Source organism: Paenibacillus sp. RU5M (genome assembly GCF_900221055.1).
Lineage (GTDB): Bacteria > Bacillota > Bacilli > Paenibacillales > Paenibacillaceae > Paenibacillus > Paenibacillus marchantiae.
The window spans coordinates 115,344-346,029 of the sequence record NZ_OBQM01000004.1; the positions used below are offsets into that span (position 1 = coordinate 115,344).

At 48.4% G+C, this 230,686-nt stretch carries 183 protein-coding genes and 1 riboswitch (2 of these 184 only partly in view); of the genes, 111 read left to right on the plus strand and 72 right to left on the minus strand.

Annotated features, from left to right (window positions below; translation table 11 throughout):
- Both CRO25_RS14450 and CRO25_RS14455 read right to left on the minus strand, forming a co-directional pair.
- Positions 1-46, minus strand: the beginning of a protein-coding gene (locus tag CRO25_RS14450; protein ID WP_063567605.1) for a hypothetical protein. 536 nt of this gene lie to the left of the window's left edge; 46 of the gene's 582 nt are visible here — the first part of the coding sequence; the start codon lies at positions 44-46; the stop codon falls past the left edge of the window.
- Positions 47-74: 28 nt separating this feature from the next.
- Positions 75-608: a hypothetical protein gene (locus CRO25_RS14455; RefSeq protein WP_079695474.1), complete on the minus strand. Its 534-nt coding sequence runs from the start codon at positions 606-608 to the stop codon at positions 75-77.
- 234 nt (positions 609-842) lie between these two features.
- Here CRO25_RS14455 and CRO25_RS14460 point away from each other — a divergent pair, with 234 nt between their 5' ends.
- The 5 genes from CRO25_RS14460 (at position 843) to CRO25_RS14485 (ending at position 9,205) form a co-directional block, all read left to right on the plus strand.
- Entirely contained in the window at positions 843-1,340 is a 498-nt protein-coding gene (locus CRO25_RS14460; RefSeq protein WP_072733753.1) for a DUF6385 domain-containing protein, read from the plus strand.
- 48 nt (positions 1,341-1,388) lie between these two features.
- The gene (locus CRO25_RS14470) at positions 1,389-2,834 is read left to right on the plus strand and encodes a DUF6385 domain-containing protein (RefSeq protein ID WP_256863651.1); all 1,446 of its coding nucleotides are present in this window, start codon (positions 1,389-1,391) and stop codon (positions 2,832-2,834) included.
- 79 nt (positions 2,835-2,913) lie between these two features.
- The gene (locus CRO25_RS14475) at positions 2,914-5,286 is read left to right on the plus strand and encodes a glycosyltransferase (protein ID WP_179132183.1); all 2,373 of its coding nucleotides are present in this window, start codon (positions 2,914-2,916) and stop codon (positions 5,284-5,286) included.
- The gene (locus CRO25_RS14480) at positions 5,243-7,147 is read left to right on the plus strand and encodes a glycosyltransferase family 2 protein (RefSeq protein WP_143806549.1); all 1,905 of its coding nucleotides are present in this window, start codon (positions 5,243-5,245) and stop codon (positions 7,145-7,147) included. Before CRO25_RS14475 ends, CRO25_RS14480 begins: the two co-directional genes overlap by 44 nt.
- 45 nt (positions 7,148-7,192) lie before the next feature.
- Positions 7,193-9,205, plus strand: a complete 2,013-nt coding sequence (locus CRO25_RS14485) for a glycosyltransferase (protein WP_079695477.1) — start codon at positions 7,193-7,195, stop codon at positions 9,203-9,205.
- Between the two features lie 84 nt (positions 9,206-9,289).
- On the opposite strand, the gene CRO25_RS14490 is transcribed toward CRO25_RS14485, so the two are convergent.
- The 4 genes from CRO25_RS14490 to CRO25_RS14505 are packed head-to-tail and all read right to left on the minus strand — an operon-like array spanning position 9,290 to position 13,602.
- The gene (locus CRO25_RS14490) at positions 9,290-9,961 is read right to left on the minus strand and encodes a class I SAM-dependent methyltransferase (protein WP_079695478.1); all 672 of its coding nucleotides are present in this window, start codon (positions 9,959-9,961) and stop codon (positions 9,290-9,292) included.
- On the minus strand, positions 9,958-11,391 hold the full coding sequence (locus tag CRO25_RS14495; RefSeq protein WP_064641732.1) for a glycosyltransferase family 4 protein: 1,434 nt from the start codon (positions 11,389-11,391) through the stop codon (positions 9,958-9,960). The genes CRO25_RS14490 and CRO25_RS14495 overlap by 4 nt, the downstream gene beginning before the upstream one ends.
- A gap of 1 nt (position 11,392) precedes the next feature.
- Entirely contained in the window at positions 11,393-12,304 is a 912-nt protein-coding gene (locus CRO25_RS14500; protein ID WP_079695479.1) for a glycosyltransferase, read from the minus strand.
- Positions 12,304-13,602 carry a hypothetical protein gene (locus CRO25_RS14505; RefSeq protein WP_079695480.1) on the minus strand — a complete coding sequence of 433 codons (1,299 nt, stop codon included), beginning with the start codon at positions 13,600-13,602 and terminating at the stop codon, positions 12,304-12,306. Before CRO25_RS14505 ends, CRO25_RS14500 begins: the two co-directional genes overlap by 1 nt.
- Positions 13,603-14,031: 429 nt before the next feature.
- Between CRO25_RS14505 and CRO25_RS14510 the strand changes: the two genes are divergently transcribed.
- Genes CRO25_RS14510 through cydC form a run of 4 tightly spaced genes read left to right on the plus strand, consistent with a single transcriptional unit; the run spans position 14,032 to position 20,280 of the window.
- Entirely contained in the window at positions 14,032-15,447 is a 1,416-nt protein-coding gene (locus tag CRO25_RS14510) for a cytochrome ubiquinol oxidase subunit I (RefSeq protein ID WP_079695481.1), read from the plus strand.
- Entirely contained in the window at positions 15,431-16,447 is a 1,017-nt protein-coding gene (gene cydB / locus CRO25_RS14515; protein WP_063567358.1) for a cytochrome d ubiquinol oxidase subunit II, read from the plus strand. The genes CRO25_RS14510 and cydB overlap by 17 nt, the downstream gene beginning before the upstream one ends.
- Before the next feature lies 1 nt (position 16,448).
- Complete coding sequence (gene cydD / locus CRO25_RS14520; RefSeq protein WP_079695482.1) at positions 16,449-18,323, plus strand: thiol reductant ABC exporter subunit CydD; 1,875 nt, start codon at positions 16,449-16,451, stop codon at positions 18,321-18,323.
- A gap of 1 nt (position 18,324) precedes the next feature.
- The gene (gene cydC, locus CRO25_RS14525; protein WP_079695484.1) at positions 18,325-20,280 is read left to right on the plus strand and encodes a thiol reductant ABC exporter subunit CydC; all 1,956 of its coding nucleotides are present in this window, start codon (positions 18,325-18,327) and stop codon (positions 20,278-20,280) included.
- 203 nt (positions 20,281-20,483) lie between these two features.
- On the opposite strand, the gene CRO25_RS14530 is transcribed toward cydC, so the two are convergent.
- From CRO25_RS14530 to CRO25_RS14545, 4 genes are all read right to left on the minus strand, one after another.
- The gene (locus CRO25_RS14530) at positions 20,484-21,443 is read right to left on the minus strand and encodes an MraY family glycosyltransferase (RefSeq protein ID WP_063567347.1); all 960 of its coding nucleotides are present in this window, start codon (positions 21,441-21,443) and stop codon (positions 20,484-20,486) included.
- Between the two features lie 105 nt (positions 21,444-21,548).
- Positions 21,549-22,226: a hypothetical protein gene (locus CRO25_RS14535; protein ID WP_079695485.1), complete on the minus strand. Its 678-nt coding sequence runs from the start codon at positions 22,224-22,226 to the stop codon at positions 21,549-21,551.
- Between the two features lies 1 nt (position 22,227).
- A complete protein-coding gene (locus CRO25_RS14540) occupies positions 22,228-23,097 on the minus strand; it encodes an ATP-binding cassette domain-containing protein (protein ID WP_072733741.1) in 870 nt (289 codons plus the stop codon).
- A gap of 7 nt (positions 23,098-23,104) precedes the next feature.
- On the minus strand, positions 23,105-23,473 hold the full coding sequence (locus CRO25_RS14545) for a GntR family transcriptional regulator (RefSeq protein WP_256336443.1): 369 nt from the start codon (positions 23,471-23,473) through the stop codon (positions 23,105-23,107).
- Between the two features lie 270 nt (positions 23,474-23,743).
- Between CRO25_RS14545 and CRO25_RS14550 the strand changes: the two genes are divergently transcribed.
- Positions 23,744-24,448, plus strand: coding sequence for an ABC transporter ATP-binding protein (locus CRO25_RS14550; RefSeq protein ID WP_072733739.1), 705 nt, complete (start codon positions 23,744-23,746; stop codon positions 24,446-24,448).
- On the plus strand, positions 24,448-26,772 hold the full coding sequence (locus CRO25_RS14555; protein WP_079695486.1) for an ABC transporter permease: 2,325 nt from the start codon (positions 24,448-24,450) through the stop codon (positions 26,770-26,772). The genes CRO25_RS14550 and CRO25_RS14555 overlap by 1 nt, the downstream gene beginning before the upstream one ends.
- Positions 26,773-27,020: 248 nt before the next feature.
- On the opposite strand, the gene CRO25_RS14560 is transcribed toward CRO25_RS14555, so the two are convergent.
- Both CRO25_RS14560 and CRO25_RS14565 read right to left on the minus strand, forming a co-directional pair.
- A complete protein-coding gene (locus tag CRO25_RS14560; protein WP_072733737.1) occupies positions 27,021-27,836 on the minus strand; it encodes a hypothetical protein in 816 nt (271 codons plus the stop codon).
- Between the two features lie 63 nt (positions 27,837-27,899).
- Positions 27,900-28,217 carry a helix-turn-helix transcriptional regulator gene (locus CRO25_RS14565; protein ID WP_064642038.1) on the minus strand — a complete coding sequence of 106 codons (318 nt, stop codon included), beginning with the start codon at positions 28,215-28,217 and terminating at the stop codon, positions 27,900-27,902.
- A 161-nt stretch (positions 28,218-28,378) separates the two neighbouring features.
- Between CRO25_RS14565 and CRO25_RS14570 the strand changes: the two genes are divergently transcribed.
- On the plus strand, positions 28,379-28,753 hold the full coding sequence (locus CRO25_RS14570) for a polyketide cyclase (RefSeq protein WP_079695487.1): 375 nt from the start codon (positions 28,379-28,381) through the stop codon (positions 28,751-28,753).
- Between the two features lie 531 nt (positions 28,754-29,284).
- Here CRO25_RS14570 and CRO25_RS14575 read toward each other — a convergent pair.
- The 6 genes from CRO25_RS14575 to CRO25_RS14600 all read right to left on the minus strand — a co-directional run bounded on the left by CRO25_RS14575 (position 29,285) and on the right by CRO25_RS14600 (position 36,487).
- Positions 29,285-30,085, minus strand: a complete 801-nt coding sequence (locus CRO25_RS14575; protein WP_079695488.1) for a phosphotransferase family protein — start codon at positions 30,083-30,085, stop codon at positions 29,285-29,287.
- Positions 30,086-30,155: 70 nt separating this feature from the next.
- On the minus strand, positions 30,156-30,881 hold the full coding sequence (locus CRO25_RS14580) for a hypothetical protein (protein ID WP_079695489.1): 726 nt from the start codon (positions 30,879-30,881) through the stop codon (positions 30,156-30,158).
- An 808-nt stretch (positions 30,882-31,689) separates the two neighbouring features.
- Positions 31,690-33,240: a gluconokinase gene (gene gntK, locus CRO25_RS14585; protein WP_079695490.1), complete on the minus strand. Its 1,551-nt coding sequence runs from the start codon at positions 33,238-33,240 to the stop codon at positions 31,690-31,692.
- A 129-nt stretch (positions 33,241-33,369) separates the two neighbouring features.
- Complete coding sequence (locus CRO25_RS14590) at positions 33,370-34,197, minus strand: carbohydrate ABC transporter permease (RefSeq protein ID WP_063567342.1); 828 nt, start codon at positions 34,195-34,197, stop codon at positions 33,370-33,372.
- A 19-nt stretch (positions 34,198-34,216) separates the two neighbouring features.
- On the minus strand, positions 34,217-35,083 hold the full coding sequence (locus CRO25_RS14595) for a carbohydrate ABC transporter permease (protein WP_063567357.1): 867 nt from the start codon (positions 35,081-35,083) through the stop codon (positions 34,217-34,219).
- Between the two features lie 129 nt (positions 35,084-35,212).
- On the minus strand, positions 35,213-36,487 hold the full coding sequence (locus CRO25_RS14600; RefSeq protein WP_063567341.1) for an ABC transporter substrate-binding protein: 1,275 nt from the start codon (positions 36,485-36,487) through the stop codon (positions 35,213-35,215).
- Between the two features lie 322 nt (positions 36,488-36,809).
- Here CRO25_RS14600 and CRO25_RS14605 point away from each other — a divergent pair, with 322 nt between their 5' ends.
- From CRO25_RS14605 to CRO25_RS14625, 5 genes are all read left to right on the plus strand, one after another.
- Positions 36,810-37,577 (plus strand): GTP cyclohydrolase II, encoded by a 768-nt coding sequence (locus tag CRO25_RS14605; protein ID WP_079695491.1) that lies wholly within the window; start codon positions 36,810-36,812, stop codon positions 37,575-37,577.
- 259 nt (positions 37,578-37,836) lie between these two features.
- Positions 37,837-38,415: a glycerol-3-phosphate responsive antiterminator gene (locus tag CRO25_RS14610; protein WP_063567339.1), complete on the plus strand. Its 579-nt coding sequence runs from the start codon at positions 37,837-37,839 to the stop codon at positions 38,413-38,415.
- Positions 38,416-38,438: 23 nt separating this feature from the next.
- Entirely contained in the window at positions 38,439-39,926 is a 1,488-nt protein-coding gene (gene glpK / locus CRO25_RS14615; protein ID WP_079695492.1) for a glycerol kinase GlpK, read from the plus strand.
- Positions 39,927-40,319: 393 nt separating this feature from the next.
- A complete protein-coding gene (locus CRO25_RS14620) occupies positions 40,320-41,978 on the plus strand; it encodes a glycerol-3-phosphate dehydrogenase/oxidase (protein WP_079695493.1) in 1,659 nt (552 codons plus the stop codon).
- Positions 41,979-42,046: 68 nt separating this feature from the next.
- The gene (locus CRO25_RS14625) at positions 42,047-43,051 is read left to right on the plus strand and encodes a Gfo/Idh/MocA family protein (RefSeq protein ID WP_079695494.1); all 1,005 of its coding nucleotides are present in this window, start codon (positions 42,047-42,049) and stop codon (positions 43,049-43,051) included.
- Positions 43,052-43,166: 115 nt separating this feature from the next.
- On the opposite strand, the gene CRO25_RS14630 is transcribed toward CRO25_RS14625, so the two are convergent.
- Positions 43,167-43,454, minus strand: a complete 288-nt coding sequence (locus CRO25_RS14630) for a helix-turn-helix domain-containing protein (protein ID WP_062321783.1) — start codon at positions 43,452-43,454, stop codon at positions 43,167-43,169.
- A gap of 424 nt (positions 43,455-43,878) precedes the next feature.
- Between CRO25_RS14630 and CRO25_RS14635 the strand changes: the two genes are divergently transcribed.
- A complete protein-coding gene (locus CRO25_RS14635) occupies positions 43,879-44,265 on the plus strand; it encodes a DoxX family protein (protein ID WP_064641750.1) in 387 nt (128 codons plus the stop codon).
- Between the two features lie 180 nt (positions 44,266-44,445).
- On the opposite strand, the gene CRO25_RS14640 is transcribed toward CRO25_RS14635, so the two are convergent.
- The 3 genes from CRO25_RS14640 to CRO25_RS14650 all read right to left on the minus strand — a co-directional run bounded on the left by CRO25_RS14640 (position 44,446) and on the right by CRO25_RS14650 (position 46,118).
- Entirely contained in the window at positions 44,446-44,964 is a 519-nt protein-coding gene (locus CRO25_RS14640; protein WP_064641751.1) for an AbrB/MazE/SpoVT family DNA-binding domain-containing protein, read from the minus strand.
- A gap of 105 nt (positions 44,965-45,069) precedes the next feature.
- The gene (locus CRO25_RS14645) at positions 45,070-45,750 is read right to left on the minus strand and encodes a CidB/LrgB family autolysis modulator (protein ID WP_063567333.1); all 681 of its coding nucleotides are present in this window, start codon (positions 45,748-45,750) and stop codon (positions 45,070-45,072) included.
- Positions 45,747-46,118 carry a CidA/LrgA family protein gene (locus CRO25_RS14650; RefSeq protein ID WP_079695496.1) on the minus strand — a complete coding sequence of 124 codons (372 nt, stop codon included), beginning with the start codon at positions 46,116-46,118 and terminating at the stop codon, positions 45,747-45,749. Before CRO25_RS14650 ends, CRO25_RS14645 begins: the two co-directional genes overlap by 4 nt.
- A gap of 287 nt (positions 46,119-46,405) precedes the next feature.
- On the opposite strand from CRO25_RS14650, the gene CRO25_RS14655 reads away from it, so the two are divergent.
- Complete coding sequence (locus tag CRO25_RS14655; protein WP_079695497.1) at positions 46,406-47,290, plus strand: LysR family transcriptional regulator; 885 nt, start codon at positions 46,406-46,408, stop codon at positions 47,288-47,290.
- Between the two features lie 193 nt (positions 47,291-47,483).
- Here CRO25_RS14655 and gcvPB read toward each other — a convergent pair whose 3' ends face one another.
- The 12 genes from gcvPB to CRO25_RS14715 all read right to left on the minus strand — a co-directional run bounded on the left by gcvPB (position 47,484) and on the right by CRO25_RS14715 (position 65,574).
- On the minus strand, positions 47,484-49,052 hold the full coding sequence (gene gcvPB / locus CRO25_RS14660; RefSeq protein ID WP_079695498.1) for an aminomethyl-transferring glycine dehydrogenase subunit GcvPB: 1,569 nt from the start codon (positions 49,050-49,052) through the stop codon (positions 47,484-47,486).
- A gap of 27 nt (positions 49,053-49,079) precedes the next feature.
- On the minus strand, positions 49,080-50,480 hold the full coding sequence (gene gcvPA / locus CRO25_RS14665; protein WP_079695499.1) for an aminomethyl-transferring glycine dehydrogenase subunit GcvPA: 1,401 nt from the start codon (positions 50,478-50,480) through the stop codon (positions 49,080-49,082).
- Positions 50,481-50,528: 48 nt separating this feature from the next.
- On the minus strand, positions 50,529-51,311 hold the full coding sequence (locus tag CRO25_RS14670) for an SDR family NAD(P)-dependent oxidoreductase (RefSeq protein WP_079695500.1): 783 nt from the start codon (positions 51,309-51,311) through the stop codon (positions 50,529-50,531).
- Positions 51,304-54,435, minus strand: a complete 3,132-nt coding sequence (locus tag CRO25_RS14675) for a glycoside hydrolase family 2 TIM barrel-domain containing protein (protein WP_079695501.1) — start codon at positions 54,433-54,435, stop codon at positions 51,304-51,306. Before CRO25_RS14675 ends, CRO25_RS14670 begins: the two co-directional genes overlap by 8 nt.
- Positions 54,436-54,466: 31 nt before the next feature.
- A complete protein-coding gene (locus tag CRO25_RS14680) occupies positions 54,467-55,279 on the minus strand; it encodes a carbohydrate ABC transporter permease (protein WP_079695502.1) in 813 nt (270 codons plus the stop codon).
- Positions 55,279-56,265 (minus strand): carbohydrate ABC transporter permease, encoded by a 987-nt coding sequence (locus tag CRO25_RS14685; RefSeq protein ID WP_079695503.1) that lies wholly within the window; start codon positions 56,263-56,265, stop codon positions 55,279-55,281. The genes CRO25_RS14680 and CRO25_RS14685 overlap by 1 nt, the downstream gene beginning before the upstream one ends.
- Before the next feature lie 24 nt (positions 56,266-56,289).
- Positions 56,290-57,552, minus strand: coding sequence for a sugar ABC transporter substrate-binding protein (locus tag CRO25_RS14690; protein ID WP_079695504.1), 1,263 nt, complete (start codon positions 57,550-57,552; stop codon positions 56,290-56,292).
- A gap of 129 nt (positions 57,553-57,681) precedes the next feature.
- Positions 57,682-58,866 carry a response regulator gene (locus CRO25_RS14695; protein ID WP_079695505.1) on the minus strand — a complete coding sequence of 395 codons (1,185 nt, stop codon included), beginning with the start codon at positions 58,864-58,866 and terminating at the stop codon, positions 57,682-57,684.
- On the minus strand, positions 58,844-60,589 hold the full coding sequence (locus CRO25_RS14700; RefSeq protein ID WP_079695506.1) for a sensor histidine kinase: 1,746 nt from the start codon (positions 60,587-60,589) through the stop codon (positions 58,844-58,846). Before CRO25_RS14700 ends, CRO25_RS14695 begins: the two co-directional genes overlap by 23 nt.
- Positions 60,590-60,782: 193 nt before the next feature.
- Entirely contained in the window at positions 60,783-62,489 is a 1,707-nt protein-coding gene (locus CRO25_RS14705) for an amylo-alpha-1,6-glucosidase (RefSeq protein ID WP_079695507.1), read from the minus strand.
- A 291-nt stretch (positions 62,490-62,780) separates the two neighbouring features.
- A complete protein-coding gene (locus CRO25_RS14710) occupies positions 62,781-64,769 on the minus strand; it encodes an LTA synthase family protein (protein ID WP_256863652.1) in 1,989 nt (662 codons plus the stop codon).
- 307 nt (positions 64,770-65,076) lie between these two features.
- Positions 65,077-65,574, minus strand: coding sequence for an antibiotic biosynthesis monooxygenase (locus tag CRO25_RS14715; protein WP_079695508.1), 498 nt, complete (start codon positions 65,572-65,574; stop codon positions 65,077-65,079).
- Between the two features lie 136 nt (positions 65,575-65,710).
- On the opposite strand from CRO25_RS14715, the gene CRO25_RS14720 reads away from it, so the two are divergent.
- From CRO25_RS14720 to CRO25_RS14730, 3 genes are all read left to right on the plus strand, one after another.
- Entirely contained in the window at positions 65,711-68,032 is a 2,322-nt protein-coding gene (locus CRO25_RS14720) for a helicase C-terminal domain-containing protein (protein ID WP_079695509.1), read from the plus strand.
- Positions 68,033-68,198: 166 nt separating this feature from the next.
- Positions 68,199-69,677: an alpha-amylase gene (locus tag CRO25_RS14725; RefSeq protein ID WP_079695510.1), complete on the plus strand. Its 1,479-nt coding sequence runs from the start codon at positions 68,199-68,201 to the stop codon at positions 69,675-69,677.
- 209 nt (positions 69,678-69,886) lie between these two features.
- Entirely contained in the window at positions 69,887-70,501 is a 615-nt protein-coding gene (locus CRO25_RS14730) for a hypothetical protein (protein ID WP_097156224.1), read from the plus strand.
- An 87-nt stretch (positions 70,502-70,588) separates the two neighbouring features.
- On the opposite strand, the gene CRO25_RS14735 is transcribed toward CRO25_RS14730, so the two are convergent.
- Entirely contained in the window at positions 70,589-71,335 is a 747-nt protein-coding gene (locus CRO25_RS14735; protein WP_079695512.1) for an MBL fold metallo-hydrolase, read from the minus strand.
- A gap of 204 nt (positions 71,336-71,539) precedes the next feature.
- Here CRO25_RS14735 and uxaC point away from each other — a divergent pair, with 204 nt between their 5' ends.
- From uxaC to CRO25_RS14755, 4 genes are all read left to right on the plus strand, one after another.
- Complete coding sequence (gene uxaC / locus CRO25_RS14740) at positions 71,540-72,982, plus strand: glucuronate isomerase (protein ID WP_079695513.1); 1,443 nt, start codon at positions 71,540-71,542, stop codon at positions 72,980-72,982.
- 200 nt (positions 72,983-73,182) lie between these two features.
- Positions 73,183-73,725 (plus strand): MarR family winged helix-turn-helix transcriptional regulator, encoded by a 543-nt coding sequence (locus CRO25_RS14745; protein WP_079695514.1) that lies wholly within the window; start codon positions 73,183-73,185, stop codon positions 73,723-73,725.
- Positions 73,722-75,449, plus strand: coding sequence for an ABC transporter ATP-binding protein (locus CRO25_RS14750; RefSeq protein WP_079695515.1), 1,728 nt, complete (start codon positions 73,722-73,724; stop codon positions 75,447-75,449). Before CRO25_RS14745 ends, CRO25_RS14750 begins: the two co-directional genes overlap by 4 nt.
- A complete protein-coding gene (locus CRO25_RS14755; RefSeq protein WP_079695516.1) occupies positions 75,446-77,326 on the plus strand; it encodes an ABC transporter ATP-binding protein in 1,881 nt (626 codons plus the stop codon). Before CRO25_RS14750 ends, CRO25_RS14755 begins: the two co-directional genes overlap by 4 nt.
- Before the next feature lie 100 nt (positions 77,327-77,426).
- Here CRO25_RS14755 and CRO25_RS14760 read toward each other — a convergent pair whose 3' ends face one another.
- Positions 77,427-78,017 (minus strand): hypothetical protein, encoded by a 591-nt coding sequence (locus tag CRO25_RS14760; RefSeq protein WP_079695517.1) that lies wholly within the window; start codon positions 78,015-78,017, stop codon positions 77,427-77,429.
- Between the two features lie 199 nt (positions 78,018-78,216).
- Here CRO25_RS14760 and CRO25_RS14765 point away from each other — a divergent pair, with 199 nt between their 5' ends.
- Positions 78,217-79,518, plus strand: coding sequence for a serpin family protein (locus CRO25_RS14765; protein ID WP_079695518.1), 1,302 nt, complete (start codon positions 78,217-78,219; stop codon positions 79,516-79,518).
- Positions 79,519-79,531: 13 nt separating this feature from the next.
- Here the strand turns inward: CRO25_RS14765 and CRO25_RS14770 are convergent, their stop codons facing one another.
- Positions 79,532-80,113 carry a GNAT family N-acetyltransferase gene (locus tag CRO25_RS14770; RefSeq protein WP_079695519.1) on the minus strand — a complete coding sequence of 194 codons (582 nt, stop codon included), beginning with the start codon at positions 80,111-80,113 and terminating at the stop codon, positions 79,532-79,534.
- A gap of 111 nt (positions 80,114-80,224) precedes the next feature.
- On the opposite strand from CRO25_RS14770, the gene CRO25_RS14775 reads away from it, so the two are divergent.
- Positions 80,225-81,706 carry a PLP-dependent aminotransferase family protein gene (locus CRO25_RS14775; protein WP_079695520.1) on the plus strand — a complete coding sequence of 494 codons (1,482 nt, stop codon included), beginning with the start codon at positions 80,225-80,227 and terminating at the stop codon, positions 81,704-81,706.
- Here the strand turns inward: CRO25_RS14775 and CRO25_RS14780 are convergent.
- The gene (locus CRO25_RS14780; RefSeq protein ID WP_064641773.1) at positions 81,694-82,317 is read right to left on the minus strand and encodes a TetR/AcrR family transcriptional regulator; all 624 of its coding nucleotides are present in this window, start codon (positions 82,315-82,317) and stop codon (positions 81,694-81,696) included. The two genes, CRO25_RS14775 and CRO25_RS14780, sit on opposite strands and share 13 nt — an antisense overlap.
- Before the next feature lie 180 nt (positions 82,318-82,497).
- On the opposite strand from CRO25_RS14780, the gene CRO25_RS14785 reads away from it, so the two are divergent.
- Positions 82,498-84,729, plus strand: coding sequence for an MMPL family transporter (locus tag CRO25_RS14785; RefSeq protein WP_079695521.1), 2,232 nt, complete (start codon positions 82,498-82,500; stop codon positions 84,727-84,729).
- 278 nt (positions 84,730-85,007) lie between these two features.
- On the plus strand, positions 85,008-85,961 hold the full coding sequence (locus CRO25_RS14790) for a nucleoside hydrolase (protein ID WP_063567354.1): 954 nt from the start codon (positions 85,008-85,010) through the stop codon (positions 85,959-85,961).
- Positions 85,962-86,122: 161 nt separating this feature from the next.
- Here the strand turns inward: CRO25_RS14790 and CRO25_RS14795 are convergent, their stop codons facing one another.
- The 3 genes from CRO25_RS14795 to CRO25_RS14805 all read right to left on the minus strand — a co-directional run bounded on the left by CRO25_RS14795 (position 86,123) and on the right by CRO25_RS14805 (position 90,034).
- Positions 86,123-87,841, minus strand: coding sequence for a methyl-accepting chemotaxis protein (locus CRO25_RS14795; RefSeq protein WP_079695522.1), 1,719 nt, complete (start codon positions 87,839-87,841; stop codon positions 86,123-86,125).
- A gap of 272 nt (positions 87,842-88,113) precedes the next feature.
- Entirely contained in the window at positions 88,114-88,851 is a 738-nt protein-coding gene (locus tag CRO25_RS14800) for a DUF3105 domain-containing protein (protein ID WP_179800940.1), read from the minus strand.
- 268 nt (positions 88,852-89,119) lie between these two features.
- Positions 89,120-90,034: a zinc ribbon domain-containing protein gene (locus CRO25_RS14805; RefSeq protein ID WP_079695524.1), complete on the minus strand. Its 915-nt coding sequence runs from the start codon at positions 90,032-90,034 to the stop codon at positions 89,120-89,122.
- A gap of 302 nt (positions 90,035-90,336) precedes the next feature.
- Here CRO25_RS14805 and efeO point away from each other — a divergent pair, with 302 nt between their 5' ends.
- Genes efeO through CRO25_RS14820 form a run of 3 tightly spaced genes read left to right on the plus strand, consistent with a single transcriptional unit; the run spans position 90,337 to position 94,461 of the window.
- Positions 90,337-91,233, plus strand: a complete 897-nt coding sequence (gene efeO / locus CRO25_RS14810; protein WP_079695526.1) for an iron uptake system protein EfeO — start codon at positions 90,337-90,339, stop codon at positions 91,231-91,233.
- Between the two features lie 4 nt (positions 91,234-91,237).
- Entirely contained in the window at positions 91,238-92,512 is a 1,275-nt protein-coding gene (gene efeB, locus CRO25_RS14815) for an iron uptake transporter deferrochelatase/peroxidase subunit (RefSeq protein ID WP_079695528.1), read from the plus strand.
- Positions 92,513-92,565: 53 nt separating this feature from the next.
- Positions 92,566-94,461, plus strand: coding sequence for an FTR1 family protein (locus CRO25_RS14820; RefSeq protein WP_256863654.1), 1,896 nt, complete (start codon positions 92,566-92,568; stop codon positions 94,459-94,461).
- A gap of 166 nt (positions 94,462-94,627) precedes the next feature.
- Here CRO25_RS14820 and CRO25_RS14825 read toward each other — a convergent pair whose 3' ends face one another.
- On the minus strand, positions 94,628-95,689 hold the full coding sequence (locus tag CRO25_RS14825) for a LacI family DNA-binding transcriptional regulator (RefSeq protein WP_079695530.1): 1,062 nt from the start codon (positions 95,687-95,689) through the stop codon (positions 94,628-94,630).
- Between the two features lie 507 nt (positions 95,690-96,196).
- On the opposite strand from CRO25_RS14825, the gene CRO25_RS14830 reads away from it, so the two are divergent.
- The 16 genes from CRO25_RS14830 (at position 96,197) to CRO25_RS14915 (ending at position 114,375) form a co-directional block, all read left to right on the plus strand.
- On the plus strand, positions 96,197-97,090 hold the full coding sequence (locus tag CRO25_RS14830; protein WP_240321538.1) for a sugar ABC transporter permease: 894 nt from the start codon (positions 96,197-96,199) through the stop codon (positions 97,088-97,090).
- A gap of 16 nt (positions 97,091-97,106) precedes the next feature.
- Entirely contained in the window at positions 97,107-97,988 is an 882-nt protein-coding gene (locus CRO25_RS14835; protein ID WP_079695531.1) for a carbohydrate ABC transporter permease, read from the plus strand.
- Between the two features lie 56 nt (positions 97,989-98,044).
- The gene (locus CRO25_RS14840; protein ID WP_079695532.1) at positions 98,045-99,652 is read left to right on the plus strand and encodes an ABC transporter substrate-binding protein; all 1,608 of its coding nucleotides are present in this window, start codon (positions 98,045-98,047) and stop codon (positions 99,650-99,652) included.
- 98 nt (positions 99,653-99,750) lie between these two features.
- A complete protein-coding gene (locus CRO25_RS14845; protein ID WP_079695533.1) occupies positions 99,751-101,232 on the plus strand; it encodes a glycoside hydrolase family 32 protein in 1,482 nt (493 codons plus the stop codon).
- A gap of 20 nt (positions 101,233-101,252) precedes the next feature.
- Positions 101,253-102,146, plus strand: coding sequence for an ROK family protein (locus CRO25_RS14850; RefSeq protein WP_079695534.1), 894 nt, complete (start codon positions 101,253-101,255; stop codon positions 102,144-102,146).
- 408 nt (positions 102,147-102,554) lie between these two features.
- Positions 102,555-102,899 (plus strand): Na-translocating system protein MpsC family protein, encoded by a 345-nt coding sequence (locus CRO25_RS14855; RefSeq protein ID WP_024632855.1) that lies wholly within the window; start codon positions 102,555-102,557, stop codon positions 102,897-102,899.
- Between the two features lie 477 nt (positions 102,900-103,376).
- Positions 103,377-104,447: an ABC transporter substrate-binding protein gene (locus CRO25_RS14865; RefSeq protein WP_063567243.1), complete on the plus strand. Its 1,071-nt coding sequence runs from the start codon at positions 103,377-103,379 to the stop codon at positions 104,445-104,447.
- A gap of 107 nt (positions 104,448-104,554) precedes the next feature.
- Complete coding sequence (locus tag CRO25_RS14870; RefSeq protein ID WP_079695535.1) at positions 104,555-105,493, plus strand: nucleoside hydrolase; 939 nt, start codon at positions 104,555-104,557, stop codon at positions 105,491-105,493.
- Positions 105,494-105,774: 281 nt separating this feature from the next.
- Positions 105,775-106,593, plus strand: a complete 819-nt coding sequence (locus CRO25_RS14875; RefSeq protein ID WP_063567190.1) for an ABC transporter permease — start codon at positions 105,775-105,777, stop codon at positions 106,591-106,593.
- Between the two features lie 4 nt (positions 106,594-106,597).
- A complete protein-coding gene (locus tag CRO25_RS14880) occupies positions 106,598-107,389 on the plus strand; it encodes an ABC transporter permease (protein ID WP_024632851.1) in 792 nt (263 codons plus the stop codon).
- A gap of 18 nt (positions 107,390-107,407) precedes the next feature.
- Positions 107,408-108,466 carry an ABC transporter ATP-binding protein gene (locus tag CRO25_RS14885; protein ID WP_079695536.1) on the plus strand — a complete coding sequence of 353 codons (1,059 nt, stop codon included), beginning with the start codon at positions 107,408-107,410 and terminating at the stop codon, positions 108,464-108,466.
- Between the two features lie 119 nt (positions 108,467-108,585).
- On the plus strand, positions 108,586-110,343 hold the full coding sequence (locus CRO25_RS14890) for an adenine deaminase (protein WP_079695537.1): 1,758 nt from the start codon (positions 108,586-108,588) through the stop codon (positions 110,341-110,343).
- A gap of 522 nt (positions 110,344-110,865) precedes the next feature.
- A complete protein-coding gene (locus CRO25_RS14900) occupies positions 110,866-111,606 on the plus strand; it encodes an HAD family hydrolase (protein ID WP_079695539.1) in 741 nt (246 codons plus the stop codon).
- A 341-nt stretch (positions 111,607-111,947) separates the two neighbouring features.
- Positions 111,948-112,427: a Dps family protein gene (locus CRO25_RS14905; RefSeq protein WP_063567195.1), complete on the plus strand. Its 480-nt coding sequence runs from the start codon at positions 111,948-111,950 to the stop codon at positions 112,425-112,427.
- Positions 112,428-112,555: 128 nt separating this feature from the next.
- Complete coding sequence (locus CRO25_RS14910; RefSeq protein ID WP_079695540.1) at positions 112,556-113,761, plus strand: nitric oxide synthase oxygenase; 1,206 nt, start codon at positions 112,556-112,558, stop codon at positions 113,759-113,761.
- A 143-nt stretch (positions 113,762-113,904) separates the two neighbouring features.
- The gene (locus CRO25_RS14915; RefSeq protein WP_079695541.1) at positions 113,905-114,375 is read left to right on the plus strand and encodes an NUDIX hydrolase; all 471 of its coding nucleotides are present in this window, start codon (positions 113,905-113,907) and stop codon (positions 114,373-114,375) included.
- 37 nt (positions 114,376-114,412) lie between these two features.
- Here the strand turns inward: CRO25_RS14915 and CRO25_RS14920 are convergent, their stop codons facing one another.
- Positions 114,413-115,684, minus strand: coding sequence for an MFS transporter (locus CRO25_RS14920; protein WP_179132186.1), 1,272 nt, complete (start codon positions 115,682-115,684; stop codon positions 114,413-114,415).
- A 257-nt stretch (positions 115,685-115,941) separates the two neighbouring features.
- Here CRO25_RS14920 and CRO25_RS14925 point away from each other — a divergent pair, with 257 nt between their 5' ends.
- From CRO25_RS14925 to CRO25_RS14940, 4 genes are read left to right on the plus strand one after another with little or no spacing between them, the layout of a single operon-like run.
- The gene (locus CRO25_RS14925; RefSeq protein ID WP_079695543.1) at positions 115,942-117,051 is read left to right on the plus strand and encodes an ABC transporter ATP-binding protein; all 1,110 of its coding nucleotides are present in this window, start codon (positions 115,942-115,944) and stop codon (positions 117,049-117,051) included.
- Positions 117,041-117,874, plus strand: coding sequence for an ABC transporter permease (locus tag CRO25_RS14930; protein ID WP_024632841.1), 834 nt, complete (start codon positions 117,041-117,043; stop codon positions 117,872-117,874). The genes CRO25_RS14925 and CRO25_RS14930 overlap by 11 nt, the downstream gene beginning before the upstream one ends.
- On the plus strand, positions 117,849-118,655 hold the full coding sequence (locus CRO25_RS14935; protein WP_064641797.1) for an ABC transporter permease: 807 nt from the start codon (positions 117,849-117,851) through the stop codon (positions 118,653-118,655). The genes CRO25_RS14930 and CRO25_RS14935 overlap by 26 nt, the downstream gene beginning before the upstream one ends.
- Positions 118,652-119,725: a PotD/PotF family extracellular solute-binding protein gene (locus CRO25_RS14940; RefSeq protein WP_063567200.1), complete on the plus strand. Its 1,074-nt coding sequence runs from the start codon at positions 118,652-118,654 to the stop codon at positions 119,723-119,725. Before CRO25_RS14935 ends, CRO25_RS14940 begins: the two co-directional genes overlap by 4 nt.
- A gap of 578 nt (positions 119,726-120,303) precedes the next feature.
- On the opposite strand, the gene CRO25_RS14945 is transcribed toward CRO25_RS14940, so the two are convergent.
- Together CRO25_RS14945 and CRO25_RS14950 are read right to left on the minus strand one after the other, a co-directional pair.
- Positions 120,304-120,804 (minus strand): hypothetical protein, encoded by a 501-nt coding sequence (locus tag CRO25_RS14945; RefSeq protein ID WP_063567201.1) that lies wholly within the window; start codon positions 120,802-120,804, stop codon positions 120,304-120,306.
- Between the two features lie 189 nt (positions 120,805-120,993).
- The gene (locus CRO25_RS14950) at positions 120,994-122,037 is read right to left on the minus strand and encodes an AraC family transcriptional regulator (RefSeq protein WP_079695544.1); all 1,044 of its coding nucleotides are present in this window, start codon (positions 122,035-122,037) and stop codon (positions 120,994-120,996) included.
- Positions 122,038-122,171: 134 nt separating this feature from the next.
- Between CRO25_RS14950 and CRO25_RS14955 the strand changes: the two genes are divergently transcribed.
- Positions 122,172-122,804, plus strand: coding sequence for an NAD(P)H-dependent oxidoreductase (locus CRO25_RS14955; RefSeq protein ID WP_072733691.1), 633 nt, complete (start codon positions 122,172-122,174; stop codon positions 122,802-122,804).
- Between the two features lie 114 nt (positions 122,805-122,918).
- Here CRO25_RS14955 and CRO25_RS14960 read toward each other — a convergent pair whose 3' ends face one another.
- The 3 genes from CRO25_RS14960 to CRO25_RS14970 all read right to left on the minus strand — a co-directional run bounded on the left by CRO25_RS14960 (position 122,919) and on the right by CRO25_RS14970 (position 125,567).
- Positions 122,919-123,920, minus strand: a complete 1,002-nt coding sequence (locus CRO25_RS14960; RefSeq protein ID WP_095206212.1) for a cation diffusion facilitator family transporter — start codon at positions 123,918-123,920, stop codon at positions 122,919-122,921.
- A gap of 199 nt (positions 123,921-124,119) precedes the next feature.
- Positions 124,120-124,890 (minus strand): class III extradiol ring-cleavage dioxygenase, encoded by a 771-nt coding sequence (locus tag CRO25_RS14965; RefSeq protein ID WP_079695545.1) that lies wholly within the window; start codon positions 124,888-124,890, stop codon positions 124,120-124,122.
- Entirely contained in the window at positions 124,890-125,567 is a 678-nt protein-coding gene (locus tag CRO25_RS14970; protein WP_079695546.1) for an alpha/beta hydrolase, read from the minus strand. The genes CRO25_RS14965 and CRO25_RS14970 overlap by 1 nt, the downstream gene beginning before the upstream one ends.
- Before the next feature lie 211 nt (positions 125,568-125,778).
- Between CRO25_RS14970 and CRO25_RS14975 the strand changes: the two genes are divergently transcribed.
- On the plus strand, positions 125,779-126,327 hold the full coding sequence (locus tag CRO25_RS14975; protein ID WP_064641803.1) for a helix-turn-helix domain-containing protein: 549 nt from the start codon (positions 125,779-125,781) through the stop codon (positions 126,325-126,327).
- Positions 126,328-126,342: 15 nt separating this feature from the next.
- Positions 126,343-126,528, plus strand: coding sequence for a hypothetical protein (locus CRO25_RS33050; RefSeq protein ID WP_143806550.1), 186 nt, complete (start codon positions 126,343-126,345; stop codon positions 126,526-126,528).
- Positions 126,529-126,547: 19 nt separating this feature from the next.
- Here CRO25_RS33050 and CRO25_RS14980 read toward each other — a convergent pair whose 3' ends face one another.
- From CRO25_RS14980 to CRO25_RS15000, 5 genes are all read right to left on the minus strand, one after another.
- Positions 126,548-127,267, minus strand: coding sequence for a 3-ketoacyl-ACP reductase (locus CRO25_RS14980; protein WP_064641804.1), 720 nt, complete (start codon positions 127,265-127,267; stop codon positions 126,548-126,550).
- A 74-nt stretch (positions 127,268-127,341) separates the two neighbouring features.
- Entirely contained in the window at positions 127,342-128,244 is a 903-nt protein-coding gene (locus CRO25_RS14985) for a DUF4097 family beta strand repeat-containing protein (RefSeq protein WP_179132187.1), read from the minus strand.
- Between the two features lie 2 nt (positions 128,245-128,246).
- Positions 128,247-128,837, minus strand: coding sequence for an HAAS domain-containing protein (locus CRO25_RS14990; protein WP_064641806.1), 591 nt, complete (start codon positions 128,835-128,837; stop codon positions 128,247-128,249).
- On the minus strand, positions 128,830-129,159 hold the full coding sequence (locus CRO25_RS14995) for a PadR family transcriptional regulator (protein ID WP_063567210.1): 330 nt from the start codon (positions 129,157-129,159) through the stop codon (positions 128,830-128,832). The genes CRO25_RS14990 and CRO25_RS14995 overlap by 8 nt, the downstream gene beginning before the upstream one ends.
- Positions 129,160-129,433: 274 nt before the next feature.
- Positions 129,434-130,978: an FAD-dependent oxidoreductase gene (locus CRO25_RS15000; protein WP_079695548.1), complete on the minus strand. Its 1,545-nt coding sequence runs from the start codon at positions 130,976-130,978 to the stop codon at positions 129,434-129,436.
- Positions 130,979-131,358: 380 nt separating this feature from the next.
- Between CRO25_RS15000 and CRO25_RS15005 the strand changes: the two genes are divergently transcribed.
- Positions 131,359-134,178, plus strand: a complete 2,820-nt coding sequence (locus CRO25_RS15005; protein WP_079695549.1) for a glycoside hydrolase family 3 C-terminal domain-containing protein — start codon at positions 131,359-131,361, stop codon at positions 134,176-134,178.
- 132 nt (positions 134,179-134,310) lie between these two features.
- Here CRO25_RS15005 and CRO25_RS15010 read toward each other — a convergent pair whose 3' ends face one another.
- The 4 genes from CRO25_RS15010 to CRO25_RS15025 all read right to left on the minus strand — a co-directional run bounded on the left by CRO25_RS15010 (position 134,311) and on the right by CRO25_RS15025 (position 141,005).
- Positions 134,311-135,150 (minus strand): methyl-accepting chemotaxis protein, encoded by an 840-nt coding sequence (locus tag CRO25_RS15010; protein WP_063567213.1) that lies wholly within the window; start codon positions 135,148-135,150, stop codon positions 134,311-134,313.
- 364 nt (positions 135,151-135,514) lie between these two features.
- A complete protein-coding gene (metE, locus tag CRO25_RS15015) occupies positions 135,515-137,863 on the minus strand; it encodes a 5-methyltetrahydropteroyltriglutamate--homocysteine S-methyltransferase (RefSeq protein WP_079695550.1) in 2,349 nt (782 codons plus the stop codon).
- A 219-nt stretch (positions 137,864-138,082) separates the two neighbouring features.
- Positions 138,083-138,281, minus strand: a riboswitch (cobalamin riboswitch).
- A 256-nt stretch (positions 138,282-138,537) separates the two neighbouring features.
- Complete coding sequence (gene nrdG, locus CRO25_RS15020) at positions 138,538-139,047, minus strand: anaerobic ribonucleoside-triphosphate reductase activating protein (RefSeq protein WP_079695551.1); 510 nt, start codon at positions 139,045-139,047, stop codon at positions 138,538-138,540.
- On the minus strand, positions 139,044-141,005 hold the full coding sequence (locus tag CRO25_RS15025; protein ID WP_079695552.1) for an anaerobic ribonucleoside triphosphate reductase: 1,962 nt from the start codon (positions 141,003-141,005) through the stop codon (positions 139,044-139,046). The genes nrdG and CRO25_RS15025 overlap by 4 nt, the downstream gene beginning before the upstream one ends.
- Before the next feature lie 374 nt (positions 141,006-141,379).
- On the opposite strand from CRO25_RS15025, the gene CRO25_RS15030 reads away from it, so the two are divergent.
- Entirely contained in the window at positions 141,380-143,017 is a 1,638-nt protein-coding gene (locus CRO25_RS15030; RefSeq protein WP_063567217.1) for a histidine kinase dimerization/phospho-acceptor domain-containing protein, read from the plus strand.
- A gap of 47 nt (positions 143,018-143,064) precedes the next feature.
- Here CRO25_RS15030 and CRO25_RS15035 read toward each other — a convergent pair whose 3' ends face one another.
- The gene (locus CRO25_RS15035; RefSeq protein WP_063567218.1) at positions 143,065-144,078 is read right to left on the minus strand and encodes a LacI family DNA-binding transcriptional regulator; all 1,014 of its coding nucleotides are present in this window, start codon (positions 144,076-144,078) and stop codon (positions 143,065-143,067) included.
- Between the two features lie 300 nt (positions 144,079-144,378).
- Between CRO25_RS15035 and CRO25_RS15040 the strand changes: the two genes are divergently transcribed.
- Together CRO25_RS15040 and CRO25_RS15045 are read left to right on the plus strand one after the other, a co-directional pair.
- Positions 144,379-146,025, plus strand: a complete 1,647-nt coding sequence (locus CRO25_RS15040; protein ID WP_097115774.1) for a cellulase family glycosylhydrolase — start codon at positions 144,379-144,381, stop codon at positions 146,023-146,025.
- A 203-nt stretch (positions 146,026-146,228) separates the two neighbouring features.
- Positions 146,229-147,167, plus strand: a complete 939-nt coding sequence (locus CRO25_RS15045) for an aldo/keto reductase family protein (protein ID WP_063567219.1) — start codon at positions 146,229-146,231, stop codon at positions 147,165-147,167.
- Between the two features lie 131 nt (positions 147,168-147,298).
- On the opposite strand, the gene CRO25_RS15050 is transcribed toward CRO25_RS15045, so the two are convergent.
- Positions 147,299-148,426, minus strand: coding sequence for a diguanylate cyclase (locus tag CRO25_RS15050; protein WP_063567220.1), 1,128 nt, complete (start codon positions 148,424-148,426; stop codon positions 147,299-147,301).
- Positions 148,427-148,701: 275 nt separating this feature from the next.
- Here CRO25_RS15050 and CRO25_RS15055 point away from each other — a divergent pair, with 275 nt between their 5' ends.
- The 23 genes from CRO25_RS15055 to CRO25_RS15165 all read left to right on the plus strand — a co-directional run bounded on the left by CRO25_RS15055 (position 148,702) and on the right by CRO25_RS15165 (position 172,096).
- Complete coding sequence (locus tag CRO25_RS15055; protein ID WP_063567221.1) at positions 148,702-149,097, plus strand: Fur family transcriptional regulator; 396 nt, start codon at positions 148,702-148,704, stop codon at positions 149,095-149,097.
- Complete coding sequence (locus CRO25_RS15060; RefSeq protein ID WP_063567222.1) at positions 149,073-149,879, plus strand: winged-helix domain-containing protein; 807 nt, start codon at positions 149,073-149,075, stop codon at positions 149,877-149,879. The genes CRO25_RS15055 and CRO25_RS15060 overlap by 25 nt, the downstream gene beginning before the upstream one ends.
- A gap of 315 nt (positions 149,880-150,194) precedes the next feature.
- Positions 150,195-151,658: a catalase gene (locus CRO25_RS15065; protein ID WP_063567223.1), complete on the plus strand. Its 1,464-nt coding sequence runs from the start codon at positions 150,195-150,197 to the stop codon at positions 151,656-151,658.
- 247 nt (positions 151,659-151,905) lie between these two features.
- Positions 151,906-152,322 carry a BlaI/MecI/CopY family transcriptional regulator gene (locus CRO25_RS15070; protein ID WP_063567224.1) on the plus strand — a complete coding sequence of 139 codons (417 nt, stop codon included), beginning with the start codon at positions 151,906-151,908 and terminating at the stop codon, positions 152,320-152,322.
- A 1-nt stretch (position 152,323) separates the two neighbouring features.
- Entirely contained in the window at positions 152,324-153,184 is an 861-nt protein-coding gene (locus CRO25_RS15075) for a M56 family metallopeptidase (protein ID WP_079695553.1), read from the plus strand.
- Between the two features lie 40 nt (positions 153,185-153,224).
- Positions 153,225-153,635, plus strand: a complete 411-nt coding sequence (locus CRO25_RS15080; protein WP_053782771.1) for a DoxX family protein — start codon at positions 153,225-153,227, stop codon at positions 153,633-153,635.
- Between the two features lie 225 nt (positions 153,636-153,860).
- Complete coding sequence (locus CRO25_RS15085) at positions 153,861-154,562, plus strand: pirin family protein (protein ID WP_063567227.1); 702 nt, start codon at positions 153,861-153,863, stop codon at positions 154,560-154,562.
- A gap of 48 nt (positions 154,563-154,610) precedes the next feature.
- The gene (locus CRO25_RS15090) at positions 154,611-154,946 is read left to right on the plus strand and encodes a hypothetical protein (protein WP_063567228.1); all 336 of its coding nucleotides are present in this window, start codon (positions 154,611-154,613) and stop codon (positions 154,944-154,946) included.
- A 241-nt stretch (positions 154,947-155,187) separates the two neighbouring features.
- Complete coding sequence (locus CRO25_RS15095) at positions 155,188-156,141, plus strand: ABC transporter permease (protein WP_079695554.1); 954 nt, start codon at positions 155,188-155,190, stop codon at positions 156,139-156,141.
- Positions 156,138-157,106 (plus strand): iron chelate uptake ABC transporter family permease subunit, encoded by a 969-nt coding sequence (locus CRO25_RS15100; protein ID WP_269453530.1) that lies wholly within the window; start codon positions 156,138-156,140, stop codon positions 157,104-157,106. The genes CRO25_RS15095 and CRO25_RS15100 overlap by 4 nt, the downstream gene beginning before the upstream one ends.
- The gene (locus CRO25_RS15105) at positions 157,100-157,858 is read left to right on the plus strand and encodes an ABC transporter ATP-binding protein (RefSeq protein WP_079695555.1); all 759 of its coding nucleotides are present in this window, start codon (positions 157,100-157,102) and stop codon (positions 157,856-157,858) included. The genes CRO25_RS15100 and CRO25_RS15105 overlap by 7 nt, the downstream gene beginning before the upstream one ends.
- A gap of 41 nt (positions 157,859-157,899) precedes the next feature.
- On the plus strand, positions 157,900-158,886 hold the full coding sequence (locus tag CRO25_RS15110) for a siderophore ABC transporter substrate-binding protein (protein WP_079695556.1): 987 nt from the start codon (positions 157,900-157,902) through the stop codon (positions 158,884-158,886).
- A 304-nt stretch (positions 158,887-159,190) separates the two neighbouring features.
- On the plus strand, positions 159,191-160,651 hold the full coding sequence (locus tag CRO25_RS15115; protein WP_240321539.1) for a spore germination protein: 1,461 nt from the start codon (positions 159,191-159,193) through the stop codon (positions 160,649-160,651).
- A 4-nt stretch (positions 160,652-160,655) separates the two neighbouring features.
- Entirely contained in the window at positions 160,656-161,855 is a 1,200-nt protein-coding gene (locus tag CRO25_RS15120) for a Ger(x)C family spore germination protein (protein WP_179132188.1), read from the plus strand.
- The gene (locus tag CRO25_RS15125) at positions 161,848-162,069 is read left to right on the plus strand and encodes a hypothetical protein (protein WP_063567234.1); all 222 of its coding nucleotides are present in this window, start codon (positions 161,848-161,850) and stop codon (positions 162,067-162,069) included. The genes CRO25_RS15120 and CRO25_RS15125 overlap by 8 nt, the downstream gene beginning before the upstream one ends.
- 50 nt (positions 162,070-162,119) lie before the next feature.
- Positions 162,120-163,325 carry an endospore germination permease gene (locus CRO25_RS15130; protein ID WP_176854488.1) on the plus strand — a complete coding sequence of 402 codons (1,206 nt, stop codon included), beginning with the start codon at positions 162,120-162,122 and terminating at the stop codon, positions 163,323-163,325.
- A 129-nt stretch (positions 163,326-163,454) separates the two neighbouring features.
- Entirely contained in the window at positions 163,455-164,291 is an 837-nt protein-coding gene (locus CRO25_RS15135) for a uroporphyrinogen-III synthase (protein WP_063567236.1), read from the plus strand.
- Between the two features lie 274 nt (positions 164,292-164,565).
- A complete protein-coding gene (locus CRO25_RS15140; protein WP_240321537.1) occupies positions 164,566-165,288 on the plus strand; it encodes an SDR family oxidoreductase in 723 nt (240 codons plus the stop codon).
- Between the two features lie 35 nt (positions 165,289-165,323).
- A complete protein-coding gene (locus CRO25_RS15145; RefSeq protein WP_079695560.1) occupies positions 165,324-165,962 on the plus strand; it encodes a ThuA domain-containing protein in 639 nt (212 codons plus the stop codon).
- Between the two features lie 72 nt (positions 165,963-166,034).
- The gene (locus tag CRO25_RS15150) at positions 166,035-166,412 is read left to right on the plus strand and encodes a phasin family protein (protein ID WP_053782782.1); all 378 of its coding nucleotides are present in this window, start codon (positions 166,035-166,037) and stop codon (positions 166,410-166,412) included.
- Entirely contained in the window at positions 166,413-168,083 is a 1,671-nt protein-coding gene (locus CRO25_RS15155) for an AarF/ABC1/UbiB kinase family protein (RefSeq protein ID WP_063567238.1), read from the plus strand.
- A gap of 547 nt (positions 168,084-168,630) precedes the next feature.
- Positions 168,631-170,082: a SulP family inorganic anion transporter gene (locus CRO25_RS15160; RefSeq protein ID WP_063567239.1), complete on the plus strand. Its 1,452-nt coding sequence runs from the start codon at positions 168,631-168,633 to the stop codon at positions 170,080-170,082.
- A gap of 451 nt (positions 170,083-170,533) precedes the next feature.
- Complete coding sequence (locus tag CRO25_RS15165) at positions 170,534-172,096, plus strand: DEAD/DEAH box helicase (protein WP_079695562.1); 1,563 nt, start codon at positions 170,534-170,536, stop codon at positions 172,094-172,096.
- A gap of 235 nt (positions 172,097-172,331) precedes the next feature.
- Here CRO25_RS15165 and CRO25_RS15170 read toward each other — a convergent pair whose 3' ends face one another.
- Positions 172,332-173,264: a hypothetical protein gene (locus CRO25_RS15170; protein WP_063568407.1), complete on the minus strand. Its 933-nt coding sequence runs from the start codon at positions 173,262-173,264 to the stop codon at positions 172,332-172,334.
- 2 nt (positions 173,265-173,266) lie between these two features.
- Positions 173,267-173,431 carry a hypothetical protein gene (locus CRO25_RS33375; protein WP_161490672.1) on the minus strand — a complete coding sequence of 55 codons (165 nt, stop codon included), beginning with the start codon at positions 173,429-173,431 and terminating at the stop codon, positions 173,267-173,269.
- Positions 173,432-173,699: 268 nt separating this feature from the next.
- Here CRO25_RS33375 and CRO25_RS15175 point away from each other — a divergent pair, with 268 nt between their 5' ends.
- The 15 genes from CRO25_RS15175 (at position 173,700) to CRO25_RS15245 (ending at position 198,454) form a co-directional block, all read left to right on the plus strand.
- Complete coding sequence (locus CRO25_RS15175) at positions 173,700-175,493, plus strand: VWA domain-containing protein (protein ID WP_079695563.1); 1,794 nt, start codon at positions 173,700-173,702, stop codon at positions 175,491-175,493.
- Positions 175,494-175,731: 238 nt separating this feature from the next.
- A complete protein-coding gene (locus CRO25_RS15180) occupies positions 175,732-179,121 on the plus strand; it encodes a tubulin-like doman-containing protein (protein WP_079695564.1) in 3,390 nt (1,129 codons plus the stop codon).
- A gap of 1 nt (position 179,122) precedes the next feature.
- Positions 179,123-181,654 (plus strand): transcription initiation factor TFIID, encoded by a 2,532-nt coding sequence (locus CRO25_RS15185; protein ID WP_079695565.1) that lies wholly within the window; start codon positions 179,123-179,125, stop codon positions 181,652-181,654.
- Between the two features lie 148 nt (positions 181,655-181,802).
- Complete coding sequence (locus CRO25_RS15190; protein WP_079695566.1) at positions 181,803-183,086, plus strand: VWA domain-containing protein; 1,284 nt, start codon at positions 181,803-181,805, stop codon at positions 183,084-183,086.
- A gap of 20 nt (positions 183,087-183,106) precedes the next feature.
- On the plus strand, positions 183,107-183,754 hold the full coding sequence (locus CRO25_RS15195) for a beta-mannanase (RefSeq protein ID WP_079695568.1): 648 nt from the start codon (positions 183,107-183,109) through the stop codon (positions 183,752-183,754).
- A 45-nt stretch (positions 183,755-183,799) separates the two neighbouring features.
- Positions 183,800-185,059 carry a hypothetical protein gene (locus CRO25_RS15200; protein WP_079695569.1) on the plus strand — a complete coding sequence of 420 codons (1,260 nt, stop codon included), beginning with the start codon at positions 183,800-183,802 and terminating at the stop codon, positions 185,057-185,059.
- Positions 185,056-188,229 carry a hypothetical protein gene (locus CRO25_RS15205; protein ID WP_079695570.1) on the plus strand — a complete coding sequence of 1,058 codons (3,174 nt, stop codon included), beginning with the start codon at positions 185,056-185,058 and terminating at the stop codon, positions 188,227-188,229. The genes CRO25_RS15200 and CRO25_RS15205 overlap by 4 nt, the downstream gene beginning before the upstream one ends.
- A 436-nt stretch (positions 188,230-188,665) precedes the next feature.
- Positions 188,666-189,553, plus strand: a complete 888-nt coding sequence (locus tag CRO25_RS15210; protein ID WP_063566910.1) for an ABC transporter ATP-binding protein — start codon at positions 188,666-188,668, stop codon at positions 189,551-189,553.
- Positions 189,554-189,643: 90 nt separating this feature from the next.
- Positions 189,644-189,916 (plus strand): hypothetical protein, encoded by a 273-nt coding sequence (locus CRO25_RS15215; RefSeq protein WP_063566911.1) that lies wholly within the window; start codon positions 189,644-189,646, stop codon positions 189,914-189,916.
- Between the two features lie 187 nt (positions 189,917-190,103).
- On the plus strand, positions 190,104-190,586 hold the full coding sequence (locus CRO25_RS15220) for a glutathione peroxidase (RefSeq protein WP_063566912.1): 483 nt from the start codon (positions 190,104-190,106) through the stop codon (positions 190,584-190,586).
- Positions 190,587-190,956: 370 nt separating this feature from the next.
- On the plus strand, positions 190,957-192,318 hold the full coding sequence (locus CRO25_RS15225) for an FAD-dependent oxidoreductase (protein ID WP_079695571.1): 1,362 nt from the start codon (positions 190,957-190,959) through the stop codon (positions 192,316-192,318).
- Positions 192,319-192,529: 211 nt separating this feature from the next.
- Positions 192,530-193,384 (plus strand): formate/nitrite transporter family protein, encoded by an 855-nt coding sequence (locus tag CRO25_RS15230; protein WP_079695572.1) that lies wholly within the window; start codon positions 192,530-192,532, stop codon positions 193,382-193,384.
- A 454-nt stretch (positions 193,385-193,838) separates the two neighbouring features.
- A complete protein-coding gene (locus tag CRO25_RS15235) occupies positions 193,839-195,902 on the plus strand; it encodes a molybdopterin-dependent oxidoreductase (RefSeq protein WP_097115776.1) in 2,064 nt (687 codons plus the stop codon).
- A gap of 203 nt (positions 195,903-196,105) precedes the next feature.
- Positions 196,106-197,329 carry an MFS transporter gene (locus CRO25_RS15240; RefSeq protein WP_079695692.1) on the plus strand — a complete coding sequence of 408 codons (1,224 nt, stop codon included), beginning with the start codon at positions 196,106-196,108 and terminating at the stop codon, positions 197,327-197,329.
- 210 nt (positions 197,330-197,539) lie between these two features.
- Positions 197,540-198,454, plus strand: coding sequence for a class I SAM-dependent methyltransferase (locus tag CRO25_RS15245; RefSeq protein ID WP_079695575.1), 915 nt, complete (start codon positions 197,540-197,542; stop codon positions 198,452-198,454).
- Between the two features lie 188 nt (positions 198,455-198,642).
- Here the strand turns inward: CRO25_RS15245 and CRO25_RS15250 are convergent, their stop codons facing one another.
- The 3 genes from CRO25_RS15250 to CRO25_RS15260 form a co-directional block, all read right to left on the minus strand.
- Positions 198,643-200,355, minus strand: coding sequence for an ABC transporter ATP-binding protein (locus CRO25_RS15250; protein WP_079695577.1), 1,713 nt, complete (start codon positions 200,353-200,355; stop codon positions 198,643-198,645).
- A gap of 77 nt (positions 200,356-200,432) precedes the next feature.
- Positions 200,433-201,440: an ABC transporter substrate-binding protein gene (locus CRO25_RS15255; RefSeq protein ID WP_063566919.1), complete on the minus strand. Its 1,008-nt coding sequence runs from the start codon at positions 201,438-201,440 to the stop codon at positions 200,433-200,435.
- 97 nt (positions 201,441-201,537) lie between these two features.
- Positions 201,538-203,187, minus strand: a complete 1,650-nt coding sequence (locus CRO25_RS15260) for an ABC transporter substrate-binding protein (RefSeq protein ID WP_079695579.1) — start codon at positions 203,185-203,187, stop codon at positions 201,538-201,540.
- Positions 203,188-203,644: 457 nt separating this feature from the next.
- Between CRO25_RS15260 and CRO25_RS15265 the strand changes: the two genes are divergently transcribed.
- On the plus strand, positions 203,645-204,661 hold the full coding sequence (locus CRO25_RS15265; RefSeq protein WP_063566921.1) for a LacI family DNA-binding transcriptional regulator: 1,017 nt from the start codon (positions 203,645-203,647) through the stop codon (positions 204,659-204,661).
- Positions 204,662-204,917: 256 nt separating this feature from the next.
- Positions 204,918-208,319: a GH36-type glycosyl hydrolase domain-containing protein gene (locus CRO25_RS15270; protein WP_079695580.1), complete on the plus strand. Its 3,402-nt coding sequence runs from the start codon at positions 204,918-204,920 to the stop codon at positions 208,317-208,319.
- A 126-nt stretch (positions 208,320-208,445) separates the two neighbouring features.
- Here CRO25_RS15270 and CRO25_RS15275 read toward each other — a convergent pair whose 3' ends face one another.
- Positions 208,446-209,723: a methyltransferase domain-containing protein gene (locus CRO25_RS15275; protein WP_079695581.1), complete on the minus strand. Its 1,278-nt coding sequence runs from the start codon at positions 209,721-209,723 to the stop codon at positions 208,446-208,448.
- Between the two features lie 236 nt (positions 209,724-209,959).
- On the opposite strand from CRO25_RS15275, the gene CRO25_RS15280 reads away from it, so the two are divergent.
- On the plus strand, positions 209,960-210,463 hold the full coding sequence (locus CRO25_RS15280; protein WP_079695583.1) for a GNAT family N-acetyltransferase: 504 nt from the start codon (positions 209,960-209,962) through the stop codon (positions 210,461-210,463).
- 24 nt (positions 210,464-210,487) lie between these two features.
- Positions 210,488-211,276 carry an SDR family oxidoreductase gene (locus CRO25_RS15285; RefSeq protein WP_079695584.1) on the plus strand — a complete coding sequence of 263 codons (789 nt, stop codon included), beginning with the start codon at positions 210,488-210,490 and terminating at the stop codon, positions 211,274-211,276.
- A 183-nt stretch (positions 211,277-211,459) separates the two neighbouring features.
- Here the strand turns inward: CRO25_RS15285 and CRO25_RS15290 are convergent, their stop codons facing one another.
- Together CRO25_RS15290 and CRO25_RS15295 are read right to left on the minus strand one after the other, a co-directional pair.
- Complete coding sequence (locus tag CRO25_RS15290) at positions 211,460-212,008, minus strand: GNAT family N-acetyltransferase (protein ID WP_063566926.1); 549 nt, start codon at positions 212,006-212,008, stop codon at positions 211,460-211,462.
- A gap of 31 nt (positions 212,009-212,039) precedes the next feature.
- Positions 212,040-212,297: a DUF2164 domain-containing protein gene (locus CRO25_RS15295; RefSeq protein ID WP_097115777.1), complete on the minus strand. Its 258-nt coding sequence runs from the start codon at positions 212,295-212,297 to the stop codon at positions 212,040-212,042.
- 261 nt (positions 212,298-212,558) lie between these two features.
- On the opposite strand from CRO25_RS15295, the gene CRO25_RS15300 reads away from it, so the two are divergent.
- Positions 212,559-214,268 carry a glutamine--tRNA ligase/YqeY domain fusion protein gene (locus CRO25_RS15300; RefSeq protein WP_179132189.1) on the plus strand — a complete coding sequence of 570 codons (1,710 nt, stop codon included), beginning with the start codon at positions 212,559-212,561 and terminating at the stop codon, positions 214,266-214,268.
- A gap of 378 nt (positions 214,269-214,646) precedes the next feature.
- Here the strand turns inward: CRO25_RS15300 and CRO25_RS15305 are convergent, their stop codons facing one another.
- The gene (locus CRO25_RS15305; protein WP_371129263.1) at positions 214,647-215,888 is read right to left on the minus strand and encodes an MFS transporter; all 1,242 of its coding nucleotides are present in this window, start codon (positions 215,886-215,888) and stop codon (positions 214,647-214,649) included.
- Positions 215,889-215,969: 81 nt separating this feature from the next.
- On the opposite strand from CRO25_RS15305, the gene CRO25_RS15310 reads away from it, so the two are divergent.
- Positions 215,970-216,578 carry a molybdenum cofactor guanylyltransferase gene (locus CRO25_RS15310; protein WP_256863661.1) on the plus strand — a complete coding sequence of 203 codons (609 nt, stop codon included), beginning with the start codon at positions 215,970-215,972 and terminating at the stop codon, positions 216,576-216,578.
- Between the two features lie 56 nt (positions 216,579-216,634).
- Here CRO25_RS15310 and CRO25_RS15315 read toward each other — a convergent pair whose 3' ends face one another.
- A complete protein-coding gene (locus CRO25_RS15315) occupies positions 216,635-217,591 on the minus strand; it encodes an AraC family transcriptional regulator (protein ID WP_079695588.1) in 957 nt (318 codons plus the stop codon).
- Between the two features lie 247 nt (positions 217,592-217,838).
- Between CRO25_RS15315 and CRO25_RS15320 the strand changes: the two genes are divergently transcribed.
- The 6 genes from CRO25_RS15320 to CRO25_RS15345 all read left to right on the plus strand — a co-directional run bounded on the left by CRO25_RS15320 (position 217,839) and on the right by CRO25_RS15345 (position 226,072).
- Positions 217,839-219,842 (plus strand): beta-galactosidase, encoded by a 2,004-nt coding sequence (locus tag CRO25_RS15320; protein WP_079695589.1) that lies wholly within the window; start codon positions 217,839-217,841, stop codon positions 219,840-219,842.
- 130 nt (positions 219,843-219,972) lie between these two features.
- Positions 219,973-221,763 (plus strand): sensor histidine kinase, encoded by a 1,791-nt coding sequence (locus CRO25_RS15325; RefSeq protein WP_079695591.1) that lies wholly within the window; start codon positions 219,973-219,975, stop codon positions 221,761-221,763.
- Positions 221,760-222,860, plus strand: coding sequence for a response regulator (locus tag CRO25_RS15330; protein ID WP_079695592.1), 1,101 nt, complete (start codon positions 221,760-221,762; stop codon positions 222,858-222,860). The genes CRO25_RS15325 and CRO25_RS15330 overlap by 4 nt, the downstream gene beginning before the upstream one ends.
- Before the next feature lie 144 nt (positions 222,861-223,004).
- On the plus strand, positions 223,005-224,285 hold the full coding sequence (locus tag CRO25_RS15335; protein WP_064641853.1) for an ABC transporter substrate-binding protein: 1,281 nt from the start codon (positions 223,005-223,007) through the stop codon (positions 224,283-224,285).
- A gap of 78 nt (positions 224,286-224,363) precedes the next feature.
- Positions 224,364-225,248 carry a carbohydrate ABC transporter permease gene (locus tag CRO25_RS15340; protein WP_064641854.1) on the plus strand — a complete coding sequence of 295 codons (885 nt, stop codon included), beginning with the start codon at positions 224,364-224,366 and terminating at the stop codon, positions 225,246-225,248.
- Positions 225,245-226,072: a carbohydrate ABC transporter permease gene (locus CRO25_RS15345; protein WP_024632759.1), complete on the plus strand. Its 828-nt coding sequence runs from the start codon at positions 225,245-225,247 to the stop codon at positions 226,070-226,072. Before CRO25_RS15340 ends, CRO25_RS15345 begins: the two co-directional genes overlap by 4 nt.
- A gap of 115 nt (positions 226,073-226,187) precedes the next feature.
- On the opposite strand, the gene CRO25_RS15350 is transcribed toward CRO25_RS15345, so the two are convergent.
- Positions 226,188-227,675, minus strand: a complete 1,488-nt coding sequence (locus CRO25_RS15350; RefSeq protein ID WP_079695593.1) for a PLP-dependent aminotransferase family protein — start codon at positions 227,673-227,675, stop codon at positions 226,188-226,190.
- Positions 227,676-227,832: 157 nt separating this feature from the next.
- Here CRO25_RS15350 and CRO25_RS15355 point away from each other — a divergent pair, with 157 nt between their 5' ends.
- Positions 227,833-228,441, plus strand: coding sequence for a LysE/ArgO family amino acid transporter (locus CRO25_RS15355; protein WP_079695595.1), 609 nt, complete (start codon positions 227,833-227,835; stop codon positions 228,439-228,441).
- An 89-nt stretch (positions 228,442-228,530) separates the two neighbouring features.
- Here CRO25_RS15355 and CRO25_RS34150 read toward each other — a convergent pair whose 3' ends face one another.
- Both CRO25_RS34150 and moaA read right to left on the minus strand, forming a co-directional pair.
- On the minus strand, positions 228,531-229,367 hold the full coding sequence (locus CRO25_RS34150; protein ID WP_079695596.1) for a methyl-accepting chemotaxis protein: 837 nt from the start codon (positions 229,365-229,367) through the stop codon (positions 228,531-228,533).
- 323 nt (positions 229,368-229,690) lie between these two features.
- A protein-coding gene (gene moaA / locus CRO25_RS15365; RefSeq protein WP_063566937.1) for a GTP 3',8-cyclase MoaA crosses the window boundary here: on the minus strand, positions 229,691-230,686 show its 3' portion. Its footprint extends 6 nt past the window's final position; the window shows 996 of its 1,002 coding nt (coding positions 7-1,002); its start codon lies off the right edge, out of view; its stop codon occupies positions 229,691-229,693.

Here is a 230,686-nt window from a genome sequence, read left to right on the forward strand (position 1 = left end):
TATAAACGGGACGGTTTAGCGGGTTGAACACGTGATCATTCGGCATTGTGCACACTCCTTTTCTAAATGATATGTCAGAATTCCCACCAGGAAAGATTAATGGAGGCGGTTTGGGAGCCTGTTCCCGCACTGATGGATAGTGTCTGTCCTGAAGGGACGATGATAGAACCGTTCAGGTTTAACATATACATGCCCGCTGTAAGAGGAATGCTTAACAAGCTTGTTAATGTTCCCGTTAATGTGCCGGTATTTTGCCTTGTTGTCATTACACTCGTATTGGTATTGCCCAACAATGTATTGACTGGCACAGGTGTGGTACCACCTGTAATGGTTCCGCCGGAATAGACAATGAGTGTAGCAGCTGCGGTTGTGCCTCCGCTGATCCTAGAGACGTACAAGGTACGCCCACTGCCCACTGCATTAACGACCTGCAGCAACAGATTTAGTCCAGCACCTACACTGACATTATTGGTAGTCAGTGCAAAAGAACTGCCTGCGGCTGCCGCCCCGCCCTCTGGAGTGGACTCAATGCCAGGGGCAGAGAATGTATTAGTCAGTTGAGTATATAAGGGACCGTTAGATTGATTGAATACATTGGAATTGGTCATATAATCCACCTCCAATCTGCCTGAATAAGATAACCAAAGTGAATTTTTTGGAATGTGCTGCTTCTATGAAATTTTGAAATAGAGACGTGAAGAGGTTGTACTTGCAGTGTATGTGGGAAAAAGGGGAAGGGTTTGGGATACAAACAGTAAATCCTCAAATAACGGCGTATGCCGTGCCCGTATTTTACATGCAGGCATACGATGCGTAAGCACATTTTTTAAGGGGAAATCGATATGAGTCGAACAGCGAAGCGTAGCAAGAAGAGAACGAACCAAACAACTAAATATGTCAGCCGTCGCCAATCCCGTCGTTCCTGCCGCGCTAAATTGCTGAAACCTCCTTGTTCCCGGATTACTCGTCCCCGGTTCAAGCAGGGTACTTCCTCACGTACGACACTCCCTGGTGCTACTCACTGTTTTACAGAGCATACGTATGTCGGAGCCGAGACAAACGGTAGTATGAATTCTCTTCCGGCTCAAGACACCTCATCGCTCAGCATGTACACATATGGCATTGTAAATCGGGGTGAACATCCGGCTCTTGTGCAGATTCAGATCAGCCCTAATGCCAGGGACTATGCTGTGGACAGCCAGGAAGTGATTGCCGGAGGGCAGACCAAAGCGCTTGTGCCGCTGCGATTCCTGCGTTATACCCGGCTGGTTATCCAATCGGTTGAACCGGATCAGCCGACCCGGCTCGATGTTTATTTTCAGGCACAGCGTATGCCGTAAGAACGTGGAATTCTACAACCGATTTGACCAGGGAGGAGGACGAGGCATATGCCTAACTTTACAACGTTTAACACGAATCCGGATAATCTGAGAACTCTGATTTTTGGTCATGATAGTACAGGCGCAGCCCAGCCGGTTCACACCGATACAAGCGGGAACGTACTCGGAATTATTTTGGATGGTACGATAAGTAATATCTCAGGTCTGACTACCGTTACGATTAATGCCGGAACTATCACAAATATTCTTAACGGAACGATTACCAGCGTCCTCGGAGCAACGATCACGGCGGGTACAATTAACAGCGTGCTTGGCGCAACCATCACATCCGGAACATTAACAAACCTGCTGAATGGTACAATCACCAGTGTTTTGGGAGCCACCATTACTGCCGGAACGATCACAAGTGTGCTCGGGGCAACCGTGACGGCGGGGACATTAACAAACCTGCTCAATGGTACCATCACCAGCGTGCTTGGAGCTACAATCACCGCAGGAACACTGACGAACTTGCTGAACGGTACAATTACCAGTGTACTGGGAGCGACGATCACAGCCGGAACGATTACCAGTGTACTGGGAGCCACCATTACGGCGGGTACAATCAATAGCGTGCTTGGAGCCACAGTGACCGCAGGGACGCTGACGAATTTGCTTAACGGTACAATCACGAGTGTACTCGGAGCGACGATCACGGCCGGAACGATCACCAGTGTGCTTGGAGCCACGGTGACGGCGGGAACGCTGACGAACTTGCTGAACGGTACAATTACGAGTGTACTCGGAGCGACGATCACAGCCGGAACGATCACAAGTGTACTTGGAGCAACAATCACGGCAGGTACAATCACCAGCGTGCTTGGAGCGACGATTACCGCAGGGACGCTGACCAATCTGTTGAACGGTACAATCACAAGTGTACTTGGAGCAACGATTACATCCGGAACACTGACGAACTTGTTAAATGGTACCATCACTAGTGTACTGGGAGCTACCGTGACAGCGGGAACGTTAACGAATTTGCTGAACGGAACGATTACCAGTGTACTTGGTGCCACCATTACAGCCGGAACGTTGACCAATTTGTTGAATGGTACCATTACCAGCGTATTGGGAGCCACGATTACGGCGGGTACACTCAGCAGCGTGACGTCCATCTCGCAAAAAAGCTTTCAGGAATCACAGCTTCTCAGCACGCCAACGGCAAACACGTTTACACCGCTTCCGGCGGTCACGACGAGTGTATTCGGCACTTATTCTTTCTTTGTATATAACAGGGGTCCGGGGCTCAACCGTGTCGATGCCCGCGTGGAAATCAGTGCCAACGGTACCAACTGGTACGATGATGTGGACACGGTGACCGGGATTTTGCCAGGCTCGGTGGATGTTCTGGTGCCGCAGCGTTTTCTCAAATATACACGTCTTTCCTACCGCTCCAGTCTGCTGGGAGCATCCAGCACGATTGATGTGTTCTTCAATGGACAAGGCACATAACCCGGTTTGTTGTCATATAGGTACATGGAGTCCCTTTGGTGGGCTTCATGTACTTTTTTTGCATTGGAGGTGGCTGCATATGCAGAACAGGTTACTCGGAATTCATATGATTGTGCAAAATGAAGAACATCATCTGGCCCGCTGTCTCGACAGCTTCAAGCCGATGGGCAGCGAATGTTTCATTACAGATACCGGCTCAACAGACCATACACCGGAGATCGCTAGACATTATGGAGCAACGGTGCTTCACACCCGTTGGAAAGATGATTTTGCACATGCCAGAAATATAAGTTTGCCTCTCGCGAGCACGGAATGGATTCTGTGTCTGGACGCGGATGAGTATGTCATACAGGGATTGGAAGAGCTTTTGGATTATCTACCGAAGGTCCATAAGAGCGTTTCGAAACTGCGGATTACGATAGAGAACCGAATTGGCGAGGGAACGGGAGAGAGTGTCATCTTCCAACCTGTGCGTCTTTTTCGCGCTCATCAAGGATATCGGTATGCGGGGCGTATCCATGAGCAATTGGTTCATGGCGGTACAAGGAATGGTGGAGAACAAGAAGGCAACGATCAGGACATAAACGACTCCTTTACCCGTGAGGAAGACGGGATTGCCGAGTATGAACCCTTGGCTCCACTGTGTTTGGTTCATGATGGTTATTTGCCGTCCACGATTGCTCTAGGACATAAACCCTTGCGTAATCTAAAGCTTTTGCAGCTGGAATTAGCTGATCGTCCGGGGCAACCTTTTCACCTCTATAATGTGGGGGTAACATACTGCCAGCTAGGGAATATCGAACAGGCAGCAGAAGCCTTTACTGAATCCTTTCTTCATACACCCCTGCAAGCTCCGTATCGCTCCACCCTGGTTCGGGACTATGCCAAGGTTCTTCTGGCAATGGGGCGCTATGACGAGGCTCATGGGTTATTGGCGGTAGAAAGACAGCGTTATGCAGGATATTCCGACCTGCATCTGATATATGGAGAGATTTTGGAGCAACAGGGTCTGGAGGAGAGGGCCTACAAGTCTTATGCAAGAGCAACAGATTGCCGGGAGGGCTTCAATGGAGCTGATCTCAAGGACAATAACAAGGCAGAGATTCGAGGCGTACATCAGCAGGCAATCGAGCAAACAGGTAAACGGGGAAGCGATGAATTACGTGAGGGCAATTCCTCTGATGATGTTCACAGAGAGTCAGACCGATTGGAAAGACATTACGTAACGGATGTAGGTTGCGATAGCTACAAGGCCTATACAGCCATGGGAAGGCTTGCACAGAAAAGAGGCTTTCTGCAGGAGTCTGCTCATCTGTACAGCCTGGCTCTGGGGAGCGAGATCACGTATGCTCCTGCATGGACAGGATTAGCCGATGTATTGCAGCAATCCGGAGAGACGGATGAAAGCATAACAAAGACATTACTCGCACGCTGGAAAGAGTATTCAAAGAAAGAGCGCTCAAAGAAAGAGGGTCCAGATCTGAGTGGAGTCACATACGATGATGGTCTGGCATATGTGGTGCATGCAATTGCTTCCAGCGGAGCGTATGGGCAAGCATTAGACTTGCAACATGGAGATGCCCGAAATACGCGTATAAAACATGAAGAGTACCTATATTGGATGTTATGTGACAACAGGGTATCAGATGCGTTGCAGTACGTGCAGAATCAGTGGAGTGAGGAGCATCGTGCGGGCGTAAACCTCCAGCCTGAGCAACGATTGGACTTGGCATTGACCTATTGGGCAAATGAATTATCTGTATCCGAATCATTTATGGCAGCAGCAGAACCTCAGGAGAGGGAAGGCTGGAGACTGCTGAATGACCTGCTGGATACGGGAAAACGCGTGCATGCCGAGGATGAAAGAGATGGGAAAATAGTTCACCAGACGCTTCAGGCCGCAACGGAGCTGAGTAAGAACATATTGACACGGGCAGTGCAGATGGGGCAACTGGCGTTTGTTAGGAAGCTGTACGAGAAGATGGCTTCGACTAACCCTGAACACGACGAAAATGATGTTCATAGCCAATGGCTGGCCGCTGTTCTTTACCGCCAGGGATACACCATGGCTGCCGCAGATCTGCTCATTCAATGTATGTCACAAGGCGATTTGGATGCGGAAAGCCTCTTTTACCTTGGGGAAGCCGTGTATGCTAAAGGGCATTACAATCAGGCATTGATTCTTTTCCAGCAGGCATTGGAGAAGGATTCAGAACAGCGACAGGCGAGAGCTGGAGCTGCTGTCTGTTATATGAGGTTGGCGCTAGAGGTTATCAGACAGGAACGAACTCGCTCACCCGCTGACAAGGTACTTTTGGCACAACAGACTGTTTTGGAGCAGCAACTACGCACCGCAGAGGGTATCCCTTGGCGCACGGTGTTCCGTGCGAAGGAGAGGAGGAACCAGCTTGCCGACCAAGCACATTTCATTATGCATGATCGTGAAGGATGAAGAAGAACTGTTGCCTCATTGTCTTGAAAGTGTCCGCGGGGCGGTGGACGAGATCATTGTTGTGGATACCGGTTCGTCGGACCGAAGTGCTGCCATTGCCAGGGAATATGGGGCAGTAGTTGTGCCGTTTGTGTGGAGCGACGATTTTGCCGCGGCACGAAATGCTGGCCTGGAGCGGGCTTCGGGCGAATGGATTCTTTTTCTCGATGCGGACGAGGCGTTGGATGAGAATGCACGGGAGCAGATCAGAAGCTGGACGGCAGCCAGCGGATGTGACGGATTGTTTTTAAATATCCATAACTATACGGGTTCAGGTCAGCAGGGGGTGACGGTAAATCCGGTATTGCGCCTCTTCAGGAACGAGCCGGAGCATCGGTTCGAGGGTCGGATTCATGAGCAGATTGCGGTGGCAATCTGTCGGAAGAATCCACAGGCTGCTTTTCACGTGACAGACATGATCATTCACCATTACGGGTATCAGACAGCCATTGTGGAGCGCAAGGATAAGGTGAACCGGAATTTGCGTTTGCTTCAACAGGCGGTGGAGGAAGAGCCGGAGCAGCCGTTCCATCACTATAACCTGGGTGTCGAGTATCTGCGGATGGGAGAAACGGAACAGGCGCTGAAGACGTTTGGCGTAGCAAAAGCGGGAATTGATCCAACCCTGACAAGTTATGCACATCTGTTGTTCAAATATGAGATTCGCTGTTTCCAGCATTTGAGTCGCTGGCAGGAAGCATTGGATCATATCCATGATGCTCTTGAACTCTTCCCGGAATACACGGACCTGCTGCATCATCGCGGAGTATGTGAGGAGGCGTTGGGGGAGACCGAAAAGGCAGAACTATCGCTGCGTGAAGCAGTTCGTATGGGGCCGCCGCCACCCATATTTCATACGGAAGAAGGAATTGGAACCTATCAGACCTGGTATACCTTGGGTAGGCTGCTGGAGGGGCGGGCGGATCTTGAAGGTGCTGTGGATGCTTATGTGGAAGCAGTCCGTGCGAAATCGAGCCTGCTGCCGCCGTTGTACCGGATCTTTCGGATCATGCGGGTTTCGGGTCAAGAGCAACACTTGGTGAAGCTGATTAAGGAGCGATTTGCAATCACTTCAGAAGAGGCGATCCAGAAAGTGTTGGGCATTCTGGAGCAGTGTCGTTGCTATGATACAGCTGTGCAGTTGTTGCCAGACATATCTTCACACCCTTCCGGGGAGATGCGGGAGAGGTTATCCATGGCTGAGGCTTTGCTTCAGATTCAACAAGGGAAATGGAACAAGGCACGCCTTAAGCTAGATACGGTACGGCGAAAAAAAGGAGAGCTTTCTGTGCCGGCTACCCATTGGATAGAGCGACTAAACTGGATTGAAGTAAGACCAATAGAGGGGAAAGATCAACTGACTGCGTGGCTGTATCGTCATTCGCAATCGGGTACGGAGTCGGAGCCATATCAACAGGCAGAACGAATCAGTAGTTCACAAGCCGTTGCCCAAAATGACGACTCAAACGTGGCTGCTGGGACAGCATATAATGGCTGGCAGGCAATTGGATTAATGATGGAAGGGTGTGTGCAATCCGGGAAATGGGATATGCTGCATGCGCTGGTCCAGCTTGGTCAGGGGCAGTTGGCAGAAGGAGTGTATCCATTGGTGGAAGGAGCCCGGCAGGAAGCGGGAGAACCCTTTTCCGGAGCCTCCGATTCACGTGTGGGAACCAGCTGGTTGGTGAAAGGGCTTGTCAGTGCTGCCGATCATCACTTGGAGGCATATGCTCAAGGGACAGAAGTACAGCGAGACCGTTGTTGGCCTGTGGTTCAACAGATTAGGCTGGATTTACCGGGGCCGGATGGTTTTGAGTTTTGAAGATTGAATGAAAGAGAGCAGAACCCCGTATAGGAAGGAGGGAGGATGAACATGCAGACAGGAATCAGCCTGTGCATGATTGTGAAGGATGAGGCCCGGTCGCTTCAGCGATGCTTGGATGCTATTCAGGATGTTGTGGATGAGATCATCATTGTGGATACGGGATCAACGGATGAGACGATCGATATTGCCCGTCGTTATGGGGCGGTTGTCATCAGTGCGGCATGGACCGGAGATTTTAGTGCTGCCCGCAACCTGTCTCTTGCTGCGGCCACTCATCCTTGGATTCTGGTACTGGATGCGGATGAAGTCTGGATGCAGACCGAGCACAATCTGACGAAGATGAAGCGGCTGCTGACCTCAAGTCAGGACGACGTATGGGGCTACTGGATACAGGTCACGAGTTTGCTCGGAATGTCTGGAGAAGAGCGTGTGACGGATGCGGTGTGTCGTTTATTTCGGAATGATCCCCGGATTGCTTTTCAAGGCATGATTCATGAAGAAGTGGCATCTTCGATTCTATCCTTCGCTCCGTGGGGTGTGGTCGATTCCGGGCTTGAGATTATTCATTATGGCTATCTGGAGCACGTTATTGTTGGCAAAAATAAACCCGAGCGCAATATGCGGCTTATTCGCTCCGCTCTCCATAAGTCGCCGGATCAACCGGAACTGTTATATGCCATGGCTGCCGAGTGGTTTCAGCAAGCGAGATACGATGAAGCGCTCAAGTTGTTACAACCTTTGCTGGCAAAGCTTACGCCGGAATGCGGATATCATTCAGATCTGGTACTCAAAACGGCTTATGCCTGGCGGGAACGTAGCCGCCCAGAGAGAGCACTCGCTATCGTTGAGGAATGGAGGCCGCTGTATGCTGACTTCCCTGACTTGCTGGAGCTTGGTGCTGTGTTGGAGCTCGATCAAGGACGGGATGCTGCGGCGCTCGACTGGCTCAAGCAAGCCAAAGCAGCAGCTTCCACAGCCAGTCGATATACGTCCGTTTCCGGTGCCGGAACGTATCGCAGCCTGACTCTGGAAGGCATGGCCCATGAACGGCTGGGCTGCTGGCAGGAGGCAGCTAAGGCTTATACATCTGCGCTCGCCGTACAGCCCGGCAGCTTGCCAGCATGGCAGCGGCTGTTGCTGCTGGCCGCAGCTAGCGGGCGGCCGAACGCCATCGCAAGCGCAGCCCAGCGGATCAGCCTGCCGCCTGTGGCCTGGCAGGCGCTGATCCCGGCCGCGCTGGATGCGCATCGGCCAGAATGGCTGCTGCGCCACGCGGCATCGCTGTCCGCCGCGCTGCGAGCGCAGCCCCTCGCCGCCGGGCTGGCGCTGGCCCAGCTCGGCGAGGACGCCGCTGCCCGGGCGGCTTTGCAGCCCTGGGCGACGCACGCGCAGCATGGGCCGGAGGCGGCGCTGGTGCTGTGGGCGCTCGGCCACAAGCAGCCCGGCGAGCCCTTCGCCAGTGCTGCTGCGGGCTCAGCGCGAGGCGCAGCCGCGTCGCCGCCAGCGCGGCGTAAGGCCCGCGAGCAGGCAGCCACGCCCGATGCAGCCCGCGCAGCCGATGCGCTGCTGCGGGGCGCTTTGGCCAGCTGCGCCGCGCCAGCGCCGCAGGCCGTGCACGCCGCGGCGCTGGCGCTCGCACGCGTAGGCGCCTGGGCCGCATGGCTGCGCCTTCTGCAGGCCCTGCCGCCCGGCCAGGCGCCGGCGCTGCTCGCGGCGCTTCCGCCTGCGGCCCGCTGCGGGCTGCTGCGCGCGCCCGCAAGCGTGCGTGAAGGGCTGCTTGTGCTGTTCGGCACGCCGCATGGCGCGCAGCAGCCCTTCACGCACGAAGTGCCCGCCATGGTACTGGCGGGCACGCTCGCTTTGCTCGCCGGGCGGCAGCGCACTGCGCGTGATTGGGCCGAATGTGCCCAAGTCATTGCACGGCAACCTGCCGCTTCCGGCAGCCCGGCAATGATCCCGCCGGGCCTGCACACCCTGCTGCGCCTGACATCACCCGGCGCAGCATCCACCGAAGCATACGCCAACCAGTGCAGCATGCTGCTGGTTCATCTCTAACGCTGAGGCAATCCAAGGGTTTTAAGGATGTAGAGTTAATCTTAATCTATGCCCCTCATCCGTGATCCCGTTTATCCATCCCAATTATTCCTTACGAATAACAGCACGAAAACAACGGATTGCCGGGCCGTACATGTCAGACCAGATGGCATCCTCCGGTTCTTTCACGCTCAGCTTGCCCTCGATCATCAGTCCAGTGACAGCCATAATCGTCTCCAGCAGGTCCGGACGCATCTCGGGCACATCAAACGTGGCTATCAACCGTCCGTCTGGCTTCAGCACCCTGGCGAATTCGCGAAAGGCCCGCAGCATCGTGCCTGTATCCAGATGCTCCAACACAGAGATGCAGAATACGCTGTCAAACATCTCCGATTCATACGGAAGCTGAGCCAGATTGGCCTGCGCAAGATTTAGTCGGTCCAGGCTCGATTCCGGCAGGTCACGTGCGGCCTGTTCACCAAAATCAGAAGCGATATCCAGCCGGATCGCTTCTCTGGACAAAATGCGCTCATCCCAATCACAGGCATGAACTTCCCGGCAGTGCTCTGCTAGCCAAAATTTGAATGGATGGGATATACCACAGGCAGCGTCGAGTACGACGTCTTCCTGCCGCGCAAACTGGCGTGCCCATTCGTACTCGTACGGACGGCTCCACCACGCAGGATGCAGTGGGAAAACCAATGTATCCGTTTTGGGGTCACCCTCCCGAATGTATCTTGATTCCATGAAATCCGTTGCATTTGGCGTATCCATCATCCCCGAATTCCCTCCTTTAATCCTGCTTCTGCCAAAAAAGATTCCAATACCGTACTCCACCTGCGCCGCCAGTGGGATATGTCGTAGGACAGCGCCGTCTCGCGGGCATAGATACCCAGCCGCTCCCGCTCAGCCCGATCCTGAACGAGGCGTACCAGCGCAGCGGTCAGCGCTTCTTCACCTGGAGGTACCAGCAGTCCGTTGAAGCCATCCTGAATCAGATCATTCAGACCGCCAACATTGGAAGCAACAACCGGAAGCCCACAGCTCATCGCCTCCAGACAAGCGTAGGATGTTCCTTCCGAGAAGACGGTCGGAATCACGGCGATATCTGCCTGATGGTAGGCCTCGCGAATATCCCGAAAATCATACGTGCGCTGTATAATTCGATCCGCATGAGGGTGCGTGCGATGCCAATACCGGAAGGATCGGCCCACCGTGCTGCCTTCAACCAGTTCTCCGGCAAATTCGACCTCTAGATCAGGAAAGGCACCGAGCAGTCGGTCAGCTGCCAGCATCATCGGAATAATGCCCCGTTCCATGCTGATGCGGCGTGGATATAAAATGCGCAGTGGACGGGAAGGGCTCACATGGATTGCGGCCGTTGTGTCATTCTCCTGCTCCTTCAAATGATCCCCCGTTAGCACATTTGGCTGGTGACCAGCCATGCCCTGTCTGATATTTGGCGAGTCCAGTTCTTCAGCGATTACTGTCACCTCGGATCTGTCCGCCCGAACCATGCCGTTTCCATCGTTTCTTTCCCCCACGGATGACAAAGCATTCAACCCCGAGATGGCAGCTTCACTATGATCTTCATGACTTGCAAGATCCTTCTTCCATGCTGCCAGCCATTCTTCTTCCTGTTCATGCTCGAATGTACGCCTTGGCGGAGCAGGCGTGAAGTAGGAGGTATCCACTGCATTGGGAATGAGCACGACCTGACCGGGGTCGGCAAACGTACAAGCAGCACGGCAAAAGGTCTGAAAATGAGAATCGACCGACACGATGCGTACAAGTCCATCCAGTGCCAGCTGAATATGCTCCGCGACTTGCTGCTTGGTTTCGAGCGGCAGCGCGGGACGATCCCAGTTAATACCGTGGCAGATGCCGAGACTGCCCGGCTTGTAGGCAATGGGCTGCCACAGGCAGCTTGCATAGATCACGGGTCCTCGTGCTGCGGCAGCCATTCGGGCAAAAGCTTCGGGCACATCATTCATATCGTAGGCATATCCGTATACATCAATCTGTTCCGTACGGGTCTGAAAAGCTTCAAAATAGGACAGTTGATGAACCTCGGGGATGTGTCCCAATCCGCGGATTACACTGCATAAATCCAGGACGTAACGCTCCAGACCGCCCCCGAACACCCGGCTGAATTCCCGGTTATATCCATCGGTGAAGCTGTGTGTCAATATGCTGACCACGCCCATTTCACTGCTCCTCCTTCCACGGAATCAGTCGGGGCTCCGGATCAAGAATGGATTCATAGTGCTCCAGGCTGCCCCACTCGCCGTGTGGATCAATTCGTTTATAACGCAAATATTTCCGAACCCGATCCTCCAGACTTCCGGCCCAGCCAAGATGCTGGACTTTCAATTCTGTGCTGATTCCAGGCAATACAGTGCAGGGCAAGGGAAGACGAGGCACATGATGATTTTGCTGCGGATAAAAGTAAGGATAACCTGGCATATAACGGACCAGGGAAGCGGTATGACGTCGGTGAAGCCCCCAAAGGTCATCTTCCCGATAGTGGGTTCGTCCGCCCCACATATCGTAGAAGCGGAAAGCGATCCAGTCCGCGTGATCCTGGTTAATCAGAGCGCGTATCGCTTTCTTCGCTTCCGTGCTGTATAGCTCATCGGCATCAACCGAGAGCAGCCAATCCGGGGAGGTACCTGCCGCTGCTTGCCATAGAGCGTTGCGTAATCGCCATTCCTCCGAAAATAATGGCTTTTCCAGCACTTCCAGACGAACGACCTTTGGATAGGCTCTGCATATATCGGGTGTTCCATCTGTGCTGGCATCGTCCACAATGACGATCTCATCTACGAATTCACTCAGATCGTCCAGCACTTCCTCCAGATATCGCCCGCGCTCGTTACGTACCTGAAGCATGGCGGTCAGTTTATTGCCCTGACTTTTACGAACCCGACGAACGGAAAACGGCTCTCTGAATAGGCCTGTATCCTGGTGTTTTGCAGCATGCTGCTGATCGCCTTGCCCCTCTGTGTCAGCATGCAGCGATTCCAGCGTTTCCGTTGGAGTATGAGTTGTTTCGGATCGTATATCCTTATGCACCATCGGTCCATTCACATGTTGTCTGCGCTTCTTCGGGTCCAGCATCATGGCACCTCCCCCAGCAATTGCTGGACGGCTTGATCCAACAGCTCCATCTCGACGATTCGTGCAAGAGCATCTTCATCCTCCAGTGCCGTCTCCAGAAATTGTCTCACCGCCCCGTGACGTTCTCCGCGCAGAGCCAGAGCTAGACCCGATAATTGCCGATAATCCTGTCGGCTGGGGCTATCCTGAATATCCACTGCATGCACCAAATCTAATGCATCTTCCACACGTCCAGTCTCCTGATAGATACGAAATTTCCAATGCCGCGCCGTTTCGCCTCCGAGTTCATCCAAAATGTGTAATGCGTTTCCATAATCATCATTCAGACGCAGCAGTTCTGCCCGGACAAGCTGTTCCTCCCCGGCCTCCAGCCAGCGACAGAGTTGTTCATAATGGTGCCGTTCCTGCTCGTTACCTGCGCTGATTCCATACACCTGCAACGCGTTCTCGATTTCCCCGGCCCTTGCATGAATGGCGGAGAGGAATCGATAGTGGGAGCTTACACAATCATTGCGCCCGTTTAATACCGCGTGAGAGAAGGCTTCCTTGAGTGAAGTGGCCGCTCTGGAATCCTCTAGCACATATTCATAGGCTGCCAGCAAAAAGGAAATCGTCTCATGCGCTCCTGCTTTGGAACGAAGCTGACGATAGAAGTCGGCCCGCACACTGCATTGCAGCTGGGTGACCGTATCCTGAACATCCGAGAGCGTCTGTCGCAGCGCATGCAGGAATAGCAGTTCATAGTCCCGGAGAGGGACCTCGAGGTCATCCTTTTGCATGACACCAGCAGGAGAGGTATCCTCTCCATTCAGCCAGATGGCGCGTACGCCCTGGAATACCAGCTTCATATAGCGTGTTTCTGAAGTCGTGCCCACCAGATCGGCGATACCGACCAGTCTTGAAATGCAGCTCTCCCATAGGGGAGACTCCGCTTCTTCACCAACTGGCTCGGGAAGAAGTACAATACAGAGCTCCGGATGGAGCGAGGCTGTGGCGGTCAGCCAGTAGGGATGCGCAACCACAGCAACCGTACGGGGCTCCTGCAGCAATTGTTCTGCTTCGGGAAGCGTGATGACGGTGATATTCGCAGGCATTTCCTCGGAGCGCTCCAGGCTACTGACATAGTAGACAGGCCCTTCCGCAACCATCAGAGCAGCGATGTCTGGATAGGGAAAAGCAGACCATCCTCCCTTCCGGGGGAAAAGGACATAACGAAAGGCAGGCAGGGCCGTACTTGACTCTTCTACATCTACCCCTTGATAAGGCTCCGGGTCCGGGATCGGAGACAGCTCTTCCATCGATGAATCACCTCACTTGATTTACATTTTTGTCCGTTCATGGATTGAAGCAGCACCATCTGATAAACATCGGATTGGCGCTGCTTTGAATGATATCAATGAATCCAATGATTCAATATGTAATGCCTTTTTTGCCCAGCGTATTTTATGCCTGACACTAACATATGGGCGTTCCGTCCCAAACATGAGCATCTTCCGTGAATAGACGAAGCTGGCAAGCTCTAACATTAGGCTTGTTTTTTTCTATTGTGTGACCATCGTCACTTTTTTTTGCTGTCATGGCAGGGTTTGTGATAATTGTCACATGTATAAAATAGTCTATCTGGCACAATACGTTCATCAATACGTGTTTGGCTGACAGAAACTGAAGAAGGGGCTTCAATGCCAAATACGAAAACTGCGATATGAACAGAAAGAAGGGGTAACGGTATGGATCCGATCATGTTATCGCGTATCCAATATGCGCTCACAACGATTTTCCATTTCTTTTTTGTACCGCTGTCCATTGGTCTTGTACTGCTGGTAGCGATTATGGAGACGTTGTACGTAGTGAAGGGTAAGGAAGTTTACAAAACGATGGCCAAATTCTGGGGTAAACTGTTCCTGATTAACTTTGCCGTCGGTGTGGTCACGGGTATCTTTCAGGAATTCCAGTTCGGCATGAACTGGTCGGAGTATTCCCGGTTTGTCGGGGATGTGTTCGGTGCGCCACTGGCGATTGAAGCCTTGCTGGCGTTTTTTATGGAGTCTACCTTTATTGGGCTTTGGATTTTCGGATGGGATCGCTTGTCCAAGAAAGTGCATCTGGCCTGCATTTGGCTGGTATTCATCGGTACATTCTTGTCCGCGCTGTGGATTCTGGCAGCCAACTCGTTCATGCAGCATCCGGTTGGCTTCGAGATTAATAATGGCCGCGCCGAGATGAATGACTTCTTTGCACTGATCACCAATGGTCAGCTACTAGTGGAGTTCCCACATACGATCTTTGGCGCATTAATGACAGGTGCTTTTGTGGTAACCGGGATTAGTGCCTATAAGTTGATGAAGAAGCAGGATGTGGAGATCTTCCGGAAATCGTTCAACATTGCCATCATAATTGGTCTGGTTTCCTCGCTGGGGGTTGCCTTCTCGGGTCACTTCCAGGCGCAATATCTGGTGGAGACGCAGCCGATGAAAATGGCAGCCAGTGAAGGAACATGGACGACGACGGAAGATCCGGCACCATGGACGGTGGTAGCCTTTGTTGATCCGGACAAACAGGAAAATTCCGGCGAGATCAAAATCCCCGGGTTGCTCAGTTATCTGTCCTATAGCAAGTTCTCCGGCAGTGTCAAAGGCATGAAGGAATTGCAGGCGGAGTATGAGCAGACGTATGGTCCAGGAGACTACATTCCTCCGGTACGGACGACGTTCTGGAGCTTCCGCATCATGATTGCTGCGGGCGGATTGATGATTTTGCTAGCGATATACGGTACATTTCTGGCGATGCGCCGCAAATTGGAGGAAGCAGGCAAATGGTTTATGCGCTTGATGGTGTTTGCCATCTCTCTGCCGTTTATCGCTAATACATCGGGATGGATTATGACTGAGGTAGGAAGGCAGCCGTGGACGGTATTCGGTTATATGACGACGGAAGCCGGGGTGTCACCCAACGTGTCTGCAGGTCAGATTTTGTTCTCCACCATCGCGTTTACAGTCACTTATGCAATCCTGGGAGCGGTGATGGTCTATCTGTTCGTTCGTGAAATCAAGGCAGGGCCATATGCAGTCGAAAAGACGGAGGAGCATGATGAATCGGCCGATCCGTTCGGCGTGGATGGGGGTTATTCTGTTGTCACTAAGTGAATTGTGGTTTTTGCTGATTGCCGTCTTGTTTGTTGGTTTTTTCTTTCTGGAAGGTTTTGATTTTGGTGTGGGCATGTCTACTGCAATGATTGGCAAAACGGATCGTGAACGTCGTACTCTAATCAACTCGATCGGTCCGTTTTGGGATGGCAATGAGGTCTGGCTGATTACGGCAGGGGGTGCAATGTTTGCAGCCTTCCCGCATTGGTATGCCACGCTGTTTAGCGGTTTTTATCTGCCGCTAGTTGTGGTGCTGCTGGCCTTGATCGGCCGCGGAGTTGCCTTTGAATTCCGCAGCAAGATGAGACATGAACGCTGGCGCAAAACATGGGACATCATTATCGTAGTCTCCAGTGCGCTACTGCCATTCCTGTTCGGGGTTGTTTTCGCTACCTTGATGAAAGGACTGCCTATTGATGCGCAGATGCAGCTCCGTCCCGGCTTCCTGGACATCGTCAATCCGTATACGGTTGTAGGTGGGTTGAGCGTTACGTTGTTGTGTCTGGTGCACGGTTTGCTGTTTGCTTCATTGCGGACCGTCGGAGATCTTAGAGAACGTGCCCTGAATATGGCCAAAAAACTGATGTTGCCGCTGGCCGCGATCCTCGCGATCTACGCTGTGATGACATACTTCATGACCGATGTGTTTGCAGTACGCGGCTGGGCTCTCTGGATTATGGTTGTCCTTGGGGCTGCTTCATTGGGTTTGGCCGCTTACTTCGTGCGACAGAAACGTGAAGCCTGGGCATTCGGCATGACTGGAGCCGTGATTGCAATCGCGTTTGCCTCCGTATTTATCGGTCTGTTCCCAAGGGTCATGGTGAGTTCAATGGGTTCGGCGTTTGACCTGACGGTCTACAATGCTTCATCCGGTGCATATTCGCTAAAAGTGATGACGATTGTGGCTTGTACGCTGCTTCCGTTTGTACTCGGTTATCAGATCTGGAGTTATTATATTTTCCGCAAACGTCTGAACGACCAGCATCACCTGGAGTACTGATATGGGACGGGGGCTGTTGAAGCTGCCGGGCATTCGACCGGTACTGGCGCTGGCTTCAGCGCTGGTACTGTTGCAGGCAATGACGATTATCATGCAGGCGAAATGGCTGGCACAGGCGATTACGGCATTGTTTCAAGGTTCACCTGTAACGGAGCAGTACCCAGTGCTGCTGTTGTACCTGGCCGCTTTTGCCGCCCGCTATGCCCTATCGTTCTGGTTGCAGCTCATCGCTTCGCGGTACGCGGAGAAGACAGGGAACGATCTGCGTAGACAGATGGTGGAGCAGTGGTTCCGGCTGGGGCCGCGTTTTGCCAAAACGGAAGGAACAGGGCACCTGGTAACCTTGGCACGCGAAGGAACAGCCCAGTATAAGACTTATCTTGAACTGTTTATTCCCCGAATGCTGGGGATGGGGTTCACGCCAATCGTTATTCTGTTCTATGTCTTCAAGCTGGATATGATGTCCGGGGTTATTTTGACGCTGACGCTGCCGATCCTGATTGTGTTTATGATTTTGGTGGGGTTGGCTGCACAACGCAAGATCGATGGACAGTTCAAGTCGTACAAAGCGCTGGCCAACCATTTCGTAGATACGCTCCGTGGAATGGAAACACTCAAAACACTGGGACAAAGCGTTAAGCATGGAGAAACAATCGTTCGGGTCAGTCAGCGATATCGCAAGGCTACGATGTCTACGCTGCGTATGGCTTTTCTATCCTCCTTCGCACTTGATTTCTTCACCATGCTGTCGGTGGCTTCGGTGGCGGTTGGATTGGGGCTGCGCCTGACGGAAGGACATATGCTGCTTGGACCAGCGCTGACCGTACTCATTCTCGCGCCGGAATACTTCCTGCCTGTACGAATGGTAGGCGCAGATTACCACGCTACACTGGACGGTAAAGAGGCCGGGGAATCGATCAGCCAGATGATTGAACGAGGGGAAATGGCCGAACGTAAGCAAAAGGAAGCATACACGAGTGCTGTTCTGCATGGGGTGTCAGAAAAGAACGGAGAATCCTCTTCTTCTGAGCTTTCTTCTGGCCTAAGCGGTGTGGCTCCATCCACCATACGGGTGGTAATGCGTGAGGTGGATGCCCGAAGTGGTGTGGCTGCTTTCTCATCGAAACCCTCTTGGGAGGCAGCGAGCAGACTGGCGCTCACTAACGTACAGGTACGGCATCAGGAAGACGGGCCATGTTCGCTGAATGATGTGACGTTTCAGGTTTCTGGTCTTGGTAAAGTAGGGATTATCGGAGCGAGCGGAGCAGGGAAATCGACCCTGATTGATGTACTGGCGGGTTTCCAGCAGCTTACTTCAGGTCAGATTTTATATAACGGCCAGCCCTTATCTCCAGAGATGATGGAAGATTGGAGAAAACAAACGGCGGCGATTCCGCAGCATCCAACTATTTTCAGTGGCAGCTTAGCGGATAATGTTCGGTTCTATATGCCTGAAGCTTCGGACGCGGAGGTGGCTGACGCCATTCACGCAGCAGGTCTGCATAAGCTTACCTCCTCCTTGCCGAATGGGTTGCAGGAGCCGATCGGGGCTGGGGGAAGGCAGCTCAGTGGGGGACAGGAGCAACGGGTAGCTTTGGCGAGAGCTCTGCTTAGTGCGCGCCCGATCCTACTGCTGGATGAGCCGACTGCGCATCTGGATGTGGAGACCGAGTATGAACTGAAACAGACGATGTTAACGCTGTTTGAGGGTAAGATGGTGTTTTTGGCAACACATCGACTGCATTGGATGCCCCATATGGATCGCATTATCGTGATGGAGGGCGGCACGGTTGCAGAGACAGGAACACATGAGGAATTGTTGGCCCGACAAGGCGTATATTACCAGATGATTCAGGCCCAGATGGAGGCGGTGTAAGATGAAAGCCGGATATGAGCAGACAGAAACAGCCCGGAGCGGGAGCAAAAAGAATAGCTGGATCACTCCGTACGTGGCACAGTACGGCTGGAGACTCGTGGCAGTCGTTGCGCTGGGGATATGCGCTACATTATGTGCTGTGCTGCTGCTCTTCACCTCCGGGTTTCTGATCTCCAAGTCGGCGCTCCGTCCTGAAAATATTTTGATGGTATATGTACCTATCGTGGGTGTTCGTGCATTTGGGATTTTCCGTGCCGTATTCCGGTATGTCGAACGTCTGGCCGGACATGATGCGGTTTTGCGTATACTGGCGGATCAGCGCGTGAAGCTGTATCAAATTTTGGAGCCGCAGGCATTGTTCCTGCGCTCTCGCATGCAGACGGGAGACGTACTTGGTGCTCTCGCAGAGGATGTAGAGAGATTGCAGGATATTTACCTGCGCACGGTATTTCCGGCGGTTACCGCGCTCGTGATGTATGGTGGAGCTGTTGTGGCTTTTGGCAGCGTTGATCTGGGATTTGCACTGTGGATGGGGTTGTATATGCTATTTCTGGTTGCCGTGCTGCCTGCTATCTCCCTCCGCGTGACGTGGAAAATGCGGATCAGACTGAAACGGGAAGATGCCAAGTTATACACTCGTCTGACAGATGGTGTGCTTGGCCTCGGTGATTGGATAGCGAGTGGACGAGCTGAAGAATTTGTGCGTCAGCAGGAAGAGGCTGAAGGACAGGCAGATATGATTCGATTCCGCTTGCGGCAATGGACGCGCTGGCGTGATCTGGTTGCGCAGTGCGTGATTGGACTGATGGTGGTATCCGTGACCTTATGGGCGGGAAGTGCGGCTTCTGCCGGACAGCTGCCTGCGGTTATGATTGCTGCATTTGTGCTGGTGTTGTTTCCACTCACGGAAGCACTGCTGCCCGTAGGAGATGCGGTGGAGCATATCCCGCAGTATCATGAATCGCTGGAACGATTGCAGCACTTGGAAGGTGAAGAGCATCAGCCAGAACAGTCTGGAACCGAAGAAGCGAAAGCAGCAGCCGGAGCCGGAGCCAAAGAGGATATGACCACAGGTATATCAGGCAGCAATCCTGTAGAAGGACAACAGCTGGTTTCTCTGGAGCGTAAGGAAAAAGCTTCGGACCGACGTATCCGCCTACGTATTCCTCCCAGATTGCGAGCCGATATTCAGATCGATCAGGTGAGTTATCGTTATACGCCTGATGCTCCGTATGCAGTGCAGGAGGTATCCCTTCATCTTCCTCAGGGCAAACGCTTGGCTATTCTCGGTCGCAGCGGCGGCGGCAAATCAACCCTTCTGAAGCTCATCCAGGGAGCGTTGCTCCCATCCGCCGGGAACGTATTCATCAATGATCTTCCAGTACAAACGATGGGCGAAAATATAACGGATGTCATTGCGGTGCTGAACCAAAGTCCACATCTATTTGATACAACAGTAGCTAACAATCTGCGGATCGGCCGTCCGCATGCAACAGACGAAGAAATCCAGCGAGTGGCTGCGCAAGTAGGTTTATCCGATCTCATTGAATCTTTACCGCAGGGTTATCATACCCCGATGCTGGAGACAGGACTTCGTTTCTCTGGTGGAGAAAGACAGCGGATTGCACTGGCTCGGGTACTTCTTCGCGAAACGCCTGTCGTTATTTTCGATGAACCGACTGTAGGACTTGATCCTGTAACGGAGCGAGCGCTCATGCGGACGATTCTGGACAGCATGCAGGGCAAGACGATGATCTGGGTCACCCATCACCTGATGGGAGCGGAACGGATGGATGAACTTATTTTTATGGAAAATGGACAGATCACCATGCAGGGTTCTCACGAACAATTGCTAGCCCGGGAAGAGCGTTATCGCCGTCTCGTTGAACTTGATCGACCGGGTTGGACAGATGGGCAGCAACCTGTGGTCCTTCTACCACCTGTAGCCTCAAGATAAGAGCGAATATACGGTGCAGATGCAGGCAGGGCTGGTGTCGGATAGGGTATGGGGCGTAGACAGAGGTTTTTGCACGACACAGTAGCTGGTACCCTCTTAAATGTTAGTTCAATTTCATCAGGGACATAGCAAAGAGACGAACCACAGGATCAGTGGGCTCGTCTCTTTTTTTACACCTTTTGTTGAAACGTTTGTTACTAATATTACATCTCTACCAGCATCAAAATAATGGAAGAGAGGCATAGACAGGTACTGATGAGATACAGGACGCCAACCACCTGTTTGTGATTCAGGCCAGCGCGCAGCAAGCGATAATGGGCTTGACTTGCATCTGCCTGATAGATGGCTTTGCCTTGGATGAAACGTTTGATGACCACAAAAATGTTGTCGAAGATCGGCACACCGAGTGCCAAAATCGGAATGAAGATAGACAGCATGGTCGCTTGTTTGAAAGCACCATCCAGGGCGATTACCGCCAGGATGAAGCCGAGAAACGTAGCCCCTGCATCGCCCATGAACACTTTGGCGGGGGCTTTGTTATATTTCAGATAACCCAGGGTTACACCGACCAGTGTAATGGCCATAAGGGCAGAATCGGTTTGGCCTTTGGTCATTGCCACGATAAATAGTGTAATGGCTGAGATGGCGGACAAACCGCCTGCCAGTCCGTCCATGCCGTCCGTGAAGTTAATGACTGTTGTCACACCGAAGATCCACAGGATCGTCAGAATAAATTGCAGCCAGATCGGAAGCATAATGTATTCGGAATTGAAGGGATTCACGAACCCGGTGAACGCAATGCCGGAAGCAAATACGAGCACTGCGGCAGAGATCTGTACGAGCATCTTGGGCAGGGCAGGGAAGTCTTTGCCTTTGGTTTTGTACCAGTCATCAACTGTACCAATCGTTAACAGCAGCATTCCGCCGGCGACCAGGGCCGCCGTTTCCCATGAAATTTCTTTCGTAAGAACAATGTATGTCAGGAAGAATCCAGTAAATATCGCGTAACTCGCCGTCAGTGGAATGGGCTGCCTGTGCAGCTTACGCTCCACATCTTCTCGGGGCTTGTCCACAAAATCGAGCCGATGTGCCAGTCGACCAAGCGGCGGAATAAGCAGAACCACGACAGCAAAAGACAGCATAAAAGCCAGTATGTATACCATAAATTCGCTTGATTCACTCCTATCTACCAATTTCCCCCTATTATACGAGCTAAACAGGAAATCTGTCGATGTCATTATTGTAACCTAAGCTTCTACCCAGATAGTTTAGTATGTTCTCCCCTTTGTGAAAAACCAACCACCGGCTACGAACACGATGAAAAGCACAAGATTAAATCCAACACCCTTGATTAGTGAGTCGTTGAATAACAATGCTTCGAAAAAAGAAACAACATGAGCGCGTAGTGCGGGAATCGCTGTTCCGGTTGGAATCGCCACAATGAATAGCACCCACAGCAGCCAGCCGACAAGGTGGTGGTAGCCGGAGATTAGCATGCTTAGGAGCGCCATCGTCATCAAATAAAAAATAGTTTGGTAGAGAAAAGAACCTGCCACGCCAAATTCGTTCCAATGAAACGCTTCAATAAGGTTTACGGTGTTTTTGTGGAGTAGATTCACTTCAAGCATAGGCCATAAAGAATTAAATAAAGCGATGGCCACTGCCCACACAGCATAAACGAATTGAAGACCAAAAAAATATTGTTTTCGGCTTGCTCCTAAATGTACGATGCGGTTGTAATAGCTAAGCGGAAGTACGATTGCGAAAATGAGCAAAATAAGTAGCAGCAGGTTGCCATCCGCGATTCCTGTGTTTTGACTGCTGTCTATAAAGAGGCCAACAATGAATTCCGCCAACCTGCCAAGGAGGATTAAAATAATGACCATCCATATATAAATCCTCATTTGCAAATAGGTCGCCTTTAAATGAACGGTCAATGCACCCAATTTAACGACCTCCTTCGATCAAATACGAAAAAAACTTCTGAAGCGTCAAATTTTCAATAGTTATGTCTAGTTTGCGGGCCTGCAGCCTGTCCTCATCGTTGAATTTTTCGTAGACGGCGGCAAGCTTTCCGTGGCCGTAAGATTCTGTATGTAATACTCGCTTTCCTTTTGTGAACAAAGCTACGGCATCTGAATTTCCACGAATCAAATAAGCTGCCATCCGTATCCGATTCATCTCGTCATGAAGCAGGAGAGAGCCCTCATCAATGATATAGACTCGCTCTGCGATTGGGGCGATTTCATCAATCAAATGCGTAGAAATTAAAATCGTACGGGGATGATTGGCGTAATCCTCCAAAAGCTCCTTGTAAAACCTTTCCCGCATCAATACATCAAGGCCAAGCACTGGTTCGTCGAATAATGTCAACGACGATCGGCTAGACAGACCGATGATGTTTCCTACGAGTGATTCTGTGCCTCTTGAGAGCTGCTTGATTTTTTTGTTGGGATCAAGCTCAAACGTTTGAAGAAGCTTATGAGCAAACGTCCAATCCCAATTGGGATAGAAATTTGCAGCGAACTGCAAAATCTCAATCAATCGAGCTCCTCCAAATAGCTTGTTATTCTCCCGTACGAAACAGCAATCTTCTGGTAGGGCTCCTTTACCCAACTTTTTACCTCTTATCTCAATGGTGCCATCATTCGCGAAGAGTCCACCTGCTATGATGTTTAGCAAGGTTGTTTTGCCTGCGCCGTTTCGTCCGAGCAAGCCGTAAATAACGTTTTCCTCGAGCTGTATATCCAGATCCCGTAATGCATAGGTTCGACCATATTTCTTATTTAATTTGTCGCAACTCACCAAGATGCTCACAATGAATTCATTCCTTCCTTAATTGTTTAATCATCTCAATGATATCCTCGGTTGCCAGTTCAAGTTTGTCAGCTTCACAAATGAGATTGGACAACAATTCCTTATAAAAACGATTTCTTCGCTTATTCTTAATCTTTTGTTTGGCATCAGACGAGACATACATGCCAAGCCCTCTTTTTTTATACAATATTTCTTCATTTACGAGCAGGCCAATTCCCTTCACAACAGTCGCTGGATTGATTTGAAAGAGCTGAGAAAACTGAGCAACGGAAAGAATTTGCTCATCCTCTCGGTAAGTTCCGTTGAGAATATCGTCCTCAATGATATCTGCTACTTGTTGAAAAATTGGCTGCTTTTCGTCGAAAGTGACGTTCATTACCTCACCACTCAGCATTGTAGTTTGTTACACATCTAGCAGGAAAACATAACTTATATGCGAAAATTTGTCAATAAACAATCGTTCTGAAGGGTAAGTGATGATTTTTTTTACACTGAGTCCAGTTATTGACAATTTATTGCGATGGAATTATAGTATGCTACATGAGTGACATACTCATACACTAACATACCTACATAAATAAAAATACACTTGCAATAGGGAGCGCTCCAGAAGTATGTCAAATAAATAATGGGGAGAGAGAAATTTATGAAAACATTAATTGAATTTAAAAATGTAACGAAAGAATACAAAATTGGCGAAGTGCCGATCAAAGCGCTGAACGGTGTTGACTTTACCATTAACGAGGGTGAATTCGTTGTTGTTCTCGGTGCAAGCGGAGCCGGTAAAAGCACGATTTTAAATATACTTGGTGGCATGGATACGGCAACCTCGGGTAAAGTGACTGTTGGCGATAAGGATATTACTAGCTTTAACGAGAAGAAGCTTACGGGATATCGCGCCGAGAAGGTAGGGTTTGTCTTTCAATTCTATAACTTAATTCCCAATTTGAATGCTTTAGAAAATGTTGAATTCGCCACTGAAGTATGCAAAGACCATTTGGATGCCAAAGAGATATTAAATAAAGTCGGTTTGAAGAATCGGATAAAAAACTTCCCGTCCCAGCTCTCCGGAGGAGAGCAGCAGCGAGTTGCTATAGCACGAGCCGTTGCAAAGAACCCTCTGCTATTGCTATGCGATGAGCCGACTGGTGCGTTGGATTATGTAACTGGCAAGTCGGTTTTGAAGCTGCTTCAGGATTTGAATACGGAAACGAAAAAATGTGTTGTGCTGGTCACGCATAACTCCGCGATTGTGCCGATGGCGGATAAAATCATTCGGGTGAAAAGCGGAAAAATCGAAAGCGTAACGGTCAATGAGCATAAACAAAGCGTTGAAGGGATTGAGTGGTGATGAAATTATTCAAAAAATTGATAAGGGATATCAAGCAATCGATCGGTCAATTTCTGGCCTTTGTATTGGTTATCACCATAGGCGCTTTTTTCTACACGGGGCTGGTAACGTTAAGTGATAACCTTAGCTCTTATTCAAAGAATTACTTTCAAACTCATAATTTAAGTGACTTAAACGTTTACTACGACCAAGTATCCAAGCAGGATATGTCGAAGTTGAGTGGAATTGAAGGGATAAAGAAGGTGGAGGGACGGTATACCTTTGATGCGACGCAATCATTTGGTGATACTAAAGCAACTTTAAAGATCCACTCCATCCCCGAAATCAATAGCATTAATACGCCTACTATAATTGAGGGCAACATTCCGTCTCGCCAGGATCAAATCTTGCTTGATTCCCATTACGCCAAGGAGCACCAGTACAGAGTCGGGGATCAAATGAAGTTAAGCGTCAATGACCAGGAAGTGCCATTCACCATTAGCGGCTTGGGCGAAAATGTGGAATATGCCAAAAAGAACGAAACTCAGGACCATAAAACTTCGGGATTTGCATATGTGGCTGAAGCGGGAATTCCTCGAATCGCAGGTAACCTTTATTATAATGAGGTTTTAATTGACGCTGAAGAAGGGTACGATATAGACCGATTAGGCCAAAATGTTGAAGCGCAGTCTCAACAACTTTCTTATGTAAGTCAAATAAGTAAAGAGCGAACATTCAATTACTCGCAGCTTCAACAAACAGTCTATAACAATAAATTGATGAGCAAGGTTATTCCGCTGGTTCTCTTTATCATCGAAGCGATCATTTTCTTCCTCACCATGTCAAGGATTATCGATTCGCAAAGGAACCAAGTAGGAATTATGAAGGCGTTAGGCGTGAAGAACAGCAGCATCATGCTACATTACATGGGTTTCCCGGTATTTGTCGGAATCACAGGTTCCATTCTTGGTTGTATCGTTTCGGCAATCATATTTGTTCCAATGATTGAGGCGTCGAATGCTAGATCTTACTCGTTGCCGAGCATAACCTTCTCCTTATCCCCCTTCTCGATCATTATGCCTATCCTGTTCTCGAGTGCATTCGGCATGCTGGCATGTTACTTGAGCGGCATAGGTATCCTTCGAGAACATGCAGCACAGGCGATGAGGCCTAAACCGCCGAAGAAGATGAAAAAACTGCTCATTGAACAGCTTCCGAAAATTTGGGGACGTATTCCCTATAGCAATAAACTCATTTTGAGAAACATCTTTCTTAATAAGCAAAAGGCGATAGCAAGTTCCGTTGGCGTTGTTGTGAGCACAGTGTTGTTGATCACTGCGTTCGGGACACAAACGTCCTTACAAAGGGTCGCCGACCAGATCGAAGAGGTGAATACCTACGATCTGAAGGTTGAATACACGAGTGGGGCAGAGCTAGAAAAGGTGGAATTACCCACTGGGATTGAAAGCAGTTATTATCAATCGACCTTTCCTGTGGAATTCGCCAAGGGCGCTGATCATGAGAATGCCACTCTAACCGTTACGCAGAAGGACAACGCACTTATCCAATTTTTCGACGGGAAAGATAATCCGATAACACTTATGGACAGTGGTGTGCTGGTACCAAAATCATATGCGGATCACTATAAGGTTGCGATAGGGGATACGATCCGAATTCGATTCACTGATCCTTCGTTTGCGAATAAAACGGTCGATATGAAGGTTGCACAAATATCTAATCAGTATTCCAATCCGTCTTTCTTTTGCTCGATAGCGTATCTGGAGAGTTTTGGGATCGACTACAACCCAACCACAATTCTAGTGAAAGCTAGCAATGCCACAGACCTTACTAACGTACGACAGTTCTTCGAACAAGACAATCTGGTAGATACAATCGCGGACAAGGATGATTTGAAAAAATCCGCACAATTTATTATGAAGCAGAATAGTTTTATCTTTATCATGTTTATCATTAGTGCTGTCATTCTTTCGTTTGGTGCCATCTACACCATATCCTCCATCAACATTTATGAAAGAAATCGCGAGCTGGCTACTCTTAAAGTATTGGGTTATCAAAAAAATAAAATAAATCGGCTTATCTTCTCTGAGAACATGATACTCACCACTTTTGCGGTCATTATAGCACTGCCAATCAGTGTATATATGTATTCCATTATTATTGAGGCGCTGTCGAGTACCCATCAACAAATCCCAGATCAAATAAATATTTTTGTTATGCTGATATCAATCATTATTGCATTTTTACTTACCGGGCTCTCTAACTTGATGCTTCAGAGAAAGGTCTCCCGAATTAATATGATTGAATCGTTAAAAAGTTTAGAATAAATCGGGCGGTAAAGAGTGGATTATTGCCAATAATATAAAAAACGACAAGTGTGAATTGATTCCACACATAGTAAGTCGTCCTTCAAATATGTCTTGATTCTTGATGCCTATCGGAAAATTAATGGTCAATTTTTGATGAAACACTACGAGCCTCCAAGCTGTAGTGTTTTTTACTATATAGACCTAAGTATTTGTTTGTTATTCATATAACCGGCTTAAACAGATCTAGAGCTGGGCTGTTTAAGGGCTTAGAGTTTCTGGGGCAGATAGGAACCAAAGAGGGAAATCGCCGCATCTGCGCTGTACCCATCATCGCCCTGCCAGGTTGCGGCAAAGTGGAAGTCGCTGTACCCACCTCTGCTTTTTCGTGGCGTATCCTGCGGAACAAGCAGACCGGATGCACCCCAGATTTCGAGGATCGCGTCGCGTTCCTGTTTGCTCGAAGGAAACAAGCCTTTCCAGCGTTTCTCCAACCCGCGTGCACTCTCATGGGGTTCGCAGGTTTGCGCTGCTTCAAGCATGCTCACAAGTATAGCGATGTCTGCGTCAGTCACTTCATAAATGGCTTCCTTGCTAGCCAGCAGTAGATCCAGATCCATCAGGCAGTATAACAGGTTATTATGGCGAACCCCGCCCCACTTTACCCGTTCAAAGTTCAATACATTCAGATCGACGTCCGTGTACGTCTTGTCCGATTGCAGGCGCAGGAAGTTGCAATCCCCGCAGGAGCTGGTGTTGGCATGCAGTGCACGGCGTTCCTCGTAGGTATGCAAAGGCAGTTGCGATGTTAAAGCCCAGCTGGAAAGGGCGCTGCGCAGATAACCTTTTTTGGTAGATAAACTGTGTAAAAATGCTGATACTACCCGTCGCTTGATGGAGTTGTCCTGATGAATCTCATGCAAACGTGCGACGATCTCATCATGGGTAATGGTCAGTGGATCGAACATAACACCTCTGCTTTTGGCATATTCAAAGTCATCCCCCGAGAAGGGAGCAGATATTGTTTTCCAGCCGCCGCTTCCCCAGAAGGTGCCCAGCAGAATTTTTGCCGCTTTTTTATCCAAGAAATCAACCTCCTGTATACAATCCATAAGATGATGTATCGCAAGATTCAAGCTTCGTTTTCCTTAATGTACATATTCCTCGGTTGTATTCAGAATCAGTTCAACAAGACCGGGAAAACGGGAGTTCAAATCGTCCTTTCGTAGAGAATAAAAGTGCTGTTTGCCTTCAATGCGAGGCCGGATAAGGCCTGCTTCACGCAAGATTTTGATGTGATGAGACAACGTTGATTTGGAAATATGGTCTACTTCGAAGGCGGAACAGTTTTTCTCGCCAGAGCTGGCCAGACAGTGTGCAATTTTCATCCGTACCGGATCACCGAGTGCGTTGCAGACCGTGGTCAGATTCAATTCCGAAGCCATAGGTATCATTGGAGTTTTCATATCTATGACGGTAGCATATTCGACAATCTCTTTCAATGTTTGATTTTTTTCGAACTGAGGGTTGTTCTATGGACATAAAGTGTGGTACATTTCTTCTAGATTAGTTTGAAATTTTTCGAACTGAAATCCAAATCAGCTTATCAACCTCAGGAGGAATACCCATGACTACCTTGTTAAACAACTATTTCCGTTTATTTGACGCTTCCCGTACAGACGAACGCGCGATGCAAGATCTGTTGTCCCTGTTTACACCGGATGCCGAGATTGTGTTGAACGGCACCAGCAGAACGGGATTTGATGGTTTTATGAAGGCTTTCTATGAATACAATAGCGATGTGAAACACATGTGGGACCAATGGAAGCTTCAGCCGGACGGTAGCTATCAAACGAACTGGGCGGTATGCGGACAAGCTGCGGACGGAACGGTGTATGCCAAAACAGGCATCGATATCGCTCGTGTGAATGAGGCGGGACAGATTGTGTATTTGGAAAATGTGCAGGCAGATAAGGATGCATTCAACAAGTATAACCATTAATTAAAATCTAGAGATTTCAGTTTTATGAATAAGGAGCCAGAGATCTGAATTAATAAGAAGATAGCAAACGTTAACTCCACAGTTTTTATTCTGTGGGGTTTTGTTATGTCCGTATGCTCAATCAACCTCTTAGGTTAGGGTTAGAACATAGGGTTGGTAGGCATCGGACCATTCAAATTGGGAATGAGTGAATCAGAGGTAGAGGCGATTATTGAGCGTAGCACCACGGAGAATATAAATCTCTTTAACCGATTCGAGTATGATTGGGAAATAAACTCTGTTTTATTGAAATAAGTAATCCAGGTTATTCTCAACGCGAAGCGAGTCGATGAGTAAGCTTGGAGCAATGTGATATGTGTTATTCAAACGAATTCTCTGTATGAAAAGGCCATCCCTCTAGTTGAAGATATGGGGATGGCCTTCATGAATGATCGCATACGACGATTCGTATTTTGGAGCTGTTCCAGCTTACGACATGTGGGTTGCGTATAATAGACAAACTTGATGTGGCAGTATTTGCGACTCACTACATCAGAAGAATTCATAGAGACCATCTTCGAAATACTCGTACTCTTCATCGGTAATTATCTTTCTTCCATAACCATCGAAGAAGGCATTATGGTCTTTACTTGATTGAAAAATATTTGGCTTTGGTCTTATAGCTAAAGATAGATCATAACGAGGGTCTCCGTAGGCTCCGCCGCTCCAATCAATGATTCCTGAAATTCTACCCTCATAGACCAAGAAATTATCAATTGTACAATCACCATGAATTAGCGTTTGCTCAAAATCAGTGGGCTTCTTATTTTTTAATTTTTCAAGTAATGCCGTTGTTCCATCAACCTTATAGTGCTCTAAATTATATTCAGCTTGTTTGAGCATAATGTCGAGCCATTTTTCACCGCTCTTAAGTTCATCAGGACAAGGCGTTGAGTGAAGTTCTCGTAACCTTCTTCCAAAGTCGAAAAGAATGTTATACCTCGTGTCTGGATCATTTTCATGCGTCAAAATTTTGCGTATAGTTTCCCCTTGTAAATACTCCATTAGCAACCAAGACTGGATACCTTCATTATCATCTTGGTGCTGAATAAATTGATATACTTTTGGAACACGAAGATGTGTTTGAGACAAACACTCCAAAATGGATGATTCTTTTCTCAGCCATTCTGAATATTGTTCTCCCCTAGTTCTCTTTAAGACGAAAAGTCCATTTTCAGAATCAATAATCCCAACATCAGAGGTATGTCCCTGCCGTGGGAAGTTGATATTGCTTATTGCACCTAACTCCTTAATTACCTCGTTAGGAATTTCTTCTTTAGAAATCGGTTCCAACTTTTCACCTCCCCCGAAGATTATCCATTCGCATAATTGTATTATCGGGATACATAAATTCACAAAAGCTCTATTTAACATAATCCTCAAAAGAAATCTGGTATTCAGAGTAGTTTGCAGGATTGCCTTTTTCAAATATCTTCAGAATAGCGGGTTCCCGGAAATCTATAGCATCTACGGAAAAATAGATAATCTTCATATCTCCGTTCACATTATTATCAGTCTTATATGATTCGATTACTGTTCCGTCCTGTATCAATTCGGTGTCTAGCATATTAGCCGTTCCACTCATCAGATAAGCAGAAAATGAAATAAAATCATAGTTGATAAAGCTCGCAACATCATCAATAGATGCCGTCTTATCGTACTTCACATATTGATTACTTGAATAAATTGCCACGAATCTGTACGGTGTGGCGATAAAAATATCCATGTATTCAAACGTACTATCATTGCTGGTCGATGTTAATAAGGGTAATTTAAAATCCTCACCAAAATACGACATATCTTTTTTCCCTTCATCAATCGCCTGAATGATTTTATCCTCTGTTAAATAATAGATATATTCGGTATCAGATGATTCTGTTTCCGATTTCACGTCAACCATTCCGTTTGCTGCATTTGAACCATATGTATTCTCTTCTTCTTTGACCTCTTCACTTGCTGGTAATTCTATTGAATCTAAGCTATTAGTTGCACTTCCCTGTTCAACCAAATCATATTTAGTTAATCCATAAACCAACACAATACTGACTATAGAAATTGATAATAAAATGTTTAGAATTTTAACCTTCATTGAATATTCGCCACCCTTTAGTTTAGCTTATGTCAACATACACAATGCAGTTACCCTACTATAGTATTGGTTTTCCGTCACTTCAAAAAGAGTTTTTTTTACTTTCTACAACCTTGTTTTCAAAATCGAAAGAATGGTTTAAGACAGTGCAGTCTCCTGATGAGAAGCAGCATTGTCCAATGTAATGATATGAATACCGTTTGTTAAAGCAACATCTCGTATTACATAAACAATTTACTTTTAGTATGCTTTGTCTCCCCCCAAAAAAACAGCTTTCATCAGAACAAATACCCAAACCTATTGTACCATATGTTGGTATTCCACCTTTCGTATCGTTAAAACTTTTCGTCGGGCTGCTGCGAGATGTGTACTGCCCAACATTGAGAATAGAGACATGCATTTAGCTGTAAACCACCCCCGAGTGTCCATAGCATCTAACTTACGCTCGATTTAGAAGACAAAAAATACCCTCTCAATGAAGAGAGGGTATTCCCACATTAACTTCTCATTCGAACCAACATCGCTACACTCTCCACATGTATGGATTGGCTGTATATCAACATTCTCAACCGTGTCTAAAGAACCTGAGACGCGCTATTGGACTAAAATCGGCATAAGTCAGATTCTAACGAATCGCAGAGATGTTATTTTTCGGCAATGCTCATTTTGGGGCGGTTTTTTACCGCTAAAATTGGATATAAGACGGCTCGGGTTTGTTAGATTTTGAAAACATGCTATATACCTCATATAAGACGTCTATGATTCGTTAGCTATTCCATGTTCAACGTTTGGCCCCCCCATGCCTTCTCTACTCTTGCATCGTCTTATTCTGAAAAGCCGCAATATCCGCATACTCTTCTTCGAATTTGCGGGAGATGCGGATGAAGATTGGCAGGAGTTCGCGATAGACACGGACACTGTCCGGGTCCGGCTGGTGCCGATGTGTCGATCCGATCATGCCGGAGACGGCACTCAGGGAATCGATGCGGCCAAGGGCGTACAAGCCCAGTACAGCAGCGCCGAGACAGGAGCTTTCGATACTTTCGGGGATGATGACATCCTGATCGAAGATATCCGCCATCATCTGTCGCCATAACTCCGAGCGGGCGAAGCCGCCTGTCGCCTGGATTTTTTTCGGACGACCGATCTTTTCTTCAATCGCGAGCATGACCGTGTACAGGTTGAACAATACACCTTCGAGCGCAGCGCGAATCATATGTTCTTTCTTATGATGCAGCGTCAGGCCGAAAAACGAGCCACGTGCGTTCGGATTCCAGAGCGGAGCCCGCTCACCTGTCATGTACGGATGGAACAAGAGACCTTCCGAACCCGGAGGTACATTTTCCGCAACACGAGTGAGCACTTCATATGGATCAATTCCAAGTCTTTTCGCCGTCTCGACCTCGGAAGCCGCAAACTCGTCCCGAATCCAGCGGAAAATAACACCGCCATTGTTCACCGGTCCGCCAATGACCCAGGCATCCTCCGTGAGCGCATAACAGAAGAAACGTCCTTTTGGATCGGTCACCGGTTTATCTACGACTGTACGAATCGCTCCACTGGTACCAATGGTCACGGCCACGACGCCTGGATCAATGGCGTTCACGCCCAGATTGGAGAGCACGCCATCACTTGCCCCGATGACAAACGGTGTGGTGACCGCAATGCCCATCTCCTTGGCATACTCAGGATTCAAGCCTTTCTTAAGTACATGTGTCGTCGGCACGAGGCGGGACAGGTGATCCGGAGTGATGCCTGCGACATGGAGAGCTTCCTCGTCCCAGTCGAGCTTTTCGAGATTCATCATCCCCGTGGCAGAGGCCATGGAATGGTCAATCACATACTCGGAGAACAATTTATAAAATACGTATTCTTTCATTGAAATAGATTTGTGCGTCTGTTTGAACAGCTCAGGTTGATCTCTGGTTAGCCACATGATTTTGGTCAGAGGTGACATCGGATGAATCGGCGTACCGGTTCTCAAATAGATTTCGTGACCGTTCATTTCGGTTTTGAGTGCTTCCGTCCACTCGGCACTGCGATTGTCTGCCCAAGTCATCGCCCGCATCAGCGGTTTGCCGTGTTCATCAATAGGCAGAATGCTGTGCATGGCTGAACTGAAAGATACAAACAGGATTTCATCCGGTTTGATGCCCGCTTTGGAGGTCGCTTGTTTAACTGATTCTACTACGGCTTTGAAAATATCTTCTGCATCCTGCTCTGCAATCGCAGGAGTAGGGGTATACAGCGGGTAATCGGCACCGCCTTGAGCCACGATGGTTCCGTTCTCTTCAAACAGGACGGCCTTGGTGGAGGTGGTGCCGATATCTACGCCGATCATATAGGGTGAAGAAGCCATTTTGTCATCCCTCTTTCTTGAATATATAAGTGAAATGAATGCTGTCTATTCATCCAACTTATATGGCATCTGGTATTTATCTATAGATAAGAATATCAGACTTGAGGGATGGATCAAAATGCGCGCTCCCTAATCCTTTACAGCTCCTGCGGCAATATCGGAGATAAACTGGCGGCTGATGAACAGGAACATCACGATCAGCGGAATAACAGCCAGCAATGTACCCGCGATAACCATCGCGTAATCCGTATTGTACAGTCCGTTTAATTGAGACAACGCAATCTGCAGCGTATACTTTCGTGCATCCGTCAAGACGATCAGGGGCCAGAGATAATCATTCCATACGCCAATAAACGTGAACGCACCGAGGAAAGCAAACGCAGGCCGCAGAATGGGCAACGCCACGTTCCAATAGAGCCGAAAAAAGTTACAGCCGTCAATTCGTCCGGCATCCAGCAGGTCATTCGGTATGGACTCCGTGGCATATTGGCGAATCCAGAAGATGCCGAAGGCGTTCACCATGCCCGGAATAATGAGGGCTTTGAAGGAACCAACCCATCCGAACGTCGCCATGAGCACGAAGGAAGGGACCAGCGACAGCTGGGAAGGCACCATCATGGTGGCGAGCAGCAGGACGAAGAGCCATTTTTTACCCGGAAATTCAAACTTCGCAAACGCAAACCCTGCCAGTGAGTCAAAAAACAGCACCAGTACCGTCACCAAGCCCGATACAAACAACGTATTCATGAATGCGCCCCAGAAGTCGATCTGCTGTAGTACTCGACTAACATTATTCCATAGCTCGCTCCCAAACCAGAGCTGAGGTGGGAACTTATAAATGTCGGACGTCGTCCGGGTGGACATTACAATCAGCCAATAGAACGGGAACATGGAAATGAGCATGCCCCCGATAAGACCGGTATACAACACCAGCGATTTGAGAGATTTGGACGTCATGAGCGCTCCCCCCTTCACTTCAGGATGACTTGCCTTGAACGAGCTTCCAGTTCACAATCGAGAACAGGGCGATAATGAGGAACATACCCCAACCAACCGCAGCACCGTAGCCGAAGTAGTTATTAATGAACGATTCTCGGTAAAGGTACAATACAATGGTCATTCCGGCTGCGCCTGCGCCGCCATCGTTACCCACGAGAATTTGTGGCTCGGTGAATAGCTGCATGCCGCCGATCGTCGATGTGATCACAGTGAACAGAATGACGGGACGCAGCATCGGAATCGTAATTCGGAAAAAGGACTGTATCCCGGATGCGCCGTCAATCTTGGCTGCCTCGTACAATGTCTGCGGGATGCTCTGAAGTCCGGCCAGATAGATGACTGCGTTGTATCCTGTCCAGCGCCAGACCACCATGGAGGAGATTGCCACTTTGATGCCCCATGGCGCGTTCAGCCACTCCACCACTGGAAGTCCTACGGACTGGAGCAGATAGTTAAGAAATCCGTAGTTGTTGGCAAATAGGGCACCGAAGATAATGGCGACGGCCACGATGGACGTCACGTTCGGCAGGAAATATCCCACGCGAAACAGCGTACGGAACTTCACAAACGGTGCATGCAGCAGAAACGCAATGATCAGGGCAAAGAACAACATCGGGATGGTCGCGTATATCCAGATCATGAACGTATTGCCCACCGCTTGCCAGAATTCTGCATCGGTCAGCATATATTTAAAGTTGTTTAGTCCGTTATAGGTCATCACACCAATGCCATCCCATTTGTGGAAGGCCAGATATAAGGAAAAACCGATCGGAAACAGTCCAAACACGGCAAACAGAATGTAAAACGGGGAGATCGCCACATAGAGTGCACGTTGTTCCCACATCCGGGACAAGAGTGATTTCTGCCGATCCAAATCCGGACTTACCTTTCCGGGATCCGGAGTGAGGCGAGGTTCGGTTACAGCCATATGAATTCCTCCTTTGCGGATTGCCATCTCATAAGAGTGTTTGAATTAACGCTGTAACTCCCGCTCAACACGGTGAACCGTATCAGGCCAGACCTGCTCCGGGTTGGCATTTTGCTTCGCAATATCATTCAGCCGCCGAGTAATGATGTTGTGCACCGAAGGGTATCGTTCGCCAAAGAAAGCCTCGGGCACATGCTGTGCCGATTCGGCAAATACAGGCCCTGTTGCCTGTCCGCCGAAGAAGGGTTCTTCTTCTTTCATCGCCGGTGTATCGAACACACCAGGTGCCGAAGGAAACAGGTTCAACGTCTTATATTGTTCAAGCTGATTATCCGGGCTTTGCAGCCACTGGATGACTTCGAACGCTTCTTTTGGGTGTTTGCTTGACTTCAAAATGGACAGGAATGATCCACCGTTATTGCCGTCTCCACCAGGAGCGCGAGTGACTCGCCACTTGCCAGATGTATCCGGCGCGGCTTCCTGCAGTACCTGCTTCATCCAGACGGCTCCCACAAAGGAAGCAATCTCACCATTATTCATCGCTGCGTTCCAGCCCGGGGTCCAGCCGTCGGCATTAGCGAGCAGCCCTTTTTGCTTGAAGGATACGGCGGTATCCCAGCTCTGCTTGACGAGTGGAGAATCCATGCCGATAAACGAGCCGTCAGGACGGAAATACCGTTCGGTTCCTTGCGATAACACTTGATTGTAAACGGTTCCAATATTGTCGGTTAGAAATACCTTGCCTCCGAACTTCTCCTTGATCTTTTCTCCTGCAGCAGAATAGGCATCCCAGTTGTTGATCTGACGAGCCACTTCTTCAGGCTCGGAAGGCAATCCGGCCTCTTTAAATAGATCTGCACGGTAGAAGAGGGCTGTCGGTCCCGTATCCATAGGGAAACCGATCATTTGTCCACCCGGTGTAACGCCTTGCTTCCATTTCCAATCCAGATATTGGTCTTCGACGTCACCTGCGCCGAGATCATACAGATTATAGAAACGGTCCTCGCTGGGAAAGAGCTCCATGATCCAATCGTTCAATGCGACAATGTCGGGCTCACCTGAGCGCGCAGCGAGTGTCGTTTTGAGTTTTGCTTTGAAATCACCACCGATTTTCTGAGCGGTCAGTTCAATATTGGGGAACTTTTCCTTGGCCTTGGCAATCAACTTATCATCGATGGAACGGTTCCAGTACCATAATGTAAGCGCTACCTTTTTGTTGCTCGATGAATCGTTCTGTCCCGGCCATATGGAGCATCCGCTCACCAGCATGACACAGACTAGCAGAATGGCTGTCCAGCATGTTCTTTTCCGGCGGATCATGTGATAACCCCCTCATCGTTAAGTTCGAGGCATGAAGTGCGATGGACTACAACATAAGTGTATGAGCAGTTTATAAACTCATACCCAATATTCCTGAAATGAAACACAAATTTGTGTCGGTTGCGTATCATAAATTTATTAGTTACTTTAGAAACAAAAGTTACTTGACACAACATAATTTTTATTTTAAACTTGCTTACATAAAGTAACTAATGATGATGACAATAATATAGATACGTATGATATGCAATCCAGTGATCCATTTTCCGTCTGGATGCGAATCAATTCATAACCAAGATGGCTTAACAGGAGGAACTTACTAATGATTAATTCACATATTATTCAACTGCTTGCCCCTAAAATCCAGACTTTTCCGAGTGGAAAAGAATTCATTTACCTCGTTGGGCCGATTAAGCTTCCGGTGAACCTTGATGGAGAGACACACACCTTCCAGTGGTACAGCTGGATGAAATCGGAGAAAGCTATGGAAAGCGGCGAGCTGATTGAATCTCTCGCTACTGCCGAACTGGCTGAACGTCAGCAATCCAGCGTATTAGTGTACGGTGATTTTGCCGAAGCACAGGAAGCACTGATTCGGATGCACAGCATCTGTCATACAGGCGACATCTTTGGCAGCAAACGTTGTGACTGCGGCTTCCAACTCGAGCAATCGATGAAGATGATTGCTGCCCATGGAGCAGGCGCACTCTTCTATCTGGCGAACCATGAGGGCCGTGGCATCGGTCTGTTCAGCAAAGCGATGGCATACCTGTTGCAAGAGGAAGGTCTGGATACCGTTGACGCCAACCTGCAACTTGGGTTCACAGACGATGCGCGTAATTATGATGATGCCATTGCCGTTTTGCGTGCGCTTCGTACAGCTCCTGTTACATTGATCACCAACAATCCACGCAAGCTTGCTGCTTTGCAGGAAGCGGGACTAAATGTGGGTGGACGTGTGCCACTGTGGGGAGATCGCTCGTCCTTTAACGAAAAATATTTGCAGACCAAAGTGAGCCGTTCTGGTCACTTGGCAGAAAATGATGCATGGGCTGGCGAAGAGACCTTGCTTCCACACGCCCAAGCCTAAAAGGTTGATCCCGATCCCGATCGATCGTTCAATATAATTTTGACATAAAGCCTGTTTGCCATTCTGTCCAATAGACAGGACAATTTAAGCTGTTTGTGTATGCTCCTTCTGGGGTATACATGAACAGCTTTTTTAAGTTTAGAGAATGGAACGGTCCCGTCTCACGCCAAGAATTAATCTGACGGTCCTGACTTTGCTTGCCGTTCATACCATACGAACTATACAATATAGGCATCTGATTTATGCGGGAGGAACGAAGGTGCCATTTGAGGGACAGTATGTGTTACCGGCTGCCAAGAGCATGAAGCAGTTTGAAGCAATGATTGAAGGCCCTTACACCTATGGGGTTATGCTGGATACGCATATTGCGCAGCTTCATAGTCTGCTGGAAGAAGCACGGCGACGTGGTAAAAAAATAGTACTGCATGCCGATCTGGTGCAGGGGCTGAAGAACGATGAATATGCCGCAGAGTATTTATGCCAGCATATTCGTCCGGCAGGACTGATTTCGACGCGAGCCAGTGTAATTCAGAAGGCGAAACAGAAAGGGATTACAGCCATTCAGCGCGTTTTTCTGCTGGATACAAATGCGCTGGAGAAAAGTTATCTTTTGCTGTCCAAGACCCAACCGGATTATATTGAAGTACTGCCCGGTGTTATCCCGCATATTATTGCAGAAGTATCCATACGGACAGGTATACCCATTATTGCAGGTGGGTTGATCCGCTCAACGGAAGAGGTTGAACTGGCGCTGGAAGCTGGAGCTACCGCAGTAACCACTTCCAACGTGGACCTGATTCGGCACTACAAGAAATCGCATACAGAATATAAGCAGTAATCCCACAACAGGAGGTTGTCTGTATGGAAAAATATATACTGGCCCTAGATCAGGGGACGACAAGTTCCCGGGCTATTCTATTTAACCGGAGCGGGGAGATTGTACATATTGCACAGCAGGAATTTCCACAGTACTTTCCCAAGCCGGGCTGGGTGGAGCAGAACGCCAATGAAATTTGGAGCTCCATTCTGGCAGTGATGGCTTCATGTCTGGCCGAAAGTGGAATCAAGCCCGTCCAGATTGCCGGCATCGGCATTACGAACCAGCGAGAAACGGTTGTGATATGGGACAAAGAAACGGGCCGGCCCATCTATAATGCAGTAGTCTGGCAGTCCAGACAAACGGCTGATATTTGTGATGAGTTGAAGGCGAAGGGTCTGGGTGACCTATTTCATCGCAAAACGGGTCTACTCATTGACCCTTACTTCTCGGGAACCAAGGTAAAGTGGATTCTGGATCATGTGCCTGGTGCCCGGGAGCGTGCAGAGAAGGGTGAACTCCTGTTTGGTACAATTGATAGTTGGCTGATCTGGAAGCTGAGCGGTGGTAAACATGTCACCGATGTATCTAATGCTTCTCGCACCTTAATGTACAACATCTATGATCTGCAATGGGATGAGGAATTGCTGCAAATTTTGGACATTCCCAAAGCGATGCTGCCGGAAGTGCGCGGTTCATCCGAGGTGTACGCACACACGGTTGACTACCATTTCTTTGGTCATCGGATTCCGATTGCCGGAGCAGCAGGAGATCAGCAGTCGGCATTATTCGGTCAGGGCTGTTATACAAAGGGAAGCATGAAAAATACGTACGGCACCGGCTGTTTCATGCTTATGAATACTGGAGAACAACCCGTACAGTCCAACCACGGGCTGATTACAACTATTGCATGGGGCATTAATGGTAAAATCGAGTATGCGCTGGAAGGCAGTATTTTTGTTGCCGGTTCGGCGGTACAGTGGCTGCGTGACGGCTTACGGATGCTTCGTTCCTCAAAAGACAGTGAGGATTATGCGGCACGTGTACCCTCTACAGACGGCGTTTATATGGTGCCTGCATTTGTGGGTCTGGGCAGCCCTTACTGGGACAGTGAAGTTAAGGGAGCTGTGTTTGGTTTGACGCGAGGAACGACCAAAGAACATTTTATCCGTGCAACCCTGGAAGCACTGGCGTATCAGACCAAGGATGTACTGACGGCAATGGAATCCGATTCAGGTATTCCGGTGAATGCCTTGCGTGTGGATGGGGGAGCGGCTGCCAATGATTTTCTGATGCAATTCCAGAGTGATATTCTGAATATTCCTGTGGAGCGTCCCAATGTGAACGAAACGACAGCATTAGGTGCGGCTTATCTGGCAGGACTTGCAGTAGGCTATTGGAATAGCGCGGATGAATTGGCGAATCACGAGAATACGGAGCGTGTCTTCCATCCGGTTATGGCTGAAGATGAGCGTACAGGACTGTATGCAGGGTGGCAACGTGCAGTGAAGGCAGCGATGGTTTTCAAATGAGTGGATTATATTTCGAATGGGCATTTGTACTTTTTCGTTAAAGTTCTACAATAAATGATATTTATTGGTGGAAAATGATGCATAACTTACAGGGGTTATTTTCCTGGAGAAGAGAAAACATATACCCACTATAAGGAAAAATAAATGATTAGTGGATCAGCTTGAAATTCCATCCGCAGGCAGAACAACTTTTTGAAATTTTTTTGAATAATGTGTCATTTCAGGCCTTCACGCCGCCTTAATTGTGTGATAGGATTAAGTCACAAGTTAAAAAAATGATGTCTGGAGATCGGGAGAGACCACGTACCGCTCAGCAATTGCTGAAGCGAATGACGTGGTCTTTTTTTTGTGCTTTTGTGGGTATAACAGAGGTAATCAATGGGAGGAATCAGAATGACAACATCGTTCTCGGCGGAAAAGCGTACGGAATATCTGGATCGGATGGCGAATGCACATTTTGACATATTGATTATTGGTGGGGGAATCACGGGAGCCGGGATTGCGCTGGATGCAGCTTCCCGCGGATTAAAGACAGCACTGGTGGAAATGCAGGATTTTGCAGCAGGCACATCCAGTCGTTCGACCAAACTGGTGCATGGCGGTCTACGGTATCTGAAGCAGTTTGAAGTGAAAATGGTGGCTGAGGTGGGACGGGAGCGAGCGGTGGTGTACCAGAATGGGCCGCATGTGACGACACCCGAACCGATGCTTCTCCCCATCTATACGGCGGGTACCTTTGGCCGCTTCAGCACATCCATTGGTCTGATGGTGTACGACCGGCTTGCCGGAGTGAAGCGTAGTGAACGACGCCAAATGTTAAATGCCGGTGCCGTCTCAGACAGTGAGCCTTTGCTGCGCAAGGAAGGACTGCTGGGTGGTGGACGTTATGTGGAATACCGAACGGATGATGCCCGGCTTACCATTGAAGTGATGAAGGAAGCGGTGCGGCGCGGCGCACAGGCAGTGAACTATGTGAAGGCAGCAGCATTCCTGAAGGAGAATGGGGTCATTACCGGAATTCAGGCTGTGGACCAGATCAGCGGTCAATCTTATGATTTGCGGGCAACCAAGGTGATTAATGCTTCCGGTCCATGGGTGGATGAGCTGCGCAAGATCGATGGGTCTCGCCAGGGCAAAACGTTGCAGATGACCAAAGGTATTCATCTGGTATTCGACGGTACGCGTTTCCCGTTAAGGCAGGCTGTATATTTTGATACACCGGATGGACGAATGGTCTTTGCTGTCCCGCGGGATGGGAAAACCTATGTGGGAACCACAGATACCGTATTCGAAGATGATCCCGCACACCCGTTAATCTCTGAGGCAGACCGGAATTATGTCATCGATGCCGTCAACGGCATGTTCCCGGACGTTCGGATTCGAGCCGAGGATGTGGAGTCCGGTTGGGCAGGTGTGCGTCCGTTGATTCATGAGGAAGGCAAAGGACCTTCCGAAATTTCCCGCAAGGATGAAGTGTGGGTAGCCCCTTCGGGGTTGATCACGATTGCCGGGGGTAAATTAACCGGGTACCGCAAAATGGCCGAGATGGTTGTTGATCTCGCTGCTCGCCAATTGGAGCAGGAGACGGGAAAATCGATAGGACCATGTATAACGAAAGAGATGCCAATCTCTGGAGGTCATGTTGGCGGTTCCGCCGGTTTTGGCGCGTATGCAGAACGCAAGATTAAGGACGGCGTAGCACTTGGGCTCGACAGATCTACTGCGGAACGGTTAGCCCGAGTGTATGGTTCCAATGTGGACGCACTGTACGAGCGGATGCCTGATCCGCGGGCAAAGGCAGAGCTGCATGGTATGTCGCAGGAGCTGCTGCTGATGCTGCGTTATGCCATTGACGAGGAGATGGCTGTGACACCTGCAGACTTTTTTGTGAGACGCACCGGAGACCTGTTTTTCCGCATTGACGAAGTCCGTCAGTATAAGGCAGTAGTGATTCAGTTTATGGCTGAACGCCTGGATTGGCGGGAGGAGCAAGCGATACGGTTTGCGAATGAACTGGATCAGTTGCTCTTGGAAGCATCGGGCAAAATGTAATGCAGGATTTCGCATCTGGGGGTCGAATGGAACATGTAAGCGTGTAACAAGGAGAGGGGTTTACATCTATGACTTTACAGATCGGAATCATTGGAACAGGTTGGTTCAGCAAGGTACATGCAGATATTCTGGCACGAATGGAAGGCGTTCGTGTAGCAGCTGTCTGTGGAACAACGCTGGAAAAGGCGGAGGCTATGGCTTCCGTTTATGATGCTGTTGGCTACGGTGAACTTGAACATATGCTGGATGGTGAAAAGCTGGATGCAGTCTATATCTGTGTTCCTCCGATGTCTCATGGATCGATTGAAGCTGAATTGATTCGTCGGGGTATCCCGTTCCTGGTGGAAAAACCGCTGAGTACAGGCATGGATATTCCTCGTCAGGTGCTGGATCAGGTACAGAAGTCTGGATTGTTGACATCGGTAGGTTATCATTTCCGTTATCAGGAGGCTGCACAGGTACTGAAAGAAGCGATGAAAGAGCAGACCGTCGGCATGGCGCTTGGGCGCTGGATGGGCGGAATGCCAGGAGTCGCCTGGTGGCGTCGCCAGGAAGGATCCGGGGGGCAGTTTGTGGAACAGACGACCCATATCGTGGATTTGCTGCGGTACTGTGCTGGTGAAGTGACAGAGGTATACGCTGCAGCGGCCCAGCGCAGCATGCATGAGAAGCACGAACATGTCACGGTAGCCGATGTGGCGAATGTAACGCTTAAGCTAGAAAGTGGGGCGATCGCGAGCATTGCCAACACTTGCCTGCTGCCAGATGGTGAAGGCGGCGCAGGGCTCCAGTTTTACACGGACGCCGGAGTCTGGGATTGGACGCCTGAACGTCTTCTTCTGCCAAGTGCTGCCCCTCATGCGATGGCAGGTCTGGAGATTCCAGCAGGGCATAACCCGTATGAGCGGGAAAATGAAGCGTTCATTCACGCCCTTCGTACCGGAGATCGTTCACGGATTTTGTCCGATTATGCGGATGCCTGCCGTACACAGGAAATTACAACGGCGGCATTGGTTTCGGCAGATTCGGGATTGCCGGTACAGCTTCAGCGCTCCAAACATCTCTCTCATTAATCCTTTTATGACGTAACCAGAAATATAACCACATGAAAAAGACGCCTGAATCTGGACTGATCCGAAGATCAGTTCAATTCAGGCGTCTTTATGTTGTACATGAATCAGAATCTGGCTACTTAGTAGACTGCTGCTGTTTCAACCAGTCTGAGGACCAGTTGTAAATCTGATTGATGACGGGTTCGATGGCTCTTCCTTTGGGCGTCAATTCATACTCTACGCGGGGCGGAATTTCAGGATACATATGCCGGGTTACGATACCTTCCATTTCCATCTCCTTTAGACGTTCGGATAATAACCGACCGCTAATCGCCATTTCTGCTTCCAGCTCTGTGAATCGTTTCGGTCCGGATAACAGTTGGTACATGATGAGCAGTACCCATTTCTTACCGATGATATCCATGGCCTGAGTAATGAGACAGGGACTTGGTGATTTTACTTTTCTCAGCTTCAACGTGTTCACCTCGATTCAAGTATTGATGGATTTCTTCGTATATTCGTATATATAAAAGTGCGTGGCTTTCTGCCGCTCTGACCAAAGTAAGGGACAATGAAGTCAACATGTTACTACAAAATGTACTGTAACATACCTTTTGTATGTATTATACACTATTCGTCAAAAAATTACTTGAATAAATAATGTTATTATTATATACTCACTTCATAAAAGTAAGTTAATGATTATTAATATGTATAATATCAGCACGTACCTTTTTTTGCAGTGCAAACTGCCCATTTTAAAAATAGAGTTACGCAGTAACTTTTACATAGATTGCTTTTTATACAACAGATGGATATGGACATTCATTTTCAGGAGGATTATACATATGAACAAAGGCTTAAGAATTTTGGGATATATTGCGTTGGTTGTGCTTGCAGGTGTGTTTGTAATGGCGGGGTTTAACAAGGTTAGTGGAGCAGAGATGATGGTGCAGACTTTCGAAGGTTTCTCTTATCCTACATGGACGATGTATCTCATTGGTGCAGTAGAGCTGCTCAGTGCGGTGGGTCTGTTGATTCCACGAACTCGTATTCTGGCTTCAGGAGTATTGACGTTTATTCTGATTGGGGCTGTGGGAAGTCATCTGATTTACGGACAATATACGGCTGTTCCTTTCCCGGCAGTGCTACTGGTTGCCAACATTGTCGTTCTTATTATGGGCATGCGTAAACTGGAAGCAGAAGAAATGGATATGGATCTCGTGCAGGTCTAAAGAGTTAGACGCTGGAGTAACGAATATTGAAAAAGATGACCACTGTGATTAAGCGGTAGTCGTCTTTTTTACGTTTATCTCAAAAAAAAGAAGAACCCACGGATTTCAAAGGGTTCTCTTGCAACGGGACTTCTTGAAACGGAAGGTCTCCTGATTAATAAATAATCGAATAAATTCCTATTATAGTAGTTTTTTAAGTTGGGAGACGCGTCCTTGGCTAATGCCAAGCTTTTCCGCAATTTGCTGTTGAGCCAAACCAGGATTCTGTTCAACAATTTCCTTCATCTGTTGCAGCATGCGTGCCGTCTTCGGCCGCAGGTCCGGGTACTCATGGTTGGCAGCTGTAGTCCCTTCTTCCCATGCGGGAGATGAGACTGTGGCGGATTCGGTAGCAGGACGCTCCACGGGTGCAGGAGCCTGTTTGTTTGGAGGAACGAACCAATCGGGAGTGTCATCCGGGTGTTTTAATTGAATTGCACAAGTCCGGCAGATGAATTGCTCTTTGAAATACATTTCAGTATCCACATCACCGCAAAAAATACACAATGTTGATTTGTACTTTCTCAAAATCAACTCTTTCCCTTCAATGAAAAACTCGAGCGGATCGCCGATATGGATTTCCATCGTATCCCGCATTTCTTTGGGAAGGACAATTCGTCCAAGGCGGTCCAGAGATCTCTTCATTCCGGTTCTTTTCATCGCATCTCCCCCGCAATATTCACAATTAAAACCTGTCCTTATTGTAAGGAAGAAAGGGCTTTAATACAACAATAATATTTCAAGAAATAGGGTTAATTCCATCTATTATGGGAAAATAAGTTTGGATAGCACGGGTGCAACCGCTAATGTGAACAATGCGGCCAGTACCATGGAGATGCTGGAGATGGTTCCTGTCAGTGAACTGAGCTCAAAAGCCTTGGATGTGCCTGTTCCATGGGCACCGGTTCCAAGCAGCGTTCCACGCGCAATCTCGCCATCAATACGCAGCATTTTCACAATGGATGGCCCCATAATCGCTCCCAGCAGACCGGTCATGATGACAAAAACCGCCGTAACCGCCGGAATGCCTCCAATGGTAGCCGATACATTCATGGCAATAGGGGTCGTGATCGATCTTGGAATCAGACTATGAATGAGTCCGGAGTCCAGGCGCAGCCATTTGGCGAGCAGGGCAGAAGAGAGGACCGCTACGACGGAGCCCGTCATAACGCTGAAGACGATCTCGGAAATATGTTTTTTGAGTACATGGAAAAACGTATAGAGTGGTATGGCGAAGGCTACCGTTGCCGGTTGAAGCAGCAAACTTAGCCATTTACCACCACTGCTGTAGGCTGCGTAATCCGTGCCTGTTGCGAGCAGCACACCGACGACAAGAAGCGGCGTAATCAGCAGCGGAGACAGATACACTTTGGGCAGGTTGCGATACATGCGTTTGGCGACCAAGTAAATACCGACGGTTAACAAGAGACAGAGGAATCCAATCATCCGGTGTGACGCTCCTTTCGTTTGGCGATTCGGGTGGCAACAAGGCCTGTGCAGGCCATGACCAGAAATGTGCTAAGCAGAACAATAAACAAAATTTGCAGTCCGTCTTGCTCCAGCATGGGCATATAGTTCATAATGCCAACGGCTGACGGGATGAAAAACAGCAGCAGTTCACCGAGCAGCCAGGCGGCTCCAATTTCGATCCAGCGCAGCTTCACGATCCGGGTCTGAAGCAAAATGAACAATACGATCATACCGAGTATGGAACCTGGTACAGGTAGATGGAGAGCACGGGCCAACTGGTCCATGAGCAGTGAAAAGGCCATCAAGAGCGCAACTTGCAAAATGCCAAGGCCCCATTTCTTCACTTCAATCCCTCCTTGTATAATGAACGTGATGATTTTGAGTTGTTTATGAAAATGAATGGAAGCGTTGTTTGAATCAATTTCATAACTCACTAAAAGTGAATTTAAGTAACTAGATATAGACAAATTGAATCGTTTTGATCTATATCTAGCCCTGATTGAAGCAGACAAATGTATTATGAAAATGATTCACTTGATATAACAAATTTTACATCGCATTCTTTCATGAGTAAAATGCATATTAAGAATGTTTACCATTCCATTTATCTATGAGAGATGGGGATCAGACGATGGATATCCGCCATTTGCAATATTTTCTGGAAGTTGCGCGGCAGCAAAGCTTCACCAAAGCGGCCGAAGTGCTGTTCATTACACAACCGACGATTAGCAAAACCGTCAAAAGCTTGGAAGACGAATTGGGCGTAACTTTGTTGGATCGTTATGGCAAGAAGGTAGCGTTAACGGATGCAGGGCATGTCTTTTTTCGGCAGGCGCTGGAGATTGAAAAGTCATTTCGCAGCTTATCGTCCGAATTGGATGACTTGATGAATCTGAAGAAAGGACACCTGCGGATCGGCTTGCCGCCGATGATAGGTTCGAGCTTTTTTCCGATGATTATCGGTGAATTTCATAAAGCTTACCCACAGGTAACCATTCAGCTCTTCGAAGACGGTGCCAAAAAAGTAGAGGCCGATGTGATTAGTGGTGCACTGGATATTGGTGTCTCAGTTCTGCCTACCGTGGATGAACTCGTGGACCACTTTGTTTTTGTGGAAGAGAAACTGAATCTGATCGTACACCCTTCACACCCGCTTGCGGGCAAAGAGTCCATCGCGCTGCGCGAGCTGGAGCATGATGCATTTGTGCTGTTTCGGGAAGATTTTGCGCTGCATGACCGGATTATCGCCGCCTGTCAGCATGCGGGATTCCAGCCTCGGGTGGTGTACGAGAGTTCCCAATGGGACCTGCTCAGTGCAATGGTAGCGGCCAATCTGGGTGTGGCTTTGCTGCCAGAAACGATCTGCCGTGAAGTGGATCATATGCGTGTGCGTATTATACCTGTGATGGAACCTGTGATTCCGTGGCAGCTCGGCATGATTTGGCGGAAGGACCGATATTTATCCTTTGCAACCCGGGAGTGGATCAGTTTCACACAGTCCATGCTGAGTGAATAAGAAAATCGGTGTAAACGGGGAAGAGGAACCGGAGAGATCGTTATCTTAACTCCACTGAAAGCTATAGAATCATATTAAAGCGCCCCTCAACACGGTTGAGGGGCGCTGCTTTTCTGTCTATTTATAAAACGAGTAATATTAATGTTGCTCTATATGAACAATAAGAGTAGCTACAGCGTACATGCTAATGCAGTTAGTGAAGCTCTGGCTGTGTTTTTTTCAAATATGCACGCCAAGTAATACACCATTGTTTCGGGTCGTCCAAAGATGATTCGTCATTGCGATGCACCGTGCTGTTATGCGGAGCTGATTTGACGATATCTGGCTGAGTATAGGCTTCATTTGAGATATGCTCTAGCGCATGGATATATTCGTCGAGATCCTCCTTGGAATAGGATTCCGTTGGCTCCAGTGTGAACGGCTGTGGAACAATATACGGGTGATGAGAGGTCCAGTAATGTAAGCCAAAATCGCACATTCTTCGCGTAATATCCTCCGTCGTCACTCCAGTCTCATCCGTGAGCTGTTTCCAGCTGTAGCGGACCTGTTCTAAACGGCGTCCTTGGACATACGGGGCACTCGCTCCGCGTATTTGAACAATTTTATGATATAGATAGTTGTTGTTCAGCACCGCCACCTGGGCGACATCTTTCAGACCGTCTGGTCCGAGGCTCATAATCCAGGCGTAGGAGCGGAGTACAGTTTGGGCTACACCGTGAAAACTCCGTACCTTACCAATGCTGACTTCCGTTTGATCTCTCAAAATATAACGTCCGTCATCTTCCTTATCCACCAAAGGGCCGGGCATGAAATTCTTCAATTCTTCCGTCACTCCGAGAGCGCCCGTAGCAGGACCACCGCACATATGGGGCGCAGCAAAGGTTTTGTGAAGATTGAAAAAGCACATATCAAAACCCGCTTCCTTCGCTCGTGTAATTCCGAGCAGGCCATTGGCGTTAGCCTGATCATAGTAGCAGACACCACCAGCTTCGTGCACGACATCCGTAAATTCGCGGATACGATGATTGTAGATGCCTGTGTCCTCTGGATTAGCCACAACAAATCCGGCAGTCCGCTCGGAGACAACGTTCTTCAGCTTCTCAAGGTCCGGGAATCCATTCTCGTCTGGATGCAACGTAATAATCTTATATCCCTTAACCGCAGCTGTAGCAGCTTGCGAAGGATGAGAGAAGATCGTTGTAATAATCTCATCACGTTGCTCACCTTCACCGCGCGAATCATGATAGGCGCGAACGATGGAGGCCATAGCCAGAAGTGCCTGGGTTCCGCTACTCGGCTGAAAGGAGAACGCATCCATACCCGAAATCTCTCGCATTACCAGATCGAGATTGTGGAATATCTCCAGCATCCCCTGAACAGAATCCACATCTTGTAGCGGATGAAGCTCGGTCATACGTGGATTTCGGATAAGCATTTCGTTAATCCGGGGAATATATTTCATCGTGCAGGTTCCCTGACCAATCTCCACGTTCATATCCGATCCCAGCGTTTCCTGGGATAATCTCAGATAATGCCGCAGTACCTTTGCCTGCCCGATTTCTGGCAAAGCGGGAACAGTGCGCCGCCACATGGATGCCGGTACGTTGTCTTCTGCGGAACCTACTTCAGCAGCTATAGCCGCTTCCGTTCCCGGCGGCACGACGCCTCGTTCCCCGGGGCGGTGAAGTTCAAAGATAACGGGCTCATCCCATTTAGCTTGGTGAAACTTCCGAACCTTATGATCTCTGCGAATTCGTTTCATGGCGTTCAGTCCTCCTCTATATGATCGTTATGACATGCTGACAATGGAACGAAGAGTATCGACGAGTCGGTCCAAATCCGCCTGGGTATGCGTTTCCGTAACGCAGTACAGTGCACATTGGCCCCATGAGGGGTAGGATAAAGACAGATCCTTACCTCCGAAAATTCCTGTCTCCATTAATCTTTGGTTGATCTCATCAACGGTTAGACCTGTATCATTAAAATCAACAACAAACTCTTTGAAAAAGGTGCCATTTTCGAAGCGAAGAGACACACCTGGAATTCGTGATATCTGTTTTGCAGCGTAATGCGATTTCTGGATAATGGTGCTGCCAACCTCTTGCATTCCAGCAGGACCGAGAAGAGCCAGATATACTCCTGCCGTAATGCCCCATAATGCGGTCTGGGTTCCTACCGATTCCTTGCCTTTCTCCCGAAGAGCGAATGATGTACGTTCATAGGCCACATCTCCGAAGCCATATTCGCCTTCCACTTCGGTTGGCACGATGCCAAATAGCCGGGAAGGGTATTCCATTACGTATTTTTCCTCATCACGTGTTGCGATAAAACCAGCCTGCCCACCGCCAAAGTTCATATGCATACCCAGCGGCTGTAAATCTCCGCAAATGATATCCGCCCCGTAACGGCCTGGAGGCTCCAGAACTCCAAGCGAAATGGGATCAACACCTACAATAGAAACGGCATTTATCTTATGAGCCAGTTCAGATATTTCTGGTCCCTGATCTTCAATGATCCCAAGGTAACCGGGATTTTCAAAGTAAATCGCCGCGATATCGTCACTTAATTTGCTGCGCAGATCATTCAGATCCATTCGTCCTGTTACCTGATCGATGTCAACATACTGAATCTCCATTACCGGAGTACAGTAATTACGAATAATCGCCGCCTTATCCGGATCTACGGAACGTGGGAGCAGCACGGTTTTGCGCCCTGTAATACGCCCGGCCATCCGAATCGCGGTTGAAGCCGCCTGAGCCCAGTCAAAGGTTGGAACATTTACGACATCCATGTCCACGAGCTCGGCAAGCAGGCTCTGATATTCGAATAGGGCTTGGAATCGACCATGGTCTTCATAAGGTTCTCCGGCATAGGCCGTCACGAACTCAGAACGCTGATTGATCTCGTCGCATACAGCCGGGATGAAATGCTGCCAGCATCCTGCACCCAGAAAATTAAGATAATCTCCACTGTGCTTGTTCTTTGCTAACAGTCCATCAATATGTCGGCGCAGTTCATACTCGTTCATGGCTGGCGGAAGGTCCATCTCCCGCTTCAGCTTCAGGCTGTCAGGGATCGCGTCGTGGAGTTGCTCCATAGACGTTAAACCAATTTCTTTCAGCATCGCGTCCCGGACCTCCGGAACGGTATTTGGAATATAGGGATGGGCATATGTTTTGTTGTCAGCCACAATTAACGCCTCCGTTCATATGTTGGGAAAATGGTAATTCTTATCGTCCTAAGCGATCCCGCCTCCGTCAACAACGAGCACACTGCCTGTTACCCATGAGGACAAGTCACTCGCCAGGAACAATACGGCATTCGCGATATCACGCGGTGTACCTAGACGCTCCAGCGGTCTTCCTCCTGCAGAGGCAACCAGAAATGCTGACTCATCCTGCTGTAGCTGCTTCGCTTCGTCACGCAGGAGAGGTGTATCCGTATCCCCTGGTGATACACAGTTGACTCGAATGTTCGCTGCTCCATGGTCGATAGCCATGGCACGCGTCAGATTGACAACGCCTGCCTTTGCTGCGCAATACGCTGCTGCGCGGTCTCCACCTTTCAGTCCCCAACCTGAGCCTGTGTTAATGATGCTGCCTCCGCCGCTAGACTCCATAATGGGAATTACATATTTAGAAAGGAGAAAGACACCTTTGAGTGAGACATCTAGTACAAGATCCCAGTCTCTTTCATCCAACTCGGTAACCGTTTTGCGGCGAATAACCCCTGCGTTATTGAACAGGACATGAATCCCTCCAAGAGCTGATTTAATCTCTGAGGCTGTACGTTCGCAGTCTGCAGCAGAGGTTACGTTGCAGCAGTAAAAGCTGGCCTGACCACCATGTTCACGGATACCCGCGACGGCCTCGTTACCCGCAGCCTCATTAATATCAATCAAGACAGCATGTGCCCCGAAGCTCGCTAGAAGCTCAGCGGTGGCCAGCCCAATGCCTGATGCCCCACCAGTAACGACGGCTACCTTGCCAGATAAATTCAAAACGTCCTGTGTATTAAGCATCTTTATCTTCCTCCATTTCATATTGCATCGCTTCTGTACTCATTCGGCGGCTCAGCCTTTCAGGAGAGCTATCCTCCGCCATATACGCCTGAAGCAAGATGCGGAACCGGAACGCTTCCGGTTTAACTGTATTCTCAGGCGACTGTGCTGGGCCGCAGCTGTTACTTCCCAGTCCGTTCTGTCGGTAATCCAGATTCAGAGTAATGAAATCACGAGGTGCCAAATCGCTCATATGCTGCGCCTTCTCCAGATCACTATCCGTGTAACGTCTAGCGCTGAAATCAAGCGTTGGCGCTCCTGCCGCCAGCAGACCGATTCCTGCTCCATCGGCAATCGAAACCCATCTTACATCTGTCCGATTTCCATTCTCTTGGGGATAGATATACGACGTGAACAATCCATCTACACTGCTCTGATATACGCCGAAGCGTCCGGCCTCCCGGCTATCCGAATAGCTCTCTCCCGGCCCGCGGCCATACCATTTCACATGGTCTATATCACCGGGTACTTCCATTTGAAGACCGATTTTCGGCAGCATGGCGGGTGGTGTTCCCTCCGGTATTCCCTTCACATCCATAATGATTAGTCCGCTTGCAGTAACCGTATAGGACGTTTCGCAGCGGAAGCCCCAGTCGTAGACAGGAGGTGCTATGCGTGAAGTCCAAGTCATACGCACAGACGTTTCATTCAATCGATCCCAGACGAAGTTATCTATCCGCTCGGTCAGTCGATCGAGGTGTGCCTTACGCCAATCCGGGAGCACATACATATCGTTATCAATCGGAGCACGCCAGAAATTCAGTCGTGGTCCATGTTGAATGAGTTCCTTTCCGTTCAAGCGAAGCGACGTGACCCCTGCACGTAGACGATTAAAAGAAATACGGAAACTGTCATTCGCAAGGATTAGCTCTCGCCCTTCTTCGGTGACTGACAACTTCTGCTCTACAGACAACTGAGACAGGGAAGATACGGATGAGGTGGAATGATTCGGCAGCTCAAACTGCGCCCAAGCCACCTCATGCCCCTGTTCCGCCCAAGCGCAGTCTGCTGCCAACGTGAATCCGACATTCAGCCACATCTCTGTACCCGGCTCGAGATGAATCGACTGTTGATCTGTTAAATTCAAATTTGGAATCAATACGTTTGCACTATCACCCGGACTAATCTGAGGAAGTACGAGTGCACCACTGTTTATGGTTCTTCCATCAGCCGTGATACTGTAATGAACCTGCAGATGATCTAAAGTCACGAAATCATACCGATTCGTTACGCGAATCTTTCCTGCGTCTATCAATTCGACCCTAACAGGTTCGATGATTTTCTTATATTCAATGAGTCCCGGAGAGGGGGTACGGTCTGGGCGAACTAGCCCGTCAATAACAAAATTACTGTTATTCGGTACATCTCCGTAATCTCCGCCGTAAGCGTAGTCAGCCTTGCCATCGATTAATTTTCTGCTAAGCCCATGATCGATCCATTCCCAGACAAAGCCGCCTTGAAGACGCCGATAAGCATCAAAGGTGTCAAAATACGTCCGTAACCCTCCGGGTCCATTACCCATCGCATGGGCAAATTCGCATAGAATATGCGGTTTCGGATGATCGGTTAGCTGGCCGAATCCTTCCATTTTCTCCACCGAAGAATACATCGTGCTCACCACATCACATACTTCCGCTTCACGGTCTTCTTCATAATGGATAAGACGTGTGGAATCATTGGCTTTGCACCACTCAGACATCGCACGGAAATTGCAGCCGAAGCCCGATTCATTGCCAAGTGACCAGAAAATCACGGAAGGGTGATTCTTGTCGCGCTCCACCATACGGCGGATGCGGTCAACATAAGCATCCTTCCAAGCGGGGTCATCGCTAAGCCGTGAAATATTACCCAGCGGCTCAAAGCCGTGCGTCTCCAGGTCCGTCTCTTCCATAACGTATAACCCATACTCATCACACAGATCATAGAACCGCGGGTCGTTCGGATAATGTGCTGTCCGCACCGCATTGATATTGTGCTGCTTCATCATTTGAATATCTTCGAACATGGTGGTTACCGTGACGGTTCGTCCCGTATCTGGATGATGGTCATGCCGGTTTACTCCTTTGAGAAGGATCGGTACTCCATTCACCAAGAACTGTCCATCCTTGACTTCCACACGGCGGAACCCAACTCGCTGGGCAATCGTTTCTATAACCTGATTCTTCGAATCAACCACTGAAATGATTAGATGATATAAATAAGGAGATTCAGCATTCCATAAAAAAGGCTTCGCCACAGGCAGATTGAACTCGACACTTGAAGGATGGTTTAGATTCTTCTCAGCAGACAGGATCTGCTCGCCAACGTTATTCAGCAGTTGCAACTGTACCGTGCCCTGAACTTCTTCTCCATCCAGATCTAAGCGGACCGACAGTACCGCATTGGTAAACTCTGTATCTAGCTCCGTTACAATTCGATAATCTGTAATGCGGGATGCTGAAGGCTCGGAAACCAGATAGACATCCCGGAAAATGCCACTCATCCACCACATATCCTGGTCCTCCAAATAACTACCGTCAGACCACTGGTATACCCGGACCGCCAATCGGTTAATTCCCGCCTGAAGGAAAGGGGTCAGATCGAACTCTGATGTCAGGCGGCTGCCTTGGCTGTAGCCAACAAATGAACCATTCAGCCATACATGAAAGGCGCTATCTACACCGTCGAACTTAAGTGAAACAACTCTTCCGTCCCAATGGTCTGGCAGCGTAAATTCCCTTATATAGCTACCCGTTTGATTATCATTAGGTACATGAGGAGGATCAACAGGGAATGGGTACTCGAGATCCGTGTAATGCGGATTTCCGTAGCCTTGCAACTGCCAGTGGCCAGGGACACGAATATCATCCCAACCTGAGGTGTCATATTCATTTTGATGAAAATCCGGGGGCGCTATATCCGGTCCCTCAGCAAATTGGAACTTCCAAATACCGTTCAGCGATTTGAACCACGGAGAGCTTCCTCTGTCATAGCTCAGAGCACTTTCTTTATTGGAATGAGGAATAAAATAGGAGCGACTCTTCGCACGGTTTCTCTCCAGCACGCTGAGGTTATCCCAGTCGCGCTCAATGTTCATAACAGTCATGATCGTCAATCCTTTCCTCTATCTGTGTGTCCTATCCTTTAATACCTGTCGTGGCAATTCCGCCGACAATGTAACGCTGGGCGAAGAAGAAAATCGCAAGTGGCGGAATTGAAATTAAGCAGGTAATGGCCATGATGGATTGCATATCAACACCGTACATGCCCTTAAATTGAGATAGGCCTAACGTTAACGTATATTTCGTCTGATCATTTAGGAAAATGAGAGGCCCCAGATAGTCATTCCAACAACTCATGAACTGGAATACGGAGACCAGGATCAGCGAAGGTCCCATTAGCGGCACGATGATTCGCAGCAGAATCGTCATTTTACTAGCGCCGTCAATCGTCGCTGCTTCATCCAGCTCCCGGGGCAGGGTCATAATGAACTGCCGCAATAAAAAGATATAATAGGCAGAGCCGAACCACGACGGAATAATCAGCGGTTTGAGTGTGTTGATCCAACCCAAATAGTTAAACTCCATATACTGTGGAATCATCGTTACTTCCCAAGGGATCATCATAGTCGCCAGAACGACAAGAAACAGGAAATCACGCCCTTTGAACTGGAATCTGGCGAAGCCGTAAGCGACGAGCGTACAGGATATCAGCTGACCCAGGGTGGATAAAACCGTAACGAGCAGCGTATTTTTTAAAAATAAATTAAAGGGCTGGATGTTCCATGCCTCTGCGAAGTTACTGAATTTCCAGACGGACGGAATCCATTTGGGAGGAAACAGATAGAGCTCCTGCGGTGATTTCAGTGCCGTGGTCACCGCCCAGAACAGTGGGGCGATGAATAGCAGTGAGAACCCAATCAGCAACGCGTAAGCAAATACTTTTTTCATCAGGACCGCCCCCTTTTACTGGCCTTAAGTTTCTTCTGCGGCTGCTTTTTCATTTCACCTTCATAGAACACCCAGGCTTCCGAAGATTTGAATACCAGAAACGTCAAGGTAAGCACGATCAGAAACATAAACCAGGCGTTGGCGGCAGAGTAACCCATCTTAAAGTATTTGAAAGCGTTCTCATACATGTACATCGCATAGAAATAGGTTGATTTCATTGGCCCGCCTCCCGTAAGTAGCAGGGCGAGAGTTAACTGCTGAAATGCTGCAATAATTGATGTAATGAGATTGAATAGAATTGTTGGCGTAATCATCGGAATGGTTACACTCAAGAACATTCGGATTTTACCTGCTCCGTCGATTGAAGCCGATTCGTACAAGTCCTTAGGAATGCCTTTAAGTCCAGCTAGGAAAATAAGCATCATTGATCCTTGTCCCCAGAGGCTGGCAACGACCATTGCAACAAGCGACCAGTTTGTATCATTCAGCCAATCGGGTCCCTGAATGCCCAGGACAGACAAGAAGTAGTTCAGAATTCCATAGTCTCCGCTGTATACCCAGGACCAGATCATAGCAAGCGCAACACCTGAAATTACAGAGGGGAGATAAAATGCCGTACGGAAAATGGCGCTTCCTTTAACCCTTTGATTGAGCAGCATGGCAAGTCCGAGTGCGACTATAATATTGAGCGGAACGAAGAGGGCTGCAAATTTCAAAGTTACAAATAAAGATTTCCAAAAAAGCGGATCATTCGAAAACATCTCTACGTAGTTGTCTAGCCCGATAAAAGTTACCTTACCGACGATTGGCCAATCAAAAAATGAAATGACCAATGAGAACAGCAGGGGGCCTAAAGTGAAGAAAACAAATCCAAATATCCAAGGGAAGATAAAGAGGTAGGGTGCAAGCCCACCCCATCTACGTTTTTTCAAGGCCTTAAGGGTAGCTGTCGGTTCTGATGTATTCTGCAGGTAGGTCTGAGCCATCTCCTAACCTTCTTTCTACAAGTGTTATTTCAAATATCGCTCGCTGTCCTTAACCGCCTGATTCAGCGCTTCTTGGGCATTGCTGCCGTGCATAACTGCTTCCACTGCAGCCGACAGCTGTCGGTTCACTTCATTCCACTTCGGATTGAGTAGAAATGCAGGTGTATTGTCCGAACGCTCAAGCATGGTGTAATAAGGTTTGTAGAGCGGATCTTGATCCTTCTTGAGTTCGTTTACAACACTTTGTCGTACTGGCAGGTCAGCAACACGCATTTTGATCGATTCATTGGAGACATAGAATTTAACGAATTCCCATGCCAGATCTTTGTGCTTGGAGTCTTTAGCAATAGACAAGGCAGATTCTGCAAGTACACCTTTAACCGGTTTGCCTGGAAAAGCCGGAATTTCGACCGTACCTACATCAACTCCCGCTTGTTTGAATGACTCGAGCGGCCAGATTCCGCTTTCCCACATGGCGATCTTACCGCCTTTAAAAATATCATCACCGCTTTGCTGGCCTTTACCACCTGTAAGCACGGCGGTGCCGTCCTTCACCATATCACCAAACATTTGGATGGCTTCAGCGGTTTCTTTACTGTTCATGTAGCCCTCGATGGTTTTACCATCTGGGGAAATAAAGGAGCCACCGTTGCTCCAGACAAAGCCCTGCAAGTCATACGTATCATTCTCGGCACGGGCACCGAAGCCGTATTGCTTCTTGGAGGTGTCCGTCAGCTTCTTAGCGATATCCTGGAAATCGCTCCATTCCCATCCGTCTTTAGGATAAGGGACACCGGCAGCATCAAAGAGCTTTTTGTTATAATAGACGACACGAGTCGTGAAGCCGGCCGGAATGCCGTATAGCTTATCGTCAATTTTTCCATAGTTGAACAATCCTTTGTAAAAATCATCTATCTTCAGGTCTTTATCTTTTTCTGCAAAGTCATCCAGTGGTTCAAGAGATTGATGGTAAGTAGGGAAGTCCCACATGTACATGACGTCTGGCGGGTTACCCGCTCCAAAGCCTGCGGCAAGCTTCTGGTCAAATCCGTCCGCATAGGCCTCAACCTGCACCTTTGTACCGGGATGTTCTGCTTCAAACTTCTTGGCGATATCCTGCTCAATTTTGAGCGCGTCTCCCGTATCCCAGGTTGCAAAACGAAGCGTCTTCGTCTGATCCGAACCGCCGTTCTCCGGATTGGCTGTTCCAGCGTTACCGCTGCATGCAGACAGTATAGATACCATCAGCGTCGTTGCAAGGACAATGTGTGAAATTCTTTTTTTCATATTGTCAGCTCCCTGTCAGTGAGGTTTATAATAATTGAACCGCTTTCATCGTAACGCGAATGAAAGCGGTTCAAAACGTGTATCTATTCGAATGTTGTTGTGATTTTGTTCGAATTATTGAAGCAGGTGTCAATCTGTTCGAGAGCTGTCGTCTTTTTGTTGGGCACGGTAATGACTCGGTGTCTGACCCGTACAGCGTTTGAACCATTTGCTGAAATATTTGCTGTCTCCAAGTCCTGTCCGTTCCGCAATTTCCTGCATGGTTAGATGTGTATCCCGCAGTAGGCCATATGCAAGGCGCAGTTTCCGTTTATATTGGAAGGCAATGAAGCTATCGCCGACAGCCTTCTTAAAGAGAATGGAGAAATGACTGCGGCTGAGCCCAACCTCTTCCGCCAGTTCGCTGGCTGACCAGTCAGCTGCGGGATTAGCATACAGTAGATTCACGGCTTTCCAGATCGGATCTGGCCAATGATTTACGGATATCCCATACAACTTCTCTAGCTCAGCTTCTTTATGAAGGTTTTGGAACGCCTGCTTCAGATCATCGCTGTGGAGCAAGGATTCTTTACGAGTCCACTTCAACTGACTGCATTTGCTCTTACTCTCTACCAGCAGGCTTTCTGCAGACCCTCGCAGCGTATCAGGAACGATCCAATAGTAGTATTCTTCTCCATAAGGAATGATCGTACCCTTGCGCATACTGCGGTCATTCTTCTCAGCTTCTTGTAGTAGCTCGGTCCAAGATGCTCCGCATTCTGCCGTTCGAATCAGATATATCAACAAAGGCTGACCATTAACATGTGATTGACCGCCATGCAGCTTCTCCAGCTCCTCTGGAAATTTACAGCTATGTCCGTTCAGCCATGCAAAGAGCAGTGTTTCCATACGTTCTTCGTCTTTTGGAGAGGGGGGAGCGGAGACAGACAGTTCCTGCTGGAACTTCTTTAACATGTCTTCAAGTTCTTCGTCCTCAAAAGCGGTTTTCAAAAGATATCCGGAGGCCCCAAGTTGAATTCCCTGCTGTGCGTATTCAAAGTCGCGGTGACAACTGAGCAGAATTATTTTGGTCTTCGCCGCCATCTCCTTTATCTTGCGAGACAGCTCGATGCCATCCATCTCTGGCATTACAATATCTGTTATTACAATTTCAGGCCGATGCTCCAGAAAGGCTTCCCAGGCTTTTTGTCCATTGGGCGCGTCAGCTATAACTTCCATTCCATATTTCTCCCAAGCTACGGTCGAACGTAGGCCTTTCCGTACAATACTCTCATCATCTGCAATCAGCACCTTAATTCTCTTTGCTGTATCCATCCGGACGCTCCTCCTCTTTGGGCCAATGAATGACAATCGCTGTACCTTCACCCTTAGTCGAAAATACCGTAAGCCCGTACTGCGGGCCGAAATGCAGTTTGAATTTCTGGTCTGCGTTCTGAACGCCTAATCCTCCGCGCCCACGACGTTTCGGATCTGGAACAAGCAAACGCTCCCGTTTTTCTTCCGTCATACCCGCTCCATTATCCCGGAGAGTCAGCAGAAGCTCATTCTTTTCTACGGTGACATCCAGCTTAATTACACCTATCCCATCCGTGAAGCCGTGGAAAAATATATTTTCAAACAGCGGCTGCAGAGTCATACGCGGGATCAGATACTGCTTCAGTGAGTCTTCGCAATTCAGCTCATAGCTGAACACATTTCCGTACCTGATCTCCTGAATTTTCAAGAAATGCTCAATCATGCGTAGTTCTCTGCCCACCGTGATCAGTTCCTGCGATATATCCAGATTTCCTTCCAGCACCATCGTTAAGTGATATAACATCTGACGGATATCATCAGCCCCTTCCAGACGGGCCTTCCACTGAATGGAGTTCAACGTATTGAACAGCAGGTGAGGGTTAATCTGATAATGAAAAGCCTTCAGTTCCGCTTCCTTCTTGAGTCTTTCGCTCTGTTCCACTTCTTGTACAAGCGATTGGACACCACTTACCATCCGGTTAAAACTCATATCAAGGCTACCTAGCTCATCTCGACCTTCGATCGGCATCCGTGTATCCAGCTTACCGAAGCTGACCTTCTGCATCGAATCCTTTAGCGTACGAATACGTGCTGTAAACCTCGATGAGAACAGATAGGCGAATCCAAAGGCAAGCAGACATGAAATAATGGCTACGACAATGGTATTCGACCGAATAATGCCCGAGGACAAGTAGAAGGCTTTGGCAGGTAATCTCGCTTCGATGGTCCACTGGTTCACGGCAAGCGTCCGAATCCATGTAATGTCACTATCCTTCTTCGTAAAAGTGGATGCACTTTCATATACAATCCTTCCGTCCGAAGCTTTAATGGTCAGATGCGACTTCGTATCTGTCTCAAATAGTTTGAACATATGGATTAATTCCTGCGCATTCTCCTCTATGAGTATAGTACTGCCGTTTTGCGTTCCGTTGGAATTATGAATCGGAACAGCGAGCCCAAGGACGGGGAGATTCGAATCGCCTGAGCTGCTCATTGCGTGATTTTGCATATAAAAGCCAAGCCAGTATAATCCTTTATAAGAAGCGGGTTTTGTCTTCCATTCTGGTATATTTCTCAGCTTGGCAACATCCAAATTGTTCTCTCCATAATAATAGCCAGAGGGTGTAATGATATAGATTCCTGCGGTTTGGTCCGTCCGCAGTGATTTCAGTAGTGCTTCAAAGTCATTCTTCTCAATGATTTCACTATAGCTTACAGGTGCTTGATTCCTTAGATCGGTATGGGCGGGATTAAGCAAATACGAATAGATCGTTTCACTCATTTGTTTCATTCGGCTTAAAGATGAACTCGTTTGTTGCTCCAACTGCGCTACAGCATTTTCACCATATTTGCCAAACTGGGAATTAATGATTTTGGCGGATTGGTAATAGGACAACGCACCAAGCGAGAGCAGCGGAATCAGAGTCACGATGAGAAAACAGAAGAGCAACTTGGTCCGTATACTGCGGTAGGAACCAGAGAAAATGCGTTTATTAAGCTGCCTGATCCATTGGATGTTCATAAACGGTTTCCCCTCTCGCTATAACTATATCTACCTGCATTCTAGCATGGACAGGTAGCCTATAGAAGAATCCAATCATTTCATGGTAACGCTTTCAATTTGTTGTTTGCAAATAAAATTTTTCGAGGAAACGGGAAAAGCACCTCCCCGGAAAGCTGTTTAAAACAGCAGCCAGGGACGTGCAATATTGGTTTTAGATTGTGTACTCGTGCCCCAGAACCAGGAACACACTTGATGTCCATGTAAATGCCCTGTCACGTAGGCCTTCACCAGTCAGCGCATCGAAGTTCTCCGCCATACCACTCCGGCTAAGCATATTGCAGAAGCGGCGGGATACTTCCCGAGCCAGCTCCAGGTCACCGGCAGCAGCTACGCCCTCCACGAGCAGCATGGTTGATGGAGCCCAGATCGGTCCACGCCAGTACCCGTCTGGTATATAGTAGGGGCTGCTTATGCTCTCGGTCGCCCAACCATTTTCCGTCAGGAAGCGATTCTCCTCCCGTAACCCTTCCAGAAGAAGATCTCTGATGGGTTCAGGCAGGCGTTTGCCCAGTAGGATCGGAACGAATAACAGCAGACTGTCTCCAGCTGAAGGCTCATGTGTACCTGAACGTAAGGAGATAAATCTATCCTCTTTCCAGAAGTGGCTGATCATCTTCTCCAGCGTATCATCCGCCAGTTTTCTCCATTCCGAAGATTCCTTCGTAAGCCCAAGCAACCCAGCAATTTCAGCCAGAAGCTCTGTCTGGATAATCAGAAAGGCAGCTAAATCCGGACTTTCTACGGGAATTCCATTATTAAACGCGGTGCTGTTATCCCAACCGGAATCATTACCGTGGTTATATTGGGGAATCCCATCACCATCATCATCACGATACCGGAACCACCATTTCGTCCACTTGGACAATGGGGTGTACACTTCACGAAGCTGCTCCTCGCGAATATAATCCGTACGTTGCATCATCCAAGCCAGTGTCCATCCATGAATAGGAGGTTTGTTGCAGTTCCACAGTTCATATTTATCGTTCACAAAGTCAGGAATTAATCCACTCTCATCTTGCCGATCAAAAAAGATCATGAACTGGTCCCACGCCAGCTTTGGATCATGGCGAACAAGCGCCATCGCATTGAAACAGTGGTCCCAGCTCCATATATTCGTCATCCAGTTCTTCGACATATACATAGCTGGACGCGTCAGACAACCCTCCGCCGGAACGAGGCAGGACCAAGTAATGTAAGCCGCGAGCTCCCGCGCATCCTGCCAGCGATCAGGGATCACAAGACTGCTGTCCAGCCACTGGCTGAATTCAGTCCGAACCGCTTCTACATCATCATCAAAGGACTCCCATTGTGGGCGAGGCTCCCATACTGTGCGGAATTCCTCAACGGCAAACTCAGCTGTATTCGTGTCCGTATCCGGATTGAACTCTGCGATTACGCGTGAGCTCTTGATTTTATCCCACGGCACTTCCAGCTTCATGTCGCCTACAATTCCAGTCAGCATGAAGCGGCATTCATGGGTGAAGCTATTTACTTCCCAGCTGTTCTTATTCACCTCATATGCATAATCATAAGTTGACGGGATAAAGGTCAATCTGATCCCGCACCCTTTCGAACGGAATCGGACCGTGCGGTTATCCGAAATACAGATTTCCGCAAAGATTGCGGGCTCTGGTGAATTCAGCTGGACAGTTTCTGGAGAAGCTTCTGCCGTGAATGGAATCGTCTGATTCTGCTGATCCAACAGTTCGATACGGAACGCCTCGCCAAATTTATCATCTCCACCCCGCACAGTTCGTAGGTAGAGGCCCTGCTGTCTATTCTTGCCTTCAGGCAGAAGAGAGACGGCAAGGAACGACTCTCTGCGACTGAAGGGTACAAAGTTCAGATCGAATTTCATAATTCTCCTCCTTCAACAAGGAATAATACGCTTTCATTGTAAACCGCTGCTCAAGGAACAGGAACGTCCAGGTGTCTTCACTAAAGAGGGGAATTTGTTGGCAATGGATGATTGGGGTGGTTATAGGTGTCTTTTTGTTAGAAAGTTGGGGAGAAAGTGTTAGATATAGAGGTTAGAAGGAATGGAAAGAGCCCATGAATCAGGTCGTTTCAGACCTTTCTTGGGCTCTTGTCTTTTTTCATGATGGATTAAAATTGTTAAAGTTAAAAATAAGTTCATTCGCATGTTGGATCATTTTAATGCATTTCGATTGGGTAACTGACTCAGATAACTGTTGGATAAGTGTAGAAGATCCAAAGCCCGATCGTACTGTTCCTTCGTAATATATTCGGAAGAGGTCGATTCTTCTTCAGATGGTATGGCAGATGCGGGCACGGCCGGTTGATCCTCCAGACTGTCCGGAATCGTACTCTTCTCCTGATCAAGCTCTGCCGAGACGACATCCTGTCTCCCGGCATCCGCAAGGGAGTAATGAGTACCGTCACCGTACCCCGTCTCAGGAACGAACAGTGAAGCATCGTTCAGTACGGAACCGGAGGGCAGATAATAGCGCTCTGGCAGCAGATTATTTCCATCACGCAGCAAATCCTGCCCAAAATACAGTTGGTTTTGAAGAGAGGCACCGGTCAACCCGGCGATCGTTGGCAGAATATCCACCTGTCCTCCGATCTGTTCCAGCTGAGCTGCCGGCGTGATGCCAGGAGCCGTGACGATAAGTGGAATATTAATCATGTCCGCAGACGTGTACTCCCGACCGTAGATTTCCTGCATGAGCTTCTCGTCAGTCCGATCCAGCGAGTAGATAGGCAGACCCAGATGGTCACCGTAAACGACCAGCACGCTATTTTCCCATAGTTCACGTTCCTTAAGTCCCTCAATAAATTGTCCCACCGCCTGATCGGCATAATGCTGGGATACAAGATAATCCCCGGGCAACGTATTAACGTACCGTTCCGGCAACGTCAGACTTTTCTTATCTTCTGGTAGATGGTAAGGATGGTGCGCAGACATGGATATGATTTGTGCATAGAAAGGTGATCCCGTGTCCTGCATGTCCTCCAGTTTATCAAGTGTTTTGCTGTACAACACCTCATCCGATGCCGAGAAGGCGATGGAATCCTCTGTTCCGAAATAATTTATGTCATAATACTGATCAAATTCAAGCGCCTTGTATAACTGATCGCGATTCCAGAAATGCACATCATTTGTATGGAATGTGGCTGTCTGATAACCGTTCGCGGACATCAGTCTGGGCAGACTTGGCAATTCTTTATTCGCGTAGACGGTAGCTGCGGCCCCGTTGGGCGGTGTATAAAACGATGTATTCACGACAAACTCGGCATCCGACGTGTTTCCCTGTCCCACTTGCTGATAAAAGTTGGGGAAATACAGGCTTTGCCCTGCCAACTTATTCAGATTGGGTGTAACTTCCTGTCCGTCCACCTGCAATCCGATCAGGAAGTTCTGGAATGATTCGAGCTGGAGGACAATGACGTTTCGTCCCTTGGCTGCACCCTCCTCCACAACAGCGGGTAGTGCTGTCGTTTGTTTAATCTCGTCGATATGATTCTGATCGATTTGATCGAAGGGCACGGGTTTGTCAGGCCGATCAGCCAGGATGGTGTACGCTTCGTAACCGAGAATCCCCATCTGCTCCGCCTGTGTAATCTCGCTCATACTCGCCCGATTGGGGTATATGTTGAGCATGCACAGCATCATCGACAGAATCAGAATGACTGAGGCAATCCGTCTTCTAGCCCTTCGTTCAAGCGGCACTCTACCTGGACGTTCAGTCCCGCCGAGCTTGATCCGCCGACGAATCAGAATCCCCGTGATAACCAGAATATCTGCAAAAATAAACAAATAATACGGATCGAGCAAAGAGAACATGCTGCTCTTGACCGAGGTTACCTGATTAACCTGTGCGAGCGCGTGATAATTAACAATAACACCATAATATTTGTAATACATGATAGCTGCGAAGAAGATGCCCGATAGCAACAGATTTAGTCCGAGATAGAGCCACATCCGGCGTTTGGCTGCGAACCATTCAATCAGACAGAAGCAGATCCAGATCAGCGGCAACTCTGTCAGTAGCGGTTTCCAGACGGGGATGTCATCGAAGATCACAATCCAGGCCAGAGAGCTTTTGATCATCATAATAACGGTGAACACTATAAACGGTCCGCTTAGAAACCGGGTGAGTGAATTGCGTGACAAGTTACCGCCTTCCTTCCTTTCCGAAGTTTCATTTAACAAGTATTATGCTATCTCATGGCATGTCGTGTCAAAAGCACCGAACTTATTGGTTGCTCGCTTCTTGCAATTATTGGAAAAAGGAGAGAGGAGCTTGGGATCATTCTTGACCTCACGTATACAAAAAGCCCCTTCCATTGAAGAAGAGGCGGAAGGGGTTATCATTTTAAAGTACAAATAATTAAATGATGCTTACCCAAAGTGTAATCACAGTATATTTGTAGACTTGCATACAGGTTCTGGGGCGTAACATCAGGTTTTTCCCGTTCGTTTACTCTATGGTGAATGTCGTGACGAATGAAGGTCTTGGAAACATGGTGGGCTTCTGTGCAGTCAGCCCTTCACTCGTGCTGCGGTTGCGGTGAGCATGGTTATAGGCTTGGGACTGCTGCCAGTTTTTGAAATGATCCTCGGACTGCCAAAGTGTAAGTACGACATACGTATCGTCCTTTAAAGGACGAAGCACACGAATGCCGACAAAGCCGGGTTCATCCTCCACTTTGCGCGCACGGTTCTTGAAACGTTCCTCGAAGTCATTCCGTCCATCTTCGGATACGGGTATATTGTTCAGAACGGCATAACCGCCGCCTGTCCAGGAGCCTGCGGCATCGAAGGCTTCGTACGCCGCTACGTTGTCATCGGACTCGATGTTCATCAGACGTTCTGTCGATTCAATGGCCAAACGAACCTGTTCCTCGCTGCGCAAAGTCAGATGAGGATATGCAGCAAGTGCATCCGGAATCGGTGAAGGAACCAAATAGATATACATAGAAGCTGCCTCCTTATAAGTACGTTCTATCCCAACATAGCATATGGGAAGGGGCGAGTCCAATCCGCTGATTGGCTGGTTTGAGCACCGCTTTTCGTGATAAAGTATAGTCACTACAAACAGAACGGGTGATCGCATGTCAACCGCAATTCGAATATCAGTCAGGCCTTTGGTGGAATATGTGTACCGCAGTGGTAGCATACGTCCAGGGTTCCGCTCGAATGCATCGATGCAGGAGGGAACGCGGATACATCAGCGGGTGCAGAAGGATTACACAGAAGAGGATTTGAAAGAAGTGGTTCTCGAAGTGGAACTGCAGCATGGAGACTTGACCTACGTGGTGGAGGGACGATGTGACGGGCTGATTCGTCTGGATGGTCAGCTGACGGTGGATGAGATCAAATCAACTGCGGGCAATCTGGACGATCTGGGCGATGGGGCCCCCGTACACTGGGCGCAGGCCATGATGTATGCCTATATGTACGCCGTTCAGCATGATGAACCCCGTATGCAGGTACAGCTTACATACGTGCACACCGTGAATAATGAGGAAAGACGTTTTCGGCGGATGCTGGAACGGCAGGAGCTGGAACAGTTTGCAGCAGAGCTGGTCGCTGGTTACGCGCCATACGCAGAGATGATTGTGGCGTATGAAGAGAAGCGCGATATAAGCGTGCGAGAGCTGCCTTTCCCTTTTCGCAAATACAGAGAGGGACAGCGCAAGCTGGCAGGAGCCGTATACAAGACCATCCGCGAGGGGCAGGGACTGATGGCGAAAGCGCCAACGGGTATTGGCAAAACGATGTCAGTCCTGTTTCCCACGGTCAAGGCCATTGGTGAAGGAGAAGCCAAACGATTGTTCTATCTGACCGCAAGAACGACGACGCGAGTGGCGGCAGAAGAGGCTTTTGCCCGGATGCAGGCGGAAGGATTGAAGATGCATGTGATCAGTCTGACGGCAAAGGACAAGATCTGTTTCAAGGAAGAGGAAGCCTGTGATACGGGACAGTGTGGCATGTGCGAAGGATATTATGACCGTATTAATGGAGCCGTGCTGGATATGCTGGAACATGAGACGTTAATGACACGCCCGGTTATTGAACAGTACGCACGCAAGCATCGGGTATGTCCGTTTGAATTTTCACTGGATGCTGCGTATGCAGCCGATGCGGTGATCTGCGACTATAACTATATTTTCGATCCGCGTATCTCGCTCAAACGAATGCTGGAGGAGCAGAAGCGCAAGACGGTATTACTGGTCGATGAGGCACATAATCTGGTCGATCGGGGCCGAATGATGTTTTCGGCAGAGCTGGAGAAGGCCGTCTTTCTGGATGTCAAAAGGGAATTCCAAACGCTGGGCAGCAGTGTGACTGCCGCTAAAGCCATCGCGGATCGGACAGGCGCCATCGACAAATACCTGATTACGCTTCGCAAAAATGGTGGGGATGAGGGCAAATTGCTGCAACAGGAGGCCCCGGAGGAACTGATTGAACTGCTGGAGCCTTTTGTCATGGTTGCGGAGCAATGCCTTGTTGAAGGCGGTTCGGGAAATGCCGAGATGGATGAATTGCTGCTGGCAGCATACTTCACCGCACAGAATTTCCTGCGTATTGCCAAGCTGTACGATGAACGCTTCATTACCTATGCGGAATGTGTACGAAGTGAAGTACGAGTGAAGCTGTTCTGCCTGGATCCATCTGTGCTGCTGCGCCAGACTGCCAAAGGGTTCCGCTCTACCATTCATTTCTCTGCGACATTGTCACCTCTTGGTTATTACCGGGATATGCTAGGTGCGGAGGAAGAGGATTATACCTTACGTATTGCTTCGCCTTTCCAGCGGGAGCAGCTGGATGTGAGATTGCTGCCATTATCGATTCGCTATCGGGATCGTGAACGTTCCAGACAGCCAATTGCCAATATGCTGCGCCAATTGGTTGCAGAGTGGCCACATAGCAACCTGCTCGTCTTTTTCCCATCCTATCCTTATATGCGCGAAGTACATGCGACGTATATGGAACAGCCGGGCGAGGCAGAAGTCGTGATGCAGGAGCAGGGCATGAGTGAAGAGGAACGGGAGGCGTTCCTGAACGCGTTCCAGCCACATCCTGAACGAACACGGTTGGTATTTGCCGTTATGGGTGGTGTGTTTTCCGAAGGTGTGGATCTGCCGGGTGATCGTCTGAATGGGGTTGTGGTGGTCGGTGCCGGACTTCCCCAGATCGGTCTGGAGAACAACGTACTCCGCGATTATTATAGTCGGACAGGGCGCAATGGATTCAATTATGCCTATGTTTTCCCCGGCATGAACAAGGTATTGCAGGCAGGTGGAAGGCTGATACGTACGGAAGAGGACAAGGGCGTACTGGTACTGGTCGACGATCGATTCACCGAGGAACCATATCGTTCATTGCTGCCCGAGGAATGGCAGGACTACACACGGATTTCACCCCAATAATGATATATAGCTAAAGATCGATCGCAGACTTTTTCAGCTTTCTTTTCTATGCATGATTGAAGGATAGGCCGAAAAGGGTATTACTTGGATAGCATACGAACGAACAAGGACGATACAGATACGTGCCGTGGTCCGCTTCGAAAGCAATCAAGGAGGTCGGTTGGGAATGAAGAGAAATCATACGATGATGCAGTTTTTTGAATGGCACCTGGCCGCAGACGGAAACCACTGGAAACGATTGGCCGAAATGGCGCCAGAACTGAAAGCCAAAGGCATTGACTCCGTGTGGGTGCCTCCGGTGACCAAAGCCGTGTCTGCCGAGGATACCGGTTACGGCGTATATGACCTGTACGATCTGGGCGAGTTTGACCAGAAAGGCAGCGTGCGCACCAAATACGGTACCAAGCAGGAACTGGTGGATGCGATTGCCGAGTGCCAGAAGAATGGTGTTGCCGTCTATGTGGATCTGGTGATGAACCATAAGGCGGGGGCCGATGAGACGGAAGTTTTCAAGGTGATTGAGGTTGATCCCAATGATCGATTGAAGGAAATCTCCAAACCGTTCGAGATTGAGGGCTGGACCAAATTCACATTTCCGGGCCGCGGGGATCAATACTCCTCTTTCAAATGGAACGCCGAACATTTCAACGGTACAGACTTTGATGCCAAGGAAGAACGGAGCGGTGTGTTCCGCATTGCGGGGGAGAACAAGAACTGGAATCAAAATGTCGACGATGAGTTCGGCAATTATGATTACCTGATGTTCGCCAATATCGATTACAATCACCCGGATGTCCGGCAGGAAATGCTCCAATGGGGAAAATGGCTCATCGATACGCTGCAATGCAGCGGTTTTCGACTGGATGCGATCAAACATATCAACCACGAATTCATCAAGGAATTCGCTGCTGAGATGATCCGCAAACGCGGGCAGGACTTCTACATTGTGGGTGAGTTCTGGAACTCCAATCTCGATGCATGCCGTGAATTTCTGGATACGGTGGATTATCAGATTGATCTGTTCGATGTGTCCCTGCATTACAAACTTCATGAAGCCTCTCTGGCTGGGCGGGATTTCGATCTTTCCAAGATTTTTGATGATACCCTGGTGCAGACACATCCAACGCATGCTGTAACGTTTGTCGATAACCATGATTCCCAACCGCATGAAGCGCTGGAATCCTGGGTAGGCGATTGGTTCAAGCCGAGCGCATATGCGCTGACGCTGCTGCGTCGTGACGGTTATCCGGTTGTCTTTTACGGTGATTATTACGGCATTGGTGGTCCCGAACCTGTCGAGGGCAAGAAGGACATTCTCGACATTCTGATGTCAGCCCGTTACGACAAAGCTTATGGAGAGCAGGAAGATTACTTCGATCACGCGAACACGATTGGGTGGGTACGCCGCGGGGTGGACGAAATCGAAGGTTCTGGTTGTGCAGTAGTTATCTCGAATGGTGATGATGGTGAGAAAAGAATGTTTGTTGGCGAACACCGTGCTGGCGAAGTCTGGACCGATCTGACGCACAGCTGTGAGGATAGCATTACTATTGAGAAAGACGGATGGGCCACTTTCCATGTATGTGGTGGGGGCGTCTCCGTGTGGGTTCTTCCGGATCAGGGTGAGGAATCTGATGCTCAATAATACGGTGAGGATCATTGATCAGTGAATCTTCATATATAGACAGTTAAACCATCTGAACTGGTGATCATCTGCCAGGCAGGTGGTTTTTTATGTTAGGTGGAGTGAGTTTATTCGTGTTATCCTTATATGGAATAATAAACCAATATAATGATTACTATTAAAATCGGTTCGTGTTCATCTTAGATAGATCATACCGAGGGGGAAATCGGGTGAGGAAATTAGTACACTTGGGGTTGTGGCTGCTTGTAATGGCGGTCTGTCTGGGGGCTTGCAGTTGGGGAACAAACAAAGGGCCAAGGGGAGAACCAAAGCGAACGGATGATTATACGCTGAATACCGAACGAAGAGATTTGACCCAGCGTTTGCTGAAAAATCCAGATTCCTTTCAGGAGCGTTTGCCAGATGATTATAGCTTGACTGCTACTGTTAGAGTTCATCAAGAATCTGATCTGGACCGCATTATATATGAGATTTCTGTTAAAGAGGCCCGGGTACCGATGGTCAATGTAATACAGTCTTTTACACTTGATCCATCCTTGATGAATAGTATTAACGCCACAGAGCTCCTTAACTCCAATACGGGAAATACGCACGAGACGACTCTGGGTCCTGGAAAAGAACCATTGGGATTAAGTTTACTCAGAGATTATATTTTGAAGCCCAAAGCGGAGATCCATAGCAACAGCATTAAAACTTATCAGGATATATATATCAAAATTTCCTACGGACCAAATGATCAGCGAACGGAAGATTACATTCATGTGAAAGCCAAACCATCTCCTGAAACTATTGAATATATGAAATCATGGAATGCAGATCAATAAAAAGGCAGCACCCGAAAAGCTCCTTCAAAGGAACCCGAATGGATGTTGCCTCTTTATTTTGGTGATATATATCGTTCGAGTTACGTACTACACTTTCAATTCAAACGACTCCAGCGTGCCCACCATTCTTAGATCATGTTCTTGGTTGAAATGTGTCCGTTTATCCGCATCCGCGTATTCATCATGATAATGCATGAGCACGGTCTTCTGTCTCACTTCGGCAGGCATTTGTTGCAGATCCTTCAGCGAGGTGTGTGATTTGATCACCAGATCATGCATATGACATTCGTGGAAAATTAGCTGTACGTCTGCGGCGGCCTGCTCAACCCGTTCCTGATCCAGCGTGCTATCTGCGCTATAGTAGAAGTAGGGTTTTGCGAGAAGGCCATTGCTGACCATACCCGGCACGTGCTGTGTTCGAAAAGTCTCAAACGTTACGCCCCCCAGCTCAAATGTGCCTCCATCCGGTAAAGGTACGATATCATAATAGTCGCTCATCGTACGCTCCCCATCGGTTGTATAACGCATGCCTGGGGATAAAATGTTCCATAACGGATCAACCAGTTCTTCGTGGATAAACAGACGTGGCTTGCGGTCTCCCACAATCTGTGAATAATATCCGAGCATCTGTACTCCGTTAATATGATCTTCATGCAGATGGGTAATAAACACATTGTGAATATCCGTCATTGGAAAGCCGTATTCCTTTAATGCTTTTGCATTGGATTCCGGAAAATCAATTACCAGATGTGTATCGCCGAATTCGGCGAGCATACTGTTGTGGTGTTGCTCTACACTGAACATGTCTCCTGTACCGAGAAATGTTATTTTCATCCACTTCATCTCCTTCTATCATCTTCAGATCAGCATTAATTAGATTAAAACCAGTATACCTCGTTCCATGAAATATGCCTAAATCAACCTTTTGTGATAACGCTATCATTTTATATTGAACTTTGTGGGCAAACAGTGTAGCGTAAAGATTGGGAAGTGAACCCATATGAACGTAAACTCACCTAAAGGGAGCGTGCGAGGCGAATGAAGTCTTTTCTGGATGAACAATTTTTGCTGCACAATGAAACGGCGATCAAGTTATATGATGACTATGCGAAAGACATGCCGATTATTGACTATCACTGCCACCTGAGTCCACAGGAAATCTACGAGAATAAAACCTTTGGCAATATTACAGAGGCTTGGTTATACGGTGATCACTACAAATGGCGGCTGATGCGCGCAAACGGAATTGAGGAGCAATACATTACGGGTGGAGAGGGCGTAACCGATTATGATCGTTTTCTGGCGTACGCCAAAACCGTACCGATGATGATTGGTAACCCGCTGTACGCATGGTCTCATTTGGAATTACAGCGTTATTTCGGTGTCTATGAAGTGTTGAATGAGACGAGCGCTCCGGCCATCTGGGAAAAAGTAAATGCGAAGCTGAACAGTGACGGATTCGGTGCACGTGATCTCATTACCAAATCCAATGTGACCGTGGTATGCACAACCGATGATCCATGTGATTCCTTGGAATATCACCTGAAGATTCAGGAGATCGAAGGTTTCGATACCGCTGTACTGCCTTCATTCCGTCCGGATAAAGGATTGGAATTGAACCGTGACACCTTCTCGGAATGGGTAGGCAAGCTGTCGCAGGCAGCCGGAACGGAGATTTCCGATTATGACTCATTCCTCTCGGCCCTAGAGTCCCGGGTAGAGTTCTTCCACTCCGTAGGAGGCCGGGTGTCTGACCATGCACTCGATTATGTACCTTACGGCACGGCCAAACGTGAGGAAGCAGCAGCGATTTTTGCCAAGGCTATTGCAGGGGAGAAGGTTAGTCGTGAGGAAGAGGACAAGTACAAGACGGTAACACTGACTTTCCTCGGCAAGCTGTACGCAGATCGGGGCTGGGTAATGCAGTTCCATATTAATGCGGCCCGCAACAATAACAGCCGTATGTTCGCCCAGCTTGGCCCGGATACCGGTTATGATTCCGTTAATGATACGCCGCTTTCCTCAGCCATGATCGGTTTGCTCGATGCGTTGGAGCAGCAGCAGGCGCTGCCGAAAACGATCTTGTATTCCTTGAATCCTCGGGACAATGAAGTGCTCGCAGCGATTATCGGCAGCTTCCAGGGCGGCGGCATTCCAGGCAAAATCCAACTTGGTGCAGCCTGGTGGTTCAACGATACGAAGGACGGCATGCTCGCTCAAATGAAGGCGCTGGCGAATGTAGGTCTAATCAGCCGTTTCGTCGGTATGCTAACCGATTCCCGCAGTTTCCTCTCTTACACACGACATGAGTATTTCCGCCGCCTGGTCTGCAACCTCATCGGTGAATGGGCCGAACAGGGCGAGGTACCACATGATATGGAACTGCTTGGACAGATCGTACAGGGCATCGCCTACAACAATGCGAAGGAGTATTTCCCTTTTGCTTCTGCGCTCAAAACTGTTTCTGCTTCACAGTCCTGATTCTTCTATATTTAGTTCAAAACCGTGACTTTAAAGTCACGGTTTTTTGGTGTGCATTTGCTATTTGACATTCAACTTTTGCAGGAATATACTTAGTACACCTAATTAATTGATTGGCTATTTAATTGGAATACTATTTAATAGATGTCCTATGATGTTGGACCTCTATGGAATGATAATGAAAAAAAGGGGGGACAACAATGACTGGCATAGATCCGGTTGCCCAGAAGCTTTTGTATTCCATTATGCAGTTTAATAAAGGCAAATGGAGGCAACATAAACCACATGGGCGTAATCACAATGAAATTATGGTACTGGGTTGTTTGCTCCACGGCATGCATCCGGGAGAACGATTGAATTGGCAGGATAATCCTCCTGATTTCAATGACACACTACATTCAAATCATCCAGGACTAAAAGTATCGGAAATTAGTGCTTTGTTGCGTGTGAAATCGCCGACGATTACTCCTGTCATTCGAGGGCTTGAAGACGAAGGGCTGGTTGAACGAACCATGGACCCGGAGGATCGTCGCGCAGTCCGCATCACCATTACCGAAGCAGGTCGTGAAATTATTCGGGCGGCACATCAGGAGCGCATGGAGATATTTAATAAGCTCGTTGAGCATCTGGGTGAGGAAGACAGTCTTCAATTAGCGGCGTTGTTGACCAAGGTGTACACCTTTTTTGATACAAGGGTTTCCCAACAGACGGATGCGTCCACACAAGGAGATGATAAGCCATGATGAAATTGTTTCGCATGCTTAAGCCTTACCGAGTCCCCATTTTCTTCATACTGGGTCTGGTGCTGTTACAGTCGCTAGCTGAACTGTATTTGCCAACCCTGATGGCGGACATCGTTAATGGCGGCATAATAAAAGGAGATGTTCCATACATCTGGCAGATTGGTGTCTGGATGCTGGTGATTGCGATAGCAGGCACGGCTTGTTCCATAACAGCCAGTTACCTTTCATCCCGCACAGCGGGTGGATTTGCCAAACAGCTGCGCAGCAGAGTATTCCGCCATGTGGAGAACTATTCGCTGCAGGAATTTGATAAATTGGGTACAGCTTCACTAATCACCCGTACCACCAATGATATTACGCAGGTCCAGAACGTATTAACCATGATGCTGCGCATGATGGTTATGGCTCCGATGATGTGTATCGGCGGTATCTTCATGGCGGTATCCCAGGATGCCAAATTATCGACTATCTTCCTGGTTGTCCTACCTATACTGGCTGGAGCCATTGCACTGATTGGTGCGAAAGGTCTGCCTTTGTTCAAACAAATTCAGAAAAAACTCGACCGACTCAATCTGGTCCTGCGTGAGCAACTAACTGGGATTCGCGTGGTTCGTTCCTTTAATCGTGGGGAACATGAACGTGCTCGCTTTAATGGAGCCAATACAGATCTGAGAGACGTTTCCATTAAAGTGAATGTGCTCATGGCAACATTAATGCCTGTTATGATGCTGGTTATGAACTTTTCAATGATTGCCATCCTGTATTTCGGTGGACAGCGTATCGACAGCGGGAATATGAATATTGGTTCATTAATTGCCTTTATTCAATATGCGATGCAAATCATGTTCTCCCTCATTATGGTCTCCATTATCTTTGTCATGATTCCAAGAGCTTCGGCTTCGGCAGAGCGGATCAACGAAGTATTGGATATGCATCCGGATCTCAGCAACCCAGAGCAGCCTCGTGAGATGAAATCGCTGCAAGGCACGATTGAATTCGATAACGTGACATTCCGTTATCCGGGTGCAGAAAATGCTGCGTTGTCAGGCATTTCATTTACGGCACGCCCGGGTGAGACCACAGCGATTATTGGGGGTACGGGCTCAGGTAAATCCACATTGCTCAGTCTCATTCCACGTTTCTATGATGTAACGGAGGGCAGTGTACGGGTAAATGGAACAGATGTCCGTGAGCTACGGCAGGAAGATCTGCGGGCCAAAATCGGATTTGTACCACAAAAAGCGATTCTTTTCACCGGAACAATTGCGGAGAATATCCGCCACGGGAAGGATGACGCTACGATGGAGGAGATTGTTCGAGCCGCTCAAACGGCCCAGGCAGAGAACTTCATTACGGAGATGAAAGACGGTTACGATAGCGTCATTGCGCAGGGAGGTAACAACGTATCCGGTGGACAGAAGCAGCGTTTGTCCATTGCACGCGCACTGGTTCGCCGTCCGGAAGTATATATTTTTGACGACAGCTTCTCGGCTCTCGATTTCAAAACCGATGCCAAACTTCGTGCTGCCCTGAAGTCCGAAACGACTGAAGCAGCAGTGCTTATTGTGGCTCAGCGCGTAAGTACGGTTATGGATGCAGATCGCATTCTGGTTATGGATGAGGGACGGATTGTCGGTTCGGGAACACATAAAGAGCTGATGGAGCACAATGAAGTATATCGCGAGATTGTATCCTCCCAGCTGACAGAGGAGGAGATCGCATGAGTGAACGTACAGAACGCAAGTCATCTCGTCCCCCTGGCGGGCCGGGTCATCCCGGAGGCGGAATGGGCATGCGGCCTCCCGTGGAGAAAGCGAAGGATTTCAAAGGTACACTGCGACGCTTGATGCGGTATCTTCAGCCCCACAGTTATCGTTTGCTGGGTGTGCTGGTCGCTGCCATTCTTAGTACCGTGTTCAGCATTATCAGTCCTAAGGTTATGGCAGAAGGGACGGATATTCTAAGTAAAGGCGCTATTGCCATCCTTCAGGGTGTACAGGGGGCCGGAATTGATTTTCCTGCCTTGATGAAAGTTTTGTATCTGCTTGGGGGACTCTATCTGTTTAGTGCAGCTTTCATGTACATTCAGCAATACCTGATGGCTGGTGTAGCTCAGCGAGTTGTGTATGACATGCGTGAGCAGATCAGTGCCAAGGTTGGACGTCTGCCGCTTAAATATTTTGACTCCCGTACCCACGGGGAAACATTAAGCCGGGCGACGAACGATGTGGACAACATCAGTAATACGCTCCAGCAAAGTTTGGCGCAGTTCATTACGTCTGTAGTCACCATTGTCGGGGTTATCATCATGATGTTGACCATTAGTCCATGGATGACCCTGATAACCATTTTGACACTGCCATTAAGTGTAGTTGTTGTTATTCTGGTGGCATCCCGTTCGCAAAAACACTTTGCAGGCCAGCAGAAATCACTTGGTGAATTGAATGGCCATGTCGAGGAAATGTACACCGGACATAAGGTGGTCAAAGCCTTTGGACGGGAAGAACATTCGGTAGAGCAGTTCGAAAAAGTGAACGAAGAGCTGTATGAATCCGGTTGGAAAGCCCAGTTTATCTCAGGGATTATTATGCCACTGATGACGTTTGTAGGTAACCTTGGTTATGTGCTGATTTGTGTGGTCGGCGGGATCTTTGTTACACGTGGTGCCATCTCCATCGGGGATATCCTTGCATTCACACAGTACTCCCGTCAGTTCACTCAGCCAATTAACCAGATTGCCAACATCTCGAATATCATTCAGTCCACCATCGCTTCGGCGGAGCGGGTATTTGAATTGCTGGATGAAGAGGAAGAGGTTCCAGAATCTTCGAAACCAGTACAATTGCAGCAACCACAGGGTGCCGTTTCATTCCATGGTGTGAATTTTGGATATAAAGCGGATGAGTTACTCATCCAAAATATGAATATTGATGTAAAACCGGGACAGACGGTGGCCATTGTCGGGCCGACTGGAGCGGGTAAAACAACGCTGATCAACCTCCTGATGCGTTTCTACGAAATTCAGGACGGCCAAATTACCATTGACGGTGTTAATATCGTGGACATGGAGCGCGGCAAGCTGCGCAGCCTGTTTGGGATGGTGCTTCAGGACACATGGCTGTTCAACGGAACGATTCGTGACAACATCGCCTATGGCCGAGAAGGCGCAACGGAAGAAGAAGTCATCAAGGCAGCCGATGCGGCCCATGCTGATCACTTCATTCGTACTTTGCCTGATGGATATGATACGGTGCTGAATGAAGAAGCATCGAACATTTCACAGGGGCAGAAACAATTGCTGACTATTGCGAGAGCAATTCTGGCGAATCCGGCCATTCTGATTCTCGATGAAGCGACGAGCAGTGTCGATACACGGACCGAAGTGTTCATCCAGAAAGCGATGAATGATCTGATGAAGGATCGCACCAGCTTTGTTATTGCCCACAGATTGTCCACGATTCGCGGAGCCGACCTGATTCTTGTCATGGATCATGGTAACGTGATTGAGCAGGGTAATCATGAGGAACTGATGGAGAAACAAGGCTTCTATGCTGATCTGTACAACAGTCAGTTTACGGAGCAACAGCCACAGGCGATCTGATCCTAGATGGCGTTAACATAATAGCCGGGTTCACCATTTAGGTGAACCCGGCTATTTGTTTGCTGCCGCGGAAAGTCCCACGATATAATTTCTTCTTTCTTTAGTCCTTTTTCGAATCTTCTGGAGCTTTACCTTCGTTGTCGCCGGATGACGTCTTTACCTCCAGCTTTGGATCTTCGTATGCTTCCTCAAGCGCAGAAGGTGCCGGCTCACCCGGTAGTAATTCACGCTGCTCGATCATACGTTTCACGACCTCATAACAGTCCTCAACATGTTTGTTGCCGACATACCGCATGGCTGTAAAGCTGAGCGCGGCAGCCAGTCCTTGACCTGCAAAAGGTACAAATTTGGCGACTGATTTGGTAGCTACGCGTACTCCGACCCTTTTTAGCACGACTACTACCAGTTCTTTGGTTACCATACGTCCAATAACTTTACTTCCGATGGACATGACGAATCCGTAGATCATGGATTTGGTCTCAGGGTCCAACCCGTCGAGCTGTTTTTGCGATAATCCGAATTTATTGTTTATGGCAGGCAGTAGCTGCATGAGCATTCCCACATCAGCCAGGACGTCTGTACCTGGAAGAGGAACGAGTGTTGTACCAGCGGAAGCGGTGGCTCTCTTTTTGACCATGGTGCGGCATTCCTTGCGAACTTGCTCTAATTGTTCCAACGTTGCTGGAATCATAGGGAATCCCTCCATTCGTATATGGTATAGATATAACCGTTTTGACTCGTTTTGAATGGTGTTTTCTACAGTAGAAATTGGTGACCTTGGCATATGAGTGTAAAGTAACCTTTTTTCTCAACCGTACGTCTAGTAAAAAAAGGGAATCAGTAAATTGCTATGACGGGTATCTGAGTATTACGGATGAGGGGGGATTACGATGCATGCACGGTTAGGAGTACTACTGTTATTATGCTGTATAAGTGGGCTGATCATTACGAGCTGTTCAGCAAAGGGGGACCCGAACAAGATGCAATTCAATTCGAATCAGGAGCTGTCCGAGTCAGAACGAAAAGCTGCTCTGAAAGAGATCGAACCTGAAACAATCCAATCCATGAACACCATGGGACTGCACATCCTTCAACAGATGGGCGCAAAAGAGAAGACTGATGGGAATAATCTGCTCATCTCTCCTTATAGCATTGCGGCAGCGATTGGCATGGCATATAACGGTAGCGTAGGTGAGACTAGGCGAGAGATGGCAGAGGTCATGGGCTGGTCGGGGCTAGAAATGGAACGAGTAAATGCTTCTCAAGCGGCTTTGCAGCAGTTGTTGACCCATCCGGGAAAAGGAATACAGATCGGTATTGCGAACTCCATGTGGGTAAAGGACCGAATTCCGGTAGAGGAAACGTACCAAACAGCCGTACAGCAAACGTATGAAGCCGAAATCAGGACACTCAATGGACAACCAGCACAAGCAACGGAAGAGATCAATCAATGGGTGAAGCAGCACACCGAAGGTATGATTCCAAACTTGATGCAGGAGCCACCTGCAAAGGAAACCCTGATGATTCTTGTGAATGCCATTGCATTTGATGGAAACTGGATGGCTGAGTTTGACCCGGAGTACACGACGGATGATGAGTTTAAGCTGGCAAATGGAAAGGCATTATCTGTGCGGATGATGCATCAGACAAAGCAGTTCCAATACTCGGAGAATGAGGCTTGGCAGGCGGTGAGGCTGCCTTACGGAGATGGCCAGATGCATCTGCTTGTCGTTTTACCACGAGAGGGGCGTACGCTGGATGAGGTTCAGCAGCAGTTGCTGGATGACCCAAAACGGCTTGATCGTGGCTCCGAATATAGCTTAGTTGAGCTGTCTTTGCCACGTTTTCGTGTAGAGTATGGAATGAACCTGAAAGAAACGTTGCAGCAGATGGGGATGGAAATGGCCTTTGATCGGTATGCCGCCAATTTCACGGAAATGATTTCTCCCGGGCCGAACTTGCAAGCATACATTGGTCAGGTACTGCATCGTGCCGTGATGGAAGTGAGCGAACAAGGAACTGTAGCTGCTGCTTCAACGCTGGTAGAGATGCAGGCCGGAAGTGCACCGCCAACTGATCCAATCAAGATGGAGGTCAATCGTCCATTTATGGTTACTGTAGTGGATAAATCCACTGGAGCATGGTTATTTGCCGGGAACGTAAACCAACCGGAAGAGATTCCCTCCCGGTAGCACGTAGTCTTCGTTATCCAAGTATGCTGACATGCCGCTCTCGGAATTCATTCTCCAGCATGCTCATCTGAATGGAATCGTGATATTGATGATTGTAATACAAGGCATCTCGCCGTAAACCTTCACGTTGAAATCCTAGTTTCTCATATGTACGAATCGCACGTTGATTGAAGGCATACACTTCAAGCTCGATTCGGTGCAGATTGCAGATACCGAAACCATAATGCAGCATAAGCAGCAATGCCTCGCTGCCATATCCTTTTCCTTGATGCTCTGTATGATCAATGGCGATTCGGATGTGCGCACTGCGATTTTTGGTATGCATATCCATCAGGGCAATCTCTCCGATGACCTGGTCATTCTCCTGCAAGGCAATCAGCAGCATCAGGCGTGAGTCATCCTGGGCCGCGTTTTCGATGTAACGTTCTACTTGGGTACGGGTGAAGCTGTTTTGTGTTCCAGTAAGTCTGCGCATCTCGGCGTCAAACAATCCGGGGAAATAGGTATCAACGTCAGTCGATTCAAATGGACGCAGATAGATGCGCTTCGTTTCCAACAGACGTGGGATGCGTGTGGATGGTGTTGGTTGAGACATGGGTTATTCCTCCTGTGAGTTCAAGTCGTCATGCCATGAGTATAGCTGAATACTGTATACTTCCAAATATACAGTTTGGATAAATTCAACAGGACAGATGAGGTGCAAGTCATGAATAAATTACCGAAACTGGAGATAAACGACAACATCCCAATCTACGTACAGCTCTCGGATCACGTCAAAAAGGAAATCATTCAGAGGAAACTGGTGGAACATAGCAAATTGCCTTCTGTACGCAAGTTGGCCGAGATGCTGGGCATAAGTACAACTCCGGTAGAATGGGCATACCAACAATTAATCGCTGAAGGTTATGTATACAGTCAGCCGCGAAGAGGATATCGGGTACGTCCCATCACGGATCGTTATAGTGAAATTCAAATTCCGGTGAGAACCGAGCAAAAGGATATGCAAATTCATGAATACCACCTTCATGAACGTAAAATAGAGCGAAATGCAATTCGTCCAACAAAAGTGATCGAATTTGATTTTCACATGTCACGCAATGAATTCAGTCTGTTCCCGTTTGGCAAGTGGCACCAGTATGCGAACCGGATCTGGCGTGAAGAGGCAGAGGAATTATTGTTCTACGGAGATCCACAGGGCGAGTGGGGCCTCCGATGTGAAATTGCCCGTTATCTTGGACAGTTCAGGGGCGTAAACTGTTCTCCAGAGCAGGTAGTATTGGGTGCAGAGCAGCACTTATTAATGTGTTTGCTTGTGCAGACGTTAACTCACGCGAATGGACTACAATCCATTGGGGTAGAAAACCCGGGCTATCGGCTGCTGCCGGGTACATTCCGAAATTATGGTTATCAGGTGGTTCCTATCTCCCTAGATGATGCAGGATTAGATATATCAGATCTGGATCGTTTGGGAGTGGAAATAATAAGTGTCTCACCCTCGCACCAATTCCCTCTGGGCATGACCATGCCCATTGCCAGAAGATTGGCTTTACTGGATTGGGCGGAGCGAACGGGGGCATACATTATTGAGGATGATTATGACGGCGAATTTCGTTATCATGGACGACCTATTCCTTCCATGCAGGGTTTGCGAGAGGGCAGCAGGGTGATTTATATGGGCGGATTTTCCCAAGTTCTTGCGCCTGCTCTTTGTGTTCATTATATGGTACTACCCAAGGAGCTAATGATATCCTTTCGGGAGATGTACAAGATGATTCTGTTTGAACAGTCAGCTTCACGTCTTCATCAGCGCACGTTGGAAATGTTTATGCATGAGGGAGAATTGGGTAAACACATTCGTAAAATGCGTAACGTTTATAAACGCAAACATGACTTAATTATTCAGGCAATTCGACAGTATTTTGGAGAAAAGGTTGAGATAATGGGTCAGAATGCCGGATTCCATCTGGTGCTCAGAATTGGTTCAACACAAACAGCCGCGGAGCTGGTGGCTGCGGCGTTAAGCGCTGGTATACAGATTAGTTCAACAGAATACTTGTGGACGGATGGGAATGAACCAGCAGATGGCAAAAGTGAATTCATTATAGGGTTTGCTGGTATTGAAGCAGAACGCATTGGACCGGGTATCGCCGTATTGGCAAAAGCATGGAGAGATCTTTACGCCTTGTGAGCGGCTCCGTCCAAAAATAAAGCTACCAGCTCATGTGCCAGATCGGCAATCGTTGCATGCATGTCGCGCACGCCTTCGCGGTTTGCCAGCATCAGCAAGGACGTAAACGCATGGGCAAGCAGCATCGGATTGGCAGATCGCAAATAACCGTTGTCCATCTCCCGCTTAAAGTGGGTGGCGAGGACTTCATAGATGCGGACTTCGGCTTCACGGATCTGGGCCAGCTGATCTGCATCCAGATAGGTATTGGCTTCACGCATCATGGTCTCGGTATCGACGTGGGATTGTTGCATCCGTCCTTCCGCAACTTTCTCCAACCGCTCTTGTAATGTACCTGGTGCATCCATACGGAGAGCTGTTTGCTGCATGCCCATAGCCATCATACTGGTGATGGCGACGGTGAATAGCTGCGGTTTGCTGGAAAAATGATAATAGATCGATGCTTTGGTTACGCCGCATAGCGAGGCGATTTGCTGGAGAGAGACGGGCTCATACCCGTATTCCATAAATAGCCGCGAGGCGGTCATTAGTATTTTTGACTGGGCTGAAGCCTGATCAGCACCAGCTTTGGGCCTGCCCGGCGAGCGGGGAGGGTTCGTTTTTTTGCTCATGGTTGCATACCTCTTTACTTATTCATGTTGGCTGTACAAAAGTGTTCACAAAATTAGTATTTGCAATATTAACCTTCCGGTATATATAATTAAGTCAATTATACTATGACCCGTGGTTCATTTCTATATTTATCACATAAAAACGGCTTCATAGAACCAAAATAGGGAGATGAAGAGACAATGCAAGAAGGTTCGGGCTACGGCCGCTGGGTTGCCGGCAAACGAAGCAAATGGATTACACTGTTGGTATGGATCATCATCGCGGTTGTTCTTGGTGTGGTGTGGCCTGCTGTTGGTGACCGTGAAACGAATAACGCGCAGGATCTGAGTGATTCCAAGCCCTCGGTGCAGGCGGCAGCAGTTGCCCAGAAAGAATTTCCCGGCGGCGAAGGTGTTCCCGCTCTTATCGTATGGCGTCAAGCCGGCGGGCTGACGGATGAACAGATTAAGAACATTCAGGCGTTAACCGAGCGACTGGATCAAGATCCGGTGGAGCAGCAGCAATCTGTGGTACCACTATATCAGTTGCCGCCTGAGGCTCTGAAAGGTCAGCTTTCGGAAGACGGAAGCACCTTGGTTATGCCGCTCTTTTTCAATCAGGAAGCTGATTCGTCACAGTTGAAAGAAGGCATTGAAGCGCTGGAGCAGAAAACGAAAGATATTTTTGGCTCAGACCCATTTGATGTTGCCATTGATGATGCGAGCGCACTAAGTGCACGGGTTACAGGTCCGGTGGGGATATCGATTGATGCAAGTGGGCTGTTCTCATCTGCGGATGTATCCTTGCTGATTGCAACGGTTGTACTGGTACTTGTGCTGTTGCTGTTGATCTACCGTTCGCCCGTACTGGCGATTATCCCGATTATTGCAGTTGGGTTCGCTTATATGGTCACTAGTCCGATTCTCGGATTTATGGCGGATCAGGGATGGATTACAGTGGACGCGCAGTCCATCTCTATTATGACGGTGCTGTTGTTCGGTGCAGGAACGGACTATTGCCTGTTCATGATCTCCAGATTCCGTCAAGTTCTCTATCATGAGCCGGATAAAAAGAAAGCACTCTTCCAGGCGATTACCGGATCGTCCGGTGCGATTGCCATGAGTGGATTTACAGTTGTTGCAGCATTGCTTGTACTGCTGTTCGCAGAATATGGTGCCTATCACCGTTTTGCCGTACCATTCAGTTTATCCATCTTCATCATGTTTATTGCGAGCCTGACGCTGGTTCCGGCTTTGCTCGCGATCTTCGGTCGGGGTTCATTCTACCCGTTTGTACCGCGTACGCATGATATGGAAGTAGAACGTTCGAAGAAAAAAGGCAAACCAGCGCCTGCTCCGCGTAAAATCAAGGAAAGCTGGATTGGCCGTACAGTAGTAACCAAACCGTGGACAGTACTGGCGATTACACTGGTGTTGTTGGGTGGACTGGCTGCTTTCTCTAGCCAAATTAAATTCACGTATGACTTGCTATCATCCTTCCCGGAGAATGTTGCTTCTCGTGAAGGTTTCAAAGTCATTGGAGAACAGTTCTCGGAAGGTGAACTCGCTCCGGCGAAAGTGATTATCGATACAGAAGGCAGCCAGACAGATCTGAAACAACGCCTGGAATCGCTGGATTACGTAAGCAAGGTAGGTGAAGCGCAGCAGGGTGCTGAGAATGCAAACATCACCGCTTACGATGTGGAATTCAATCTGAATCCATACTCTATGGAGGCGATGCAGCATATCCCGGATCTGCGGGCAACGGCTGAACAGGCATTGAAAGATGCTGGAATAACAAGCGTGGACAGCCATGTCTGGATCGACGGTCAGACGGCTGAGCAGTATGATATCGAAGTCACTGGAGAGCGGGATGCCAGCATCATTATTCCAGTGGTGATCGGAATGATCACATTGCTGCTGCTGTTATACCTGCGTTCCGTCGTAGCGACGGCGTATCTGATCGCGACAGTAGTACTATCCTACTTCTCTGCATTGGGCCTGGGTTGGCTCATTATTCACTATGGATTGGGAGCAGACGCCATTCAGGGAGCGATTCCGCTGTATTCCTTCGTATTCCTTGTGGCGCTGGGTGAGGACTACAACATCTTCATGATCTCAAGCATCTGGCAAAAACGCAAAACGATGCCACTTCGCCAAGCGATCAAGGAAGGTGTGGGTGAAACCGGATCTGTTATTACTTCCGCAGGTCTGATTCTCGCAGGTACGTTTGCCGTGCTGGCAACACTGCCTATACAGGTGCTGGTGCAGTTCGGTATTATCACGGCTGCGGGTGTCTTGCTCGATACGTTCCTTGTTCGACCGTTCATGGTGCCAGCCATTACAACGTTGCTGGGCAAATGGGCTTTCTGGCCAGGCAAGTATGTGCCTGTTGCAGAGAAAGCCAAAGAGAAACAAAAACAATCCATGTAATCGATGGATAGATTCAGACAAGGACAGTGGGGCCTCTAGCCCACTGTCCTTGTTTTTTTTCATTTTCCTATTGGAGTGCAGGCTGCTTCGGGCAAATGCTGAGATGGAATGGGGGAACTGTAAAATATCAGCAGAAACAGAACTGGTCGCTATTTTCTTTGTGCGAGGAAGGTTTACGTGGCCAAGGGTTTTGGGACATAATAGAGGTAACGTCAGCCACAGGCAGACGGACGGGATGAACATCAATGGGACAACCAGGGGGAAGGATGAAAACAAGCATGACGAACCAACTTAATGTGTACTTTAACCATGACGGCGGCGTGGATGACCTCGTATCGCTGTTCATGCTTCTGCAAATGGACAATGTAAATGTAACCGGTGTATCGGTTATTCCGGCAGATGGATATCTGGAGCCAGCTACAGATGCCAGCCGTAAAATTATCGATCGCTTCGGCACATATTCCGTAGAGGTAGCGAAATCCAACTCCAGAGGGAAGAATCCGTTTCCTGCGGCGTGGAGATTGCACTCCTTCTATGTAGATGCACTTCCAGTACTGAACGAGTCCGGCAAAATGGAAGCTCCTTTGTCTGCCGTTCCGGCTCATCAGCATCTGATTGAGAAAGTGCGCAACACCGAAGGAAAAACGCTGCTCCTGTTCACAGGGCCGCTGACTGACCTCGCGCGTGCACTGGACGAAGCACCAGACATTGAAGAGAAAATCGACAAGCTCGTGTGGATGGGTGGTACGTTCGAAAGAGGGAACGTTGAAGAGCCTGAGCATGATGGTACAGCAGAATGGAACGTATTCTGGGACCCGGAAGCGGCTTACCGTGTATGGCAGAGCGGTATCCAGATTGATCTGGTAGCCCTGGAAAGCACAAACAAAGTGCCTCTGACACCTGCTGTACGTAACCGTTGGGCTGCAGAGCGCCGCTTTGAAGGCGTTGACTTCCTGGGTAACTGTTACGCAGGATGTCCGCCACTGGTGTACAGTGAAACGAATTCCACGTACTATCTGTGGGATGTGTTGACTACGGCTTCCGTTGGACGTGAAGACATCGTGAAGAAGAAAACGGTGAACTGTATTGTGATCCCGGATGGTCCAAGCCAAGGCCGTACGGTGGAACAAGCAGACGGACGTCCAGTACAACTCGTGTATGATACCGATCCAGAAGCGTTCTTCACATACATGACGGATTTGGGCAAAAAAGCTGCTCCGCAGCGTTATTAATTCAGGCAGCCGCGAGGCCAGCCTCCATTAAAGGTAGAACAATAAAAAGCCGCAGGCAGAGTGAACAGGAATGGGGTAGACCCCATGTTTCCGTTCCCTGCCTTGCGGCTTTTTTGTATTCATCCGGTGGGCTCCCATGGAATGCCCATCTGCAATCGGATTTATATTTTGAATCGGCTTATCAACCCGTTCAATTCACTAGACAACACACGAAGGGATTCCGCGGACGTACTCATCTCATCCATCGATTGAAGTTGCCCGTCAGTTGCAGCCGATACTTCCTGAATGCTGGAAGAGGACTTGCGCGAGATATGTTCCATATCCTCAACGGAAGCGGATACTTCTTCTGCACTGGCGGAGAGCTGTTCGGAAGCGGCGGACACTTCGTGCAGGCGTTCATTCATCGTCTCAATGCCGGAATGAATGGACGTGAATGAACGTCCTGCTTCCTGAACAACAGCAAGACCGGCTTGAACTTCTGAGGTACTGGCCGACATATGCGAAGATAAAACGGCAGTCTGTCTCGTCATTTCGGCGATCAGTTCAGTCACATGCTGGGACGATTGCTCTGATTCCCCCGCAAGCTTCCGAACCTCGGAAGCAACAACGGCGAATCCGCTGCCATGTTCCCCGGCCCGAGCAGCTTCAATGCTTGCATTTAATGCCAGCAGACTGGTCTGAGAAGCGATGCCCTTCATCATGTGGGCTACCGATTCAATTTTGCTGGAGTATTGCGCAAGCTGGGAGGTAGATGCTTCCATCTGGGTGTTGGCCTGATGGATTTTGTCCATGCGGTCAATCGCGGTGTTGATGTTGGTCTGGCCCTGTATCGCGTTATGGGTCGTCTCCTCGGATACATCAGCCACCATGGAAGATGAATTCGCAATATGCTGCATGCTGCGTGTAATTTCCTCCATCGCTACAGTAACTTCGCCTGCCCGTGCAACCTGCTCCGCAGCGCCTTTGGCTGTGTGGTCTGTGTGCTCGGCAATGCGCTGGCTGGCTTCCACTGTCGCCTGCGAGTGTCTGGATACCCCTTCGGCTGCTTGCAGCAGGGAATCGGAGCTTTTGCGGATGCCTGTCATGACATCTCTTGTATCCGTGACCAGATGTTTGAACTCCGAAGCCAGTTGTCCGACCTCATCCTTCCGTCCAAGCTCGACATCGACGGTCAGATCACCTTTGCCTACCTCAGCAATGATCTTCTTCAGTTTCACGAGAGGACGGGTCAAATAATGAGCAAATCCATAGACCAGCAGCACGCTGAGTAATACGATGGCAAGGGCAGTCCAGATCATGGTCATCCGATTGCGTGTCATTAACTCGTAGACGGCGGTGGAGTCGAGGTCGGCGCCAACCAGACCAAGCAGTTCCCCATTAGCCCCGTGAATTGGTACATAGGCTGTAATCGTTGCGCCGTATTCATCCTGGGTCAGATCGCCCCGGAAAGGTTCGTTTTGTGCAAAGGCTTGCAGCATTCCCGCATAGTGGTTCTCTTCTGGGGACCCGTAGGGAGAGAAATCATCCTCTTCCACATCCGGAGCAGCGCCATCCACCACGTAATAATACGATGCGGCTCCGTTATCTTCACGCTTACCAAGCGTGTATAGATACTTCAATCCATTGGCCTGACGAAGCTGGCTGAGTTGTTCGCGCAATGTATCGTAATACTCGGTTTGATCCTGTCCTGTACTAAGCGGCGCATACAGGGAGGTGTCGATGGATTGCGCTGCTCGTTCGGCAACAGCCTGTGCCTGCATGCCCATCGATTGTTCAACCAGCTGTGCAGATGAGCGATACATGGTAATGCCAAGAACGGCTCCTGCCGCCAGCATCAGACAGGAAAAAAATAAAAAGATACGCATAAACAAACTGTTCATTAGTAGAAATGTTCCTCCTTGATATATAAAACTATGAATTCTTATATTGAAGTTGGATGAATCGTCATATTGGAACTGCGTTTCCTTCTTTGCTAACGTACATATGTATTTCATTTCTATTTAAAATATCGGCATCTGCATGATAAAGAATTAGCCCCCGGATCAAGTAGATCCAGGAGCTTATCTTGTTTGAAACGTATAAATGGATATCTCATCTCTTGGACTCCCCATGATTGCAGGAACCATTTGCTGCTGTTACTACAAAGAGGGCATTACATCGTCCCGCCACCCTGGCGGATGGAGGCAGGGATCTTCTCAGGTCCCTGATTAATATATTTATTAATAAAAGTGCCTACTTTGGCATCATTGAATTGGTCCAGCTTCATCGTTTTGGTCCATGCCGTTACGACGACTTCACTACCCTCGGGGATGTCCTTGTTCGGTACAGCGAGAATACCTGATCCAGCTTTGCGGAACTTGGCAAGGTATTTCAGATGCTCCTTCAGCTCATCACTTGCATTCTCACGGTAATAAATGATGATATCCCCATGCTCTAGATTATGTACTAGATATGGATAGCCGGGGAAATCGGTGTAGAATCCAAATTTGATATCATGCGGGTTATGAGGCCCCGATGTCGGGATGGTCATCTCATATTGAATCGGCTCTTCTGTATGATCGGCTCCGTAGTATTTATCGTCAGTCACTTCGATCGCAGCACCGGCATTCAGATCCGCAACATCATACTTGGTAAGTGCGCCCTGCATGAAGAAAAGAACAAACGCAATGATCGACACCCCCAGTAGTGCATGTGCACCCAGGCGGATGGATCGGGTTTTCTTTTTAATCACAGCTCGTTCATTCTTCTTCATATGTGCCAGTACAGACTTCTGGGTGCGTGCAGTCCAGATATAAGCTGCGATGGAGAACAATAGAACGATTGCTCCAACGATAAGCCATAGGTAGGATGTGCCTGCCTCGTGCTCCATTTGCATATGATTCATATTCATGTCCATATCGATTCCCTCTACCCTTCTTAATAAAATGAATGATCACAACCATACACTACATAATGTAGTGTTGATGGCAATGGTATAGGTTCCATTTAAGCATGGAGTGTTTCTCACCTCATATCCTTACGTAAAAAAGGACATACCTTTTACACTACACATTATAGTGTATGGAACGCAACGAGTGCAATCTGCTGACGTTGAAAACAAATGAAGACCCTCCTCGCATGAGCAAGGAGAGCCTTCGTAAGAGCTTTTGAACTAGATGCTACATACGACCAAATGGAGAGAACATAAGGCTGATCAATCCCATGATCATTGTGGCCAACAAGCGATATAAAATATAAAACAATACAACATTGGCAATCAACACGCTGTACATGCTATCGATGGCTGCCTTCGTACGATTCAGCGGATACTGGAACAGCACCGTGTTAAGAGATACAAAGATAATCAAATACGAGACAACGAGGAAGAAGATAGCGATGGAATACGAGATAACAATAAACAGATTCGCCAGAACGAGCGACGCTACAGCGGGAACTAGTAATGATCCAAACTGGGCAACCAGCGTTTTGGGGCGAAACATTATTTTCTCAATCTTCAGTATGGCATACATCAATGCGATCGCAACGATCAAGGAAATGGCGGTGAACAATAGCGGTCTGATAAACCCGCCAATGAACAATCCGTCCATATCCATCCGGCCGAATGTAATCAAAAAGTATGTAGAGGATAGGACCGCAATCAGAGCCATCGTGATCCAGCCGTTAAGAGAGTGCTGTTCACCAACGGTTTTCATGGTTTGATAAGGACGAGTGAGCACACTAAGGAAATAGGATAGATACTGTTTGCTTACTTCTTTGGCTTGCTGAACCTTCTCATTTTGTACGATGTTATTCCACTGATTGGTGTTTTTGTCTCCTGAAGATGAAGCGCCCTCTGTGCTGGAAGAGTCGGATACATGTTGTACAGGTCTGGGAGCAGAAGGTGTGTTGGGAGAAATGGGAGCGTGAGAAGGTGTCGTCTGTGTGCTCGACCAACGGGTATATTCAGGTTCGGCAGCAGCGGATTGTTGCTCCTGAGCGGAATTTGCAGTAGGGGAGGAAGGGGCTAGATTAGCGCCGCACCTCTCGCAAAAACTGGCATTTCCATTTTCATGATTACATACTGGGCATTTCATGGCATGAGCCTCCAATTTGATAAATTAAAGTAATCTAGACATTTTGTCTCATTTTAACGGCTGATGACGAAGTTTGTCTATGTTTTCAAGGGAATTAATACCCGGTATTTTCCACCTGAGTATATGATTAAACCGGTCCCCTTATTTTCATATTGACATAAGTATGCGCCGGAATTATGATGTCATTACCGAAATTGATAATCATTATCATTAAATGAACGTTAATCCAAGGGTTTGTACTCATCGACATATTAATCGCACGAGTATAGACAAATCAGTCTAACCATAGGGAGTGTATCGTGTTGAAAAAAATATTGACATTGCCGGCTGTTGTGCTGGCAACTTCGGTTTTACTCGCCGCTTGCGGCAATAATGAAGCGGCTTCGGACAAGCAGGCAGAAACGCCTGTTGCTCAAAGCGAAAACCAAACTTCCACAGAAACCACGGATGCAGCAGATCAGGAAGCGACCGGGAGCGATTATACAACCGCAGTGGATGGCTATCGCGCGTTTGCAATTGAGCAGATCGATGAATTCGTGAAGCAAACGGAGAAGTTCACGGATGCCGTGAAAGCTGGTGATCTGGAGACTGCCAGATCATTATATGCACCAGCTCGTATGTATTATGAACGCATTGAACCGGTAGCCGAAGCACTTGGCGATCTTGACCCGAATATCGATGCACGTGACGGAGATGTGGAGGCTGCCGACTGGCGCGGATTCCACCGGATTGAGAAATCACTTTGGGAAGACAAGACGACCGAAGGCATGACTGACTTTGCGGATACATTGTTAAGTGATGCGAAGCTCCTGCGTGCTAAAGTCGAGACGATGGATATCGATGCGAGTCTGATGGTAACGGGTGCGGTAGAACTTCTGAATGAGGTTTCCTCCAGCAAGGTAACAGGTGAAGAAGAACGTTATTCCCATACGGATTTGTATGATTTTGCAGCGAATGTAGAGGGAGCACGCGAGATTTATAACCTGCTCAAGGATGATCTGGCTGCCAAAGACAAGGATCTGAATCAGCAAATTGCGGACCGATTCGATGCGCTGGAGAAAGAGCTTGCTCCATTCAAGGATGGAGACGGGTACGTTTCCTATGAGAAGCTGAAGGATGAAGACGTGAAGAAGCTGAGTCAGAACCTGGATGCATTGGCTGAGCCACTGTCGAACATGGGACAAGTACTGGGAGTGTAGAACAATGACTGAGCAGAAAAAGGATTCGCTGAAAAAGCCGTTGTCACGGCGTGAAATGCTGAAGCTGACCGGCGTGGCCGGATTGGGTCTGCTCTTGGGCGGAGGCGGTGCCAGCGGACTGATGGCGCTGGGCCGCAAAAGCAGTTCGGCGGTAGTGAAAGAGGCCGCGCCAGACAAGGGCCTGCCCTTCTATGGCAAGCATCAGGCAGGCATCACCACCCCGGCTCAGGATTTCATCTGCTTCGCCGCCTTTGATGTGACGGCGGGAAGTGCGGATGATCTCCGCCGACTGTTCAAGAACTGGACGGCGGCTGCCACTGCCATGGCCGCCGGAGAAATGATTGGCGAACATAATACAACGCTGAATACGCCCCCTACCGATACGGGCGAAGCGGCAGGCCTGACACCGTCACGAACCACGTTGACGTTTGGTGTGGGGCCCTCTTTGTTTGACGGGCGCTTCGGGCTGCAGGGCCGGAAGCCCAAGGGCCTGCGCGATCTGCCGGCATTCGCCGGAGATGCGCTGGACCCGCAGTGGTGTGGTGGCGACCTGTGCGTGCAAGTCTGCGCAGACGATATGCAGGTCGCCTTCCATGCCATCCGCAATCTCGCGCGCATCGCACGCGGGCATGCGGTATTGCGCTGGACGCAGGAAGGATTCCAGCGCACGGGCCGAGCTGACCCTGCGGGTGGAACACCGCGCAACTTGCTCGGCTTCAAGGATGGCACCGGCAATCCGGATACAACGGATGCCGTGCTGATGGACCAGACCGTCTGGGCGCAGCCTGCTGACGGTCCGGGATGGATGGCTGGCGGCAGCTATATGGCCGTCCGCCGGGTTCGTATGCGTGTGGAGGTGTGGGACCGCTCCACACTGAAAGACCAGGAGGCGACATTTGGCCGCCACCGGGATAGCGGAGCGCCGCTCGGCAGCCGCGGCGAGTTCGATCCGGTAGATCTGAAGGCCAAGTCTGCCGATGGACAGCCTGTCATTCCGGCAACGTCACATCTGCGTCTCGCGAAGGGTGATGGCAGTCAGCAAATTTTACGCCGCTCCTACTCGTATTCGAGTGGGCTCGATGCCAAGACCGGACAGCTGGATGCAGGTTTGCTGTTCATTAGTTATCAACGGGACCTGGAGAAGCAGTTTATTCCGATTCAGAAACGACTGGCAAAGAACGACAAGCTGAACGAATATACCGTGCACACAGGCAGTGCTGTATTTGCCTGTTTCCCGGGGATTACGAATGGCGGATATATTGGGGACACCTTGATTTAGTAGAAGGTTAGATGGCACTGATCGGTTTCAGAGGAATGGGGAGGATGACAAAGATGAGCAGGATCGTAGATCGGAAGGCGCAGAAGCGGCTGCTGCACAAAGGAAGGTTGATGCGCTCCTTGCTGATGCTGCTGGTGTTTCTGATGGTGGGGTCCAGTGTAATTCGTTTACCGGGCATGCCACACGCTTCTGCTGAGGGGCTCCAAAACAATGAGCAGTCCGTGCAAAAACAACTGGATAGTCTATTGCCGCCTGTGGGCAGCGCCTTGGTTGAAGCGGGACAGGGCAAGCTGGCAGAAGCCACGGAGGACGTCGCCGAATTCCGGCAACTGTGGGATGCTGCCAGCACGTTGGTGCCGGAGCAGAACGCAGATCAGGTTGCGACGACCGCCAGCGTTGTAGTTGAAGCTTTGTCTAAAGCGGAACAGGCACTGTCGGGCAATGATTCTGATGCTGCCAAGAAAGCATTGGCGGATCTTGCCCGTGCGACCAATCAGTACATTGAGGCGTTTCAGGGTGCGGAAGAGAGCAGCGACGCAGGCCGTAAAGCGGCCGAAAGGCTGCTGCCAGACGCACGTAAAAGTCTGAGTGCAATGGAACAGGGCGATTGGACCCAGGCAGAGCATGCCTATAAACGGATTGTTACGGCCTGGAAAGGCACCGAAGCTCCGATCCGTCAGGATCATTTTGGCGTATACAGCCAGTTGGAAAAAGACATCAGCCTGGTTCGTATTTCAATGCAGGCCGAGCCCCGCAAGGAAGAACAGGCAACAGAGCGTATGCAGGAACTAGTCACGTTGCTCACGGACTACAGTGCAGGGACACTCAAGGAAGGGGAAGTTGAGGATACGTCAGCATCCTCTGGTGTTTCTTCATTGTCCGACCTGCTGAAATTACTGGAGCAAATAGAGCAGCAGATTCAAGCCGGGGATACCACTTCTGCTGCAACGGGATTGGAGCAGTTTATCGTGGCCTGGCCTTTGGTTGAAGGTCAGGTACAAATATCATCTCCCGCTTCATATACGGCCATTGAGAATGAAATGGCGGAAGCATCCGGATATGTCGTCTCCAATCCGCCCAATACGGCGAAGGCAACCGAGGTTGTAACCCGCATGATCAATCGGCTGGAGCCGTTAACGGCTACTACCTCATACACGGCATGGGATGCAGCATTGATCCTGCTTCGCGAAGGATTGGAAGCCATTCTGGTACTGGCTGCATTGCTCGCTTATGCCAAGAAAAGTGGCGAGACTGCGGCCCGGCGCTGGATCTGGGCTGGTGCCGGTAGTGGTCTGCTGCTTAGTGCGGCGCTGGCCGTTGTACTGTCGCTGACCCTTGCTGTGGCATCATCGGGTAGCACACGGGAGATGATTGAGGGGTATACGGGGCTTGCAGCCGTTGTACTAATGTTGACGGTTGGACATTGGATGCATAGCAAATCGAATACCCGCTCCTGGAATAGTTATGTACAGCGACAAGTAGGTGGTGCACTGGCAAGGGGGAGTCTGTGGTCACTCTTTGCTGTGGCGGGACTCGCCATATTGCGAGAAGGTGCGGAGACTGCGATCTTTTATATTGGCATGGCGCCTGCAATTGATACCTCGCAGATGTTGATCGGTATGGGGGCAGCATTGCTCATCCTGATTGTATTGGCTGTGGCCATTATTCAGTTCAGTGTACGTCTGCCTGTACGATGGTTTTTCCTGACCGCTACGCTGCTGATTTATTATCTGGTATTTCGTTTCCTTGGAGAGAGTATTCACTCCCTTCAAGTCTCAGCAGCGCTGGGGGCTCATGTTGTGCCGAGTCTGCCAACGATTGGCTGGCTTGGCATGTATCCGACATGGGAGACCTTTATTCCACAACTCGTTGTGCTGGTCTTTATGATCTTTAATCTGATTCGTACAGAGGTAAGTTCGGCCAAAGGAGCATCCAAGGCATCCGTGTAGCACGGAGCTACGAGTTTTGGTTAAAGGCTGCGTCCTGTTCGCATCATATTGTGACTGCATCATACAAAGGGGATATAGAAGTCCCTTTAAAAAAAGCCGTATCCTTCACGATCTACTCTTCGTGAAAGATACGGCTATTTATTTCTTTAGAGATTCATGAGATAAGTTAAACGGTCTGTGGATTGGCATTCATAAGTGTGGGAGTGGACTCCCGTATGATCGGTTTGGTCACGATATGCGAGACTTGATAAGGCTGTGACGGATGATCAATCCGGGATAACAGCATCTCCGCAGCCTTGATGCCCATTTCGTTGCTGTAGATATGAACCGTCGTTAATGCAGGCTCAATAATCCGTGATTCAGGTGCGTTATCGAAGCCGCATATGACGATATCCTGCGGCACTTTAACACTCCTCGCTCTCAAAGCTCTGATGAGATCGACTGCGATAAAGTCGTTGGCACACACATACGCATCAGGCAGAGACTTCAGCTTCGCTACTCGCTCGTTCAGCCAGCCGGGCTTCGAGAAGAACAGGCGGTCATCATCCACAATGCACTGGGATGGATCGACCTGCAGGCCCGCTTCCAGCATGGCCCGCTGATACCCTACCCAACGTTCATTAAAGCTTTTGCAATGATTGTAATCCCCGGCAAATCCAATATGGTTATAACCGCTCTCAATTAACTTTCTGGTTAACTGGTACGTGCTGTGCTCATTCTCCATCAGCAGCAAATCTGCATGGAATTCCGGAAAACATATGTCAGAAGCGCAATCGATGAAGATGGTGGGAATTCCCAGATCGGTAATAAGCTGCGTATATTTCAGATCGAACAATTCAATGCAGATGATGCCATCTACGTTGGAAATATCAAAATTGTTAGGAAGTGTAAGTGAATCCTGATCAACCTCACGCACAATATGAATGGAGAGATTGTACCCCTCTGCGCTGATTCTTTTCTCCAGACCGCTGATTAACATTGAACCAAAGTGAGATGTATTGGGCAGATTTTCCGTTAACAGGGCGATATTGCTTGGAGCTTTGGTTAGAACATGCTCATTTTCCATATAGGCAAACTGTTTATATTTAAGTTCAATTGCTTTTTTAATTACACGATTACGTGTCTCATCCGGGATGTTTCCGCTATCATTCAAGGCTTTGGAAGCTGTATTCCGGGAGATGCCCAAAGCATCCGCGATGTCCTGTATCGTAACCTTTTCTTTTGCCATCTAGTGCTTCACCTCTAATGATCATATGGTCGTCCATAGTATTATCTTAGTCAAATGTATAATAGATCGAAACAAATAGCAATCTCAATTTTACATATGCACAATTTAGTTTACATTTTTAATTCAGATAATGCGCTATTATTTATATTCAGAAGTTTCGTTACAAATGATAATTAGTTCGAAGTATCCTACTGATGATAAGGGGAATGACAGATTTAAGGGAATTAAACAAACGTTATATATACCATTTAATGCACATTCATAACTCGAAAAATACACAAAATGTTATCAAATGCACAATTATTTTTTTACAAAATGTATTGACTAATGCCTAGATTACCTGCTAAATTGTAAATTATTAAATGAGCAATTGTAAATATTGAAAGCCCTTACTACAAACAATTGTCAACTTCAGGAATGAACGGAGGTCATGTGTTGGATAACACGGTGGATACCAAAAAGGGTACTGGAAGGGCGTTGAAAGAGAGGACATCAACCGGTCACAGGATGCAGCAGTTCAAAAAGAATTATTTTTTGTATTTGTTACTCGCACCAGCTCTGATCCTGACCCTTATCTTCAAATACATCCCGATGTACGGAGCCATTATCGCATTTAAGGATTTTAGTCCAATCAAAGGCATCATGGGCAGTGAGTGGGTAGGACTAAAGCATTTCGAGAAATTTATAGCTTCACCCAATTTCGATATCATTTTAATGAATACGCTTAAACTGAGCTTTTTGGGGTTGATATTCAGTTTTCCGGTGCCCATTCTACTTGCTCTTATGCTCAATCAGGTACGTAAAGCCGGAGTGAAAAAAAATATTCAATTGTTTCTGTATGCACCCAACTTCATATCGGTTGTTGTCGTTGTGGGTATGCTGTTCATCTTCCTATCCCCGACAGGACCGGTTAACCAATTCGCGACATGGATTACCGGTCATCCAATTATGTTCATGTCCGAGCCGGAATATTTCCGCTGGATCTACATTTTGTCGGATATTTGGACCGGAGCAGGCTGGGCTTCCATCATTTATGTCGCTGCTTTGGCCAATGTCGATCCGGAACTTCACAATGCAGCCAATCTGGATGGAGCCAATCTACTTCAGCGTATACGCCACATCGACCTTCCGACGATTCGTCCGATTATGGCTATCGTATTTATTCTTGCCGCTGGCGGAATCATGTCGATTGGATTTGAGAAGGCCTACCTGATGCAGACGTCCATGAACCTGCCTTCCTCCGAGATCATTGCCACGTATGTCTACAAGGTGGGCTTGCAGTCCGGAGATTACGCTTATTCTGCGGCAGTGGGATTGTTCAACTCGGTCATCAATGTCATTTTGCTGGTGACTGTGAATCTGATTGTGAAGAAATTGAATGAAGGCGAAGGCCTCTATTAGGAAAGGAGTATTATCCATGGTAGTCAAACACACGGGAATGGATCGTCTGATCCTCGCACTGAACGCCATCTTTCTCACCTGTGCTGTACTGGTTGTGGTCGTTCCTTTGATTTACATCGTTATCGCCTCATTTATGGACCCTACTGTGCTTCTGAATCGGGGATTGTCCTTCAATGTATCCGACTGGAGTCTGGATGGGTATCAGATGATTCTATCCAATCCGGCTATGATTCGAGGGTTTGCCAATGCGGTGCTGTACTCGGTTTCCTTTGCACTCGTAACGGTGACTGTCTCGATATTTGCAGGTTATGCCTTGTCTGATGAAAGGCTGGCTGGGCGGGGATTTTTCATGATTATATTTATCATCACGATGTTCTTCGGTGGCGGTTTGATCCCTACCTATCTGCTTGTTCGTAATCTCGGCATGCTGGACACGGTATGGGCCATTATCATCCCAGGCGCAGTCAACGTATGGAACATCATTCTCTCCAGAACCTTCTTCAAAGGGGTACCGCGAGAACTGAAAGAAGCCGCCAATGTGGATGGCGCCTCCGAGATGAAGATTTTCTTCCAGATCGTCATTCCGTTATCAAAACCTATCATTTTTGTCCTCGCGTTGTACGCGTTTGTAGGGCAGTGGAATTCCTATTTTGACGCCATGATCTATCTGGATAATCCGAACCTCCATCCGTTACAACTCGTACTGCGCTCCATTCTGATTCAGAATCAGGCTGCACCGGGCATGATCAGTGATCAGCTTGCGATGGCAGAACTGAAACGGCTCTCGGAAATGATCAAATATTCAGCCATTGTCATTTCGAGTCTGCCACTCATCATCATGTATCCGTTCTTTCAGAAATATTTCGAAAAAGGTGTCATGGTAGGTTCACTCAAATAGTGAACAGCCTGAAATATAGCGCGCTCGATCCAACATAATCCACGGAGGTCATTATCATGAAAAAAGTGAACAAGTCCAGAAAAGCCGCTACAACGGCATCCATCTCCATGTTGTCAGCTATGCTCCTGCTCTCGGCTTGTGGCGGGGGAGGAGGCGGTGCAGCGAGTGAAGCTCAGTCACCTGATGGCAAAGTGACATTGAATTTTATAACACAGAGCTCTCCCCTGGCTCCGTCTGATCCGAACGAGAAGCTGATTAACAAGAGACTCGAAGAGAAAACCAATGTGCATATCAACTGGAAGAACTATACGAGTGATGTGTTCGCGGAAAAAAGAAACCTGGCGGTAGCCAGCGGTGATTTGCCGGATGCTATTTTTGACGCAGGTTATGGGGATTATGATCTGCTGAAACTGGCGAAGGACGGGGCCATCATTCCACTGGAAGACCTGATTGAGCAATACATGCCGAATCTGCAAAAGGTGCTGGAGGAAGCTCCCGAATACAAAAGCATGATTACGGCTCCAGACGGACATATTTATTCCTTTCCCTGGATTGAGGAGCTCGGAAGTGGCAAGCAGCGCATACAGGCGGTTGATGACTTGCCCTGGATCAATGTGGAGTGGCTGAACAAGCTTGGATTGAAGATGCCAACGACGACCGAAGAGCTGAAACAAGTGCTGATTGCGTTCAAAACCCAGGATCCCAACGGTAATGGTAAGGCGGACGAAATCCCGTTGTCTTTCATTAACAAGCCTGGCGGAGAAGATCTGACATTTCTCTTTGCCGCATTTGGACTTGGAGAGAACTCGGATCACACGGTTGTAACCAACGATGGAAAAGTGGTATTCACGGCAGCTGATGAAGGCTACAAGGAAGCGGTCAAATATATTCACGAATTGGTTCAGGAAGGTCTCGTGGACATCGAAGCGTATCAGCAGGATTGGAATACGTATCTGGCCAAGGGCAAAGACAACAAGTATGGCATGTACTTCACTTGGGATAAGGCCAACATTACAGGCATGAATGATACCTATGATGTTCTGCCTCCGGTTGCCGGGCCCAATGGAGAGGTTAATGTTGCACGTACGAATGGTATTGGTCTCGACCGGGGACGTATGGTTATTACGAGCAGCAATAAAAATCTGGAATCCACGGCGAAGTGGGTGGACCAATTGTACGATCCGCTCCAATCCGTGCAGAACAACTGGGGAACCTACGGCGATGAGACACAGCAGAATATATTTGAATTCGATGAAGCCAAAGGCATGCTGAAGCATCTTCCGCTGGAAGGCTCTGCACCTGTTGAGCTCAGACAGAAAACGAGTATATCAGGACCACTGGCCATTCTCGACAGTTACTATGATAAATACACGACCAAACCGGATGATGCCGCATGGCGTATGGAATTGCTTGACAAAGTTATGGTTCCACATATGAAAGCAGAAAACGTCTATCCAAAAGTGTTCTTCTCGATTGATGAACTCGACCGCCTCTCCACGATTGAGACCGATCTGTTCGCCTATGTGCTGCGTATGCGCACGGAATGGTATCAGAACGGAAAGATCGATCAGGAGTGGGATGCTTATCTGAAAGAGCTGGATCGTCTTGGCTTGCAAGAGTGGCTTCAAATTAAACAAGCGGGATATGACCGCAATACCCAATAAAACAAACTCGATGAGGAGACTCTGCCGTACATAGCATTAAGGTGCGTGAGTGAAGCAAGTCTCCTCTTCAACGGTTTGAATCAAAGGAGTAAACCAACATGTCTACCATTTCAACAACGGATTACCGGGGCGCCTATCACTTCTCGCCCAAGAAAAATTGGATGAATGACCCCAACGGTATGGTATTTTTCAAAGGCGAGTATCACTTGTTCTATCAGCATCATCCATTTGGCACAACATGGGGACCGATGCATTGGGGACACGCGGTGACCAAGGACCTGGTTACCTGGGAAGAGCTGCCTGTGGCTTTGGCGCCGGATGAGCATGGCATGATATTTTCCGGCAGCGCCGTGGTGGACTGGAACAATACGTCCGGATTCTTTGACGATGAACCAGGACTGGTGGCTATTTTCACCCATCATCAGGAGGTGCCAAACAATCCTCCCGTTCAGTCTCAGAGCCTCGCATATAGCAAGGATAGCGGCAGAACATGGATGAAATACGAGGACAATCCGGTACTGGAGCATGAGTCGTTCGTGGATTTCCGTGATCCCAAAGTGTTCTGGCATGAACAGACCAAGGAATGGATTATGATTATCGCTTGTGGTCAAACGGTATGTCTGTACCATTCCTCCAATCTGAAGGATTGGACACTGGGCAGTGAATTCGGCGCAGGGATCGGTTCGCATGATGGCGTATGGGAGTGCCCTGACCTGTTCCCGCTGGCCGTGGATGGAGATGCGAGCCAGGAGAAATGGGTGATGCTCGTCAGCATTGGTGCAGATCCGGCCTTCAAAGAAGGCTCCAGAACGCAATACTTCACCGGAGATTTTGATGGCATTACATTTGTTCCTGATGAAGCTTCCCATACCGTTCGCTGGCTTGATCATGGTCGGGATAACTACGCAGGGGTCAGTTGGTCCGACATTCCGGCCGAAGACGGCAGACGTCTGTTTATGGGCTGGATGAGCAACTGGATGTATGCCAATCAGACACCAACCGAAGCATACCGCGGCGCGATGACCATTGCGAGAGAGCTGACATTGGAGAAAAGGGACGGCGAAGTCCTGCTGGTTCAGCGTCCTGCACGCGAGTTGGAGCAAGCCCGCACGCCAGTACTGTCCTTACAGAATGCTTCCATCAGACAAGTGAGTGAGCAGTTGAACACCTTGCGCCTTGTAAACTATGAGATTCATGCGGAATGGCCTTCTGATCAATCTGTTCAATTTGCATTACGAAGTGGTGCGGACAACGAAACGCTCATCGGCGTGGACGCTCGTCAGAATGAGGTATATGTTGATCGCAGTCGATCGGGTATTATCGATTTTCATGAACATTTCCTGGGTCGCCATGCAGCTGGATTAAAAGCAGTGGACGGCAACCAACATCTGCGTATCTTTGTGGATTACTCATCCGTAGAGGTATTTGCCAATGACGGTCAAGCGGTTATTACGGATCTGATCTATCCGGATGCGGGTTCCGAGGGAATCTCTGTTCAGTCCGAGAATAAGGATGTAGTATTTTCTTCGCTTCATATCTACGAGCTATCCCCCATCCGAGTTGAAGGTCAGTCGGAATAATCGCGAGGGGGGACAGTAAGATGCGTATAGGAGCAATAGAAGCCGGTGGAACGAAGTTTGTATGTGGTGTAGGTAACGAGCGAGGGGAAATTGAAGATTGGTGCAGCTTTCCAACGGAACATCCCCAGACCACACTGGCGAAGGTTATTGACTATTTCAGGGATAAAGGAGTAGCCGCAATCGGAATCGGCTCCTTTGGTCCGATTGATCTGCAACCCGATAGCCCCACCTATGGTTACATTACAACAACGCCCAAGCCAGGGTGGGAAAACTGTAATGTTATTGGATCATTGAAGCGCGAATTCCCGATTCCCTTCGGATGGGATACGGATGTGAATGCAGCGGCCCTTGGAGAAGTCACTTGGGGAGCAGCAAAGGGATTGGAAAACTGTGTGTATTATACAATCGGCACAGGTGTTGGGATTGGACTTGTGGCGGGAGGTAAACGTGTGCATGGATTGCTGCACCCAGAGGGTGGGCACATCCGGACGAGACGGCACCCGGAGGATCATTTTGCCGGATTATGTCCATATCATGGCGATTGCTTGGAGGGCATGGCTGCGGGGCCAGCCATTCAAGCCCGCTGGCAGAGCCCTGGCAGCGAACTGCCGGCAGACCACCCTGCCTGGGAGATCGAATCCTTTTACATTGCGGAGTCCATCACGACAGCCATTCTGCTTCATTCCCCGCAAAAGGTCATCTTGGGCGGAGGGGTGATGCAGCAAAGTCATCTGTTCCCCATGATCCGGGAGCGGGTTGTACGAAATCTGAATGGTTATGTGAATGCAGCCTCAATAACGCAACATATCAATCAATATATTGTCCAGCCGGGATTGGGCCAGCACGCAGGACTATGCGGTGCCCTTGCATTGGGTTTAGAGGCATTGCAGCAACATCCAACGTCGGCTTTATAATTTCTTATATTAATAATGTCCCAGAAGGGACGGATGCAGGTTCACTTGGCTATGTGACCTCACCGTCCTTTGTGGGATTTTTGTCTCATTTACTACAAGAAAAAGTACGCCACGGTTCAAGGCGGATCAGGAAAAGGTGATGCTCAGTCGTTTTGAGTTTCATCCAGAGAACGAGTATCAAAATTGGGTTTTTAAGCAAGAATAATAGAGAAAAGAGATACAGGTAACGCTAAGCACGCTCACGGTGAATATTTACGAATTGTTTTCGCTAGTTTATACCTATCGTTCGCTTTTATGTGTTATTTGCATGTTAACTATATCTTTTGGGTTGCCTAAAATCGTAGATATATGTATAATCAATCGTGTTAACACGTCGAACGTACGGTAGTAAATGATGTGGGTGAGTTCATGGAACTGCTGGACAGCAATGAGAGCAAGAAGAAGATGTGCCAGTATTATAACGAAATTTCGAAGGAACTGTTCGGCTTTGGGACCACTCTCCTGAGAGTGACCATTGATCAGAACATTGTAACCTTCTACGCGAAGCACCGACGTTCACCGCGCTCTGACGCCCTGGAAGGGGAGGCCCCCGGCTTGAAGCTGGAAGTGGACTTCCGCATGTCTGTCTTGTATAAGAAGAAATTCAGGGAGAAGTTGGAGCAGCACATGGGTTTGCCAATCGAAGCTGTATTACGGGATTACGATGCGTCCACGCAGTGGGCCATCACGAATGTGATATTGGAACAAGCATAGGATGGATCGACAGGTTCGATGCATGCGGTGCGAACGATTCTAATTCATCATTCGGATTCCAAACAATTTCATATGATGGCGTCTGACTTCGGATTGATTCTGAAGCAGAAACCGATGATGTACCGGCAGCGGGTGTCGCTTTCCTTTGTTTACGAAGAAAAGTGTTCTTGTTTATACAAGAATGCTTTTCTTTTTGTTTTTTTAAGTTGAACTAGCCCTAAATAACGCATGTACCCTTCGAAAATCAGAAGACCTTCCGATCGCTGTTATCCCCAGATTTCTTTTATTCCCTTTAATAAAGGTAGAAATCTTGTGATAGCTTATGTTTCCGAAGAAGCTTTCTTTCAGAAAGCTTTTAGGCGAACACTTCGTTTCTCCAGATTCTTTCTGTTTTCTACGTGAAATGCGTTATCAAGCTAGTTCAACTTAATGGTTTGGGTTGTTAAATCACACATATCAGGGGGAATCAGGATCATGATGAAAAAGTGGATTAGCGGTTTGGCGGCAGTGGCAATGACATCGGTATTACTTGCAGGATGCGGCAGCAGCACAGAGAACGCAACAGGCGGATCAGGCAGCGGAGGCACGGCGCCAACCAAACTGGTCATCTCCACTTGGGGGTTCTCGGAAGATTTCTTCAATGAAGAAGTATTTGGTCCATTTGAAAAAGAACATAATGTAGACATTGTGCTTGAAGTGGGTAACAACGCTGAGCGTTTAAACAAAATTCGCCAAGGTACATCCAATGTGGATGTGATCTATTTGTCCGATTACTATGCACAGCAAGGTATTGATGAAGGTTTGTTTGAGAAAATCGACCGCTCTAAAATTCCGAATGTGAATGATATTTATGATATTGCCAAAGCACCGCTTGGCGAAGATTACGGCCCGGCCTATACGGTTGGACAGCTCGGAATCGCTTATAATCCAGACCTCGTTAACAAAGAAGTCACTTCATGGGCAGATCTGTGGGACCCGGCGTTTGCGGGTAACCTGACCATTCCGAATATTACGGCAACAGCAGGCCCAATGGTATTGGATGCAGCTTCCCGTGTAGCCGGAAACGAAACGTTTAATGAAGATGCAGCATTTGCGGAACTGAAAAAATTAAGCAGCAACGTTGTTAAATTCTACACGCAAACTTCCGAATTCGTGAACATGTTCTCCCAAGAAGAGATTGCGGGCGGACCGATTATGGAAATGTACTTCAAAGACCTGAAAGCGGCAGTTCCAAATGCGAAGTTTGTTACACCTAGCGAAGGTGCATATGCAGTCATGAATACGATCAATGTCGTGAAAGGCAGTAAGAACAAAGAACTCGCTGAAGAATTCATCAACTGGCAGTTGAGCCAGGATGTACAAACCAAATCCGCCAAAGCTAAAGTGGACTCCCCGGTAAATACGAAGGTTGAATTGAATGCCGAAGAAGCTGAAGGCGTAACATATGGTGCGGACGTAGTTGGCAAGCTGAACAAGCTGGATATGGAATTTGTGAATCAACAGGCTAAAGCATGGACAGATCGTTGGAACCGCGAGATTGCACAATAAGCATAATTAGCGTTAGAACGATAAGGTTTAGAGACAGGTATAGATTGTGCTCGACAAACAAAAATTTGCAGCAAGCAATCATTGAACGACAGAGGAGTTGGGAATGTATGAGTGAAACAGGAAATCGCATCATTCTGGATGTGGATACCGGTATTGATGACGCGCTGGCCATCTTGCTGGCCGTCAAGAGTCGGAAGCTGGACATTCTCGGAATTACCACGGTCTGTGGGAATGTATCGCTCCAGCAGGCAACGGATAATACATGCAAAATTCTCGAGCTGGTGGGAGCACCCTCCATTCCGGTCATTGCCGGAGCGGCTGGGCCACTCACACGCAAGTCTCACTATGAGCACCGGGTACATGGGCAAGACGGATTGGGTGGTGCGCTGCCCGATCCGGCCGTGTCCAAGCAGGCAGATGAAGGCTTTGCGCCGGAATTTATCGTTGAACAAGCGAAGTTGTACCCAGGCGAACTAACACTAATCATGACCGCGCCATTAACGAATCTGGCGCTTGCGTTAATGAAGTGTCCTGAGCTGCCTACATTATTGAAGGAAGTCATCTTCATGGGTGGCGTCGTTCGTGGACATGGCAATGTTACCCCTACTGCGGAGTACAACACGTACGCCGATCCCGAAGCCGCACGCATTGTATTGCACGCAGGTTTCGAGAAGCTTACGCAGGTGGGCTTGGATGTTACCCGCCAAACGCTGCTGAATGAAGAAGCCATCGGACGATTAACTGATCCGGTATTGCGCAATTACGTGGCACAGAGCACGGAGATTTACATCAAGCGGTATGAAGAAATGAACGGCATTCGCGCTTGTGCCCTGCATGATCCACTGGCCGTTGGTGTCGCTCTTGCCCCGGAACTGGTTGGACGCAAATCGTATTACGTTGATGTAGAGACGGCCAGCCGTTTGTGCGATGGTCAGATGGTATGTGACTTCCAAAACCGTTTGGGTGAACAACCCAACACACTCGTCTGCGAAACAGTAGACGCCGAAGCATTTCTTGAGTTGTTTATTAATGCGTTAAATGCGTAGCTATGATCTTCACGGCATTGGGGTACAGTCTAAAAATCAATCCTTACGTATTTCGCTGGTAGTGGAGGGGACGAAATCGATTCTGTAGAAGCGAAGCGTTCGCCTTTATCCTTGGATTTTTCCTTCTAACAGAAGGCGATCAAGAAAATCCAAGGATAACAGCGATCGAAAGAACGATTCGTAACCGTAACGGTTGGTGCGACGAACGTATAGCATTTATTTTGAAATGTGCTCCAATGAAACGTGTGAATAAAACCATTTTATAAGTCAGGAGTACCGCGATGAAGAAATCAGTATACTGGCTATTGCTGCCGGGATTTGTGTTTTTGGCGGCATTTATGATCATTCCGATTGTCCTGACGATCGGATCGACGTTTTTTCAAGAAAACTCCTTCACGTTTGAAGGATACATGCATTTTTTCAGAGACCCTTACTTTTTGAAAATATTGCTTACGACGCTGCAGGTCAGCGTGGTCACCACCATCGTCTGCGTGGTGCTCGGATTCCCGACAGCTTATTATATTTCACAGAAAGCGCCGCGTCGCAAAGGAATTCTGCTCGCGCTGGCAATCTTCCCGCTGCTTACGAGCCCGGTTGTGCGCTCGTTTAGCTGGATGATTATTCTGGGACGCAAAGGGCTGATTAACAACGCCCTTGTTGGGCTTGGTATCGTGGACAAGCCGCTGGATATTCTTTATACGCCGGCAGCCATGATGATTGGTTTGACCCATCTGTTCCTGCCACTTATGATCATTTCCCTGGTCGGTGTGCTTGAGAACATCGATGGTGATCTGCTCAAGGCAGCACAGAGCCTGGGTGCATCCCGCTTCACGGCATTCCGCCGGGTGGTGTTCCCGCTGGCTGTGCCAGGGCTTGTTATCGGAGCCGTACTTGTTTTTGTCGGAAGCCTGACGGCTTATACGACGCCTGCACTATTGGGAGGCAAACAGCGCGTAATTGCGACGTTCCTCTATCAGAACGCCATGACCCTGAACGACTGGTATCTGGCCTCGGTCGTTGCTGCGATTATGATTGTCATTACGTTTGTCGTGGTCGGTGTCATGAACAAAATGGCCAAAACTTTAAATCCGAAGGGGTAGACATATGCGGGAGAAACATATCGGGCTGGGCCTGTTCAGTCTGCTGGTCTTTATCTTTCTGCTGGGCCCGCTTCTGATCATCTCGGTGACTTCGTTTGAACCGGGGACGGTACTCAAATTTCCGCCGGAGGGCTTTTCCCTCCGCTGGTACGAGAATATTTTCAACACAGGCGGTTTCCTCCGCACGTTCCAGACGTCCATCATCATTTCCCTGCTGGGAAATTTGCTGGCGCTGTTGCTCGGGGTTCCGGCTGCGTACGCACTTAGTCGTTATGATTTCAAAGGCAAGTCCGTGCTGAATGCATTGTTCCTGTCTCCGGTACTCATTCCGGGAATCGTGCTTGGTTTTACATTGATGAAATACTTGATCGTAATCTATCATCTGCCGATGTATCTGGGCCTGCTGATCGGTCACACGATTATTATGCTTCCATTTATCATTCGCGTTATCGCATCGAGTCTGTCGAGCTTTGACTTTGCAGTAGAAGAAGCAGCCCTGAGTCTCGGCGCAGGACGGGTTAGAACGTTCTTCCAGATCGTGCTGCCCAACATTCGCTCAGGAATTCTCGCGGCGGTGCTGATTGCCTTTTTGGAGTCGTTCAACAACGTGGACATTTCCGTGTTTATGACCGGACCAGGGGTAAGCACATTGCCAATTCAGATGCTGACCTATGTAGAAAATTATTTTGACCCAACCATTGCAGCCATTTCCGTGCTTTTGATGGTATTAACTGGACTTTTAATGTTCGTGATCGAACGGATCATGGGCGGATTCTCATACTTTACTAAACGTTAATTGGAGGCGCAGAACGCTATGGCATTGCTGACATTGGATCGCGTATCGGTGGCTTACGATAACCAGACGATCCTGAAGGATTTTCAATTGGAGCTGGAAAAAGGTAAGCTGCTCTCCCTGCTCGGACCGAGCGGTTGCGGCAAAACAACTACGCTGCGCCTCATCGCCGGATTCCTGGAAGCAACACAGGGTAAGTTTATGTTCGGCGGCAAGGATTATACGAAGGTTCCGGTAAACAAGCGGAATTTCGGATTTGTATTTCAGAGTTATGCGCTGTTCCCGCATCTGTCTGTCTATGACAACGTGGCCTTCGGCCTGCGGATGCGCAAGGTAAAAGATAAGGATATTTCTTCACGCGTAATGCGCATCCTTGAAGTGGTGAACCTGAACGGCTTTGAGAAACGCTTCCCGCAGGAACTGTCCGGTGGACAGCGTCAGCGTGTGGCGATTGCCCGCGCACTCGTCATTGAACCGGATTTGCTGTTGTTCGATGAACCGCTTAGTAACCTGGATGCCAACCTGCGGCTGAATATGCGGGTGGAGATCCGCCGGATTCAGCAGGAACTGGGCATTACGACACTTTATGTCTCTCATGATCAGGAGGAGTGCTTCTCCATCTCGGATCAGGTAGCGATTATGAACAAAGGCGTTGTCGAGCAGCTCGACCGCCCAGAGACGATTTTTAAATACCCGGCCACAGAATTTGTAGCCCAATTTATCGGCTTCCACAATTTTATTGAATTCGCAGAGCGCAGTGATGCAGGAGAGGTGATCACGCTGAAAGCCGGTGGTCGTTTGTTCACGGCAACAGCGCATCCAGGAACAGCACGTCCCGGTGCACGCAAAGGTGCGATTCGCCCGGATGATCTGTTGGTTAGCGGAGATATCTCTGGGGACATGGCAAATGCTTTGCCAGGGATTATCAAAGTAAGCACGTACCTTGGGCGCAGTTATCAGTACGTCATTGAGACAGAACTTGGCGACTTCACAGCCAATCAGGAGATGGAGACACCTTATCTCAGCGGACAGCGGGTTAATCTGATTTTCCCGCAGGATAAACTTGTCCTTGTGGAATAGCAGCAGGAAGCAGAAGCAGCAAAAGAGGCATTTATCGGCTGACTCCAGAGCAATATAGCTAGTTGTAGCTGCTGCTCTGGATCGCTGTAAGATGCTCATGAAGAAGGAGATTATGCCCCATGCGTGCAGATCAACTAATTAAGAATGTACATGTGTATAACAGTTATTATAAACGATTCGAAATGAACAACGTGGCTGTACTGGACGGTAGATTTATGTATGTTGGGCCAGACGGACCGGAGATGATTGAAGCCGATGAAGTGATTGATGCACGTGGACGTTACATGATTCCGGGCCTTATTGATATTCATCTGCACATTGAGAGTACGATGGTGACACCGGCAACCTTTTCCCATGGCCTGATCCGCTGCGGGGTAACGTCCATTGTGGCGGAACCGCATGAGATGGCGAACGTGTTTGGGCTGGAAGGTGTGCAGGAGATGATGTCGGCCAGTCGTGAGACAACGGTAGACATGTTCTACGCTATCCCAAGCTCCGTTCCAGCGACGCCGATGGAAACAACAGGTGGTTCAATCGAAATCGAAGACATGGATGTGCTCCTTGCTACTGGAGAGATCATCTGTCTGGGCGAAATCATGAACTATGTGGACGTCATCCGTGATCCGGAATGCAAGACCAATCAGATTCTTCAGCATATTCGCAAAAACTATCCAGATCTTGTGATCGAAGGTCATACACCGAAATTGCTTGGGCTGGATCTGCACCGACTGATCTATGCGGGCATCGATTCCGATCATACGCATCAGAGCATTGAGGGCTTGCAGGCGCGAATTGCGGCAGGTATGTTCATTGAAATTCAGGAAAAATCGATGACGCCAGAAGTCATGGAATACCTGATTCAGCATGATGTCGCTCAGCATTTTTGCTTCGTAACGGACGATGTTATGCCGGATTCGCTGGTGGAACGGGGACATCTGGATCATATCGTACGTAAGGCCATTCGGATGGGTATGCGCCCCGAAGATGCGATTTACGCTGCAACTTCAACCCCTGCATCCCGTATGAAATTGACTGATCGAGGTAGCATTGCCCCAGGCAAAGTGGCGGATTATGTGCTATTGTCCAACTTAGATACACTTGCAGTAGAGCAGGTATACAAAAATGGCCGTAAAGCTTATGACGACTACGAACCGTACAAGCAGGACCGAATTAGTGGACAGTTCCCACCTCACTTTTACCAAAGCGTGCAATTGGATCTGCTGGGAGTCGAAGATTTCGCAATCCGTTTGTCTGATCCGAAGGTGAATGGGCAAAGTGGAGCATCTGACTCAGACGCGCAGTTATCTGAAAATGGTTTAAACAACTGCCGGGTCATGATGGTGAAGGATGGTTCAACCTTTGTGGAAGAGCATATTGCACAGGTTCAGGCTGCGAATGGTGAGCTGCTCTGGGAAGAAAGCGAATATGGACAGATTGCGACCTTTGAACGTTATGGTGTGAATGGTAACCGAGCACATGGTTTGATTGGTGGAGACACGATCAAGCGTGGTGCCATTGCAACAACATATTCACATGATAACCACAACCTATTGGTCGTAGGGCGCAATCGTGAAGATATGATCTTGGCAGCTAACACGGTTATTTCGAGCCAAGGTGGGTTCTGTGTGGTGGAAGACGGCAAAGTGTTGTCCCATCTCGAACTCCCTGTTGGCGGCATTCTGACGGAGGAACCGCTGGCTGTAGTGTCACACCAAGTGAAAGAGCTGCGTGCAGCGATGTTGTCTCTTGGTTATGTGCACTATAACCCAATCATGTCCATCAGTACCCATTCTCTTGCGGTAAGTCCGGCTCTGAAAATTACGGATCACGGCCTGATTGATGTGAATGCAGGTAAGGTTGTTCCGTTGATACTTTAATTGGAATACACACAATTCGTGATGTATCTCCAATTAGATGATTGATCGCGGAATACTGTAAATAAGTTAAAGTGAAGAATTAGAAAAAGGTAGGTATACTGTAGAGAAAGAATACAGTGCACCTACCTTTTTTTTGAAGCTCATTTATGGCAATGATAACATTTATATATTCGATGTGAATTATCAATGCGTCTTCATTTTCTTGAGAGTTGCTGCATAGCACACTGATCTTATGGCACAACTGATCATAGGATCCATGAGTATTAAGTTGCTGTATGTTGGTACAGCAGTGTAACTATAATGGATATAAATTAGCACTGATGCCGAAACAACAAAAAGGAAGAGATTTAAGACTAAGTTGTATACTTTTCGCTTGTGTTCTTTGGGATATAAGGAGAATGTCATATAATCTACCTCCTTGCAATATTCGTTATAGAAATATGCTAGCATTTATCAGGATTTATTTCCACATTATTGTAATTATTAATTAAATTTTATGAGATCGAATAAGGGAGATCCATCATGTTATCTAACGACAACGCCCCAAAAGCTATATTTTTCGATGTAGACGATACCTTGTATGACCACTTGCAGCCGCTTCGTGGCGCATTACAGCAAGTTCTTGGTTTACCAGATGATTTCCCGTATGGGGAGGCATACCATCGCTTCCGTTATTATAGCGACTGGCTGTCTGCCCAAGAAGACTTGTCTGCTGTACCGGAACCGGAAGCGGTGGAACGGATGCGTCATCGCAGATTTGAGCTAACCATGGCGGAATTTGGACATCCTCTACAGCCGGGGCAGGCTGAAGAACTGCAAGCACAGTATTTGAGTAGACAGTTTCAGATCCAGCCCTTTGAGGGAGTATATGAGCTTATTCGAAGACTTCTTGCAGAAGGGCATATGGTAGGGTTAATTACCAACGGAGAAGGAAAACATCAGCAGCGGAAGCTCGAAGCGCTGGATGTATTCAGTCTTATTCCCAAGGAACACATCTTCATATCGGGTACCCTTGGTTACGCCAAGCCGGATCGTAGATTGTTTGAGCATGTAAGCAGGCAGACGGGATCGGATTCCGGTTCCAGTTATTATATCGGCGATTCCTGGCGCAATGATGTTGTCGGTGCAGTGGATGCCGGATGGAAAGTGATCTGGTTCAACCATCGTGATGCTTTGCCAGAATCAGAGCATCAGCCTCATCACGTTGCGCGTAGTTATGAAGAGGTAAGCTGTATCCTTACATCCGAGTTAATTCAACAATAAAGCGTGCGCTATGTGCGTTGGTGCAGTCCTGATCCTCAATGAGGATTAGGGCTGTTTTTTGTTATATACCACGTGAGGATTGTCATTGTACACCGGCGAAAATCGAGGTATAGATACTAAGTGTAAGAGGTGTTAAAAGCGGTCTTCTCACACTGTCCAAACATGAAGCGTAGCTTCATGGAATCTTCATTCGAAAGAGTAGGCTGAAGCCTTCACAAAGGATAAGGGTAGTGTTATAATTAAAACAAGATTTAGATTAAGTCTAAATTAAAAAAACGGAAGCAAGTTAAATTACGTGATCAAAATCAAAACTATATCGTATTCGAGAGGGGATAAATTCCATGAGCACAATCCAAACTAGAAATAATACTTTTGCAAACCATGCCACTGAACTTCAAGAGGTCCTGAACCGCCAGATCGCAGGTTGGTCTGTACTGTACACCAAATTGCACCACTTCCACTGGTATGTGAAAGGTCCTCATTTCTTCACTCTGCATGCTAAATTCGAAGAGTTGTATAACTTGGCTACGGCGAATATGGACGAAGCCGCAGAACGTCTATTGGCGATTGGTGGACGTCCGGTCGCAACGATGGCTGAACAACTGCGGTTGTCACCTGTTGAGGAAGCACAGGGACAGTTGTCGGCTGAAAAAATGGTAGAAACCGTAGTTACTGATCTGCAAGCGATGGTGGGTGTAATTAACGAGGGTATTCAAGCAGCTGGCGAAGCTGAGGATAATGCAACTGAAGATATGTTGATTGGATTCACTGCTGCATTGGATAAAGAGGTCTGGATGTTAAACGCATTTCTGGGCAAATAAGCTAAGTTACCCTGCATCCTGAACAACGATATGTAGAGTCCGTGAACAAAGTGCCCGTTCGCTTACAAATCCGGTGTGCTTGCCGTATAATGATGGCATTCAAGATGTATAGATTGGTGGAGTGAATAATGCGGACAGACCTGGAAGAACTGCGGGATGAAGCTGAACGGTTTATATATAGATGTTATGAAGAGCTGGGCCATTCGCGTGAAGACGCGCAGGCCCGGCTTGTTGCAGTTTTGAACGAGATTGAACACACAGGCACATATGTGCATACTGCGGAGGAACTGGAGCATGGCTGTAAAATGGCATGGCGGAACAGCAATCGCTGCATCGGGCGGCTATTCTGGGATAAACTGCGCATTGTGGATGCACGTCATGCAGATACGGTTGGAACGGCAGCGGATGCTGTGATGGCGCACATCAGAGTGGCCTCCAACAAAGGGAAGATTATTCCCATGATTACCATCCTTCCACCTGATGGACCGAAGGGAGCCCCTGTGCGAATTTGGAATCACCAGTTAATCCGTTATGCCGGATATGAGACGACGGAAGGCATTGTAGGTGATCCTGCCTCCGTTGAGCTAACGAAGACAGCAATGTCGCTTGGCTGGCTGGGGGAAGGCACGCCTTATGATGTGCTTCCATTGATTATCCAGGCTAAGGGGCAAGCTCCAGAGTGGTATCCTGTGCCCGAGGAAGACATCGTGGAAGTGAAGATTGAACACCCGGAGCGTCCCGAGATTGCTGAACTGGACATGCGCTGGTACGGTGTACCAATGATTGCCGATATGCGGCTGGAGATTGGCGGCATATCTTACCCAGCAGCACCATTCAACGGCTGGTATATGGGCACTGAGATTGGCGCACGCAATCTGGCGGATACGTTTCGGTATAATAAACTACCAGCGGTAGCGGCAGCACTTGGCTTGAATACGTCGAGTGAAACGACACTTTGGAAGGATCGGGCTTTGGTAGAGCTGAATGTAGCTGTGCTGCATTCGTTCAAGAAAGCAGGCGTTAGCATTGTGGATCACCACACAGCGGCAGCGCAATTCGCCTTGTTTGAGCAGCGGGAAGAGAAAGCCGGGCGCGAACTGACAGGCGATTGGGTCTGGCTGATTCCGCCGGTGTCTCCGGCGACGACGCATATTTTCCACAGTTCCTATCGCAATGAGATTGTGAAGCCCAACTTTTTCTATGGAGATCATTCCTACACATTGGATACAGAGAAATCGGAAGCTGAACGGATGGACAGGGAAAAACAACAACCCGAGGGGGATCAGCAGCCTCATGCTGAGAACCCACCAATGAAATGCCCGTTTGCACACTGATGTGTGAACGGGTTGTTTTTTTTCTGTTTTTTCATCAAAGCACGGATTCTAAAATAGGAAATAAAGCTGAAGATTCTTTCTCTATATGGAAATTAATTGCACTTCTATAATGAGGATCATGACTTAATATAGGAGGCTTACCCATGGGTTACATTGAATCGCTTCGAGAAATGGTTGGCAATGCACCGGTTATTCTGGTGAGACCGAGTATTTTGATTTTGAATAAATCAGGTGAAATTTTGTTGGTTCGACATGTGGATCATACCTGGGGAGTACCGGGTGGGTTTATGGAGTTGGGCGAATCGGTGGAAGAGTCTGCGAGGCGAGAGGTCAAAGAGGAAATTGGAATACAGATCAAGAAACTTGTGCTATACGGCGTCTTTTCGGGGAAAGAGTTATATACGAAATTAAGAAATGGACATGAATATTATAATGTGGTCATTGGTTATATTTGCACGGAGTTTGAAGGTGAGTTGAAGCCCGATGGGGTGGAAGTTCTTGAAGCGAAGTTTTACAAGCCGACGGAATTGCCTGAGAACACAGACCCTTATTTGAAAAATAAAATCAAAGAAAATGCATTACATATCGCAACTTTATTAGGAATAAATAAATGAATGGAGGCTGCCCACTGATGTGGGCAGTCTTGTGTGTCTACACACGTTTCGATCTGTAACGGCTGCGCATCACTGCCTGAACGGCAATGGCAGCAGCAATCAGAAGCAGATTGAACACAAACACGGTATACAGCGATCCACGCTCCACAAGCAGAGCAGCCACCAGAGGGGATACGATGGAACCGATCTCTGCCACAGAGACAATTTTTCCTATGACGGAGCTCCTACCCTCGTCCGGGATATGATCCCCGATATGAGCAAAGAACGAATCCATGTAACATGCACCGCCTACGCCACCGATCAGCATGCCCACGTAAACCAGCACATACGAAGATGTGCTCAGAAAAACGACCACTTCGATGCCAATCATCAGCATGCCGAACATGCAGAGCAGCAGACGGTCACCCATACGATCAGATAGGTAACCTGCCACCGGAGCAGCCGCCAGTGTAGAGATACCAACGACGGTAAAGGCAAGACTGGTCGCAAATGGGTCCCAGTGCATGATATGAGCCGCATACAAGGAAAAATAAGTCAGAAACACGGCATAAGCACTCATCTCTAGGAAATGAACCGTACCGTAGCCAATCAGTTGCTGCCGCCGGGTAAGTCCGGTGGACGGTTCAGGAGTGATTGGGCTAGGAGTAGCGTTTACTGGAGAAACTGTATAATCGGCAGGCGTTTGCGTTGGTTTGGCATCCGTTGGAGACTCGCTTAAGTCGTGACCGTCCGCCACATTCTCAGATACAGGATTGGGCTTTGCTGCTGTCTTCATCCCCATTGCCGCAACCACAGCCATCAGACAGCACACGGTAACGAGTAAAAAAGGCACCGACAAAGGCCAATGCAACGAGAGCCAACCGCTGATGACCGGACCCAGCACCATGCCCCCACCTTCACTGCTGCTAATATAACCGTTGTAGAGCCCCCGGTTGTCGACGTTCCCCTCATCCCCAATGATGGAACGTACGACGACCGTAAGTCCGGTAGAAGCGAGCCCTTGCAGCAGCCGCAGCAGACCAAATACTAGTGCGGCAGAAGATACAGCGAAACCGCCCATACAAACAGCGAGCAGCAGAAGCATGGCAATAAGTGCCCGCTTGCCCCCGATTTTTCGATAGAGTGCCGCAGCGGGCACCCCGCCAATCACTTTACCGACATAAAAGAGTGCAAAAATAACCCCCATCATCCAGCCGGACAAGCCGAATTCCTCAATAAACAAAGGGAACAGGGGCAGGATCATGAAACCGCCCATCTGACTCAGAAAACAAATGATCATCAGCAAAGGCAGGTTACGACGAATATCCACGAACAGGACTCCTTTCACATGACTTGATTCCGAAATCCTCATGAAATCGCTCTACATGGATGCGTAGATATCGACATATACCCGTAATGTATGCTGTATTTGTGAGAATAAGAAGAAATAACACATGGCGTTTACATCAAAACCATTGCGGATATAGCTGAATCATATATAATAGATGGGATTTGTAATGAAGCATGCATGAAAAGAAGTGTACAGGCTCAAGGTATACCTCAAGTTTAAAGGGGGCGAAATGAAGCATGTCAGAACAACAACCGATTATCCGGTTCGACCGGGTGACCCAGCAATACGATCAGGATGAAGCCGTATTGAAGGAGGTCAGCTTCGAGATTGAGCGGGGTAAATTTTATACGCTACTCGGCCCGTCAGGCTGCGGGAAAACAACGATATTGCGCCTGATCGCCGGCTTTGCGGAGCCGACACAGGGCAGTATTTATTTTAACGGTGCACTGATTAACCAAGTGCCGGCTCACCAGCGGCAGGTGAATACCGTATTTCAGGATTATGCGTTATTTCCACATTTGAACGTATTTGAGAACGTAGCTTTTGGTTTGCGGATCAAAAAAATGAAAACCGCTGAAATTCGCGGCAAAGTGCTGGAAGCACTCAAGTTCGTCAATCTCTCTGGCTATGAAAACCGTGAAATTGGCGAGATGTCCGGTGGACAACGGCAGCGCGTCGCCATTGCGCGGGCGATTGTGAATGAACCCGAGATTTTGCTGCTGGACGAGCCGCTCTCAGCGCTCGATCTGAAGCTGCGGACCGAAATGCAGTATGAACTGCGTGAGCTGCAACAGCGATTGGGCATTACGTTTATTTTTGTCACACATGATCAGGAAGAAGCCTTGGCGATGTCGGATGAGATCTTTGTCCTGAACGGCGGCGTCATTCAACAGAGCGGCACACCGAATGATATCTATGATGAGCCGATTAACCGTTTTGTGGCGGACTTTATTGGTGAATCGAACATTGTATCCGGCAAAATGAAGCAGGACTTTGTGGTGGAATTCGCTGGCGCAGAGTACGAGTGTGTCGATCAGGGTTTGCAGCGGGACGAGCCTGTGGAGATTGTAATTCGTCCAGAGGATATGGAGATTACAACCGAGGAACAGGGCAAGATGCAGGTCAACGTGGACTCTCAGCTGTTCCGTGGGGTTCATTACGAGATATCCACATACGATGATGCGGGTAATGAGTGGCTGGTGCATTCCACGAAGAAAGCCGTCGTAGGCGCTCGTATTGGATTGTATTTTGACCCGGAAGCCATCCACGTCATGCGCTTTAATGAGACGGAAGAAGAGTTCGATAAACGTCTGGAAGCCTACCAAGAGGCCGTTCATGCAGACTAAGGCGAGTACACGCAATGCGTATCTGATTCCATATGTATTATGGATGGTGTTGTTTGTAGTTGCTCCGGTTCTGCTGGTGGTGTATTACTCGTTCTTCGATGTGGAAGGTAATTTCACGCTGGGTAACTACGCTCGGTTCTTTACACCTGTGTACATGCAGATGACCCTGAGCTCGTTCTGGTATGCATTTCTGATCACGGTGTTCTCGCTGTTGGTCTCGTATCCGACGGCGTATTTACTGACTCGTACGAAGCACAAGCAGCTGTGGCTGCTGCTTATAATTTTGCCAAGCTGGATCAATCTGTTGTTAAAAGCGTACGCCTTTATCGGCCTGTTCGGCACGTATGGCTTGACCAATTCCCTGCTGGAAGTGGTGGGTATTGGCACGCAACAGATTTTGTTCACCGATTTCAGTTTTATCTTTGTCTCGGTGTACATCTTCATTCCATTCATGATCTTGCCGATCTTCAACGCGTTGGAAGAGATGAATCCTTCACTGATCTATGCGGCCCGGGATCTTGGGGCATCGTCATGGCTGACGTTCCGCCGGGTTATCTTCCCGTTGACGCTCAGCGGAGTGAAATCCGGCTGTCAGGCCGTATTTATTCCGGCGCTATCCTTGTTCATGATTACCCGCCTTATTGCGGGGAACCGGGTAATTACGCTGGGAACAGCGATTGAGCAGCATTTTCTCGTCACCCAGGACTGGGGGATGGGTTCGACGATTGCCGTCTTTTTGATTATTGCGATGGCGATCATTATGTTCCTGACTGGATCAGGCAAGAAGGAGGTGCGTAATGGGAAGAAACGGAAAGCTGTCTAACGTCTATCTGGCCGTTGTATTCGCCATACTGTACGCACCGATCGCGTATCTGATCTTCTATTCCTTCAACAGTGGCGGGCATATGCGCGGCTTCGAAGGATTTACATTGGAATGGTACAGGGAAGTATTTGCCGATACCCGGCTGCTGATCATTGTACTCAATACGTTCATTATTGCGCTCCTGTCCTCTGCGATCTCGACGATGCTCGGTGTGGCAGGGGCACTGGCGATCTACCATGTGCGGCGCAAACGGACCAAGAATACGTTGCTGTCACTCAATAACGTGCTGATCGTTAGTCCGGATGTCATCATTGGTGCATCCTTTCTGATTCTGTTCACCATGATTGGCATCAAGCTTGGATTCACCTCGGTACTGTTGTCTCATATCGCATTCAGCGTGCCGATTGTTGTAATTATGGTACTGCCAAAGCTTCAGGAGATGAGTCCGACCTTGATGGATGCGGCGCGCGATCTGGGTGCTGGATCATGGCAGATCCTAACTCGTGTCGTGCTTCCATACGTTAAACCGGGTATTTTTGCCGGATTCTTCATGGCATTGACTTACTCGCTGGATGACTTTGCGGTAACATTCTTTGTCACGGGTAACGGATACTCCACACTCTCTGTGGAGATTTATTCAAGAGCAAGGCAGGGTGTGTCATTGTCCATCAATGCGCTGTCCACGCTGCTGTTCCTGCTGACGGTGCTGCTGGTGGTTGGGTATTACTTCATTAACCGCCGTGCCGCGCGTACGCCTGCGGGAAGGGGGCTGCGTCCATGAAGCAACTGGTTCGGACATTTGCGATTGTATTTGTGGCTGCCTTTGCCTTGATGATTCTCGCTTCGTATCTGAACAAGAGTCAGGGGTATTCCGGCGGCAACACGCTGACGATTTACAACTGGGGCGATTATATCGACCCCGATTTGCTGAAGGAATTTGAACAAGAGACCGGCATCAAGGTGATCTATCAGACGTTTGATTCGAACGAAGCGATGTTAACCAAGATTGAGCAGGGCGGAACGACGTTTGATGTGGCGATTCCTTCTGAGTATGCGATTAGCAAAATGAAAGAGGAAAACCTGCTCATTCCGCTGGATCACAGCAAGTTGCCCAATCTGAGCAACATCGACTCCCGGTTCATGGACCTATCCTTTGATGAGGGCAACAAGTACTCCATCCCTTACTTCTGGGGAACGGTGGGTATTGTGTACAATCCTGAACTGGTCGATGGGTTAACGTTTGAGAGCTGGAATGATCTGTGGGACCCACGTTTGAAAAATCAAATCTTGCTGCTCGACGGTGCCCGTGAAGTCATGGGCATGGGGCTGAACAGCCTCGGGTATTCGTTGAACGATACGAACGAAGATCATCTGCAGGAAGCTTTGAAGAAACTGTCCACCCTCACGCCTAACGTCAGAGCGATTGTCGGAGACGAGATCAAAATGCTGCTGGCAAACGAGGAAGCGGCGGTAGGACTCGTATGGTCCGGTGATGCGTCAGAAATTATGGATGAGAACGACAAGCTGGATTACGTGGTTCCGGAGGAAGGTTCGAACCTTTGGTTCGATAACATGGTCATTCCGAAGACCGCGAGTAATATTGAAGGTGCTCATCAGTTTATCAACTTCATGCTGGACCCTGATCATGCGGCTCGTAATACTGAATATGTAGGGTACTCTACACCGAACGCCGAGGCATTGAAGCTGCTGCCAGAGGATATTTCGGAGGATGAACGATTCTATCCAGATGAGACACTGACGGGTAAGCTGGAAGTGTACAATAATCTGGGCAAAAAAATGCTCTCGCATTATAACGATTTGTTTCTCGAATTTAAAATGCATAGCAAATAAAGGTGTGCGGCAAGGAAGGTATTTGTCAAAATGCCAGCTACATGGCTGTATTTTGAAATGATAGTCTGCCAACAATCACCTGCAAAGAGTCCCGGAAGTGAATATGCTCTCGGCTCAAAACCTAACGAATCTACCACACCTTATTGGGCTGATTTGCGAGGGTTACGAATGCTAACGAAACTCAGCGAAGCTATTTTTCATAAAACAGGTGTCAAACGGCAATAAACTGCTATTTACAAAGAATAGCGTCTCTCTGATTCGTTAAAACTCAAATGGGAGTAAATAATCACCAATAGCGTGTGTAAAGATCGTTAGAATAAATAGGGGTGCAGCTCGTCATTTCAATTGAATGACGAGCTGCACCCCTATATTTTTACCCTGCTTCAAAGCAAAAGCATATGTCAAATTTTTTTTCGTGTACACGTTAACGGAGGGGACAGAACAAACGAAGGAAGCGAAGCGTGCGCCTTTATCTCCGGATTTTTCCCTTTATTAAAGGGGAATCAAGAAAATCTGGAGATAACAGCGATCAAAAGTTGTTCTGTCATCGGAGTGGTCAAGTGGAAACAATCAGAAGTTTACATGCGCTTTTTGCGACCCACAATGATCCATGCCCCGCCCATAATCAGCACAATCGCCACGAATGGCTGGATAAAGGACAGACTGTTCAGCATCGTGCCAATCGACATGACGGCGAAGAATAACAGTGAGATAACCGTCAGAATGTTGATCGGAATCAGTAACCATTTGTTACGGCCACCGAACCAATACAATTCAAACAGACCTACCGCTACCGCAAGAATGAAGCCAGGCCACATCGTGCTCCAGTTACCAAAGAGCATGGCGATCTGGCTGACAACACCTACCGTAAGTAAGATGCCACCTGGAACTAGCAATCCGATCCCTCGTCCAATCATGGAGAAGTAGAGCCAATGGAAGAATAGCCCCAGTGGAATCACAAATAGGGTGGGCCAGAACGTGGCAAAGATTGTACCTGGACCGAGTGAACCTCCCTGGTTCAAAATCAGGTACACGCCGAGCAAAATAAGCACAGGCGCAAGGATGGTGCGTTTAGCCATGATATCTCTCCTTTTCAATACAAGATCAATTCCCGAACGGTCATGGAGTATGTTTTCTCGTTATTCACAGCATACCATGAACCGCAAAAGGGTATCCTCGGTCTTTGGAGTTAAACTTCACCTAGACTAAAGTCTAGGTTCAAAACATGTAATCACTAATCCCCTTAGGAGGATTGGATTCGGGATTATTCAACTACGGGGCTGCATGGGCTGTTTGAGACTGGAACGGTATTGCCCGGGAGTCTGTCCCGTCCACTTTTTGAAGGCATTCTGAAACGCGCTTTGCTCCGAAAAATGTAAGGCATACGCAATATCCCCCACGGAATAGGTTCCCTTCTGCAAATATCGCAATGCCATTTCCTTGCGTACCTGAACGGATATCTCATGATACGTTGTATCTTCTTCACGCAATCGGCTCTGAAGTGTGCGAATGCTCACGCCCAGATACTCTGCGGTGTGTTGTAATGTGGGAAAGAAGGTTGGTAGGCTCTCCATCATCCATCGACTTACTTTGCCAGAGAAGGATTGAGATGAATGAAGCTCATCTTTGCTTTCCTGAGCCATGGTTTCAAAGACCTTCAGCATTCTTGCATCCGAATATAATACGGGCTGATCCAGAATGTCTTTGTGCATTCGCAGGAGTGTACGGGTAGCCCCGAATCGAGGCTCTATTCCGAACATGCCAACATAAGGAGATAGATCGCCTGAAGCATCGGGGGCTTGATGACTAAACTGAACCTCTTTTAACTCCACCCGGCGATTCGCCAGTTTGCTGATCAAATACATCATCGAGACAGCCATATCTTCCACACAATGACGGGACATCTGCTTCTCCGAATTTTGCAAAGACAATTGAAGGATCAAATCCGTTCCGGCTACTTTCCAATCCAGATTAAATCCACTATATAGAATGATGTTATATCGTTGATAAGCAGCGAGTGCATCTCCAATCGTCTTGGAATGCATCATGACGTAACCAGGAAGGCCAAGGTCCGCAAAGTCCAGCAGTTGTCCCTGGTTCAATCCAAAATACAGATCATCCGAGTATCTCGCAGCATACTGCATAATCCGTTCCAACTCTTCAACTGGAATACGTGCTTCCGGATTCTGCATAATAGCAGGATCTAAGCTGACGTACTCGAAAAACGCTTCGGATTCGTACCCTTTGTTCACCAGCGTCTTCATAATCGGATACAACATGGAAATGGACACACCGTGATTATGGTTGTTCATGCTACCCCCTTTTGCGCGAATCAGCAATGTTTTGGCGCCGTTGATCATTTGTTTATGTATGCGTTCATTCTATGCTTGTGATATGCCTGCTTCTTCGGCCTTCATGAACTTTATTATACAGGAGGAACAGATGTATGAAGTCAAATATTTTGGTAATTAATGGTCATCCCGATCCGCAAAGTTACTGCAAAGCACTGTCAGAAGCCTATATAAAAGGAGCTCGACAATCGGGCAGTTCTGTGGAACTGATCGACCTGAGCCATATTCAGTTTAATCTCAATCTTCAGTACGGGTACCGTCAGCGGACGGAATTGGAGCCTGATTTGGTGAGAGCTCAGGAATTGATCCGATGGGCGGACCATCTGGTGTTTGTATATCCGACGTGGTGGGGAGTGATGCCTGCTATTTTGAAAGGGTTTATTGATCGGGTGTTTTTGCCTGGATTCGCGATGAAAGATCGGGAGGACTCACCCCTATGGGACAAATTGCTGAAAGGAAGGTCTGCCCACATCATTGTGACCATGGATACACCACGCTGGTACAATCGATTGATTTACAGACATGCAGGGCACCGGGTCATGAAATCCAATATTCTCAAATTCTGCGGGGTCTCCCCGGTACGTGTAACCGAGATTAGTCCAATCAAAGGCTCCACTGAGGCGTTCCGTCTGAAATGGCTGGATAAATTGATGAAGATGGGCATGAAGCAAGGTGGCAGAAGTAAACCCCATGCTGGTCACTCAGCGAATTCTAACCAACAAGTTTAGCCCAACTTTAGCAGCCATGGAGTTATATTAGCTATGTCACGTTGTTTGCTATGTAAAGAAGCCCACTCCGCGAAGAGTAGGCTTCTTTTATCTTTTATAAAAGGGAGCAGGCCCTTATTTCACCACATCAGAATGCTTCTTGCCCCAGCTGTTCACACCATCATCTTCGATAATAGAGATGGCCGCATCGGCGATGTCTGGATCTGTCATTAACTTCTCTTGGATACGGAACTTGATATCATCTGCATCGGCAAGGCTCAATCCTTTGGTCAGTTCGATCAGACCCTCAACGTGGTAATAACGACCTTCCTGAATAATGCGCATCATCTGGATATCTGCAACATGAGAGTCTGCCAGAATGGTCTGGGATACTTTATCCTCAACATCCTGTGGAGCCGCTACACCAATCAGTCCGATCATATTGTCATAACCTACACGGAAAGCGACAGCGATCATCAGGCATCCAATAATGGTTGTCACGACTCCATCGAGCAATGCAAAATTGGTCAGTGCAATGACAACGACAGAGATCAGTGCGAGTGTCGCACCGAGTACCGCTACAATATCTTCGTAAAATACAAGGCGTGTTGGCGGCGCGGCACGTCCTACATTTTTGATTGCAGCAGGGAACAGGGCGAGGCCTGACGCTTTGGGCGCACGTGCTTCGTGTAGAATTTCTTTCATTGCTTTAATCAAAATGGCTCCATCGATCACAATGTTAAGCACCAGCACGCCGATGTTAATCCAGATACCGCCGGAATGAGCAGCTGGATGCAGTAACAGATGAATGCCTTCATGGATCGTTTCATACGCCATAATGGTAACAACGATAACGGCAATCATACAGAAAATGTTGATGACTCGCCCGAATCCGGTCGGAAAGCGGCGTGTAGGTTTTTTCTCGGACAACACACTTCCTACAAAGACAAACCCTTGGTTGATGGCATCGGCTAGAGAGTGCATCGCCGAGGCGAACATGGCGCCACTGCCACTGAATAGAAAGGCTCCTCCTTTGCACAGTGCAAGTACAGCATTTCCTGCCATAGCTACGGCCGAGGATGTGTTCCCCTTTTTGACGAGAGACATTAAGCTCTCAGACTTTGGTTGTTCAGCCACTTCGAATGTTCCTCCCAGAAAGATGTGATAGGTGTAGAATGAGTATTCCTTAATTACAGCTTGGTCATTTCCACTAAATGTTATTATAGCTTGCTTTACAACTCCCAGCATTATGCAAAAAAGGTCATATCACTAAAAACACCCGTGCGAGTTCGCACGAGTGTCTGGTTATTTTTAGATAAGGTGTTATATAAATCGATCAATCAAATCTCCAGCAGGACAGGCTCAGGTTGCCATACTGATAGGCTTTGAACAGGAGTGATGCCTGCTTGTTCTGATCTCCCGCACCCATGGCGAGCAGCAATGGTACAAAATGCTCTGGCGTAGGCACGGCTGCTTGGGCTGATGGTGCTAGCTTGTCATAGGCGAATAGGGACGCTGTATCCCAGCTCACAAGTTTGTCTTGCAGCCAGTTGTCAAACGCCATGGCCCAAGGTTCAACGCCTGCGCTTTCCCAGTTTAACTGACGCAGGTTGTGTACCGTCCCACCACTGCCAATGACGAGAACGTCCTGCTCACGCAATGTGGCGAGTGCCTGCCCAACCTGATACTGCTGTTCATTGGACAGATAACGGTTCACGGATAAAGCAACGACCGGAATGTCCGCATTTGGATAGAGCAGGCGAAGCACAACCCAAGCACCGTGATCCAGACCACGAACAGAGTCGCTTTCCACCGGAATACCAGCATCCCCGAACAGGCGCTGAATCTCCGCTGTTGTCTCTTCATGTCCTTGTGCAGGGTATTTGATCTGATACAGCTCGGGCTGGAAGCCGCCAAAATCATAGATGGTCTCGTAGCTGGCTACTGAAGAAACCAATTGAGTTGTAGATTCCCAGTGAGCAGAGAACAATACGATCGCTTTGGGTTTCGGCAGTTCTTGTCCAAGTTTTTGCAGAAACTCAGTGTATGCATTTTCCTCCAGTGCGAGTGATGGTGCACCGTGAGCAATAAACAGGGATGGCATCATTATGAATTCAGTCCTTTCGGGTCTTCAGCAGTCAGCTTGGCGGCATCCGTCCGAAGCCATTGTTGAAATTGTTGATATAAGTCAGGGGTGACTTGGTGTCCACCGTGATATGGAACATACGTAACGTTATTGGTCTGTTCCCGGAAGAAGCTGGCGTTATCTTCGCCAAGTTGCAGCGGGAAGAGATGATCCTGATCGCCATGCGATATAAATACAGATAACTCCGAGTTGGGCTGTATCTTGTATTCGTCTTTCACAAATTGCGGAATGTAACCACTCATAGCTACAATTCCCTTGATTGCATCTCCCATGATCAGCGAGAGCGTCATCGCCATAATGGCTCCTTGACTGAATCCGGCGATATAACGCCGTGCCGGGTCAATGGCATATTTGGCAGACAAGTCAACCATTAGCTGTTGCAGTCCCTGAACAGAGGCGTCGAACAACTCACGGACGGGATTGCCAATGCTTTTAATTTGAAAATAGGCGTAGCCGCTACCCTGAACAATGGGCCCACGTACGGCGACGATAATAAAATCGGACTGAAGAGGCTCCATTAAGTGAAGCATATCCTGTTCATCCGAACCCATTCCATGCAGGGCAAAGATAACGGGATATTGTTGTTCTGTATTGTAATCGGAAGGAAGCCGAACCTCGTAAGTCAATGAATAATTCAATGCAACCACCACCTGATAAGAAATGAGTAATCAAATAAAGTTCACTAATATGAAATTAATATTCTTATTGATGAACAAAATTTATCATGATTCCATTGTAGGGTCAATATTTTTTTTGTATTATGAAAATATGTTCCGTATAAGAAATCTATAATGCTCAATAACGATGGTTGGGTATCGGATATACAGATCAAAGGGGGAGGATTGCAACATGGATATTGGTCTAGCCATTCGTACGATCCGCAAACAAAAACAGATCACCATCATGCAAATGTGCGAGGGTACGGGGCTATCCAAGGGGTTTATCAGCAACGTGGAAAATAATAAAACATCACCGTCCATCGCGACGCTTGAAAGTATCGCGGATTATCTGGAAGTGCCACTGCCATACTTGCTGCTGTCACCGGAGCAGCGGATGAACGTGGTGCGCAAGGATGAGCGCAAAGAGACGACTGCCGGAAGTGGGCAGATCAAAGTACAGCATCTAACGGCAAAGGGTGCAATGCGCATGTCCATTGTAGAGCTGCCAGCAGGTGCATCGACTGGGGTTAATAAGCACGCCGGAGAAGAGAGTCATCTGGTTCTGCAAGGCCGAATTCGCGCAGAGCAGTGTGAGGACGTAGAGATTCTGGAAGCGGGGGATTCATTCAGCTGGAATGCCATCGTTCCCCACGAAGTAACCAATATTGGGGAGGAACCCGCGGTAGTACTGATCGCCGTGTCCAAGGAATTGGATTTGGACCATTTGTGGAACGCATAAGCAGAGAATCGCGGAATGGAGAATGAGAGAAGTAACGCTGCATTAATCATAAGGGTAGAGATTCAGCGTGATGAATCGTATTCGGACACGATGGCGGCTGCTGAATATGTAAAAGGCCGCCCAGAGGTTTCTCGGGCGGCCGGATGGCGACGGAGTGCATCATTAGAAATGGTTGCTTCCGTCATTCATTGTTCTTTATAAATGGTCTGACTACTCCTGCTTACTGTGGATTAGTTGTCCAGATGCCTGCGGCTTTAACAAATACACGGTCCGACAGTTTGAGCGTCGCCAAAGCCAGTTCAGCTACGTCTTCCGCTTGCATCATGCGGTCTTCGTCTCCAATTTTGAGTCCGGCATTGGTTGCCAGCTCCGTGTTCACTGTACTTGGTGTTAACGCAGTAACCCGAATATTGGATTTGCGCACTTCCTGCATCAGGGATTCGGTCATGCCGAGCAATGCGAATTTGGAAGCACAGTAAGCTGAGCCTGTAGCAAATCCACGCTCGCCTGCGGTGGAGGCGATGTTGATAATGCTGCCGCTGCTTTCCTTAATCATGCTTGGCAGTACAGCACGAGTTACATAGTATGTACCCATGACATTAACATGCAGGATACGTTCCCACTCTTCCGGGTCCATATCCAGCAGTGTGCCGAAGCTTGCAATGCCTGCATTGTTGATCAGAATATCGACTGCGCCAAGCTCCATCTCAATCGCAGCTACGGCTGCTTCAGCCTGAGTGCGATCGGAAATATCCGCAATAGCACTGGTTACTTTTACACCATATTCCTGGCTCAGCGATTGCTGGAGAGCCTCCAGATCGGAGGCCGTCCGAGCGATCAGGCCGAGATGTACACCTTCCTTGGCAAGTGCTTCAGCAATGGCACGGCCAATACCTTTACCGGCGCCAGTGATGACAGCCGTTTTATTTTTAAGTTCCATGTGGGTAACTCCTCCTTAGAATTGGACTAGCATTTAATTATACTATATTACCCACAGTTCGAATATTTGCTTCATCATGATTGTTTGATTTTGATGCTGCCTGAGGTAGTGCGAGCTTTGATGACCTTACGGCTTACCATGGGGGAATCAGGTATATTTACATCACCGGAAATGGCCTGTGCGTCGTAAATGCCGTCAAAATCGGGTGCTGCCTGTATGGAAATATCTCCTGACTGTCCCGATACATCAATCGAACCGGAAACTTCTTGCTCGATCTTCACACTGCCAGAAGTGAACTTAACATTTGCTGCACCGTTCAATTGCGTAATTTTGGTATCTCCCGACTGTACACTTCGGGTCACATCGCCATCAATGCCATTCAGCGTGAAACTTCCGGACGTTTGTTTGACTTGCATATCCCCCGCAATTGCCGCAGCTTTAATGTCTCCTGAAGTTAGATCGAGTTGAATGGTTGGTACGGTAATGTCCTGAAGGTGAATGCTTCCAGACGTATTGTTAAGGTCCAAGGTATTGGCATGCAGGCCCTTCAGATCCAGATCACTGGAAGAAGAGACGATGTTAACTTCATCCAGCTGATGTCCTTCAGGTAGCGCAACCGTGATCGTTTGCTGCTGATTATTCCAATAAAGGGTGAAAAATTGCAAACGCAAACGCTCTTCCTGGTTTAACGTAAAGGTTCCATCCGTGATCGAAGCCTGTTTAAAAGCTTCAATGGTGGCCGGGTCCCACTTTCCGTCGACTTCAATGTAGCCATTGGAATCCGGACTGACAACGAATTCAATATCTGCGCTTAAGTTGGCATTCATCATGATATTGTGCAGCTCATCATTTTTGAATTCCCAACGTTTGGAGTAGGGTTCTCTCTCGTCTCCGAACTGAACTCCGTATATGGAGGTTCCGAGCAAACCGATGCCGATACATAGTATCGCTAAAGCGATCCATTTTTTGGTGCTCATGATTAGACATCTCCCTTCATCGTCTTTTGATTCCATCTTATATACTGAAGAGTGATCAACTTAAAGGCTGTAAACACCCTTTTTGTCGCAATGGCGAATAGAATGCCTATACCGAATACTCCAATCGAAACAAATAATTCAGAATACTCGAAATGGCCGAGATATAAGAAATCTACAGCAGCAGCAACCGGGGCTACGACCAGCAGCGACAAACTGGCAATCGTGAGCCATACCGACCACAGAGTCAGTCCTAGTGGAATCGCCAGTATAATGTTCAGGAAAAAAAGTCCGATTGCCGTGAAGAAGTTGCGTGCAGCTCGATTTCCCTTCTTTTGCTGTGAACGCATTTCTTCGAATGTCCGTGCGTAGAACGGATCAGATCCTGGCGTTTGTGCATCATACCGGTCACCGAGCGCTTCTTTGGCAATCTCGATCGGATGCCCCAGTTCCCGTGCAATCTCTTCTTCCGGTCTTCCTTCTCTTAATCCCATCTCAAAATGCTGTTCATAATCAGCGAGCAATTCTGCCCGTTCCAGCGGGTCCATCGGTCTTAAATGAATCTCCATTGCCTGCATGAATTGTTGTCTATTCATTGGGGGTACCTTCCTCTATAAGATTTGCGACATTGCGCACAAAACCATTCCATTCATTCGTCAGAGTCTTCATATAGTCACGGCCGGTATCAGACAGTTTGTAATACTTACGTGGTGGTCCTTCACTGGATTCCTGCAGGTAAGTCGTACAATAGCCGTCATTGACCAATCTTCGCAAAAGGGGATACAGCGCACCTTCCGCCACTTCAATATGCTGGGATACAGCCTGAGCCAGTTCATAGCCGTAACGATCCTGGCGGTTGATTAACACGAGGACGCATAGTTCCAGCACCCCTTTTTTGAATTGAATATTAACATTCACTTGGGTTCCTCCTTGTTGCTCTATCCAATCACTAGTGTGTATTGTTCAGTAGTCGTAAATTCATCATAGCATCCGGTACTGTTTAATGCAAGGTAGTGATTTTAAAATAGTTCCGTATCACGATGTCCCGCTAAGTTGGATTAACTTCGTATTCTCGCTAATTTATCTATAGATCAGCATACGCAAAACCCGAATCGGTTACTTCCGTCTGAAGGCGGATTCCGATCCGGGTCTATGGGATGAAGATATACGCTGATGGGGGTATCAGCTTGGTTTATTCTTGTGCTTCTAGCATCTTAAGGTCTTTAACGGCAGGTCCTTCAATGACTTTGCCCGCGTAATCGTAACGTGATCCGTGGCATGGGCAATCCCATGAACGTTCCCCGGCATTCCATTCCACTTCACAACCCAAATGGGTGCAGGTGGTATCTACAAGAAAGAGTTTGCCAGTCGGGTCCTTGTAGGCGCCAGCACGTTTGCCGTCATGGCGAACAACAGCCCCTTCATCGTTGCCGAGTTCTCCCGTGTTTTTGTGAATAATGCCGACTTTGCCAGAGATCAGTTCCGCGGCTACATTGACATTCTCTACAAGGAAGTTTTTCACACCAGGGTCTACCTTGAATCTTGCAGGATCGAATACTGCTGCGTAAGAGTTATCTCGTCCAGTAATCCGGTCTGTAAGGATATGTCCAGCCATCGTTCCTGTGGTCATGCCCCATTTGGCAAAGCCGGTAGCCACATAGACACGTTCATGTCGTCCAGTAATTGGCCCAATGTAAGGGACCTTATCGATGGAGATCAGATCCTGAGCTGACCAGCGGAAAGGGATGTTGCGAATGCCAAATGTATCGGCTGCATAACGCTCCAAATTTTCATAATGACCGACAGTGCATATGCCCTGTCCGGTTTTGTGATTTTCTCCTCCAAAGAGGATGTGTTCCTTCCCTTTATGAATGACGGTACGCAGGGAACGATAGGGTTCATCGTCAGAGATATACATGCCACCTGTGAAAGGTTTCTGAGGTTCAACAACAACAGCATAGGAACGCTCGGCGTGCAGCCGTGAAAAATAAAATCCGGGGTCATAGACCGGGAAATGGGAGGCAACAACGACATGTTCGGCCGTTACGGATGGACCATTCTCATATGTCCGCACATGTAGCGAGGCATCTTCCTCCACATCGGTTACCGTTGTATGTTCGTAGATGCGGACACCTTGCTTGACTGCGGATTCCAGCAGGTAATGTAAATAACTAAGCGGGTCAAAGCGAGCTTGTCCCGGCATCTTAATACCTGCTCTGGCCGGAACAGGGATGGGAAGGGGATCAACCCATTGACCAGGAATATTCAGCTTGCCATAGGCAGTCAGCTCAATCTCCAGCTTCTTGAGATTCTCCTCGGATTGAATGTAGACATAGGCTTCTTCCTCTGCCCACTGGCAATCAATCTGTTTCTCTTTTACCAGATCGCGCATCCACTTGGCGGCTGTTGCATTGCCTTCATAATACATGCGGGCCTGTTCTTCTCCAAAATGATGAAGCAATTCATCAAATATCACGCCATGCTGTGCCGATACCTTGGCCGTTGTATGGCCTGTTGTGCCATCCAGTACTTTTCCAGCTTCAAGCACGACCACGCTCATTCCCGTCTGGGCCAGCAAATAAGCTGTTGTGATACCTGCAATTCCTGCACCAATAATGGCTACATCGGCTGTTGTATCTTCTGTCAGTTTCGGATATTCATTGAATGTGTTTGTCGCTCTCCACAGGGATTCCGGTATGGAAGGCAAACCTGTCGGGGGCTGTTGATGCTCACTCACTTGATTTTCCTCCTTCAATATTCTTCTTCATTAAGGACTATGCTTAGCTCAATAAGTACGTCATATCTATACTCCTATCCATGATTACCATACTGTGCCAGAATAAAACGATTGTCCGCATACTTTCCTGAGGAAAGTTCACATTTTCCTGTGAAGCCCCCCTGTTTTTTTTGCTAAACATGCTATATGATAGATTTGCCGAAACCGTTTTAGTAAATGAAATGAAGAGTTAACGACGGCTCGTAAAGTGCTTGTTCTAAAAGGTTAAATCTTCGAATCGTGAGCTCGGATACGTCAAGAATACATCGTATTAATTTATCAATTATGTATCCGCTATCATTCTAAATAAATCAATGAATTCCCAAAGGAGATTCCATATTATGACCAACCAAACGAAATATCCGTTTCAGGATACAACGATCGAACTGGATACACGTGTAAAGGACCTCGTGTCCCGTCTGTCGGAAGATGAGAAAATCGAATCGATGCTGCAATACCAACCCGCAGTTGAACGACTGGGTATCGCAGCATATAAACACGGTACAGAAGCAGCCCATGGTCTGGCCTGGCTTGGCGAAGCGACTTCCTTCCCGCAGCCAGTAGGGCTGGCGTGTACCTGGGATGCGGACCTGATGAAAGAGATCGGCTCCGTGATCGGAGACGAGGCACGTGTATTTTATAAACGCAATCCAGCAGTAAACGGTCTGACTCTGTGGGCACCTACGGTTGATATGGAGCGTGATCCACGTTGGGGGCGGAACGAAGAAGCTTATGGTGAAGACCCGGAACTGACTGCTGAACTGACAACGGCGCTGGTTAAGGGAATCCAGGGCGACCATCCGAAGTATTACAAGGCGGTTGCTACGTTGAAGCATTTCCTTGCAAACAATAATGAAGTGGATCGTGGCAGTGGTTCATCAAGTATTGATCCGCGCAACATGCGTGAATATTATCTGAAAGCGTTCGAGAAACCGTTCAAAGAGGGCGGCGCACAATCAATGATGACCGCGTACAACTCTATTAATGGTACACCGGCATTGCTGCATCCGTTTGTAAACGAGATTGTGAAGGGCGAATGGGGCATGGATGGCTTCATCGTGAGTGATGCAGGGGATGTCATGGGGATCAAGAACGATCATAAATACTATGATTCTCACACACCAGGAACAGTGGAGTCCGTCAAAGCCGGAATTGACAGTATTACCGATGATGCGGATCTGTCGAAGCAGGCGCTGCGTGAAGGGCTGGAGCAAGGTACACTCACAATGGAAGACATCGATCTGGCGTTGTTCAATACGTTCCGTGTGCGTTTCCGTCTAGGTGAATTTGATCCGGCTGAGGGCAATCCATATGCTTCGATTGGTGAAGAAGCGATGATGACGGAGAAGGCGAAGGCCCTTTCACTGAGAGCAGCGAGAGAACAAGTTGTATTGCTTAAAAATGATCAAGGCACGCTTCCACTGGATAAAACAAAATCCGGCAAAGTGGCTGTGATTGGTCAACTGGGTGGAACAGTCTATCGCGACTGGTATGCAGGCACCATGCCATATAGCGTATCCCCGCTTGAAGCGATCAGCGGCAAAATAGGCGGCGACAAGGTTGCATTCAAGGATGGCAATGACCGCATTACATTGACTTCAGTGGCAAGCGGTAAGGCTGTCGGATTGGCTGAGGATGAGAAATCATCCATCATTGCTTCGGGAAATGCGGAGACATTTACACTAAGTGACTGGGGCTTTGGCAGTTACACGCTGAAGGCAGACAGTAATGGGAAATACCTGACGACGGATGAAGAAACGGTTACGGCATCGGCGGATGAAGTATATGGCTGGTTTGTGAAGGAAGTATTCCATCTATTGCCACAACAGGACGGAAGCGTGGGGCTGAAGACTTGGAACGGTAAAACAGTAACGGCATCCAATGGTGGAAACGATGCGTTTGCGGTATCTGAAGAGTTGAAATCTTTCGGTGCTACGGAAACATTCAAAAAGGATATTGTGGTGAATGGGTTGGAGGAAGCGGTAGCGGCCGCGAAGGAAGCGGAGACAGCGATTGTATTTGTCGGCAACAATCCACTTGTGAATGGTAAAGAAGAGATCGACCGCCCAAGTCTGGACCTGGCTGAATCCCAGCAGCTGTTGGTTGAAGCCGTTTATGCAGCGAATCCAAATACCGTTGTAGTTATCGTGGGAAGTTACCCGTTCACGTCCAACTGGGTGCAGGAGAACATTCCGGCTGTATTGTATACATCCCATGCAGGACAAGAGTTGGGGAACGCTGTGGCTGACGTATTGTATGGCGATTATGCACCAGCAGGCCGCCTGAATATGACGTGGGTGCAATCGGCAGATCAGCTGACCGATATCAGAGACTACGATATCATTCAATCCGGGCGTACGTATCAGTATTTTGAAGGTGATGTACTGTATCCATTCGGACATGGATTAACGTATGCATCGTTTAAATACAGTAATTTGGAGCTGAACCCGGCCCAAGCTGGAGTGGAAGAGACCATTACTGTGCATGTGGATGTGACGAATACAGGAACGATCGCCAGTGATGAGGTTGTGCAGTTGTATGTGCGTGCCGGGCAGTCCCGTGTTAAACGTCCACTCAAAACGTTAAAAGGTTTCCGTCGTCTTCATATTGAAGCTGGGGCTACAGTGAAAGTCAGCTTCACACTGCCAGTTCAGGAACTGGCGATCTGGGATGTAACCCGTGATCGCTATGTGGTCGAAAGCGGTACCTACTCCATTATGGTGGGCAAATCTTCTGCTGATGTTCAGCTTGTTGCTGACCTGACGGTACAAGGGGAGACTATTCCTTCACGTAATCTGGGTGTGGCTACTCGCGCCGAGAATTACGATGCATACTTCGGTGTGGATCTGGATGAGAGTAAGGAAGGCGGAACTTCTGTCCGTGTGACTGGTGAACAAGGCTGGATTGCCTTCAAGGATGCAGATCTGGGCAGCAATGCAGCAGCGCTTGAAGCTCGTGTATCATCAGAGCAGGCAGGTGCAGTATTGGAAGTTCGGCTGGGTGCACCTGACGGTACACTGGCAGGACGCGTGGAACTGGCACAGGGTGCGGCACAGCAGTGGTCCACGGTTAAGGCAGACCTGAAAGGTGTATCAGGTCAACAGGATGTATACCTCGTGTTGTCCGCAGGAGTACGTGTCAGCCATTTCGAGATTCATTAAGTCGGATAGAATAACATTAGCAAGATGACCATGACCAAAATGGAATGATAGTAAATGAAAAATCCTCCGAAGAGATTCGGAGGATTTTGTTTGTGCATTTGGTTGAGTGGGTTAGGAGTTTCTTTTTCCTTTTTACTTTCCGTCAAATGTAATCAGTTTGTGCACAAATTGTTTCAATTGTTGGTTCGTTGCATTCAACTGCTCAATCGTGCTCATAAAATTGTTAACTAGTTCCGCTTGCTCCTGAGAACTCGCGGTAATCTCCCCAAGTTCATTCTCCATCCCCTGAATGGATTGGCGGACGGAGAGGAGGGACTCTTCAATACGCGTGGTCGCTTCCTTTGTATCTACGGACAGCTTGCGGATTTCCTTGGCGACAACGCCAAATCCTGCACCTGCTTCACCGACACGAGCAGCTTCGATGGCGGCATTCAGGCCGAGCAGATTCGTTTGCTCCGAGATTTCACGGATGAAGCTGGCGACCTGAGTCACGTTGCCTGATTTCTGTACAGCTTGTTTGGAGTTGTTGCGAATTTCTTCGGTGGTGGCGCTCAGCTCCTCCGAATGTGCAGCTACGTGCTGAACGCTGTCAATCAACTGGTTGGTCAGGTTTTCGGTAGCATTCATGAGCTGCTGCAGCTGATCCTGATCATCCATACTATAGAGCAGGTTGAATATAGCGATGACCTCGCCCTGTTCATTTTTGATCGGAAGGTAGGCGACATCAAACGGTACTCCAAATAACTCCTTCGGGTAATGATCAAATTGTTTGTCCGTACCGCCTTTCAGATCGGCAAAATCACGATTAGGCTCGAGCAGTGGATCACCTGCTTTGAACTCCAGTTGTTTTAACGACTCTCCTGCGGAAAAATACAGGAATTTCTCCCGGTCAATAATGGAAAGGGTTACATCTTGGCGAATCGTATCCCGAAAAAAGGGCATACATGCGATTAGTGATTGAATCATATCCATTGGAAAGGTCCATCTCCTCAATTTTCTGATCTGATAAACGATTGTTTTAAATTGTTATTTAATAACTGCCTATATCATATATCGTCATGCAATAAGGAATAAAATAGAGAGAAATGATAATATATGATCCTTTAGAAGAGTTAGCTGTAGTTTCAAATACTTTTAGCTTCTGCATGGTTGTTCCGGGTGTACCGGACGGTAACTGGCAGGACACGTTGAACTGGCGCAGGAGTACGTGTCAGCCATTTCGAGATTCGTTAAGTCGGATAAAAAAGACATTGCCAGATAAACAAATAGAATGATAGTAAATGAAAAAAGCCTCCGAAGGAATTCGGAGGCTTTTATTTGCATTCACAAGATTTGTTTAGATTGAGGAATCAGCGGTTACCCGTTCTCTTGCTGTACGAGCAGCGTCCACCATGATGCTCAATGCATCTACAACTTCAGCTTTACCACGTGTTTTCAGTCCGCAGTCAGGGTTTACCCAGAACAGATCTGCTGGCAGCACTTGAAGTGCACGCTCAATCATATTCAACATCTCGTCCTTGCCTGGAACACGCGGACTGTGGATATCGTATACACCGAGTCCGATGCCTTTGTCATACGTATTCTGCTCGAAGCTGCCTACCAGTTCCCCATGGCTACGGGATGTTTCGATCGAGATCACATCTGCATCCAGGTCGCTGATGGCTTCAATAATATCATCGAACTCGCAGTAGCACATATGGGTATGCACCTGCGTTGTTGGTTTTACGGTAGCAGTAGCTAAACGGAAGGATTCCACGGCCCATTGCAGGTACTCATCCCATTTGCTCCGTTTGAGCGGAAGTCCTTCACGCAGAGCTGGCTCATCGACCTGAATCATCTCAATGCCTGCTTGCTCCAGCGCTTCAACCTCGTCGCGAATGGCGCGAGCAATCTGGTAGGATACTTCACTGCGTGGAATATCCGAGCGGACAAAGGACCAGTTCAGGATCGTTACCGGACCTGTTAGCATGCCTTTCACCGGTTTGCTGGTCAGTGTCTGGGCATAGGCCGTTTCTTTCACCGTCATCGGTTCATTGAACAGTACATCTCCGTAGATTACAGGTGGCTTCACGCAGCGTGAGCCGTAAGATTGTACCCAGCCATTTTTGGTGAAGGCGAATCCGGTCAGCTTCTCACCGAAAAACTCGACCATATCGGTACGTTCGAACTCACCGTGTACCAGCACATCCAGACCAATTTCCTCCTGGATAGTAATCCATTCTTGGATCTGTTCACGTACATAGGCATCATATTGCTCCGCATTCCATTCCCCTTTACGGAAGAGTGCACGTGCTTTGCGCACGTCTGCCGTTTGCGGGAAGCTGCCAATGGTTGTTGTTGGCAGCAGCGGGAGCGACCATTTTTGCTGCTGCAATTCGCGTCGCTCCTGGAATGACGCGTTGCGGAGCAACTGCTCGTCAGCGTGCACCCCTGCAGGCGCACCACTCAGGCGTGTCCGTGATTCGGACTCACTCAGCAGGCGCACCGCTTCGGTGCTTGCCTGGGCGCGGCGGCTGGCTTCAGCCAAAGCCGCTGCTTGGTCCGCCTGCTTTGCACCGCCGGACAACAACGTGCCGAGCGTCGCTATTTCCTCCAGCTTCTCGTCGGCAAAGGCCAGGGAATTGCGCAGTACCGGATCAAGCGCGCTCTCCTGAGCGGCAGTAACCGGTACATGCAACAGGCTGCAGGAAGGCTGAATGATTAGCTTGCCTTCGGCTGCGAATTCAGCCACCTGCTCCAGCAGCTTCGCCGTCTCTGCGAGATCGGCACGCCAGATGTTGCGCCCGTCGATGACACCGGCGCCCAACCATTTATCCTGCGGGAAGCCATGCTCCCGCAGGCTGGCGAAGTTGCCTTCATAGCCGTGGACCAGGTCCAGGCCGATTCCGGCAACAGGCAGAGCTGTCACGACCGGATAAGCTTCCACCGATTCGAAATACGTTTGAAGCAGCAGCTTCAACTCCGGTGCAGCTTGTGCCAAGGCAGCATACACCTGTTGCAGCAAAGCTTCATCCTCGGAAGAGACGGCCAGCGTCAGAGCAGGCTCGTCGATCTGTACCCACTGTACGCCTTCTGCTTGAAGCTCAGACAGAAGCTGGGCGTATATGGGAACGAGGCGAGTGACGATTTCTGCGAAGCGTTCCGCGTCATAGCCTTTGGCGAATCGTACATACGAGTACGGACCGACAACGACTGGTTTACCTTCCAGCCCAAGCTCCTGCTTCGCTTCGCGATAGGCGGCAAGGGGTTTATTTTCAAGCAATGCAAATGCAGTATCATTATGAATCTCAGGTACGATGTAGTGATAGTTCGTGTTCAGCCACTTGGTCATCTCACAGGCTGTTGCCTGATCATTACCCCGGGCCATGGCGTAGTAGGTAGATACGGATACGGGTCCGCCTGAATGGTTAAAGCGCTCAGGAACGACGCCAAACATCGCCGATACGTCAAGAATATGATCATAGTAGGAGAAGTCGCCTACAGGAATCAGATCGAGCTGCTGAGCCTGCTGTTTCTTCAGATCCTGCAACCGAAGCGTGGTTAGCTCCTGATGAAGCGTAGATTCATCGATTCGGCCAGCCCAGAAGGACTCCAGTGCTTTTTTCCATTCGCGTCCCGCACCGATGCGGGGGTAACCGAGGTTGCCTGTCAGTACTTGTGGCTGTTGTTGCTGTGATTGCGACATGTAAAATTCCTCCTCATTTATAATAGGTAAACTCATCAAGTTGAAGCTATTGTGGTGTGTTTCTTTTGAAAGCATCAAAAAAAGGCATTCCTTCCGATTCCATACCCCGAGAAACAGGCATCATGAATGACGACTGTGCACAAAGATAGAATGGGAAAGAACACCTGCTATAAGTAGTTGTAGCGGTTGCTCTAACACCTTCCTATCTTCCGTAGGTCATGCGATGCTGTCGAAACAGGCAGGTCTCCTGGCTTGCGGATCATGGTCATATGCATTCCTTCCCGGTGGTTACACCAGTGGATTATATGCACAGACTCCCCGTATACAGTGGCGGGACCGCGACGGATTTACACCGTGCTTCCCTTTTAAGCCTGACCACGCATGTAGCGCGGTAGGCACCTGTTTCCGTGTGCAGAAATGTGCGTACACATCTCTGGCTATGAAATTGGCGACCAAGCATAGATGATAGATTGTATCATGATGCAATCGTCTTATACTTGCTCTTATGCTACCAATCATAGACGATAACCTAAGGGCTTGCAACATATATCATTAATCCGATCGGAAATAAAACAGTACTCTATGAATCCTAGATATATTGGCAGATTTGACTCCTTAAAATGAACCATATCATCGCCCACGCTGTGCTTGATCCCCCTCAAATAAAACAATCGTTACCATGCATCTAACTGCATGGTAACGATTGTCTGGCCAGCCATTGTTGCACCCACATTAACGATGCGCTGATTACGACTGCCACGAAAAGGAAGAGACACATCACGTTCAGCTGCGATATAAGGCCCGTCGATAATGACGTCGCATAGCCGGGATAACTCCGCCCGTGACGGGTCTGTAATCAATTCCTCATACACAAACCCCGTGTATGCCCATACAGTCAGATCAGGTCGTGCAGCCCGAAGCTGCCGAACCCAGGAGGCGCATTCTGCCGCAGAGAAAAAAGGATCACCTCCGCATAACGTTACCCCTTCCAGCAAGGGATGAGAGGTTACCTCATGCAAAATCTGCTGCTGCCGCTCCTCCGTTAATGGTTCGCCTGCACGGAAGCTCCATGAGCTGGGGCTAAAGCAGCCCGGACAGGCATGGCGGCATCCGCTGATGAACAACACGGCACGCAGGCCAGGCCCCTCATTCACCGATTCCGGAATGTAACCATACAGATTCAACGATGCTTCACCCGGTCTCTCACTTCGGCCTGCTTCGCCCCATTGAAGCGCACTTTATAGTCACCGGTCAGATATCCCGTCACCCGGCGCAGCCGCTGGAAATGCACGTGGGTTTCATGAGCCTCACATCCGGGACATACATCTCCAATAACGCCCTCATAGCCACAGGACGGACAGCGGTCAATCGGATGATTAATGGAGAAATACCCGATGTCCTGGGCCAGCGCGTATTGCACGATTCGTTGGAAAGCGGCGGTATTGGCCCTTACGTTCCCGTCGAGTTCGACATAAGAGATCGCTCCGGCATTACATAGGGAGTGGAAGGGAGCTTCCAATTCAATCTTGCGATAGGCAGGAAGGGAATGATAGACCGGAATGTGAAATGAATTGGTGTAGTATTCCCGGTCATTGACCCCCGCGATGCTGCCGTATCGCTCACGATCAATCTTGGTGAATTTGCCGGACAGTCCCTCGGCGGGCGTAGCGAACAAGGTGATGTTCAGGTTATGCTGCTCACTCATCAGGTCACAGAACTCTCTCATCGTACGAATGATATTCAAGGCTTCACGATGTACATGGAGATCTTGTCCATGGTGACGGCCATATAGAGCGGTCATACATTCAGCAAGTCCGATAAAACCAAGGGATAACGTACCATGTTTCAACAGGTCAGCCACTGGTTCATTTGGAGCCAATTGTTCACCGCCTTCCCATACTCCTTCCCGCATCATGAAGTCCGATGCTTTGGCAGGCTGATTCGTCTGAATTCGATACCGGTGCAGCAGTCCATCCGTAGCATTGTGCATGACGGATTCCAGCGCCGTATAGAAGCCAGCCCGGTCAGCGATGGCTCTTGCTCCCTGGCAGATCCCATATCGAATGCCGAGCTTGACCAGATTGATGGTGTTAAAGGACAGATTGCCTTTGCCGCTCTGACGATTGCGTCCGAAGCGATCAGCCAGTGTGCGTGTCCGGCATCCCATCGTCGCAATGATCGTATCGGGATCTTCCGGTTGATAATAGGGCAGGTTGAAGGAAGCATCCACATTGACAAAGTTCGGATACATGCGCCGTGAGGAGCAGGTCACAGCAAGCCGGAACAAGTCGTAATTCGGATCTCCCTCAGATTGATTAATTCCTTGCTTGCACTGGAAAATATGTTGTGGGAACACGGGCGTTTCTCCGTTACCCAGTCCCCGAATGGTCGCTTCCAGCAACGACCGGGACACGAGCCGACCTTCGGCTGAAGTGCACAGCCCGTAGTTCAGCGAAGTGAACGGAATCTGTCCCCCAGCACGACTGCTCATGGTGTTCAAATTATGGATCAGAGATTCGGCAGCCTGTTCGGTCTCCAGTTCCGTTTCTTCACAGGCAAAGGCAAAGGCTCGAGGACACTTCTCCTTTGCTTCATCGCTATCCAGATGCAGTTGCTCATCCTCAATTGGGGCAATCTCCCCAAACAGCCGTTGCCCCTTCCGATAATGCTTACGGAACGAACGCTTCACATAAGGTGCGAGATCCCAGTCGATTTTATTGGCGGATACACCGCCGTACTGGCTGTTTTGCTGGGATTGAAAAATAATGGCCACCAGTGCCATGGCAGACATGATTGTCTGTGGTGTACGAACTGAACCGTTGCCGGTATTGAATCCGGAGGCCAGCAGTCGGTCAAACGGAATAAAGATACAGTTGGTCGTTCCAAGGGCATACTGATCCAGATCGTGTACATACAGATCGCCGTTCTCCACAGCTAGAGCGAGCTCCTTAGGCAACACATGACGCAGAGCATGCCACTTGGCGGTCTCCGAACCGAGCCTGCTCATCTTGCCGCTGAACGAGTCTCCGTTCAGATTGGCATTCTCCCTCAGCGTATCGGCATCTTCAGCACCAATAATTCGTCTTCCCAGGTCAGATAGAAGATCAGATGCCGGTGGAGAGGCATACTCAAGCATGTTCATATCAGTTCCTCCTAAATAATGAAATTGAAATTGTATAGGGATAATGTCCATTCATTGAACACTACATGTAGAGTTTCTTTATCCATTTATAAACTATATATTGTTATTTAGGTGTGATAATGATCACATGGGAGAGGCTGATCGACTGTCATGATTTATAGCCCTGAATGATAAATGTTTTCAAAGCTGGAGGGTAAGCGTATAATTTCTATTTACCGTGCAAGTTCAGTTGACGATGCTTGAAAAAAGGATAGAAAACTTCATATATGAATAGTTTGTGACAGCTGTTTTGGAACATTTGATCCCTCGTTAATCGATTGAATCATACTGTGGGATACGGATTTGAAGTGCAGCTAAAACAAGAGGGGTGAATCATGGGAACGTTAGGCATTACAAGGGGCTTCTATGAAAATATACAGGAAGCCGCATCCCATATTGTAGATGTATTAAGCGGTATATTAAAGGTGAACACCATTTTCGTTGCCACGAATGATGGCGTGACGAATGTTATTATGGAAGCTTTTAACCGCGAGGAAGAGTTGATCGCCAAAGGTAGTGAACTTCCATTTGAAGCGTCATATTGCAGCCTGGTCTTAAGAGATAAGGGCAGCAGTCTGATCATCACGGATACATGTGAACATCCCCTTACGAAATCAATGGACGTAACAAGCGGACTGGGCAATCGTTTCTTTGTGGGGATTCCCATTATGCGGAGATCCGGGGAAACGTTCGGCACGATCTGTCTGATGGATGACCCTGATTATGTGATCAGTGAAACGGATATGAAAACACTGCAAGCCATGGCCGTTTTTCTCGGATATGTTGTGGATCTGGAAGATACGCTGCAAGTCCAGGAACAGAAGCTGAGTGATTCGGAGCAACTACAAGAGCAGTTGCAGGCAGAGAAGGAACGTGCGGAGTCTGAGGCAATGACCAAGACGCAGATGCTGTCGCTGATGAGCCACGAAATACGTAATCCGCTGAACGGCATTCTGGGATTAACGGATCTGATGCGTACACCAGATATGTCGGACGAGCAGGCAGAATATGTGAATATGATTGAAACCAGCGGTAACATTCTGCTCTCCCTGCTGAATAATATGATGAGTTTTAACGTCAATGACGCAGGCAAAACGGTTGTACACGATGATCCATTTGATCTGGTAGCCACGATTGAGAATACCGTTTATCTCTATGCGGGACTGGCGCTGAGCAAGAACATTGAGCTGGGATTGAACCTTGATCTGAATGTGTCCCAGGTTTTTGTCGGGGATGAGATCAAGATCGGGCAACTATTGGCCCATGTCATTCAGTATGCTCTAGATTCAACACGGACAGGTTCGGTATTGGTTACGGCAACCGTAGCCGGTGGAGATGCAGAGGAGGCAGGTACGCTTCAACTCCATGTGAAGTACACCGGACGTATGTTGTCTTCGGACAATAAGCTTAGATCATTTAACAATTTGGATGGAAATATAAGTACACAGAAGCTGGTAGGAACCAATCTCGGTTTGGCGGTCAGCCAGAATCTTGCCATCCTAATGAACGGTCGTATTCAGGTGCATGGCATGGGAGACAAGGAGACAGAATTCGAGATCTGCCTGCCGCTCCGCAGACATTGGGAACTGCCTCAGCTTGCCAATATTCAGCATCGACTGAAGGGCAAAAAGGTGCTGCTTGCCAAGGACCCTGACATTCTGCAAGGGGCCTCTTCCCTGATGCGCAGATGGGAGATGGATGTGCATATGACCTCAGTTACCACCGAAGCGTACGACTGGATTCAGGAGGGCTTTAAGCCTGATGTGGCCGTTGTGGATATGGGACTGTTGGAGGGCGGTGCTGTGGATTTTGTACACAAGCTGAAGCGCTTGGTTACAGATTCACCGGTCATTGTTCTGATCCCGTATGGCATGCATATCGATCCACATGAAGCGGAAGTCTTCGATGCGGTCCTGACCAAGCCGGTGAAGCAGGCTGATTTGTTGAATGCGTTAAGCATCATTGTGCATTAAGAATATGTGAACATATATTAAACTGGCGCACCTGTTACGGGTGCGCTTTATGTTGTTATTTTGAAGGAAGAGGAAGCTCGAACAAGCAGCTCCGAGTCGACTTTAAATACACGTTTGTCCTGAAAGTCATTTGTATTCATCGTATCAATCATCTTCTCCATAAGAATGGCCCCCATCGTATACTTGGGCTGGTTCACCGAACTTAGCGTAGGATGAATGTATTTGCTGATTCGATTGTTGTCCACACCTACGATAGCCAATTGCTCAGGGATGCGTATCCCGTATTCCATACATGCTTTGTATACACCTAGCGCCATTTCATCATTAGCCGCATATACAGCGGAGAAGGACAGGCCTTTGTTAAACAGTCTTTTGATGGCCTCGTACCCACCTTCCTCATTGAAGTTCCCATTCTCGATCAGTTCGGGACGGAACGGAATCTGATGATTGCGCAGGGCCTTCAAATAACCTTCTAGCCGTTCATAGCTGTCAATTGCTTCAGGATAACCGTTTAAGAAAACGATATTTCGATGTCCGGCCTCAACGAGATGCTGAACAACTTCCTGGGAGAATTTTACGTTGTCTGTATATATACACGGGATCTGATCATGTTCGATATATTTGCCAACGATGCCAATGCGATACCCCTTATCCGCAAGCTGGAATAATTCCTCATCCGCCAGCATGGGCGTGATAATGATGACACCGTCAATGGTTCGATCCAGCAGCAAATTAAGATAATCGACTTCTCTCTCTTTCAGGTTATGAGCATCACATATAATGACCTTGTAATGGCGGGCATAGGCGATGTTCTCAATGCCTTTAATAATTTCGGCATAATAGGAGTTGTTAATATCGGGAACGATTACGCCAATTGTCATGGTTCTCTGTGAACGAAGATTCTTGGCTGCTGCGTTGGGGTGATATCCCAATTGCTCGATGGCGCGCATCACCTTATCTTTGGTCTTGGTGCTTACTTTGCTGTGCTGATTAATGACCCGCGATACGGTTGCCGGGGACACACCTGCAATGGCAGCTACATCAATGATTTTGACATCCATATTCTTCACAACTCCAAATAAGTGATTGACAATTAATTCAAATTCATTATAATTCCAATTGAAAACGATTACAAGTTATAACCGATTGAAACAATAATTGGGATAGTAAAGGAATAAAGGGTTTAATATTCAATAAAATGTAATCGATTTCACTAACTCCAATTGTGATAAATAGCGGACATCCATGGATTGTCCCCCTCGTATACCCGCTGTTTATATAGCATTACCGTTACCTGTCGTGAGTGCTGCATCCTGGTTCAGTCATACCTCAAGATATGACCATTTAAGGGAGGCGTCAACATGTTGAAGAAGAGCACTATTATGCTATTGTGCAGCTGTCTGCTGCTGGGACTGCTGGCTTCGGCCGTAGGTTCACCGAAGGCCAGTGCGGCTTTTGGATCAGGGGATTTCCTGAAGGCTAACGGAACGGTTGTCCGCAATAGTTCGGGTACAGGCAACGTGGTAAATCTGCGTGGAACAAATTTGGGTGGTTGGCTGCTGCAGGAAGAATGGATGACGCCCTCCGGGGCGGTAGATGAATACACGCTGCGTCGCACGTTGACGAATCGTTTTGGGGAATCGGGTGCACAGAGCCTGATCAATGGATATCAGGACAACTGGATTCAGGCTGGTGATCTGGATAACATCAAGAACTGGGGCATGAACGTTGTGCGTGTGCCGATCTATTGGGAGGATTTTATGAACACCAGCGGTGTCATGAAGCCTGATTCGGTTACGTTCCGCAAACTGGATTGGCTGATTGATGAAGCGGGCAAACGGAACCTGTATGTCATTCTCGATCTGCACGGTGCACCGGGAGCCGCCTGTCCATGGCATTCCTGCGGTCAGGAGAATTCCAACCAACTGTGGACCAATTCTACATACCAGAACTGGACTATTCAGATCTGGGAACGGATGGCGACACGTTACAAAGGTAATCCAACTGTTGCCGCGTACGACCTGCTCAATGAACCTCTGGTAACCATGGGAACGGGTGAAAATGCAGCTCAAATCAAGCAAAAGATGGATTTCTATGACCGGATGTACAAAGCCGTCCGTGCCAAGGATGCCGATCACATGATCATCATCGCAGCATTCTTCGACTGGTGGGCAGCTTCACCACCAACGACTTATGGCTGGACGAATGTGATGTATCAGACGCACCATTATCAATTCACGGATTATAACAACTGGGATCTGACCAATTCGGAGATGGATCGCTGGCTGAAGGATATGGCGTCCTATCAGAAGAATTGGAACGTTCCGGTGTTAGCGGGCGAGTTCTCGTTTGGTCAGGATGATCTGACCGAGAAGTGGCTGTCTGGTCTGAATGCACTGAATGCTTCATGGACGAACTGGAGTTATAAGGTCAAAGGCGGCGGAACTTGGGGCTATTACAATAACAACAACAACCCGGCACCGAACCTGAATACGGACAGCGCGGCAACAATTGCTTCAAAATGGAGCAAGTTCACAACGGCGAACTTTGCCTCTAATACTTCGTTCCAGAATGTGGTCAAAAAACATACGGGAACGGCTCCTTTTACAGAGACATGGTCTAGCCTGAAAGCCAATGCCAACGGCACATTTGTTAGCGCAGAGAATGGCGGTGCAGATGCACTGGTAGCCAATCGGGATACTGCCGGACATTGGGAGCGGTTCAAAATCATCCAGAATTCGGATGGTACGGTATCCTTCCTGTCGATGAGCAACATCAAATATGTGCAAGCAGATCTGAATAATGGCGGGCGTTTGATCGCCTCGGCCACGTACCCATCCACATGGGAGAAGTTTACCCGTGAAGATCTGGCTGGGGGATTGGTGGCCTTCAAATCCGTGGCGAACGGTAAATATGTCAGTGCGGACCTGAATAACGGAGGCGTGCTGTCTGCCAATCGTAACGCTGTGGGCGGAGCATGGGAACAATTTAACGTAACAGCTAACTAAGATTAACTAGTACCCATTCATTAAATGTGGTGACTGGGTAATATTTGACGCGTGTCGTGGCTCCGCTCTTTTAGCGGAGCTTTTCATATTCATCCCTATCTATTTCCCAAATTCTTCTCCAAAGCCCTTTTAATCCGAGCCGAATACGATACAATAGAAAGGGAACTTCATCATTAATCAGTTTAGAGGAGGATGTGCATTCAATGGAATACCGTAGATTAGGTGGAAGCGGACTGAAAGTAAGCGAGATTAGCCTGGGTAGCTGGCTGACATACGGAGGATATGTGGAACGTGAAAACGCGGTGAAATCAATTGAAGCCGCATTCGATGAAGGCATCAACTTTTTCGATACAGCCAATGTGTACGAGCGGGGTGCAGCAGAAGAACTGCTGGGGCAGACGTTGAAAGCGTATTCCCGCGATTCCTATGTCCTTGCAACCAAGGTTTTTGGCAAAATGGGTGACGGTCCAAATGACCAAGGGTTATCACGTAAACATATTAAGGAACAATGCGAAGCCAGCTTGCAACGGCTAGGTGTTGATTATGTAGACATATATTATTGCCATCGCTATCATACCGAAACACCGATTGAAGAGACACTGCGAGCACTTGACGATCTGGTGCGTCAGGGCAAGGTGCTCTACGTAGGTGTTAGTCAATGGACCGCGGCACAGATGGAAGCTGCGCTGGGTACCGCTGACCGCCTGTTGCTGGATCATATCGTGGTGAACCAGCCGGTATACAACATGTTTGACCGTTACATCGAAAGTGAAATCATCCCTTTGGGTGAGCGCAAAGGTATTGGACAAGTCGTCTACTCCCCGCTTGCACAAGGATTGTTGACCGGGAAATACACTTCGGTGTCCGATATTCCCGAGAACAGCCGGGCAGCGAAGCTGGGATGGGATGAAGGGAAAATTAATGCTGACCGGATTGGCAAGGTTCGCCAGTTGATTGAAGTGGCGGACAAGCTGGACTTGAAGGTTGGTCAATTGGCTCTGGCGTGGATTCTGCGTCAAAATAACGTGTCCAGTGCGCTTGTAGGGGCAAGTCGCCCTGAGCAGGTGAAAGAGAACGCTGCCGCTTCCGGTGTGAAGCTGGATGCTGCCATCGTTGAAGAAATCGAACAAATCTTAGCTTAAGGCGAACTCAACCTCACAGGTTGCTTTTTACCCGTACGCGAGTTGATTCGAATGCTGCAAAGTGGTGAGATAAGAAAGGGATGTCCTGCTAGCCTGATAGGCTAGCAGGACATCCCTTTCTTGGTTTGAGATTAGAATGGGCTTTGGCCGACGGAGAGCGACCTGGAACGCAGCGGAATGGCACATACGCGGTTCCTGCCCGTATTCTTGGCTTCATATAATGCACGGTCTGCCTGTTCAAAGAAATCGTTATCATCCCGGTCGTCGCAGTGATCCGGAAAAACTGCGACCCCTATGGAGATGGTCAGTCGGATCGTATTGCCATCAGGCAGCGCAAAATGGTACTTCTCGACCGATTGTCTGATGGACTCGGCAATGGCCATGGCTTGGTGATGACCACAATCAAGCAGCAAAATAGCGAATTCCTCGCCTCCGTTTCGAGAGACGATATCCGCTGAGCGGGCATGCTCAATGAGCAATTGTCCAAGTTGTTTCAGGACCGCATCACCTGAAGTATGACCGAAAGTGTCATTTACTTTTTTGAAACGATCGATGTCGATGACCAGCAGGGATAGTTTTTGCTTGTACTCACGAGCCCGTTCCAGTTCCAACTCAAGTGATTTCTCAAATTGTCTGCGATTACTGAGATTGGTAAGATGGTCGGTGGTTGCTTTTCGTTCGAGCAGGAACAACATCTCATTCGATTTATTAATGAATTCTGCGATGAAATAAATAAAGATTCCACCGACAAAAGAAATGGTCATCTGTAAAGGATATACTTTCATTAATGAGTTCATGCTGGTTGTATTCAGCATCAGGATCACAAAGATCAGCGTCATACCCAGCAGGTTCATGGTAATAATTTTGGTTAATCTCGACCAGGGAGCATAGGCAAAATATACACCGGATAGTCCGATAATCGTCATGACGAATGCTGCATCGATGGCAGCGGATGACATTCCAAACATGACAATACGCAGGATGGAAATGACAAGTCCCGAGATGACCGAAGCCAGTCCTCCTAAATATACGGCTGCTGTGACGATAGCCAAATGACGCAAATCCACAATGGTAGTTTCATTTAAAGGAAAGGAATAATTCATCAGTACCGTTCCATAGATCCCGAACAGCAGACCACCGATCATCTGAACACGCATCGAGGGAAAGGGCACGCGGATACGATAGAATTTGGCTATGATTCCGGACACATACATGAACGTGATCATGACACAGAGATTGACGAAAAACGTGCTTAGCAACAAGCATCCCCCCTTTAGCGCACATTACTATATTTTAGCTGAAAAGCAGTATAGTAGCGAACCATATTATCCCAAATGAGAGCAACGGATGCTTAGAAGAGGCTTGGCTATAAGTATTCATGAATAAAATAGTCGGATATTGACTTCATTATGCAATGAGATTTATACTTAATCTAAATCAAAATTGATTTTAATGTTTCAGGGAATCATAGCAATCAGTAGATTGCTGTGTCATCTTATATACTATTGAATGGGTTAATAAAGGAGAATTGCTGGTGAGAACTCTAAATCTGACGATACAGCGTCAAGCCGTTTACGATGTAGTCCGTCATTCCGAAGACCATCCAACGGCAGCAGAAGTGATGAACCGTCTGGTGGAGCAAGGTTATAATTTGGCTTATGGTACGGTATATAATTCACTCCGATATTTAACGGATAAAGAATTGATTCGAGAGCTCAAGTTAGGCGAGACGGCCAGTCGTTATGATGCCCGCATGGACGATCATCAACATATTATGTGTGAAGTATGTGGCAAGGTGGATGAAGTCATGACGGAGGTTCCTCCGCAATGGATGAAGCAAGTCGCGGAGGAAACCGGGTATGCGATTGATCACGCTCATGTGGTCTTTGGAGGTGTCTGCGCGGAATGCAGAAACAAACGGGTCAAGTAAAAATCAACCTGTCCGGTCGTCGTTTGCCGCTCCGGGTCAAGCCTGCCCTTGCGGATCCAACTCCCCTTGTGGATAATTGCCCGGTTACGAGACGGGTCATTCTGATTAGTCCTATGCCAGGGCAAGTACATGAGCTGGTTAAGGCACTTACGGATAGCTGCTTCGATGTGCTGGTGTTCCACCGCTGGGAGCCTGATTTGCATGAACGGCTTGTATTTGATCTGTTGATCTATGACCTGTCTGTTGCTGGAACCATTGATGCTTTTGCCGGTATCAGCAGCCGATTGAATCGTGAAGCGGAACATGCAACACCCTGTCTGTATCTGGTGGGGGAGAAGATGATTGGCAGTGCCAGTGGCCCGATGCTTCAGGAGGAATTACTGGTCTGGCCGGCCCGTCCGCAGGAAGCGTTGTATCGTGTGCAACGCATGATCGGCAATAGTCCTGCAGCACCGAAACGCGGATTTCTACCTCAGGAAGGCCAACGCATTGGTTTCAAGGATCTATGGCTGGATCGTGAGCGGATGAGCGTGCACCGGAACAATGACCGCATTCACCTGACCAAGACAGAGTATGATCTGCTGCTGAAGCTGATTGATGCCAAAGGTGCAGTGATTTCCCGTGAGGAGATGCTCAGCGATATTTGGGAGACTGATTTTACGGGTGGAAGCAATGTGGTGGATGTTCATATCAAAAGCTTGCGCAAAAAACTTGGCGATAACGCGGCTTCGCCTCAATATATAGTAACGGTAAGAGGAGTGGGCTACCGCCTGGCGGATTAGTCCGCTTTTTTTTGTGTGGACACATTGCGCTGTTCATGTCACTCGTATGCGGGTATATCCACTAGAGAGAGTAGATCAAGCAATCGGAATGGATCAATGCTCATCTTACTCCAAGTTGATGTTCATATTTCATTCATGAAACGAACAAGAAACTCATCTTAATCTCATACGAACCTCATGCAAGGGGCGAGTGGGACATGTTAGAATCAATTTAACATTTAGATCAAGTCTAAATGTATATTTAAAGCGATGGCGAATATGATTTTAATAGAGTATATACAGCAGGCATGAGACTAACATGAGGAGGATAACGATATGACAGAACGCATGACAACCAATCAGGGCGCACCCGTAGGTGACAACCAAAACTCCCGTACCGCAGGAAGAAGAGGTCCCACATTACTTGAGGATTATCATCTTCTTGAGAAGATCGCACACTTTGACCGTGAACGTATTCCGGAACGGGTCGTTCATGCAAGAGGTGCTGGCGCACATGGCGTGTTTACGCTGGAGAAGAGCATGAAGGCTTATACGACAGCCGATTTCTTACAAGACCCGGGCACAGAGACGGATGTACTGGTGCGGTTCTCCACGGTAATTCACGGTACGGGTTCACCGGAGACAGCGCGTGATCCACGTGGTTTTGCCGTGAAGTTCTACACGCGTGAAGGGAACTATGATATTGTGGGTAACCATTTGCCCGTCTTTTTCATCCGTGATGCCATGAAGTTCCCGGATATGGTTCATTCCCTGAAGCCTGCGCCGGATACGAATATCCAGGACCCTGCACGCTACTGGGACTTCATGACACTGTCACCGGAGTCGACTCATATGATGACTTGGTTGTTTTCCGATCTGGGTACGCCAGCAAGTTACCGTGAAATGGATGGATTCGGCGTACACGCCTTCAAATGGATTAATGCTCAAGGGCAAGTCCATTATGTCAAATACAAGTGGGAATCGGCTCAAGGCGTGCGAGGATTCTCACGTCAAGAGGCAGCTGAGGTACAAGGACAGGATTTCAACCATGCCACCCGGGATTTACACGATCATATCAAAAACGGTCAATACCCGCAGTGGAAGCTGCAGGTACAGTTGTTGAAGCCGGAGCAGATGGATGATTTCGCCTTCGATCCGCTTGACCCAACCAAGACTTGGCCGGAAGATGTACTACCGTTCCAGACGATCGGAACCATGACATTGAACCGTAATCCACAAAACTTCTTCGCAGAAGTGGAGCAAGCAGCCTTTTCACCAAGCGCTTTGGTGCCTGGAATTGAGCCTTCCGAAGATAAATTGCTGCAAGGTCGTCTGTTCTCTTATCCGGATACACAGCGCCACCGGCTCGGACCGAACTATTTGCAGATTCCGGTGAACTGCCCTTATGCTCCAGTTCGCAATCATCAGCGTGATGGATTGATGAATGTGAGTCAGGACCCGTCCCCGGTAAATTATGAACCGAACAGCTCGGGCAACAGCCCGGAAGAAGCACCGGAATACCGTGACAGCCAGGTTCCGTTAGAGGGTCATGTTACGCGCGAGAAAATTGAGAAGACCGATAACTATACTCAGTCAGGGGAGTTGTTCCGTTCATTCACGGCGGTGGAGCAGCAACATTTGCTCGATAACCTGATCAATGACCTGAAGGCAGTACCGGAACAGACCCAGCTTCGTGCTTTATGCCATTTCTTCCAGGCAGATGGACAGCTCGGTGGTCGTTTGGCTCATGGACTTGGTGTGGATATCTCCGCATTTATGCCCTCACAGGATCGCAATTAAATAAAGCACTGATTTCATCATTATTTCAGAAATGAATAATCGATTTATGAATTAGACCGGGCAGGACTGCAGAATAGCAGACCTGCCCGGTCTTTAGGCTTTTTTCAGCTATAAACCGAACTTGTGCATCAAAATGATGTTCTGAAATGGAAAACATATTTACAAATCATTTACAATAAATAGCTGACATAGAGGTTGACTTCTCGTTTGTTGGCACTACAATGAGTAGTGTGAGGGGTGTCTGAACATGAGAATACACAATTTTAAAGTGGGTGAGCGTGGGCTGAACCGGTTTTTCGGTCCGCTGGAGGCGAAGATTATGGACATTTTATGGGCGCGTCCAGGCAGCAGCATTCGCGAAGTACAAACCGCACTAGAAAAAGATAAAGACGTTAATTTCAATACAGTCATGACGGTGATGAATCGCCTCGTGGACAAGGAGCTGCTCCACAAGTCGCAGAAGGGCCGAACGTCACTGTACCATCCGGTACAGAGCAGGGAGGAGTTTATGAACGACCAATCCAAGGAATTGTCACATGAGTTGGTGGATGAATTCGGGGCACTTGCTGTGAATCACATGCTGGATGCGCTGGATGAAGCAGATGCAGGGCTGATTGAGCGGCTGGAGCAGAAGATTAAGCAATGGAAAAAGGATAGCGATTGACATGTGGAAGGCCCGCTCGAAGCTGTTGTTTACCGTCGGGTTTGGCATTCCGTTATTCGTGTTCATGCAGATGTTCATGTACGCGATGTACAAAATATTTGGTTGGGACATTCCGTTTAATCTGCTCTGGCTATGTAATCACTGGATGAGTAGGCTGGGTTGGTTATCCATGGGGCATGTTCTTATGGCACTGGTGCTCCTGACGTTTGCCGGTACAGGCTGGCTGCTGTTCGATCGCATGATCAAGACAAGTGCAGCGGTACGGAAGCTTCGGTCGTTGGAAGACGGGGGCATGTCTCGTAAACTTGAGGCGCGGTACCGTCAACTGAAACAACCTCGATTCATTGTGGTGGACAAGCCGTCACCGGTTGCATTTACGATTGGTCTGTGGAAACCCTGTATAGTGCTTTCCACAGGGCTGCTCACGATGCTGGATGCTGAAGAAGAAAGAGCAGTTGTGTACCATGAGGTGCATCATCTGTGGCATCGTGATCCACTCAAGACGACATTGCTTTCGGTATTTGCCGTCATGATGCCTTATATTCCGGTGTTGAAGCATACTTCAAAACATTACAATATCATTCGAGAAATTCTGGCTGACAATGAAGCGATTGAACGTACGGGGAACGCCGCGGGCATTGGCAGTGCATTGCTCAAACTGATCCGGGCTTGCCCTGAACCTTGGAGGATTAGAGAGACAGCTATTCAATCGTCTTTTGCCGATACTTCGGTGAATGTACGTATTTCCCGTCTATTAGACCCGGAACAGGATGTTACGCTGACGCTTCCCCGCTATGCGGTATTCATTTCTGCCACAGTGATCCTGCTGCTGTCTGTCTTGTTTGTTTGGTCAATTGGTTGAAATTTAACGTTGAACTTAAACTCCAAGGAGGAAGATGAATATGAATAGAAGTGTGGAGATTGGGTTATTTTTCTCAAGGATCATGATTGGTCTCATCTTTGTATTACATGGTTGGAGCAAATTCGAAGGTGGAATTAGCGGTACAGTCGGTTTCTTTGAAAGTATCGGCATTCCTGGTTTTCTGGCATCGGTTGTGGCGATCATTGAATTGGTGGGTGGTGCAGCCATGATTCTGGGGTTAGGAACACGTGTATTTGCTGCATTGTTCATCGTAGTTATGGGTGGGGTTCTGCTTACTGCCAAAGTAGGGCAGCCGTTCATGAGTGGTACCGAGTTTGATTACCTGCTGCTGGCGGGTTCATTGACACTACTCTTCACAGGCAGCCGTTTCCTGGCGGTGGATCATTTCTTCTCTAGACAAGGGAACACTCGACAGAATGTGAGTGCATAACGGGTATATCACCATCGAGTAGGGATGGACTAACAATTTCATTCAAGCAGGTATATCCTGTATAGAAGCCTTTTCTCGCTAGTTCGGAATACGCGTAATTATACGTGTGAACCATTCGAACCGGGAAAAGGCTTTTTGTTTTGGACGACAAGCCCATCGATTTGGTACAATGAGAATAAGTATGCTACTAAGAAAAAATAAGAGAACATATAGGAGGATGTCTTTATGATTAACGTCATTCCATCCGATTCCCGTTCCAGCTTCGACCGGGGCTGGCTGCGCGGCAATCACAGCTTTTCCTTTGGTGAATACCAGGACCCGGAGAATACTGCGTTTGGACCCATGCGGGTAGCTAACGATGATGTAATTGCCCCGGGTCGTGGTTTCGGGGCACACCCGCATAGTGATATGGAGATTGTGTCCATCGTGCTGAACGGGAAGTTGCGTCATGAAGATAACCTGGGCAATGTGGCTGTTACATCATTTGGTGGAATTCAGCGCATGTCAGCAGGCAGTGGCATGATCCATACCGAACACAATGCCTCCGATTCTGAAGAAGTGCGTATATTACAGCTTTGGTTCATGCCACATACGAAAGGGCTTGAGCCGTCTTATGAGACAACTTCTTTTGATCCAGACGCACTCGCGGGAGCACTCGTACCCGTGGTATCCCCTGAAGGTGGGGCGCGTATCGCATCCATTCAACAGGATATGACCATCTATCTTGGCCGATTGGCTGCAGGTCAGACTTTAACATATGAACAGGCTGCAGATCGCCGCATGTACATTTTTGCCATTGAAGGAAAGCTTGGCTTGAACGGAGAGTATCAGCTAAATGAAGGGGATACGGCTCGTGTGGAACAGACGACATCCATGAACCTGGATGCAAGCGAGGACGCTTTCTATATGTTGATCGATCTGCCCTAGATTACCGAAATGGATTGAAACTCCAAGATCAAAGGAGGAATTACGTTTATGACGCAGCAGGAATGGTTCATGGTTAAGCATGCAGTGACAGGGCGAGGGTTAGTGAACAGCAAAACAGATTCGATGTCCTATCGCTATCAAAGAGAAGGCACTGGGTTTGTTTTTACCGTTACGGGTCTGGAACAACAGGTGGTAGATAGCATTATGGAGCTTAGACAGGAGCTCAATGTGTTTCGATTTGTACAGCGTAAAGATCAGCCCTTGGTGAAGCACTGGTACTACGTTCAGGGAGACCGGGTGCAGTATGATGGAGAAAGCCATACATTGACGATATATGCGGAATCTGAGATCCGCTATGTTCCTGAAGATTATTTTGCCGACTAACTGAATCATTAAAAAGGCCTTCCAATTGGAAGGCCTTTTTCCTTATATACAATTAAACTTGAATTATATGTGTTTCAGGTTGTTTCATGAAATTTAGAAAAAGAGAAGCAGAGGAAGGTTGACATGAAGAAATTAATATCGATATAATTACTCTAATTGATAATGAGTATCAATATCAAATCGAACTAAGTAGAGCAGCTACAAGTGTTTTACGGCTATTGGTGAGGGGATTAGTAGAGAGATGAAGTTAGGCTATATGTTGATCGTGCTGGCTTTTTTGTCTATCGTATACCTGTTTATTGGCAATTCAGACATTTCGCCCATGGATATATTTCATTTGACCCCAGTCCAGCTTCAGGTGTTACAAGTCAGTCGTTTTCCCCGTCTAATCAGCATCCTTGTCGCAGGTATCAGTATGAGTGTCATTGGACTGATCATGCAGCAGCTGACACGCAACCGATTTGTTTCTCCGACAACGGCCGGAACAGTGGACTCAGCCCGGTTAGGTATCCTTGTTACTTTGATGTGGTTTCCCGGTGCTTCTCCACTGCAAAAAATGTTGGTCGCTTTTGCCTTCGCACTGGCTGGAACGCTAATTTTTATGCGGATACTGGAGAAAGTCAAATTCAAGGATACGATATACATTGCTCTCCTTGGTTTGATGTTTGGCAATATTGTAAGTTCAGTCACGACCTTTTTTGCTTACAAAAACGATTTGATCCAGAACATGTCGTCCTGGCTGCAAGGTGACTTCTCCACGATTATGAAGGGACGCTATGAACTGATTTATATCAGTATTCCGCTGCTTATTATCGTATATCTGTTCGCTAATCGCTTTACACTTGCGGGCATGGGTGAAGATTTCTCAACCAACCTTGGACTGGCTTATCGTAAAGTGGTTAATCTCGGACTGATTCTGGTTGCTATGGTTTCAGCCGTCGTCATTATTACGGTAGGTACAATCCCGTTTCTGGGTCTTGTAGTACCGAATATTGTGACGTTGTATAAGGGTGACAACTTGCGGGATACATTGCCTTATACGGCAGTGCTCGGTGCAATTTTTGTTCTGGTCTGCGATATTTTGGGTCAATTGATTATTTATCCTTATCAGCTCTCCATCAGTTTGACTGTGGGAGTTGTAGGTAGCGTGCTATTTCTGTATTTATTGCTTCGAAGAAAGGCTTATGAATCATGAGAATGAAGTATACGGCGAATACCTGGAAGTTTGGCATTTTGATTGCAGCGGCAGTGTTGTTAATTGGTGTATTTCTGGTCATTCAATCCGGGGGCAACTGGGATTATATTCTGCCTCGCAGAGGGAAAAAGATTCTTGCCATTGTGCTCACAGGTGCCTGCATCGCGTACTCCACTGCCATTTTCCAAACGATAACCAACAACCGAATTCTTACACCTGGCATTATGGGGCTCGACTCCCTGTATATGTTGTTTCAGACCTTTGCCGTATTTGTGTTTGGGAGCACGCATATCAGCTTTGTGAACAAAAATCTTAACTTTGCGGTATCTGTTCTGTTAATGAGTCTGTTTGCTCTACTCCTGCATCAGTTCATGTTCCGTAGAGAACGGGGGCGCAATATCTATTTGCTGCTGCTTGTTGGCCTTATTCTGGGTACGCTGTTTCAAAGCATGTCCTCCTTCATGGAGGTGCTGATTGATCCCAATGAGTTCCTTGTGCTGCAGGGTAAGATGTTTGCGAGTTTTAACAATGTGAATACGGATTTGCTAATCATCTCAATGGTGGCCATTATTTTGATCCTGCTGTATGCACAGAGGTTTACCAAATATCTCGACGTACTGTCCCTCGGCAAAGATCACGCGGTTAATCTTGGCGTGGACTATCAATATATCGTGAAAAGGTTGCTGCTGGTTGTGATGGTTCTGGTGTCGATCTCCACAGCGCTGGTCGGCCCAATCATGTTCCTGGGACTGCTGGTCGTGAATCTGGCGCATCAGATATTCCGATCACATCGTCATAAAGTGCTGATCTGGGGTTCAGTCATTATAGCCGTGGTTTCATTGGTCGGTGGACAGCTCATTGTAGAGCGAGTATTTACTTTTGCCACTACAGTAAGTGTCATTATCAATTTTGTAGGCGGTGTGTACTTCATCTATTTACTGCTAAAGGAGAATAAGTCGTGGTAGAAGTCAGAAATGTAACCAAACAATACGGCGGCGTCCGGGTAGTGGATGACGTATCACTGAATATTGCCAAAGGGAAAATCACTTCATTTATTGGTCCCAATGGTGCAGGCAAAAGCACACTGTTATCCATGATCACGAGGCTAATCAGCAAGGATACAGGACAAGTCCTGATCGAAGGGCAAGAGATTGAAGGCTGGAAGAACAAGGATCTGTCCAAAAAAATATCAGTTCTCAAACAATTCAATCACATAAATATCAGGTTGACGGTGGAGGATTTGGTTGCTTTTGGCCGTTTTCCTTATTCACAAGGAAGACTTACAGCAGAGGATCGGCAGTGGATTCAGGAAGCCATCGATTATATGGAGCTGGCTCCATTCCGCAAAAAGTATTTGGATGAGCTAAGTGGTGGACAGCGACAGCGGGCTTACATTGCCATGGTTATCGCGCAGAATACCGAGTATATTCTCCTCGATGAACCCTTGAATAATTTGGACATGAAACATTCGGTGCAGATTATGAAGGTGCTTCGCAAAATGGTGGATGAATTGGGCAAGACCATTGTTATTGTCATTCATGACATCAATTTTGCCTCCTGTTATTCAGACTATATCGTTGCACTCAAAGATGGTCGTGTCGTGCAGGAAGGTAAGACGGAAGACATCATTAATACAGATGTATTGCAGAAAGTCTATGACATGCACATCCCTGTGCAATGGATTGATGGGCGTAAGATTTGTGTGTATTTTGCTTGAAAAAGTTAAACCAATATAGAGAGAGCGAGAGGTGTCTATTTATGAAAAAGGGTTGGTTGTTTACGTTGCTTGTGGTGTTGTCGGTTGTTCTGGCAGCTTGCGGTGGAAGTAAAACAGCAGAAAATACAGGTGCCAGCAGTGGCACAGGATCAGAAGCGAATGCAGCAGCAGATCAGTCCAATGATGAAATCGTCATTAAACATAAACTTGGCGAAACAACAGTGAAGAAGAATCCGGAGAAAGTGGTTGTATTCGACTATGGTGTGCTGGATACATTGGATCAGCTTGGGGTAGAGGTTGCCGGTGTACCTCAGGAGGGAGTTCCCTCTTATCTGGAAAAGTATAATGATGCAAAGTACGCCAATGTTGGCGGTTTGAAAGAGGCTGATTTTGAGAAAGTAAATGCTCTGAAGCCTGACCTGATTATCATCTCAGGACGACTGCAAGACTCCTATGAAGAGCTGAGCAAGATTGCACCGACCATTTATATGGCGGTAGACACAGAAGATTATATGAACTCCCTGACTTCGAATGTGAAGACGCTTGGAGAGATCTTTGGTAAAGAAAAAGAAGCAGAAGAGGCACTGGCATCCATTGATACCTCTGTTAAAGCTTTAAATGATAAAGTAACGGCTGCTGGAAAGAATGCACTGGTTGTTCTGACGAACGAAGGCAAATTGAGTGCTTATGGTGCAGGTTCCCGATTTGGTATCATTCATGATGTGTTCGGTTTTACTCCGGCAGATGCAAATATTGAAGTGTCGACCCATGGACAAAGCGTTTCATTCGAATATGTTATGGAGAAAAATCCGGATTATCTGTTCGTGGTAGATCGGAGTGCAGTGGTTGCAGGCAGTGGTGAGGCAACGCCTGCCAAACAGGTGGTCGAGAATGATTTGGTCAAAAATACGAATGCTTATAAAGACGGACACATTGTTTATCTTGACCCAGATTACTGGTACTTGTCCGGCGGTGGTTTGGAATCCATTCAGGAAATGATTAAAGAAGTGGACAAGAGTATCAATTAAGTGAATGAAGATTTGATGCAAACTTTTGATGAAGCCCCAAAGGTCTCTGTAATTCATACAGAGGCCTTTTTTGTTGTCTGAAATGAAGATGCCATTGGATATTTTATAAAAAGACCACATAATTCTGCGCGCTCTGGCACAAGCTACCTTGTATAAAAAAACAGGAACGGAGGGGCGGCATATGGCGGACAAAACATCAGGGAAAGATGGTTCCAAGGATTCAGAAAAGAAGAAACACATCCCCTTAGGGCTGCCGTCTCCCCCTATTCTGAAACAACCGATAGGCCTTTCACATGAAAGCCATATGTTGGCACTGGAAGACATTTTCTCGGATTGCTCGGATGTGATCTTCCGCAATGTCAAGATTTCACCTGAAGTGGAAGGACTACTGGTGTACATCGAAGGCATCGTGAATTCGACGGATATTCAGGATCATATGCTTCGGCCTCTGATTCGTGGTCTGATCGAACAACGAACCGATGAACCTGCAGCTCCTCTGGATGATACACGTATCGCCCTGACGCAGGTGAAGAAAGTGGATACCTGGGCAGACGCAGCGGATGGTGTGCTTGAATCCTCTGCACTTCTGTTGATCAACGGAAGCAAGGAGGCTTGGCTATTCAACGTCAAGGGCGGCATGCGGCGCGGTGTCGAGGAACCCCAGACCGAGTCGGTTATCCGCGGGCCACGCGAAGGCTTCACCGAAACATTGCGCGTAAACACAGCTCTGCTTCGTTTTAAGCTGAAAACACCTGGGCTTAAGATGTTAAGCATGACGATTGGAACCGAGACCAAAACCAATATAGTCCTGTCCTACATCGATGATATTGCCGATCCCAAGCTGATTAAGGATGTCAAAAAACGCCTCAACAAGATTAAGATCGATGGGATTCTTGAGTCCGGGTATATTGAGGAATTGATAGAGGATCATCCGTATTCCCCTTTTCCACAGATGCATTATACCGAACGTCCAGATACAGTTGCAGGTAACTTGCTGGAAGGGCGATTTGCCATCTTTGTGGATGGTAGCCCGTTTGTCCTTATAGCCCCAGTAACCATGTGGCAGATGCTTCAGGCGAGTGAGGATTATTACGAACGGTTCTTTATCAGCAATCTGGTGCGGTGGATTCGGTTTTTGTTTGTAGCTATCGCGCTATTTCTGCCTGCACTCTATATCGCCATTACAACCTTCCATCAGGATATGCTGCCGACCACGTTGATTCTGAGTATTGCCGGGGCAAGGGAGGCCATTCCATTCCCTGCACTGGTTGAAGCCCTCATTATGGAGCTATCATTCGAGGCTTTGCGAGAAGCGGGGGTCAGGTTACCTAAAACGGTAGGTCAGGCTGTCAGTATTCTGGGGGCACTCGTGATTGGACAGGCAGCGGTTCAAGCGGGTATCGTCTCTGCACCCATGGTTATTATCGTATCCATGACAGGGATTGCGTCTTTCACGATCCCTCGTTTTAACTTTGCCATTACGGTTCGTTTACTGCGTTTTCCCATTATGCTGCTTGCCGGAGCGCTTGGTTTATACGGCATTGTGTTCGGACTGGTGCTGATCTCGGTTCATCTGACGCAAATGACTTCTTTCGGTGTACCGTATTTGTCGGGCCTCAGTCCCTACAGCAAAAAGGATACCAAGGATATTGTTATTCGTGCACCATGGTGGAAAATGATCAATCGTCCTTCAACGGTTCATCGTGACCAGCAGCGGATGAATGAGAAAATCAACGGTTCACCTGAAGCTGAGGAGGGGTGGTAAGCACATGTTTTTTGTCCATAAACGGCATGTTGTCGCCATCATGCTCCTATGTACCATTTTCATATCAGGGTGCTGGGATCGGAAGGAAATTAATGATATCGCTTTTGTGATTGGTCTCGCCATCGACAAGGAAGAGGATAATTACAGAACCAGTCTGCAAATTGCCCTTCCCGGCCAATCCGGTTCCACTGGAAGTGAGGGTGGTGGTGGGGGCACAAGTGGCGATAAATCGTGGTTCATGTTATCCAATACAGCCAAAACGTTGCGCGGAACATCTCTTGAAGGCCAAAAGGCACTTTCCCGTGAGCTTTATTATGCACATCGGCGTACCATGCTGATCGGAGAGGAGCTTGCACGTGAAGGCGTTGCTCCCATGCTGGACTTACTTACGCGTTACCCGCTTAACCGACTCTCTGCGCTACCGATTGTTACCAAAGGTTCTGCTTACAAGGTGCTGAATACCGATGCGCCGATTGAAAAATTCCCTTCGGAAATGGTACGTGAATTATGCTTTCTGAATATGCGCAGACCACGTTCACTCAAGACATTCACGGATGCGATTCTTTCCGAGGGGGTAGATCCATTCCTGCCTGTCGCCTCGACCGTTGACAATGTGCCGAGCAACTGGAAGGACGTCAAGACGAACATCAAGTTGGATGGACTCGCCATCTTTAAGAAGGACAAACTGATAGGCATGATTGAAAAAGCGCCTGCTGGTGCACTTATACTGGCTATGGGTGAAGCCAACGAACCAGAAATTATGGTTAAGGCTCCTCGTGGGAAAGGTGATATTTTCATCAAGCTGAACGAAAACAACTCTACATTACATCCTCATATTGAAAATGGAAAAATATCGGTGACGATTGAACTTTATGCCAAGGGAGTCTTGGTGGACAACGAGTCGAACTACGGTGACCTGAGAGAGCAAGAGATTAAGAACCTGAATCAAGCACTTCATCAGAAAATTCAGGATGACATCAAGGAAGGGATAAGGCTGATTCAGAAAGAATATCCTGCCGATATTTTGGGTTTGGGTCGCTCTATTCACCAACATCTGCCCAAAGAATGGGACAAGGTTAAGGATCGTTGGGATGATATTTATCCAAGTGTAAAAGTTGTGGTTGAACCACATATCGTTATTGAAAATGTAGGAGTTATCAACAAACCATTTGGATTACCTGAGGAGGATATTGTCCATGATTAAGCCGCTGCTGTTCACTTATTTGGGTATAGTCGTTGCCGTAATCATCATGGACTTCAAACATTTGAAGCAGGCAGCGGCTATTAATCGCTGGTTATCCTACGGACTGATCGCCATCAGCGCCGGGATTTGGTTCTATGTAACGAATTTGAGCAAAACAGTCTTCGTCACGACATGGCTTACCCAATTCATTCAGCGGTGGCTACCGTTACCATAAGGCTTTTTCAACGAATAAGCATGAAAGATAAGACAGAAAGGAGGTATTCCATGAATCAAAAAGTGACCAGTCGTCAGTTGGTGCTGCTCATCATGCTGCTCAGTATTACAGGTACGTTGATTCAGCCCCATGCACAAGCCATCTTTTATGCTGAACAGCACGCCTACTTATCCTATATCCCCGTGTTTCTTGTCATGGTGGCATCCCTATGGATGTTAAGCCGTGTTCAGCGACGGTTCCCCGATCAGGATCTGTTTGAATCTCTGGTGGAGCGTTTCCCCTTTTTGGGACGTGTGACAGGACTGTTGTATATCCTGTTTTTTCTCTTTATATTTGCCCGTGATATCCGCCTAATCGGTGACTATGTAAGCATTACCTTGCTGGAGACGACCCCGATTTCCATAATTTTATTGACCCTGTTGGTCATGGCTGTTTTTATCGTGAGGGGAGGGCTAGGGTCCTTAATTGGGATGTCAGAGCTGTATGTTACTTTGTTTATGCTGAATTCGTTAATTTTGCCGTTTATGCTCATTCAGCAAATAAACATGGATAATCTCATGCCGTATTTTGACATTGATGTTGCGGGTGTTGGCAAAGGAAGCTGGTACATATTTTCCTTTTTTGGAGAGATGATTGCAATTCCCTTTGTAATTAAGGGCAGTGATTTCCGATTCAAGTCGGTCATGTGGGGGATTACGATCGCAGCCCTGTTAATGATTCTGATTATCGTCGAAACTATCCTGGCAGTGGGGGTACCCATCGCATCCAGGTTGGTATATCCCTCCTATGAGCTTGCAAGACAGCTGCAAATCAGTGATTTCCTTGATCGGTTTGATCTTGCACTAGCAGCGGCAACTCTACCTACAATGATTACCAAAATTGCATTTGACCTGTACTTTGTCTGTTGGGGAATGAAACGAATGATTCCAAAAGTTTCAGGTAAAGTGATGACAGGACCCGTGGCTTTGGTTGGTTACGTGTGTAGTTTCTGGTTTTTCAAAAACGCGGTTCAGCTCTTTCGCTTTACACGAGAATGGACATGGATTGGGATTGTGTTCGAGATACTATTTCCCATCATACTCTTTGTGTTCCTTCGTCCTCGCAAAAAAGATGCGAAAAATCGCCGAGCAACGGATGACCAGAAGCAAAAGCAGCAACCAAAAGAGGATAAACAAGGGAAAGCATCACAGGAACGAGATGAGCCTGACAAAAGTAAACGTGATGGACATCAGGGTGGAGAACTACAGCCTTCCTGATATATTCCATCAAAAATCGTTATAGATGAACCGCCGAAAAGAGGGGAAACTCGGTTTCCCTCCATAGAAGTACCCTGTATACTGTAGTCAGACTGATGACTTTCGGCTGAATTAACGGGGGGAACATGGATGGCTCAACATTTGGCAGGTATACGCGTAGCATTGACCGGACCACGAAAATCCAAAGAGATGTCTTTGCTGGTTGAGAAAATGGGCGGGATTCCACTAGTCCGACCTGCACAAGGAACTGTTTTTCTGGACGATCGTAATATTCGAGATGGTCTGGTATCCTGGATATCCGACCCGCCAGACTGGACGGTATTAACCACGGGTATGGGATTGGACGCTATTTTTGATATGGCTGAGGATATGGAGATTGCTGATCAATTGCTGGACGTATTATCGGAATCCTTGATTGCTGCAAGAGGGTACAAAACAGTCAATGCACTCCGAAAACGTAAACTGACACCACTGGTACGGGATGATGATGGCAGCACAGACGGGCTGATTCGTGAATTTGCGCCTCATGAACTTAAGGGACAGAAGGTCATGTTGCAACTGCATGGGGAAACCGCGCCCAAGTTGGTCGGTTGGCTGGAGGAACAAGGGGCGCAAGTACGTCAGGTGCTTCCTTATCGTCACGTCCCGCCCGAAGAGGGCGAACTGGAACAGTTGTTGAATGAAATTTTGCTGCATGAGGTGCATGCTGTCGCGTTTACTAGTGGGCCGCAAGTGCGGTTTTTGGTTGAATACGCGGCGTCAAAGGGCAAGCTCGAATCCATGCAGGAAGCCTTCCGGCAAGGCGTAGTGCCTGCTTCGGTGGGTAGGGTTACGGCAAACGCAATGCGTGAAGAAGGTATTGAGGCGCTCGTAGTCCCAGAGGATGAGAAGATGGGGGCACTAATCGTTGAACTGGGGCGTTATTACGCTGCCCGATCTGCGGACAAGGCTCAACTGCTGCAATAATATGTGATCCCGCCTGGAGTCATATTAAGCGTTGAATGAAACGCATTTAAGATGCCAAGTTGTTCCCGGTTCTGATCCGATATATGGATCAGAACTTTTTTTGTTGCTTGTCTCTGTGATCGGTTCATTTTCTATAAGCTGAATGAATCTGATTCAAGGGAATTCACCTGAGACTTTGGTCATGAAGTTAGTTGTACCCATTCATAATTAAAGGTTTTTGGATAATAATGTGGAATGAATTAAAGACAGATTAAGCTTGTGAGGGAGGGACAGCATGATGAAAACCGTATGTGTAACCGGGGCGGCCCGGGGACTGGGGTTAGCTCTGACGGCACAAATGCTGAAGAGAGGTTATATCGTTTATGCAGCAGGGTTGGACATGGAAGAGTCAGAAGGAATTCGTCTTCTGACGGATGCCTTTCCAAAACATTTACGTGCCATCGAACTGGACATTGCGGATGATCTGTCCGTAGCTTTGTTCACGGAGACACTTAAGCTGGATACAGAGCATTTGGATATGCTTATCAATAATGCGGCTATACTAGGAAGTATTACGGATCATATCCGCGGACCGTTAAATATGGCGGAGATGGCAGAAGTATTCAACGTAAATACCTTGGGGACATTGCGTGTGACTCATGCCCTGTTGCCCCTCCTTCTTCAAGGGACAAACAAGCTGATCGTCGATATATCTTCGGAGGCAGGCAGTATTGAGCAGTGCAGCCGGGATGGATGGTTTGCCTATTGTATGTCCAAATCTGCGTTAAACATGCAGGCCCGCCTTGTGCATAATGGTCTGAAGAATGAGGGTGGGCAAGTGATGCTGATACATCCCGGCTGGGTACAGAGTTATATGAGCGGGGAATTGAATACCGATGCAGACCTTACGCCAGATCAATCGGCTCAGCATATCACAGCACTCATCGATCGTCATAAGGAGTTCATGGGCGATCAGCCCGCGTATGTAGATTACAAGGGCGATACCCTTCCTTGGTAATTCTGTTAGAGGTAATTTGAAAGGAGTTTTTATTGATGGATCATCGTAAAAAAGCGTTGTTACTTGGTGATTATACTCATCCGGACTGGCATCCGCTGCAAGGGGTGGATGCGGAAATTAGTCGGATTTTTCACGATACTATGACTGTGCAGTGCAGTGAGAATCGCAACATGCTGCTGCAAGAAAATATAACTGGATTCGATGTGTGTATCTGTTACATGGATGATTGGAAGGGGAAAGTCTCTCCACAGCAGACGGCAGGCTTATTGTCCTATGTTAGTAATGGAGGTGGACTGGTCATTATACATAACGGAATTTCGCTCCAAAATCGTTATGAGCTGAAGCAGATGATCGGTGCCAAATTCCTGCATCATCCACCTTATGCCCCACTAGAGTTCACAGTAACTGCAGAGAGCCATCCAGTGACGGAAGGCATTTCAGGATTTACGATGGAGGAAGAGCCTTATCAGTTCGAGTTCGGTTCATTTGCCGAAACGAAAATTCTGCTGGAGTATCAATCCGAAGAAGGGCCGAAGCCTGCAGCTTGGGCGCATAGATATGGTCTTGGACGCATTGTTTACTTGATGCCAGGACATCATGTACCATCTTTTGCCCATGATACCTATCGTCAGTTAATTCTGCAGGCAGGAAAATGGGCTGCGCGCTACGTGTAGCCGTACCGTTTCTTTTGTGAGCAGCTGATTAGGGGTATACTATAGAGATCAACGAAGAGGAGGATGACAAGAATGAGCGATTTGTTCAAAAAGGCAATCTCGTTAGGGCTCGGTCTTACTGTTGTAAGTAAGGAGAAAATTGAGAAAACCGTGGATGATCTGGTTAAGCGCGGGGAACTGGCGCCTGGTGAATCCAAAGCGTTGGTTGAACGCCTGATGGAACGGGGCGATGAAGAGCAGGGCCAGTTCAAAAGAATGATTCACGAACAGGTCAAGCGCGTCCTTCAGGAAGTGGGCGTTCCATCCGAGAGTGATGTAACCAGTTTGGAACAGCGTGTTGCCGTCCTTGAGAAAAAGCTTGCGGAACTGGGTCACACACCACAGCTTCAACCTGATGTATCCCCAGCTCCACTTGAAGTTCCTCCTCTCAAAGGAAACGAGATCGAGTAGATGGCTGTGCGAATCAAACATGTCGGCAGATACCGGGAAATTGCCATGGCGCTGGTGCGTCATGGCTTCGGTTATATGGTCGAGGAGCTGGGTTTGTTCCAGCTGCTGGCCATACCCCGGCGGTGGATGTCGCGTGAAGCCCACACCACCAAGACGCTGAGTGAACGCATACGACTCGTGCTGCAGGAGCTGGGGCCGGCTTTCGTTAAGCTGGGGCAACTGGCAAGCACAAGGGCAGACTTGTTGCCCGAGTCTGTGATCCGGGAATTGGTGAAGCTGCAGGATCAGGTCCCACCGTTTTCCTCGGAGACGGCACGGGGTATTTTGGAACAGGAATTGGATACACCGCTGGAGGAGATCTTTTCCCGGTTCGAGGATACCCCTGTGGCTGCGGCTAGTATTGGACAGGTGCATCTGGGTAAACTCCGAAGCGGTGAGGCCGTAGCTATTAAGATTCAGCGGCCCGGCATATCGCGTATCGTTCAGCGCGATCTAGATATTTTACGAGAATTGACAGCGATGGCGGAGAAACGCTGGGATTGGGTGAAGCAATATCAGATTCCGCAAATGGTAGAAGAGTACGCTCAGGCATTGATGGCCGAGCTGGATTATACCGTCGAGGGACGTAATACGGAAAAGATTGCACAGCAATATCAGCAGGATAGCAAAGTGAAAATACCACTGATCTATTGGGATCAAACTTCTTCTCGTGTGCTCACCATGGAGTACATCGAAGGCATCAAGCTCAATGACCGTGACGAGTTGATTAAACGTGGGCATGATCTGAATAACATTGCGCAGCGGCTGGTGGATTCGTTGTTGAATCAGATTTTCATTCATGGATTCTTTCATGCCGATCCACATCCGGGCAATCTGATGGTTCTGAAGGATGGCAGGCTTGCCTTTATTGACTTCGGCATGGTAGGAAGTCTGAGCGATGAGATGAAGCAGCACCTGGCTTCGCTCATTATTGGATTGATGCGCAAAGATACGGACAGCATGATTCGGGCGATTGAGAAGCTGGGCATGATGCCGGATGATATGGATCTACGAGGGCTTCATAACGATCTGGACAAGCTGCGCAGCAAATACTACGATATTCCCTTCTCCAAAATCAGCGTGGGTCAAGCATTGAATGATCTGTTCGGCGTGGCGCAGCGACATCGGGTTGTGATGCCTGCCGACATTCTGCTGCTAGGGAAATCGCTACTCACGATGGAAGGTGTCATCGAACATCTCGATCCTTCCTTGAGTATCGTAGATATGGCAGAACCATTTGGTCGAAAGCTGATCAAGGAACGCTTCAATCCTGGGAGGATCAAGAACCGTCTGTTCCGCAGTGCTGCGGATATGGCCGAAAGTGTCATGGGTCTGCCAGGGCAGTTAAGGCAATTGTCTTCCATTATTAGCAAAGGTAAGCTAAGGTTGGAGATCAGTGTCCCCGAACTGGATGCGCTCATGCGCAGAATGGACCAGATCAGTAATCGGCTGTCTTTTAGTATTGTACTGCTCGCATTTTGTATCATTATGGTTGGATTGATTATCGGTTCTTCGATCAGTCACCAGTCAACCATGCTGTGGGATATTCCGGTCATTGAGATCGGTTTTCTGGTAGCCATTCTGATGGTGGCCTTCTTGCTCTATTCGATATTTAAATCGGGGAGATTTTAAGTATAGACGTAATCAAGAGAGTCGTTAAGTTTCCTGTCAGGGGAGCATTAGCGGCTTTTTTTGTTTGGGCATGGACGGGAATATTTAAACAAGATAAACAGAGCATAACTGAGATATTTTACATAAATAAGAGATAATAAAAGATAATATACCAATTACGGATACATACTCTGTTCGTGTAGAAGAGACTCTAGGACTATAATAATAGGTCAGTACATTAACGGACCCGGTTTTTCTGAGAGGGGAAAACCTAGAGAGATTGTGATTGGCTCACGATGCCTCGAAAGCAAGACACCTGAATGTTGTAGTGGAAATAAGAGGTGCACACTGGAACGGATGAGACATGTTCAGGCATGGTATCGGATAATTTATTCGGATCATGGTCAATCCAACATGTTTTCAACTTATATAGACACATTTTTGCGGGAGGGTATTCCGCTGTTTTGTGTTGTTTGTTGTAGTTGCTCAGTGACGAACCATTCCATTGCCGTTCAGGAGATAAGTCAAATTTGAGTTTAAATACGTAGGAGGACCGGCAAAGGACGATATGAATACTTTAAAACAACAATGGTTTGGTAACATTCGCGGGGACGTGCTGGCAGGTATTACGGTAGCGCTGGCGCTTATTCCGGAAGCCATTGCCTTCTCGATCATTGCGGGTGTCGATCCGATGGTGGGATTGTATGCTTCGATTACGATTGCCATCGTGATCTCGATTGCGGGCGGAAGACCGGGCATGATCTCGGCCGCAACGGGTGCTATGGCGGTACTGATGGTGGGACTCGTCAAGGATTATGGCGTGGAGTATCTTTTTGCTGCTACAATTCTGACAGGTATAATCCAGTTTATTCTGGGAATTTTCAAGGTTGGTCGGTTTATTACATTTGTGCCTCATTCGGTACTGACCGGGTTTGTGAACGCGCTGGCGATTCTGATCTTTATGGCTCAGCTGACCCATTTCACAGGTGCGAACTGGATCATGTATGCGATGGTAGCGGGTACGCTGGCGATCATTTATATTTTGCCACGGTTTTTCAAAAGTGTTCCGGCTCCACTGATTGCCATTGTGATTATGACGATCATTACGGCGCTATTACATCTGGACGTCAAAACTGTAGGGGATATGGGGAATCTTACGAGTACCCTGCCTATGTTCCATCTGCCGAATATCGACTGGTCTCTCAATACGCTAATGATTCTGCTGCCGTATTCGTTCACGATGGCTCTGGTAGGTTTGCTGGAATCTTTGCTGACTGCAACGATTGTGGATGAAATGACCGAGACCAAGAGCAGCAAAAACCGTGAAGTACGTGGTCAGGGGATTGCCAACTTTGTTAATGGCCTTTTCGGTGGCATGGGTGGTTGCGCGATGATTGGACAGTCGGTTATTAATGTGAAGTCTGGTGGTCGAGGTCGATTATCGACATTTACGGCTGGCGCTTTTCTGGCCATATTGTTGTTATTGCTTAGTGGTGTGGTGAAAGAGGTGCCAATGGGCGCACTCGTAGGTGTGATGTTTATGGTGTGCATCGGTACGTTTGACTGGAGCTCCATCAAGAACATTGCGCGTGTGCCACGTGCGGAAGCCTTCGTTATGGTAGTCACAGTTGCCATTGTGGTGTATACCCACGATCTGTCTATCGGTGTGATGGTCGGCGTTGTGCTTAGTGTGCTTCATTTTGGTTGGAAACAGACCAAGATTCGTGTGCAGGCATATGAGGAGCAGGGGCAGAAGGTCTATCGGGTCCACGGACCGTTCTTCTTCGGTTCATCTTCCCGCTTCGTCGATGAGTTCAATGCTGAGGCTGATCCGCAGGAAATCACGATTGATTTTGGTGGCTCACATATTTGGGATAATACGGCGGTTGTTGCCATTGGTAAAGTGAAGTTCAAATATGCGAAGCTGGGCAAAACGGTGCATCTGCGCGGACTGAACGAGGAAAGCTCTCGTTTGCTTGAGAAGAGCGGATTTGCTACGGTGCAAGGGCACAGTTCCTAATTCATAGCTATAGTTGAATCCAAATGAGTATCATTGATAGATGATAGGTGCTGTCCTGCAAGTCATGATGGATCATGACAGGGACGGCCCTTTTTTGTTTATATCAGCAAAATGCTTAGTTAGTTGAGGTCTATAGCGTGGCTGAAGTTCGTCACAATTTCACAGGTTTCCATGACTGCGGTATAAGGTCTGTATGATTCGTTAAGGCTTTAAACACAACGATCCGGGACATTTGTGGACAAATGCAGGAAAGTAACGCCTGATCCCCTTTTGTTTTGCTTGACTAACGTGTAAACTACAGGGTATGGAGAAGAAGAGCAACGGACCGATTGCTTTTTAAAAAATTCATTTCATAATCATGATTGATATACGGAAAACTAGTCTTGATTGAAGCCAAGTGAAAGCAATTATGAAATGGACTTATCTAAATGAATATACAGAGGTGTAACGATTGGCAAACTTTGAACAACTGGGCATTCGCCCGGAATGGTGCGAGATCCTGAAACATCAGGGCATCGCCGTGCCGACTCCGGTACAGGAGCGTTCGATTCCGGTATTGCTGGGTGGGCGTGATATTATTGCTGAGGCACAGACGGGTACAGGGAAAACACTGGCTTTTTTGCTGCCGATTATTCAGAAAATTAATGTATCCGACCGCTCGCCGCAAGCACTGATTATTGCCCCTACGCGGGAGCTGGCGCTGCAAATTACGGAAGAAGCGAAGAAGCTGACTGCAAACGACGATAAGCTGCATGTTCTCGCGGTATACGGCGGACAAGATGTGGACAAACAGCTGCGCAAGCTGCAAAACGGCACACAGATCGTGATTGGTACGCCGGGACGTCTCCTGGACCATCTGCGTCGTGGCACGTTGAAGCTGGATAATGTTAAGAAACTTGTGCTGGATGAAGCCGACCAAATGCTGCACATGGGCTTCCTGGATGATGTTGAGACCATCCTTAGTGAACTGCCACACAAACGTCAGACAATGCTGTTCTCGGCAACGATGCCGAAAGGCATTCGCAACCTGGCGAAGAACTACATGAAAGACCCGGAGGATGTGAAGGTATCCTCCAAGTCCGTGATTCCGATCAATCAGATTCGCCAGCAGGTGCTGGAGTGCACGGATCGTGGCAAACTTGAGGCACTTCGCGGCATGATTGATACGTATCGCCCGTACCTGGCAATTGTTTTCTGCCGGACCAAGCGCCGTGCATCCAAGCTGAATGAAGATCTGCGTGAAGCAGGTTATGCGAGCGATGAACTTCATGGTGATTTGTCTCAATCCAAGCGTGAGAACGTAATGAAAGCATTCCGCGACGCGAAATTGCAAATCCTCGTTGCTACGGATGTTGCGGCACGCGGACTGGATGTTGAAGGCGTAACGCATGTATTCAACTACGATATGCCGCATGATGCGGAAAGCTATATCCACCGGATCGGCCGTACGGGTCGTGCTGGCGGCACGGGTCTTGCCGTGACATTTGCAACACAGCACGACAGACCGGAGCTTGCTCGTATTGAGGAAGGCACCAATCAGAAGCTGTCCCGTATCCAGTGGACAAGTGAAGGTCCGGTAGCATCAACTGGAGCAAATAGACGTTCTATCAACAGTCAGGGTGATGAAGAACGTTCTGGCGGACGCTCCGCTGGGACAGGCAGTGCCCGTCGCGGCGCAGGTCGTACCGGCCGCAGCGAAGGCGGACGTGGCGGTCGTGGTGGTTCCCGTGGCGGCGAAGGTGGACGCAGCGGTGGTCGTAGTGGCGGCCGCAGTGGCGACGAGCGCAGCGCAGGCCGTGGTTCCGCGCGCAGCAGCAGCGACAGCAGTCGCGGTGCAGCGGGTCAAGGCGGGCGTGGTGCAGGTCGCAGCGGCGATGAGCGCAGCAGCGGCTGGGGCGGCCGTAGCGCCGACAAGCGCAGCTCCGGGCGCAGCAGTGAAGGTTCACGCCGACCGGACTCCGCAGGACGCGGGCCGGCCAAGAGCGACCGCCGCGATTCTCGTCGCGGGCGGTAATAACGATAAAACCTATGGCAAGTAGTCTGGAAGAACGCCATACATTTTCCAAATATCAAAACACCTCATCCTAGACCTAAGGATGGGGTGTTTTTTTGTAGAAGCTTATATGATAAAAACTATACAATGTCACGTGTGAATCCAGTATGCATGCAGGGGTAAACGAATTTTGGTTCGTCTATATACAGGGATTGAGTTTGCACTAATTTACATTTCGAGTCCATATACATCAGCTCTATACACGAATATCTGCGTACGAATCCCGATATTTCTCGTTATACACCCGACCAACCGACTCCGCCAGACCACCGCGTGCCTTACCAGGATACAGCTCCAGAGTTCGATAGAGCCGCATAAACCGATCTTTGGGCATAAAGCGCGCGTAGCGGGTAATAAGACTTGGGAACAACTCAATATATTTACTCTTGCGTACAGCAGCGGCGGCTACAGCCGTCAGAATCTGAATCCCGTTGTGCAGTTGCAAAATATTCACTTCGTACGTGGCGATATACCGGATCGCATCTTCACGGACCAATTCGGGCTTCAGCCGTGCGATTTCACCGATATATTCAGCAAGCAGCCGCTCGAAGCTGTGCAGCAGCAGCGGTTTGAGCTGCAGGTCCATATCACTTCGCAGCACGAAGGATTGCAGCAGCGCAACCTGCTGCAGACGAATCCGGTCGTTATAGACGAGTGAACCGATCTCCCTGAGCATTTCATAGGCTAGCGCTTCATCCTGCTTGCGTGCTTCTGCGACAAGAGCCCAATTCCGGTTAATGCCTTGGCGAATCGCTTCCTCATCCTGACGCAGCATGCGTTTAAGTTCACGCTGCTGTTCCACTTGGAAGGATCGCTTTTGCATGAAGATCAATCCAGCCAGAAGCAGCAGGGAGACACTGGCCGCCGCCATCGTTTGGTCTATGGTTTCACCAAAATAGGTGGCTGCTGCACCAAGGATTACCGTGATAAACAAGTCGCGTGCAATCCGACGTTTGACGCGGGAAGAGGCGCGTTCTTCCACTGTGGCAAGGGTGCCGCGTCCACAGGCAGTACAGTGATCTTCCCACAGGCAGGTATACTGGCCACACCGCTTGCAGACACGCAACTTTTGAAATGCATGCGTTGTTCTTATAAAAGGTTTGATGGATACAACTTGTTTATTGCTCATGCTCAATCACGCTCGCCATTCAGAATAGTGTAGAGGGTTCGATCGGCATCTTCCCTTGAAACGGGTTTGCGCCGATGAAGCAGGAACGCAATCACCTTTATAATGACAAAAAGAAACAATATGGCGAGGCATCCGTATGTAACCATAATCCGTTCCTTTCTAGGCATAATTAAAATATGCGTAGTTATAATGTTTACTGATCAAGCGTCGTTATATTGCAGTTTGCTGGCAATAACTATATCATATTTCCATAGTTGGAACTTTTGTGCCAGCTACTGACATGAATTCGTCGATTTTTGTCAGTCATTACAAAACTGTAACTGAAGATAGGGGTGCTTTTCAGAATTTATTAGTAGACTGTTAAGATTTCCTTAAGGCTTGACGCCTATAATAAACTATTCCCATTTTAATCTCAAACGTGAAGGAGTACACCCAATGCTGCGGACAAGCAAAATACGCTGGCTCAGCGGAACTCTGGTTCTGCTGGCATTTCTAACGCTGCTGCTACCTCAGGCGTTGCTGCCACATGCTGCAGCGGCTCAGGCACAGACAAGCGGAATCGATGCGGTACTTGTAGCCGATGTAAGTAATTCAATGAATACAAGTGACCGTGACAAGATCAGCAATGAAGCCATGAAAATGTTTATTGATATGCTGCCGGTCCAGGGGGACAAGGTAGGGATTGTCGCTTACACCGATCAGGTGGAGCGGGAAAAGGCATTGCTGGAGATTCAGTCCGATGCGGACAAGAGCAGCCTGAAAGATTTTATTGATCAGCTCGGCCGAGGGCCATATACCGATATCTCTGTCGGAGTGGCTGAAGCAGTGAATGTGCTGAACCATGGGGCAGACACATCTCACTCACCAATGATCGTGCTGCTGGCTGATGGCAACAACGATTTTAACAAAACCAAAGGTCGCACCCAGTCTCAATCCGATGCGGATTTGGCAAAGGCCGTCAAAGAAGCACAGGATCAGGGGATTCCCGTCTATACGATTGGACTGAACGCAGACGGCAAACTGAACAAGGACGCACTTGCAGATCTGGCTCAGCAGACCGGAGGCAAGTCTTTTATCACAGATACACCGGATGATCTGCCACAGATTCTGAGTGAGATTTTCGCCGATCATGCCAAACTGAATGTCGTGAAGCTGCCCTCCATTACAGGAAACGGCAGTTATCAGGAAGTTACCGTGAACGTACCGAACGACAGTGTACTTGAAGCCAACATCTCGATCATGTCTTCAAAACAAGTCCAGATTGAATTGACCGATCCTTCGGGCAAGGCCGTAGATCTCAACTCTGACGCAGCCAAGCTCTCGACTTCGAAGAGTTATTCCTTGGTGAAGCTGCTCAAGCCTCAGGAAGGCGACTGGAAACTTCGGGTAAAAGGGGCTCCGAAAGACAGCATCGATATCAACCTGTTGTTCAACTATGATCTCCAGCTCGTTGTGGACCCAATTAAGACCAAGTCCTATACGAAGGGCGACAAAGTGAATCTGACCGCCAAGCTGGAGAACGGAGGACAGCCGCTGCAGGATAATGACCTGTACGCTGATATGAAGGCAACATTGGTCGTAAACGATCAGGATACAGGCAAAAGCACAGAACAGCCGCTCGAAAACACGGGCTCCGGGTTCGCCGGAACGTTCGAAGTGCCGGACAAACATAACTACGAGCTTGTTATCCGTGCAGAAGAAGACAGCTTCTACCGGGAAAGTGCTCCAATTACGATCAATGCGGGCGGAGCAGCCGGTAGCGGAACTCAGCCAACGACTCCTGCGGGCGATCAGGACAAGCCGTTTCCATGGATGTCTGTTATTTTGGGCGTGATCGCCTTGATCGTGGTAGCCGTGGGTATCTGGTTCCTGTTAGGCTGGTTGAAACGCAAAAACCGTGGATTTGTCGGACAGATGGTTGTCGAAATTCGTGATGAGAATACCGGGGACAAGTCGTACCCGCAATATAAAAAGCTGGCATCCTTCCGGGGCAGATTCCATCTGCACCAGCTGTTACAGCTGGACCCTGAATTGAAGGAAACCGAGAAATATGTATTTACACCCAGCAATGGGGATCGAATTATAATCCGTAACACCGCTGGCGGAACGCTGGAGAAATCCGGCCGTGCCGTTGATGCAAGCTCAGGCGTTGAACTGAAGAACGGTGACCGACTGAGCATCCCGCTGCAACAGGCGGACAAAACGATTTTAATTGAGTATCTGGTGTAATTTGATTATTTGGTTTAAAAGGAATGCATTTTAATTTGGATATAATTGTTTACACGAGAACGGAGAGGACAGAGAAAACCTGAAGAAGCGAAGCGTTCGCCTTTATCCCCGGATTTTCACTTTGTAAAAGTGAATTGAAAAAATCTGGGGATAACAGCGATCGGAAGGTTACTCTGTCATCGGAGTGGCAAGTGTAATGAGTTTTAGCCCAACTGGTTTAAATAAGGGAGGACAACGAATGAAACCGATTGTTAGAGAACATATTCAGCAACTGGATGTATCGCTTGGCGGAGGTATTGTCAGTGAGAAAATCAGAGTCGATACGATTGATAACCCGATTCTGATTATCGGTCTTGGAGGAACAGGTATTGATGCGCTGTTGCGTCTTAAATACCAGATTAATCGACGTTTCAAGCTGCCGCAGGACCCGGTATCCAAGAAAAAAATGGACAAACCGTCCAACGTGGAGTTCCTTGCTTTTGAAACGAACGAACAGGATCGCGCCAAAAAGTATAAAGGCATCGGACTCGATCCAATTAATGAATTTGTACTGTTGTCCAATGCCGAGATTGGTGGATTGCTTCAGAACCGCAGCGTATTGGAGCCGTATATTACGGACTGGCTGTCTCCGGAGCTGAGCATCACCGATGGCATGAACGGCGCCGCAGGGGTGCGTCAGGCTGGACGCCTGCTGCTGTTCACGAAGATTAACCAGGTCGTGCAGGCGATTGACAAAAAGATCAAAACATTATCTGTAGGCACGAACAAGAAACTGATGGTGTTCCTGCTGACCGGTCTTTCCGGCGGTACGGGAAGTGGATGCTTCCTCGATATTTCCTATATCGTGCGTGGGATTATCGAACGCGATCACGGCTCTGCCGGGATTGACCGCGTGAACACGCTGGGATATCTGTTCACCCCAGACGTGAACCTGTCCAACAAAAGCTTGAGTGAACACACTCGTGAGTACATCCGCAAGAATGGATACGCTGCGCTCAAGGAATTGGATTATTGGATGAACGTGGACAGCCGGGGTGAGCGTTTCTCCCAGAAATACGGCAACATTCTGACGGTGAATTCACCGCTGCCGCCGTTCAACCTGTGTCATCTGATTTCTGCTACCAATACGGAAGGCAAACTGCTGGAGAATGCTTATGATTACTGCATGAACGTCACCGCCGAGAACATCACCAACTTTATGGCGAGTGAGGAAAAGCAATCCGGCGAGGAGTTTGCCATCCACGATTATATTAGCAACATTCGTACAAACATCGCACAAATGAACAAAGCCTACCCGGCCAACTATGATTACAATATTATCGGTGCATCCTCAGCGGTACTGCCGATTGAAGAAATGACGACTTATCTGGCTTACCGCATGTTCGACAAAATGAACACCATGTTCTCCAAAGCACCGAACCAGGAGGATACCGAGAAGTTTGCCCGCAAGCTGGGCATTGATCTCGAAAGTGTGGTCAAGTCCTTCGAAGCCCGTGTGCCGGAGCCGCTGCCAGGTTACCAGAACAGTGAGCGTCTGTCCTATGGCAATGTGGTGAAATCACAGGTCGTGAACATGGACACCGAACTGGAACAGAACTTCCTGGCTCGTGCCCGTGAAGAATATATCAAGGCGAAGAAGCAACTTCCGGGAGAAATTGCGGGTCAGTTCACCGAACAGATCCGGCGTATGTTTTTGCATCCCGAACAGGGTCCGTTCTATGTCTCCCGTCTGATCTACACGGAAAAAGGCTTCTGTGTACTGAAGATGATTCAGTCGTACATTGAAACCCTGCGTGAGAATGCCTTCCGCATTCCGCGTGATATTGAGGCTGCTCAGGAGCAGTCGGAAGAGAAGCTGGGCGATGCGAAGAGTGCGTTCGTCTCCAAAGAGAAGAAGAAGAATGCTTATATTGAAGCAAAAATTCATGAGTACTGGCTGCATGCCGATGTGGAACGCAATGATCAGATGATTGAGTTCTACGAAGACCTGTACGAATTGCTGAACCAGGAGAACAGCCGCATTTATAACGTATTTACTGAAACGCTGAACGCACTCAGCTCGATCTTCTCCAAAAACGGGGATATCCTGACACGCGGCGAAGAACAGTCTGATCACAAAGGCAACAAAACGTATTACTGGAACGTTGTAAGTGTGCCGGATATCGTCAGTGTGGTGGATGGACTGCTGGACAAGCGTGATACGGATGATCTGATCCGTGACTTCTCGCGTGAATTGCTGGAGAACTCCAGCCAGTGGGTGAAAGAAAACGAGATCGATATCGTCAGCTCCATCTCTGATTTCCTGACCGAGAAGTTCGGAGATCTGATTACCCGCTCCATGGAGGACTTCCTGGTTATCAAATATGGACAGGACGAGTCGGTCGAGAAATTCGTGGAACGCTTCATTGCAGGCAAACTGGATGATGAGGCGGTTCCGGTGTTCAATCTGAGCAATAGCACAGGCAGTCTGCATTTCCCATCCTGGGGATTCGTATCGGTACCAGCACAGGCGCCGGGCATTCTGAGAGGGATTCGCAATTATCAGAACAATGCGGTGGGCAAATCCCATTTTACCGTTAAGGAAAGTGAAGTGCGCAACCGGATCTTCTGGCTGAACACTCGCAACGGGGTACCACTGTTTGTGTATACACCGCTCAAAGTATATGAGGAAAGTTATGAACGTACCATTTTGGACAAAGAAGGTATCGGACGCCATCTGGTGCAAACCGAAAAGAATAACTGGACCTATCTGCCGTCGCCAATTCCAGAAAAATCATGGGGAGATGTGTACGAGAACGCCCGGGTCAAGCAGTACAATGCCCGTGTACGTACCGAATTCGAGCAGGCGCTCGGATACAACATTGTGACAGCCAAATCCATTGATGAGAATACAAGCAACCGCTATGCAATTGTGACAACGGAACCGTTTGACTTGTCTGCTAAGCTGGGTGCCTACGACATGCGCCTCACGTCCACCACGCCGAACCTGGGTGAAGTGAAGCGGGCAGTTATTGAATTGAAACGCCTGCAATCCGAAGGATTGCCACGGGTGTCGGTGAAGGACATTTTCGGAAGTATTAATGAAGATATGGCCAAAGAAAACCTGGTGCGTTCCCCGCAGCTGATCGCGCGGGTACGTGAAGAACTGGCGAAGATGAACGCCATCTCGGTCAAAGTCGCCGAGCTGGAAGGCATTCTCGCTCAGCATCAGGACGAGGAGCAGTGGTATGACCGCTTCATCGAAGCACTCTACACCGATACCATTGTGAAGAAAGGCGCGCTGTACGTCTATGACCGTGATCCGGAAGAAGACGCATGGGAGCCGTTTGCGAACCTGATGAAGAGCCGTAACTTTGCCGAATATGAAGTGTTTGGCAACTTCCGTGGATTGGCAGAGAAGGATCGCAGCACATTGCTGCGCAAAGCGTCCCGCCGCGATAACGACCTCACCGCTACCGAAGATATCACGCCACTGCTTACGAAATTGGATGATCTGGCTGCATTGTTCATGGAGTCCCGTGATCGTCTGGAATACGAGCGAGTAGAACTGGCGAACGGGGAAGACATCTACCAGTTCTACAGAACGATGTCATCGAAACTGAATGACATTCGCAGAAGGCTGAAGTAAGATGGCGGCCGGGATGGAGTTCAGCTCGAACAATGCTCTAAAACGCAATCTGGAGAAGTATGCAGCACAGTATGCAACTGAGCAGGAGCGTCAAGGTAGCCTGGGTGATGGTCGCAGCAGCATCCATTACCCCGCGTTGTTCCTGTTTGTGGGTGACCAGGTCGCTCCGGCAGTGTCTGCTGTCCAGGAAATCAACCGGCTGAAGTGGGATAACGGAGAAGGTGTAGTCTATGTACAGATTGGAACGGAAAATCAGGAGCATGCCCAACATCGTGACCATGACCCCGCACAAACGAAGCATGACCATTACAGCGATGGTGCTCATTCAGGATATGCGCGTGTTAACGGCGGGAGTGATGTAAGGAATGGCAGCACTTCTGATGATGGTCAGGTGACCCGTCACGTGCTTCCCTTGTCCACCATACAGACGGATCGACCTTCCAAAACGCTTCGCAAGGATGTGCATCGCAGTTTCCACGATTCAGATCAGGCACTCTTTGGTCTGAATCGTACCTTGCGGCGGGTGAGTAATCGTATTGCCGAATACGGACGCCTATATTCATCGTTCGATCGAATCTACGTGACCGTTGTGACCAGGGCAGATGATCCATTGAATGTATTGTTGCCGGAGCTTACCAAGCTGACCGAGACGATACTGGCTCAATCCTTCAAGTCGGTACAGACCGATTTGCATGTGCTAGTCAGCGAGATGGAGCAGGTCGATTCCTTTGGATATGCAAGCGCAGCGGGACTCGCTTTTCTGCGGGAACTGGATTACATGCAGGGGCTGGACTATACGTTCAGTGGCAATCTGCTGGTTACGGAGGACGGTATCTCCATTCCGGTTGTACATCCCGCTTCTCCGTTATTCGATCTCGTATATATTTTGTCAGACAAAAACGAGCGGGGAACTGGCGTACCCGGCGGGTGGATCGAAAATGCCGAGATCATCTGCCGAATCTGTCTGCTCAAGAATCGGAAGCAGGATGCAGATAGCTCAGGTTCCGTATCAAGCACGGGGGCCAACACGTATAACAATACGTCGTTCAAAAATAACATTCGTACGACCTCGGATCAGCATGGTTATGCCAGTGCAGGTTTTGCCGAGATTAGACGGCCGAACAAACCCATTGCACTCGCGGTGTTGTATCACCTGTATCGTTATTTGCTTGAACGGATGCGGCAGGAACCCGAGTGGAGCATCAAGGGCAAGCTCGCCTTTTTCGGACTGGATGGGGCTTCGGTAGAGCGCAAAGTGGAAGGGATTCTTCCCGATGAGGATCTGGTGAGCGGCATGAGCGGCATTATGACGCATAACGTCAGCTTCAACGATCTGAAGCCGCTCTCGCTGCGTGAAGCGGAGAGAGCATTGTTCGGGCATGGGGCAGAGGCGTATTTCCGTGATAATGTGGTCCGTCTTGCCGAGGAACGAGTACGTCAGCGCAGCACAGAAGACTCCCTTCGTCGTAAGGCTGAGCAATCGCGCACGGAGCATCCTGAGGTTGGCTATTTTCAGTGGGCTGCCTGGAGTGACAATGGGTTCGGCAGTGTGCGTGAGGCATTGCTTGGATTGATTCGTGATAAATCGGTGCAGCTTGAATCCGCACGTGCCTTGCTGGAGCAGCGTCAGCAGGAGCGAGTAGAGGATCAGTCGTTCAAACGGGCCTTGTTCCGTGACAAACAGAACGTGCGCAACCTGATCGATTGTTTGCTGGAGCGTGTGTATGTGCCCAAAGTTGAATTGCTGCGTCTGGAGAATGAATTGCAGCTGCTTCGTGTCTACGACACAGAGATGGAACAACTGCATACGTTCAGCCGGAGTGTAACGGAGACACTGGCAACGCTGGAACGTGTTTTGCGTGAGACAGCGGTAGAGAGCATAGCGGCTGCAGATGAATATATCGGTCAGAACGTAATGGAGTATTACGGCAAAGTGACGGAAGTGCTGATCGCAGATTTGGAGGCAAAGCGTGGACGGGATGTCTGGTTTGAGGACCGCCATATGGGGGATATGAACCGGCTTGCCACAGAAGGAAACGAGCGACTCTTGCAACGTCTGATGGAGGTATGTCATGTGATGCTGCTTACAGCAGAACCGCTCCGGGTACCTTTCGAAGAAGAATTGCTGTTGCGGGCGAATGTTACAATTACCTATGGGGACAAAAATGTACTGACCCGTGATGATCTGTTCCGCCGATTGTATCGCACACTGGAGGAGCAGGCGGTCGTTCGGGTAAGAGTATTCGACTATACGCAGGAACATCGTTATGAAGAAAAATATTTCTTTGGTGATCACCATAGTGCCTTCATGGACTACGCGGCGTATGCCGAAGAAACGTCACGGATCTATAAGCTGGGTGTGGTATATGAAGAACGAAGCAGTGGTGTGGAGAAGCTGAATCTGATGGGGGGCTTCCATCTGGAAGACCTGATGGTGTATCGCAATGGTCGGGTGTATTACGATTCGTATACAGAGAATGGTTATGAGCTCCATCCCTCCGATCTGGCCGAGAAGCTGTCACCCATGCGTTAAAACATAAGGCTGTATCTTATATGGACGGAAGGGAGGTACAGATCGATCCATCTGTTTCCGTCCAGTACATTATACGTTCATTTTTCATCAACCCATCTTGTATTAATTCAGCCGTTCATCGGCTGTTTTGGAAAGGATGCATGCAAACATGCAGCGAAAAATCAATCTTCTCCTGGTCCTGTTCAGCCTGATTGGCGGAGCTGTGGGCTTTGCGGCTGGAGAAATCATGCTGCGTCAGTGGCTCGGGGAAATGCCCCGTCTATTGCTGATGGGATTATACTTTGGCGTGTTGGCGCTTAGCGTGGGATTATTCTGTTTACTCGCAGAGATGATCTCGCCAAAGCTGAACGGAGCTTCCTGGAAGCTGCGATATCTGGGACTATCCTGGAAACTGCTTGTTCCGGCAACGCTGGCGCTATTGTTTGTCGTCGGACTTGCCCTGCAATTGCTGTATCAGATTAACCCAGGCGGTGTGAAGCAAGTCAAGGATATCGTGCTGATGATCGATAACTCGGGCAGTATGAGTAAGACAGACCCAGATAACGGTCGCTTTGAAGCGGCCAAAACACTGATTAGCCAAATGGAAAGCGATAAACAGGTGGCGGTGATTACCTTTGATGATCAACCCGAGCTGCTTCAGCCGTTCACCCCGTTGGACAGCGAAGCTGCCAAAAATGAGGTGTACAGCAAAATTGATGGCATCGTGACGACCTCGGGCGGAACTAATTTCGATGCAGTGCTGCGGGAAGCGATGGAGCAGATTAAGGGCAAACAGGACCCGAAACGCGGAACGGTAGCGATTCTGCTATCCGATGGATTCAGTGATGCAGACACATCCGGCATTTTGTCTGAGTATGCAAATGAACAGATCGCCGTCAATACGGTGGGGCTGAGTCTGGTGGACCCTTCCGGAACCGACTTGCTGCGTCATATCGCACAGCAGACGGGCGGTATGTACTATGATGTACCAGATTCCGGTGGACTTAATCTGGCATTCCAGCAAATTTACGATACGATTGATGAACGAACGCTGGTGACCGAACGTACAGGCATGATGGAGCACAGTACGTATCTGGCTATTTTCCGAGTGGCTGCCTTACTGTTGATTGGTGTCGCACTGGGCGTGTCGCTAGGACTTGTATTTGATAACCGTCATCTCGCACTCAGTTTCGGAATTGGTGGTGCCGTGTCTGGTTTATTGGCCGGACTTCTGCTCGAATGGGGACTGGACGGATCAACGGTGGGTGATACATTTGTAAGATTCGGAGCGATGCTCATCTTATCTGGTGTGTTAACCCTGTTCAGCTGGATTATTCCGATCAAGGAGAATACACCGCGGAAGACGCGTGGGCGTCGCGATGCTGGTGGAGGAACCAATTCGGTGGAAGGATTCGGTCAGCGGGCAAGAGATTCGCGCAGCAAAGGATTTTGACGTCTGGAGGTAGGCGATAGATGCGTTTTACGGATGCAGACCCTTCAGCGCCCCTGATTCGCAGACTGACACTTGCAGTGGACGAGAGCCAGTGTACACTTCGCTGGCTCTGGCCAGAGAGCGTGGAAGCTGTATATGTTGAACGGCTGGAGCTCGATATGATGGGTGATGATCGTACCGAGGAACAGGCTGCACAGGGCAAGCTGAAGTTATACACAAAAGAAGAATATAAGGCGAGCAATGGATATATGGATCGAATCACGGGTTTTGGTGCCATCCGTTATACAGTGTATGTGTGTCAGATGGAGGAGGACGGGCCAGTTCTGGTGCGTCAGCGTGATGGAGACAACACGGTCGTTGCCAGTGCAGGCAAGGCAGATATTCGCTTTTCGATCCGATACAAGAGCGGTTTTTTTCAGAAACGAAAAAGTGTACTGATGACCGTTACAACGGAAGCACCTGTTCCGAAGGAGGCGCTCTGTTATGTCCGCAAGCAAGGCGGGGTTCCGTTGAATAAGGAAGATGGCACGGTGTACCCTTTTGTGAGTGATTTTGCTCCCGGGAGAAATGAGATGCCACCGGTTGAGGTAGCCAAGGACGATTACGTGAGGCTATTCTTCACGGACGGACCAAAGTATGGAGCCGCCTATAGGCTTATATCAGACTAGATAGTTAGGCCTTTTTGTCTAACTGATCAGGGGAGGGGAGTGGCTATGAGCTTTTTTAGTCGGTTTTTGAAAAGACAGCAGCCGGAAGAACGGCCGTTGTTTTACGATATCGTATGTCCGTATTGTTTCAGCAAGTTTTCACCGGAGGAGGTTGTGTTCCGTGCTGCACATCATCGCGACGACGATGAGGACTACGCACTTGGGGAAGATGCGAAGCTGAATCGATATCGCGAACGGTTTGGACTGGATACGGTGTTTGATATGGAGGCCGTGCTGGCTCCGCATGATGTACCTGAGGAACATCGCATCTATTCGGATAACATTGTGATGGGACTGAACGATCGTTACGGTGTGGTTACACGGCGCCGGCTGTGTCCACAGTGCCATAACGAGCTGCCTGTCACGGCAGGCAAAGCACCAAGCAATATCATTTCCATTATTGGGGCATCCCAGGTGGGTAAATCCGTCTACATGACTTCATTGATTCATACATTGCAGCATTACACAGCCGATCATTTTGATGCGGCCTGCATGCCGCTGAACGCGGAGATTAGCCGCCGGTTCCGTGCAGATTATGAAGAACCGCTATTCGAGCGGGGCGATCTGTTGGATTCAACGCAGAAGGAGAAGCTGCAGGAGCCGTTTATTTTCCAATTTGTATTCAAGGATGAAGATAAAGCTCCGCTGACACTGGTGTTCTTTGACGTCGCTGGTGAAGGTATGGTGGAGCAGGACTATCTGGGACTTCACGGGCAGCATATCAAGAACTCGGCAGGCATTCTGTTCATGGTGGACCCGCTTCAGATTCGTTCCATCCGGGACAAAATCCGCATCAACCTCGGCAACGAGCCAGGCGAGTGGACGCCAAGATACGATGAACCGCGTGATGTGGTGTTAACGATGTTCGGTGACTTTATCGCGTACCAGGACAAAGCCAAGACGAATATTCCGACAGCCGTTGTACTCACCAAAAGCGACATGCTGCATTCCCTCAAGGATGAAGAGGGCGATTACATCAAATCCAACAGTAATGTATTCCGCAACATGGTGCACCGCGACTGGTTTGACCTGACCGAATTCGAGAATATCGACGGGGAGATCCGGCGTTTTATCGAGAAGGTGGACCGTCCGTTCAAAGGCACGATGGATGTGTACTTTAAGGATACGGCTTACTTTGCGGTGTCTGCGCTGGGAAGCAATCCGGTGAATATGAAGCTGCAAGGCGTGGTCAGTCCAATCCGTGTCGATGAGCCATTCCTCTGGCTGCTGTACAAGCTGAAGTACATTGAGGGGAGAGTGGGATGATGCGTTCTTCCATGACCCCGCCAATTGAACAACAGCTGTACACTCGAGAGCGGCGCGGGGTGTTTCGCACAACGGAGGGGTTCGATACGGTTGCCGCATCGCCGGGACTGGACCCTTCTTTTATCAAAAAAGTGCTTCATCCCTACTGCGTCTATGACGCTCCAGCGGAGCTGACGGGCCGGAGTGAGAAGGATGAGACGAAGTTTCCCCCGTCCATTCATCTGCTGCATCTGGAGAGCGGGGAGACGATACTTGGGCAAAATGTGTACCAGTCCGTTGATTTCACCGGGCTGCGCAGCGCTTTTTTCGCCCATAACTATGTCTTGTCTCCTGAACGCTCGGAAGAGCAGATGAAGCAAGGTGGCTGGCTGGATGCTGTGTTCGCCACGTCCTATGACATCGAACAAGGTACAGTGCTGCCTGCGCTTACTGAATTGCCACGAGCAGCTGGTGTTGGACAAAGCTCTCCAAGTCAGATCTTTGCCGCTCTGAAAATGGACGAGGTGGTATTCAAACGCCTGCTCTACGCCGTCATGCAAGCTGTAGCTACACGTCGGAAGGTATACATTGCGCTAGATGTGCCCGCTGAGGAAGTTACAGCCGGAGCCAAGGGACTGCTGCGTTTGTTATATACGGCGCTGCCTTACGCGTTCCGGCGGCAGCTCGGCTTTATGACGTTTGCAAAGGAGCCGCAGGCAAAGAAAGGCATCCACCTTCAGTTTGTGGAGCGGGGTACGCTACGTCCAAAAGATCGGAATACGGAGAAGGATTTTACCTTTGATCTGGTATCGGGCAGAGTTACCCATGCAGATGCATCTGTGGCGAAGCTTCCTTATGCGGAATTCGCCTGGACCCTACTGCACGAACCTGCGGCTGCCGATTCATTTTATGCTTTTGCGGATGAGATGCTGTCCGGAATGGAACCTGGACGGGAGCTCTCCATTGAAGCATACGGGGAACTTTCTATGTTCTATCGTCTGGAGCAGGGGATGGAAGAGTTGTATCTGGATAACAAAAGCGATGTCCTCAGTGGGTTGCTCACCTACTTGAAACCGGAAGGCGGAGCACAGCAACGCTCTCGTTTGAACGAGTTGTTCCTGACGTTGCTCAGTCGTGAGCTGGACAGCGTCAAACGGGAGAATGTACCTGAAGAATCGGTTGCAGCACGCATCGGGGAGTATTTCCGGGTCGCTGCGGTAGTCGTACAGTCCCGAATCGTGGATTATTTCATCTATGGTGTTAATAACGCCCGTTCGCAGAAACGTATGCGTGCCGTGCAGGAGCTGTATGGCTTGCTGGATCGGGACAGCCTGTTAAGCCGTGCTTTCTTCGACAAAGTGCTGGCGAACGAATCACTGACCAAGCTGCTGTTCGAGCCCTATCTGGATAATCAGCTGAAACGCACGGAATCAGCCGCCGATGTTGTGGAAGTGATCCAGAGATGGATTACATCTCACCCGTCTGCCATCCACAACAGTTTCTTGCTGGAACGGACAGGAACGGAGCTGCGTGAACGTTTGTGTTCTGCGCCCAACCCTGTTCAGTCTGCCAATGAGGCACTTAAGCGGGTTAGTATATTGGATCGTGTACCAGTCGCAGGCGGCTTAGACACAGGTATTACCGCCCGGATTGGACAGTCTGGAGCTTCAGTTCGTGCTAATCGGAAAGGTGGACCTGGGTCCGCTGTCCAACCACCAGCGTATCAGGAGGATTTAACCCGGCTTGCAGATAAGCTGGCTTACGTTATTAACTTGTTTATGATCCAGGATCTCGATCTGGAGCGGGTTAACCGTGAACAGCTGTTAAGCATTGATATTTTGTTGCATGGAAACGAGGTTCGGGACTGGGCTGCTCGCCAGGGCTCAGATGTATCTGCGCGTACAAACATGATGCTGGCAGCGAGAGCATGGCTTAGCGGTGAGGGGCGTGACGAAGAGGAGTTGGAATCCCTCTCTTTGGCCGAACGTAATGAGCTCCAGCGCTGGACGCGTCGCTGGCTTGCCGGAGAGCTTCGTGATCGCCCAGATACGGCTGCATTTGAAGCACTGCCGCTGGCTTTCTATCGCGGTGGCAGCGGTAGCAACAGACTCGATTATCCAGGCCTGATTGAATTTATCTATAGTAGTTCAGGACGTACAGAAGTGTTGTATCAATTTATGGAGTGGTCAGGGAATCAACGCTTGTTTATTCGCGGCTCCAACGCACATAAGGGATACTCGGATGCAATCGTGGCCTATTTCAAGGCCCATGATCGTGAAGCTTTTAAGTCAAAGTCAGCTTTCAAACCCTATTATGCCAGAGCAAGCAAGACGATGAAGCCGGCTTACGACCGCGCCAAAACAGAGTTGTCTTCCCCGCTGGTACGCATGCTGACAGGTAAAAGGAAGAACCTTTTTCTAGGATCGGTTATTGTCATCCTGATTATTGGTATTGCTGGAGGTACGTACGCTTTGATGAGCGATAAGGCGGAGACACCTGAGGCATCACCTCCCCCGACACAGGAGCCCGTTGTTCCTGCTGAACCGGAGGTGGAGCTCGCTGAACAGATCGCCTACCTCGTTCCTGCATCCGAAGCGGACGACGGTTCAAAGACGCCTGCCCAGTTGGTGATCCGTTACAGAGACGAAACGGACAGCAATGCTTTGCAAACGGACACTCTCCAATGGAACTTGAAAGATGGTACTACACAGAAGCTCAATGCTGAGGGTGAATGGGAGAGTTTCAACCGAAATGAGGAGCCGGATGGCGAAGGTACAGCTGGTGACAGCTCAGAGGGTACGTCTGAAGGAAGCTCAGCAGGTTCTTCTAACGATAATGTGGACGATACTCAGCAGAGCGGAGAAGCCGAGCAGGGGGCAGATTCAGCCTCAACGGAGGACAACACTTCAGACCCAGCAGCAGGGAGCACGACGGATGCAGGTACTGGCACAGCCTCTGACACTACGGATGAAGGCACAGGACAGAGAGATGCAGACGGCACGGCTTCAGATCCATCTCAGTCTACGGGAGCAGATTCATCTTCAGTGGAAAATCTGACTGTTGCTGAAGCAGATCGTCTGTATCCCTATGGGCACCAAGTGGAGCTTCCGACCGATTTTGATCTAAAGGACATCGTGAGTATCCAGAGTGGAACGCTCGTGATCAACCTAGTCCCGGAACCGAAGCTCTAAGCGGCATTAATTGAATATATTATTAATGGAATACAGCCACCTCGAAGAATTTCGTAGGGGCTGTATTTTTGTTTTTGCTCAATTGATGGGGAATGACATATACAAAATGAATCAATATAGGTCTAATTTTCACAATTCGGACACATTATTAAGATGTTGGGCAAGGATGAACATACGCAAAGCGATGAAATGCACGTACACGATGAGAAAAGCTCTCACATAAAGTGCGAAAAATTTGAACGATTTCTAGTAAAACACTTCAAAAATAGCTTTCAACTATCAAGGAGTTTGGTATTTACTGTTGACAAATGATAATGATTATCAGTATCTTTAGAGTATAAGATCTTGTTGCGCCGGAAATACGCTGAACTACAATTTCGTTTTCGTTGTCATAGCCGGAATACATAACCGGGATAAATGAGAGAGGGATGATCGCATGTTTCGTCTGGAGACGTCCAAGTTGGATATCGCTTATGAGGAAAGACTGATTGTTGAAGATCTGAATATTCAAATTCCCCAAGGAAAAATTACAGCACTTGTTGGAGCCAATGGTTCAGGAAAGTCTACCATCCTGAAAACAATGGCACGGATCATGAATCCAAAAGCAGGTAGTGTATTGCTCGACGGGAAGTCCATCCATAAGCAGTCCACGCGTGAAGTAGCCAAGCAGCTTGCGATTTTGCCACAAAATCCAACAGCTCCTGAAGGACTTACCGTAACCGAACTTGTGTCCTACGGACGGTTCCCATATCAAAAAGGTTTTGGTTCGATGCGTGCTGAAGACAAACGCATGATTGAATGGGCTATCGAAGTGACAGGCATGACGGAGTTCCATGATCGTCCAATCGATCAACTGTCCGGTGGACAGCGTCAACGTGCCTGGATTGCCATGGCTCTTGCACAAGAGACAGATATTCTGTTCCTGGACGAGCCAACAACGTTCCTGGATATGGCTCACCAACTTGAAGTACTGCAATTGCTGGAGCAACTGAATGCCACAGCAAACCGTACAATCGTTATGGTTGTGCATGACTTGAACCATGCTTCCCGTTATGCGCATCACATGATTGGTATTAAAAAAGGTAAAGCCATCGCTACAGGTTCACCTGTAGAGGTTATGAACTCCGATGTGCTTCGCGAAGTATTTAACATTGAAGCTGATATCGTGATTGATCCTCGTTCCGGTGTACCGCTCTGCTTGCCTTACGCCCTTGCGGGTGAACGTCAGCAATCAGCACCTCCAGAACAAGTGCTCATGAACAGTGCAATGGTTCATGCTGGAGGACGGACAGAGCAACGCGTTCGTCACGCGACAGGAAGTTAATGAAACGGGCCATATGTGGTCCTAAACTATAGAATGAAGCCGCTGTGCGTTATGCACGCGGCTCATTCGCATTCTAGGAGGTCTACAGGAATGGGAGCAATCAACTACACCTGGTTACAGCAATATGGACGAATAACAACCGGGACGATCGATGAATCGGTCTTTGGCATGCCTTTGACGGCATTGAAACATCCGAAGCAGGCCAAGCTTATGCTGGAAGCTTATAATGAGCATCTTCGGGCCGATTCTCTTCGCTCAGCGGCTGTTTATTTCATGCATTCGGTTCGTGGCCTGATGATTGGGGTGACGAAGGCAGAGCGGCAAGAGCGGTATGATGCTATTTTGGTTGCGAAGTCAGGCTAAAAAGGTATATGTCCATGTCGATGGACAAAATTTGATTCTACGTATGAACTTGGGCAGGGTTTAATCGCAGATTTGGTAATTGACCGCCTCAGGTCTATAATATAGAGACAGGCTGTGTGCCGCATGCTTATTCGGTACAGTACATACAGCAGCCCAACCTACATCTTACTCATGGGAGGAATCAGTCATGTCCGTATATTCGTATCAGGCGGTAACGACCGCAAATCAGGAAGTTTCACTCGATTTGTATCAAGGCAAAGTGTTGGTGATTGCCAATACAGCCAGCAAGTGTGGGCTGACTCCACAATACGGTGAATTGCAGAAGCTCTATGATCGCTATCGTGATCAAGGCTTGGTTGTATTGGGATTCCCTTGTAACCAGTTCGGAGGCCAGGAGCCGGGTACCAGTGAGGAAGCAGAATCATTCTGCCAAATCAACTATGGCGTTAATTTCCCGGTGTTTGCCAAGGTCGATGTAAATGGTGAAGATGCGCATCCATTGTTCAAGTATCTGCGTGAGCAGCAACCTGGTGTTGGCGAAGACAATAACATCCAATGGAATTTCACCAAATTCCTCGTGAATCGTGAGGGTGAAGTTGTAGGGCGTGTTGAACCAAAAGAATCCCCTGAAGCCATGACTGCAGAGATTGAAAAGCTGCTTGGCGTATAAAATAAACGAAGAAGCCTGCCTCCAGATTGGAGGATAGGCTTTTTTTGATACAATTTTTTAGTGTAAATATCCTCTTCATATAAGTGTCTCCTCAGTAGTTACTACGCTTATTTTGAGCATAAACCAGCCATAAGCAGGGAAAACTGAAGTCAATGGAGATTGAGTCGATGACTGGCTTGATCGTAAATAAACCACATCCGAAAAATTTATTTTGATTAACCCCTTGCAATGTGAAAAATATCACATTATAATAAGTGTACAAAGTGAAATAAATCACATAAGCAGTATTCATTTAGAAGTGAAATATTTCACAACCACAATGACGTTAAATTCAATTTTTTATTTATATACTCCAAGGGGGAACCTTATCATGAAAATCGCAGTTATCGGATGTACACATGCAGGAACCGCAGCTATCGTTAACACCGCCAAATTGTACCCGGATGCTACCATTACAGTGTATGAGCGCAATGACAACATCTCCTTCTTATCATGTGGCATTGCGCTTTATGTTGGTGGCGTGGTGAAAGATCCAGATGGACTGTTCTATTCTTCGCCAAACCAACTGGCCGAGCTCGGTGTCGTTACCAAAATGCTTCATGAAGTGACGTCAGTAGATGCTGCGGGTCACAAACTTCAGGCTAAAAACTTGAAAACAGGGGAAGAATTCGAAGATACCTTTGACAAGCTGATCGTGACCACGGGTTCCTGGCCTGTCGTACCGAAGCTGGAAGGCATCGAGATGGACAACATTTTACTTTGCAAAAACTACAACCATTCCAACACGATTATTGAGAAAGCCAAGCATGCCAAACGTATTACCGTGGTAGGAGCAGGATATATCGGCATCGAGCTGGTGGAGGCTTTCCAAATGAACGGCAAGGAAGTTACACTGATCGATAGTGTGGACCGGATTTTGAACAAATATCTCGATCCCGAGTTCACGGATGCCATTGAAGAAACGTTGACTGGACACGGCATCAAGCTGGCACTGGGCCAAACTGTACAGAAATTTACCGGAGAGAATGGCAAAGTGAACAAGGTCATTACATCCAAAGGAGAGTTCGAAACAGACCTCGTTATTCTGTGCATTGGTTTCCGTCCAAATACCGAGCTGCTCAAAGGCCAAGTGGATATGCTGCCTAACGGCGCAATCATCGTGGATAAATATATGCAAACCAGTCAAAAAGACGTCTTCGCTGCTGGAGACAGCTGTGCAATTCATTACAACCCAACCGGCAAGGCAGCTTACATTCCACTGGCAACTAATGCGGTGCGGATGGGTACACTCGTAGCACGGAACCTGGTTCGTCCTACGACACGGTACATGGGTACACAAGGCACATCAGGTATTAAAATTTATGAACAAAATATTGCAGGCACAGGCTTGACGGAAGCATCTGCTGCGGATGAGGGTCTGGTGGTTGAAGCTGTAACGCTTGAAGATGCTTACCGTCCAGAGTTCATGCCAACGGCAGAGAAGCTGCTGCTCAAAGTAATCTATGAACAGGCTACGCGCCGCATTGTTGGTGCGCAGGTCATGTCACAAGCTGATCTGACACAGTCGATCAATACGATCTCTGTCTGCATCCAGAACAACATGACGGTAGATGAGCTGGCCTTCATCGACTTCTTCTTCCAACCACATTACAACAAACCATGGAACTTCCTGAACTCGGCTGGTCTTCAGGCGTTGCCACCAGTAGAAGTAAAAACACCAGCGATGGTATAACCGAAATAGCTGAGAACTGCCGCAGTCATTCTGCGGTAGTTCTTTTTTGTTTTTTCTACATATCAAGCAATACACAACAGAAATATTAAAATGTAGTTTTCAGACTTTGTGATAAAAGTAACAAACCTCTTGAAACCTTCGCGATACAATAAACATATCAACAAAACAGGTTGAATTATGATGTTCATGAACTGTGAAGGAGAGGATCGTTATGCCAGCAAAAACACCTCTTGAGGTTGCACAATATACGGCGCATACGGGGATGAAGAAAGCCCAAAATCCGGTGTCCTCCGTATTGATACTCAGTTTTCTGGCAGGCGCTTTTATTGCGCTCGGATTTCTGCTGGATATTCGGGTCATTGCCTCTGCTCCGGCCGAGTGGGGCAGCTTGGTTAATCTGATTGGCGCAGCAGTTTTCCCGGTAGGTTTGATATTGGTGCTGATTGGCGGTGGGGAACTGCTGACAGGTAATATGATGGCCGTCCCACTCGCGACGATTGCACGTAAACTGTCCGCAGGCAACATGTTGAAGAATCTCACCTTAGTAACGATAGGTAATTTCCTTGGAGCGCTCTTTGTTGCCTATGCGTTTGGGCATGTGCTTGGTCTGACGGCAGAGGGGGCTTATTTGACCAAAGTAGTGGATATGGCTGGACACAAGCTGGACGACAGCTTCCTTCAGGCTTTTATATCCGGGATCGGGTGTAACTGGCTGGTAGCACTCGCGGTTTGGCTGTCTTATGCATCGGATACGATGAGCGGAAAAGTATTGGGCATTTGGTTCCCAACGATGGCCTTTGTGGCTATTGGATTCCAGCACGTTGTCGCCAACATGTTCCTGATTCCTGCGGCGATCTTTGAAGGACATTATTCGTGGGGGCAATACATCATGAATTTCATTCCGGTATGGCTTGGCAACCTGACGGGAGGGGCGCTGTTTGTCGCGGCTGCCTACTGGATGGTGTACCTGCGCAAGCATGAGCCGGAAGTGAAGCCTGAGGTGGCCATGGCGGCGGCCCAGCCTGTGGAAACGGAAGCCAGACCGATGTGGAGCAAGCAGGCGTAGCGGCATTTTGCCGAGTAATTGAGTAGCGGTGTAAACGTGGTACAAGTGCGAAAACGAATGAAAAGACGAGTGCAAAGTAAACAGGAGAGGCGATTCTGATCTCGTTCAAGTCATGGCTGTCTGCTGTGATGGACGGGAGAGGAATCGCTTTTTTTAATGTAAAAATATCCACGCAAAATAAATTCGCCATGACAAGGTTCGGGGGAACGAAACCTGTTCATGGCGAATTTCGGGAGTGGTCCATGATATGGCACGAGGAGGAAGTGGGGAAACACTAGCCTAATGCCTTATTTTTAATTTACCCCTGAATTTCGAGATTGAATCAAGGGGAAAAAAGATTTTTTTGAAAAAAATTTGGAGCGGTTGTGGCGGTGAAAAAAGACTGTTCTCTTTACGCGATTACCATGAAGAAGATATGATATGAGGATAGCTTTGAAGGGGGAGGGACTTGTATATGATCGATCAGGAGAATGGCGTATTCCCGGCAGTTTGCCCGCTCGATTGTCCGGATACTTGCGGCCTGCTGCTTCATAAGGAGAACGGTAAGATCGTGAAGGTAGCGGGCAATCCGGACCATCCGATTACAAAAGGCGCCATCTGTAACAAAGTCCGAAATATGACGGAGCGGGTGTATCACCCCGAGCGGCTGCAATATCCGATGCGACGCATCGGAGCCAAGGGCGAAGGCCAGTTCGAGCGAATCAGTTGGGACGAAGCCATCGGCGAGATTACGGCGAGATTCAGTTCGCTGGCAGCTACCTACGGACCGGAGAGCATCCTGCCCTACAGCTTCTATGGAAACATGGGCATTCTTGGTGTGGATGGCATGGATCGTCGATTTTTCAATGCGCTAGGTGCGAGCAAGCTGGAACAGACCATCTGTAATGCAGCGGGAAATACCGGCTGGAAATATACGATGGGTGCGAACCGTGGAACATTGCCCGAGGATACAGAGCATGCGGATGTCATTCTGGTGTGGGGAGGCAACATCGTCAGCACCAATATGCATCAGGTTGTTCTGGCCGAGAAAGCTCGCAAAAGGGGCGCCCAAATCGTTGTTATTGACGTCCATCGCAATCGGACCGCCCAATGGGGAGACTGGTTCATTCCACTCTACCCCGGTACAGACAGTGCATTGGCACTCGGATTAATGCATGTACTGTTCGACCAGGGACTGACGGATGAGGCTTTTATGCAAAAATATACCGTCGGCCATGAGGCACTGCGTGATCATGTCCGCAGCTACACCCCTGAGCGCGTTGCACGTATTACAGGCGTGCCGGAAGCGGACATCGTGAAGCTGGCTGAGCTGTATGGTAACGCACAGGCAGCCCACATTCATATCGGCAATGGCCTCCAGCATCACGACAACGGTGGCATGAACGTACGCAGCGTAGCCTGTCTGCCTGCCATTACAGGCCAGTGGCTGAAGCGCGGTGGTGGTGCCATTCGTACCAACAGCTACGCGAGCACGAATAGCGATGCGCTGGAGCGTCCGGAGCTGCGACAGAACCCGGAGCCGCGCGTGGTGAACATGAACCGGATTGGCGAAGCACTGCTGGAAGCGGAGCAGCCGATCCGGGCGTTGATGGTCTACTGCAGCAATCCACTGGTGGTGGCACCAGATACCGAGCGGGTGGAGCGAGGTTTTTCACGGGAGGATCTGTTCACGGTAGTCCATGACCTGTTCATGACGGATACGGCAAAATACGCGGATATTGTGCTGCCTGCGACATCTTCATTTGAAACGACGGATCTGTATACGTCCTACTGGCATCAGTATGTTCATTTGCAAGAGCCAGTCATTGCTCCTTTGGGAGAGAGCAAGAGTAATGTTGAATTGTTCTCTTTGCTTGGACAGGCGATGGGGTATGACCCGGAGATTTTCGGTGAGACACCGGAACAGATGATCGAGGAAGCACTTCAGGGTACGGGCAATCCCTACATGAACGGAGTAACCTTGGAAGGGCTGAAGCAGCATCATTTCGTCAAGCTGGATATGTCTGCACATGACTCCTATTTGGATCAGTTGCCCACGCCTTCGGGGAAAATCGAGCTGTATTCGGAAACGATGGCACAGAAGGGACTGCCTCCGTTGCCTACGTATAGTGCACTCGTGGAGGGGTATGACGGGGAAAACCCGGCTGGACCTGCGGATGTTTATCCGCTGATGTTTCTGTCGCCGCCAAATCATAATTTCCTGAATTCCACCTTTGCCAACTCGGCCAAACATCAACGTTTGGAGAAGATGCCATTATTGCAAATGCACCCGGAGGACGCCGCCCGCAGACAGGTGGAAGATGGGGATGCGGTGGTCGTATGGAACGACCGTGGCCGGATCGAGTTAACCGCCAAGGTGAGTGAATCCATGCTGCCAGGAACGGTGATCAGTCAAGGCTTATGGTGGGATGGCAATGGCAAAAAACAGCGGGCGAACTCGCTCACGTCCAATCGTCTGTCCGACATGGGGAATGGGGCAACATTCTTCTCGGCCACTGTCGAAGTGAAGCGTCAATGAATGTGCTTGCAGATCGGATCTTTTCAGGTAAGATGAACAATGGATAGTTCGTAAGCAGAATGATAAAGAGCAAGATTCGGAATTCAAATTTCTAAATTCTAAATTCAAGTGGCCTTCGCTCTGGCTAATTATGCCGTCAGGGCAAGGGTCTATTTTTTATGGCAATATGCTTTTTGAAGGTACTAAGGAGAATAAACAAGATGATGAGATGGCTGGATACGTATCCAAAAGAAGTCAAAATATTTTTGCTGGCAAGTTTGGTCAATGCGACAGGCAGTGCCTTGATGTGGCCGCTGACCACGATGTATGTATTTGACGAGCTTGGACGCACGATGGCGAACGCGGGGTTTGTTATTCTGATCCAGTCGCTGGGCGGCATCTTCGGGCAACTGCTCGGCGGTGCATTGTACCACCGGGTGGGCGTCAAGAAGCTGATCATCGGATCGCTGGCGTTAAATGCGGTAGGGCTGTTTGCTCTGCCGTGGATTAGTGCGTATTGGGTTGTGTTTATATGTGCCATGGGCTGGATCGGTCTGTTCAGTTCATTGTCGCTGCCAGCGATTCAAGCCTTTATTGGCTTCCGGTTTGCGGAGCGACGTGGGGAATTGTTCAATGTGATCTATGTCGCCAACAATATCGGTGTGGCAATTGGTACAGCTCTCAGTGGTTTTCTGGCTGACTTTTCCTATCACCTCAGCTTTGTACTGAACGGGGTGACCTCCGCCGGGTTTGCGATTTTCTTCTGGTATTATCTGTCGCGGGCAGAACCAGATCAGGGCGAAGTACATCTGACCAAGCGCAAAACGGCTCCCGATGGGCCGGGCGTCTGGGCGCTGCTGGGCAACACCAGATTATATCTGTTCATGAGCCTGGGCGTGCTGTTCCTGCTGTTCGGTAATTCCATCTGGAATACGGGTGTGTCTCCGTATATTATTTCCGAGGGTATGGAGAAAAGAATGTACGGTCTGCTCTGGACCCTAAATGGGGTGCTGATCTTTGTGGGACAACCCTTCACCAATTGGGTCAAGCGTACGATGGCCCGTACATCGACTGCTCAGATGACTGCAAGTGCGGTGTTCTATGGCATGGCCTACATCGTCATGATCACCATGTATAGCTATCCGGGTATGGTGCTTGCAATGGTACTGGCTACCTTTGGGGAAATGCTGATCTCACCTGCTACTCCGGCATTCATCTCAGAGCATGCCGGAAGAGCGGCACCTTTCTACATCGGGATCTCCGGTGGTATCGGTGCGGTTGGACGGGTTATCGGGCCGTATGCAATGGGGGTCATGTACGACAAACAGGGATTGATTCCTGTAGCGTGGCTTGCGACTGGCACGGCGGTTATTGCGGTGCTTGGCTTTGTACTGCATGCGGTACTGAACCGCAATCGTGAAGTGAAGGAGTACGGATTGGACGCTTAGCTTTTTCTGATTGAGTGCTATGAGGGAGGAAGAGGACAGATTGGAGTGGAGGGGCAAAGAAAGCCGCTTTAATCTGTCGGATCATCCCGTAGATGTAGATTGACAAAAAAATCTTTTTATGCTATAATTTACATATAAAAACATTCCGTATATACTAAGGTTCTCCTGGCCAGGGGGAATCTTATTTTTGTTTGTACGGGAGGATGAAATATGAAGCAAAATGAGTCCAGCATCACATCCTTGATTTCGGCATTTGGCCGAGCCTACCACTGCCAGTACGATACACCTCTTATTTTCGATGATTATATAGCTAAAGAGCTTATTACTCCGCAAGAGTTTGCGGATATCCGCGAGAATATGATTCAAGGTATCCATTTTTTCAACCCGGACATGGCTCATCTAATCAAGGACGACCCGGATACGATTTTAAAATGGATCACTCAGGTACAGTTATCTCCAATAACATTGGCTCGGGCTGCCTATTGTGAGCATGTAGTGTTGCATGAAGTTGTGTTGGGATTGAAGCAGGTTGTCATTCTTGGCGCGGGGATGGATACATTTGCTTTGAGGCATCGGGAATTAAAGGACACTTTGGAACTATTTGAAGTGGACTATCCGGCAACACAGCAATTCAAGCGGGAGCGGCTGCATCAGGCCAATCTGATCCTGCCGGACAATCTTCATTTGGTGCCAATGGATTTTACTCATGAACCTTCGTATGAACGTTTGACTGATGAAGGCTTGAAGAAGCAAAAGACATTGGTTACTCTGTTAGGCGTTTCGTATTATTTGACCAAAGAAGATCTGTCTAACTTGCTGCGGCATATATTTTCGGATCTTCCAACAGGGAGCTCCATTGTGTTGGATTATGCAGATGAGCATCTCTTTGAGGAAAAAGGAAGGTTTAACCGGGTTGAAAATATGGTTAAGATGGCTGCAGTGGGGGGCGAGCCGATGCAATCCTACTTCACTTACGAGGAGATGGAGCGGTTATTGGCGGATGTGGGACTTCTTATATATGAGCATCTATCGCCAGAAGACATACAGGATCGATATTTCAGCAATCGTACAGATGACTTATCTGCCTTCGAAACAAACCATTTCATCCATGCGTTCAAAAAATAAAATCCTATTCCTGCTGTGATTATCACAGATTAGGATCTGAATAAGAAAGGGATGTCCCATAAGTCATTGAACATGACGGGGACATCCCTTTTTAGCGTTAGTACTGTTTAACGAACTGAGCGCGTGTTATTGGCGCCAATTTCCACAGGTCTGTGGTTTAATGAAACCAAGAGACGTTACTTCCGCACCTATCCAAACTGGGCATGATGCAATCGGCTATACGAGCCCTGACGCGCCAGAAGTTCATCATGGCTGCCTTGCTCGGCTACGCCGCCATTTTCCACTACCACAATACGATCCGCGTGTCTAATCGTTGCCAGTCGATGGGCGATGATCAGTGTAGTACGTCCTTGTGCCAGCTCAGATAGAGCCAACTGAATGGCGGCTTCCGTCTCGGTATCAAGTGCGGAGGTCGCTTCATCCAGAATGAGGATCGGCGGATTTTTCAAAATCATGCGAGCAATGGATAGACGTTGCTTCTGTCCGCCAGACAATTTGACGCCCCGCTCACCAATTAGAGTATCGAGTCCTTCCGGTTGAGATTGTACCAGCTCTTCCAGTTGGGCCCTGCGGATGGCTTGCCAGATTTCTTCATCAGGTGCATCCAGTTTGCCGTAGGCAATATTCTCACGGATTGACCCATCAAACAGGAAAATATCCTGCTGCACAATTCCGATATGGGAGCGCAGCGACTCCAGTGTCATATCTCTTACCGGAATCCCATCAATAGAGATGTGCCCCGCATCCACATCGTAAAAGCGTGGAATGAGACTGCATAGTGTAGATTTGCCTGCACCCGAAGGTCCAACCAGCGCCACCGTTTGTCCTGCCTGAATCTCCAGATTCACCTGATCCAAGGTTGGTTTGTGTTCGCCATAAGCAAAAGAAACGTTATGAAAGGCGATATCGCCTTTCACATACGGGAATGGTTTGGCTTGTGGAGTATCATCCACATCGGGCTCGGCCTCCAGCAGCTCCAGGTAACGTCTGAATCCAGCGATGCCTTTGGGATACGTTTCGATGACGGAATTGATCTGTTGAATTGGTCCAAGAAACACATTGGATAACATAACAAAGGCAATAAATTCTCCGTAGGTCATGCTGCCCTGAATGACAAACCACGTACCGCATACCAGTACAAACAGCGAGACAAATTTCATCAGAATGAAGCTGAGCGAGGAATTCCACGCCATAATCCGGTAGGTGATTAGTTTGGTAAGACGGAAGCGTTCATTATTTTCGACAAAACGTTTCACTTCATGCTTTTCATTGGCAAAAGCCTGTACTACACGAATTCCGCTCACATTGTTCTCTACGCGTGCGTTATAGTCTGCAATATCCGCAAACATACGCTTGAACGCTTTGGACATTTTGCGGCTGAAATAGAGGGACAGGAAGATCATCAGTGGTACGATGATGAAGGTCATGACAGCCAGTTGCCAGTTGATACCTAGCATTATGCCGAAGGCTCCGGCCAACGTCATCAGGGCAATGAATAGATCCTCGGGTCCATGATGGGCAATCTCACCAATATCCATCAGATCGTTGGTCATGCGAGAGACGAGGTGCCCCGTCTTGTTGTTATCGAAAAAGCGGAAGGATTGTTTCTGCACACGTTGGAACAGTTCCCGCCGCATATCGGATTCGATGTTAATACCCAGCTTATGTCCCCAGTAGGTGACTGCATAATGGAAAAAGGAACTGAGCAGATAGATGCCCAGTAATCCGGCACAGGCCGATAAAATCATGGACCAGTTGCCTGCAGGAAGCAGCTGATCGACAACTTTGTTTACAGCCAAGGGAAACGCAAGTTCCAGCAGTGCAGCCAGAATCGCACAGGAGAAGTCCAATATAAAGAGTCCCCGATAAGGACGATAATAAGCCATGAAACGGCGAAGCATATGTAAGTCCTCCTCCATATAACGCAAATGCCCGGACAGGATCCATAGCCTGACCAGACACTTGCATCTCTCATATGTTATTTACGATTTTGCTGTGCACGTTCTACGATCATATCAGCGAATTCTTCAGCCTGACTCTGAATTGCAATCGGATCGAAGTACCAGTAGCGATCTTCCTGTAATTCGTACACCTGATTGTTCTTCACAGCCGGGAGCGATTGCCAGATGGAATCACCTTGGTAATTTTTATTGTTTTCCCCTACGGTCAGGAAGATATGGTCTCCTGCATAATCACCAACGACTTCACGCGATATCTCTTTCCACTGGGTATCACCCATCAGTTCTTTCTTGGTGATTTCGAGTGGTGTAAGTTCCAAAGCGCGATAAACGGCTTGTCCACCGCGACCAAAGTTGTCTCCATAGCCATAATAGCTCTTGTCTGATACTTCGAGGATGGAGAAGGTTTCCTCCGGTTTAATGACTGCTTTTACTTTGGCGCGAGCGGCTTCAATACGTTCGTCGTACGTTTTCAGCCAGGCTTCGGCTTCTTCGGATTTGTTCATGAGTTCTCCGAAGCCCCGAATTTCATCCTCTACATTGGTAAACGTGCCGTAGGGAATGACCACGGTAGGTGCGATTTTTTGATAACTCTCAATTTCTTCGGCTTTATCAGAGTAGGTAATGATCAGATCCGGGTCCAACGCGACGACCTTCTCCAAGGATACGGCACCCCGGTCGCCAATATTCTCTATGCCCTCCACTTGATCGGCGTAGAATGGATTTTCCAGATAATATTTAATAGAGCCAACGGGCTTTACACCAAGTGCGAGCAGATCACTTACGTACATATCCGTAACAATCCGTTTCGGTTCAGCCGGAATTTCCACATCTCCACTTAATGACTTGTAGATCCGCGTAGCACCCGAAGAATCGGTATTAGTTTCGGTCGAACTTGTAGTCGATTCTGAACCCGCCGCTGTTGGTTCCGTTGTGCCGGAACCCGTACCGCTGTTACAGGCAGCCAGAATCATGATGATGGCGAGCATGAGCAGCAAGCCGGAAAAGCGTTTTTTTGCAGCAAACATATAATTGTTCCCCCTGTGTATATAATCAATAATGATTATTATTCTCATTACTAACATAGAGGATGACGTAACATTTGTACATGGACATCTATGATGACTAATGCATGGACAGATGTGATGTCAGTTTGTGCATGATGTGCTGCAATTGCTCCATAACCGAGATGGGGTCGAATCCATAAAACATATCCGCATCAATCTCGTACAGGCGCCCTTCCCGGACCGCACTCAAGGTGTTCCAGGACTCCTGAGCAAATAGCTTGTCTACAGCATCCTGCTCTGATGATTCCCTAGCATAATCAATAAAAATATGATCTGCCGCATACAAATGAATTTCATTTAGCGGAACATGGATGTAACCTGTGAGTAGTTGTCCATCCTTCTTCATCCGTGCAGGAGGGGTGAAGCCCAGCGATTGATACAAAATATGAGAAGCTCTACCCCATCCGTGACCATAGATGTACGCCCCACTTTCACCAATCATGAAAATGCATACTGCTGAACCCCGTTCACCCATGATCTGATCGAGTGTACGATTGGCCTCTTGCTGAAGCGTATCATAATGGTCTAACAGCGCACGTGCTTTGGCTTCCAGACCCGTGATACGTCCCAAATGAATGAGTTGCTCTTGCCAGTCAAGTTCTTCAAAAGGCATCAAAATCGTTGGTGCAATCTGCCGTAATTCATCCATGCCGGAATGAGGTGCATAACCAAGGATGACATCGGGATGAGCGTCTGCGATTAGATCCGGATGATTAATAAGATCATGCTCATAACACTGATCAAATTGATCTTGTCCATTTTCAATAAGTCTACTTTTCATCCATTCTGCAACGGCACCCAGATGCGGGATGTGGCCCAGTGCGAGCAAGGAAGCGGTATAGTTGTATGTAAGACTTGCAATTTTTTTTGGCGTTTTCCGATAGAGAGTCGGTGCACAACCTACCGTTTGTTTAAATTTTCGACTTAAATAAAAGGTATCCCTGTATCCCGTCAACTGCGCAAGCTCTTGCAATGTGGGATTGGCAAACAGCAGGTGCTCCTGGGCAATTCGAATTCTTAACCGGGTAACATACTCCACGAATGTAAGTCCGGTGTACTTCTTGAATTCTCTTGAAAAATGCTCTGGACTCACATTAACCTCTTTCGCTAATTGCTCCCGTGTAAAAGAATGAGTAATTCTTTCATGGATGTGCGCGATGACGATGTCCAGCCAGGAATGATCTTCATGAGCCAAACGCACAGCGTGATCTCGCAACGTATCCAGCAGCTGATAAAACAGCATATGAGGTTTGAATGGTCCCGACTCATCGCGTTTGGAGCTGGACTGAACCAATTCGGAGATCAGCTCGGCAATAAGGCGGCTTGTAACGGGAACAGGATGTCCGAATGGCCAGAGCCTTTGTTCGTTATCTGCAAAATCAAAGGCCATTGCAATACCCTGAACGGGTGAAAGGGAACCACGCTTGCTTTCATGCTGAAGCAGGGTTCCAGCTTGGCGTACGATAGCAGAGCCGGTATTTACCATCAATTGACCATTCGAACTGATCAGTCTTGCCTGACCAGAGGTGATGACATAAAGAACGTGCTTGCTGCTCCACAGCTCATCGATACGGGAGAAGGCTTCCCGATCATGGAGCTGCACCAGATGACACAGCTTGAACATTGCCGGAGGCACGTTTGTGATTTGCTGCAAGCGGCCGGGGGTGTTCAGGGATGATTTATGAAAGCTTAGATCCAGATTGCTCATAACTTAATGGACTCCTTATAGAGGATTGGACTAATAAGCAGTATAATACCACAAAGGTGTAATGGGGACCCCGCGAATCATTCCCTTCACATATTTCTGTGAAAAATGGATAAAGAGGTTGAAATCGCTATCAACACCGACTATAATGAAAATGTCGAAACGTTTCAATCTATGGTTTACAGGCGTGTTCATTGTGATTTATAATGAATTCTTCCTCTTGTCCAATATTGAAATGTTGTCAATCGACCAAGCTATATGTACAATTAAAGGGTATATGATTCAGCAGTGATGCTTAAAAGACGTGAAGAGAAATTTTTTTTGAAAAAACTTCGAAACGTTTCGATAAATGAGAATTGATGCCATTTCTAATGGATAATGCATAGGAATGAGTGGTTGTTGCAACCATTTACAGTATAAAATGATAGGTAACAAGAAAGTTAGAAGGAGCGAACGTGGAATGGCAACGATTAAGGATGTGGCAAAGCTGGCAGGCGTGGCGCTCTCGACCGCTTCCTATGCACTGAATGGGGACAGCAAGGTAAGTGCCAAGACCAAGGCAAAAGTGCTGGCGGCAGCACGGGAACTGAATTATCGCAAAAACGGCTTTGCCATGGACCTGAAACGGAGCCGGACGAACACGATTGCGTTGATTCTTACAGATCTGTCGGGTCCGTATTACTCCGAATTGATTCGCAGCGTACAGGACGTAGCGCTGGCTAACGGATATGATCTGATTGCTTGCAGCTCTATGGGAGGACGCGACTCCACAGCGGTTCGTTTCTTGCGAGAAAAAAGAGTGGATGGCGCTATTATCCTGGCTCATAACATCCATGATGATATCCTGGTGGAATCTGCAGGCGAACGTTTCCCTATCATTGTGATGGATCGGCAGCTGTCGAGCAGCCATCTGGTCAACGTGCTGGTGGACGGGGAGCAAGGTGGTTACCTGGCTACACGTCACCTCATTCAGAAGGGGCATAAGACCATCGCCTATATCAGCGGGCCATCCAATTCTTATGATAATGCTCTGCGTTATCAAGGATATTTGCGAGCAATGCAGGAGGCGGGCCTTGAAGAGAAGTCCAAATGGCGTCTAAGCGGTAATTTTGTACGTGAGGGCGGATATAGTGCAACCAAGATGATGGTTATGCAGGGCGAGCTTCCATCTGCTGTATTTTACGGGAATGACGAAATGGCGATTGGTGGACTGAAAGCATTTGAAGAGAGCGGCATTTCGGTACCGAATGACATTTCGATAATCGGGTTTGATGATATTCAACTGTCCGAATATGTTCATCCTCCGCTTACGACGGTGCGGCAGCCCAAGCATGAAGCAGGTTCATTGGCAGGTCATTTGCTCTTCCAGATGCTGAACGGCGAAGCTGTGAATACATCGTATACGTTAACCATTGATCTGGTGGAGCGCGAGTCTGTACGATCGGTACAGGTAGAGTCAGGAAACCAGCCGGCCTAGGAAGTAACTCGTCGGATGGGATATGGCTTGGATACTGCTTACAGAAGTCATACCATATCCGGTCTGTCTAGATTTGAGGAGTTGTTCTTTTCTAACTCGCGTGGTTGTAAAAGGGATTGGCCCTCTTGAATTAAGAGTTGAATGATGGGGATCACCGTCCGAATGGCCAGACAAAGGTCATTTCGCAGAGGACCCCTATTCTTTTTCAGATTTATCGAAACGTTTCGATTTTATACTAATTGAAGGAGTGAATAGTATGACAACGATGATTAATGAACCAATCCGGCTGACTGCCGGGGATTTATCCTTTACCTTTTTGAACAGTGGGGACCTGTACCAAGCTAAATCTGGTACGACCATGTTGAATCAATTGCTTAGCAACCAGATCGATGGATCTTTAAATAACCTGTATCTGCGTGTACACGAGGGAGAGAAAATCAGCTCGTTCCCACTGCTGGGTGTGCGTTCGAACAGCAAAGTGATCACAAGCAAAGCGAATTCCGGCAATCAACTGATCTGGGAAGGTACAGTACAACTTGAAGGCAAAGAACAAGGCATTGGCTATCAGGTTGTGTTTACCGCCACAACGCAAGGTGTCTGGTTCTGGGATGTGAAACTCACAGGACAACAACATAACATTGACGTGGTATATGGACAAGATGTAGGTCTTGCTGATCCAGGTGCAGTACGCAGCAATGAAGCCTATCTGTCACAGTATATTGACCATACGGTATTCGAAGATGAAGCGAAGGGATATGTGGTGTGTTCCCGTCAAAACCAGCCTCAGGGCGGTGCTTTCCCTTACATGCAACAAGGTTCTCTGACTAAGGCAGTTGGTTATTCTACAGACGGATTCCAATTCTTCGGTCTGTCCTACAAGGAAACGAACCAGCCTGAGAGCCTGAGCCATAATACACTGGCAAATGAGACATACCAGTATGAATTTGCCTACACAGCATTGCAATCGGAGCGCGTAAGCTTGGACGGGGAAGCCCAAGTGGTCTTCTACGGACTGGCCAAAGCAGATCATCCTGCCGGAATCTCCGCACTGGAATTCGGGGATGAAGTGACTGCAGCATGGAACGAAGTACAAACATTGACTGTGGAGCAAGGCGAGACGTTGGAACAGGTGAAACTGTCATCCTTCTTGGGTGAACCGCTTGCTGCGCTTGATTTGACACAAGATGAGATTAATGAGCTGTTCCCTGACCGTCATCAGGAAGAGCGTAGCGGTGATTCACTGTTATCCTTCTTCACGGGCAGTTATGAACATATCGTCCTGAAAGCGAAAGAATTGCTCGTAGAGCGTCCGCACGGCCATATCCTGATGAGTGGTGGCAATGTACAGCTGGGTGCGCAGGTTATTACGACGACATCGTATATGTACGGTATTTTCAACTCACAACTCGTTATTGGTAACACCAATTTTAATAAAATGATCAGTAATGCCCGTAACGCATTGAACGTGCCGAAGACGGCTGGACAACGCATTTATGTGGAAATGGATGGACAATATCGTCTGCTGACGATGCCTTCCCTGTTCGAGATTGGCTTCAACTATGTACGTTGGATCTACAAAACCGAATCGGATACCATTATCGTGACCAACTACACTGGAGCACACACCACTGAAGTGAGCATGAACGTGCGCTCGACTAGTGGCAAAGCATATCGCTACCTGGTAACCAACCAAGTTACGATGAATGTCAATGAATACGAGTATCCGTTGCATATGACGCAAGATGGCAACACGCTGATCTTCAAGGCTGATCCGCAAGCGATTAGTGCCGGAACGTATCCTGATCTGCAATACCGCATGTCGGTGGATGGCGCAGCCGTAAATGTTGGAGACGAAACGTTGCTGGCGAGTGGTATTCGCAGTGGATCTGCATCGCTGGTTACACTTAGTCTGGAAGAGAGTGCGGAATGGACGCTCAAGGTACAAGGCGTATTGGAAGGTCAAGCAAACGAAGCAGACGGTTCTGTCGTAGCAGGATCCAGCCTTACTTTTGAAGAGGAAGTGCAGGCGTACCGTGAATTCTTCGCAGGTGTAATGAACGGTTTCCGTTTGTCTCGTGGTGAAGGCCAAAGTGCAGAGGATCTGTTCAAAGTGAACGCACTGGCTTGGTGGTACACACACAACATGCTGGTTCACTACTCCGTGCCTCACGGTTTGGAGCAGTACGGCGGTGCCGCATGGGGTACTCGGGATGTATGCCAAGGTCCGGTTGAATACTTCATGGCAACGCAAAAATACGAGCAGGTTCGCGATATCATCAAAATGGTATACACCCACCAATATGAAGATGATGGCAACTGGCCGCAATGGTTTATGTTCGACAAGTATTTTGCAATTCAGCAGGAAGAGAGCCACGGTGACATCATCGTATGGCCGCTGAAAGTGCTGGCGGACTACCTGACAGCGACTCGCGACTATGCGATTCTGGATGAGAAAGTGCCTTATACCGTTAAGCACAGCTTCGGATTCACGGAAGAAACAGCGACTGTATTGGATCACGCGAAAAAAGAGATCGAATATATCCGCTCACACTTCCTGCACGACACATTCCTGTCTTCTTACGGTGATGGGGACTGGGATGATACGCTCCAGCCAGCCAATGCACAGCTCAAACAATATATGGTGAGCAGCTGGACCGTTGCTTTGACTTATCAGTCTGTAAATGTGCTCGCACAAGCGCTGCAACATAAAGACGCTGGATTTGCACAGGAGCTGGACGTTCTGGCTCAAGGCATCCGTGAAGACTTTAATCGTTACATGCTGGGTACAGATGTGATCCCAGGTTTCGTATACATGGAAGAAGCAGATCAAGCGAAGCTGATGCTTCACCCAACAGATACGGAGACAGGCATTCAATATCGCCTTCTGCCGATGACGCGCAGCATGATCGGTGAATTGCTGAATGCAGAACAGGCAGAATCGCATTATGCGCTGATTCGTGAACAGTTCCTGTGCCCGGATGGGGTACGTCTGATGAATCGTCCAGCTCAATATGCAGGCGGTGTGAGCACTCACTTCAAACGGGCAGAGCAAGCGTCCAACTTCGGTCGCGAGATCGGTTTGCAGTATGTACACGCTCATATCCGTTACGTTGAAGCGATGGCGAAGCTTGGTAAGACGGATCAGGTGTGGAATGGTCTTGCCATGATTAACCCGGTTGGCATCGGCGAAGTTGTACCTAATGCGGAGATTCGTCAGGCGAACGCGTACTTCAGCAGTTCCGACGGCAAGTTCAACACGCGCTACGAGGCGCAGGAGCATTTTGACCAACTACGCAAAGGAACAGTACAGGTGAAAGGTGGATGGAGAATCTACTCCAGCGGCCCTGGAATCTACATGAACCAACTGATCTCCAATGCACTTGGCATTCGTCAGGAAGGCGGAGATCTGGTTATTGACCCGGTATTGCCGGCTGAGCTGAATGGCATGCAATTCGAATTCGAATATGCAGGAGAGCCAGTAACATTTATCTACCATCTGAACGAAGGTTCTTTTAACCGTGTAACGGTAAATGGCAAGGACATCCGCACCGAGCAAACGGCGAACCGTTACCGTCAAGGTGGGGCTCGTATCTCGCTGGATGAGTTCAAACAAGCGCGTAATGCTTCGGAGCGCACGATTGTTGAAATTTATATGTAAATTTAATACAAGCTCGATGTTTCACTAGAGTGGAAGGTCATCCTCCTTAACAGGCAGGGTGACCTTTTTTTATTTGAAAAGATTTATTGGTAGGTCAGGGGAACTTGTTACCGTGAGATGATCATTCTAACGCAAAGGAACGGCCAGCAACGTGTGCAGAAGCGCATTATGGCGTATATGCTTCGTCACATAGCCTGCGTCCTCCAGCGAGCCGCACAGGCCGTCCAGCAGCGGGAAATGACGTTCCCTTATCGTTTGCAATTGGTCCTCATGACCTGCTGCCTCAGCCTGTTGAATATATGTCTGACGGTGAGCTGCATCAGCGAACATCAGATCTGTCAGGCAGATCCGTCCACGTGCAGTTAACACTCGCTGCATTTCATGTAACGCCAACTGTTGCTGGTCTGGGCTCAGATGATGGAAGGCGAAGCTGGATACGACAAAATCGAAGGAATGGTCGGCGAAAGGCAACGCCAGAAAGTTGCCAAGCTTCACATGCATCTCGGGATATTTGGTGCGGCATGTACGCAGCATCTCCCGGGATTGATCGATGGCAGTCATCGCTGCGCCGCGTTCTAACAGTTTGCCTGCCAGATTCCCCGTGCCTGTACCGATATCGAGTCCTTTTTCGCCGGGCACAGGAGATATCCAGCTTGCTGTCTGCTCCAGCGCCTCGTCATAGTTTTCATATATATTGAACGGCCCTGCGCCTACTCTTACTCCTAATTCTCCCGATCCTGATCCTGCATCTTCCGTATGCGTTGTATCGCTGTTTGGACTGTGTGCTGTCTGGGTATTGTTTTGGCTGTGGATTTCATCACCGTTATGATCTGGCTCGCTTTCTCGATTCGACTCAACCGTTGCTCGCATGGCTCCGGGTCCCGAATCAATGCTGACCTTCGAGGCAGTTTGTCCGGGCAGACTACCATTCGCCGCATGTACCCGCTGATCATGGATGGCTGCCTGCATATCGTAATTCCAGCGGTCGTGCCAGTTCTGCCGGGCTTCCCTGAGGCGGCGTGCACTGTCTGCAAGATCATGCAGATGGCTCACATCCAGTGGTCCGTCCTGGCGGTTAAGATCAATCATGCGCTGGGTTGTATCCAGCATGCGCTTTAGCTCCACCCACTGGGCATACATGACCGCCTGCTGCAGCTCCAGATATTCCTCCAGCCGCTGCTGATTGCCCTGGTCAATCTCTCCGAGCGCTTGGGTGATATCCTGAAGTGACATTCCGATCTCACGCAGAGCTGCAATGGTCTGCAGCCGCCAGATGTCATTCTCGGTGTATGTACGATATCCGTTGCTTGTCTGTTTGACGGGGGAGATCAGTCCTTTTTCCTCATAGAAGCGAATGGCTCTCGCCGATATGCCGAGTCTGTCCGCGGCTTCCTTGATGTTCATCACGTACACCTCCTTATCAATTCAGTATAAACGATGACGTTACGGCAAGGTTAAGTATTCATTTGTTTCCACTGAGTGAAATTTTAGTCAAGTCTGAGGCTATGCTACAATGTAAAGCAAAGGAGCATTTTGCATCGTATTTAATTGCAAAATGTCGAAACGAGTAAGGAACAAGACATTTTTCTAACGCTGCTTTGCGCAGTGTTATCGACTATTGCACGAAAGGTTGAATTTTTATGCTTATCAGCCATACGTATACCATTCGGCCATCCGAGATCAAGGATGCTGCCCAACTAATGGAACTGGATGCACTGGTATGGGATAAGCATACCTCTCCGGCCCCGTTTCAGTGGCGATCCAGACAACAATATTTGCAGCATTGCCCGCCAGGCAGTCAGCTGATTGCCGTTCAGGGAGAGAGGGTATGTGGTTATGTGGGCTTTTATCTGCCGACAGGAATGCCTGTTAACCGACACGTATACGAGATTAATATCGCCGTTCATCCCCATGATCGTCGCTGTGGTATTGCCACAGCTCTGATGGATGCCATGAAGCAGCATGCCTCTGAACAAGGGATCACCAAGCTTAGGTTGCGGGTGTTATCCAGCAATCCAGGGGCGATTGCTTTTTATACACAGTGCGGATTTGTGACGGAAGGCAGACTGGTGTCGGAATTTTATATTGCAGGCAATTATGTGGACGATATTCTTATGAGTTATTTCATCCAGGCCAACGGATAGAACAGAGTAGAAGGAGGAACAACAATGGACATGGGACTTCGGGGTAAAAAGGCGCTGGTGCTTGCATCCAGTCGAGGACTGGGCAAAGCGGTAGCCGCTCAATTGGCGGCAGAAGGCGCTGATGTCATGCTCGCCAGCCGGAACGAAGAGAAGCTTGCAGCGGTGAAGCAGGAGCTGCTGGCGCTGGGTGGCGGTGGACGTATCGAATATTGTGCAACCGATGTGACAAGCAAGGAAGATATTGATGCCCTGATTCGCAAGACAGGCGAGCGGTTTGGACAGATTGATATTTTGGTGAATAATTCAGGCGGCCCGCCTTCAGGAACATTCGAGTCATTGACGGATGAAGATTGGGAACGTGCATTTGAATTAAATGTACTTAGCTATGTCAGACTGATTCGCGGTGCGCTCCCTTACATGAAGGAGAATGGCGGACATATCGTGAACATTGCCTCCACCTCTGTGAAGCAGCCGATCCCCGGTCTGATTCTGTCCAATACGTTCCGTACGGGGGTATTCGGATTAGCCAAGACCTTGTCACAGGAACTCGCGCCATATGGCATTCTGATTAATACGGTTGCACCGGGTAGAATTGGTACGGATCGGATACGTGAACTGGATGCTGCACGTGCAGAGCAGAACGGAATAAGTGAGGAAGAAGTTGCCGAACAATTCCGTAAGGAAATTCCACTGGGACGTTATGGTCAACCCGACGAGTTTGCCAAAGCAGTTGTGTTCCTCTTATCAGGAGCGAATACGTACATTACAGGTACATCTCTTGTAGTGGACGGTGGCATGGTACGTGCGCTCTAAGAAGAAGTCGGATCGAGAGATTCGAAGTTATATGGATGCATAAATGCGCAAATAAGATAAGCCCCTCCTTATTCTCCACGTGTTGTGGAGTAGGAGGGGCTTTAAGGGTTGATGTATGCATTGTGAGGGCCGTCATTCGTAATGGAAGCTGGTCCTCCAACCATTCAAATTATGTAAGTCTAATTAGCGTAAAAGTTCCCATTCATGCTGCAGCATGCCATACACCGCATGGTTAACATAGCCCTTAGGCAGTTTCTCAGCCTGGCGAATAACGCCTTCAAGGACGAATCCAAGCCGTTCAGGGATGGCCCGGCTCCGCTTGTTGTTGGTTGCTGAACGAATCTCGACACGGTTCAGATCCAGGGTGACGAGAGCGTAGTCCACCAGAACGCGGCATGCGCTGGTCATCAAGCCTTGACCTTCAAAACCTTTGCCAAGCCAGTAACCGATGCTTACCGTGCGGTTGGTCCAGTTGATTTCGTGGAAGCCGATGATGCCGGCAAGATCGCCTTTCAGCCAGACACCTGCGGTGAACCCGCCGTTGTCAGCGCCCTGTTTCAATGCATTGCTGATAAAATTTGAAGTGTGCTCAATCTCGGTCACGTTGTCCACCCACGGTAACCAATGCCTCAACTGGTCCCGCGAGCGGTCCGTGAGTTCGAACAACGGTTTGGTGTGCTCCATGGCAAGTGGGCGGAGTTCGGTATATTCATCCAATGAATAGGTAAACATGAGTGCAACCTTCTTTCTTTAAAATAATGAATTATCGGGAATTCTTCGGTAGCTTGCGCTCCAATGCAAACAGGTCTTCTTCCATCGAGGCCATGCGTTGATTCACCGTAGTACGGGCGTCACCCAGTGCCTGATTATATATGAAGGGAGCCAACTGGGTCATGAAAAGATCCAGCACACCCCAAGCTGCCAGATCGCCCAGTTCTTCGCCGCGTTCCTCTTCGAAATACGACTGGATGGTACGTATGGCTTCATCCTGTTGTTCTTTGGTCAGTTTTAGCGCGTTCAATGGGAAACCCTCCCTTAAATTCTGTTTTTCTATCATGCTACATGATTCGTGCGAACCCGTCAAAATGGTTTTGGGCCTATCTTGTGTGTAACTGATCCTGATTTTGGGGCGTTATTTATTGAACTCCTCCCTCGTTAAAGGTATATTTAAATGAAACGCGTACGAAACTTTCCAAGAAAATAGATTTTTTCAGGAAATGACTTCGTTATAAAGGAATTTTAGCCGGAATTGCTGCAAATTCCTGAAAGCTCCAATCAATTCATGAAAGGTTTGATACCTGTGGACAATCGTACAACCCCACCTAACTTTATCAAAAATATTATTACCGAAGATCTCCGGTCAGGGAAAGTCCAGGAAGTCATTACCCGTTTTCCTCCGGAACCGAACGGTTATCTGCATATCGGCCATGCCAAAGCGATCTGGATTAACTTTGCACTGGGTGGCGAATTTGGCGGCAAAACAAATCTGCGCTTCGATGACACAAATCCGGTCAAGGAAGATGTAGAGTATGTTCAATCGATTCAGGAAGACGTGAAATGGCTCGGATATGAGTGGAGCGAGAAACGTTTTGCTTCCGATTATTTTGATGAAATGTACAGCCGCGCGGTCTTGCTGATCCAAAAAGGCAAAGCTTATATCGACGACCAAAGCGCTGACGAAATCCGTGCTATGCGTGGAACGCTCACTGAGCCGGGCAAGAACAGCCCGTACCGTGACCGCACTGTAGAGGAGAATCTGGACCTGTTTACACGGATGCGTGCAGGCGAATTCCAGAACGGTGAGAAAGTGCTGCGCGCCAAGATTGATATGGCTTCACCGAACATCAACCTGCGTGATCCGGTCATTTATCGTATTGCTCATGCACATCATCATAATACGGGTGACAAATGGTGCATCTATCCGATGTACGCATTCGCACATCCACTTGAAGATGCCATTGAAGGAGTAACCCACTCCCTCTGCTCCCTGGAGTTTGAGGATCAACGTCCATTCTATGATTGGGTTATTGCCGAATGTGAGATGGAGAACCAACCACATCAATATGAGTTTGGCCGCCTGAACCTGTCGCAAATGGTGACAAGTAAACGGAAGCTGAAACTGCTCGTGGATGAAGGCCATGTGGATGGATGGGATGATCCGCGCATGCCAACGATTTCAGGTCTGCGCCGCCGGGGATATACACCGGAAGCGATTCGTAATTTCGTATTCGAAACAGGCATTTCCAAAAGCCAAGGCGTCATCGACCTGCAAACGCTGGAGCACTTTGTACGTGAAGATCTGAAATTGAAAGCTCCGCGCACAATGGCTGTCCTGCACCCGCTCAAAGTGGTCATTACCAACTACCCTGAAGGGCAAGTGGAATGGCTCGAAGCAGAGAACAATGTGGAGAACCCTGAGATGGGTAATCGCCAAATTCCGTTCTCTCGTGAGATTTATATTGAACAAGACGATTTCATGGAGAATCCGCCGAACAAATATTTCCGTTTGTTCCCTGGCAACGAAGTTCGTCTGAAACATGCGTATTTCATCAAATGTAACGATGTCATTAAGGACGCAGAAGGCAATGTGACTGAAATCCATTGTACCTATGATGTGGAAACGAAGAGCGGCAGTGGATTCACAGGCCGTAAAGTTAAAGGTACAATCCACTGGGTAGAAGCAAGCCAAGCGGTACCTGCTGAATTCCGTTTGTATGAACCTCTGATCGCCGCAGAAGCACCGGATGCTGAAGAGGAAACAGAGCTGGAAGAGCAACCGGAGAAAACGTTCCTGGATCAATTGAATCCAAACTCTCTTGAAGTCGTTCAAGGGTTTGTGGAGCAAGAGATGAAGGAAGCGAAAGCACAGGATAAATTCCAGTTCTTCCGTCATGGTTACTTCAGCGTTGATCCGAAACATTCCGAGCCAGGGCGTCCGGTATTTAACCGGGTAGTATCCCTGAAAAGCTCGTTCCAACTGCCAAAAGCATAAGGTTAAGTACAAAGGTAGAACAATAGGTGAAGTTAGAGGTTTAGGGTGAGAAAACAAGTTAGGGTTATACGCCTAAGCTGTAAACCTAAATCTATAAACCTAAAAGGCGTCTCCAGGGCAACATGCCAATGGAGATGCCTTTCTTTTTTACTACTACTATTCTTAATCTTTTGTTTCGGTTTTTTAAACGATGATGTTACACGATAACGGAGAGGACAGAAATAACCTGAAGAAGCGGAGCGTTCGCCTTTATCCCCGGATTTTCCCCTTTAAATAAGGGATTCAAAAAAATCTGGGGATAACAGCGATCGGAAGGTTGTTCTGTCATCGGAGTGCTCCAGTGTGACTTTGAACGTGCGAATAGCCTACAACAAAAGATTACCTTTCACCCATTTCCGTCAACACAGTTGGCTGATAGCCGTTGCGGCGGTTCGAGAGCCACATGATTGCAAAACCAACAGCACCAATCAGGGAGAAGAATACCCCGATGTTATACATTACTTCTGCACCGAAGCTCTGGAACAGCCAGCCGCCAAACAGGCCGGCAATGACACCAGAGAGGCCGCCCCAGGCCATTGTATACACGGCCTGACCAGAGGAACGGTACGGCCTTGGAATGAACAGCATCGTCAGCTGGGTTCCTACATAGAAATACCCGCCGAACGTAATGGAGTGCATGAGCTGAATGAACACAATCTCTAACGGATTGTTCGCTAAGGCCATGAGCTGCCAGCGGATGGCGAACAACAGACTGATCAGTATGAGCGATGATAGAAGCATGCTCATTTTGCGTTTGAGAAAACGATCCAGGAGCAAGAATACACCCACTTCAAGGATGGATGATGTGAAGATGGCCCAGCCAACCATCTGTTTATCGCCACCCATTTCCACGATGTACAATGACATAAATGTACTGTTCATCGCATTGGGTACGGAAACGAGCACCCCAAGCCCGATGAAGATCATAAAGTACGGATTGAACATTACCCTGCCGAAACGTCGAAAGCTCACTACAGGTGTATCTGAAGCGATCGGCTGTCTGGGTAGAAACAAGGCAAAGACAAAGGCAATAACAATCATGAAGGCAAAGACAATCGATACACTGCCCGCTCCCAGGCGGTCAATCAGCGGTCCGGCAGCCACAGCGGTTAGAGCCCAACCCAGCGATCCCCAAAGCCGAAACGTACCGAATTTCTGAGTTGTGCCATCGATATAACCGAGAATCAGGCTGTTGGTTTGGGCAAACAGTGGACTTTGAAAAAAATAAAAAAAGATCATGGCTGCATAAATCCAGGCATACGTAGGCGCATAGAATACGGCCTGAGCAAGCACAAAGGTGCCACCCATCATCATCATCAGAATAATGCGAATATTGCGTGATTTATCGCTCCAGAAGCCCCAGAACGGATTAGCGAACAAGGATACAAACGGACCAATTGCCATCAGACTGCCAATCTCCAATTTGGTCATCCCGATTTCCTGCAAATACAACTGAAGAAAACCGGCGAAGATTGAAATGGCTCCATAAATGAAAAAGTTATATAGTTTCAGCGAAACCAAAGAGGGATTGCCTCTTCCGGGTGCATATCTGTCCAATAGAGCCATTCCTTTCAGAATCATATTCTTCAATGTATCATTTGTTGAAAGGGTATTCAATGTATAGAATAAGTTTATTGAACGAGGAGGATTACCGTGAGCACGATGGAATGGACAGGTATTGTATTGGCAGGAGGTTTATCCCGCCGTATGGGTTCCAATAAGGCATTGTTGGAATGGAATGGTTCCAGCGTGCTGGAGCAGGTCATCCAAGCGATGGCACCAGCTGTGAATAGTATTATCGTTTCCGCAGGAGCCAACACGGCTGCATACAAGGCATTGCCCTATGACTGCGTTCAGGATTATTACCCGGGGAAGGGACCGCTGGCAGGGTTGCATGCCGCGCTGAAAGCCTCGCAGACAGACTGGAACCTTGTCTGCGCCTGTGATATGCCGCTGCTAGAGCCATCCTTTTTCAAAGGCTTGAAGGGGCTTACCGAATCAGGTCAAGAGCATCACGCAATCGTTCCACGACTGGTAGGGCGTGTTCATCCGCTTGCAGGTGCATATCATAGATGTGTTCTCCCCGAACTTGAACAGCGCTTAATAGATAATAGACTGAAAGTAACCCAATGGCTTGAAGAGATCGGCAGCCGATATGTCGACGTCGATGAGTTGGAAAGCGCTGGCGTCCATGATGTGGCCATTCAGCTTAGTAATATGAATACCGCGGAAGAGTATGAGCATATTCGCAACAGATCATACGGCCCTTAACCCATCTACTCATTCATCATCATCATCTGATTCCTTTCTTAGTCCGATTCGGTTCCTCAACTCTGACCCACTAGACCCGATTCGTTGGATATATCCTGAACGGTGTTACGATATTGAAGCGGACTCTGGCCAGTCCATCGTTTGAATTGGCGACTGAAGTGTGACAGATGGGTGTAGCCCAGCTTCCATGCAATTTCCCCCAAAGAGAGCTTCGGCTGTTCGATCAGCACTTTGGCTTCCTGCAGCTTCAGGCTGGACAGATAGGCCCGTGGAGATTGTCCGTACACCTTACGGAAGATCTGCAGCCCATATCCCGGACTGATGCCAAACGAGGATATAATCTGCTCTACTTTGACGGTGGATACGTTGCCCTCTTGGATTCGGAGCTGCGTATGGAACGCCTGTTTGATGGCTTCTGCGATGGCCCCTGCATAATGCATGGCTGCGGGAGCTGGAGCATTAGGCGAAGCTTCAGATCTGGTGGACAGTGGTTCACGGTCAGCTGCTTGGGACAGCAGGGCAAACAATTCAAACATGCGTGCCTGCATGATAAATTTGTCTGTGGAAGTGTATGCCTCTGATGTTCTGATCATGTTCATCCAGTTCTCCAGGACAGGGCGCATTTGCATGTTATCTGTGGTGCCTGCCTCATAGATTCGGCTGTGAAGTGACATCAGCTTCAGGGTAAATACGGGATCATCCACATTGAAATGAGCACTGAAATACGTCATGCCCTCTGATGATACACATTGGTTCGTATGTTTGAATCCGGGTGGAATCAGCAGAATCGAACCTTCCTCAACCGTATAGGTATACCCGTGAATTACACTCTCCTGAGTCCCCTTTATAATCAGCATAATTTCAAAGCCCGGATGGGATTCCTCCGGCATCGCCCAACCGTATGGAACTTGTTGGCTGTGCGCTCCATAGAATTTAATGTTACAGTCGATAATAGGCAGCCAGTGAGCCAGTGTATGATGTGGCATTTCTCGCAGCTGCGATCGGATATCCATGACATTCACCTCGGAAAAGGGTAAAAACAACTCGCCTAGTACAATCGGCACCCATAGTATACTTCATTATAATCAGTTTAACGCCAACATTGAAAAATTGCAGAACGGAGCGCGTTCGGCCAGATTGCTAATTGTCTAATGTACTTCAATAGATAATAATGTAAACGTTATCATTTTTCAATTGAATCATTTCATTTTGTATAAATGCCAAGAGTAACATACTTCGCGATGAAAAGGAGATTTTAACATGGACAAGTTATTATACGGGGTAGCCTACTATGATGAATATATGCCTTATGAGCGATTGGACAAGGATATTCAGATGATGAAAGATGCAGGCATCAACGTGGTGCGGATTGCGGAATCAACTTGGAGTACGCATGAACCACAGAATGGTGTATTCGACTTCTCCTCAGTAGATCGTGTTCTGGATGCCATGCATGCGGCGGGTATTCAGGTTATTGTGGGTACGCCTACGTATGCTGTTCCGACGTGGATGGTCAAGGAGCACCCGGATGTTCTGGCAACAACGGTACAGGGACCGGGGAAATATGGAGCGCGGCAGATCATGGATATCACACATCCAACGTATCTGTTCTATGCGGAACGCATCATTCGCAAGCTAATCTCCCGTGTTAGCAAACACCCTGCCGTGATTGGTTATCAGACGGATAACGAAACGAAGCATTATAACACTGCCGGAGATAATGTACAATTGCAATTCGTCAAATATATGCGTAACAAGTTCAGCTCATTGGATGATCTGAACAAGGAATTTGGGCTGGATTACTGGAGTAACCGCATTAATAGCTGGGAGGACTTCCCGTCTGTTGTTGGTACAATCAACGGCAGTCTGGGAGCCGAATTTGCCAAATTCCAGCGCCAACTTGTAACCAGCTTTCTAGCGTGGCAGGTCGGAATTGTAAATGAGTACAAACAGGAGGGTCAATTTGTCACACAGAACTTTGACTTCGACTGGCGTGGATACTCGTACGGCATTCAGGGGGATGTGGACCATTTTGATGCATCCAAACCTTTTGATATCACCAGTGTGGACATCTACCATCCGTCGCAGGATGATCTGACTGGCATTGAGATTTCATTCGGCGGTGACGTGGCACGTTCCACCAAACAATCGAACTATCTCGTACTGGAGACGGAAGCGCAGGCTTTCTGGCATTGGGTTCCCTATCCGGGGCAGCTTCGCCTTCAGGCGTTTAGCCACCTGGCATCGGGAGCAAACATGGTCGCCTATTGGCACTGGCATTCCTTGCATAATTCGTTCGAGACGTATTGGAAAGGATTGCTGAGCCATGATTTTGAACCCAATCCGGTGTACAACGAGGCCAAAACGATCGGTAGGGATTTTGCCAGACTTAGCCCGCAACTGGTGAATTTGAAGAAAACGAATCGGGTAGCCGTGCTGTTCAGCAATGAGGCGTTGACGTCGATCAAGTGGTTCGGATTTAATTTTACGAGTGACAAAAAATACAACGACGTTATCCGCTGGATGTATGACGAATTATACAAAATGAATATTGGCTGTGATCTGATTGATCCGTCTGTGGAGAGTTATGAAGGCTATGATGTGATCGTTGTGCCTGCTTTGTACGCAGCTTCCGATGTCTTGCTTGAGAGGCTGAACCAATTCGTACAGGATGGTGGGCATATCGTTTACTCCTTCAAGAGCGGATTCGCTAATGAGCATATTAAGGTCCGCTCTACCCGCCAGCCTGGACTGATCAGTGAGGCTTGTGGCATCAGTTACAACCTTTTTGTAGAGCCGAAAAATGTTTCGCTTCGAGATGATCCGTTCGATGTTGGAGAGGAACAGAATCAGATTCACACCTGGATGGAACTCATCACACCAACAACTGCAGAAGTGCTGGCCTGGTATGATCATCCTCACTGGGGAGAATATGCAGCAATTACCCAGAATACCTATGGCAAGGGCAAAGCAACGTACGTTGGATGTTATACCAGCTCCGCGGTGATCCGCAACGTGTTGGAGCGTGTCATGAAGGACGCTGGACTGTGGGGAACCGATCAGGAATTGGCTTTTCCAATCATCGTGAAGAGCGGAGTGAATGATCAGGGGAATACGATTCGGTACTACTTTAACTACTCTGATCAGGCGACTTCGTTCGTGTATGCCTACGGGGACGGAACGGAACTTCTGGCAGGAACAGCGGTGTCCGGAGGGCAGAATATGAAGCTGGAACCATGGGGGTTCTGCATTATTGAGCAATAATGGGAAATCATAAATGAATTGACAAGTCTGTTTTCAATGATTATAAAAAGAATACCAAGACCAAAGCGCCCTCGGCTTCATGCTGGGGCGTTTATCTTATTTTAGCTCATAGCTCAGGAGTGGATGCCTCGTGTTTACCGAATTATATCGGAAGCTTACTGATCCGTTCAAACGCAGCATTCGCAACAAATTAATCCTCACCATGACGTTTCTGGCCATTCTGCCCGTCATTGCCATGACGGTTGTAGCAGCCGAAAATACCCGTTCTTCCATGGAAGAAGAGATCATGGAGACCAACCGTGCGAATATGAATTGGGCCTCCATCTATTTGGGTGAACAATTCGCGCGGATGAACAATCTCATCTATTCCATTCAGATCAGTGATGAGCTGCATCAGTATTTGGCATTGAACCAGGATGCTCCAGCTGCCAGCCGCTTCGATGAACAGAAGGCTGTGTTCAACATGCTGAACAGTGTATATTATTCGGCTGGCAACTATGTATTTGGTGTGGAATTATACCTGAAGGAACTGGACACATTGTTCACCTTCAACTCGATGGAAAGCCGGATCAGATCAGTCCCGGACATTCCTTCGGCATACGATGAACTTTTTAAACAGCATAAGGACTTTACGATTATTAATGATCCGAACGATCCAGAGAAGTTTCATATGACCCGCAGCATGAACCGATTCGAGGATCAGGCGCAGATCGGCGCGATCAGTCTGGAAGTCAAGTGGGCCGAATTCAATCAGACGCTGGAATTGCTGGACAGCCGGGGAGATTATGCGGTGTACATCGCGGATAGTACGGGAAGTCCGGTCTATCAGCCCAATAAGGAGATACAGCCTTCAGCAGAGGCACTGGAAAAGCTTGCAGCTACGAAGGACAGTTCAGGTTTCATTCGAACAGCCAAGGAATATGTATTCTATCATGCCATTGACCCGTCAGGGATGCGTCTGATCAAAATTGTACCTTCCCATGTCATCAATGAGAGTGCAATGGAAACGATGAAATATGGTCTTGTTGTGGGTGGGCTGGCTACCGTGGTTTCGGTGTTGTTGGCAGCATTAGTGGCTTGGCGAACATCCAAACCGATTGTCAGACTGGCGAATTCCATGAAGGGAATCCAGTTGATCAAGGACAAGGAAGTGGTCCGCAGTGGTCGGGTGGATGAGATTGGCCTGCTGGAGAAAAATCTGCATGGTATGGCAAGCCGCATTCGGGAGCATATCCGGGATAACTATCTCATGAATCTGGAGAAACAGACGGCCGAGCTCAAGGCGCTTCAGTCCCAGATTCACCCGCATTTTCTGCAAAATACGTTGCAGATGATCGGAGGTATGGTGTACTCACAGAAGCCGGCAGACAGTTATAAAGTTATTCGTGCACTAAGTGAGATGTTCCGTTATATTGTCAGAGCGCCGGATGGTCTCGTGCCATTACAGTCCGAATTGGACCAACTGGAGCATTATATGCTCATCCAGAAGCAGCGTTTTGGCAGCAGACTTGAATATAAACTGGAGATTGAAGGCGGGCTGAATGACTGTTACATTCCCAAGTTGTCCCTGCAACCGATTGTGGAGAATGCATTTGTTCATGGTCTGGAGAAAAAGCAGGGAGAGTGGAAATTGAACATTCAAGTTGTCCGACTAGATCATGAGGTAACCATCCGCATTTCCGATAATGGGATGGGCATGGATCAAGAGAGGCTGGCCGAGATGCAATCGAGACTGTCCAAGCTGTCCCAGCAAGGAGACAGAGTATGGAGCTCGGGCACTAGCATTGGTCTGGTCAATGCCGCATCACGCATTTTGATGCACTTTGGGCCTGCATACGGTATGAACATGGAGAGTGGGGAAGGACAGGGAACCCGTGTCACTGTTCGAATTCCTTGCCATACAGGAGGCGAGATCTCGTGAACAAGGATCATTATAGAGTGCTGTTAGTGGACGACGAGCCATGGAATAGAGACATTTTGCGAAATTTGGGCACGTGGGATGAGCTTGGCATGGTGGTAGCAGGTGAGGCAGAGGATGGCGGAGAGGCGATCCGGTTGGTCGAGCAGCATCAGCCCCATATTATCATTACAGACATGCGTATGCCGGGTAAAGACGGCGTGGAACTGCTCCAGACGCTGAGCGCACAATATCCGCATATCAAAGTGATTGTGGTCAGCGGTTATGATGATTTCAATTATGCGAAACATGCCATTCGTCACCGTGCCGCTGATTATCTGCTCAAACCGGTAAATCCCGATGAATTGAATAACGTTCTGGCCAAGTGTAGACGTGAATTGGAAAAGACCGAGTCTGGGCCGGAATCCTGGGAACCTTATCCTTCGGCTTTTTCTGGCGAGTTCTCGTTGTTCCAGCAGCAGGCACGCTTGCGTTTTAACGACTTGAACGTTCAGGGATTGCATGAGCTGTTCGGGCAGCTGGAGCACCGACTTGATACCAGTGATATCCAAAGACCGCAACAGCTGGGGCGGATTGCATATGAATTGCAGACGCTGCTGGGCGAGCTGTGTGTTTCCAACGGCTTATGTGAGCAACCTGTAGCAGCTGTGCTCCCGCCGCCGACGGCTCTGGCGTCCATCGCATCGGCGGTGGACTGGATATCAGCGCCTTACTATACTTCGTTGGAGCAGCTGATTGCGCAGCGCAAATTCAAGAACAAGCTGAACCTGGATGAGGTGAAGCAATACATCGATCAGCATTGCATGGAGATGATTACGCTGGAGCAGCTTGCCCAGATCTTTTTTGTCAGCAAAGAATATCTCAGCAAGGTGTTCAAAAAAGAACACAGCGTGAATGTGACCGACTATATTGTCCAGTTACGGATGGCAAGAGCCAAGGAGTGGGTGCTCGATGATCAGATTCCATTCAAACATATTGCTGAGATGACGGGTTATGAGGATGTATCGTACTTTTACCGGGTGTTCAAGAAACACTTCGGAGTTTCGCCTGGAGAGATGCGAAAGGGACAACCTCGAATATCAGGTAACAGCCCTAAATAATTCGTTCACAGAGAGCTTACTGTTGGATTAAGGTTTAAAATAATCCAATAAATGAGTCTAATAATGTCCAATGAAGCGCTTTCATTTCGTGATATATAATGATCCTATGAAAGACAAACCAGTTACACCGGGAGGTCATAAGAGATGAAAGTATGGAAAAGCGTAGCAAGTGCGGTACTTGTGAGTGTTCTGCTCGCAGGCTGCGGTTCCAATGCGGGTACGGATGGTAAGGCGGAGGGAACTGCATCGGGCAGTACGGTGTCCCTCAAAGTATTCATTGCACAGCCGCGGCTGAAAGAACATTACGATAAATATATAGAACAGTTCAAAGCCAAGGAGAAAGCCGAAAAGAATATTGAGGTCAACGTACAACTGGAGATGCCGCCAGCAGATAATGCGCCTCAGATTCTGAAAACACGACTTGCCTCCAATGATGCACCGGACGTGTTCGCACTTCATGCGGTCAATGAAATTCCACCGTTCAGCAAAGCAGGTTATCTGGAAGACCTGTCGGGTCAACCTTTTGTCGATAAATTACTGGATTCCGTTAAGCCTTCCGTAACGGATGCATCGGGTAAAGTCGTGGCCGTTCCTTTGGAAACGTTATCTTGGGGATACCTGTACAATAAGGATATTTTCAAAGAGCAGGGGATAGAGGTACCTACAACTTTGACGGAAATGAAAGCGGTCGTGGAAAAGCTGAAAGCAGCCAACATCACCCCGTTTGAACTTTCATACAAAGAAGCCTGGATTCCACAACTGTTCCTGCCACTTACTGTAGGTGCACTGACTCAGTCAGAACATAAAGACTTCTTGGATAAGATGAATCAGGATCAAGGTTCCTTCTCGGATATGAAATCCTTGTTCGACATCTTCGATCTCGTCAATGCCAATGGAACGGAGAAAGCACTCGAAGTGGGCGGCGATGATGGTTCAGCAGCCTTTGCAACAGGCAAAGCAGCAATGTGGATTCAAGGACCTTGGTTCGCGGAAACCATCCTGAAGTCCAATCCGGATATCAACTTCGGCGTAGCTCCACTGCCGATCAATGACAACCCGGATGATACCAAAATCAACCTGAGCACATCGACTTCACTGGCCGTATCTTCCTCCAGCAAAAACAAGGAAGTGGCACTCGACTTCGTAAACTATGTTCTTGATGACAAGGATTCAAGTGCATTCTACGAAGCACTGAAATTCAATCCGGTTGCCAAAATTCATGACTTCAAAAGTTTCCCTTGGGTAGACGATGCCCTGAAATATGTTAATGAAGGCAAAGCGTATCAGGATCCATCCATTCCTCAAGCGGTTAAGGATGAATCAGGCAAAGCGCTGCAAGGTTACTACTCCGGACAACTGGATCAGCAGCAGGTGATTGATGCGCTCGACAAGGCGTGGAAATCCTACAACAAAGTCAACAAGTAAGCAGATGAAACGGCTGGCAGAACGGTCTTCGTTCCCCCGTTTCCGCGAGTCTGCTTATAGTGAAAAGGGGGAGAACCAATGGCTACGAATGTATTCAAGAAGTATCTGTCGCTGCTAGCGTTCACTGCGCCTGCCTTTGTCATCTATGCCATTTTCCTGCTGTATCCCACATTTAGCGGCTTATTCTACAGCTTGACGGACTGGAATGGTCTGAACCGGGATTACAGTTTTATCGGTCTGGGGAACTTCGTGGAACTGTTCAAGGAAGATCCCGACTTTCTGAATTCCCTGTGGTTCACGTTGAAATATGTGGTGTTTATGCTGATTCTGCAAAATGGAATTGCCTTGCTGCTCGCCGTGTTCATTGAGACACGGACGCGCAGCAAGGGGTTATTCCGGACCCTGTTTTTCATGCCGAACATGATCAGTACAATCATCAGCGCCTTTATGTGGACATTCATTTTCTCCCAGGTGCTGCCGCAACTGGCCGAGAAGTTGGCGGTCTCCTTTTTGGACCAACAGTGGCTGGGTGATCCGAAATTTTCATTCTACTCCATCCTGATCGTATCGCTCTGGAATGGTGTGGGGTATATGATGATTATCTATCTGGCTGCACTCCAGGGTGTGCCGAAGAGTCTGAAGGAAGCGGCTGTTATTGATGGAGCCAACGCGTTCCAGGTCCTGCGTAATGTCGTATTGCCAATGATTACTCATGCCGTGACAATCTGTTTCTTCCTGACACTGAACGGAGCATTCAAAGTATTTGAAGTTGTGTACGGTCTTACAGGTGGTGGTCCAGGCAGAGCCACTCAGGTCATTACGATGAATATCTATGAAGAGGCATTCTCCAACAATTTTAGATACGGATATGCCAGTGCCAAGTCGGTTGTGTTATTCGTCATCGTGCTCATCTTCACGCTCATCCAGATTACGGTGATGAAGAAGAAAGAGGTGGAAGCATGAGGATGCAACGAATTAACAGCTACCTGATTCGACTGCTGCTGGTGCTGGGCTCCCTCGTCGCAATGCTGCCAATCTACATGGCGATTGTGAACTCATTCAAAACACAAGGCGAAATGTTCCAGTCTTTTATAGCTCTCCCAACGACATTTCATTGGGAAAACTACTCGGATGCATTTAACAAAATCAATCTGCTAGGCAGCTCATTGAACTCGGCGATTGTATCCTTCCTGGGGATTGGCGGTATTGTATTCTGTGCTTCATTGGCCGGATACAAGCTGTCGCGTACTTCAGGCAGATTGAGCAACCTGATCTTCTTCCTGTTCGTGGCATCCATGCTCGTTCCTTTTCACTCGATCATGATTCCGCTGACACGGGTTGCCAAAGGACTTCACGTCCAAGGAAGCACATACGGCTTGGCCCTGATCTATATCGGACTTGGTGTGAACATGGCGATCTTCCTGTATCACGGGTTTGTTAAGTCCATCCCGCGTGAATTGGAAGAATCGGCACAGATGGATGGATGTAATGAGTTCCAGACGTTCTTCCAGATCATCTTCCCACTGTTGCTGCCAATTACGGTCACCATCGCCATCTTGGACTTCCTGTGGATCTGGAATGACTTCCTGTTGCCACTGCTCATGCTGACGGATGTGAATCGTTATACACTGATTCTGTCCACGAACATGCTGTTTGGCGAGTACAACAAGGAATGGCCGTTGATTCTGTCTTCCCTGGTACTTACCGCGATTCCAGTAGTTCTCATCTATGCGTTCTTCCAAAAGTTCATCATGGAGGGTATTGCAGAAGGTGCGGTAAAAGGGTAAGGAAAACCTGCCTGTGATCTAGACGAGATGTATCTGTCTCATGAATACAAAAACTCAAAAGAACCGCCATGATCGGAGGGATGTCACTCCTTACGATCAAGGCGGTTCTTTCATTTCATGATGTCATCAGCTTTTTGACTGTCTGTGCCAGAAGGTGAAGGCCACGCTCCATCTCATCCGGTGAAGCATAGGCATAGGACAGACGAATGTGCTCCGCATCTAGGCGGTCATAAAGATAACCCGGATGAATCAGCACATGATTCTCCAAACAGGCATGGAACAGTTCGCGAATGGAAAGAGGACTGACGGTAAATCGGAGCCAGATATAAAAGCCTCCGGCAGGTATGCTCCACTCGGCGAGTTTAGCGAAATCGCGTTGCAGAAGCTGGATCATGAAGTCTCTGCGTCTGCGCAGTTCTGGCCGCAGGCGATCCATATGCTGCTCGTGGTATCCATCGGCAAACCAGAGTGCAGCAGCCTCCTGAGCGAGGGAGCTGGTGCCATAATCCGTCTGCATCTTGATGTCTGCGAGGCGACGGATGACCGGCTCCGGCCCAACCAGCCAGCCGAGGCGCAGACCGGGGCTCACCGCCTTGGACAAGGTGCCCATGTGCAGCACCCGTCCTTCTTTATCACGCGCCTTCAGCGCTGGCGGCGGGAGCTCGTCCAGCCACAGGTCGCTGTAAGCGGCATCCTCCAATATGGAGATGTCAGTGTTTCGCGCTGTGGCGAGAATTTCTTCCCGGCGGCTGTCACTCATGACGGAGCCAGTAGGATTGTGGAAGCTCGGAATCGTATAGAGCAGTGAGATGCTATCCCTGTTTGCATTGTTCTGTACGGCATCTTCCAGACGCGGAGTGTGTAAGCCTTCGGCATCCATCGGAATGCCACTCATTTTCAATCCGGCGGATTGGAAGGCATGAATGGAGTACAGATAAGATGGTTTCTCCAGCAGAACTGCCGATCCGCGGGGCAGAAGCCCAACTGAAATAAGGTGCAGTGCCTGGAGAGAGCCGGATACGATCAGAATGGAGTCAGCGGAGGCTTGGATGCCGCTTGCTTGCAAGTAAACGGACAAAGCCTGTCGGAGCTCCAAACTACCCTGAGGTTCGAGGTAGTTTAGTGTACGAGAACGACTGGATAGAGCAAGGAGGATGTCGTTAAAAGCCTCCTGGGGCATCAGATCAGGGGCAAGCTCACCTGTACCAAGTCTGATGATGTCTGGCTGGAACTCAGCCCGGTTAATCTGCTGTACCTCTGGCAGATTGGGGTAATACCAGCCTTCTTCGATGGCTTCCTCCCAGTTGGGCATGGCTCCGTGAGCCAGCGCATGCCAGCCAGAGCCGCAGACATAGGTTCCGCCACCATGTCTGCCTTCAATCATGCCTGCGGCGGCCAGATTTTCCAATGCAGTAACCAGCGTGCTGCGATTCACACCCATGGATTGAGCCAGTGTTCGTTGTGAAGGAAGCCGATATCCTGCTGTCCATTCGCCGGCAGTAATTTTCTCGCTGATATAGACTTCAATCTGTCGGTACAGAGGTAGGGAATGGGACGGGTCCGGCTTCCAGCTGCCCCGCTGTCTAGAATCGGAACGATTCATGGGCAGGTTTGCCTCCTTTATAGAATGAGTGATGGGATTTACGTTTTCTTTTATTTTGAACACTATATCATTTGGTTGGGTCCAATGCCATCCAAGTGGTTGGTTACGCCTGACGTTATCTCTACTATTATGGAGACATGTCTAAGGGGGATGAACGATGGGGGTAATTATTCACGCGGTGGTGCTGGCGTTTGGTCTGATCTTGCCACTCGGTGTACAAAATGTATTTATTTTTAATCAGGGCATGAGTCAACGAAGTTATGCGCGGGCGCTGCCAGCTATAGTAACCGCAGGACTCAGTGATACGTTGTTGATTGGGGCAGCGGTCGGAGGGGTGTCTCTCATTTTGCTGCAATGGCCGCTGCTGGCGAATGTATTGTATGCAGGAGGGAGTGTATTTTTGCTCTATATGGCATGGAGCATATGGAGGTCATCCGGGCCTGCGAATAGTTCAGCAGCAGTGCTGTCTGCGGGAAGGCAGATCGCTTTTGCTGCTTCCGTTTCCTTGCTTAACCCGCATGCTCTGCTGGACACGGTAGCCGTAATCGGAACCAGTTCGCTTCAATACGAAGGGGTCACACGCTTTTATTTTGCGATTACGGCGGCAGTGGTATCATGGGTATGGTTTCTGGGACTGGCAGGTGCAGGCAGGCTAGTAGGTAGAACGGATCGTACAGGCCGGATCAGTGTTTTCTTCAATCGGTTGTCCGCTGTAGTCATGATCGGAATGGCGGGCATGATGCTGTGGAAGCTGATCCTCTCGTAAAAATAGAAAAGAATCCCCTCACGTTAAACGTGCGGGGATTGTTTATATGCTGGCCTTATATACTTAATGCGCCAAATGAGTATTCTATCTTATTCTGCCTTCAATAGCATGGATTCAATAAAAGCTTTGAGATCCTTGGATGCGTTGTTCAGTTGATCAATCACCTCGCTGAACTCGGTGACGAGTTCGGCTTGCTGATTACTGGATTGGGCGATGGAGGTAATCTCCTGTTCCATCTGACGAATGGAATGCTGTACTTCCTTCAAGGAGCGTTCGATGTTCACTGTAGCTTCTTTGGTTCCGGTAGATAATTTGCGTACTTCGGTAGCAACAACGCCAAAGCCGGCTCCAGCTTCTCCTGCTCGTGCTGCCTCAATGGCAGCATTCAGACCCAGCAGGTTCGTCTGCTCCGAAATTTCACGAATGAATGAAGCGACCTTGGTGACTTCACTGGAATTTTGCACCGCTATCCGTGTGTTGTCTAAAATCTGTGAAGATGAAGCGGTCAGTTGCTGGGACTGAGCAGCTACGGTCTGAACCATATCGGTTAACTTACCGCTAATTTCCCCGATCAATTCGGTGAAGTGCCCCAGTTTTTCCTCGTTTTTGAGCGAAAATCCAATGGCCAATGCACCTACGATCTGGCCTGCTTCATCGCGAAGCGGGGTAGCCGCAGAGTTAATGGGAGTCCCGTAATGATGCGCTTCAATACGATTGGCTGAAGTCTCACCATGGATAAGTGCCCGGCGTAGTGTAGGATCTTCGAGTGAGATCGGATCTCCGGCCTTGATACCCAAATCAAGATCTTCGCTCCGTACGTAATACCGGAACTGCTCCATATCGGTAACAGCAATCATCAAATCATTTTCCTTGAGCATGATTTTAAAATACGGGCTTGCTGCAACAAGTGCTTCAACAATATTCAATTGGATCAACTCCTATATATGTGTGCGTATTATCTTGATGTATTGTATATTCATCGTCAGAATTGCGGGATTCTTGAAGGCCTAAAGAGGACATATGGCAGATTAATTTTATTTTAATCTTGAAATCAGGAAAATTGATCAACAAGGTTAGAAAAAAGAAAAATACATGACAAAAAAGCTGCTGAGGATCATCTGACCTCAGCAGCTTTTAGTACATCGATAATGGCTGTATTTTGAGAAGTATATCGTGTGCTTACGTTTATTATTTCTTCCTGCTCTGATGCATTTAAACGATGAGCAGGTACCCGCAAGATCACGCTTGCCTAACCGCCGATCTGGGACATGCGTCGTACCGTCGGTGTATGACTTTGCATTTTCTGCTCCAGGGCAAGCGCCATTTCATGATTCTTCGGTTTGGTGCCAAGCGCTTTGAGGAAGAGAGCTGCCATAGCATCGGGAGCATCTACGAAGCGGCGAACGTTGTATTCATCCGACCAGTACAGACAAGCTTTGATATGCCCGTCTGCTGTCAGGCGAAGACGGTTGCAGTTGTCACAGAAGTGATCACTGACCGGATGGATCAATCCGAATGTCCCTTGTGAACCGGCAATCTTCATGTTTCGTGATGGACCATTACCTGCCGGACCTGCCGTATTTTCCACCGCCCAGCCAGCCTCGGCGCATACATCCGTGACTGCTTCCAGCGGCAAATACGATTTGCGCCATGAATCTGAAGCCTGCCCAATCGGCATATATTCAATGAAGCGTACATGCAGTGGCTGATCTATGGTCATGGCAATGAAATCCTTAATCTCATCATCATTGATGCCCTTCATTAACACGACATTCAGCTTGATCGGAGCAAGTCCAACTGCCGTGGCGGCTTCAATGCCTTTCAGCACCTTATTTACATCCCCACCGCGAGTAATCATGGAGAAACGGCTCGCCTGCAGGGAATCCAGACTGATGTTAATCCGGTTCAGTCCAGCGTCTTTCAGGGCCTGAGCCTGTTTGTCCAGCAGCAATGCATTGGTAGTTAACGCAATATCTTCAATCCCGTCAATGGCCGAGATCATACTTACGAGTTGATGCAGATCTTTCCGTACCAGAGGCTCGCCTCCGGTCAGACGGACTTTGCGCATTCCCATTGGAGCCAACACTTTGAGCACCTGGGCAATTTCCTCGTAGCTCATAATTTGGTCATGCGGGGCAAATTCCATGCCTTCTTCAGGCATACAGTACACACAACGCAAATTACAGCGGTCCGTAACAGAAATACGGATGTAGTCATGTATTCTGCCAAAAGAATCCTGGAGCAT

Bases quoted from the DNA above. Each gene is read 5' to 3' on its own strand.
- CRO25_RS15035 (WP_063567218.1), bottom strand. From the start codon at position 144,078: ATGGATGTCAAAATCATTGATGTAGCTGCCATTGCAGGTGTGTCCCCG.
- CRO25_RS15005 (WP_079695549.1), top strand. From the start codon at position 131,359: ATGACCAACCAAACGAAATATCCGTTTCAGGATACAACGATCGAACTG.
- CRO25_RS15185 (WP_079695565.1), top strand. From the start codon at position 179,123: ATGGCGGCCGGGATGGAGTTCAGCTCGAACAATGCTCTAAAACGCAAT.
- CRO25_RS14715 (WP_079695508.1), bottom strand. From the start codon at position 65,574: ATGTATATCTATTTGGTTCCTTCACCGATTCCGGATGCACTTGCTGCA.
- CRO25_RS14670 (WP_079695500.1), bottom strand. From the start codon at position 51,311: ATGCTTAATACACAGGACGTTTTGAATTTATCTGGCAAGGTAGCCGTC.
- CRO25_RS14570 (WP_079695487.1), top strand. From the start codon at position 28,379: ATGACTACCTTGTTAAACAACTATTTCCGTTTATTTGACGCTTCCCGT.
- metE (WP_079695550.1), bottom strand. From the start codon at position 137,863: ATGTCGCAATCACAGCAACAACAGCCACAAGTACTGACAGGCAACCTC.
- CRO25_RS15170 (WP_063568407.1), bottom strand. From the start codon at position 173,264: ATGAGCAATAAACAAGTTGTATCCATCAAACCTTTTATAAGAACAACG.
- CRO25_RS15175 (WP_079695563.1), top strand. From the start codon at position 173,700: ATGCTGCGGACAAGCAAAATACGCTGGCTCAGCGGAACTCTGGTTCTG.
- CRO25_RS15320 (WP_079695589.1), top strand. From the start codon at position 217,839: ATGGACAAGTTATTATACGGGGTAGCCTACTATGATGAATATATGCCT.
- CRO25_RS15025 (WP_079695552.1), bottom strand. From the start codon at position 141,005: ATGAACATGCTTGAGTATGCCTCTCCACCGGCATCTGATCTTCTATCT.
- CRO25_RS15085 (WP_063567227.1), top strand. From the start codon at position 153,861: ATGATTAACGTCATTCCATCCGATTCCCGTTCCAGCTTCGACCGGGGC.
- CRO25_RS14975 (WP_064641803.1), top strand. From the start codon at position 125,779: ATGGATATTGGTCTAGCCATTCGTACGATCCGCAAACAAAAACAGATC.
- CRO25_RS15195 (WP_079695568.1), top strand. From the start codon at position 183,107: ATGCGTTTTACGGATGCAGACCCTTCAGCGCCCCTGATTCGCAGACTG.
- cydD (WP_079695482.1), top strand. From the start codon at position 16,449: ATGGGACGGGGGCTGTTGAAGCTGCCGGGCATTCGACCGGTACTGGCG.
- CRO25_RS15245 (WP_079695575.1), top strand. From the start codon at position 197,540: ATGAAGCAAAATGAGTCCAGCATCACATCCTTGATTTCGGCATTTGGC.
- CRO25_RS15350 (WP_079695593.1), bottom strand. From the start codon at position 227,675: ATGAATCGTTCCGATTCTAGACAGCGGGGCAGCTGGAAGCCGGACCCG.
- CRO25_RS14925 (WP_079695543.1), top strand. From the start codon at position 115,942: ATGTCAGAACAACAACCGATTATCCGGTTCGACCGGGTGACCCAGCAA.
- CRO25_RS14780 (WP_064641773.1), bottom strand. From the start codon at position 82,317: ATGAGCAAAAAAACGAACCCTCCCCGCTCGCCGGGCAGGCCCAAAGCT.
- CRO25_RS14635 (WP_064641750.1), top strand. From the start codon at position 43,879: ATGAACAAAGGCTTAAGAATTTTGGGATATATTGCGTTGGTTGTGCTT.
- CRO25_RS14935 (WP_064641797.1), top strand. From the start codon at position 117,849: ATGGGAAGAAACGGAAAGCTGTCTAACGTCTATCTGGCCGTTGTATTC.
- CRO25_RS15225 (WP_079695571.1), top strand. From the start codon at position 190,957: ATGAAAATCGCAGTTATCGGATGTACACATGCAGGAACCGCAGCTATC.
- CRO25_RS14870 (WP_079695535.1), top strand. From the start codon at position 104,555: ATGAGTGAAACAGGAAATCGCATCATTCTGGATGTGGATACCGGTATT.
- CRO25_RS15100 (WP_269453530.1), top strand. From the start codon at position 156,138: ATGAGAATGAAGTATACGGCGAATACCTGGAAGTTTGGCATTTTGATT.
- CRO25_RS14795 (WP_079695522.1), bottom strand. From the start codon at position 87,841: ATGAACAGTTTGTTTATGCGTATCTTTTTATTTTTTTCCTGTCTGATG.
- CRO25_RS14690 (WP_079695504.1), bottom strand. From the start codon at position 57,552: ATGAAAAAAAGAATTTCACACATTGTCCTTGCAACGACGCTGATGGTA.
- cydC (WP_079695484.1), top strand. From the start codon at position 18,325: ATGAAAGCCGGATATGAGCAGACAGAAACAGCCCGGAGCGGGAGCAAA.
- CRO25_RS14820 (WP_256863654.1), top strand. From the start codon at position 92,566: ATGAGCAGGATCGTAGATCGGAAGGCGCAGAAGCGGCTGCTGCACAAA.
- CRO25_RS15040 (WP_097115774.1), top strand. From the start codon at position 144,379: ATGTTGAAGAAGAGCACTATTATGCTATTGTGCAGCTGTCTGCTGCTG.
- CRO25_RS14490 (WP_079695478.1), bottom strand. From the start codon at position 9,961: ATGATGGATACGCCAAATGCAACGGATTTCATGGAATCAAGATACATT.
- CRO25_RS14510 (WP_079695481.1), top strand. From the start codon at position 14,032: ATGGATCCGATCATGTTATCGCGTATCCAATATGCGCTCACAACGATT.
- CRO25_RS15240 (WP_079695692.1), top strand. From the start codon at position 196,106: ATGAGATGGCTGGATACGTATCCAAAAGAAGTCAAAATATTTTTGCTG.
- CRO25_RS14915 (WP_079695541.1), top strand. From the start codon at position 113,905: ATGGGTTACATTGAATCGCTTCGAGAAATGGTTGGCAATGCACCGGTT.
- CRO25_RS14755 (WP_079695516.1), top strand. From the start codon at position 75,446: ATGAGTGAACGTACAGAACGCAAGTCATCTCGTCCCCCTGGCGGGCCG.
- gcvPB (WP_079695498.1), bottom strand. From the start codon at position 49,052: ATGAAACGAATTCGCAGAGATCATAAGGTTCGGAAGTTTCACCAAGCT.
- CRO25_RS15215 (WP_063566911.1), top strand. From the start codon at position 189,644: ATGGGAGCAATCAACTACACCTGGTTACAGCAATATGGACGAATAACA.
- CRO25_RS15060 (WP_063567222.1), top strand. From the start codon at position 149,073: ATGCAGAAACAAACGGGTCAAGTAAAAATCAACCTGTCCGGTCGTCGT.
- CRO25_RS14990 (WP_064641806.1), bottom strand. From the start codon at position 128,837: ATGAATAGACAACAATTCATGCAGGCAATGGAGATTCATTTAAGACCG.
- CRO25_RS15200 (WP_079695569.1), top strand. From the start codon at position 183,800: ATGAGCTTTTTTAGTCGGTTTTTGAAAAGACAGCAGCCGGAAGAACGG.
- CRO25_RS15160 (WP_063567239.1), top strand. From the start codon at position 168,631: ATGAATACTTTAAAACAACAATGGTTTGGTAACATTCGCGGGGACGTG.
- CRO25_RS15095 (WP_079695554.1), top strand. From the start codon at position 155,188: ATGAAGTTAGGCTATATGTTGATCGTGCTGGCTTTTTTGTCTATCGTA.
- CRO25_RS14545 (WP_256336443.1), bottom strand. From the start codon at position 23,473: ATGAACGTCACTTTCGACGAAAAGCAGCCAATTTTTCAACAAGTAGCA.
- CRO25_RS14830 (WP_240321538.1), top strand. From the start codon at position 96,197: ATGCAGCAGTTCAAAAAGAATTATTTTTTGTATTTGTTACTCGCACCA.
- CRO25_RS14685 (WP_079695503.1), bottom strand. From the start codon at position 56,265: ATGGCTCAGACCTACCTGCAGAATACATCAGAACCGACAGCTACCCTT.
- CRO25_RS14760 (WP_079695517.1), bottom strand. From the start codon at position 78,017: ATGATTCCAGCAACGTTGGAACAATTAGAGCAAGTTCGCAAGGAATGC.
- CRO25_RS15135 (WP_063567236.1), top strand. From the start codon at position 163,455: ATGGCTCAACATTTGGCAGGTATACGCGTAGCATTGACCGGACCACGA.
- CRO25_RS14770 (WP_079695519.1), bottom strand. From the start codon at position 80,113: ATGTCTCAACCAACACCATCCACACGCATCCCACGTCTGTTGGAAACG.
- CRO25_RS14680 (WP_079695502.1), bottom strand. From the start codon at position 55,279: ATGAAAAAAGTATTTGCTTACGCGTTGCTGATTGGGTTCTCACTGCTA.
- CRO25_RS15115 (WP_240321539.1), top strand. From the start codon at position 159,191: ATGTTGGCACTGGAAGACATTTTCTCGGATTGCTCGGATGTGATCTTC.
- CRO25_RS14910 (WP_079695540.1), top strand. From the start codon at position 112,556: ATGCGGACAGACCTGGAAGAACTGCGGGATGAAGCTGAACGGTTTATA.
- CRO25_RS15065 (WP_063567223.1), top strand. From the start codon at position 150,195: ATGACAGAACGCATGACAACCAATCAGGGCGCACCCGTAGGTGACAAC.
- CRO25_RS14555 (WP_079695486.1), top strand. From the start codon at position 24,448: ATGAAATTATTCAAAAAATTGATAAGGGATATCAAGCAATCGATCGGT.
- glpK (WP_079695492.1), top strand. From the start codon at position 38,439: ATGGAAAAATATATACTGGCCCTAGATCAGGGGACGACAAGTTCCCGG.
- CRO25_RS15335 (WP_064641853.1), top strand. From the start codon at position 223,005: ATGAAAGTATGGAAAAGCGTAGCAAGTGCGGTACTTGTGAGTGTTCTG.
- CRO25_RS15110 (WP_079695556.1), top strand. From the start codon at position 157,900: ATGAAAAAGGGTTGGTTGTTTACGTTGCTTGTGGTGTTGTCGGTTGTT.
- CRO25_RS14985 (WP_179132187.1), bottom strand. From the start codon at position 128,244: ATGAGCACCAAAAAATGGATCGCTTTAGCGATACTATGTATCGGCATC.
- CRO25_RS14835 (WP_079695531.1), top strand. From the start codon at position 97,107: ATGGTAGTCAAACACACGGGAATGGATCGTCTGATCCTCGCACTGAAC.
- CRO25_RS14790 (WP_063567354.1), top strand. From the start codon at position 85,008: ATGACGAACCAACTTAATGTGTACTTTAACCATGACGGCGGCGTGGAT.
- CRO25_RS15310 (WP_256863661.1), top strand. From the start codon at position 215,970: ATGGAATGGACAGGTATTGTATTGGCAGGAGGTTTATCCCGCCGTATG.
- CRO25_RS15285 (WP_079695584.1), top strand. From the start codon at position 210,488: ATGGACATGGGACTTCGGGGTAAAAAGGCGCTGGTGCTTGCATCCAGT.
- CRO25_RS14625 (WP_079695494.1), top strand. From the start codon at position 42,047: ATGACTTTACAGATCGGAATCATTGGAACAGGTTGGTTCAGCAAGGTA.
- efeB (WP_079695528.1), top strand. From the start codon at position 91,238: ATGACTGAGCAGAAAAAGGATTCGCTGAAAAAGCCGTTGTCACGGCGT.
- CRO25_RS15265 (WP_063566921.1), top strand. From the start codon at position 203,645: ATGGCAACGATTAAGGATGTGGCAAAGCTGGCAGGCGTGGCGCTCTCG.
- CRO25_RS15080 (WP_053782771.1), top strand. From the start codon at position 153,225: ATGAATAGAAGTGTGGAGATTGGGTTATTTTTCTCAAGGATCATGATT.
- CRO25_RS14720 (WP_079695509.1), top strand. From the start codon at position 65,711: ATGTCAACCGCAATTCGAATATCAGTCAGGCCTTTGGTGGAATATGTG.
- CRO25_RS15140 (WP_240321537.1), top strand. From the start codon at position 164,566: ATGATGAAAACCGTATGTGTAACCGGGGCGGCCCGGGGACTGGGGTTA.
- CRO25_RS15075 (WP_079695553.1), top strand. From the start codon at position 152,324: ATGTGGAAGGCCCGCTCGAAGCTGTTGTTTACCGTCGGGTTTGGCATT.
- CRO25_RS14775 (WP_079695520.1), top strand. From the start codon at position 80,225: ATGAATAAATTACCGAAACTGGAGATAAACGACAACATCCCAATCTAC.
- CRO25_RS15250 (WP_079695577.1), bottom strand. From the start codon at position 200,355: ATGCTTCGCCGTTTCATGGCTTATTATCGTCCTTATCGGGGACTCTTT.
- CRO25_RS14955 (WP_072733691.1), top strand. From the start codon at position 122,172: ATGAAGTCAAATATTTTGGTAATTAATGGTCATCCCGATCCGCAAAGT.
- CRO25_RS14900 (WP_079695539.1), top strand. From the start codon at position 110,866: ATGTTATCTAACGACAACGCCCCAAAAGCTATATTTTTCGATGTAGAC.
- CRO25_RS14945 (WP_063567201.1), bottom strand. From the start codon at position 120,804: ATGGCTAAACGCACCATCCTTGCGCCTGTGCTTATTTTGCTCGGCGTG.
- CRO25_RS15010 (WP_063567213.1), bottom strand. From the start codon at position 135,150: ATGGATATGATTCAATCACTAATCGCATGTATGCCCTTTTTTCGGGAT.
- CRO25_RS15180 (WP_079695564.1), top strand. From the start codon at position 175,732: ATGAAACCGATTGTTAGAGAACATATTCAGCAACTGGATGTATCGCTT.
- CRO25_RS14655 (WP_079695497.1), top strand. From the start codon at position 46,406: ATGGATATCCGCCATTTGCAATATTTTCTGGAAGTTGCGCGGCAGCAA.
- CRO25_RS14530 (WP_063567347.1), bottom strand. From the start codon at position 21,443: ATGGTATACATACTGGCTTTTATGCTGTCTTTTGCTGTCGTGGTTCTG.
- CRO25_RS15120 (WP_179132188.1), top strand. From the start codon at position 160,656: ATGTTTTTTGTCCATAAACGGCATGTTGTCGCCATCATGCTCCTATGT.
- CRO25_RS14645 (WP_063567333.1), bottom strand. From the start codon at position 45,750: ATGATTGGATTCCTCTGTCTCTTGTTAACCGTCGGTATTTACTTGGTC.
- CRO25_RS15345 (WP_024632759.1), top strand. From the start codon at position 225,245: ATGAGGATGCAACGAATTAACAGCTACCTGATTCGACTGCTGCTGGTG.
- CRO25_RS15220 (WP_063566912.1), top strand. From the start codon at position 190,104: ATGTCCGTATATTCGTATCAGGCGGTAACGACCGCAAATCAGGAAGTT.
- CRO25_RS15190 (WP_079695566.1), top strand. From the start codon at position 181,803: ATGCAGCGAAAAATCAATCTTCTCCTGGTCCTGTTCAGCCTGATTGGC.
- CRO25_RS14470 (WP_256863651.1), top strand. From the start codon at position 1,389: ATGCCTAACTTTACAACGTTTAACACGAATCCGGATAATCTGAGAACT.
- CRO25_RS14965 (WP_079695545.1), bottom strand. From the start codon at position 124,890: ATGATGCCATCCCTGTTTATTGCTCACGGTGCACCATCACTCGCACTG.
- CRO25_RS14675 (WP_079695501.1), bottom strand. From the start codon at position 54,435: ATGACTGTTATGAACATTGAGCGCGACTGGGATAACCTCAGCGTGCTG.
- CRO25_RS33050 (WP_143806550.1), top strand. From the start codon at position 126,343: ATGGAGAATGAGAGAAGTAACGCTGCATTAATCATAAGGGTAGAGATT.
- CRO25_RS15125 (WP_063567234.1), top strand. From the start codon at position 161,848: ATGATTAAGCCGCTGCTGTTCACTTATTTGGGTATAGTCGTTGCCGTA.
- uxaC (WP_079695513.1), top strand. From the start codon at position 71,540: ATGAAGTCTTTTCTGGATGAACAATTTTTGCTGCACAATGAAACGGCG.
- CRO25_RS14885 (WP_079695536.1), top strand. From the start codon at position 107,408: ATGGCATTGCTGACATTGGATCGCGTATCGGTGGCTTACGATAACCAG.
- CRO25_RS14930 (WP_024632841.1), top strand. From the start codon at position 117,041: ATGCAGACTAAGGCGAGTACACGCAATGCGTATCTGATTCCATATGTA.
- CRO25_RS14505 (WP_079695480.1), bottom strand. From the start codon at position 13,602: ATGGAAGAGCTGTCTCCGATCCCGGACCCGGAGCCTTATCAAGGGGTA.
- CRO25_RS15090 (WP_063567228.1), top strand. From the start codon at position 154,611: ATGACGCAGCAGGAATGGTTCATGGTTAAGCATGCAGTGACAGGGCGA.
- CRO25_RS14485 (WP_079695477.1), top strand. From the start codon at position 7,193: ATGAACATGCAGACAGGAATCAGCCTGTGCATGATTGTGAAGGATGAG.
- CRO25_RS14705 (WP_079695507.1), bottom strand. From the start codon at position 62,489: ATGAAATTCGATCTGAACTTTGTACCCTTCAGTCGCAGAGAGTCGTTC.
- CRO25_RS15275 (WP_079695581.1), bottom strand. From the start codon at position 209,723: ATGAACATCAAGGAAGCCGCGGACAGACTCGGCATATCGGCGAGAGCC.
- CRO25_RS14500 (WP_079695479.1), bottom strand. From the start codon at position 12,304: ATGCTGGACCCGAAGAAGCGCAGACAACATGTGAATGGACCGATGGTG.
- CRO25_RS15145 (WP_079695560.1), top strand. From the start codon at position 165,324: ATGGATCATCGTAAAAAAGCGTTGTTACTTGGTGATTATACTCATCCG.
- CRO25_RS15235 (WP_097115776.1), top strand. From the start codon at position 193,839: ATGATCGATCAGGAGAATGGCGTATTCCCGGCAGTTTGCCCGCTCGAT.
- CRO25_RS14850 (WP_079695534.1), top strand. From the start codon at position 101,253: ATGCGTATAGGAGCAATAGAAGCCGGTGGAACGAAGTTTGTATGTGGT.
- CRO25_RS14750 (WP_079695515.1), top strand. From the start codon at position 73,722: ATGATGAAATTGTTTCGCATGCTTAAGCCTTACCGAGTCCCCATTTTC.
- CRO25_RS14630 (WP_062321783.1), bottom strand. From the start codon at position 43,454: ATGGATATCATCGGTAAGAAATGGGTACTGCTCATCATGTACCAACTG.
- CRO25_RS14600 (WP_063567341.1), bottom strand. From the start codon at position 36,487: ATGATCCGCCGGAAAAGAACATGCTGGACAGCCATTCTGCTAGTCTGT.
- CRO25_RS15305 (WP_371129263.1), bottom strand. From the start codon at position 215,888: ATGATTCTGAAAGGAATGGCTCTATTGGACAGATATGCACCCGGAAGA.
- CRO25_RS14695 (WP_079695505.1), bottom strand. From the start codon at position 58,866: ATGGATACAGCAAAGAGAATTAAGGTGCTGATTGCAGATGATGAGAGT.
- CRO25_RS14565 (WP_064642038.1), bottom strand. From the start codon at position 28,217: ATGAAAACTCCAATGATACCTATGGCTTCGGAATTGAATCTGACCACG.
- CRO25_RS14800 (WP_179800940.1), bottom strand. From the start codon at position 88,851: ATGAATATGAATCATATGCAAATGGAGCACGAGGCAGGCACATCCTAC.
- CRO25_RS14590 (WP_063567342.1), bottom strand. From the start codon at position 34,197: ATGACGTCCAAATCTCTCAAATCGCTGGTGTTGTATACCGGTCTTATC.
- CRO25_RS14745 (WP_079695514.1), top strand. From the start codon at position 73,183: ATGACTGGCATAGATCCGGTTGCCCAGAAGCTTTTGTATTCCATTATG.
- CRO25_RS14550 (WP_072733739.1), top strand. From the start codon at position 23,744: ATGAAAACATTAATTGAATTTAAAAATGTAACGAAAGAATACAAAATT.
- CRO25_RS14950 (WP_079695544.1), bottom strand. From the start codon at position 122,037: ATGAACAACCATAATCACGGTGTGTCCATTTCCATGTTGTATCCGATT.
- CRO25_RS15030 (WP_063567217.1), top strand. From the start codon at position 141,380: ATGGGAACGTTAGGCATTACAAGGGGCTTCTATGAAAATATACAGGAA.
- CRO25_RS15315 (WP_079695588.1), bottom strand. From the start codon at position 217,591: ATGGATATCCGATCGCAGCTGCGAGAAATGCCACATCATACACTGGCT.
- CRO25_RS14495 (WP_064641732.1), bottom strand. From the start codon at position 11,391: ATGGGCGTGGTCAGCATATTGACACACAGCTTCACCGATGGATATAAC.
- CRO25_RS15290 (WP_063566926.1), bottom strand. From the start codon at position 212,008: ATGTTTACCTATTCATTGGATGAATATACCGAACTCCGCCCACTTGCC.
- CRO25_RS14765 (WP_079695518.1), top strand. From the start codon at position 78,217: ATGCATGCACGGTTAGGAGTACTACTGTTATTATGCTGTATAAGTGGG.
- CRO25_RS15340 (WP_064641854.1), top strand. From the start codon at position 224,364: ATGGCTACGAATGTATTCAAGAAGTATCTGTCGCTGCTAGCGTTCACT.
- CRO25_RS14640 (WP_064641751.1), bottom strand. From the start codon at position 44,964: ATGAAAAGAACCGGAATGAAGAGATCTCTGGACCGCCTTGGACGAATT.
- CRO25_RS14840 (WP_079695532.1), top strand. From the start codon at position 98,045: ATGAAAAAAGTGAACAAGTCCAGAAAAGCCGCTACAACGGCATCCATC.
- CRO25_RS15260 (WP_079695579.1), bottom strand. From the start codon at position 203,187: ATGAGCAATCTGGATCTAAGCTTTCATAAATCATCCCTGAACACCCCC.
- CRO25_RS15355 (WP_079695595.1), top strand. From the start codon at position 227,833: ATGGGGGTAATTATTCACGCGGTGGTGCTGGCGTTTGGTCTGATCTTG.
- CRO25_RS14825 (WP_079695530.1), bottom strand. From the start codon at position 95,689: ATGGCAAAAGAAAAGGTTACGATACAGGACATCGCGGATGCTTTGGGC.
- CRO25_RS33375 (WP_161490672.1), bottom strand. From the start codon at position 173,431: ATGCCTAGAAAGGAACGGATTATGGTTACATACGGATGCCTCGCCATA.
- CRO25_RS14805 (WP_079695524.1), bottom strand. From the start codon at position 90,034: ATGAAATGCCCAGTATGTAATCATGAAAATGGAAATGCCAGTTTTTGC.
- CRO25_RS14865 (WP_063567243.1), top strand. From the start codon at position 103,377: ATGAAAAAGTGGATTAGCGGTTTGGCGGCAGTGGCAATGACATCGGTA.
- CRO25_RS14785 (WP_079695521.1), top strand. From the start codon at position 82,498: ATGCAAGAAGGTTCGGGCTACGGCCGCTGGGTTGCCGGCAAACGAAGC.
- CRO25_RS14725 (WP_079695510.1), top strand. From the start codon at position 68,199: ATGAAGAGAAATCATACGATGATGCAGTTTTTTGAATGGCACCTGGCC.
- CRO25_RS14875 (WP_063567190.1), top strand. From the start codon at position 105,775: ATGAAGAAATCAGTATACTGGCTATTGCTGCCGGGATTTGTGTTTTTG.
- CRO25_RS15300 (WP_179132189.1), top strand. From the start codon at position 212,559: ATGAAAGGTTTGATACCTGTGGACAATCGTACAACCCCACCTAACTTT.
- CRO25_RS15130 (WP_176854488.1), top strand. From the start codon at position 162,120: ATGAATCAAAAAGTGACCAGTCGTCAGTTGGTGCTGCTCATCATGCTG.
- CRO25_RS14455 (WP_079695474.1), bottom strand. From the start codon at position 608: ATGACCAATTCCAATGTATTCAATCAATCTAACGGTCCCTTATATACT.
- CRO25_RS14735 (WP_079695512.1), bottom strand. From the start codon at position 71,335: ATGAAAATAACATTTCTCGGTACAGGAGACATGTTCAGTGTAGAGCAA.
- CRO25_RS14580 (WP_079695489.1), bottom strand. From the start codon at position 30,881: ATGAAGGTTAAAATTCTAAACATTTTATTATCAATTTCTATAGTCAGT.
- CRO25_RS14845 (WP_079695533.1), top strand. From the start codon at position 99,751: ATGTCTACCATTTCAACAACGGATTACCGGGGCGCCTATCACTTCTCG.
- CRO25_RS14940 (WP_063567200.1), top strand. From the start codon at position 118,652: ATGAAGCAACTGGTTCGGACATTTGCGATTGTATTTGTGGCTGCCTTT.
- CRO25_RS15255 (WP_063566919.1), bottom strand. From the start codon at position 201,440: ATGTTTGCTGCAAAAAAACGCTTTTCCGGCTTGCTGCTCATGCTCGCC.
- CRO25_RS15070 (WP_063567224.1), top strand. From the start codon at position 151,906: ATGAGAATACACAATTTTAAAGTGGGTGAGCGTGGGCTGAACCGGTTT.
- CRO25_RS14980 (WP_064641804.1), bottom strand. From the start codon at position 127,267: ATGGAACTTAAAAATAAAACGGCTGTCATCACTGGCGCCGGTAAAGGT.
- CRO25_RS14595 (WP_063567357.1), bottom strand. From the start codon at position 35,083: ATGTGGGAACAACGTGCACTCTATGTGGCGATCTCCCCGTTTTACATT.
- CRO25_RS15045 (WP_063567219.1), top strand. From the start codon at position 146,229: ATGGAATACCGTAGATTAGGTGGAAGCGGACTGAAAGTAAGCGAGATT.
- CRO25_RS14605 (WP_079695491.1), top strand. From the start codon at position 36,810: ATGATTAATTCACATATTATTCAACTGCTTGCCCCTAAAATCCAGACT.
- CRO25_RS14475 (WP_179132183.1), top strand. From the start codon at position 2,914: ATGCAGAACAGGTTACTCGGAATTCATATGATTGTGCAAAATGAAGAA.
- CRO25_RS14460 (WP_072733753.1), top strand. From the start codon at position 843: ATGAGTCGAACAGCGAAGCGTAGCAAGAAGAGAACGAACCAAACAACT.
- CRO25_RS15280 (WP_079695583.1), top strand. From the start codon at position 209,960: ATGCTTATCAGCCATACGTATACCATTCGGCCATCCGAGATCAAGGAT.
- CRO25_RS14855 (WP_024632855.1), top strand. From the start codon at position 102,555: ATGGAACTGCTGGACAGCAATGAGAGCAAGAAGAAGATGTGCCAGTAT.
- CRO25_RS14905 (WP_063567195.1), top strand. From the start codon at position 111,948: ATGAGCACAATCCAAACTAGAAATAATACTTTTGCAAACCATGCCACT.
- CRO25_RS15230 (WP_079695572.1), top strand. From the start codon at position 192,530: ATGCCAGCAAAAACACCTCTTGAGGTTGCACAATATACGGCGCATACG.
- CRO25_RS15205 (WP_079695570.1), top strand. From the start codon at position 185,056: ATGATGCGTTCTTCCATGACCCCGCCAATTGAACAACAGCTGTACACT.
- CRO25_RS14880 (WP_024632851.1), top strand. From the start codon at position 106,598: ATGCGGGAGAAACATATCGGGCTGGGCCTGTTCAGTCTGCTGGTCTTT.
- CRO25_RS15270 (WP_079695580.1), top strand. From the start codon at position 204,918: ATGACAACGATGATTAATGAACCAATCCGGCTGACTGCCGGGGATTTA.
- CRO25_RS15210 (WP_063566910.1), top strand. From the start codon at position 188,666: ATGTTTCGTCTGGAGACGTCCAAGTTGGATATCGCTTATGAGGAAAGA.
- CRO25_RS14890 (WP_079695537.1), top strand. From the start codon at position 108,586: ATGCGTGCAGATCAACTAATTAAGAATGTACATGTGTATAACAGTTAT.
- CRO25_RS14700 (WP_079695506.1), bottom strand. From the start codon at position 60,589: ATGAACATCCAATGGATCAGGCAGCTTAATAAACGCATTTTCTCTGGT.
- CRO25_RS15155 (WP_063567238.1), top strand. From the start codon at position 166,413: ATGGCTGTGCGAATCAAACATGTCGGCAGATACCGGGAAATTGCCATG.
- gntK (WP_079695490.1), bottom strand. From the start codon at position 33,240: ATGGCTTCTTCACCCTATATGATCGGCGTAGATATCGGCACCACCTCC.
- CRO25_RS14620 (WP_079695493.1), top strand. From the start codon at position 40,320: ATGACAACATCGTTCTCGGCGGAAAAGCGTACGGAATATCTGGATCGG.
- CRO25_RS15150 (WP_053782782.1), top strand. From the start codon at position 166,035: ATGAGCGATTTGTTCAAAAAGGCAATCTCGTTAGGGCTCGGTCTTACT.